The sequence below is a fragment of the uncultured Parvibaculum sp. genome, assembly GCF_963975745.1.
Taxonomy (GTDB): domain Bacteria; phylum Pseudomonadota; class Alphaproteobacteria; order Parvibaculales; family Parvibaculaceae; genus Parvibaculum.
The window spans coordinates 1-189,486 of record NZ_CAXBIB010000006.1 but is presented as its reverse complement, the minus strand read 5'-3'; the positions used below and the strand labels follow the sequence as shown (position 1 = coordinate 189,486).

At 64.3% G+C, this 189,486-nt stretch carries 187 protein-coding genes, 4 tRNA genes and 3 riboswitches; of the genes, 105 read left to right on the top strand and 86 right to left on the bottom strand.

Translation table 11 applies throughout. From position 1 onward, the window contains the following. Positions 1–823: 823 nt before the first annotated feature. The 4 genes from AAC071_RS07165 to AAC071_RS07150 all read right to left on the bottom strand — a co-directional run bounded on the left by AAC071_RS07165 (position 824) and on the right by AAC071_RS07150 (position 4,552). Entirely contained in the window at positions 824–1,720 is an 897-nt protein-coding gene (locus tag AAC071_RS07165; RefSeq protein WP_339831248.1) for an alpha/beta hydrolase, read from the bottom strand. Between the two features lie 512 nt (positions 1,721–2,232). Continuing rightward, a complete protein-coding gene (locus AAC071_RS07160; RefSeq protein WP_339831247.1) occupies positions 2,233–2,757 on the bottom strand; it encodes a hypothetical protein in 525 nt (174 codons plus the stop codon). After that, the gene (locus AAC071_RS07155) at positions 2,754–3,656 is read right to left on the bottom strand and encodes a metal-dependent hydrolase (protein ID WP_339831246.1); all 903 of its coding nucleotides are present in this window, start codon (positions 3,654–3,656) and stop codon (positions 2,754–2,756) included. The genes AAC071_RS07160 and AAC071_RS07155 overlap by 4 nt, the downstream gene beginning before the upstream one ends. Positions 3,657–3,700: 44 nt before the next feature. Continuing rightward, positions 3,701–4,552, bottom strand: a complete 852-nt coding sequence (locus tag AAC071_RS07150) for an SDR family NAD(P)-dependent oxidoreductase (RefSeq protein ID WP_339831244.1) — start codon at positions 4,550–4,552, stop codon at positions 3,701–3,703. 157 nt (positions 4,553–4,709) lie between these two features. Here AAC071_RS07150 and AAC071_RS07145 point away from each other — a divergent pair, with 157 nt between their 5' ends. The 8 genes from AAC071_RS07145 to phoB all read left to right on the top strand — a co-directional run bounded on the left by AAC071_RS07145 (position 4,710) and on the right by phoB (position 13,603). Beyond that, positions 4,710–5,927: an acyl-CoA dehydrogenase family protein gene (locus AAC071_RS07145; RefSeq protein ID WP_339831242.1), complete on the top strand. Its 1,218-nt coding sequence runs from the start codon at positions 4,710–4,712 to the stop codon at positions 5,925–5,927. 10 nt (positions 5,928–5,937) lie between these two features. Then, positions 5,938–7,245: an ATP-binding protein gene (locus AAC071_RS07140; protein WP_339831240.1), complete on the top strand. Its 1,308-nt coding sequence runs from the start codon at positions 5,938–5,940 to the stop codon at positions 7,243–7,245. A 185-nt stretch (positions 7,246–7,430) separates the two neighbouring features. After that, a complete protein-coding gene (locus AAC071_RS07135; RefSeq protein ID WP_339831238.1) occupies positions 7,431–8,465 on the top strand; it encodes a substrate-binding domain-containing protein in 1,035 nt (344 codons plus the stop codon). A gap of 88 nt (positions 8,466–8,553) precedes the next feature. Next, positions 8,554–9,933 (top strand): phosphate ABC transporter permease subunit PstC, encoded by a 1,380-nt coding sequence (gene pstC / locus AAC071_RS07130; protein ID WP_339831236.1) that lies wholly within the window; start codon positions 8,554–8,556, stop codon positions 9,931–9,933. Next, entirely contained in the window at positions 9,926–11,212 is a 1,287-nt protein-coding gene (pstA, locus tag AAC071_RS07125) for a phosphate ABC transporter permease PstA (protein WP_339831233.1), read from the top strand. The genes pstC and pstA overlap by 8 nt, the downstream gene beginning before the upstream one ends. Positions 11,213–11,256: 44 nt before the next feature. Then, positions 11,257–12,075 carry a phosphate ABC transporter ATP-binding protein PstB gene (gene pstB, locus AAC071_RS07120; protein ID WP_339831231.1) on the top strand — a complete coding sequence of 273 codons (819 nt, stop codon included), beginning with the start codon at positions 11,257–11,259 and terminating at the stop codon, positions 12,073–12,075. A 20-nt stretch (positions 12,076–12,095) separates the two neighbouring features. Next, positions 12,096–12,812 carry a phosphate signaling complex protein PhoU gene (gene phoU, locus AAC071_RS07115; protein ID WP_339831230.1) on the top strand — a complete coding sequence of 239 codons (717 nt, stop codon included), beginning with the start codon at positions 12,096–12,098 and terminating at the stop codon, positions 12,810–12,812. 95 nt (positions 12,813–12,907) lie between these two features. Further along, a complete protein-coding gene (phoB, locus tag AAC071_RS07110) occupies positions 12,908–13,603 on the top strand; it encodes a phosphate regulon transcriptional regulator PhoB (protein WP_339831260.1) in 696 nt (231 codons plus the stop codon). Between the two features lie 90 nt (positions 13,604–13,693). Here the strand turns inward: phoB and AAC071_RS07105 are convergent, their stop codons facing one another. Further along, a complete protein-coding gene (locus tag AAC071_RS07105; RefSeq protein ID WP_339831258.1) occupies positions 13,694–14,212 on the bottom strand; it encodes a GcrA family cell cycle regulator in 519 nt (172 codons plus the stop codon). A gap of 232 nt (positions 14,213–14,444) precedes the next feature. Between AAC071_RS07105 and AAC071_RS07100 the strand changes: the two genes are divergently transcribed. The 6 genes from AAC071_RS07100 (at position 14,445) to AAC071_RS07075 (ending at position 19,659) form a co-directional block, all read left to right on the top strand. Beyond that, positions 14,445–15,254, top strand: a complete 810-nt coding sequence (locus tag AAC071_RS07100) for an ABC transporter permease (protein WP_339831228.1) — start codon at positions 14,445–14,447, stop codon at positions 15,252–15,254. Between the two features lie 11 nt (positions 15,255–15,265). Next, the gene (locus AAC071_RS07095) at positions 15,266–15,649 is read left to right on the top strand and encodes an MliC family protein (protein ID WP_339831226.1); all 384 of its coding nucleotides are present in this window, start codon (positions 15,266–15,268) and stop codon (positions 15,647–15,649) included. Positions 15,650–15,978: 329 nt separating this feature from the next. Beyond that, positions 15,979–17,190 (top strand): aspartate aminotransferase family protein, encoded by a 1,212-nt coding sequence (locus AAC071_RS07090; RefSeq protein ID WP_339831225.1) that lies wholly within the window; start codon positions 15,979–15,981, stop codon positions 17,188–17,190. After that, positions 17,187–18,116 (top strand): ornithine carbamoyltransferase, encoded by a 930-nt coding sequence (gene argF / locus AAC071_RS07085; RefSeq protein ID WP_339831223.1) that lies wholly within the window; start codon positions 17,187–17,189, stop codon positions 18,114–18,116. The genes AAC071_RS07090 and argF overlap by 4 nt, the downstream gene beginning before the upstream one ends. After that, on the top strand, positions 18,113–19,063 hold the full coding sequence (locus tag AAC071_RS07080) for an Hsp33 family molecular chaperone (RefSeq protein WP_339831222.1): 951 nt from the start codon (positions 18,113–18,115) through the stop codon (positions 19,061–19,063). The genes argF and AAC071_RS07080 overlap by 4 nt, the downstream gene beginning before the upstream one ends. Continuing rightward, a complete protein-coding gene (locus AAC071_RS07075; RefSeq protein WP_339831221.1) occupies positions 19,060–19,659 on the top strand; it encodes a hypothetical protein in 600 nt (199 codons plus the stop codon). Before AAC071_RS07080 ends, AAC071_RS07075 begins: the two co-directional genes overlap by 4 nt. An 8-nt stretch (positions 19,660–19,667) precedes the next feature. On the opposite strand, the gene argE is transcribed toward AAC071_RS07075, so the two are convergent. The 3 genes from argE to metZ form a co-directional block, all read right to left on the bottom strand. Then, on the bottom strand, positions 19,668–20,846 hold the full coding sequence (argE, locus tag AAC071_RS07070) for an acetylornithine deacetylase (protein ID WP_339831220.1): 1,179 nt from the start codon (positions 20,844–20,846) through the stop codon (positions 19,668–19,670). Between the two features lie 101 nt (positions 20,847–20,947). Further along, the gene (gene apaG / locus AAC071_RS07065; protein ID WP_339831219.1) at positions 20,948–21,340 is read right to left on the bottom strand and encodes a Co2+/Mg2+ efflux protein ApaG; all 393 of its coding nucleotides are present in this window, start codon (positions 21,338–21,340) and stop codon (positions 20,948–20,950) included. A 160-nt stretch (positions 21,341–21,500) separates the two neighbouring features. After that, positions 21,501–22,697, bottom strand: coding sequence for an O-succinylhomoserine sulfhydrylase (metZ, locus tag AAC071_RS07060; RefSeq protein ID WP_339831217.1), 1,197 nt, complete (start codon positions 22,695–22,697; stop codon positions 21,501–21,503). Between the two features lie 40 nt (positions 22,698–22,737). Then, positions 22,738–22,817: riboswitch (SAM riboswitch) on the bottom strand. Positions 22,818–22,922: 105 nt separating this feature from the next. On the opposite strand from metZ, the gene AAC071_RS07055 reads away from it, so the two are divergent. Then, positions 22,923–24,080: a 2'-deoxycytidine 5'-triphosphate deaminase gene (locus AAC071_RS07055; protein ID WP_339831216.1), complete on the top strand. Its 1,158-nt coding sequence runs from the start codon at positions 22,923–22,925 to the stop codon at positions 24,078–24,080. Here AAC071_RS07055 and AAC071_RS07050 read toward each other — a convergent pair whose 3' ends face one another. Together AAC071_RS07050 and AAC071_RS07045 are read right to left on the bottom strand one after the other, a co-directional pair. Next, a complete protein-coding gene (locus tag AAC071_RS07050; protein WP_339831214.1) occupies positions 24,081–24,722 on the bottom strand; it encodes a GNAT family N-acetyltransferase in 642 nt (213 codons plus the stop codon). 115 nt (positions 24,723–24,837) lie between these two features. Continuing rightward, positions 24,838–25,569, bottom strand: coding sequence for a dienelactone hydrolase family protein (locus AAC071_RS07045; protein WP_339831213.1), 732 nt, complete (start codon positions 25,567–25,569; stop codon positions 24,838–24,840). A gap of 244 nt (positions 25,570–25,813) precedes the next feature. On the opposite strand from AAC071_RS07045, the gene AAC071_RS07040 reads away from it, so the two are divergent. Beyond that, positions 25,814–26,962 carry an alpha-hydroxy acid oxidase gene (locus AAC071_RS07040; protein ID WP_339831212.1) on the top strand — a complete coding sequence of 383 codons (1,149 nt, stop codon included), beginning with the start codon at positions 25,814–25,816 and terminating at the stop codon, positions 26,960–26,962. Here AAC071_RS07040 and AAC071_RS07035 read toward each other — a convergent pair. After that, positions 26,959–27,903, bottom strand: a complete 945-nt coding sequence (locus AAC071_RS07035) for a radical SAM protein (protein WP_339831210.1) — start codon at positions 27,901–27,903, stop codon at positions 26,959–26,961. The genes AAC071_RS07040 and AAC071_RS07035 overlap by 4 nt on opposite strands. Before the next feature lie 89 nt (positions 27,904–27,992). Here AAC071_RS07035 and AAC071_RS07030 point away from each other — a divergent pair, with 89 nt between their 5' ends. Both AAC071_RS07030 and AAC071_RS07025 read left to right on the top strand, forming a co-directional pair. After that, positions 27,993–29,012: a DUF2804 domain-containing protein gene (locus AAC071_RS07030; protein ID WP_339831209.1), complete on the top strand. Its 1,020-nt coding sequence runs from the start codon at positions 27,993–27,995 to the stop codon at positions 29,010–29,012. Positions 29,013–29,055: 43 nt separating this feature from the next. Further along, positions 29,056–29,129: transfer RNA gene (locus AAC071_RS07025), tRNA-Gly, on the top strand. Positions 29,130–29,331: 202 nt separating this feature from the next. Here the strand turns inward: AAC071_RS07025 and AAC071_RS07020 are convergent. Next, complete coding sequence (locus AAC071_RS07020; RefSeq protein WP_339831208.1) at positions 29,332–29,925, bottom strand: DUF4412 domain-containing protein; 594 nt, start codon at positions 29,923–29,925, stop codon at positions 29,332–29,334. 228 nt (positions 29,926–30,153) lie between these two features. Here AAC071_RS07020 and AAC071_RS07015 point away from each other — a divergent pair, with 228 nt between their 5' ends. After that, positions 30,154–32,124: a BCCT family transporter gene (locus AAC071_RS07015; RefSeq protein ID WP_339831206.1), complete on the top strand. Its 1,971-nt coding sequence runs from the start codon at positions 30,154–30,156 to the stop codon at positions 32,122–32,124. A 61-nt stretch (positions 32,125–32,185) separates the two neighbouring features. After that, positions 32,186–33,712 carry a malonyl-CoA synthase gene (locus AAC071_RS07010; protein WP_339831203.1) on the top strand — a complete coding sequence of 509 codons (1,527 nt, stop codon included), beginning with the start codon at positions 32,186–32,188 and terminating at the stop codon, positions 33,710–33,712. Positions 33,713–33,714: 2 nt separating this feature from the next. Here AAC071_RS07010 and AAC071_RS07005 read toward each other — a convergent pair whose 3' ends face one another. The 4 genes from AAC071_RS07005 to AAC071_RS06990 all read right to left on the bottom strand — a co-directional run bounded on the left by AAC071_RS07005 (position 33,715) and on the right by AAC071_RS06990 (position 36,617). Beyond that, positions 33,715–34,245 (bottom strand): response regulator, encoded by a 531-nt coding sequence (locus AAC071_RS07005; protein WP_339831202.1) that lies wholly within the window; start codon positions 34,243–34,245, stop codon positions 33,715–33,717. Between the two features lie 74 nt (positions 34,246–34,319). Next, positions 34,320–35,441, bottom strand: a complete 1,122-nt coding sequence (locus tag AAC071_RS07000; RefSeq protein ID WP_339831199.1) for a glycosyltransferase family 2 protein — start codon at positions 35,439–35,441, stop codon at positions 34,320–34,322. A 49-nt stretch (positions 35,442–35,490) separates the two neighbouring features. Then, positions 35,491–36,435, bottom strand: coding sequence for a hypothetical protein (locus AAC071_RS06995; protein WP_339831198.1), 945 nt, complete (start codon positions 36,433–36,435; stop codon positions 35,491–35,493). Further along, a complete protein-coding gene (locus tag AAC071_RS06990; RefSeq protein WP_339831196.1) occupies positions 36,393–36,617 on the bottom strand; it encodes a DUF6471 domain-containing protein in 225 nt (74 codons plus the stop codon). The genes AAC071_RS06995 and AAC071_RS06990 overlap by 43 nt, the downstream gene beginning before the upstream one ends. 103 nt (positions 36,618–36,720) lie before the next feature. Here AAC071_RS06990 and AAC071_RS06985 point away from each other — a divergent pair, with 103 nt between their 5' ends. Beyond that, positions 36,721–37,692 carry an IS1595 family transposase gene (locus tag AAC071_RS06985; protein ID WP_339831194.1) on the top strand — a complete coding sequence of 324 codons (972 nt, stop codon included), beginning with the start codon at positions 36,721–36,723 and terminating at the stop codon, positions 37,690–37,692. 208 nt (positions 37,693–37,900) lie between these two features. Beyond that, positions 37,901–38,179: a hypothetical protein gene (locus tag AAC071_RS06980; RefSeq protein WP_339831191.1), complete on the top strand. Its 279-nt coding sequence runs from the start codon at positions 37,901–37,903 to the stop codon at positions 38,177–38,179. Positions 38,180–38,205: 26 nt separating this feature from the next. Here the strand turns inward: AAC071_RS06980 and AAC071_RS06975 are convergent, their stop codons facing one another. Both AAC071_RS06975 and AAC071_RS06970 read right to left on the bottom strand, forming a co-directional pair. Next, positions 38,206–38,607, bottom strand: coding sequence for a hypothetical protein (locus tag AAC071_RS06975; protein ID WP_339831189.1), 402 nt, complete (start codon positions 38,605–38,607; stop codon positions 38,206–38,208). A gap of 70 nt (positions 38,608–38,677) precedes the next feature. After that, positions 38,678–39,538, bottom strand: a complete 861-nt coding sequence (locus tag AAC071_RS06970) for a hypothetical protein (RefSeq protein ID WP_339831187.1) — start codon at positions 39,536–39,538, stop codon at positions 38,678–38,680. Positions 39,539–39,823: 285 nt separating this feature from the next. Between AAC071_RS06970 and AAC071_RS06965 the strand changes: the two genes are divergently transcribed. Beyond that, positions 39,824–40,771 carry a transporter substrate-binding domain-containing protein gene (locus AAC071_RS06965; protein ID WP_339831186.1) on the top strand — a complete coding sequence of 316 codons (948 nt, stop codon included), beginning with the start codon at positions 39,824–39,826 and terminating at the stop codon, positions 40,769–40,771. A gap of 9 nt (positions 40,772–40,780) precedes the next feature. Here AAC071_RS06965 and AAC071_RS06960 read toward each other — a convergent pair whose 3' ends face one another. Beyond that, a complete protein-coding gene (locus AAC071_RS06960) occupies positions 40,781–41,311 on the bottom strand; it encodes a histidine phosphatase family protein (RefSeq protein WP_339831185.1) in 531 nt (176 codons plus the stop codon). Then, complete coding sequence (locus AAC071_RS06955; RefSeq protein WP_339831184.1) at positions 41,308–42,135, bottom strand: sterol desaturase family protein; 828 nt, start codon at positions 42,133–42,135, stop codon at positions 41,308–41,310. The genes AAC071_RS06960 and AAC071_RS06955 overlap by 4 nt, the downstream gene beginning before the upstream one ends. A gap of 156 nt (positions 42,136–42,291) precedes the next feature. On the opposite strand from AAC071_RS06955, the gene AAC071_RS06950 reads away from it, so the two are divergent. Further along, positions 42,292–43,044 carry a hypothetical protein gene (locus AAC071_RS06950; protein ID WP_339831183.1) on the top strand — a complete coding sequence of 251 codons (753 nt, stop codon included), beginning with the start codon at positions 42,292–42,294 and terminating at the stop codon, positions 43,042–43,044. 4 nt (positions 43,045–43,048) lie between these two features. Here the strand turns inward: AAC071_RS06950 and AAC071_RS06945 are convergent, their stop codons facing one another. The 3 genes from AAC071_RS06945 to AAC071_RS06935 are packed head-to-tail and all read right to left on the bottom strand — an operon-like array spanning position 43,049 to position 48,298. Further along, the gene (locus AAC071_RS06945; protein ID WP_339831181.1) at positions 43,049–43,459 is read right to left on the bottom strand and encodes a tellurite resistance TerB family protein; all 411 of its coding nucleotides are present in this window, start codon (positions 43,457–43,459) and stop codon (positions 43,049–43,051) included. Positions 43,460–43,489: 30 nt separating this feature from the next. Beyond that, the gene (locus AAC071_RS06940; protein ID WP_339831179.1) at positions 43,490–46,399 is read right to left on the bottom strand and encodes an ATP-dependent DNA helicase; all 2,910 of its coding nucleotides are present in this window, start codon (positions 46,397–46,399) and stop codon (positions 43,490–43,492) included. Positions 46,400–46,435: 36 nt separating this feature from the next. Continuing rightward, positions 46,436–48,298, bottom strand: a complete 1,863-nt coding sequence (locus AAC071_RS06935) for an ATP-binding protein (RefSeq protein WP_339831177.1) — start codon at positions 48,296–48,298, stop codon at positions 46,436–46,438. A gap of 163 nt (positions 48,299–48,461) precedes the next feature. Between AAC071_RS06935 and AAC071_RS06930 the strand changes: the two genes are divergently transcribed. Beyond that, complete coding sequence (locus AAC071_RS06930; protein ID WP_339831175.1) at positions 48,462–50,084, top strand: lysine--tRNA ligase; 1,623 nt, start codon at positions 48,462–48,464, stop codon at positions 50,082–50,084. A gap of 3 nt (positions 50,085–50,087) precedes the next feature. Here AAC071_RS06930 and AAC071_RS06925 read toward each other — a convergent pair whose 3' ends face one another. Beyond that, complete coding sequence (locus AAC071_RS06925) at positions 50,088–50,729, bottom strand: helix-turn-helix transcriptional regulator (protein WP_339831174.1); 642 nt, start codon at positions 50,727–50,729, stop codon at positions 50,088–50,090. A gap of 150 nt (positions 50,730–50,879) precedes the next feature. Here AAC071_RS06925 and AAC071_RS06920 point away from each other — a divergent pair, with 150 nt between their 5' ends. From AAC071_RS06920 to arsC, 3 genes are read left to right on the top strand one after another with little or no spacing between them, the layout of a single operon-like run. Next, positions 50,880–51,236 (top strand): DUF952 domain-containing protein, encoded by a 357-nt coding sequence (locus AAC071_RS06920; protein WP_339831173.1) that lies wholly within the window; start codon positions 50,880–50,882, stop codon positions 51,234–51,236. A 5-nt stretch (positions 51,237–51,241) separates the two neighbouring features. Next, complete coding sequence (locus AAC071_RS06915) at positions 51,242–52,285, top strand: quinone-dependent dihydroorotate dehydrogenase (protein WP_339831256.1); 1,044 nt, start codon at positions 51,242–51,244, stop codon at positions 52,283–52,285. A 14-nt stretch (positions 52,286–52,299) separates the two neighbouring features. Further along, positions 52,300–52,650 (top strand): arsenate reductase (glutaredoxin), encoded by a 351-nt coding sequence (gene arsC / locus AAC071_RS06910; protein WP_339831171.1) that lies wholly within the window; start codon positions 52,300–52,302, stop codon positions 52,648–52,650. Here the strand turns inward: arsC and AAC071_RS06905 are convergent. The 3 genes from AAC071_RS06905 to AAC071_RS06895 are packed head-to-tail and all read right to left on the bottom strand — an operon-like array spanning position 52,647 to position 54,921. Next, positions 52,647–53,939 (bottom strand): MATE family efflux transporter, encoded by a 1,293-nt coding sequence (locus tag AAC071_RS06905; RefSeq protein ID WP_339831169.1) that lies wholly within the window; start codon positions 53,937–53,939, stop codon positions 52,647–52,649. The two genes, arsC and AAC071_RS06905, sit on opposite strands and share 4 nt — an antisense overlap. Before the next feature lie 23 nt (positions 53,940–53,962). Further along, a complete protein-coding gene (locus AAC071_RS06900) occupies positions 53,963–54,400 on the bottom strand; it encodes a PaaI family thioesterase (RefSeq protein WP_339831168.1) in 438 nt (145 codons plus the stop codon). Next, positions 54,397–54,921 carry a PaaI family thioesterase gene (locus AAC071_RS06895; RefSeq protein ID WP_339831165.1) on the bottom strand — a complete coding sequence of 175 codons (525 nt, stop codon included), beginning with the start codon at positions 54,919–54,921 and terminating at the stop codon, positions 54,397–54,399. The genes AAC071_RS06900 and AAC071_RS06895 overlap by 4 nt, the downstream gene beginning before the upstream one ends. 121 nt (positions 54,922–55,042) lie before the next feature. Here AAC071_RS06895 and AAC071_RS06890 point away from each other — a divergent pair, with 121 nt between their 5' ends. The 4 genes from AAC071_RS06890 to AAC071_RS06875 all read left to right on the top strand — a co-directional run bounded on the left by AAC071_RS06890 (position 55,043) and on the right by AAC071_RS06875 (position 58,375). Beyond that, positions 55,043–55,567, top strand: coding sequence for a PAS domain-containing protein (locus AAC071_RS06890; RefSeq protein WP_339831163.1), 525 nt, complete (start codon positions 55,043–55,045; stop codon positions 55,565–55,567). Positions 55,568–55,736: 169 nt separating this feature from the next. Next, entirely contained in the window at positions 55,737–56,402 is a 666-nt protein-coding gene (locus AAC071_RS06885; protein WP_339831161.1) for a TetR/AcrR family transcriptional regulator, read from the top strand. Beyond that, a complete protein-coding gene (locus tag AAC071_RS06880) occupies positions 56,399–57,424 on the top strand; it encodes an alpha/beta hydrolase (RefSeq protein WP_339831160.1) in 1,026 nt (341 codons plus the stop codon). Before AAC071_RS06885 ends, AAC071_RS06880 begins: the two co-directional genes overlap by 4 nt. Positions 57,425–57,601: 177 nt before the next feature. Continuing rightward, a riboswitch (yybP-ykoY riboswitch) is annotated at positions 57,602–57,788 on the top strand. Between the two features lie 8 nt (positions 57,789–57,796). After that, positions 57,797–58,375, top strand: a complete 579-nt coding sequence (locus AAC071_RS06875) for a TMEM165/GDT1 family protein (RefSeq protein WP_339831158.1) — start codon at positions 57,797–57,799, stop codon at positions 58,373–58,375. On the opposite strand, the gene AAC071_RS06870 is transcribed toward AAC071_RS06875, so the two are convergent. Then, positions 58,363–59,244, bottom strand: coding sequence for an alpha/beta hydrolase (locus AAC071_RS06870; RefSeq protein WP_339831157.1), 882 nt, complete (start codon positions 59,242–59,244; stop codon positions 58,363–58,365). The two genes, AAC071_RS06875 and AAC071_RS06870, sit on opposite strands and share 13 nt — an antisense overlap. A 138-nt stretch (positions 59,245–59,382) precedes the next feature. On the opposite strand from AAC071_RS06870, the gene AAC071_RS06865 reads away from it, so the two are divergent. Then, on the top strand, positions 59,383–60,357 hold the full coding sequence (locus tag AAC071_RS06865) for an NADPH:quinone oxidoreductase family protein (RefSeq protein WP_339831156.1): 975 nt from the start codon (positions 59,383–59,385) through the stop codon (positions 60,355–60,357). A 294-nt stretch (positions 60,358–60,651) separates the two neighbouring features. Here AAC071_RS06865 and AAC071_RS06860 read toward each other — a convergent pair whose 3' ends face one another. The 4 genes from AAC071_RS06860 to AAC071_RS06845 all read right to left on the bottom strand — a co-directional run bounded on the left by AAC071_RS06860 (position 60,652) and on the right by AAC071_RS06845 (position 63,970). Continuing rightward, a complete protein-coding gene (locus AAC071_RS06860) occupies positions 60,652–61,533 on the bottom strand; it encodes an SDR family oxidoreductase (RefSeq protein ID WP_339831254.1) in 882 nt (293 codons plus the stop codon). Positions 61,534–61,939: 406 nt separating this feature from the next. Then, positions 61,940–62,212: a DUF6460 domain-containing protein gene (locus AAC071_RS06855; RefSeq protein ID WP_339831153.1), complete on the bottom strand. Its 273-nt coding sequence runs from the start codon at positions 62,210–62,212 to the stop codon at positions 61,940–61,942. A 39-nt stretch (positions 62,213–62,251) separates the two neighbouring features. Further along, on the bottom strand, positions 62,252–63,085 hold the full coding sequence (locus AAC071_RS06850; protein ID WP_339831152.1) for a mechanosensitive ion channel domain-containing protein: 834 nt from the start codon (positions 63,083–63,085) through the stop codon (positions 62,252–62,254). A gap of 189 nt (positions 63,086–63,274) precedes the next feature. After that, the gene (locus AAC071_RS06845) at positions 63,275–63,970 is read right to left on the bottom strand and encodes a Crp/Fnr family transcriptional regulator (RefSeq protein ID WP_339831151.1); all 696 of its coding nucleotides are present in this window, start codon (positions 63,968–63,970) and stop codon (positions 63,275–63,277) included. A gap of 115 nt (positions 63,971–64,085) precedes the next feature. Here AAC071_RS06845 and AAC071_RS06840 point away from each other — a divergent pair, with 115 nt between their 5' ends. The 3 genes from AAC071_RS06840 (at position 64,086) to pdeM (ending at position 68,980) form a co-directional block, all read left to right on the top strand. Continuing rightward, the gene (locus AAC071_RS06840) at positions 64,086–65,510 is read left to right on the top strand and encodes a DUF1254 domain-containing protein (RefSeq protein WP_339831150.1); all 1,425 of its coding nucleotides are present in this window, start codon (positions 64,086–64,088) and stop codon (positions 65,508–65,510) included. A 123-nt stretch (positions 65,511–65,633) separates the two neighbouring features. Next, entirely contained in the window at positions 65,634–68,177 is a 2,544-nt protein-coding gene (locus tag AAC071_RS06835) for a ligase-associated DNA damage response DEXH box helicase (protein WP_339831147.1), read from the top strand. An 86-nt stretch (positions 68,178–68,263) separates the two neighbouring features. Further along, positions 68,264–68,980, top strand: coding sequence for a ligase-associated DNA damage response endonuclease PdeM (gene pdeM, locus AAC071_RS06830; protein ID WP_339831145.1), 717 nt, complete (start codon positions 68,264–68,266; stop codon positions 68,978–68,980). Between the two features lie 160 nt (positions 68,981–69,140). Here pdeM and AAC071_RS06825 read toward each other — a convergent pair whose 3' ends face one another. The 6 genes from AAC071_RS06825 to AAC071_RS06800 form a co-directional block, all read right to left on the bottom strand. Next, positions 69,141–69,911: a cytochrome c biogenesis protein CcdA gene (locus AAC071_RS06825; RefSeq protein WP_339831143.1), complete on the bottom strand. Its 771-nt coding sequence runs from the start codon at positions 69,909–69,911 to the stop codon at positions 69,141–69,143. Further along, complete coding sequence (locus AAC071_RS06820) at positions 69,911–70,711, bottom strand: TIGR02186 family protein (protein WP_339831142.1); 801 nt, start codon at positions 70,709–70,711, stop codon at positions 69,911–69,913. The genes AAC071_RS06825 and AAC071_RS06820 overlap by 1 nt, the downstream gene beginning before the upstream one ends. Next, positions 70,708–71,631 carry a sulfite exporter TauE/SafE family protein gene (locus AAC071_RS06815; RefSeq protein ID WP_339831141.1) on the bottom strand — a complete coding sequence of 308 codons (924 nt, stop codon included), beginning with the start codon at positions 71,629–71,631 and terminating at the stop codon, positions 70,708–70,710. Before AAC071_RS06815 ends, AAC071_RS06820 begins: the two co-directional genes overlap by 4 nt. A 121-nt stretch (positions 71,632–71,752) precedes the next feature. Beyond that, positions 71,753–74,722: a peptidoglycan-binding protein gene (locus tag AAC071_RS06810; protein WP_339831140.1), complete on the bottom strand. Its 2,970-nt coding sequence runs from the start codon at positions 74,720–74,722 to the stop codon at positions 71,753–71,755. A gap of 198 nt (positions 74,723–74,920) precedes the next feature. Next, entirely contained in the window at positions 74,921–76,006 is a 1,086-nt protein-coding gene (locus AAC071_RS06805; RefSeq protein ID WP_339831139.1) for a TRAP transporter substrate-binding protein, read from the bottom strand. Positions 76,007–76,085: 79 nt separating this feature from the next. Continuing rightward, positions 76,086–76,634, bottom strand: coding sequence for a CAP domain-containing protein (locus tag AAC071_RS06800; protein ID WP_339831138.1), 549 nt, complete (start codon positions 76,632–76,634; stop codon positions 76,086–76,088). 226 nt (positions 76,635–76,860) lie between these two features. Between AAC071_RS06800 and AAC071_RS06795 the strand changes: the two genes are divergently transcribed. The 17 genes from AAC071_RS06795 to AAC071_RS06715 all read left to right on the top strand — a co-directional run bounded on the left by AAC071_RS06795 (position 76,861) and on the right by AAC071_RS06715 (position 93,800). Then, a complete protein-coding gene (locus AAC071_RS06795; protein WP_339831137.1) occupies positions 76,861–77,370 on the top strand; it encodes a MerR family DNA-binding transcriptional regulator in 510 nt (169 codons plus the stop codon). Positions 77,371–77,421: 51 nt separating this feature from the next. Then, positions 77,422–79,215 carry an acyl-CoA dehydrogenase C-terminal domain-containing protein gene (locus AAC071_RS06790; protein ID WP_339831136.1) on the top strand — a complete coding sequence of 598 codons (1,794 nt, stop codon included), beginning with the start codon at positions 77,422–77,424 and terminating at the stop codon, positions 79,213–79,215. 25 nt (positions 79,216–79,240) lie between these two features. Continuing rightward, positions 79,241–80,398, top strand: a complete 1,158-nt coding sequence (locus AAC071_RS06785; protein WP_339831135.1) for an acyl-CoA dehydrogenase family protein — start codon at positions 79,241–79,243, stop codon at positions 80,396–80,398. A gap of 58 nt (positions 80,399–80,456) precedes the next feature. Then, positions 80,457–81,662 carry an acetyl-CoA C-acetyltransferase gene (locus tag AAC071_RS06780; RefSeq protein WP_339831133.1) on the top strand — a complete coding sequence of 402 codons (1,206 nt, stop codon included), beginning with the start codon at positions 80,457–80,459 and terminating at the stop codon, positions 81,660–81,662. A 7-nt stretch (positions 81,663–81,669) separates the two neighbouring features. Next, on the top strand, positions 81,670–83,925 hold the full coding sequence (locus AAC071_RS06775) for a 3-hydroxyacyl-CoA dehydrogenase NAD-binding domain-containing protein (RefSeq protein WP_339831132.1): 2,256 nt from the start codon (positions 81,670–81,672) through the stop codon (positions 83,923–83,925). A gap of 185 nt (positions 83,926–84,110) precedes the next feature. Then, entirely contained in the window at positions 84,111–85,130 is a 1,020-nt protein-coding gene (locus tag AAC071_RS06770) for a GlxA family transcriptional regulator (RefSeq protein ID WP_339831131.1), read from the top strand. Beyond that, positions 85,105–85,785: a DJ-1/PfpI family protein gene (locus AAC071_RS06765; protein ID WP_339831128.1), complete on the top strand. Its 681-nt coding sequence runs from the start codon at positions 85,105–85,107 to the stop codon at positions 85,783–85,785. Before AAC071_RS06770 ends, AAC071_RS06765 begins: the two co-directional genes overlap by 26 nt. 16 nt (positions 85,786–85,801) lie before the next feature. Further along, positions 85,802–86,422, top strand: a complete 621-nt coding sequence (locus AAC071_RS06760; protein ID WP_339831126.1) for a DJ-1/PfpI family protein — start codon at positions 85,802–85,804, stop codon at positions 86,420–86,422. 100 nt (positions 86,423–86,522) lie between these two features. Further along, complete coding sequence (locus tag AAC071_RS06755; protein ID WP_339831124.1) at positions 86,523–87,488, top strand: alpha/beta hydrolase; 966 nt, start codon at positions 86,523–86,525, stop codon at positions 87,486–87,488. 122 nt (positions 87,489–87,610) lie between these two features. Next, complete coding sequence (locus tag AAC071_RS06750; RefSeq protein WP_339831122.1) at positions 87,611–88,489, top strand: crotonase/enoyl-CoA hydratase family protein; 879 nt, start codon at positions 87,611–87,613, stop codon at positions 88,487–88,489. Continuing rightward, positions 88,489–89,094, top strand: a complete 606-nt coding sequence (locus AAC071_RS06745; protein WP_339831121.1) for a helix-turn-helix domain-containing protein — start codon at positions 88,489–88,491, stop codon at positions 89,092–89,094. Before AAC071_RS06750 ends, AAC071_RS06745 begins: the two co-directional genes overlap by 1 nt. Before the next feature lie 58 nt (positions 89,095–89,152). Further along, complete coding sequence (locus AAC071_RS06740; protein WP_339831120.1) at positions 89,153–90,073, top strand: thioesterase family protein; 921 nt, start codon at positions 89,153–89,155, stop codon at positions 90,071–90,073. Further along, positions 90,070–90,963, top strand: coding sequence for a thioesterase family protein (locus AAC071_RS06735; protein WP_339831119.1), 894 nt, complete (start codon positions 90,070–90,072; stop codon positions 90,961–90,963). The genes AAC071_RS06740 and AAC071_RS06735 overlap by 4 nt, the downstream gene beginning before the upstream one ends. 42 nt (positions 90,964–91,005) lie before the next feature. Beyond that, positions 91,006–91,926, top strand: a complete 921-nt coding sequence (locus AAC071_RS06730; RefSeq protein WP_339831118.1) for an acyl-ACP thioesterase — start codon at positions 91,006–91,008, stop codon at positions 91,924–91,926. Positions 91,927–91,942: 16 nt separating this feature from the next. Then, positions 91,943–93,118: an acyl-CoA dehydrogenase gene (locus AAC071_RS06725; RefSeq protein ID WP_339831117.1), complete on the top strand. Its 1,176-nt coding sequence runs from the start codon at positions 91,943–91,945 to the stop codon at positions 93,116–93,118. A gap of 80 nt (positions 93,119–93,198) precedes the next feature. Further along, complete coding sequence (locus AAC071_RS06720; RefSeq protein WP_339831116.1) at positions 93,199–93,387, top strand: type II toxin-antitoxin system HicA family toxin; 189 nt, start codon at positions 93,199–93,201, stop codon at positions 93,385–93,387. Positions 93,388–93,398: 11 nt separating this feature from the next. After that, on the top strand, positions 93,399–93,800 hold the full coding sequence (locus tag AAC071_RS06715) for a type II toxin-antitoxin system HicB family antitoxin (RefSeq protein WP_339831115.1): 402 nt from the start codon (positions 93,399–93,401) through the stop codon (positions 93,798–93,800). Position 93,801: 1 nt separating this feature from the next. Here the strand turns inward: AAC071_RS06715 and AAC071_RS06710 are convergent, their stop codons facing one another. From AAC071_RS06710 to AAC071_RS06700, 3 genes are read right to left on the bottom strand one after another with little or no spacing between them, the layout of a single operon-like run. After that, positions 93,802–94,725, bottom strand: coding sequence for an alpha/beta hydrolase (locus AAC071_RS06710; protein ID WP_339831114.1), 924 nt, complete (start codon positions 94,723–94,725; stop codon positions 93,802–93,804). Positions 94,726–94,730: 5 nt separating this feature from the next. Continuing rightward, positions 94,731–95,903 (bottom strand): alpha/beta hydrolase, encoded by a 1,173-nt coding sequence (locus tag AAC071_RS06705; RefSeq protein ID WP_339831113.1) that lies wholly within the window; start codon positions 95,901–95,903, stop codon positions 94,731–94,733. Then, positions 95,900–96,724, bottom strand: coding sequence for an enoyl-CoA hydratase-related protein (locus AAC071_RS06700; RefSeq protein ID WP_339831112.1), 825 nt, complete (start codon positions 96,722–96,724; stop codon positions 95,900–95,902). The genes AAC071_RS06705 and AAC071_RS06700 overlap by 4 nt, the downstream gene beginning before the upstream one ends. A 163-nt stretch (positions 96,725–96,887) precedes the next feature. On the opposite strand from AAC071_RS06700, the gene AAC071_RS06695 reads away from it, so the two are divergent. Further along, positions 96,888–97,868: a sodium-dependent bicarbonate transport family permease gene (locus AAC071_RS06695; RefSeq protein WP_339831111.1), complete on the top strand. Its 981-nt coding sequence runs from the start codon at positions 96,888–96,890 to the stop codon at positions 97,866–97,868. An 8-nt stretch (positions 97,869–97,876) separates the two neighbouring features. After that, positions 97,877–98,188, top strand: coding sequence for a DUF190 domain-containing protein (locus tag AAC071_RS06690; RefSeq protein WP_339831110.1), 312 nt, complete (start codon positions 97,877–97,879; stop codon positions 98,186–98,188). On the opposite strand, the gene AAC071_RS06685 is transcribed toward AAC071_RS06690, so the two are convergent. Together AAC071_RS06685 and AAC071_RS06680 are read right to left on the bottom strand one after the other, a co-directional pair. Beyond that, entirely contained in the window at positions 98,189–98,635 is a 447-nt protein-coding gene (locus AAC071_RS06685; RefSeq protein WP_339831109.1) for a hypothetical protein, read from the bottom strand. It lies immediately after the preceding gene. A gap of 43 nt (positions 98,636–98,678) precedes the next feature. Continuing rightward, positions 98,679–99,962: a hypothetical protein gene (locus AAC071_RS06680; RefSeq protein ID WP_339831108.1), complete on the bottom strand. Its 1,284-nt coding sequence runs from the start codon at positions 99,960–99,962 to the stop codon at positions 98,679–98,681. Between the two features lie 139 nt (positions 99,963–100,101). On the opposite strand from AAC071_RS06680, the gene AAC071_RS06675 reads away from it, so the two are divergent. Continuing rightward, positions 100,102–100,890: an SDR family oxidoreductase gene (locus AAC071_RS06675; RefSeq protein WP_339831107.1), complete on the top strand. Its 789-nt coding sequence runs from the start codon at positions 100,102–100,104 to the stop codon at positions 100,888–100,890. A 213-nt stretch (positions 100,891–101,103) separates the two neighbouring features. On the opposite strand, the gene AAC071_RS06670 is transcribed toward AAC071_RS06675, so the two are convergent. The 9 genes from AAC071_RS06670 to AAC071_RS06630 all read right to left on the bottom strand — a co-directional run bounded on the left by AAC071_RS06670 (position 101,104) and on the right by AAC071_RS06630 (position 107,941). Then, positions 101,104–101,385: a ferritin gene (locus AAC071_RS06670; RefSeq protein WP_304733628.1), complete on the bottom strand. Its 282-nt coding sequence runs from the start codon at positions 101,383–101,385 to the stop codon at positions 101,104–101,106. 110 nt (positions 101,386–101,495) lie between these two features. After that, entirely contained in the window at positions 101,496–102,599 is a 1,104-nt protein-coding gene (locus AAC071_RS06665) for a glutathione S-transferase family protein (protein WP_339831105.1), read from the bottom strand. Positions 102,600–102,757: 158 nt separating this feature from the next. Continuing rightward, positions 102,758–103,540, bottom strand: coding sequence for a hypothetical protein (locus AAC071_RS06660; protein ID WP_339831104.1), 783 nt, complete (start codon positions 103,538–103,540; stop codon positions 102,758–102,760). Beyond that, on the bottom strand, positions 103,527–103,901 hold the full coding sequence (locus AAC071_RS06655) for a hypothetical protein (RefSeq protein WP_339831103.1): 375 nt from the start codon (positions 103,899–103,901) through the stop codon (positions 103,527–103,529). Before AAC071_RS06655 ends, AAC071_RS06660 begins: the two co-directional genes overlap by 14 nt. 82 nt (positions 103,902–103,983) lie before the next feature. Then, positions 103,984–105,234 carry a methyltransferase domain-containing protein gene (locus AAC071_RS06650; protein ID WP_339831102.1) on the bottom strand — a complete coding sequence of 417 codons (1,251 nt, stop codon included), beginning with the start codon at positions 105,232–105,234 and terminating at the stop codon, positions 103,984–103,986. A 221-nt stretch (positions 105,235–105,455) separates the two neighbouring features. Beyond that, positions 105,456–106,310: a MaoC/PaaZ C-terminal domain-containing protein gene (locus tag AAC071_RS06645; protein ID WP_339831100.1), complete on the bottom strand. Its 855-nt coding sequence runs from the start codon at positions 106,308–106,310 to the stop codon at positions 105,456–105,458. An 85-nt stretch (positions 106,311–106,395) separates the two neighbouring features. After that, complete coding sequence (locus AAC071_RS06640) at positions 106,396–106,830, bottom strand: PaaI family thioesterase (protein ID WP_339831099.1); 435 nt, start codon at positions 106,828–106,830, stop codon at positions 106,396–106,398. Next, positions 106,827–107,228 carry a PaaI family thioesterase gene (locus tag AAC071_RS06635; protein ID WP_339831097.1) on the bottom strand — a complete coding sequence of 134 codons (402 nt, stop codon included), beginning with the start codon at positions 107,226–107,228 and terminating at the stop codon, positions 106,827–106,829. The genes AAC071_RS06640 and AAC071_RS06635 overlap by 4 nt, the downstream gene beginning before the upstream one ends. Before the next feature lie 221 nt (positions 107,229–107,449). After that, positions 107,450–107,941 carry a hypothetical protein gene (locus AAC071_RS06630; protein WP_339831096.1) on the bottom strand — a complete coding sequence of 164 codons (492 nt, stop codon included), beginning with the start codon at positions 107,939–107,941 and terminating at the stop codon, positions 107,450–107,452. A gap of 332 nt (positions 107,942–108,273) precedes the next feature. On the opposite strand from AAC071_RS06630, the gene AAC071_RS06625 reads away from it, so the two are divergent. The 3 genes from AAC071_RS06625 (at position 108,274) to AAC071_RS06615 (ending at position 110,327) form a co-directional block, all read left to right on the top strand. After that, positions 108,274–109,494, top strand: a complete 1,221-nt coding sequence (locus AAC071_RS06625) for an acetyl-CoA C-acyltransferase (RefSeq protein WP_339831095.1) — start codon at positions 108,274–108,276, stop codon at positions 109,492–109,494. Between the two features lie 68 nt (positions 109,495–109,562). Then, positions 109,563–110,015: a MaoC/PaaZ C-terminal domain-containing protein gene (locus AAC071_RS06620; protein WP_339831094.1), complete on the top strand. Its 453-nt coding sequence runs from the start codon at positions 109,563–109,565 to the stop codon at positions 110,013–110,015. Then, on the top strand, positions 110,016–110,327 hold the full coding sequence (locus AAC071_RS06615; protein WP_339831093.1) for a DUF1475 family protein: 312 nt from the start codon (positions 110,016–110,018) through the stop codon (positions 110,325–110,327). Between the two features lie 21 nt (positions 110,328–110,348). Here AAC071_RS06615 and AAC071_RS06610 read toward each other — a convergent pair whose 3' ends face one another. From AAC071_RS06610 to AAC071_RS06600, 3 genes are read right to left on the bottom strand one after another with little or no spacing between them, the layout of a single operon-like run. After that, positions 110,349–111,551 carry an acyl-CoA dehydrogenase family protein gene (locus AAC071_RS06610; protein ID WP_339831092.1) on the bottom strand — a complete coding sequence of 401 codons (1,203 nt, stop codon included), beginning with the start codon at positions 111,549–111,551 and terminating at the stop codon, positions 110,349–110,351. Between the two features lie 32 nt (positions 111,552–111,583). Further along, positions 111,584–112,501, bottom strand: a complete 918-nt coding sequence (locus tag AAC071_RS06605; RefSeq protein ID WP_339831091.1) for an oxygenase MpaB family protein — start codon at positions 112,499–112,501, stop codon at positions 111,584–111,586. 4 nt (positions 112,502–112,505) lie between these two features. Then, positions 112,506–113,717: an acyl-CoA dehydrogenase family protein gene (locus AAC071_RS06600; protein WP_339831089.1), complete on the bottom strand. Its 1,212-nt coding sequence runs from the start codon at positions 113,715–113,717 to the stop codon at positions 112,506–112,508. Positions 113,718–113,904: 187 nt separating this feature from the next. On the opposite strand from AAC071_RS06600, the gene AAC071_RS06595 reads away from it, so the two are divergent. Continuing rightward, positions 113,905–115,728: a potassium/proton antiporter gene (locus AAC071_RS06595; protein ID WP_339831087.1), complete on the top strand. Its 1,824-nt coding sequence runs from the start codon at positions 113,905–113,907 to the stop codon at positions 115,726–115,728. A gap of 69 nt (positions 115,729–115,797) precedes the next feature. Then, positions 115,798–116,568 (top strand): SDR family oxidoreductase, encoded by a 771-nt coding sequence (locus AAC071_RS06590; RefSeq protein WP_339831086.1) that lies wholly within the window; start codon positions 115,798–115,800, stop codon positions 116,566–116,568. Here AAC071_RS06590 and AAC071_RS06585 read toward each other — a convergent pair. Both AAC071_RS06585 and pip read right to left on the bottom strand, forming a co-directional pair. Next, on the bottom strand, positions 116,565–117,302 hold the full coding sequence (locus AAC071_RS06585; protein ID WP_339831084.1) for a type 1 glutamine amidotransferase: 738 nt from the start codon (positions 117,300–117,302) through the stop codon (positions 116,565–116,567). The genes AAC071_RS06590 and AAC071_RS06585 overlap by 4 nt on opposite strands. Positions 117,303–117,310: 8 nt before the next feature. Further along, complete coding sequence (gene pip / locus AAC071_RS06580; RefSeq protein WP_339831251.1) at positions 117,311–118,270, bottom strand: prolyl aminopeptidase; 960 nt, start codon at positions 118,268–118,270, stop codon at positions 117,311–117,313. A 351-nt stretch (positions 118,271–118,621) separates the two neighbouring features. On the opposite strand from pip, the gene AAC071_RS06575 reads away from it, so the two are divergent. The 4 genes from AAC071_RS06575 to AAC071_RS06560 all read left to right on the top strand — a co-directional run bounded on the left by AAC071_RS06575 (position 118,622) and on the right by AAC071_RS06560 (position 123,210). After that, complete coding sequence (locus AAC071_RS06575; protein WP_339831083.1) at positions 118,622–120,607, top strand: ribonucleoside-diphosphate reductase subunit alpha; 1,986 nt, start codon at positions 118,622–118,624, stop codon at positions 120,605–120,607. A 72-nt stretch (positions 120,608–120,679) separates the two neighbouring features. Further along, on the top strand, positions 120,680–121,639 hold the full coding sequence (locus AAC071_RS06570; protein ID WP_339831081.1) for a ribonucleotide-diphosphate reductase subunit beta: 960 nt from the start codon (positions 120,680–120,682) through the stop codon (positions 121,637–121,639). Between the two features lie 143 nt (positions 121,640–121,782). Continuing rightward, positions 121,783–122,118 carry an HU family DNA-binding protein gene (locus AAC071_RS06565; RefSeq protein ID WP_339831249.1) on the top strand — a complete coding sequence of 112 codons (336 nt, stop codon included), beginning with the start codon at positions 121,783–121,785 and terminating at the stop codon, positions 122,116–122,118. A gap of 108 nt (positions 122,119–122,226) precedes the next feature. Next, positions 122,227–123,210, top strand: a complete 984-nt coding sequence (locus AAC071_RS06560) for a hypothetical protein (RefSeq protein ID WP_339831079.1) — start codon at positions 122,227–122,229, stop codon at positions 123,208–123,210. On the opposite strand, the gene AAC071_RS06555 is transcribed toward AAC071_RS06560, so the two are convergent. Together AAC071_RS06555 and AAC071_RS06550 are read right to left on the bottom strand one after the other, a co-directional pair. Then, positions 123,182–123,823 carry a glutathione S-transferase family protein gene (locus tag AAC071_RS06555; protein WP_339831077.1) on the bottom strand — a complete coding sequence of 214 codons (642 nt, stop codon included), beginning with the start codon at positions 123,821–123,823 and terminating at the stop codon, positions 123,182–123,184. The genes AAC071_RS06560 and AAC071_RS06555 overlap by 29 nt on opposite strands. Before the next feature lie 24 nt (positions 123,824–123,847). Continuing rightward, a complete protein-coding gene (locus AAC071_RS06550) occupies positions 123,848–124,915 on the bottom strand; it encodes a Gfo/Idh/MocA family oxidoreductase (RefSeq protein ID WP_339831075.1) in 1,068 nt (355 codons plus the stop codon). 73 nt (positions 124,916–124,988) lie between these two features. On the opposite strand from AAC071_RS06550, the gene AAC071_RS06545 reads away from it, so the two are divergent. The 5 genes from AAC071_RS06545 (at position 124,989) to AAC071_RS06525 (ending at position 129,919) form a co-directional block, all read left to right on the top strand. Continuing rightward, on the top strand, positions 124,989–125,936 hold the full coding sequence (locus AAC071_RS06545) for an aldo/keto reductase (protein WP_339831073.1): 948 nt from the start codon (positions 124,989–124,991) through the stop codon (positions 125,934–125,936). Next, positions 125,933–127,006 carry an LLM class flavin-dependent oxidoreductase gene (locus tag AAC071_RS06540; RefSeq protein ID WP_339831071.1) on the top strand — a complete coding sequence of 358 codons (1,074 nt, stop codon included), beginning with the start codon at positions 125,933–125,935 and terminating at the stop codon, positions 127,004–127,006. Before AAC071_RS06545 ends, AAC071_RS06540 begins: the two co-directional genes overlap by 4 nt. Before the next feature lie 6 nt (positions 127,007–127,012). After that, positions 127,013–127,214: riboswitch (cobalamin riboswitch) on the top strand. Between the two features lie 73 nt (positions 127,215–127,287). Further along, a complete protein-coding gene (locus tag AAC071_RS06535) occupies positions 127,288–128,154 on the top strand; it encodes an ABC transporter substrate-binding protein (RefSeq protein ID WP_339831069.1) in 867 nt (288 codons plus the stop codon). Next, on the top strand, positions 128,151–129,152 hold the full coding sequence (locus AAC071_RS06530; protein WP_339831068.1) for an iron ABC transporter permease: 1,002 nt from the start codon (positions 128,151–128,153) through the stop codon (positions 129,150–129,152). Before AAC071_RS06535 ends, AAC071_RS06530 begins: the two co-directional genes overlap by 4 nt. Further along, positions 129,152–129,919, top strand: coding sequence for an ABC transporter ATP-binding protein (locus AAC071_RS06525; RefSeq protein WP_339831066.1), 768 nt, complete (start codon positions 129,152–129,154; stop codon positions 129,917–129,919). Before AAC071_RS06530 ends, AAC071_RS06525 begins: the two co-directional genes overlap by 1 nt. Here the strand turns inward: AAC071_RS06525 and AAC071_RS06520 are convergent, their stop codons facing one another. Further along, a complete protein-coding gene (locus tag AAC071_RS06520) occupies positions 129,920–131,044 on the bottom strand; it encodes a diiron oxygenase (RefSeq protein ID WP_339831065.1) in 1,125 nt (374 codons plus the stop codon). A 176-nt stretch (positions 131,045–131,220) separates the two neighbouring features. Here AAC071_RS06520 and AAC071_RS06515 point away from each other — a divergent pair, with 176 nt between their 5' ends. After that, on the top strand, positions 131,221–132,669 hold the full coding sequence (locus AAC071_RS06515) for a deoxyribodipyrimidine photo-lyase (protein ID WP_339831063.1): 1,449 nt from the start codon (positions 131,221–131,223) through the stop codon (positions 132,667–132,669). Here AAC071_RS06515 and AAC071_RS06510 read toward each other — a convergent pair. The 3 genes from AAC071_RS06510 to AAC071_RS06500 all read right to left on the bottom strand — a co-directional run bounded on the left by AAC071_RS06510 (position 132,653) and on the right by AAC071_RS06500 (position 135,010). Continuing rightward, positions 132,653–133,453, bottom strand: a complete 801-nt coding sequence (locus AAC071_RS06510; RefSeq protein WP_339831061.1) for an SDR family NAD(P)-dependent oxidoreductase — start codon at positions 133,451–133,453, stop codon at positions 132,653–132,655. The genes AAC071_RS06515 and AAC071_RS06510 overlap by 17 nt on opposite strands. After that, a complete protein-coding gene (locus AAC071_RS06505; protein ID WP_339831060.1) occupies positions 133,450–134,157 on the bottom strand; it encodes a DUF6134 family protein in 708 nt (235 codons plus the stop codon). Before AAC071_RS06505 ends, AAC071_RS06510 begins: the two co-directional genes overlap by 4 nt. 82 nt (positions 134,158–134,239) lie before the next feature. After that, on the bottom strand, positions 134,240–135,010 hold the full coding sequence (locus AAC071_RS06500; protein ID WP_339831058.1) for an RNA methyltransferase: 771 nt from the start codon (positions 135,008–135,010) through the stop codon (positions 134,240–134,242). A gap of 69 nt (positions 135,011–135,079) precedes the next feature. On the opposite strand from AAC071_RS06500, the gene AAC071_RS06495 reads away from it, so the two are divergent. After that, positions 135,080–135,766 (top strand): lysoplasmalogenase, encoded by a 687-nt coding sequence (locus AAC071_RS06495; RefSeq protein ID WP_339831057.1) that lies wholly within the window; start codon positions 135,080–135,082, stop codon positions 135,764–135,766. A 4-nt stretch (positions 135,767–135,770) separates the two neighbouring features. Continuing rightward, positions 135,771–136,925: a serine hydrolase domain-containing protein gene (locus AAC071_RS06490; protein WP_339831056.1), complete on the top strand. Its 1,155-nt coding sequence runs from the start codon at positions 135,771–135,773 to the stop codon at positions 136,923–136,925. A 323-nt stretch (positions 136,926–137,248) separates the two neighbouring features. Here AAC071_RS06490 and AAC071_RS06485 read toward each other — a convergent pair whose 3' ends face one another. The 4 genes from AAC071_RS06485 to AAC071_RS06470 form a co-directional block, all read right to left on the bottom strand. Continuing rightward, positions 137,249–137,710: a TadE/TadG family type IV pilus assembly protein gene (locus AAC071_RS06485; RefSeq protein WP_339831055.1), complete on the bottom strand. Its 462-nt coding sequence runs from the start codon at positions 137,708–137,710 to the stop codon at positions 137,249–137,251. After that, positions 137,707–138,183 carry a TadE/TadG family type IV pilus assembly protein gene (locus tag AAC071_RS06480; protein ID WP_339831054.1) on the bottom strand — a complete coding sequence of 159 codons (477 nt, stop codon included), beginning with the start codon at positions 138,181–138,183 and terminating at the stop codon, positions 137,707–137,709. The genes AAC071_RS06485 and AAC071_RS06480 overlap by 4 nt, the downstream gene beginning before the upstream one ends. 8 nt (positions 138,184–138,191) lie before the next feature. Then, positions 138,192–139,481, bottom strand: a complete 1,290-nt coding sequence (locus AAC071_RS06475; RefSeq protein ID WP_339831052.1) for a pilus assembly protein TadG-related protein — start codon at positions 139,479–139,481, stop codon at positions 138,192–138,194. Between the two features lie 370 nt (positions 139,482–139,851). Next, positions 139,852–139,926 (bottom strand) — tRNA-Thr (locus AAC071_RS06470). 252 nt (positions 139,927–140,178) lie between these two features. Here AAC071_RS06470 and AAC071_RS06465 point away from each other — a divergent pair. From AAC071_RS06465 to AAC071_RS06410, 12 genes are all read left to right on the top strand, one after another. Beyond that, positions 140,179–140,451: a hypothetical protein gene (locus AAC071_RS06465; protein WP_339831051.1), complete on the top strand. Its 273-nt coding sequence runs from the start codon at positions 140,179–140,181 to the stop codon at positions 140,449–140,451. Positions 140,452–140,572: 121 nt separating this feature from the next. Continuing rightward, positions 140,573–141,844: a UDP-N-acetylglucosamine 1-carboxyvinyltransferase gene (murA, locus tag AAC071_RS06460; RefSeq protein ID WP_339831050.1), complete on the top strand. Its 1,272-nt coding sequence runs from the start codon at positions 140,573–140,575 to the stop codon at positions 141,842–141,844. A gap of 4 nt (positions 141,845–141,848) precedes the next feature. Continuing rightward, positions 141,849–142,283 carry a DUF2948 family protein gene (locus AAC071_RS06455; RefSeq protein WP_339831048.1) on the top strand — a complete coding sequence of 145 codons (435 nt, stop codon included), beginning with the start codon at positions 141,849–141,851 and terminating at the stop codon, positions 142,281–142,283. A gap of 3 nt (positions 142,284–142,286) precedes the next feature. Further along, complete coding sequence (gene hisD, locus AAC071_RS06450; protein ID WP_339831046.1) at positions 142,287–143,582, top strand: histidinol dehydrogenase; 1,296 nt, start codon at positions 142,287–142,289, stop codon at positions 143,580–143,582. Positions 143,583–143,661: 79 nt separating this feature from the next. Next, positions 143,662–144,186, top strand: a complete 525-nt coding sequence (locus AAC071_RS06445; RefSeq protein ID WP_339831045.1) for a UPF0262 family protein — start codon at positions 143,662–143,664, stop codon at positions 144,184–144,186. A 2-nt stretch (positions 144,187–144,188) separates the two neighbouring features. Then, entirely contained in the window at positions 144,189–144,671 is a 483-nt protein-coding gene (locus tag AAC071_RS06440; RefSeq protein WP_339831044.1) for a low molecular weight phosphatase family protein, read from the top strand. Positions 144,672–144,878: 207 nt separating this feature from the next. Then, on the top strand, positions 144,879–145,604 hold the full coding sequence (locus AAC071_RS06435; protein WP_339831042.1) for an SIMPL domain-containing protein: 726 nt from the start codon (positions 144,879–144,881) through the stop codon (positions 145,602–145,604). Between the two features lie 136 nt (positions 145,605–145,740). Beyond that, positions 145,741–145,959, top strand: a complete 219-nt coding sequence (gene infA, locus AAC071_RS06430) for a translation initiation factor IF-1 (RefSeq protein ID WP_293509117.1) — start codon at positions 145,741–145,743, stop codon at positions 145,957–145,959. Then, entirely contained in the window at positions 145,956–146,540 is a 585-nt protein-coding gene (locus AAC071_RS06425; RefSeq protein WP_339831040.1) for a Maf family nucleotide pyrophosphatase, read from the top strand. Before infA ends, AAC071_RS06425 begins: the two co-directional genes overlap by 4 nt. A gap of 165 nt (positions 146,541–146,705) precedes the next feature. Further along, on the top strand, positions 146,706–148,226 hold the full coding sequence (locus AAC071_RS06420; RefSeq protein ID WP_339831039.1) for an Rne/Rng family ribonuclease: 1,521 nt from the start codon (positions 146,706–146,708) through the stop codon (positions 148,224–148,226). A gap of 7 nt (positions 148,227–148,233) precedes the next feature. Continuing rightward, entirely contained in the window at positions 148,234–148,458 is a 225-nt protein-coding gene (yacG, locus tag AAC071_RS06415) for a DNA gyrase inhibitor YacG (protein ID WP_339831038.1), read from the top strand. A 109-nt stretch (positions 148,459–148,567) separates the two neighbouring features. Beyond that, positions 148,568–148,643: transfer RNA gene (locus AAC071_RS06410), tRNA-Phe, on the top strand. A gap of 20 nt (positions 148,644–148,663) precedes the next feature. On the opposite strand, the gene AAC071_RS06405 is transcribed toward AAC071_RS06410, so the two are convergent. The 3 genes from AAC071_RS06405 to AAC071_RS06395 form a co-directional block, all read right to left on the bottom strand. Continuing rightward, complete coding sequence (locus AAC071_RS06405; RefSeq protein ID WP_339831036.1) at positions 148,664–149,449, bottom strand: SDR family NAD(P)-dependent oxidoreductase; 786 nt, start codon at positions 149,447–149,449, stop codon at positions 148,664–148,666. Positions 149,450–149,532: 83 nt separating this feature from the next. After that, a complete protein-coding gene (locus AAC071_RS06400; RefSeq protein ID WP_339831034.1) occupies positions 149,533–149,892 on the bottom strand; it encodes a hypothetical protein in 360 nt (119 codons plus the stop codon). A 109-nt stretch (positions 149,893–150,001) separates the two neighbouring features. Beyond that, positions 150,002–150,253 carry a DUF6460 domain-containing protein gene (locus AAC071_RS06395; protein ID WP_339831032.1) on the bottom strand — a complete coding sequence of 84 codons (252 nt, stop codon included), beginning with the start codon at positions 150,251–150,253 and terminating at the stop codon, positions 150,002–150,004. A gap of 106 nt (positions 150,254–150,359) precedes the next feature. On the opposite strand from AAC071_RS06395, the gene AAC071_RS06390 reads away from it, so the two are divergent. After that, a complete protein-coding gene (locus AAC071_RS06390) occupies positions 150,360–150,848 on the top strand; it encodes a cupin domain-containing protein (RefSeq protein WP_339831030.1) in 489 nt (162 codons plus the stop codon). A gap of 3 nt (positions 150,849–150,851) precedes the next feature. Here AAC071_RS06390 and AAC071_RS06385 read toward each other — a convergent pair whose 3' ends face one another. After that, positions 150,852–152,918, bottom strand: coding sequence for an AsmA family protein (locus tag AAC071_RS06385; RefSeq protein ID WP_339831028.1), 2,067 nt, complete (start codon positions 152,916–152,918; stop codon positions 150,852–150,854). A gap of 598 nt (positions 152,919–153,516) precedes the next feature. Here AAC071_RS06385 and AAC071_RS06380 point away from each other — a divergent pair. Further along, positions 153,517–155,313, top strand: coding sequence for an ABC transporter ATP-binding protein (locus tag AAC071_RS06380; protein WP_339831026.1), 1,797 nt, complete (start codon positions 153,517–153,519; stop codon positions 155,311–155,313). Positions 155,314–155,331: 18 nt separating this feature from the next. On the opposite strand, the gene AAC071_RS06375 is transcribed toward AAC071_RS06380, so the two are convergent. Further along, positions 155,332–156,261, bottom strand: coding sequence for an alpha/beta hydrolase (locus tag AAC071_RS06375; RefSeq protein ID WP_339831025.1), 930 nt, complete (start codon positions 156,259–156,261; stop codon positions 155,332–155,334). A gap of 159 nt (positions 156,262–156,420) precedes the next feature. On the opposite strand from AAC071_RS06375, the gene AAC071_RS06370 reads away from it, so the two are divergent. Together AAC071_RS06370 and AAC071_RS06365 are read left to right on the top strand one after the other, a co-directional pair. Further along, positions 156,421–157,794, top strand: coding sequence for a sodium-dependent transporter (locus tag AAC071_RS06370; RefSeq protein ID WP_339831024.1), 1,374 nt, complete (start codon positions 156,421–156,423; stop codon positions 157,792–157,794). Between the two features lie 103 nt (positions 157,795–157,897). Continuing rightward, positions 157,898–157,974 (top strand) — tRNA-His (locus AAC071_RS06365). Between the two features lie 12 nt (positions 157,975–157,986). On the opposite strand, the gene AAC071_RS06360 is transcribed toward AAC071_RS06365, so the two are convergent. Beyond that, entirely contained in the window at positions 157,987–158,526 is a 540-nt protein-coding gene (locus AAC071_RS06360; protein ID WP_339831023.1) for a PAS domain-containing protein, read from the bottom strand. A 167-nt stretch (positions 158,527–158,693) separates the two neighbouring features. Between AAC071_RS06360 and AAC071_RS06355 the strand changes: the two genes are divergently transcribed. Further along, positions 158,694–159,359 (top strand): glutathione S-transferase family protein, encoded by a 666-nt coding sequence (locus AAC071_RS06355; protein WP_339831022.1) that lies wholly within the window; start codon positions 158,694–158,696, stop codon positions 159,357–159,359. 79 nt (positions 159,360–159,438) lie between these two features. After that, positions 159,439–159,741: a hypothetical protein gene (locus AAC071_RS06350; protein ID WP_339831021.1), complete on the top strand. Its 303-nt coding sequence runs from the start codon at positions 159,439–159,441 to the stop codon at positions 159,739–159,741. A 209-nt stretch (positions 159,742–159,950) separates the two neighbouring features. On the opposite strand, the gene AAC071_RS06345 is transcribed toward AAC071_RS06350, so the two are convergent. Continuing rightward, entirely contained in the window at positions 159,951–160,706 is a 756-nt protein-coding gene (locus AAC071_RS06345; RefSeq protein ID WP_339831019.1) for a DUF4145 domain-containing protein, read from the bottom strand. Positions 160,707–161,095: 389 nt separating this feature from the next. Here AAC071_RS06345 and AAC071_RS06340 point away from each other — a divergent pair, with 389 nt between their 5' ends. Next, the gene (locus AAC071_RS06340; RefSeq protein WP_339831018.1) at positions 161,096–161,971 is read left to right on the top strand and encodes a DUF4238 domain-containing protein; all 876 of its coding nucleotides are present in this window, start codon (positions 161,096–161,098) and stop codon (positions 161,969–161,971) included. A gap of 12 nt (positions 161,972–161,983) precedes the next feature. On the opposite strand, the gene AAC071_RS06335 is transcribed toward AAC071_RS06340, so the two are convergent. Next, on the bottom strand, positions 161,984–162,112 hold the full coding sequence (locus tag AAC071_RS06335; protein ID WP_339831017.1) for a hypothetical protein: 129 nt from the start codon (positions 162,110–162,112) through the stop codon (positions 161,984–161,986). A 172-nt stretch (positions 162,113–162,284) separates the two neighbouring features. Between AAC071_RS06335 and AAC071_RS06330 the strand changes: the two genes are divergently transcribed. The 4 genes from AAC071_RS06330 to AAC071_RS06315 all read left to right on the top strand — a co-directional run bounded on the left by AAC071_RS06330 (position 162,285) and on the right by AAC071_RS06315 (position 166,927). Next, positions 162,285–162,845, top strand: a complete 561-nt coding sequence (locus tag AAC071_RS06330) for a hypothetical protein (protein WP_339831016.1) — start codon at positions 162,285–162,287, stop codon at positions 162,843–162,845. An 80-nt stretch (positions 162,846–162,925) separates the two neighbouring features. Further along, entirely contained in the window at positions 162,926–163,522 is a 597-nt protein-coding gene (locus AAC071_RS06325; protein ID WP_339831014.1) for a hypothetical protein, read from the top strand. Positions 163,523–163,901: 379 nt separating this feature from the next. Beyond that, positions 163,902–164,963 (top strand): hypothetical protein, encoded by a 1,062-nt coding sequence (locus tag AAC071_RS06320; protein WP_339831012.1) that lies wholly within the window; start codon positions 163,902–163,904, stop codon positions 164,961–164,963. Positions 164,964–165,175: 212 nt separating this feature from the next. Further along, positions 165,176–166,927, top strand: coding sequence for a class I adenylate-forming enzyme family protein (locus tag AAC071_RS06315; protein WP_339831010.1), 1,752 nt, complete (start codon positions 165,176–165,178; stop codon positions 166,925–166,927). 78 nt (positions 166,928–167,005) lie between these two features. Here the strand turns inward: AAC071_RS06315 and AAC071_RS06310 are convergent, their stop codons facing one another. Beyond that, a complete protein-coding gene (locus AAC071_RS06310) occupies positions 167,006–167,191 on the bottom strand; it encodes a hypothetical protein (RefSeq protein WP_339831008.1) in 186 nt (61 codons plus the stop codon). Positions 167,192–167,305: 114 nt separating this feature from the next. On the opposite strand from AAC071_RS06310, the gene AAC071_RS06305 reads away from it, so the two are divergent. After that, positions 167,306–168,079, top strand: coding sequence for an SDR family oxidoreductase (locus AAC071_RS06305; protein ID WP_339831006.1), 774 nt, complete (start codon positions 167,306–167,308; stop codon positions 168,077–168,079). A gap of 250 nt (positions 168,080–168,329) precedes the next feature. Here AAC071_RS06305 and AAC071_RS06300 read toward each other — a convergent pair whose 3' ends face one another. The 4 genes from AAC071_RS06300 to AAC071_RS06285 form a co-directional block, all read right to left on the bottom strand. Next, complete coding sequence (locus tag AAC071_RS06300; protein WP_339831004.1) at positions 168,330–168,782, bottom strand: MarR family transcriptional regulator; 453 nt, start codon at positions 168,780–168,782, stop codon at positions 168,330–168,332. Continuing rightward, complete coding sequence (locus tag AAC071_RS06295; protein ID WP_339831002.1) at positions 168,775–169,881, bottom strand: twin-arginine translocation pathway signal protein; 1,107 nt, start codon at positions 169,879–169,881, stop codon at positions 168,775–168,777. The genes AAC071_RS06300 and AAC071_RS06295 overlap by 8 nt, the downstream gene beginning before the upstream one ends. Before the next feature lie 110 nt (positions 169,882–169,991). After that, positions 169,992–172,733: a glycosyltransferase gene (locus AAC071_RS06290; protein ID WP_339831000.1), complete on the bottom strand. Its 2,742-nt coding sequence runs from the start codon at positions 172,731–172,733 to the stop codon at positions 169,992–169,994. 200 nt (positions 172,734–172,933) lie between these two features. Then, entirely contained in the window at positions 172,934–174,679 is a 1,746-nt protein-coding gene (locus tag AAC071_RS06285; RefSeq protein WP_339830998.1) for an amidohydrolase family protein, read from the bottom strand. A gap of 196 nt (positions 174,680–174,875) precedes the next feature. Between AAC071_RS06285 and AAC071_RS06280 the strand changes: the two genes are divergently transcribed. The 3 genes from AAC071_RS06280 to AAC071_RS06270 all read left to right on the top strand — a co-directional run bounded on the left by AAC071_RS06280 (position 174,876) and on the right by AAC071_RS06270 (position 176,772). Next, positions 174,876–175,337 (top strand): mobile mystery protein A, encoded by a 462-nt coding sequence (locus AAC071_RS06280; protein WP_339830997.1) that lies wholly within the window; start codon positions 174,876–174,878, stop codon positions 175,335–175,337. Continuing rightward, positions 175,334–175,927 carry a mobile mystery protein B gene (locus AAC071_RS06275; RefSeq protein WP_339830995.1) on the top strand — a complete coding sequence of 198 codons (594 nt, stop codon included), beginning with the start codon at positions 175,334–175,336 and terminating at the stop codon, positions 175,925–175,927. Before AAC071_RS06280 ends, AAC071_RS06275 begins: the two co-directional genes overlap by 4 nt. Before the next feature lie 65 nt (positions 175,928–175,992). Next, positions 175,993–176,772 (top strand): hypothetical protein, encoded by a 780-nt coding sequence (locus tag AAC071_RS06270; protein ID WP_339830993.1) that lies wholly within the window; start codon positions 175,993–175,995, stop codon positions 176,770–176,772. On the opposite strand, the gene AAC071_RS06265 is transcribed toward AAC071_RS06270, so the two are convergent. From AAC071_RS06265 to AAC071_RS06255, 3 genes are all read right to left on the bottom strand, one after another. Continuing rightward, positions 176,769–177,581, bottom strand: coding sequence for an enoyl-CoA hydratase (locus AAC071_RS06265; protein WP_339830991.1), 813 nt, complete (start codon positions 177,579–177,581; stop codon positions 176,769–176,771). The genes AAC071_RS06270 and AAC071_RS06265 overlap by 4 nt on opposite strands. Positions 177,582–177,893: 312 nt before the next feature. After that, positions 177,894–179,036 (bottom strand): DUF819 family protein, encoded by a 1,143-nt coding sequence (locus tag AAC071_RS06260; RefSeq protein ID WP_339830989.1) that lies wholly within the window; start codon positions 179,034–179,036, stop codon positions 177,894–177,896. A gap of 83 nt (positions 179,037–179,119) precedes the next feature. Continuing rightward, positions 179,120–180,178, bottom strand: coding sequence for a lipid A deacylase LpxR family protein (locus AAC071_RS06255; RefSeq protein ID WP_339830987.1), 1,059 nt, complete (start codon positions 180,176–180,178; stop codon positions 179,120–179,122). 138 nt (positions 180,179–180,316) lie between these two features. On the opposite strand from AAC071_RS06255, the gene AAC071_RS06250 reads away from it, so the two are divergent. Continuing rightward, positions 180,317–181,897: an AMP-binding protein gene (locus tag AAC071_RS06250; protein WP_339830985.1), complete on the top strand. Its 1,581-nt coding sequence runs from the start codon at positions 180,317–180,319 to the stop codon at positions 181,895–181,897. Between the two features lie 22 nt (positions 181,898–181,919). Continuing rightward, positions 181,920–182,822, top strand: a complete 903-nt coding sequence (locus tag AAC071_RS06245; RefSeq protein ID WP_339830983.1) for an SDR family oxidoreductase — start codon at positions 181,920–181,922, stop codon at positions 182,820–182,822. Here AAC071_RS06245 and AAC071_RS06240 read toward each other — a convergent pair. The 3 genes from AAC071_RS06240 to AAC071_RS06230 all read right to left on the bottom strand — a co-directional run bounded on the left by AAC071_RS06240 (position 182,819) and on the right by AAC071_RS06230 (position 186,208). Then, positions 182,819–184,018 carry an acyl-CoA dehydrogenase family protein gene (locus tag AAC071_RS06240; protein WP_339830981.1) on the bottom strand — a complete coding sequence of 400 codons (1,200 nt, stop codon included), beginning with the start codon at positions 184,016–184,018 and terminating at the stop codon, positions 182,819–182,821. The genes AAC071_RS06245 and AAC071_RS06240 overlap by 4 nt on opposite strands. A gap of 148 nt (positions 184,019–184,166) precedes the next feature. Beyond that, on the bottom strand, positions 184,167–184,943 hold the full coding sequence (locus AAC071_RS06235; protein WP_339830979.1) for an alpha/beta hydrolase: 777 nt from the start codon (positions 184,941–184,943) through the stop codon (positions 184,167–184,169). After that, positions 184,943–186,208, bottom strand: a complete 1,266-nt coding sequence (locus AAC071_RS06230; protein ID WP_339830977.1) for an LLM class flavin-dependent oxidoreductase — start codon at positions 186,206–186,208, stop codon at positions 184,943–184,945. Before AAC071_RS06230 ends, AAC071_RS06235 begins: the two co-directional genes overlap by 1 nt. 202 nt (positions 186,209–186,410) lie before the next feature. On the opposite strand from AAC071_RS06230, the gene AAC071_RS06225 reads away from it, so the two are divergent. The 3 genes from AAC071_RS06225 (at position 186,411) to AAC071_RS06215 (ending at position 189,374) form a co-directional block, all read left to right on the top strand. Beyond that, a complete protein-coding gene (locus tag AAC071_RS06225; protein ID WP_339830975.1) occupies positions 186,411–187,355 on the top strand; it encodes an aldo/keto reductase in 945 nt (314 codons plus the stop codon). Positions 187,356–187,428: 73 nt separating this feature from the next. Continuing rightward, on the top strand, positions 187,429–187,839 hold the full coding sequence (locus AAC071_RS06220) for a hypothetical protein (protein ID WP_339830973.1): 411 nt from the start codon (positions 187,429–187,431) through the stop codon (positions 187,837–187,839). Positions 187,840–187,988: 149 nt separating this feature from the next. After that, positions 187,989–189,374 (top strand): MFS transporter, encoded by a 1,386-nt coding sequence (locus AAC071_RS06215; RefSeq protein ID WP_339830972.1) that lies wholly within the window; start codon positions 187,989–187,991, stop codon positions 189,372–189,374. Positions 189,375–189,486: the final 112 nt, after the last annotated feature.

The following is a 189,486-nucleotide window of genomic DNA, read 5'->3' as shown; positions in this document are numbered from 1 at the left end:
CAACACCTTAAGCCCAAGCTGGTGTTGCACTTCGTTTGTGAACTCAGGGGGCCCAATCCACGTCGCCGCAAGCGGCGAAGGAAGAAATTGGCACGCGGAGACGCGGCCTGTCCGCCGTAGCTCCGCAAGGAGCGAAGGGGGAAGGCGCGAAGAAGAAAGAAGGGATTCACGCAGAGGCGCAGAGGTGCCCTCAAGCGGGGCAAGGGCAGCGGCCCGGGCGAAGCCCGGCAAAGGAAATCAGGCGACAGGAAACGGGCGCCGGCCGCGCATGGATTCCCCTCTGCGTCTTCGCGTGCCAAACCTGCGCAAGCATCGGCCGCCGCCTCAGCGCCCCCGCCCCGAAAAATCCTCGCTGCGCTCGAATTTTTCGACCCGCCCCCCAGGGGCGGGTGGGATACACAACAGAAGCGGTGCGGGGCAGAAACCTTCGGCCCGCCGCAGCACCTCTGCGCCTCTGCGTCTCTGCGTGAATCCTTCTTCCTTCTTCTCTTACCCAACCAAACCCGTCATGGCCCGCCCACCTTGATTACAAAGGAGGGCGGGCCATCCACGTCTTTCTTCTCTTCGGTTTTGGGTGTCGCCAAGACGTGGATGACCCGGACAAGCCGGGTCATGACGGTTGAATTTGGATTTGGAAATTAGGCCGGACAGCAGTGGGTCAAACCCGGCAATGACGAATGTGGTTGAGGATGTGCCGCAAACGTAAGCGCCTGTTCGCGCCGAAGGCGCAATCCATTCCTTTTTCCCGTTTCTTCGCGCCTTCGCGTGAAACCCCTTCTCTTCTCCGCGCCTCCGCGTCTCCGCGTGAAAAAATCTTCCTTCCTCACGCCGCCAGGAAATCTTCCGTCAGCTTCAGGAATTCGTCGAGCTTGTCATGCTGCACCCAGTGCCCGGCGCCCTCGACCGCCACCACTTTCGCATTCCTGAAATGCTGCGCCCGCCCGTCGGCCACCGGGTCGCTGGCCCAGCTTTCGGTGCCGCGGATCAGCAGCGTCGGACAGGTGATCCGTTCCCAGAGCAGTTTCGAGGTCTCCTCGTCGAAGCCCGTGGGCGAAAACGCGCGCACATAATTGTCGAACTTCCAGCTGTAGGTGCCGTCCTCGTTCTGGTTGACGCCATGCACCGTCAGGTGCCGCGCCTGCTCGGGCGAGAGATGCGGGTTCTCGCCCTGCATCCGCTTCCAGGCTTCCTCGATGCTTTCATAGCGCCGCGGCTGCCGCGACGACAGCTTGCGCACCTCGTCGATCCAGTTGCGGATGCGCTGGTCGGCCGAAATCGCCTTGCGCTCGCCGAGCATCTTGGGCGAGGGCCCCAGCCCCTCGATCACGATCAGCTTTTTCACCGTCTCGGGATAGAGCCCCGCATAACGCAGCGCGATCGCGCCGCCCATCGAATGCGCGATGATGGTCAGCGGCGCCAGACCCTTCTGGTGGATCAGCTGCGCGATGTCATAGACATAATCGTTCATCTCGTAGCCGCTGCCGACCATCCACTGGCTGTCGCCATGGCCGCGCAAGTCGGGCGCGATAATGTGAAAGCGATCGCGCAAGCGTTCGGCGGTCCAGTCCCAGTTGCGGCAATGGTCGCGCCCGCCATGGATCATCAACAGCGGCGGCGCCGCCTCGTTGCCCCAGTCGACATAATGCAGCCTGAGGCGCTGCGAGAAATAGACCCGCGACGCGGGCCCGATCAGTTGCGAGGTCTCCGAACGATCCGTCATTCATTCCATCCATTTTGTGAGATGCCGCAGATTACCGCGCCCGCCCGTCAATGACAAAACCGTATATCCGCAACCTCTCCCGATCGCCCTTGCCGGGCGTAGCCCGGCAGCAAACCAACCGGCGCCGGCGAGGTTCCGGTGCCGCGCCCCGCATGAGGGCACCTCTGCGTCTCTGCGTGAGTCATTCTTCTCTTTTCTTCGCGTCTTCGCGTGAACAATTCTTCTCTTCTCCGCGACTCCGCGTCTCCGCGTGAAAACCCTTCCTTCCGGCGTCGCGTGAAAAAATCCGTATACGAATAGAAAAACCCACCACCGTCGCGCCCGCCCGCGCAAAACAAAAAATCCCCGATTCTGCCACGCCGCGCCGGCCCCGGGGGCAAGTGCGGCTTGTCCCCGGGGGATAAGTCCGTTTGTGACAGTTTCGTGACAGTTCCGTGACAGAGGGGAGCATAACGGGAAAATAACGCTGTCACAATCGGGGATAACTTGCCCGCTATTCCGCACCCGGACGATTATTTCTCGGCTCTGAGATGCCGCCACACGCCCAGCACCGCCAGCGCCAGCATGATATGCACCGCCACCACCGGCGGCCAGCCGAACAGATAGATCACATCGTTCGCCAGCCCGCCCTTGAACGGTCCGCCGCCAAAGGCGAGACCCCGCGTGCCGAACAGCGCGTTGAAGATCGGCGGGATCGTGAACAGCCATGCCGTCACCAGTGCCGACCAGAAGAACCAGATGAACTGTTTGCGCGTCAGCCGCATGAACTGTCCGCCGAGACCGAGCGCCATCAGCATCAGCCCTTGCGTGATCCCTTCCATATGCGCCATGCGCCAGGCGCGGCCGTCATCGGGAATCGAAACCGGAATGTCGATCGGCAGCGGCCACAACACGACGCGGCCGAGCAGCGCAAAGAACCATATCCAGCCGATGATGATCGCCAGCACGAACAGACCGACGCCGTTGAAGAACAGCAGCGCGCGCATCCGCGCCGCCATGTTGCTGGCGCCGGCGGATGCCGAAGTTTGTTCGCTCATCTTGTTCCTCCGGTGGAAAGGGCAATCGGCTCCGCGGCGTCGAGGCGCGTCGTGTCGAGCCGTCCGGCGCCGTCATTGTCGGCTCTGAAGAGACGCGCCCATGAAAGCGCCCAGGCGGGATCCTTCACCTGGCGCGGATTGTAGAAGGGCATCAGGATGCGCAGCATCTTCGGCGTCAGTTGCGCGAAGATCCGTAGCAGGAGCAATCCCAGCGCAAGGCGCGAACGCGGATCGCGCCACAGCCCGTCCTCCTTCAGCAGCGCCTGATAGCCGCCGCGCGTGCGCCACATGATATGCGCCGTTGCATAAAGCAGCCCGTGGACGCGGCGGAAATAGTTTCCGGCCAGATGCTCGAACACGTCATAGGCGACATTCTTGTGTTCGATCTCCTCGACGAAATGCCACAGGATCAGCGAGGCGACGCCGCTCTCGCTGCCGCCGAACAGGAAGCGCCGGTCGGCGATCAGCATCCGTCCGATCGCCAGCGCCATCGATTCGAAGCCCTCCGCATAGGCCAGATTGAACGCCAGCGAGCGCGTCTCGCCGAGCTTGCGGTAATCCGATGCAAGCCCCGCTTCAATCTTTTCGATCGAGCTATAGCCGCGCGCTTTCAATTCATCGTTGAATTTCCGGTGCTGGCGAAAATGCATCGCCTCCTGCGCCACATAATCGTCAAGCGCCGCCAGCAGCGCCGCGTCGCGGATCTGCGGCCGCGCCTCGCGCATCGTCTTGATCAGATAGGGCTCGAGATAGGGCATCGCCAGCGACGCCGCATTGACGATCTGCGAGAATTCGGGTCGGCGTTTGTTCCAGTGTCCGCCCATCGCGGCCGGATAGGCAAAGCCCATGCGCCGCACCGTCATGCGCGCCGCGCCGTCGCTGCTTGCCGTCTCGCTCACCGATGCCTCCCCCCGCTTCGACGATCGCCGCAGATGCGCGGCGATCACGCGCCTTGCTGTTTGGTCTCCGGCTGTCCGGTCAGCACGCTGCTCTCGCGCCGGAACATGATCTTGCCATAGGAAGCCGGCATCAGCCGCTGCAGCCAGTCGACGAATTTCGCGTCGGCGCCGATTAGGATGCGCGGCTTGTTCCTGGCGATCCCGTTGACGATCACCTCGCCGGCGCGTTCCGGCGTCGTCCGCGCGATCTTGTCGAAGCCCGACGCCGCGTCCTCACGCAGCGTGGCCTGCGTGCTCTGCAGGAAACGGGCATTGCGGACGATGTTGGTCTTGATGCCGCCCGGATGCACGCAGGAGACCTGGATCTCCGTTCCCTTCATCTCGTGCCGCAGCGCTTCGGTGAAACCGCGAATGGCGAACTTGGCCGAATTATAGGCCGCCTGTGTCGGCACCGCGATCAATCCGAAGATGCTCGACACATTGACGATGTGGCCCTCGCCCTTCGCCTGCAGCTGCGGCAGGAAGGCCTTGCTGCCATAGACCATGCCCCAGAAGTCGATATTCATCACCCATTCGAAATCGTCATAGGCAAGTTCGTCGACCCGCGCGATCTGCGCGACGCCGGCATTGTTGATGACGATGTCGGCGCCGCCATGCGCGGCCTCGATCTCCTGCGCGAAGGCATAGACCGCGTCGCGGTCGGCGACATCGACCAGATAGGTCGTGACCTTGCCGCCCAGCGCCTCGACCCGCGCCGCCGTTTCGGCAAGCCCCGCCCGGTCGAGATCGGTCAGCGCCAGCCGCGCCCCGCGCTTTGCGAGCGCAATTGCCGTCCCGCGTCCGATGCCGCTCGCCGCGCCCGTCACCACCGCCAGTTTGCCGCTGATCTCCGTCATCTCGCTCCGCCTCGTCTGAATGCCGTCATGGGCTCTAAACTATGGCAATTCATGGAAATGTCACGAGCTTCGCGCGGCTTTCCGCGTCGCATTGGACCGCCCCCCGCCGTCGCCTCTATGCTGGCGCAAACGCCATCGGCACAGAGGGGGAACGATCATGCAGGTACAACCCATCCCGGGTCTCGACGACGGCATCAACGAGATCCGGCTGCGCACCGCCCGGATCGTCACCGGCGACATCATCCCGGCCGAACCGGTTCTCTACAAGGGCGGCGCCGAAGCCGAAGCCGTCCGCACGAGGATCAAGGCGAAGGTCAAGGACGAGGGTCTCTGGGCGCCGCATCTGCCGGAGGATTATGGCGGCATGGGCATCGGCTTTCTGAAGCACGCCTATATGAACGAGATCATGGCCTGGTCGCCTTTCTCCGCGCGTCTCTTCGGCGTCGTCGCGCCGAACTCGGGCAACCAGAAGATCCTGCTGAAATACGGCACGCCCGAACAGAAGAAGAAATGGCTTGAGCCGCTGGTCGCCGGCGACATCGAAAGCTGCTTCTCGATGACCGAGCCCGACCAGCCCGGCTCCGACCCTTACGCGATCCAGACCCGTGCGGTGAAGGACGGCGACCACTGGGTCATCAACGGCCACAAATGGTTCACCTCCAATGGTCGCCGCGCCGACATCGCCATCGTGATGTGCCGCACCGAAGAGAAGGACGGCAAGGGCGGCGTCAAGGACAAGATGACCCAGATCATCGTGCCGATGAAGACGCCCGGCGTGAACATCATCCGGTCGGTTCCCGTCTGGGGTCACACCGGCGGCGATCATTGCGAGATCAAATACGAGAATGTCCGCGTGCCGCTCGAAAACCAGCTCGGCCGCACCGGCACCGGCCATCAGGCGGCGCAGGACCGTCTCGGCGAAGGCCGTGTCTTCCACTGCATGAATTCGATCGGCCAGATGTGGCGCGCCTTCGACCTGATGTGCAAGCGCGCCATCAGCCGTGAGGTCCATGGCGGCAAGCTCGAGACCAAGCAGTTCATCCAGGGCTTCATCGCCGACAGCTACATGGACATCCAGGCCGCCCGCCTGATGACCATTCACTGTGCCCATCGCATGGAGGAGGGATCGGGCGCCCGCGTCGACATCTCGGCGATCAAGATCTTCGTGCCCGCCGCCTTCGAGCGCGTCGTCGACCGCGCAATCCAGGTACATGGCGCCCTCGGCGTCTCGGGCGACACGCCGCTGGCCGGCATGTATCAGGGCGCCCGCACGCTGCGCCTCGCCGACGGACCCGACGAGGTCCATCGCATTGTCATCGCGAAAAGTGTACTCAAGTGCTACCACGAAGGCATGAGCTGGGACTTCGGAGCGTAACGAGAATCGAATGGCGGCGGCGGAAGGCGGATCGAGACTGCGGCAGGGCAGGGTGTGGCTGCGCGACTTCTGGGCGCGCTGGACCGGCACCCGGACCTTTGTCGTCATGGCGGCCGTCCTCTTCCTGATACTGGCGCTGACCGGGGCGCTTCACCCGACCGCCGCTTTCGTCTCCTTCCTTCTGCTGGCTGGCGTCGCGGTTGCCCGCGCCATTGCGATGGGCGAAACGGCGCCGATCCGGATTCAGTCCCGCACCGATGAGACGGCGCCCTCCGCCTTCGAGTCGGGACCGGCGCTGGCCATTCTGAATCGTCTTCCCGATGCGCTCTTCGTGCTCGATCGGAACGGCCGCGTGATGTTCGGCAACAGCGCCGCCGAGCCGCTGATCGGCAAGGCCGCCCGCGGCCGGCATGTGGCGAGCGTGCTGCGCGTCGCGCCGCTGATCGCGGCGATCGAAAGCGTGATGCGGGACGGCACGGCCCGCACGATCGAATACGAAATGCCGGTTCCGGTCGAACGTCATTTCAGCGCCTTCGTCGTGCCGATCGAGACCGATGACGCCGGTGCGTCCCGGCTTTGCCTGGTGTTGCTGCGCGATCTGACCGAGGCCAAGCGCGTCGAGGCGATGCGGGCCGACTTCGTCGCCTTCGCCAGCCACGAGTTGAAAACGCCGCTCGCCTCGCTTTCGGGCTTCATCGACACCTTGCGCGGCCACGCGAAGGACGATCCGGAGGCGCGCGAAAAATTCCTCGAGATCATGGCCGACCAGGCCGCGCGCATGCGCCGGCTGATCGAGGACCTGCTGTCGCTGTCGCGCATCGAGCTGCGCGAGCACATGCGGCCGGCCGACGAGGTCGATCTGCTGGGCGTGGTCAGCGACGTCGCCGACGGCCTGACCCCGACGGCGCAGCAATATGGTGTCGAAGTGGCCGTCACCGCGCCGGCCGGGCTGCCGCGGATACGCGGCGACCGGGAGGAGCTGGCCCAGGTCGTACAGAATCTCGCCGACAACGCGCTGCGCTATGGCCGCGCCGGCAAGCGCGTCGAGATCTCCTTGGCGACGGACAAGAAGGCCGGCCGCCCGATGGTGCGGCTTTCGGTCCGCGACTTCGGCCCGGGCATCGCAAGGGAGCACCTGCCGCGCCTGACCGAGCGTTTCTACCGTGTCGACGCGGCGGCCTCGCGCGCCAGGGGCGGCACGGGCCTGGGGCTGGCGATCGTCAAGCACATCGTCAATCGCCATCAGGGCACGCTTCAGATCGAAAGCGAAATCGGCCAAGGCTCTGTTTTTACAGTACTTTTCCCGGTCACCGGCTGACAGGAACCGCGCCGCCCGGCACTGTCACAAAACTGTCACGTAACTGTCGTAAAGCTTTCGTGACACCCCGCTAGCGTCCGCCGGCCTGAAGGTTAAGCCACTTCGAAAACCGGAACGGCTTGGGCGCGCCAGGGGGGCCAATGTGGCTGCTTGGCGCCCGGCATTCACAAGACTGGAGAATTACCGTGAAACTCAAATCCCTGACGATGGCCGCGACGGTTGCCGTCGCCGCTCTCTCGGTCGCCGGCGTCGCGCACGCCCGCGACCAGATTTCGATCGTTGGTTCGTCGACCGTGTTCCCGTTCACGCAGGCGGCCGCCGAGCAGTACGCCAACGAGACAGGCGGCGCGGCGCCGGTCGTCGAATCGACCGGCACTGGCGGCGGCATGAAGATCTTCTGCGGCGGCGTCGGCACGGCGCATGCCGACATCACCGGCGCTTCGCGCGCGATGAAGAAATCCGAATATGACGACTGCCAGGCCAATGGCGTCACCGACATCACCGAAGTGCTGATCGGCTATGACGGCATCGCGATGGCCGTCTCCCGCAAGGGCAAGGCGATCGATCTGACGAAGGCTCAGCTCTTCCAGGCACTGGCCGCCAAGGTCGAAGTCAACGGCAAGATCGTCGACAATCCCTACAAGAAGTGGTCGGACATCGACAGCTCGCTCCCGAACGTCGAGATCACGGTCATGGGCCCGCCGCCCACCTCCGGCACCCGCGACGCATGGGTCGAGCTGGTGATGGAAGAGGGCTGCGAAGAGTTCGCCGCCATCGAAGCGCTCGACAAGGACGCCAAGAAGGAAACCTGCCAGCGCATGCGCACCGACGGGCCCTTCGTTGAAGCTGGCGAAAACGACAACCTGATCGTCCAGCGCCTCGAATCCGATCCGAATGCCTATGGCATCTTCGGTTACTCGTTCCTGTTTGAAAACACCGACAAGCTGCAGGCCGTAACGGTCGCCGGCGTCGGTCCGAGCATCGAGACGATTGCCGACGGCTCCTACAAGGTGTCGCGCCCGATCTTCTTCTACATCAAGAACGCGCATCGGGGTGTGATCCCCGGCCTCAATGAGTTCATCGCCGAATATGTCAGCGATGATGCATTGGCGCCTGGCGGCTATCTCTCCGAACGCGGTCTGATTCCGCTTTCGGACGATGTCCGCGAGAAGACGCAGAAGAACGCCATCGACGGCGTCAACATGGCCGCGAAGAGCTGATCCACGAACCTACGGTCCCGGCGCCCCTTCGGGGGCGCCGGCGATCGCCCGAAGACCGAACCCGTTCGTCCCCTGTCAGGACTGCCAGATGTCAGCTTCGATCCTCGCCGGAATTCTTCTGACACTTTGCTTTGTCGGCTATGTCTGGGGACGTATCAAATCGGGGGCGTTGAAGGCAGGCGGTACGCCGCTGCATTCGATCCCCGCTTATCACGGCTATTTCGTCGCGCTGTGGTGCGGAATCCCGGCCTTCATGCTTGTGCTGATCTGGCTTGCCGCTGAAAGCGCGGTCGTCGATGCGCTCGTCATATCGGGACTCCCCGCCTACATCACGGAAGGCGTCGATGACGCCCGCATGTCGCTCGTCATCAGCGAGATCAAGAGCATCGCCGGCGGCCGTATTTTCGGTACACCTGACGCCGCACTGCTTGAAGCCGCTGAGCGCTACAATGCACTACGCGAAACGGCGTCGCTCGCCATGTTCGTTTGTGCGCTCGTGGTCGCGACGGCGGGCCTTTCGTTTGCTCGCGCCCGCATCAGCCCCGAATTCCGCGCCCGCAACAATGTCGACGGCATTCTTCGCTGGGGGCTGATCGTCTGTTCCATCATAGCGATCCTGACGACGCTCGGCATCATTCTCTCGCTGGTGATCGAGAGCCTTGCCTTCTTCAGCCGCGTGCCGGTTCTCTCGTTCCTGTTCGGCATGGAGTGGAGTCCGCAAACGGCAATGCGCGCCGATCAGGTGGCTGCTGAAGGCGCATTCGGCGCGGTTCCGGTCTTCTGGGGCACGATCTTTATCAGCGCCATCGCGATGTTCGTCGCGCTGCCGGTTGGCCTCCTCTCGGCGATCTACCTGGTCGAATACGCCAATGAGAGCGTTCGTTCCGTTGTGAAGCCGCTGCTCGAAATCCTTGCCGGCATTCCGACCATCGTCTACGGCTTCTTTGCAATTCTGACCGTCGCGCCGTTTATCCGCGATCTGGGTGTGAGCATGGGGCTCTCGGTCGCTTCCAACAGCGCGCTGGCCGCCGGCTCCGTTATGGGGATCATGTTGATCCCGTTCATTTCCTCCTTCTCGGACGACGCGATTTCGGCGGTGCCGCAATCGATGCGCGACGGGGCCTATGCGCTCGGCGCAACGAAGGCGGAGACCGTTCGCCAGGTGCTGCTGCCCGCCGCGCTGCCTGGCATTGTCGGCGGCGTACTGCTCGCCGTCAGCCGCGCCATCGGCGAGACGATGATCGTCGTCATGGCCGCGGGTCTGACGGCCACGCTCACCGCCAATCCGCTCGAGGGCGTTACCACCGTCACGGTGCAGATCGTCACGCTGCTGATCGGTGATACCGAGTTCGACAGCCCCAAGACGCTTGCCGCATTCGGTCTCGGCCTCGTTCTTTTCCTCTCGACCCTGGCGCTCAATGTCATCGCGCTCCAGGTCGTCAAGCGCTATCGGGAACGCTATGAGTGACACGACCTTATCTGGCGCGAAGGCACGCCCCTGGCATGAACCGGACGCCGGCCTGAAGCGTCGTCACGCGGCCGACCGCCGCCTGCGCGCCTACGGTGTCGCGGCGATCCTGTTCGCACTTGGCATGTTGGGCATCCTGTTGACGACGATTGTCGGTACGGCGCTGCCCGCCGCGACGCAGACCATGGTGACTCTCGATGTCGATCTGCCCGCCGATCGGATCGACACGTCCGATCCGCGTGGCGCCAGCTACCAGATGATCCTGACGGACGCGATGGCGAAGATATTCCCCGATGTCGACACGCCGCGCGAGCTGCGCGAGCTGCGCCAGCTCTTCAGCAATGGCGGCCAGTACAGGTTGCGCGACATGGTTGTTGCCGATCCGTCGCTGATCGGACAGACCGTTCCTTTCACCTTTCCGCTTGCCGATATAGGCGACCAGTTGCACAAGGGGCTGATCGATCGCAATACGCCCCGCGAACAGCGCCGCGTCAGCGACGAGCAGATTTCCTGGTACGACCGCCTCGTCGAACAGGACCGACTCACGACACCGCTCAATTCCGGCATGATCTTCAATGCCGACAGCCGTTTCCCGGAACTTGCTGGTCTCAAAGGCGCGCTGGTTGGCTCCTTCTTCGCCTTGCTGATCTGCTTTCTGATCAGCTTCCCGGTTGGTATCGCCGCCGCCGTCTATCTCGAGGAGTTCGCGCCGAAGAACCGGTTGACCGATCTGATCGAGGTCAACATCAACAACCTGGCAGCCGTGCCGTCGATCGTGTTCGGTCTTCTCGGCCTCGCCGTCTTCCTCAATTTCTTCGGTATGCCGCGTTCGGCGCCGATCGTCGGCGGTCTGGTTCTGTCGCTGATGACACTGCCCACCATCATCATTGCGACCCGCGCAGCGTTGAAGGCTGTCCCGCCGTCGATCCGAGAAGCCGCCATCGGCGTCGGCGCCTCGAAAATGCAGACAGTAGGGCATCACGTCCTGCCGTTGGCCATGCCGGGTATTCTTACAGGCACGATTATCGGTCTGGCGCAGGCTCTGGGCGAAACGGCGCCGCTGCTGCTGATCGGCATGAACGCCTTTATCACCGCCGCGCCGGACAGCATGTTCAATCCTTCGACGGCGCTGCCGACCCAGATCTACATCTGGGCCGATAGCCCGGAGCGCGGCTTTACCTCGCGCACCTCGGCCGCGATTGTCGTGTTGCTCGGCTTTCTCGTTACAATGAATGCAATTGCGATTTACATGCGCAAGCGGTTTGAAAGAAAGTGGTGACGGACATGACAGCAATGGCAACCACTGAAGCATCAGGAATGACCATGGCGAAGACGGTTGAGAAAGCCGACGTTCTTGCGGACACCGCCCCGCGGACGGCAGGACACGAAGTGAAGGTCGCTGCCAGGGACGTTTCGGTCTACTATGGCGACAAGCAGGCGCTGATCGATGTGACGATCGACATTCCGGCGCGGCAGGTCATGGCCTTTATCGGTCCGTCGGGCTGCGGCAAGTCGACCTTCCTGCGCTGCATTAACCGCATGAACGACACGATCGACATATGCAGCGTCAAGGGGCGTATCGAAGTCGATGGCGTCAACATCTACGACCCGAAGATCGACCCCGTTCTGCTGCGCGCGCGTGTCGGCATGGTTTTCCAGAAACCCAATCCGTTTCCGAAGTCGATCTACGACAACATTGCATACGGTCCGCGCATTCACGGCAAGGCCAAGGCCGGTTCCGAGATGGACGCCATCGTTGAAAAGAGCCTGCGCCGTGCCGGTCTCTGGAATGAAGTGAAGGACCGGTTGAAGGAGCCAGGCATCGGCCTGTCGGGCGGCCAGCAGCAGCGCCTCTGCATTGCGCGCGCCATCGCGGTCAACCCCGAAATCATCCTGATGGACGAGCCCTGCTCGGCACTCGACCCGATCGCGACCGCGAAGGTCGAGGAACTGATCGACGAACTGCGCGAGCGCTACACCATCGTCATCGTGACGCATTCGATGCAGCAGGCCGCTCGCGTTTCCCAGCGCGCGGCATTCTTTCATCTCGGCAATCTTGTCGAGGAAGGCGAGACCGAACGTATGTTCACCAATCCGTCCGACCAGCGCACCCAGGACTACATCACGGGCCGCTTCGGCTAGAGCCAACAGGAGTGACGGACGTGACCCAGCACATCGTAAAATCGTTCCAGGAAGAACTCGACACCCTGGCAACCAGCATTGCCCAGATGGGCGGCCTCACCGAAGCGCAGCTTTCGGCGGCCATCGAAGCGGTTGTGCGGCGCGATGCGCAGCTTGCCGAGCGCACCATCCGCGAGGATCAGCGGATCGATGTGCTGGAGGCCGAAATCGAATCGCATGCGGTCCGCATGATTGCGCTGCGTCAGCCGATGGCGGCCGATCTGCGCGAGGCTATCGCGGCGATCAAGATCTCGATCGATCTCGAGCGTATCGGCGATCTGGCCAAGAACATCGCCAAGCGCGCCCTTGTTCTGCAGAACGACTTCGAAGGCGCCGCCAAGCTGATCCAGGGCATCGCCCGGATGGGACGTCTGGCCCAGCGGCAGCTGAAGCAGGTGCTCGATGCCTATGCCAATCGCGAGGCGGCCGCAGCCATGGAGGTTTGGCGCGAGGACGAGGAAATCGACGCCATGTACAATTCGGTCTTCCGCGAATTGCTGACCTACATGATGGAAGACCCGCGCACCATCGGCGTCTCGACGCATCTGCTGTTCATTGCCAAGAACATCGAGCGCATTGGCGATCATGCCACCAACATCGCCGAAACGGTCGGTTATCTGGTGACAGGTGAATGGGTGCAGGACGAACGTCCCAAGGGCGATACAACCAGCATGACTGCCATCGAGGCGGAAAACTGAGGAAATCTGGAGGAATCATGTCCATGATGCTTGCCCATACCGGCGAAGAGGCTCAGGATTTCGTCGGGAACGACCGGAATCAGTTCGAGAGACGCATGAAACCGACTGTGATGATCGTCGAGGATGAGGAAGCGCTGCTGACGCTGCTTCAGTACAATCTCGACAAGGAAGGCTACAAGGTCATCACCGCATCCGACGGCGAGGAAGCGGTGCTGATGATCAAGGAGACGACGCCTGATCTCGTGCTGCTCGACTGGATGCTGCCCAGCCTTTCGGGCATCGAAATCTGCCGTCGCCTGCGGGCGCGGGATGAAACCCGCAACCTGCCGATCATCATGATCACGGCGCGCGGCGAGGAGGGGGACCGTATCCGCGGCCTCGACACCGGCGCCGACGATTATCTGACCAAGCCTTTTTCGATGACCGAGCTGCTGGCGCGTGTCCGTGCTGTCATGCGCCGCATTCGTCCGGCGTTGACGGAAGACATGATCACCTTCGGCGACATCGTCGTCGACCGCGCTGCCCACCGGGTGCGCCGCGGCGAACGCGAAGTGCGTCTGGGGCCGACCGAATATCGTCTGCTCGATCACCTGATCCAGCATCCCGGCCGGGTCTTCAGTCGCGAACAGTTGCTCGATGCGGTCTGGGGATCGGACGTCTATGTCGAGGCTCGCACGGTTGACGTTCATGTCGGCCGGCTGCGCCGGGCGCTCAACGACAAGGGCGAGAAGGATCCGATCCGCACCGTTCGCTCGGCCGGCTATTCGCTGGACGAACAGTTCCAGGCCTGACGGGTTCGGTCCTTACAGCAATGAAAAACCGGCAACCGCGAAAGCGGATGCCGGTTTTCCTTTCCCCTCGACGCCCCGAAAGGCCCTGGTTCAGCTGACCAGTCGATGGTCCTTGCTGCGCTGACGCTCGCGATTGCGCCGTGCCTGCGCGGGCTGATAGGCCATCCGCGCATGTTCGGTGCAATAGGGCGAGGCATTGTCGGCGCCACGGCCGCAGAAATGAAAGCCCGGCCGGCCGGGATCGCCGATCGGCCATTTGCAGGTGTGCTCGGTCAGCGTCAGTACGGTGGCGCGCTGACTCGGTTCGAGCATCCGTTCTTCCTGGACCGTCTCGCTGCGCGCTTCTGCCGTCTCGCGGGCGGCGTGCTCTTCATTGCGCGCTTCGCCGGTCAGCGGGTCGGGACGGCCTCGGACGAGCGTTCGCGGGCCCGTGCTGCGCGTGCGCGCCGGGCGGCTCGGTGTCGCCCGGCCCGACAGGCCGAGACGGTGCACCTTGCCGATAACGGCGTTACGGGTGACGCCGCCAAGCTGCTTGGCGACCTGGCTGGCACTCAGGCCGTCGGCCCAGAGCTTCTTCAGCAGTTCCACGCGTTCGTCGGTCCACATGATGCTCTTCCCCTTGGGGCCCCCTCTCGGCCCGATTGGACGCCTGCCGCTGAAATCCGACCCCACTAGATTTCGTAGGCGTTAAGCAAAAATATACAATATAAAGCCCAATTGCCGCAACCGGGCGTGTCGGTGCCAGTGGCCTTATCCACAGAAAAGAACCATCCTCGTGGCTTGTCTGCGGCCACACCGTCCCTTAAGTCTCGCCGATGCTTGCCGATCACAGGAGCGCCCGATGACCCCCACTCCCTGGCCCGCCGAGGGCGCCCGCCGCTTCGGTGCGGTCAACTGGCTCGGCATGTGGACCCTCTATCTGAAGGAAGTGCGCCGTTTCTGGAAGGTGATGACCCAGACCATCGCCGCACCGGTCATCACGACGCTGCTCTATCTGGCGATCTTCGCGCTCGCCATCGGCAAGTTCCGCCCCGACATTCACGGCGTGCCGTTTGTCGAATTCCTGGCGCCCGGCCTGATCATGATGACCATGATCCAGAACGCTTTCGCCAACACCTCTTCCTCGCTGTTGATCTCGAAGATCCAGGGCAACATCGTCGATGTTCTGATGCCGCCCCTCTCGCCGATGGAGCTGAATATCGGCATCGCACTGGCCGGCGTGACGCGCGGCCTGGTCTGCGGCGGCGCGACCGCGCTTGCCATGTTGCCCTTTGTCGATCTTGGTCTGGCTCATGTCTGGGCACTGCTCTTCTTCGCCGCCGGCGCCTCGCTGATGCTATCGCTGTTCGGCATTCTGGGCGGCGTCTGGTCGGAGAAGTTCGACCATTTGCAGGCCGTGACCAATTTCGTGCTGCTGCCGCTGACATTTCTGTCGGGAACCTTCTATTCGGTGACCCAGCTTCCCGATTTTGCACACAGCGTCACGCTCTGGAATCCGGTCTTCTACCTGATCGACGGTTTCCGCTATGGCGTGACCGGCCACGCAGACGGTTCGCTCGAAATCGGCATTGCGCTGGTGATCGGCGTCAATCTTGTGCTCTGGTGTCTTTGTCATATGCTCTTCCGCACCGGCTACCGCCTCAAGGCTTGAGGAGAACCGACATGTCCGCCCGCCTGCTTGCATGCCTGCTTGCCGCCGCACTGCCGCAGTCGGCAGGCATGGCTGTAGCGCAGGAAACGGCCGATGAGACGGCCGAAGCGGAAATGGATGTCAGCAGTCCGCTCCTTGCCTATCGCTGCGCCGGCGGCGTAGAGCTGCAACTGGCCGAACTGACGCTCGAAACCGGGGAAGTGCTGGTTCTGCTCTTTCTCGACGGCGAGGAAATCCAGATGCAGGTCGAGCCTGCGGCCTCTGGCGTCAAATACCGCGCTCTCGATCCGGATCTGGCGCTTGTCTGGCATGGCAATGGCGAGACAGGGTTTCTCTATCGCGAAATGCCCGGGGGCGAGGCCGAACCGGTCGAGGCGGATTGCCGGTTGCATTAGCGGCCGGAATCCGCCGAAAAACCCCGATTGACAGGCTCCGGCCCCTCCGCAATACTCCGCTGCTTCCCGGACTGCCGCCCTTTTCAGGCGGCTTTTTCTATTGGGCGCAAGCCCGCCGGAGGGGCCTCAAGGTGATCGAGATGATCCTGAACGGGAAACGACGACGCTGACAGCGAGGAGGCTGCGCCCTGTGAACGGCGCAGTGCAGGAAACTGCCGTCTCGCATGGAAAGCCCGGAGTTCCGTTCCTCGCGCATTGGTCGCGATGTCCACTCCTCCTTTCCGCGCCGGCGGTTTGAACGGAAAAGCTGTGAGAAGGACAAGATTCCCGTGATTACTCCCGTATTGCCGACCTATGCGCGGGCCGACCTTGAATTCGAGCGCGGCGAAGGCCCCTGGCTGATCACCGCGACAGGCGAACGCTATCTCGATTTCGGCGCCGGCATCGCCGTCAACGCTTTCGGCCATGCCCATCCTCATCTCGTCGCCGCCCTCAACGAGCAGGCGCAGAAGGTCTGGCACACCTCGAACATCTACCGCATTCCGGGTCAGGAACGCCTCGCGAGGCGTCTCGTCGAGGCGACTTTCGCCGACACCGTCTTCTTCACCAATTCCGGTGCCGAGGCGCTCGAATGCGCCATCAAGATGGCGCGCAAGTTTCACGCGGCGGGCGGTGTGCCGGAACGCTATGAGCTGATCACCATGGAAGGCGCCTTCCACGGGCGGACGCTGGCGACCATCGCGGCCGGCGGACAGCAGAAATATCTCGAAGGCTTCGGCCCTGCGATGCCTGGCTTCCCGCAAGTGCCTTTCGGCGATCTGAAGGCCCTGAAGGCGGCGATCGGGCCGGCGACGGCCGGCGTGCTGATCGAGCCGATCCAGGGCGAGGGCGGCATCCGCGTCATCCCGTCGGAAGATCTGCGGCGCATCCGCGACCTTTGCGACGAAACCGGCATCCTGCTGGTGCTCGACGAGGTACAGACCGGCATGGGCCGCACCGGAAAATTGTTTGCTCACGAACTGGCGGGCGTGACGCCGGACATCATGGCGATCGCCAAGGCGCTGGGCGGCGGTTTCCCGGTTGGCGCCTGCCTTGCGACCGAAGCGGCGGCGCGCGGCATGACGGCCGGCACCCATGGCTCGACCTTCGGCGGCAATCCGCTGGCCATGGCCGTCGCCAACGCCGTGCTCGATCTGGCGCTCGATCAGGGCTTCCTGCCGCATGTGCGGGCGCTCGGGCTGAAACTGAAGCAGAAGCTGGCGATGCTCGCCGACCAGCATCCGCGCATCATCGAAAGCGTGCGCGGTGAGGGGCTGATGCTGGGTCTGAAATGCCGGGTGCCGAATACCGAGCTGGTGCAGGCGCTGCGGATGGAACACATGCTGACCGTTGGCGCCGGCGACAATGTCGTGCGCCTGCTGCCGCCATTGACCATCGAGGAAGCCCATCTCGACGACGCGATGGAACGCTTGTCGCGCGCCTGCACGGCGATCGAGGCCGCAATGGGTGCACCGGCCGGCAAGAGTGGAGCGGGATCATGAGCGAGCGGCATTTTCTCGACCTCCACGAAGTGTCCGCGGCCGATTTGAGGGCCATCCTCGATGATTCCGCGACCCGCAAGACGGCCCGCAAGGGCAAGGGTCATGCGGAGCCCGATGCCGACAGGCCGCTCCAGGGCAAGCTGCTGGCGATGATCTTCGAGAAACCGTCGACCCGCACGCGCGTTTCTTTCGACGTGGCCATGCGCCAGCTCGGCGGCGAGACGTTGATCCTGAATGGCGGCGATATGCAGCTCGGCCGTGGCGAAACCGTTGCCGACACGGCGCGTGTGCTGTCGCGCTATGTCGACGCGATCATGATCCGCACGGCCGACCACGCAACACTGCTGGAGCTGGCCGATCATGCATCCGTACCGGTCGTCAATGGCCTGACCAACCTTTCGCATCCCTGTCAGCTGATGGCCGACGTGATGACCTTCGAGGAACACAAGGGCCCGATCACTGGCCGTCGTATTGCGTGGATCGGCGACGGCAACAATATGGCCACGTCTTGGATCCATGCGGCCGGTCAGCTCGATTTCGAATTGCGAATCGCCTGTCCGCCGGAACTGGCGCCGGCGCCGCAGGCACTTGACTGGGCGAAGAAGCGCGGTGCGAGAGTTCTGGTCACCGCCGATCCGCTTGAAGCCGTCGACGGTGTCGATTGCATCAACACCGATACGTGGGTGTCGATGAGCGATGATGAAGAGACGGCCGCCCGCCGGCACAGTCTGCTGGCGCCTTACCGCGTCGATGCGCGGCTGATGACGGCGGCGGGCGAGAATGCGATCTTCATGCATTGCCTGCCGGCGCATCGCGAGGAAGAAATGACCGCCGACGTGATCGACGGACCGGCGTCGGTCGTTTTCGACGAGGCCGAGAACCGCCTGCACGCGCAGAAGGGCGTTCTGGCCTGGTGCTTTCAATGAGCGATGCCGAGATAGCCGGCGCCGACGATCTCGTTCAGCCATTCCAGATCGAGGGGTTGGGCATTCGCGGCCGGGTCGTCCGCCTCGGACCGTTGGTCGACCGCGTCTTGTCCGCCCATGACTATGCCGAACCTGTGTCGCGTCTGCTCGGCGAAGCACTGTCACTCGCCGCGATGATCGGCTCTGCGCTGAAGTTCGAAGGCCGCTTCATTTTGCAGACAAAAGGCGACGGCCCGGTCGGCATGCTGGTTGCGGATTATGAATCGCCGGGCAAGTTGCGCGGTTATGCGCAGGTCGACGAGGAACGGCTGAACGAAGCCCTGGCCGCGGGCCGAGCGACGCCCGCCGATCTGCTGGGTGCCGGTTTTCTGGCATTGACCATCGATCAGGGCGCCGACATGGATCGCTACCAGGGCATCGTTGCGCTTGACGCACGCGGTCTGAGTCATTCAGCCCATGAATACTTTGCCAGTTCCGAACAGGTCGCAACGCGTATTCGGCTTGCAGCGGGTCCTTACTATCACCGTGCGGCATCGGGTCCGGAAAAGAACTGGCGCGCCGGCGCCATCATGATCCAGCACATTGCCCGCGACGGCGGCCTGACCGGCTTCCGTGAAGGCGAGGATCAGGGTCCCTGGACGCAGGAAGAGGAAAACTGGAATCGGGCCGCCATCCTGCTCGATACGGTTGAGGATCACGAGCTCCTCGACCCGGCGCTGGCGCCGGCTCGCCTCCTGTACCGCCTCTTCCACGAGGACGGCGTGCGCGCCTACGAGCCCTCTTCGGTCGAATTTTCCTGCCATTGCTCACGGGACCGTATGGAGACGGTGCTGCGCTCTTTCGGCGGCCATGAAATCGACGAAATGGTGCAGGACGGTGTCATCACCGCCACCTGCGAATTCTGCAGTGCGGTCTATGTCTTCAGACCCGAGGAATTGAAGGAATGAGATCGATTGCCGCCTCCCGTTTCGGGATTGTTCTGGCGCTGCTGTTTGCGGCCGCTGCCTGTGCGACGCCGCCAGCCCTACCGCCGGGCGACATCGCGCTTGTTGCGCGCCTGCCGCTGCATCTCGACATTGCCTCGATCGGTTTCGACGCGCAGTACGAGTCCCCCGCAAGGTCGCCCAATATCGAGCATCTGCACCGTCAATCGCCGGCCGGCATTGTCAGAAATTGGTCGCGTGCGCGCCTGATGGCCGTTGGCGCCGCGGGAACCGCAACGCTCGCGCTGCTGGAAGGCAGCGTCGTCTCGGAAGAGTTGCCGAAAAAGGGTGGGCTGACAGGCCTCTTCGGCGACCAGCCCGACACCCGCCTGACCGCACGACTGAAGGTGCGGTTGACGGTCGAACGGCCCGGCCCCGGCGGGGCGCATGGCAGTTGGACGGCCGATGCCGAGGTCAATGCCAGCCGTACGATCCTTCAAAGCGCGAGCCTCAACGATCGCGACGCCGCCTATGCTGCCTTGATGCAGGATCTGGCGACCCGTTTCGATGAAAAGATGAGCGCCGAGATCAGACGTTCGATGGCCCCGGTACTGCGTTGAGGTCGGCGCTAGATCGGACGGCCTGAGACATAGTCTGCCAGCCGGCCCATGAAGCGTTCGCATTCGGCGATCTGGGCGAGTTCCACGAATTCATCAGGTTTGTGCGCCTGGGCGATATCGCCCGGTCCACAGACCACCGTCGGAATGTCGGCCAACTGGAAAAGTCCGGCCTCGGTACCATAGGAAACGGCCTCGGCGGCGTTGCATTGGGCGAGTTTCAAGACCAGCGTCTCGGCGGGTGAGCCCTCCGCGGGCGCAAGGCCCGGTGCCTGCGCGCGAACCCTGGTTTCGACATTTGCACCGGGATGCACCGCCCGCATGCGCGGCAGCACGTTTTCCGCCACATGCGCATTGAAGCGGCCGATGATTTCATCGGGATCGAGATCGGGCAATGCGCGATATTCCCAGAGAAAGCTGCAGGTCTTCGGAATGATATTGAGCGCCGTGCCGCCGCGGATCGGTCCGACATTGACGGTGGTGTAGGGGGGCTGGAAGCGGCTCGATGCATCGCCGCGCCGCCGCATCTCCTCGGCCATTTGCGAGAGGAAGCCGATCAGCTCCGCAGCGTACATCACCGCATTGACACCCTTGTCGGTAGCGCTCGAATGGCTTTCGAGCCCGGTGACCGTTGTCGAATACGACTGGATCGACTTGTGCGCGTTGACGACTTTCATCAAGGAGGGCTCGCCGACGATCACGACCTGCGGACGCGGCATGTGGCGGATGATGCCATCGATCATCGGACGGACGCCAAGGCAGCCGACTTCCTCGTCGTAGGAAAGCGCAAGATGGATCGGAATCTGCGGACCGTCTTTCAGGAACTCCGGCACGAAGGCCAGCGCCACGGCGATGAAGCCCTTCATGTCGCTGGTCCCGCGGCCGAAGAGCTTGCCGTCGCGCTCGACGCAGCGGAAGGGGTCGGTCGACCAGTTCTGGCCTTCGACCGGGACGACATCGGTATGGCCCGACAACACGATGCCGCCCGCCTTGTCTGCCGGCCCCAGCGTGGCAAAAAGATTTGCCTTGCTGCCATCCTCATTGGTGACACGTTGCGCTGCGACGCCGTGGCTGGCCAGGTAGGCTTCGACGAATTCGATCAGGGCGAGGTTGGACAGATGGCTCGTCGTATCGAACGAAACGAGCTTGTCGATCATCTCTCGCGATGTGAAGCGTTGCGGCGCGGGCATGAGACGAGGATTCCGGCGGGCAGGGGGGAGTGACAAGGGCGAGGCGCCACTCTAGCGCGGACGGAACCGGGATGCGAGATGTGTCGACGCGGTGTTCTGCGTCAGTGCAACAGGCGTGGCGCGTGCGGGCTATCGAGCGAGAAAGCCGGAATATCGACCTCGAAGGTTTCGCCGGCTTCGGTCTCCATTTCGTAGTTGCCGAACATGATGCCGGATGGGGCGCCGAGCGGCGTGCCGCTGGTGTATTCGAAAGTCTCGCCGGGTTTCAACAGCGGCTGCTCGCCGACAACACCCGGACCGCGGACTTCATGCACATGGCCACTCGCATCGGTGATCTTCCAGTAACGCGCGCGCAGCCGCACCGTCTCGCGGCCCTTGTTCTCGATTTTCACGTGATAGGCCCAGACATAGTAGTCCTGCTCGGGTTCGGACTGATCCTCGAGATAGGTCGGCTCTACCAGAATATTGATCGAGCGGGTCATGGCGCTGTACATCGGGCATCCTTGCGCGAGAGCGTCGGCTGGCCTGTGAACCCCGGGGCCTTCTGCCCCAAGTCTTTCCACAGGATTACCAGACTACCGAGCATCTTATAAATTCCTCTTAACGGCGGCGTTTTTGTGGCCGTTCCGAGGTTTTTTCAGGTGTGGCCGATCGTCATGGCGCCCCCAGCGCCCGTTCGATATCGTCGACCAGATCCGCTGCATCCTCGAGCCCGACGGAGAGACGCACAAGTCCCTCGCCGATGCCCAGTTCGGCCCGGGCCTCCGGCGTCAGGCGCTGATGCGTCGTCGTCGCCGGATGGGTGATCAGGCTCTTGGCATCACCGAGATTGTTCGAAATCTTGATGACCTCAAGCGCATTGGCAAAGCGAAAGGCGCCGGCCTTTCCGCCCGTAACTTCGAAGGCAACGATATTGCCGCCCGCCTCCATCTGGCTCATCGCGAGATTGTGTTGCGGATGGCTGGAAAGGCCAGGATAGAAGACCCGGGCGACCCCCTTATGCCCTTCGAGGAAGCGCGCAACCGTGTCGGCGCTGCGTGCATGCTCGCGGACCCGCAGATCGAGCGTCTCGAGGCTTTTCAGCATCACCCAGGCGTTGAACGGGCTGAGGCTCGGCCCGGTCTGGCGCAGGAAATTGGCGAGATGATCGGTGATGAAGGCCTGATCGGCCAGCACGATGCCGCCGAGGCAGCGTCCCTGTCCGTCGATATGCTTGGTTGCCGAATAGACGACGACATCGGCACCGAGTTCCATTGGTCGCTGCAAGACCGGCGTCGCAAAGACATTGTCGACAACAAGCTTGGCGCCGGCCTGATGGGCAATCGCCGCCACGGCCTTGATGTCGATGATCTCGAGTGTCGGATTCGAGGGCGTTTCGAGAAACAGCATCCGCGTGTTGGGACGCACGGCCTTCTTCCATGCCTCGATATCGCGGCCGTCGACCAGCGTCGACGTTATGCCGAAGCGTGGCAGCAATTCCTCCACGATGTAGCGGCAGGAGCCGAACAGCGCCCGCGACGACAGAACATGATCGCCCGCCCTGAGGTAGCAAAGCATCGCAGCCGTAACCGCTGCCATGCCGGTGGCCGTGGCGCGGGCATCGTCGGCCCCTTCCAGCGCGGTCATCCGCTCCTCGAACATGCGCACGGTCGGATTCGAGAAACGGCTATAGATGAAACCCGGCTCCTCGTTCTTGAACCGCCGCTCGGCGGCCTCCATCGTCTCGTAGACATAGCCCGAGGTCAGGAACATCGCCTCGCTGGTCTCGCCGAAAGGGGTGCGGCTCGTTCCGCCGTGCACGGCTTCGGTGCGGGTCGTCAGCTTGCGGCCATCGCGTGTCGTCTTGCTCATCCGGGTTACCCCCAATAAAAAACCCCGACCTGTAAGGATCGGGGCGCGCCGCCCGACCTCTTTAGCGGATTGTTTAACGTGGCCGCAAGCCGGTCGGCTCAAATCACCACGGGATCGGCGCGCATTTAAGGGCGCGCAGGCGCCGGCGTCAAGCCGGGGCTTTCCGGCGGCGGGCAGGCGACCTATAACGGACCCCCCGGACAACGCCGGATTATGCGGGAAACCATGACCAAGACGGCTGACGATCTCTTCCCCCATCGCGACGACGAGCCGCGCCGCCTCGGTGCCGGGCAGATGCACGCGACCGGCATCCTGCCGGCCCACGGCATCGAGGCGCTGATCCGCGAAAAGGAGATCTGGGGCGCGGTCGAAATCGATCCTGCCCAGATCCAGCCGGCCAGCCTCGATTTGCGGCTCGGGGCGGTCGCTTACCGGTTGCGGGCGAGTTTCCTGCCGGGCCCCGGTCATGGCGTGATGGAGCGCGTCGAGGAGTTGATGCTGCACAAGATAGACTTGCGCGACGGGGCCGTGCTCGAGACGGGTTGCGTCTATCTGGTGCCGCTGGTCGAGGCGCTGGCCCTGTCCGAACGGACGTCGGCTTCCGCCAATCCGAAAAGCTCGACCGGCCGTCTCGACGTCTTCACGCGGCTGATCGCCGATTTCGCGACAGAATTCGATCGCGTGGCGGCTGGCTACAAGGGACATCTCTATCTCGAAATCTCGCCGCGCACTTTTCCGATCCTGGTCCGCCCGGGTTCGCGTCTGGCGCAGATTCGTTTTCGCCGCGGCACGCATTCCTGCAGCGACGCTGAAATGAGGCGCCTGCATGACGAGCTGCGCCTGGTTGACGGTGAGGCCGATATCGATGGCGGGATCGCATTGACGGTCGATCTGGCGCCGGCGCGCGAAGATGAAATCGTCGGCTATCGTGCGCGTCGCCATTCAGGAGTCATCGATATCGACAAGGTCGATGCCTATGACGTGCTCGACTTCTGGGATCCGGTTTCAGTGCGTCCCGGCAAGGGCCTCATTCTTGATCCCGACGAGTTCTACATTCTGGCCTCGCGCGAGGCACTCCACATTCCGGCCACCCATGCGGCCGAAATGGTGCCTTACGATCCGCTGGTCGGTGAATTCCGTGTTCATTATGCAGGCTTTTTCGACCCGGGCTTCGGCGCACGCGAGGCGGGCGGGGCGGGTAGCCGCATTGTTCTCGAAGTGCGTTCTCACGAAGTGCCCTTCATTCTCGAACACGGCCAGATCGTCGGACGTTTCGTGCTTGAACGTCTGACTGATCGCCCGACACGGCTCTACGGTAGCGGTCTTGGCTCGCACTACCAGCGTCAGGGCCTGAAGCTTTCGAAGCACTTCAGAACACAGTGATCAGAGCGCCAGCACCATTCTGAGTTCCATGGCGATCCCGTGCTGGCGGCAGGGTATGGGAGCGATCGTTTCGGCCATCGGTTGAAAACCCATTGCCCGATAAAGCCCGACGGCCGGATTGTCCGACATCACGTCGAGATGCACCGTGCGGAAGCCCTGGCGTCGCGCATGGGCGATAGCATTTTCGAGGAGCGCCTTGCCGGCGCCGCGTCCGCGCGCGGCGGGTGGCACCGACACGACGATGACATAGTGGCAATCCTCCGGCACATGCGGGTTCATGTAGCTCGCGATATCGGCGCGTTCGGCGAGCGCCGCGAGATGCGCCGCCTTCACCTTGCCTTGCTTCACGAGGCCGTCGAGAAGCGGCCACAATGCATCTTTCAACCGATAATGCACCGGGCCGTCATGGCCGATCAACACGCCGCGAAAATCGCCGTCCTCAAGTGCAATCGTTGACTGCGTGTGAGAAAAGAAATTATCCGGGGAAAGCCATGCCATCTCGATGAACGGCTCGTAAACGTCGGCCCTCGGTCCGAAAATGTAATCGTAGGAGGCCGGCCCGGTGGCGGCCACAAGGTCCGGAATATGCACGGCGTGCCGTGCCGCGAGGGCCTTGTCGGCCGTGAGAATGTCTATGCCCATGGGGTACTCCGCTGGTCCGCCATAATTGGTCGAATGACCAATAGACGGAGTCTTAGCGGCGGGCCGAAAGCGGCGCAACTTGTTTTTGGTCTAATGACCTAATTGTGGAGATTTCTCAGGCAAACACCTCCTCGAAGAAGCCGCGCATGGCCGCCCATGAACGCCGGTCGGCCCTGGCGTCATAGGCGATACCGCGTTCCGGTGCATAGGCGCCCTCGACGGTGAAGGCGTGCAGGGCATGGCCATAGCCATGAAGCTGCCAGTCGGCACCGGCCTCGGTCATCTCCCTGGCGACGTCAACCACATGATCCGGGGGTGCCATTGGATCCTCCCAGCCATGCAGGATCATTACCTTGGCGGTGATCTTCGTCTGCGGCCCCAGATTGGGTGGCATGAAGATGCCATGAAAGCTGACGACGCCCTTGAGGATCGGCGGCGCGGCGCGTGCGAGATCGAGAACGCAGAGGCCGCCGAAACAATAGCCCATGGCGCCGACCTTCGCGGTATCGGTGGCCGGATGCTTCGCCGCCGTATCAAGGGCAGCCAGCAGCCGCTTGCGTAGAAGCGCGCGGTCGGCGAGGAATGGTCCCATCAGTGCCGAATTGTCGCCCTGCTCGTCGCCGCGCACACCCTTGCCATAGACATCGATTGCGAAGGCCGTATATCCGAGCCGTGCTACTTCCTCCGCACGTTGTCGCATGCCGCCATTGAGGCCGCTCCAGTCATGTGCGAGCAGCACGCAAGGACGCCTGCCGGTGCCTTCCGGATGCGCGACATAGCCCTCGAAGGTCGTCTCGCCGTCGCTGTAGTCGATGAACGCGGTCGCGATCTTCGCCGGAGCGGACATGGAAGTCTCCCAATGCCGATGGAGTGATTCTGTAAGGACAGGATAGGGGGTGCCAGTGGTGTCGGCCAAACCTTTCCTTCGCGGCCCTATCGTCAACCGCCGCAGGACCGGCTAGATTCATTCGATGCATCCCGCCTTCGGTCTTGCCGTCGCCTTTCTCCTCCTCCTCGGTTCGAGCTATCGGTGCCAGGACCTGAAGCTTTCAAGACATTTCAAGGCGCCCTGAGCGCCAAAGCGAGTTTCGATGAGCCTTGCCAGGTGTCACAATTTCAAGGATTTCCGTGCGTTCGCCCGTCGCCGCCTGCCGTCCCCGATCTTTCATTACATCGACGGCGCAGCAGATGACGAGGTGACCTACCGGCGCAATACCGACGCCTACGAGACCTGCGATCTTGTCCCCAGCGTGCTCGCCGGGGTGGAGACAGTGGACATGTCGACCACCATTTTCGGCAAGAAACTCGCCATGCCGGTCTATTGCGCACCGACCGCGCTGCAGCGGCTGTTCCACCCGGATGGCGAGCGGGCGGTAGCGCGCGCGGCACAGAAATACGGCACCATGTTCGGCGTTTCCTCTCTTGGCACGGTGAGCGTGGAAGAAATCGGCGCGATGATCGAAACGCCGAAAATGTTCCAGTTTTATTTCCACAAGGACCGCGGCCTGAACGACAGCATGATCGAGCGCGCCAAGGCCGCGAAATTCGACGTGATGGCGCTGACCGTCGACACGATCACCGGCGGCAACCGGGAACGCGACCTTGTCACCGGCTTCACCTCGCCGCCCAGGCTTACCCTAAGGAGCCTCTTCAGCTTCGCCGCGCGGCCGCGCTGGACGGTCAACTATCTGACCCATCCGAAAATGGAACTGCCGCACCTGCAAGAGCATGTACAGGAAGGCACCAATCTCGCGACCTCGATCGGCAGCTATTTCTCCACCATGCTGGATCAGTCGATGAGCTGGAAGGATGCCGAAGCGATCCGCGCCAAATGGGGCGGGCATTTCGCGCTGAAAGGCGTGATGAGTGTCGCCGATGCCAGGCGCGCGGTGGATATCGGCTGCACCGGCATCATGGTGTCGAACCACGGCGGCCGCCAGCTTGACGGCTCGCGCAGCCCGTTCGACCAGCTGGCCGAGATCGTCGATGCGGTGGGCGACAAGATCGATGTGATCTGCGAGGGCGGCATTCAGCGCGGCACCCACGTGCTCAAGGCCTTGTCGCTCGGCGCCAGGGCATGCTCGGGCGGCCGGCTCTATCTCTATGCGTTGGCGGCGGCAGGCCAGCCTGGTGTCGAGCGCGCGCTCGGCCTGATGCGCGATGAGATCGAGCGCGATATGAAGCTGATGGGCGCCCGCACCGTCGCCGATCTCAACCGCGGCAATCTGCGTTTTCGCTAGGCGGACGAGCAGCTTGCGCCGCCCAGCACGCAGAATTTGGCGCAGTGCCGGTGATTGAGTTTGACCGGCGTCAGGCTTTCCGCGAGCGTCTCGCCCATTTCGAACTGCGGATCGTCGGGCAGCAATGTGCAGGCGACAAAGACCGGCCTCGCCGCGCCCTTGCGCTTTACCACCATGCGGCTCGTCGCACACATCATGTCGGCCGGATCGACATGCAGAATGTCCCAGCAGGCGGTCGTGATCTCGGGGACGTCCGCGCGCTCGTCCATCTCGGGGAAGATGACCAGCGCCGCATGGTCATCCGTTTCAAGACGAATATCCTCGCGCGCAAAGAGGGCCGCGTAGCCGGCTCGGGCTTGGGGCTCCGTCTCGCTCGGCACGCTGCGGCCGGCAACGGCAATCGAGAAGCCTTGGCGGGCCAGCCAGCGCAAACCCTCCATGGACTTGCGGAAGCTTCCCGCACCCCGCTCAGCGTCGTGCAGTGCCTCGCTGTGATGATCGAGACTGACCCGCAGCGTCATCCGCTCGCCATAACGTTCCTTGATATCGAGCAGGCCGTACTTTATCCCCGGTCGCTGCATCGGCTGCATGGCATTGGTGAGGACAAGCACGGAATGTCCACGGCCGAGCGCGTCGCGCATCATGCTCAACATGTCGGGGTTCATGAACGGTTCGCCGCCCGTGAAGCCGATCTCGATAGCATCATGCCCAACCATGTCGAGAACATGCTTTGCGTCGGAAGCTGTCAGATAGACAAGGCGGTCATCGGTCGGGCTCGAATGCATGTAACAATTGGCGCATTCGATGTTGCAGAGCGTGCCGGTGTTGAGCCAGAGCGTCTTGAGATCATGAAAGACGACATGCGCCCGGGCTTCGCCCCCGGCGGTCAGGTCGGGGTCGGAAAATTGTTCGCGGGGGCGGTTGGCGGCGAGTGCTGTCATGACGGAAACCTAGCATTCCCGGCTCGCTCGCCTATTCACAAATCCGAGAGGCTGGGTAGGCTGTTGCAGAATGAACGAGGGGTGATTTGGTGCAATGTGAACTGACCGCGGGCGATCTTCTGGACGGGCAGGGGCGGCTTCAGGAGGCGGGCTGGGCGCGGGGGGAAGCGCGCCGCTATCGCCGAGAAGCGATCCGCGCGCCCTGGTACCGGATCAAGGAATGGGACTATTACTGCGTTCTCAACGAAACGTGCGGCCTCGCACTCACCGTGGCAGATAATGCCTATATGGGCTTTCTCTCCGCCTCATGGCTCGACTTCAGCAAGCCGGACACGATCACAGAAAGTGTGACAATCCCGTTTCCGCGCGGGCGTATGGGGCTTCCGGGAAGTGCCGATGCGGGCGACATCCTGCAAGACCATCCCAGGATTTCACTCGCGTTCCGCCACGAGCCGGGCGGAAGGCGCCTTTCCGTTTCTTGTCCGGGCTTCGCCGGCGGGTGCGGGCTCGAGGGCGAGATTTTTCTCGAGCAGCCGCCGATGGATCGCATGGTCATTGCAACACCATTTCCGGGCGCACCTCGCGCCTTCTACTACAACCAGAAGATCAACTGCATGCCGGCGGAAGGACGCGTCGAGATGGGCGGGCGCGAACATGTCTTTGCGCCGGCGTCTGCCTTCGGATTGCTCGATTGGGGCCGTGGCGTCTGGACTTATGACAATACTTGGTACTGGGGCTCGGCTTCCGGCCGCGTTGCCGGGCATTTGTTCGGCTTCAATATCGGCTACGGGTTCGGCGATACCTCGGCGGCAACCGAGAACATGGTTTTCCTCGATGGCGTCGCCCACAAGCTCGATGAGGTGACTTTTCACATGCCGTCCGGCACCTATGATGGTGCGCCCTGGCGTTTTTCCAGCAGCGATGGGCGTTTCGAGATGGACTTCCAGCCGGTCGTCGATCGCAGCGCCGCCGTCGACCTGAAAATCCTCCGTTCCATTCAGCATCAGGTTTTCGGCCGCTTTTCGGGCTTCGTCATCCTTGACGACGGTCGCCGGATCGAGGTGACGGACCTTCTCGGCTTCGCAGAGGAAGTGGAGAACCGCTGGTAGTCTCTTGCGCGAAACCGGCGGAAACCGTACTTAATGCGCTGATGCGGGTGTAGCTCAATGGTAGAGCAGAAGCTTCCCAAGCTTACGACGAGGGTTCGATTCCCTTCACCCGCTCCAACCCCCAGTGCAGGACATGGTCCGAATGGATCATGCGCGCCCATCATGCATGCGTCATCCTCGGGATCTCAGGCGACCCCGATTCCGGGATGTGCGGTGTAGCAATGGCAAGACATCTCATGGCGGGCGTGCTGGAGCTTTCGCTTTGTGCGCTGTTGTTTCTGGCGATTGCGATAAGTGCCGTACTCGCTCCGCTTCTCGTTTAGCGTGGCATCATCGGCGGCATGCCTGTCGGCATTTTTGTCGCAGTTACTCCATCGGGCAGACGAAACAGCGCTGGATCCTGGGGCCCGCGCACCAGATCGGTCAGATGCATCGAGAATTTGCCTTCGGCGCTGGCGCCCTCGGCCTTGACGGGGATGCCGTCGCGCGTGATCCAGACGAACATCGACGCGCCGTCGTCATGTTCGACGCGGTACTTGCTGGTTCGTTCGCCGCCAATTGATTCTTCGCCTATCTTTTCCGCCTTGACGCCCTCGTTGTAGATCTCCCCGATACCGTAGTCGTCGACATCGCCGGTGCCGACCTCCATCGCCATGCCCATGTCGGGCATATACATCAGCATTCTCTTTTCATCAGGCAGCAGGATCGACACCTGTCGCATCTCCTGCATGGTTGTTTCCCAACGCTCCTTCCCGTGATCGTAATGGACTTGGCCTGTCATTGTCATGCCGGCGGCCTCGATGATTCGTGTGGCGCTATAGGCGGTGTCCGGCGGTGACAGGGGCGCTGCAGCGGCCGCGCCAGCAAACAGGAAGGTCGCAACGAGTGCGCCGACGATCGAACAAATACGCATGGATAAAAGCCTCCTGAAACAGGAGGGCAAGCCTAGCGCGCAGAGACCCCGCCCGCCAACCTGCGAATCTCGGCGGGCAGGCAGGGGTTGGCCCCGATCCCCGCCCATGTCATGCTGTGGATACACAAACCCTTGTCCGGTGCGACATCCCTGCGGCGATACTTTCGTCGCCCCGTGCGCCATTTGCCCGCGACATAATTCCGGAATTGCAGAACACAGGACCCGGCAATGGCAGAGCCCGCACTTTTTGAAGCCAACAAGCCGGTTTTCTTTGGCTCCGCCGCATTGATATTCGGCGCCATTCTCTTCGCAGCGTCGTCGCCGGTTCTGGCGGCTTCGGTATTCGCCGATATCCAGGCGTTCATTGTTCATGAATTCGGATGGTTCTACGTTGCGGCCGTCGCCACCTTTCTGGTTTTCGCTGTAGGGGTGGCATTGAGTTCGATGGGACAGATCAAGTTGGGGCCTGACGAAGCCGAGCCTGATTTTTCCACGCGCTCCTGGTTCGCGATGCTGTTCAGTGCCGGCATGGGGATCGGCATCATGTTCTATGGCGTGGCCGAGCCGGTTCTTCATTTTGCTTCGCCGCCAGTCGGCGAGGGTGGCACGGTCGAAGCTGCACGCAATGCCATGCAGCTCTCCTTCTTTCATTGGGGACTTCATGCCTGGGCGATCTATGCGGTGATGGGGTTGGCGCTGGCCTATTTCTCGTTCCGTCAGGGTCTGCCGTTGACGCCGCGCTCGGCGCTCTATCCGTTGATAGGTGAGCGCATCTACGGATGGCCCGGCCATCTGGTCGACATCTTTGCCGTGCTTGGCACCATGTTTGGTGTCGCCACCTCGCTTGGTCTGGGTGTGATGCAGGTCAATGCCGGTTTGAGCTATCTGCTGGGCATTCCCATCGGCATCGGCGTACAGGTGGCGCTAGTTGCGATCATTGCGCTACTGGCGACGATCTCGGTTGCCTCGGGCCTCAATCGCGGTATCCGACGTCTGTCAGAGCTTAATCTGACTCTGGCCATCCTGCTTGTGATTTTTGTTCTGGCGGCCGGTCCGACGGTTTTCCTGCTTCAGGCGACAATGCAGAACACCGGTGCATATTTGAGCGATATTGTCGGTCGCACCTTCACGCTATACGCCTACCGCCCCAATGACTGGATCGGCGGTTGGACCCTCTTCTACTGGGGCTGGTGGATTTCCTGGTCGCCCTTTGTCGGAATGTTCATCGCCCGCATCTCGCGTGGCCGTACGGTGCGCGAATTTGTCGTCGGCGTGTTGCTGGTGCCCTCGGGCTTTACATTTCTGTGGTTCACGGTTTTCGGCAACACGGCCTTGTCGATGGAGTTGTCGGGTGCCGCGTCGATGATTACAGCGGTGGAGGCGGATGTGGCGGTCGCGCTCTTCCAGTTTCTCGAACACCTGCCCTTTGCCACCGTGACGATGACGATGGCAACAGTGTTGATCATCACGTTCTTTGTTACGTCGTCGGACAGCGGCAGCCTCGTCATCGACATCATCACGTCGGGCGGCAAGGTCGAGCCCAGGGTCTGGCAACGTGTTTTCTGGGCGCTGACGCAGGGTCTGGTTGCGGCCATTCTGCTGCTTGCCGGCGGTCTGGCGGCATTGCAGACAGCTGCGATTGCCGGTGGATTTCCGCTGGCCGCGATCCTGTTGCTTGTGGCCTATGGCCTTTTCAAGGCGCTGCGACAGGAAACGCGGCGGCAGCTAAGCATGCAGTCGGTTACGCCCATGGCGCTCGGCGCAAGCCATCCGCCGGTGCCGTGGCGCCAGCGCCTGGGTGCGCTGCTGCTTCAGCCAACCCGCGACCGGGCGCTGGCCTTCATGCGCACGACAGTCATTCCTGCGTTCGAGGATGTAGCCGCCGAGATTCGCAATCGCGGTCTTGTTGCCGAGGTCTCTGCGACGGACCGGTCGGCGACCATCGTGGTATCGCCGGGGAGCGAGGAGGCCTTTCACTATGGCGTCGCGCTGCGCGGCGTTCCGGTTCCGGCCTTTGCCATGGCGATGCTGGAGGGGGAAGGTGAGGAAATGGACCGTACCTGGCGCGCCGAAGTGGAGCTGCGTGACGGACGTCCTGGCTATGACATCATGGCCTATACCAAGGAGCAGGTGATCGCCGATCTGCTCGGCCAGTACGAGCGGCACCTCCATAAGATTCATCTGCAACGCGCCGGATAATGCGGATGGTTCCGGTCTCCTGTATATATCGGAGCGGTCCATCGATACCGCCCGAGGCAAAATGAGCCTGTCGCTTTATACGTTGATCGAAAATTCCTTTCCCGACGATCGTTCGCGTGTCGCCCTGGAGGCACCGGGCCGGGCCCATGGCCCTCGTGAATGGACGTTTGCACGCCTCTCGTCTCATGCGGGCCGTTATGCGGCCCTTCTGACTCAGATCGGCATGAAGCCTGGCGACCGCCTGGCGCTCCAGGTCGAGAAGTCGCCCGAAGCGCTCATTCTCTACCTTGCCTGCCTGCGCGGTGGATTTGTCTTCCTGCCCATGAATACCGCCTACCGTGTTGAGGAGGTCGACTATCTCGTCGGCGATGCCGCGCCCACGCTGGTCGTTTGCGACCCGGCCGCCGAAATGCCGATTAGAGAGATTGCAGGATGTCGCGGCGTGCCGCATGTCCTGACGCTCGACGCCGAAGCGCGCGGCAGTTTCATTGAAGCGGTCGCAGCAGCGAAAGATGAAATGCCTCCCGTCAGTCGCAGCGCTGACGATCTTGCGGTCATTCTCTATACGTCGGGAACCACCGGAAAGCCCAAGGGCGCCATGTTGACGCATGGCAATCTTGCCTCGAACGGGATCGCGCTGCGCGACGCGTGGCGCTTTACGGACGACGATGTGCTGTTGCACGCCTTGCCGATCTTTCATGCACACGGGCTTTTCGTCGCCTGCCATTGTGCTCTTCTCTCGGGGGCCCGAATGATCTGGCGGCAGAAGTTCGATCGCGCTGATGTGATCGAACACCTGCCGCGCGCGACCGCATTCATGGGCGTTCCGACCTTCTATACGCGGCTGCTGGCCGGTGCCGATTTTGGCGCCGATCTGGTCCGTCACATGCGTCTTTTCACGTCCGGATCGGCGCCGCTTCTTGCTGAAACCTTCGAGGAATTTCGCGCCCGCACCGGTCATGCGATTCTCGAACGCTATGGCATGACCGAAACCGGCATGAACACCTCGAACCCCTATGACGGCGAACGGCGCGCCGGGACTGTCGGCTTTCCGCTCCCGGGTGTCGAATTGCGCGTCGTCTCCGACGAGGAGAAACCGCTTGGTCCCGGCGAGATTGGCGGTCTGCAGGTGCGGGGGGCCAATGTTTTTTCGGGCTACTGGCGCATGCCCGAGAAGTCGGCGGAGGAATTTGCCGCAGGCGGCTGGTTCAGGACCGGCGATATCGCAATGGTCGATGCCGACGGCTATGTTCATCTGGTCGGTCGCGCCAAGGATCTGATCATCTCGGGCGGCTTCAATGTCTATCCGAAGGAGATCGAGGAACTGGTCGACGACATGCCGGAGGTTCTGGAATCGGCCGTCATCGGTGTGCCGCATATTGATTTCGGCGAGGCCGGCGTGGCGGTGGTCGTCTTGCGCGACGGGGCGACCCTCGATGAGGCAACACTGATTGGCCGTCTGAAGGAGAAGATCGCCAATTACAAGGTGCCGAAACGGGCTTTCTTCGTCGAAAGCCTGCCGCGGAATACCATGGGCAAGGTTCAGAAGAATCTGCTGCGCGACGATTACAAGAAGGCCTGCGCCTGAGATCAAGCCTTGCGATCGCTTTCGCGCCGCTTGACGACAGCCTTGCCATCGCGGCGGCGGCGATCGGGGCCCGTGAACACGGCCGAGCGGACAATCGCCCGAGGCCGCGTCAGCACGGCCTCGATGCGCGCAATCAATTGCTGCGCCGAGAACGGCTTGGAGAGGATTTCGGTCACGCCGGCATCTCGCGCTTCGATGATCGCCGAACGCTCGCGCAGTTCGGTCACGTAGATGACCGGTATGGCGCTGAGCTCGTCTTCATCTGTGGTACGAATGGCGCGGACGACCGAAAGGCCGTCAAGCGGTGGTGCGAGGTCGTCCATGATGGCAAGATCGACCTTGCCGCGCATCAGTGCAGCCAGCGCGTCTTCGCCCGAACGAACGCTGGTGATGTTGCGAACGCCGATCCCCGACAGGATACCGCGCAGAAGATTGGCCATGTACTGCGTATCTTCGACGATCAGGACGCCGAGCTGCGCATAGGTTTCCGGGCCGATGGTCTTGATGTCCTGGGCCTTGTTGTCCTGCGCCATTCTCGCCTCTCGTCTGCTCGCCCGCCATTTTCCGGCTTCTGCCCCCACTATGGCGGAAACTCTTTATCGATTGGTTAGTGTGGCGTGCCGGCCCGGTCTTTCTTGCGGCTGTTTCCGGCCGGGTTCAGGGAGGGCTGAAGACGGGCAAGCTGGACGCCCATCATGCGGCTCAGCCCATGATGGGTCTTTTCCCAATGGAAGGGTCGCGTGGCGAGCTGCCAGATCGCCTTGTAGGCAGCCAACGAGATCAGCAGCCAGTAGGCCGGCATCATCAGCGTTTGCAGGAAGAGGGGCGCCAGACCCCGAACCGAAACCGCCACCATCCCGGCGGCGACGGCACCGGCATAGCCGGAAACAAGAACGGCCATGTTGAAAAGCGCGAGTGCCGTCCCCTGCTGGAAGCCGGTCGGCGCGCCCGTGAGAAACAGCGCAAGGGCCATCGCCAAGTAGAGCACTGGATGAAGCAGGTTCGAAAGAGAGAATCCCCCGATCACGATCTGGAAGCCGACAAAGCCACGGAACCCCAGCGCACGATAAAGCTGGACGGGATGCCGCATTCGGACCAGATAAGTCTGCATCCAGCCCTTGGCCCAGCGCGATCGCTGCCGTATCCAGTTGTTCAGCCGGCAATTGGCCTCCTCCTGCGTCGTCGACCGTATGATCCCGCAGCGATAGCCCTTCAAGGCGAAGCGTTGGCCGAGATCGGCGTCTTCGGTAACATTGTTCGGATCCCAGGCGCCGGCGTCACGCAGCGCCTCGATGCGGAAATGCGTCGACGTGCCGCCCAGCGGGATCGGCATGCCGAGCCGCACCAGTGTCGGCAGGATCAGGTCGAAAAAGGCCGCATACTCAATGGCGAACTGCCGTGTGAGCCAGTTCTCGTTCCAGTTGTAGTAATTGAGCTGCGCCTGCACGCAGGCGAGATTCTTGTCGCCCAGTTCGAAGGCGGCGATCGCCTTCTTGAGTTGCTGGGGTTCGGGCAGGTCCTCGGCGTCATAGACGACCAGAAAGTCCCCGCGCGCGAAGGGCAGGGCGAAATTGCAGGCCTTGGGTTTGGTCCGCGGCAGGCTCGTCGGGACGCGAATGAACTCGAAGTGATCCGGCAGCTTCAGGGCCTTGGCGGCCGCCCATGTTGTGACGTCGCTCTCTTCGAAGACCAGTTTGATGTCGAGCTTGGCGGCCGGATAGTCCGGCATTAGGTAGCAAACACACCTATGCCGCTTCTCAAGGAGAGAAGCGATGGGACTAGTCGAGAAGGTTTGTCAGCTTTTCAAAAGCGCGGCGAAGACGACTTGGCTTTTCCGTGCGCTGTTTGCGGTCGTACTCGTAGGGATAGCCCTTCTCATCGGCATTGTATGGAGTCATGAGGCCAGAGCGCGCGGGTTTATAGATGCGCTCGCTACGTTCGATTCTCTCATTCTGTTCGAGAAATATGACCATGGGAATCTTCTTCTCAAACACGTCGAACCACTCGACTCTAGCGGTGATATCGAAATCTCCGCCGTTCAGTATGTGGGCAAAGAGGGCGTCCCCGACGTGTGCTTTGTTCCAAGAGAGATGTACTACCCCCGTGCTTCCGGCAGCGATTGTTGCGCCCCAGCCAACGCCTTCGACCGATTTTTTGGTTTCGGGCCGTTCGCCATTGCGCACAAACCCGTCGATGTAGGCTTTCGCTTCGCAACGATTGGCTGGCGAAAGCCCATGGTTACGCATTTGCAGTTCGCAAGTGAGGGCGCCAGTCGAAATGGAATACTCGGCACCTTCGCATGTCAGGTAAGCGCGAACCTGCGCCTCCCCGACCTCACGCGTGACTTTCACGGCGGCTTGCGCGGCACAGTTCGCCATGTAAGTCAGACCAAGCGTCACGAAGAGCAGGGCGGTACCAACGCCAATGATCCAGGTCTGAAGTTCGGCGGCGTCAGCCATACGCTGAGACGCTTCGTCCATTCCTCTCTGAGCCGCAAGGTCGTCTATCTCCCGTTGACGGGCCTCTTGTTCAATGCGCTCGCGGGCATCTTTTTCGGCCTCTTCCTCCACTATCTGAACGGGCAACGGAAGTGGTGGCCATTGCTCTTGAGCGGCAGCTTCGCTGGCCTCGGCTTTTGGCTGATCGGGTTCGGGTTGAGCCTGCGCGCCTAACGCGAGCGTCAGTCCAACCGCAATGATTGCGAGCCGATAGCCTCTAAGCATTGGATGAGATACGCCGCTGTGAATTTCCCCCGAGAGAGCTTATTCCGGACGTTAACCTCTTTCTCGTCAACGCCTATTTCGGCCAGCTTTTCGACAAGCTGGGCGTAGGTAATCCCGCGCCGTTTTAGCTCTGATTTCAACAGGTTAGCGGCTTTCGCTTCCCAATCGGTCTTTTCGGCCATGTATCGCTCCTAGTACAAAATGTACTGAAAACGATACTTATGCCCTTGTATGAGCCACGTCAACGTACTATATTCGTTACATAGGTAACGGAGACGATGACAAATGGCCCAGCACTTCCTTCTTTCCAAGCAAGCCCGGACGCTCTCGCTCGCCAAGGTTATTCGCATGAGCGATGCCGAGGCATACGAGGCTTTCAAGGCGATCCGCTGGGCTGAGAACAATGGCGAGGCCGTGTGCCCCCGCTGTGGTTCGGTCGAGGTCTACACCTACGCCGCGCGCAAGATTTTCAAGTGCAAGGGCTGTGAGGCCCAATTCAGCGTCACAACGGCGACGATCTTTGCCAGCCGGAAAATGAGCATCCGCAACCTGCTCGCCGCCATTGCGATCTTCGTCAACGGCGCGAAGGGCATGAGCGCCCTGCAACTGAGCCGCGACCTTGATTGCCAGTACAAGACGGCTTTCGTGCTGGCCCACAAGCTTCGTGAAGCGATGGGCGCTGAATTGAAGGACCGCAAGCTGTCCGGCCATGTGGAAGTGGATGGCGCTTACTTCGGCGGCTATGTGAAGCCGGAGAACCGGAAGGAAGATCGGAAGGACCGCCGCCTGAAAGAGAACCAGACCGGCAAGCGCCGCGTCGTCGTCATCGTCCGGGAGCGCGGCGGCAAGTCCTACCCCGAGGTTTTCCGTTCCGAAGACCAGTCGGTTGAAATGATCCGCTCGCGCGTCGAGGCCGGAACCACGGTGTACGCGGACGAGGCCTCAAGCTGGGACGCGCTGCACGGCTCCTATGACACGAAGCGCGTCAATCACTCGATCAACTTCAAGGACGAAGACGCCTGCACGAACCAAGCGGAAAGCTATTTCTCGCGCCTGCGTCGTGCCGAGATTGGAACGCATCACCTGATTTCGGGCCGCTACCTTGTCGCCTATGCCCGCGAAATGGCGTGGCGCGAAGACAACCGCCGCGTCTCCAATGGCGAGCAATTCCTGATGGCAGCGGGTGCCGCGCTGGGCCACCCCGTTAGCCGCCAGTGGAAGGGCTATTGGCAGCGCCGGGCGGCGTTTACCATTTAAATACGAAGCGCCATTGACGAATCGCTGACGCTACGGAAACTTGGGGGGTCGAATTGATTCTCGACAAAAGAGAAGGCCAGCCCCGTTGGCGCGGGGCTGGCCTTGAATAGCAACCGCCGGATAGGGCGGGGTGTGATCACTGGGGGACTGTCTGTCCATTCGGCGATTGTGTCAAGCCTTATCCGGCCTTCTTAGAAAGGCCAGTGAAATGGCAAACTTTATCGTCACTTACGATCTGAACGGCCCCCATCCGTCTCACAAGGAGATGGATGATCATCTTCAGAGGCTGACGGCAAGGCGGGGCCGCGTCCTAGAATCCGTATGGTGGGTGAGTTACCCGGGTACGGCTGCGGCGCTTCGTGATCAGCTGAAAACCATTCTTGGTGCAGAGGATCTTCTATTGGTGATCGAAGCCAAGAGTGCGGCATGGACGAAGCTCCTTGTCAAAAACGATTCCTTCATTGAAGCATGGAACAAGGCTGCCTAACGGGCGGTTATCAAGGTGGCGGTCAGTTAAGGCGCTGACCGCCACACCCTCACACCCTTGCGCTTCCCGGCACCGGCGATCTTGCCCCGCTTTTCCTGCATACGTAGGGCTTGGACGATACGCAGGCAGAGGGACCGGGACAGCACCTTGTCCCCCGTATCCAGTCCCTTGGCGGTCATAACCCTGTGGGCTAGCTCACGGGTATCTAGATTGCCCTCCCGTGCCAGCGCGTCTTTGCAGATACCGACAACCTCGCCGCGCTTGAACAGCCTGTGCAGGTCCACATACGGGGCTGCGGCCCCTGATGCGTCAAACATCGCAATGCAGGCATTCACATGGGAGAGATCGGCGCGGGCCTGATTAAGCGCTCGCTCGTATCCCGCGATTGCAGCCTCTATCTGGTGACGCTTCGTCTTGAGCGTCGTCACGGTGCGGATTTCCATGACGGAAGACTAGCGCCGGGAGTCCGTATACGTCAGAATCTTGTTGGTGTGTTTGCTACCTAATGCCGGGATAGTCGAGATCTTGCAGGGCCTGGGCGATGATCGGGAGTACGCGAGCTTCGTCGAAGAGTGGCACCATGATGGTGTAGACGGGCAGATCGATATCGGCGGGCGCGCCATGTCGTTCGTGGGCGCGTTCCTCGGCGGTCGGTCGTGCCATCAGGCCGACGAAGATCGACATGTATCGCAGCGCCGCAATTGCCGAAAAACACAGGCCAACCACGATATTGAGTGCAACGAGCGCGGTGCCGGGCGCTGCCGCCAGGGCGGTGATCGCCAGAAGGAGGAAGCCCGCCAACGTGATGGCCTGTGGCCGCGTCACGATGATTGCCGCCGAACTTTCGGGCATGCGCCGTGCAAGCTCGCTGATCGCCCGCTCGCTCAGCGTGGCGTCGAATTCATGCATGATGGTCTGGCGGATGTCGCGCGGCGAGGTAACGAAAACGGGCTGCGGACGGCCGTCGCGCTGGACGATCGCGTCGCGTGCGGTGTCGGGATCTGCCGCCACATAGATGGTTTCGGCGCCCCGTCGTTGCCAGGGCAGGCACTGCGCGCGGAGATAGAAATCGAGGTCGCCTGTCCGCAGCAGCCCTGCGTCGCAGGGATCGGTCGTCAGGTTGACGAAGGGGATATCCTGCTGCGCCGCATAGAGCCGGGCCATGTCGACCTGCCGCAGCGTGCCGGTGCTGACCAGCACCCCGCCAAGCCGTGTCCCCCAGCGGCGCTGCCGGTCGAGCGCGGTCGCAATCGCCGCCGGTGCCGCCAGTCCGGCCGCGACCGCGAGCTCGCCGATCAGCGGCCGCACGCCCGCCCGGCGTCTTTGCCGGAGCGCGTGCGCTTCGTTCAAGCCAGCCATGGCGGCTGTGGCCGGGCGCCCGGCGGCATCGCTTCTGTTGTCCAAATGGAGCCCCCGGAGTCGAACGCAGCGGAAGTCTCGACGACACACTCGGATTACGGAAACTGAATGGCAGTATAGATTTCCCTTAACCATAATAAAGCGAAAGTTGAGGGTATGATTTTTGCGAGGAAAAGCCTGGAAGGGCGCTGGTTGCTGCGGCGGGGCAGGAACTGTCATCCTGATGTGTCATAGTGAGACAGTCCCGGCAGCGGGATTGTTGTAGCTGGAGCGGCTGGGACCGGGATGCGATTTCTTCTCTACCTCAACACCATTGCGATCATCCTGCTCGCCGGCGCGCTGGGCCGGCTCTATGACGGAACGCCTCTGCCTTGGGCCGAAGGCCCGGCCGTGGCGGCGCTTGAGGGGCCGTCGGCGCCAGCCCCGTCGCCGCCATTGACGGCCGAGCAATATGCCGCGCTTCAGTTGCCGCTGCCGCATCCGGCACGCGGGACGACGCCAGCCCCGGAGGAGAAGGTTCTTCGGCTGCGTCTCCTGACCGAGGGCGACTACCCGCCCTTCAACTATCGCAATGATCGGGGTGAACTGAGGGGCTTCGACGTCGACATCGCGCGTGCCCTGTGTACCCGCATGCGGGCCGAATGCGATTTCGAACTCCGCTCCTGGAACGAGCTTCTGCCGGCATTGAAGCGCGGTGAGGGCGATGCGGTCGTGGCGTCGATGCTGATCCCCGGATCCGGCCGCGAGGTGCCCGCGGTCGATGAGGAAATCGTCTTTACCGAGCGCTACTACTCGACGCCGGGTCACTTCGCGTCGCGGCGGACAAATGCGCCGGTCGCGGCGACGCCGGCCGCGCTTGCCGGGAAGCGCATCGCGGTACAGGCCGGCTCGGTGCATCATGCCTATGTCAGGGCGCGGTTCCCGGCCGCCGAACCGCTGGTCCTGCCGACCCTGGAACAGGCGCAGGAAGCGCTGGCGGCAGGACGCGCCGACCTGCTTTTTGCCGATCGGAACGCCCTGCTGCGCTGGATGGCATCGGACGGTGCGAGCTGCTGCCGGCTCGCCGGTTCGAGCTATTCCGATCCGGCATGGTTCGGCGAGGGCGCGGGTATTGCGCTGCGCGCCGGCGACAGCGCCCTGCGCGACAGCTTCGATGCGGCGCTTGAAGAGCTTGTGGTCGACGGGACCTATGCCCGCATCAGCGCGCGCTATTTCTCCGACAACATCTACTGACGGTCTCGGTCAGTCTTTTTCTTCCGCCATCAGGTCACGCGGCCGCCCGAAAAAGACGCTGCGACCCTTGCCCTCGGCTATTTCCGTCCAGCGCCCGACGTCAAACTCGAAGACGATGAACCCGCCGGTCGGCACGCCATGCGCGATGCGCAGCGCCGTCTCGTCGTCGGGATCCTCGGCCAGCGCCATGGCCAGCAGCACAAGACCCGGATTGTGAGCGACAACCAGCAGCGTCTGCGCCGTCGCCGGTGCCTGCCGGATCTCCTCCAGCATTGCATCGGGCATCGCGTGATAGAGCTCGTCGCGATAGATGACCGGCACTCCCTTGCCGAGGCGCGCGGCGAGCGGGGTGCATGTCTCCCGCGCGCGTACGGCGGTCGAGCAGAGCACGGTATCGGGACGGAATGCCGAGGCGGCGATATATCCGGCCATGAAGTCGGCGGCCTTCGCCCCGCGCGCATTGAGCGGCCGGTCGAAATCGTCCTTGGCCGGATCGCCCCAATCCGATTTGGCATGACGCAACAGGCACAGGCGCTTCATATCCGTTGCTCTCCACGCTCCGTGGCGCCAGAAAAGGGATTGAGGAGACTCCACCCCAGACCGGCCGGTGCCGGTGCCGGAAAGGCGTCAAGTCCGATCCGCATGGCTTCGTGCCCGTCGCGAGGCTGGGCGCGATAGGTGCCGAACAGGCGATCCCAGACTGACAGGCTGAAGCCGAAATTCATGTCGTGCTCGTCACGATAGACTGAATGATGCACCCGGTGCATATCGGGTGTCACGATGAACCAGCGCAGGATTCGATCCGCTGCGACAGGCAGCCGCACATTCGAATGATTGAACATCGCCGCCGCGTTGAGCAGCACTTCGAACAGAATCACCGCCACCAGGGGCGCGCCGAGAAGTGCGACTGCCAGTATTTTCACGCACATGCTGATCAGGATTTCGACCGGGTGAAAGCGTATGCCCGTTGTGACGTCGAGATCTGGATCGGCATGGTGAACCCTGTGCAACCGCCACAGCAGGCCGATCCGGTGAAACACGACATGCTGGGCATAGATAAGGGCGTCGAGCGCGACCATCGATACCGGGACGGCGATCGCTGCCGGTGTGCCGATCCAGTTGAAGAGCCCAAACCCGCGCCGCGAAGCTTCGATGGCCGTGGCGGCGGCGACGACCGGCAGCACCAGCCGCACCAGCACGGTCCCGAGTGCCGAAAGCACCAGATTGGTCGGCCAGCGCCGCCAGCGCGACAGGGCAGGTACCCGGCGCGGTGCCGCCAGCTCCCAGAGCGCCATCGCGGCCAGCACTGCTGCAAAGCTGGCGAGCCGGAACAGCGGCTCGTGAATTGAAAGGAACTCGGTCATTGGCCTCGGCTGGGCTGGCGCCGTGAATCATGCGCCATGGACATGGCGCAAGCGCCGATTATAGGTTGGCTTTGCCGCCAAGAAAGAGGGCACTGCGCCGCGCTTTGAGATAAAATGCCGCGCGGCAGAACGGGACGGACGCGGAAGGAGAGGGCGATGCGTGGTGGTTTTTGTTCGGGCGGCTTGCTCCTCCTGCTGTTGATAGCGCCGGCAGGGGCGGCCGGCACGGAGCGTGCGGATCGTCTGGCCTTCGAGGTGCCGCCGGGCATGGCGCCGGCCGCCGTTGCCGGCGACGAGACCTTTCAGGGCGGCTTCACCTGTCGGAGCGACGCCGGTGAAAACAGCGCCGGAACGACTGCCTGCCGCAGCTGGATCAGTCCGGTCCTGCCGCTCTTTGTGTTCAGGCTGGCATGGCATGTCGATTCGGTGACCGCTGAACGGGTGGTGACCGGCATATGGATCGGCCGGGACGGGGCGTCCGAACCGCTTCAGGAGATGTCGGGCCTGGAACTGCGCATGGCCGTGCCGATCGAAAATGCAGGATTCGAGTTGATCGACATGGACTTCGACGGTCATCTCGATATGCGCATCGTCGCCGGGGGAACGGCAGGTCCCAACGTGCTCTATCGCAACTGGCTCTGGTCGGTCGATGAAGAGCGCTTCGTCGACAGCGCCGCGCTTGACGAAATCGTCTCGCCGGAATTCGATCCGGAGACGCGCGAGATCGTCAGCCGCTGGCGCTCGAGTGCCGCCGAGGGCGGTGTCGATGTCTATGCCTGGAATGACGGCGTCCCGGTGATCGTCCATCGCGAGGTCGATCGTTTCGACGGACCGGCGCGCTGTATCCGCACCTTCTACGACCGTATCGACGAGGAACTGCGCGAAACGGGAACGGGATCCTGCGGCTGACGGCTCAGATCGGCATGTGCCGCGCCCGTGCGCCGCGTTCGATGGCCGCGGCCGTCAGCTTGTCGATGTCCAGCGTGTCGCGCAGCAGCTGCAGCAGCCGGATTTCTTCGGCACCGACCGCAAGGTCGGAGGTCGCGATCTCGACAGCCAGCGCATAGCCGGTCTCGCGCAGGTGCGGTGGCAGGGCGTCCTTCGCCAGTCCGAACACGGCATCGAGCCCGCCATCTTCCTGCAGAATGGCCGCACATTCCTTGGCCACCGGAATCAGACGCTCGGGATTGAAATTGCGAAAGGCAGGCAGGGTCTGGACGATGGTGCCGATATCGCGAAGTTCGTTGTCGCTCATTGCGCGATCGACGGCGCTCATCGTTACCATGATGTAGATCAGGGCGTTTTCGGGAGAAATCGTCGACATGAGGCTTCCTTGGCTGGATTTGCCGGGAGCTTAGGGGGTGGTCCGTTCGGGAGCAAGCGGGCCGCCGAGAAAGGCCCGCGTTTCGGCTATGGCCTCGGCAAGTCCCACACGGTGCACAGTGACCCCTGGCGGAAAAGCCGAGGTCAGGCGTGTCGGCAACCGGGCATCGAGCGCGACAAAGACCCCGCGGTCGCTGGCGCGCCGGATCAGCCGCCCGAAGGCCTGTTTCAGCCGCAGTCGGGTCAGCATGTCGTCATAACGCGCCTTGCCGAAGAATTCCCGCCGGGCCTTGTGCAGGATGTCGGGGCGGGGCCACGGCACGCGGTCGAACACGATCATGCGTAATGCGTCGCCAGGTACGTCGACGCCGTCGCGCACGGCATCAGTGCCGAGCAGGCAGGAATGCTTCTCGGCCCGGAAGATGTCGACAAGCGTGCCCGTGTCGAGCGCGTCGACATGCTGCGCATAAAGCGTCAGTCCTGCTTCCTCGAGCGGAACGACGATGCGCTCATGGACGGCGCGCAGCCGGTGGATCGCGGTAAAGAGCCCCAGCGCGCCGCCGCCGGCTGCGCAGAAGAGTTCGCGATAGGCGGCCGCAACCTGTGCGATGTCGCTGCGCGCCACGTCTCTGACGGCGAAAATGCGCACTTGTTTCTGATAGTCGAAGGGCGACGCCATGAAGACCCGTCGTGCCGGAAGGGCAAGATGCGCGGCACCCGTTCTGATCTCGGCCGTCTCCCAGCCCTCGTCATCCTCGGTCTCATCGATCAACCGGTCGCGCAGTGTCGCCGATGTGATCAATGCGCCGTGTGCGGGCTCGAGTACCGCTTGCGCAAAGGGAATGGTCGGGTCGCGCCAGTGCCGGTGCATGCCGACATCGCCTTCGCGGCCGAACATCCGCTCGATCGCAAACCAGTCGACGAATTCTTCGGGCGTGACGGCATTGAGGCCGGCCAGCATTGAGCGCCATGCCGGAATGAGAATGCGCGCCCGGCGGTCGAGGCCGCGCGCGGCGGCGTCCATGCGGATTCGCGTTGCTGTGTCGAGCTCGTCGGCCGCGTCGTCAAGCCGCGCGCGCAGTCGATCGGCGACAAGCTGCAGCGGCGCGATGAGCCGCTGCAAGGCCGCATCGAGTTCGCGGGCTGCCACCGCAAGCCCGGCCACCGGCGGCTCGGTTTCGGCCTCGAGCGAGAAGGGGCTGTCATTGTCTTCGGCCCGGGCGTGAACCTGCTGGCGCACAAGGGCGAGAAAGGTTTCGGCCGCGCCGCGTGGATTTCCGTCGTTGAGACGCGCCGTCCAGCCCGGACCCGGCAGCGCGGCGGCAGCCGACAGGGCAGCGGCGAGCGCTTCCTCGGCCAGCGTGTCGCCGCCGACAAGGTCGCCGATGCGTTCGTCCAGCCCGCGTCCGCGCCGGCCGCGCTGACCCTCGGCGCCGCGAACCCAGCGCCGGAGTTCGGCCGTTTCGATCCCCGAGATGGAGGCTGAGAAGGCGCTGTCGGCGGCATCGAACAGATGATGACCTTCGTCGAATACGAAGCGCGAACGGGCCTCCCGTCCGCTCGGCGCCTCGTCCTCGGCGCCGCCGGCGGTATCGGCGGGCTGGGCTGTCGCGATCGGTCCCATGATCCGGTCGAGTGCGGCCTGCCGCATCACCAGGGCATGATTGGCGACCACGATGTCGGCCCGGCGCGCCTTGCGGATGGCGCGTTCGATGAAGCATTTGCGGTAATGCGGGCAGGCCGTATAGACGCATTCGCCACGCCGGTCGGTGAGGCCCGTGCGGCCGGTTGTGCCGCCGAGCCGTGCCGCGAGCCAGGCCGGAAAGTCGCCGCCCACCATGTCGCCGTCGCGGCTTGCCTTGGCCCAGCGCGCGACGAGGCCGATGGCGGTCGCGCCCCCGCCCATCGCGGCGCGGTCGGCCAGTTCGGCGAAGTTGAGCAGGCAGAGATAGTTTTCCCGCCCTTTGCGGATGACGGTCTTCTCGGCCTTCTCGGCAGGATCGGGATAAAGCCGTGAGAGCTCCTGGTCGAGTTGCCGTTGCAGATTCTTGGTATAGGTCGAGATCCACACCGTCCCCTTGTTGCGTTCGGCCCAGAGGCTCGCCGGCGCGATATAGCCGATCGTCTTGCCGATGCCGGTACCCGCTTCGGCGATGACAATATTGGGCGCGCCGGCGGCTTCACGCGGACCGAAGGCGAAAGCCGCGGCGCCGGCAAAGGCCGCCTGACCCTCGCGTGTTTCGGCATCCACACCGGCGAGCGTCGAAAGCCGTTCCCGCGCTTCACTCTCGCTGACAGGTTGCGAACCGGCCGGCGGACGGGGCGCCTGCTCTTCCCATTCCGGCAATTCGTTCCAGATGTCGAAGCCGCGTCCGGCCGGCGGCCGTCCCTCCCGGCCGAGCGCGTCGGCCAGGGCCGCGACGACGCCCGGACCCCAGGCCCAGCCGCCTTCCGCCATGCGAAAGGCGGTCCGGGCGGCCGAGGGGCGGTCGGGCAGGCTGCGGTCTTCAAGACGGCGCAGCAATCGTGCGGCGGCCGCATGCAGCATCAGCGCCTGCGCCTCGGGCGTCTCGCCGGCATCGAGGCCGAGGGCGCGGGCAAGCCCTTCGGGCGTCGGCAGACATGGGGCGGCCGGATGCACGAAGGCGAAGAGTTCCATCAGATCGAGCACATGGGGCCCCGGCGCGCCGAAGGGCTTGCCCCTGGCAATGCGCCGCGCCGTGAAGCCCGCATGGACGAGGATGACAGGCTCGCGCTCGATCAGCTTCAGTGCGGCCTCGGATTCGAGCTCGTCGACCTCGCCTTCGGCGCTGACGGCCACCGCACCGCCGGCCGCCCGCGACGGCACGATGGCCGGGGCATCGGGCAGATAGGCGCTTCCGGCGCCGGAAGCACCGTCGGCCGGATTGTCGGGGGAATCTGAATCAGCGGGCCGGGGCATGGGCGGCGAGTATAGCCGCGTGCGCCGCGAATGAAATCAGCCGGTGACGCCTGGATAGGCCTTGGCAAGTTCCCGCCATGTCGCGGTGATTTTCTGCTGCAGCCGGGGCACGTCGCGAAGCGCGGCATCGGCCGTGCCGCGATCGAGCGCACTCTCGATGTCGCGGGCCAGATGCGAAATGGCCGGGAGGCCGATATCGTGCGCCGCGCTCTGCAAGGCCCGGGCACCTTCGGCCATGGCCTTCTGGTCGCTTGTATTGGAGGCCTTTTCGATGCGGCGATGAAGGGCCAGCACGCGCTCGAGTCCGGCCACCAGGTGATCGGCAATGCGCTCGGGGCCGAGTTCGCGCTCGATGTCGTAGAGGCGGCCGAGATCGATCAGCTTCTCGGTGCCGCTGCGTTCCGTCGGCGCGGTGCCGGTCGCAAGCGATGCAAGATGGCCGGTCGCCAAGCCAGGCTCGACCGGCAGCAGGAACCAGAACGTGCTGCCCTGGCCCTGCACGCTGTCGACGCCGATCTTGCCGCCCATCAGCCGCACCAGACGATCGCAGATCGGCAGGCCAAGTCCCATGCCGCCCGACGAGCCGGTAAAGCGGCTGTCGCGTGCGGTGTCGCCTTGCCAGAATGTTTCGAAGAGTTGTGCGCGCGACTCCGCCGAGAGGCCGGGGCCGGTGTCCGAAACGGAGAACCGGATGACCTTGTCGCCGTCCGGTGTCTGGACCGGCGCAACCCGCACGACGACGCCGCCTGTGTCGGTGAACTTGATTCCATTGGTGATCAGATGCGTCAGCACCTGGCGCACACGGTCGGCATCGGCCTGCATGTCCACGTCATCGTCAAGCGCCGCATCGAGCTCGAGCGACAAGCCGCGTTCGCCCGCATGGTGCCGCAACATGCGGACCACGCCGCCGGCGAGTTCCGCCGGATCGAAACGCCGCGGCTGCAGCTCCAGCGACAAGGCCTCCATTTCCGACAGGTCGATCATGTCGTCGAACAGGCGGCGCAGCAGCTGGCTGGTTTCATTCATCGAGCGGGCAATCTTCGCCTGGGCCTCGTTCAGCGGCGCGTCCGCGAGATCCATTGCCATGCTGCTCAGGCCTTCCAGCGGCATGCGGATTTCATTGTTCATCAGGTCGAGAAAGGCCTGTTTTGCGCCCATTGCGGCCGTCGCGCGGGCTTCCGCCTGCTCGGCATCGTGGCGCTTCTGTTCGGCCACGGCATGGGCGCGCGCCATCTGTGCGGCGAGATCGGCATTCTCGAAGCGCAGCCGGAAGGCTTCGCGATAACCGCTGTTGATGCGCTTCGTCCAGCCGGCGACGGTTGCGAAGAACATGGCCGCCAGCGCCACCGTGGCGATCGCAAGTGGTTCGCCGCGCCACAGCAGCATGCCCACCGTCGGCAGGCAGGAGGCCGCGATGTAACAGACGACGGCCGGCGGGTGGTTGGCGCGCGTGATCGCGGTCGCCATGGCAAGACAGGCAAGGACCAGCAGGTAGAAAATTTCGTGTGTGAAGGACGCGCCGGGCAGCCACAGCAGGGAACCCGCGCCCCATGTCGAGCCGCTGATGATGGTGACCAGCGCATAGCGCCGCGCCCAGAATGCGGCGTTTCCGACGGCATCCGGGTCGGCGCGGAAGCCGGCGCGCACCCGGTCGAAGAGAATCTGGGCGACAAGCTGGATGGATGCGACGACGCCGATCGTCCAGAGGTGCGCCTGCGGCCAGAAGGCGAGCCCGACAATGGCGATGGCACCGAAAATCGTCAGCCGGCTGGCCTCGCCGAGGCTCAGCAGCAGACGGACCTGCTCGGCATCGATCCGCGCGTCAATCGGATCGGCCCGGCGAAGGGGACGGGCCGTCTCGGCCGCCACTGAGTCCGGATCGGTTTGGGGTGCAGTCAACTTTCGGGCCTCCGGGCGCGGGCCGCCGCTCAATGGTCAAAATCCCCCGGAGAGCCTGCGGGCGGCGGCTCCGGGGCCGGATTGCCGCGTTGACGGGGGGGTGTGCTAAGCATAGGGTCCGCGCGCTTGACAAAGCCTTAAAGTCATTCTTTCGAGTCTGAAAATGCCAACAGAAACAAAGGCGACAGCGCCTTCCGCCCTCATCGAGGCCGCGCGTGTCAGCAAGGCTTGGCCTTTTGAGGAAGCGCGCAAGATCGTCGATCGTCTGGACAAGGAAGGTGGCCCCGCCCGCACGGTCCTGTTTGAGACGGGATATGGCCCCTCGGGCCTGCCGCATATCGGCACTTTCGGCGAGGTGGCACGCACCACCATGGTCCGCCGCGCCTTCGAAATCCTGGCGCCGGGCGTTCCGACCCGCCTTCTCTGCTTTTCCGACGACATGGACGGCTTGCGCAAGGTGCCGACCAACGTGCCGAACCAGGAGATGCTGGCTGGCTACATCAACATGCCGCTGACGAAGGTGCCAGACCCCTTTGGCACCCATCCGAGTTTTGGCGCGCACAACAATGCCCGTCTGCGCGCCTTCCTCGACAGCTATGGCTTCGACTACGAATTCGCGAGCTCCACCGATTACTACAAGGCCGGCCGCTTCGACGCGACGCTGCTGAAGGTGCTCGAAAAGTTCGACGAGATCATGGAGATCATGCTGCCGAGCCTGCGCGAGGAGCGTCAGCAGAGCTACAGCCCCATTCTCCCTGTCAGCCCGCGCACCGGTCATGTCTTGCTGGTGCCGCTGGTCGCACGCGACGCGAAGAAGGGCACGGTGAGCTATGCCGAGCCCGAGACGGGCGAGATCGTCGAGGTGCCGGTCACCGGCGGTCAGTGCAAGCTGCAATGGAAGGCCGACTGGGCCATGCGCTGGGTCGCGCTTGGCGTCGACTACGAAATGGCCGGCAAGGATCTGATCGATTCCGTCAAGCTGGCCTCGCGCATCTATCGCGTCTTGAGCAACAAGCGGCCGCCGGAAGGGTTCAACTACGAGCTTTTCCTCGACGAGGAGGGCAAGAAGATCTCGAAGTCGAAGGGCAATGGCCTTTCGATCGAGGACTGGCTGCGCTATGCGAGCCCGGAAAGCCTGCAATACTTCATGTATCAGAGCCCGCGCGCCGGCAAGCGGCTCTATTTCGACGTCATCCCGCGCAATGTCGACGAATATCTGGGCGCGCTGACGGCCTATCCGAAGCAGGATCTGCGCGAGCGCCTCAACAACGCGGCCTTCCACATCCATGGCGGAAATCCGCCCACGGAAGACCTGCCGATCTCGTTCTCGTTGCTGCTCAATCTGGCGAGTGCCAGCCATTCCGAGGACCGGAATGTGCTCTGGGGCTTCATCCGCAACTATGCACCCGATGCGACGCCGGAAAACCATCCACGTCTCGATCATCTCGTTGGCTACGCGATCAACTATTTCCATGATTTCGTGAAGCCGGCGAAGAAGTACCGCGCCCCGGACGACAGGGAGCGCGCGGCGCTGGAGGATCTCGCGGCACGCTTCGAGACGGTCGACCCGGCCACCACGGCCGAGGACCTGCAGAACATCGTCTACGAGATCGGCAAGACGCATGAATTCGCGAATCTGCGCGACTGGTTCAGGGCGCTCTATGAAGTGCTGCTCGGTGAGGAGCAGGGCCCGCGTTTCGGGACCTTCACCAGGCTCTACGGCGTCCGTGAAACCGCGGCACTGATCCGCCGCGCGCTGGCGGGCGAGGATTTGTCGAAGGCCTGAGCCTCACTGGCTGGCCCAGATGATCCGCGCCATCCACAGGATCTCTTCGCTCTTCAGGATCCGGTCGTCATGTGCCGGATTGAACGAATGCAGTTCGACGCTCTTGGCGGTGCGCCGTGCCAGCACCTTGGCCATCACTTCCCCGGCCATCGTCTTGACCACCACGCGGTCGCCGCGCCTGATGCCGGCGGCCGGCGATACGACGATGATGTCGCCGTCGCGATAGACCGGCGCCATGCTGTCGCCGCTGACTTCCAGCGCATAGGCATGTTCGTCCTTGAATTCGGGAAAGGCGACTTCCTCCCAGCCGCCACCGACCGGAAAGCCCGCATCGTCGAAATAGCCGCCATGCCCGGCTTGCGCGAGGCCGATCAGCGGCACATGCCGCTGCCGCGCCGCGAAGTCGCCATTTGCCACCAGCGTCAGGAATTCCTCCAGCGACGAGCCCGTGGCCTTGAGAATGCGCGACAGGCTTTCCGTGTTGGGCCAGCGTGGCCGCCCTTCGGTCGTGACGCGCTTCGACTTGTTGAAAGTGGTCGGGTCGAGACCAGCCGATTTGGCCAGACCCGACGCCGTCAGACCATGCGCCGAGGCCAGCGCATCGATGGCGCTCCAGAGTCGGCTGTGAGAAAGGGCGTCGGCCATGAACATGCGCTCCTGTCGGCTCGCGACCGGAGAAATTATAAGAATATATTCAGGAGTATCAAGAGATTTGGAGAGATAATTCCTATCTGGCGTTTCTTGTCCCTCCGGCGCTCCATGGCTACAGTGCCGCGCCAACCGGGAAGGATCGGCATGCCTCCAGCAACGCGCCTCATCTACAAGATCGTCGGCGAGCATGAATGGCTCGCGGCCACGGCCGAAGGTCGCTTCATCGGTTCGGCGGTCGACATCGATGACGGCTTCATCCATTTCTCGACCGCCGGCCAGGTTGCCGAGACCGCCGCGCGCCATTTTTCGGGCCGCAAGGGCCTGCTGCTGGTCGCGGTCGAGGCGGCGGCACTCGGTGAAGCGCTGAAATGGGAGCCCTCGCGCGGCGGCGCGCTCTTCCCCCATCTCTATGACGTCCTGAGCCTCGACGCAGTTTGCCGGGTCGAGCCGCTGCCGGTCGGCGAGGATGGCCGGCACCGCATTCCGGAGCTTGAGGCATGACGCCGATCGACCTCTTCCCGCTGGCGCGCCCCTTGATCGGCCTGCTCGATCCGGAAACGGCGCATGGCCTGACCCTGCAGGCCTTGCGCATGGGGCTCGGCCCCCGCCCGCGCGCGGCCGATCCCGCTTTGCTGGCGGTCGATGTTCTCGGCCTACATTTCGAAAACCCGCTCGGCATCGCCGCCGGCTTCGACAAGAACGGCGAGGTCCCCGACGCGATGCTGGCGATGGGCATGGGCTTTGCCGAAGTCGGCACGGTGACGCCCCTGCCGCAGGCCGGCAATCCGCGCCCGCGCATCTTCCGCCTGCCGGCGCATCGCGCGGTGATCAATCGCCTCGGCTTCAACAATCAGGGCCATGCGGCACTGAAGCGCCGCCTCGAGGCGCGCCGCGCGCGGCCCGGCATCATCGGCGTCAATATCGGCGCCAACAAGGATTCCGCCGACCGCATCGCCGACTACGAGGCCGGCATCCGCGCCTTCGAGGGCCTGGCAAGCTACTTCACGGTCAACATTTCCTCGCCCAACACGCCGGGCCTGCGCGCGCTGCAGAACCGCGCCGAACTCGAAACCCTGGTCGCCCGCGTGCTGGCCGCGCGCAAGGGCAACACGCCGGTGCTGCTGAAGATCGCGCCCGATCTCGGGCCGGACGAACTGGCCGACATCGCCGAGGTGGCGCTGGCACAGGGCCTCGACGGCCTGATCGTTTCGAACACCACCATCGCCCGCGGCGATCTGGTTTCGGGCGTCCATGCGCAGGAGACGGGCGGCCTGTCCGGCGCGCCGCTCCTGGCGATGTCGACGGCGGTGCTTGCCGACATCTACCGTCTGACCGGCGGCCGCCTGCCGCTGATCGGCGTCGGTGGCATTTCGAACGGACGCGACGCCTATATGAAGATCCGCGCCGGCGCCTCGCTGCTGCAGCTCTATTCGGCGCTGACCTATGAAGGGCCGGGCCTGATCGCGCGCATCAAGCGCGAACTGGCGGCCTGTCTGGAAGCCGACGGTTTCGCGCATCTGACGGACGCCGTCGGCGCCGATGTGACATAGAAGAAGGAGGGAAAATGCCGAAGCCCGTCATCTATCACAACCCGCGCTGCTCGAAATCGCGCCAGACGCTGGCCTTGCTGGAAGAGCACGGCCATGCTCCGCAGGTGATCGAATATCTGAAGGCGCCGCCTTCGGCCGCCGAGCTGCAGGCGATCCTGAAGAAGCTGAAGATGAAACCGCGCGATCTGATGCGAAAAGGCGAGGACGTCTACAAGTCGCTCGGCCTCGACAACGAGAAACTGACGGACGAAAAACTTCTGCGCGCGATGGTCGAGAACCCGATCCTGATCGAACGCCCGATCGTCGTCATGGGCGCGAAGGCAAGGATCGGCCGGCCGCCCGAAAGCGTGCTCGAACTCTTCTAGATCGCGCGCCGGAGCCGCGGCAGATAGAAGCCGAGCGAGGCGGCGCGCATCAGGTTGAAGCCGGCCAGCGCCGCCCACAGCCCGTGATTGCCGAACGGCAGGAAGAGCCACCACAGCCCCAGAAACAGCAGACTCGAGGCCAGCGCCGCATTGCGCATCTCCGCCCCCCGCGTCGCGCCGATGAAGATGCCGTCGAGCTGGTAGCACCAGACCGAGAGCACCGGCAGCGCCGCCGCCCACAAGAGATAGACCCGGGCGGTGGCGCGCACGCCGTCATCGATGCTGAGAAAATCGATCGCGGCCCCGCCGGCCGCGAAAATCCCGAACGACAACAGCAGCGCGATGCCCGCCGCCCACAAGGTCGAGAGCCGTACCGCGCGGTCGAAATCGGCGCGGTGGCGCGCCCCCACCGCGCGCCCGACCAGCGCTTCGGCGGCCAGCGCGAAACCGTCGAGAAAGAAGGCGCTGACCGTCACGAATTGCAGCAGGATCGAATTGACCGCCAGCGTCAGCGGCCCGGCCTCGGCGCTTTTGGCGGTGAACCAGGCGAAGGAAAGCATCAGCACCACGGTGCGGATCATGATGTCGCGATTGACCGCGATGGTGCGCGCGAGCTGCGCCGCATCCAGCAGGCGCGCCCGCGTCCACTGGCCCGGATAGAACCGCAGATGCCGCGCCGCGACGGCAAGCCCCAGCGCCGCCGCGCAGACTTCGGCGATCAGCGTGCCGGCCGCGATCCCGGCCACGCCCCAGCCGAGCCCCAGCGCCAGCACGATGTTGAAGAAGATGTTGACGAGGTTGAGGAAGACCTGCAGCACCAGCGCCACCTTGGCCCGCCCGAGCCCGATGAACCAGCCGACCAGCGCATAATTGGCGAGCGCCCAGGGCGCGCTCCAGATGCGGATGTCGAAATAGGTCCGCGCCAGCGGTTCGACCTCTGGCCCGCCATCGAGCAGCGCGAAGGCGATTTCGCGGATCGGCCATTGGGCGAGGATCAGCGCCGAACCGACCGCGCCGGCAATCAGCAGCGCCCGTCCGAGCGCGGCGCGGATCTCCGCGCCGTCATTGGCCCCCAGCGCCTGCGCGGTCAGCCCGGTCGTTCCCATGCGCAGAAAGCCGAAGGTCCAGTAGACCAGCGTGAAGATCAGCGCGCCGATGGCAACCGCGCCGATATATTTCGGATCGCCCAGCCGCCCCATCACCGCGGTATCGGCGATCCCCAGCAGCGGCGTCGAAAGATTCGAGATGACGATGGGAACGGCAATCGCCAGCACTGTCCGCTGCGTCACGCGGCTCCCGGTCGGCGCCGCGCTCATGTTCCGGCGGGTTCGTCCGCGGCCTTGAGCAGGAAATGCCCATGTGCGGCCGCGATCGGCCGCGCGCGGTCCTCCTGCCAGGCCTCGGCATGCACGGTGGCGACGCGCCGCCCCTGCTTGGTGATGACGGCCCGGCCATAGGTATCGACCGGTTTGCCCGAGCGCAGATAGTCGATGGTCAGGCCGATCGGCTTCGGCAGCGCGCCGGCGCCGGCCTCAAACGCAAGCTGCGCAATCGCCGTCGTCTCCAGAAACGCGCCGATGACGCCGCCATGCAGCGCCGGCAGCACCGGATTGCCGATCAGCTTCTGCGAGAAATGCAGCACGGTGGTGATCTCGTTGCCGCGCTGGTCGATCGTGATGCCGAGCCAGCGCGCGTAAGGTATCGCCTGCATCAGCGCGTCGATGTCGGGTGCCGGGCGCGCCTCGCTCATGTCGCGCCGCCCTTCTTCTCGGCAAACAGCGCCATCGCCTCGGCGGCCGCTTCCGGCGTCATCGGCATCGGCATGCTGCGATTGGCCGCCAGCATGAAGGTGCCGACACAGGTCGCGATCGGATCGGCCTCGTCTTCGTGATAGGCGGTGCCGCGCACAAAGGCGATATTGGTCGTCACCTTGTAGCAGTGCGTATGCGCCACCAGGTCGAGCTTCGGCGTTGCCGGCTTCATGTAGTCGATGCGCAAGTCGAGCGTCGCGATCGACATCCGCTCCGGCAGCGCCAGCTGCACGGCAATGCCGCAGGCATTGTCGAGCAGCGAGGTGATGACGCCGCCATGAATGACGCCGGTCTCGGGATTGCCAACCAGGTTCTCGGCATAGGGCACGGCGAGCCAGGCCTCGTTGGGCGCTGCATCGACGACGGTCAGCCCCAGCGCCTTGGCATGCGGCACATGCTCGATCAGCACATCCTTCATCAGTTTGATGTGCTCGGGCGTGACCTTGAAATCCGACGCCATGATGTTTCCGGAAAATTGCGTGAGTTTGCGGTGTGTAGCCCTAGTAACGCCACGACCAGCCGCCAAGTCAATTGGCATCTGGGTCATGGGGAGGTTGCATCGGGGGTCCGGCGGGACAACAATGCAGAAGGGGACGGAGAAAAGCGCGCCCATCCGGGCCGGAACGGAGTTCAAGCTGATGCTGGCCCTCGCGGACGGTCTGACCGTTCTGACGGATCTGGAGGCGCTTGCGCCGCCGCTGCCGATGCTGATCGCCTATTGGGAGCGTAAACGCGGCACGCGGATCATGCCGGCGCCTTCCGACATCGACCCGGTCGAGATGCCGCGCCTGCTGCCCTATATCGCCATCGCCGACATCACCTGCGAACCGCTCGACATGCGCTACCGGCTGATGGGAACGCGTCTTGTCGAAATGGGCGGCGTCGACCGCACCGGCACCTCCATTCGCGAAGCGCACAGCGGAGAACGTCTGGCCGAGCGCCTGGCAGCACTGGAGCACCTGCTGGCTTCGCCGGGCCCCGTGGCGCATGGCGGCCATCTCGACTGGCTCGATCGCGGCTATCGCAGGTTCGAATGCGTGCATCTGCCGCTCTCCGCCGACGGGGTGAACGTGACGCGCCTCATTGCCGCCTACGCATTCCCCTGAGGCAACTTCGGCCGGCTGAGTCCGCCGCTCGCCGGAGGGACCTAACTTGTTGAAATCAGGAATATTTTTTCTCCGCCTCGAGCGTTGCAGAAATTGACGTCTGTCGTCATTGGAGTAGATTGAGGCGATTGGCGCGGCGGGGGCGCATCGCCGCGCGCGGGGAGGAATGATGACGACAGTGAAACAGCAGCCGGATGCGGCCGCCGCCGCGCCGGCCGCCAGGCCGCGCGGCAAGCGCGAGCAGACCAAGCACAACAACCGCGAGGCGATCCTCGATGCCGCGCGCAGCGTCTTTGCCGATCTCGGCTATGGCGCCACCTCGGTGCGCGACATCATCCGCAAGACCGGTCTGGCCTCGGGCACCTTCTACAACTACTTCAAGAGCAAGGAAGAGGTCTTCGAGGCGCTGATGGACGACGGCATGCGCCGCATCCGGCCGCGCCTGCGCGCCGAGCGCATCCGCTCGCGCACCTTTGAGGATTTCATCCGCAACGCCTATCGCACCTATTTCGAATATCTGGCGACCGACCGCGACACCTTCCAGGTGATGCGCCGCAATCCCAACACGCTGCGCGTGCGCATGGATTCGCCCGAGATTCTGGCCGGCTTCGAGGAAATCCGCGAATATCTCGAAGAGGACATCCGCAACGGCACGCTGCCGGCGGTCGATTCCGAATATCTGATGGCCGCACTTGTCGGCATCGCCATGGAAATCGGCGACCGCATGCTGCGCCGCCCGGACATGGATGCCGATGCCGCCGCCACCTTCGCCACCCAGCTTGTGCTCAGCGGCTTCCGCGCGCTGCCGCACAAGGGAAATCAGGAACAGGCATGAACATCCAGAAACTGATCGTCCGTACCCTGCTGAAACTGCCCGACGGCGTGCTGATCCGCATGTCGGGCGGCAAGCCCCTGGCGATCGACGGCCGCATCCTCGATGCGCGCATGCAGTTCCTGGCGGCGCAGGGCGCGCGCCAGCCGTCGATCGTGACGCTCGACCCCGTCGCCGCGCGCGCCGGCACCGCAGCCGGCCTCGCGCTGCTCGACGATGCGCCGCGCGCCGGCGTTTCGGTGCGCGCGCTTGAAGTGCCGGGCCCGGCCGGCCCGCTCGCGGCACGCCTCTACACGCCGAAGGGCGCTGCCGGTCCCTTGCCGGGTCTCGTCTTCTTCCATTTCGGCGGCTGCGTCATCGGCGATCTCGACACCTGTCACACCTTCTGCACCATGATCGCCGACATCGCCGGCATCGCCGTGCTGAACGTCGCCTACCGCCTGGCGCCGGAACACAAGTTCCCCGCCGCGGTCGACGATGCCGAGGCCGCATATCGCTGGGCCGAGGCCCATGCGGCCGATCTCGGCATGATCGCCGGCAGGATCGGTGTCGGCGGCGACAGTGCCGGCGGCTATCTCTCGGCCGTCATCGCCCAGCAGGAAAGGCGCGCCGGCCGCCCCGGCCCGGCGCTGCAATTGCTGATCTATCCAGTCACCGACTGGGAATGGCAGGGCGGCTCGATGCAGAGCTGCGCCGATGTCTATCCGCTGACAGCCGAAATCATGGACTGGTTCGCCGGCCTCTATCTCGACAACGAGGCCGAGCGGAAGGACGTCCGCGTCTCGCCGATGAAGGAACCCGATCTGGCGGGCCTGGCGCCGGCCATTGTCGTGACCGCCGGCTTCGATCCGCTGCGCGACCAGGGCCTGGCCTATGCCGACAGGCTGAAGGCAGCCGGCGTCCCCGTCACCTCGCGCTGCGAAGACAGCCTCGCCCACACCTTCACCGCCATGACCGGCGTCGTTCCCGCCGCAAAGGCCGCCTGCGAAAAAATCGCCGAAGATGTAAAGACCGCGCTCCACTGATTCTTCTCCACCCTCCCCTTGTGGGGTGAGGAGCGGTTTGCGTAAGCAAACGAAAAGGTCCGGTGGACCTTTTCGAGCGCCGAACGCCCTGAGCCACGCGAAGGGCAGGGCGCCAACCCTGCGAGTCGTTCTGACACCCGCCCGCCTTGATTCATGCCGTCCCGCCATGCTAATCCCCCATCGTCCTTAGGGGAGTAGCCGCCCTCCGCCGTCATGGCAGAGAGGGGCGGGCGTCAACAGACTCGAGACAATCCATCTCGTGGCGTCCGTGCTCAGCGACAGCTGAATTGGCGAGACCTTTGGCTCATGCGCGCCCCTCTGCCGGGCGGGCGCAATGGGTCATTGTCTCGTCCGGCGCTGGAGTTCGTTCCCTTGGAAGCCTTCCTCGTCTCTCTCGGTGCCGTCGCCATTGCTGAAATCGGCGACAAGACGCAATTGCTCGCCCTCGTCCTGGCGGTGCGCTTTCGCGCGCCGCTGGCCGTCATCGCGGGCATCTTCGTCGCCACGGTCGCAAATCATGCGCTTGCCGCATGGGCCGGAACGCTCGTCGCGGCCTGGCTCACCCCGCAGCTTCTCGCCTGGGTGCTTGGCCTTTCCTTCCTCGCCATGGGGCTCTGGATGCTCGTGCCGGACGAGCCCCCTTCGGAGGATGAAGCGCAGGCAGCATCCCGCTTCGGCCCCTTCCTTGCGACCACGGTGGCCTTCTTCCTGGTCGAGATGGGCGACAAGACGCAGCTCGCGACCGTCGCCCTTGGCGCGCGCTACGAGACGCTCGCCCTTGTCGCGCTCGGCACGACGCTCGGCATGATGGTGGCGAACGTGCCCGTCGTCCTCTTCGGCGAGGCGGCGGCAAAGCGTGTGCCCGCAGCCGCCATGCGCTTCGCGGCCGCCGCGCTTTTCATCGTGCTCGGGCTCGCCGCGCTCGGTTCGGCTTATGCCTACGCATCCTGATCGGAGCGGAGAAACGTGACGAGCATCGGGTTGATGCTCGCCGCTTCCTCGCGCAGCACCCAATGCGTGCCCTCCGCGAGGAACAGCGTGCCGCCGCGCTCGCAAAGATCGATGCTCTTCTTCACCAGCGACACATCCGCAAAATTGTCTTTCTCGCCCCAGACGAGCAGCACCGGCACGTCGATGCGCGCGACAGGCGCCGAAAGATCCTTCTTCAACAGCGCGCGGTACCAGTGGATCATCGAGGTGAGCGCCTTCGGCTCGCTCCATGCGCGGCGATAAGCGTCCCATTCCTCCTTCGCGAAGGCGCCCTCGCGCGCCGACGCTTCCAGCGCCTCGATCAGCGTGTCGAAGTTCTTCCGCCGCATCGCCCATTCGGGGATGCCGCGCAGGCGGAACATCTTCACATAGCGGCTCTTCTTCCGCTGCGCCTTGTCCTCATACATCGCCTGCTTCCACACCGAGGGATGCGGCGCATTGATCATCGCCGCTTTCTCCATATGCTCCGGCCTCGTCGAGCAGAGCCACCAGGCAACGCTGGCGCCCCAGTCGTGCCCGACGACGCGCAGCTTCTCCTCGCCGAAATGCCGTCCGAGGTCGATGACGTCCTGCGCCAGCTCGTCGAGATCGTAGGCCCTCACGCCGCGCGGCTTCCCGCTCAAGCCATAGCCGCGCTGGTCGGGCGCGATCACGCGGAAGCCCGCCTTTGCGAGATCGGGCATCTGGTGGCGCCAGCCGAGGCAATTGTCGGGAAAGCCGTGCAGCAGAAAGACCGGCGGCCCGTCCGCCGGCCCCGTCTCGGCATAATGCAACGCAATCCGGTCGAGATGCGCCACGCCGAAGCGCACCTTCTCCATGCCCTCGATCATCCTGCTCTTCCCTCTCGCGGGCGCCCCGGCTGCTCCCGGGCGCATTCTGCGCGGCCACCGTGGCGAAGTTGGGGCCGCGGCTCTATGCTTGGCGCACACAGCAATTTGCCATAAGCAAAAATTTCCGGGAGTCTCGAAATGCGAACCATGCGTGTGCATGAATTGTCCGACGACATCGGCGTCCTGCGCATGGACGAAATCGATCTGCCGCCACCGGGCAAGGGCGAGCTGCGTCTGCGTCTCAAGGCCTGCTCGATCAACTTCCCCGACATCCTGATGGTGCAGGGCAAATACCAGTTCAAGCCCGAGCTTCCCTTCGCCCCCGGCATGGAAGGGGCGGGCATCGTCGCCGCGGTCGGTGAGGGCGTGACGAAGTTCAAGCCCGGCGACCGCGTCGTCGCCGGCCTGCGCATCGGCGGCTTCGCCGAGGAAGTCAACGTGCCGGAAACCGCCTGCCGCCCGATCCCCGGCAGCATGGATTTTGCCGAGGCCGCCGCCTATCCGGCCGCTTACCTCACGGCTTATGTCGCGCTCACCTGCCGCGGTCATTTGCAACCGGGCGAAACCCTGCTGGTGCACGGGGCGACCGGCGGCGTCGGCCTCGCCGCCGTCGAAATGGGCAAGCTGCTCGGCGCCACCGTCATCGCGACCTCGGCGTCGGATGAAAAGCTGAAGGTCGTGAAGGCGCGCGGCGCCGATCACGTCCTGAACGTGACAAGGGGTTTTCGCGAACAGGTCAAGGAACTGACGGAGGGCCGGGGCGCCGACGTGATCTACGATCCGGTCGGCGGCGACATCTTCGACGAAAGCATCCGCTGCATCGCCTGGAACGGCCGCCTGCTGATCATTGGCTTCACCAGCGGCCGCATCCCCACCGTTTCGGTCAACATGCCGCTGATCAAGGGCTTCTCGGTCATCGGCGTCCGCGCCGGCGAATACGGACGCCGCGACCCGGAAGCCGGCCGCGCCAATATCGAAGCCATCGACCGCCTCGCCGCCGAAGGCAAGATCAAACCCCACATCTGCGCCCGCTTCCCGCTGGAGCGCGCCGTCGACGCGATGCGCATGCTTCAGGAACGCAAGGTCGTCGGCAAGGTCGTCATCGAGATGTGAACAGGAAGAAGGATCTCACGCGAAAGCGCGAGGACGCGAAGGGAAGAATTTTTCACGCGGAGACGCGGAGGCGCGGAGAAGAGAAGAAAAATCGCGCGAAGCTGCGAAGACACGAAAAGTTATTGAAGAATGATTGCGCCTGCGGCGCGAAGAATCCTCCGGCGCGAAGCGCCAGTAAATCTTTGCTGCTCCTGCATGATCAGTCCAATTTCCCCCCTTCGTACATGTCTGCACTTCCTTCTCTTCTCCGCGCCTCCGCGCCTCCGCGTCTCCGCGTGCAAAAATCTTCTTCCCTTAAACGCTCCGTTGCGCCTTGTCCTTGTCGTTGGCGCTGCGGATCATTTCGCGCATCTTGGCCCAGTCGTCGTCGCTGAGCTTCGACAGCCGCGAGAAGTTTCCGCCGCTGGCCGAATAGCCCGCGCCGTCGATGGCGATGGTCTGACCGGTCAGATATTCGCAGCCATCCGCCATCAGGAAGGTCGCCAGGTTTTTCAATTCGTCCATCTCGCCGACGCGCCCCATCGGAATGCCCTCACGCGAGCCCTCGCCATCGGTCGACTGGCCGGGCGAAAGCCGCGCCCAGGCGCCTTCGGTCGGGAAGGGTCCCGGCGCGATGGCGTTGAGGCGGATGCCATAGGGGCCCCATTCGGCGGCGAGCGACTTGGTCATGATGTTGATGCCGGCCTTCGACATCGCCGACGGCACGGTGAACGGCCCGCCATTCCAGATCCATGTCGTCAGGATCGAGATCACGCTGCCCTTGACCTTGTCTTCGATCCAGCGCCGCCCGATCGCATGCGTCACATAAAAGGAACCGTGAAAAACGATATTGGCGATGGCGTCGAAGCCGCGCGGCGAAAGGTCCTTGGTCGGTGAAATGAAATTGCCGGCCGCATTGTTGACGAGCCCGGTCAGCGGCCCGCCATCGGCCCAGATTTCGCCCACCATGTCGTCGACGGCCTGCGCGACGCGAATATCGACGCTATGCGTTTTGACCGAACCGCCATGTTTCCCCATCAGCGCCTTGGCCGTCTCGTCGAGCACATTCTTGCGCCGTCCGCAGATATAGACCTCCGCCCCGAGCCGCAGATAATCCTCGGCCATTTCCTTGCCGAGCCCGGTGCCGCCGCCGGTCACCAGAATGCGCTTGCCCGCCAAAAGCCCGTCGCGAAACATCGTAGCCATCTCGTCCACCCGCATGTTTGTTTGGGGGGAGATTAGCTTTTCAGGCCCGCCCCGTCTCACCTTTCGGCATGACGCAAGGGAAGGCGTATGCACCTGCCGCACAACTTGCCGTCCCACCCTCCCCTTGGGGGCTACGGCATTCACACATCCGATTCGAAGGTCGAAAAATCAAAGGCTTAGCAGTACCCGAGGACACATCTCGAATAATGACGCCTTTGCATGATTGCATTGAAATAACTCGCATCTCTTGGCCGTTGGCGAACGGTACGAATCAATTCCGTGAATGCCGTAGCCCCTTGGGGGAGGGTCGAAATTTGCGAAGCAGATTTCGGGGCGGGGTCGCGGCCTGTCGGCGATAGAAGTCGTCAGCGAAGGGGCCGCTTGCAGCGCCTTCCCCTCACTCCCGCTTCCCGCGCTCCGTCATCACCGACCACAGCCGGACGATGATGAAGATCGGCACCACGACGATGGCGCCCAGCACCAGATATTGCAGCGACCAGTCGAGAGCGTCGAAGCCCATCTCCCAGACCCGGATCACCGTGTCGAGAAAGTCGCGCCAGAGGTCGATCGGCTTGATGCCGAGAATGGCCAGCACGATGCCGACCGCGATCGAGGCGACCGCGAGCTTGAAGATGGTGGCCAGCACCGGCCCGCCGAAAAAACGATCCATGTCGAAAATCCGTCCTTGTGACGCCGCGTCCCCCGGGCCTCAGTCCTTGCCAGTGTAGACCGTCCGCGCGGGGAAGGGGATGGTGATTCCCTCGCTGTCGAAACGCTCCTTGACCCGCCGCGTCAGGTCGAACTTGAACGGCCAGTAGTCGCTCGTCATTGTCCAGGCCCGCGCGGTGATGTTGACCGAACTGTCGCCCAGGCTGCCGACGCCGAGAAAGGGTTCGGGCTCCTTGAGGCAGCGCGGATCGGCCTCGAATTCGGCCCGGATCGCGTCCATCGCCTTGCCGATATCGTCGGCATAGGAAATGCCGAAGGAAAAATCGACCCGCCGCGTCGGATGGAACGAGAAGTTGCGCACCGCCTGGCCCCAGATCTGGCTGTTGGGCACGAAGATCTGCACATTGTCGGGCGTCGTCAGTTCGGTGGTGAAGAGCGACAGCAGCTTGACCGTGCCCGCAATGCCGCCGATCTCGACATAATGCCCGGCGCGGAACGGCCGGAAGATCAGCAGCATCACACCGGCCGCCACATTCGACAGCGTGCCCTGCAACGCCAGACCGACCGCAAGGCCGGCGGCGCCCAGCAGCGCGATCAGGCTGGCCGTCTGCACGCCGAATTTCGCCAGTACGGCCAGCAGCGTGAAGATCAGCACCAGATAGCGCACCATCGTGCCGAAGAAATTCTGCAGCATCTCGTCGATGCCGGGAATCCGCGCAATGCCGGCAATCGTCCACACCCGCGCCTTGCCGGCAAACCAGAAACCGGCAATCAGGATCACGATGGCCGAAATCATTGCCAGCCCGTGTTCGACAAGCGTCGGCAGCAAAAGGTCGAGCTGTTCGCGAAGCGCGGGCGGCAATTGATCGAACATCGGGCGGGAGCTCCATTGTGGTGGGATCGTCAAGTCTCCCATGATGCCCCGCCGATTTGAAGCCCCGCGACGGCCCCGGAGGTTTCATGGGCGGTTTCGTTCCGACGAATTTCTGGAGATGGCCTTTAAATGGGGATCGAGCGCATCGCTGACAATTGGGGATATCTTCCGGATCGTGAAAAAACAACCTCAGTCGCTGCCACCGGCGGCGCGTCCGAGGCCGTGTGGGTTGAGCACCTCGATCGCGCCGTAGCGCAGCCGGATCAGACCGCGCGTTTGCAGCGACTGCAGGGCGCGATGCACGGTCTTGCGTTCGAGTCCGGTCATCTCGCCAAGCTGGGCCTGGGTCACCGGCACATGGTGTCCATATGCGCCGCTCGTTCGCGAGACGAGCCCATGCAGGCGCGCGGCGACGCGGATGGCGGGCGGCAGCGCGAGAATATCGGCGACGATACGCACCATGTCCTGCATTTGCTCCAGGTTCAGCGCGGTGAAGGATAGCCATGCGTCGGGAAATTCGGTGACGAAGCGCGTCAGCACGCCGCGCGGAACGGCAAGCGCCCGGACCGGCCCGGCCGCGACCGCCGTTACGAGCCGATGCGTTTGCGGAAGCAAACCCACCTGACCGAACCATCTGCCGGGCCCCGCCAGGTCGATCAGCACGGTGCCCTTGTCCGCCACGGCGGCGAACAGGTGAACGCCGCCGTCGAAAATGGCGAAAAGGCCGCCCGCCTCATCCTCGGTCCCGTAGAGCCAGTCGCCATCGGAAAATGACATCTCGACGGATCGTTCGAGCAGCCGCCGCCGGAATCCGGCCGGCTGGCGGGCAAACCAGCCTGCAGGCGCGGCGGCGATCAGCCGCTTCTCGGTTGCATCGGAAACCATGCTCAAATGTACCTGTAGGGACAATTCACTTCAATGGCCGGCATTAGCTTCCGCTTCGCCGGGGCAGGTGCGTCGGCGCGGAGCCGCCCGCTTCGGGAAAACGCAGGAGCATGAAATGACGAACAGCATGAGGAAGTCGGTGTTTCTGGCAGCCGGTCTCGCAGCCGCTGCCATGATGTTGGGCAGTGCCGCCGCTTCGCCGGCGGTTCCCTTCGACAAGAGCGAGATACAGGCGGCGGCCGACGAGGCCTATGCCTACTTCTATCCGCTCATCACGATGGATGTGACGCGTGCGGTGATGACCAATCTGCCGGCAGGCACGGTTGAAGGGGTTGGTCCGGTCAATGCCTTCCACCACCGTCGCAGCTACCCGGACGCCGCCTCGCGCACGGTTGTCCGCCCGAATTTCGATACGCTCTATTCGCTGGCCTGGCTCGATCTGCGCGACGGGCCGGTGATCGTCTCGATGCCCGACACTGGCGGGCGCTACTACATCCTGCCCTTCTACGACATGTGGACGGAGGTCTTCGCGGCGCCGGGCTGGCGCACCAGCGGCACCGGCCCCGCAAACTGGGGCGTCGTTCCCCCCGGCTGGCAGGGCAAGCTCCCCGATGGCGTCCGGCGGATCGACGCGCCGACCGCGGATGTGTGGATTATCGGCCGTATACAGACGAACGGCCCCGCCGACTACGCGAACGTGCACGCCATTCAGGACCGGATGGCGGTCGTCCCGATGGCGCAATGGGGTTCGCCCGAACGCCACCCCGCGGCGCCGGCGGCCGATAGCGGCGTCGACATGACGACCGATCCGCTGAAACAGGTGCACGACATGCCGGCCGCGGCCTATTTCGCCCGGGCCGGAAAGCTTCTCGAAATGCACGCGCCGCATCCGACCGACTGGGCCGCTCTGGAGCGCATGCGGCGGCTCGGTCTCGAAGCCGGCAAGCCCTTCGACATCGCCGCGCTCGACCCGGCGGCGCGTACCGCGCTTGAGGCCGCGCCGGGCCGGGTGCAGACGCTGATGAAAGGCGTCACGGCAAGCATCGGCGAGACCCGCAATGGCTGGCTGATCGGCCGCTCGGGTTTCGGTGTCTACGGCAACGACTATCTGAAACGCGCGATCGTCACCATGATCGGTCTCGGCGCCCTGTCGCCGGAGGACGCCGTATATCCCATGAACCTCGCCGACGCGGCGGGACAGCCGCTGATGGGCGGCCAGGACTATGTGCTGCATTTCGGCAAGGACGAACTTCCGCCGGCGAACGCTTTCTGGTCGTTGACGATGTATGACGAGGAGGGCTTTCAGGTCGCCAATCCGCTCAACCGTTTCGCCATCGGCGACAGGGACGCATTGACCTTCAACGCCCACGGCTCGCTCGACATCTACCTGCAGCACGAAAGCCCGGGCAAGGCGCGGGAGTCGAACTGGCTGCCCGCACCGGCAAGCGGCAAGCTCGGCGTCACCATGCGGCTCTTCGCGCCCGCGCCCGAGGCGGTTGACGGGCGGTGGGTGCCGCCCGCGATCGAGCGCGTCCGGTAGCGCTGCCGCGCTGCGGCGGCGAAAGAGGGAGCGCCTCCGCTGGGCGAGGGTGGAAGGCGGCGCTGTGGAGGCGCCGCCTTTTCGTCCTCCCCCAATCGCCGCGCAGCCTGCTAACCTCCCGCCATGACTGCCCCGCTCCCCGTGCAAGCGCCCGCTGCGCTGCCGCCCGCCTTCGCCCGCTGGTTCGCCGCCCGTGGCTGGCGCCCGCGCGCCCATCAGCTGGCGTTGCTCGATCTTGCCCGCGCGCAAAAATCGGTCCTGCTGATCGCGCCCACAGGCGCCGGCAAGACGCTGGCAGGCTTTCTGCCGAGCCTCGTCGATCTCGTCGAAAATCCGCCAGCCGTGCCGGCGCTGCACACGCTCTATATCTCGCCCTTGAAGGCGCTCGCCGTCGACGTCAAGCGCAACCTCGAAATCCCGCTCGCCGAAATGGGCCTCGGCATCGCCATCGAAACCCGCACCGGCGACACGCCGCAGAACCGCCGCCTGCGCCAGCGCCACACGCCGCCCTCGATCCTGATGACGACGCCGGAACAACTGGCGCTGCTGCTCTCCTACACCGACGCGCCGAAATTCTTCGGCGCGCTTTCCTGCATCGTCCTCGACGAACTGCACGCATTGGCCAATTCGAAGCGCGGCGATCTCCTGTCGCTCGGTCTCGCGCGGCTGGCGCGTCTGGCCCCCGCCGCTCGCCGCGTCGGCCTCTCGGCCACCGTCGCCGAGCCCGATGCACTCCGCCGCTATCTGCTGCCGCAACCGGCGGAAGGCGAAAGCCTCGCCGACATCGTCGTCGCGCCCCCCGGCGCCGCGCCGGAGATCGGCATCGTCGCCACCGGCCTGCCGGACGAGGAGGGCGGCGAGGCGCGCATTCCCTGGTCGGGTCATTCGGCGCGCCACGCGCTCCCCGCCGTCTATGAGGCGATCCGCGCAAACCGCATCGTGCTGGTCTTCGTCAACACGCGCAGCCAGGCCGAATTCGTCTTTCAGGAACTCTGGCGCTTGAACGACGACGCGCTCCCCATCGCGCTCCATCATGGTTCGCTCGCCGCCGAAGCCCGCCGCAAGGTCGAGGCCGCCATGTCGGCGGGGAGCCTGCGCGCCGTCGTCTGTACCTCTACCCTCGATCTCGGCATCGACTGGGGCGAGGTCGATCTCGTCGTCAACATGGGCGCCCCGAAAGGCGCCAGCCGCTTGCTGCAGCGCATCGGCCGCGCCAATCACCGCCTCGACGAGCCCTCGCGTGCGCTGCTGGTGCCGGCCAACCGTTTCGAGGTGCTCGAATGCGAGGCCGCCCGCGCCGCCGCGCTGGAAGGCGCGCAGGACGGCATGATCGCGCGCACCGGCGCGCTCGACGTGCTGGCGCAGCACATTCTGGGCTGCGCCTGTTCCGCCCCCTTCGACCCGGACGATCTCTATGCGGAAGTCCGTTCCGCCGCGCCCTACCGCGCGCTGACACGCGAAGATTTCATGAAGGTGGTCGATTTCGTCGCCACCGGCGGCTACGCGCTGAAAACCTATGACCGCTTCGCCCGCCTGCGTCCCAACGCGAAACTCGAGGGCGACATGCGCCTGCGCGCGTCCTCGCCTTCCGTCATCCAGCAATACCGCATGAATGTCGGCACCATCGTCGAGGCGCCGATGCTGAAGGTGCGCATGATCAGGCGCGGCGGACGCCGCCCCGTCGGCGGCATGGGCGGGCGCTATCTCGGCGAGATCGAGGAATATTTCATCGACCAGCTTTCGCCCGGCGACACCTTCCTCTTCGCCGGCCACATATTGCGTTTCGAAGGTCTCGCCGAAACCGAGGCCCTGGTCACGAAGTCGAACGATCCGTCGCCCATGATCCCGTCCTACTATGGCGGCAAGTTTCCGCTCTCGACCTATCTGGCCGCCCGCGTCCGCCGCATGCTGGCGCACAAGGCGGAGTGGCGGCACCTGCCGCCGCAGGTCCGCGAATGGCTCGAAATGCAGAGCTGGCGTTCTGTGCTCCCCGGCGAAGACAATCTGCTGGTCGAGTGCTTCCCGCGCGGCGACAAGTTCTATCTCGTCTGCTACCCCTTCGAGGGCCGCCTCGCGCATCAGACGCTCGGCATGCTGCTGACCCGCCGCCTCGACCGCGCTGGCGCGCGTCCCATGGGCTTTGTCGCGTCGGAATATGCGCTGGCGATCTGGTGCCTGCGCGATCCGGGCCTGATGCATCAGCGCCACGAATTGCCGCTCGGCGAATTGTTCGCCGAGGACATGCTGGGCGACGATCTCGATGCCTGGCTCGCCGAATCGAGCCTGCTGAAGCGCACCTTCCGCGATTGCGCGATCATTTCCGGTCTCATCGAGCGCCGCTATCCCGGTCAGGAGAAGACCGGCCGCCAGGTCACCTTCTCCTCCGATCTCATATATAATGTGCTGCGCGAGCACGAACCCGATCACATCCTCTTGCGCGCCACCTATAATGACGCCGCTTCGGGCCTGCTCGACATCGCCCGCGTCGCCGACATGCTGAAACGCATTCGGGGCCGCATCGTCCTGAAACGCCTCGACCGCGTCTCGCCGCTCGCCGTCCCCGTCCTGCTCGACATCGGCAAGGTCCAGGTCGACGGCGAAGCCAACGAGGCCCTGCTTTCCGAAGCGGCCGACAAACTGATAGAAGAGGCGACAAGGCTGGTGTGAACTTCCACCCTCCCCTTGGGGAGGGTCAAACGGTCGAAGACCGTTTGGGGCGGGGGCGCAGCATCGCGTCTAGAAACGGAAGCCGGATGCAAACTCTGAAAGAAAAACCCATCCACCTCGAAACGCATCCCGCGCTCACCGTCTGCGGTGTCGCCTTCGACCTGACGCCGGAAGGCGCTGCATGGCTCGCCGCCGAGCGCCTGCTGGTCGTCGCCGATCTCCATCTCGAAAAAGGGTCGGCCTATGCCGCCCGCGGTCAGCCGCTGCCGCCTTACGACACCCGCGCGACGCTCGCCCGCCTCGAAAATCTGATCGCCCGCTTCCGTCCGCGCGCCGTCGTCGCGCTGGGCGACAGTTTCCACGACCGCGCCGCCGCCTCACGCATGGACGCGAGCGACGCCGCACATCTGACGCGGCTTGCAAAAAATCTCGACTGGGTCTGGATTTCGGGCAATCACGATCCGGTCCCCCCGCGCGAATTCGGCGGCACCGTCATGGCGGAGCTTCGCCTCGGCCCGCTGACCTTCCGTCACGAACCGAGGCCCGCGCCCGCCATTGGCGAGATTGCCGGCCATCTGCATCCATGCGCCGCCGTCCGCGTCCGCGGTCGCCGTCTGCGCCGCCGCTGCTACGCCTCCGACGGCACGCGCATGGTCCTGCCGGCCTTCGGCGCCTATGCCGGCGGCCTCAATGTGCTCGACAGGGCCTGGGACGGCCTCTTTCCGGGTCTCGATTTTCATGCCTGGATGATGGGCGGCCGCACTGTCGTGCCCGTCGCCGCCCGCCGCCTCGAGGCGGATTGATCCGCAGGCGGAAGGAAAAACCGCACTTGTCCCCGATTTGAGGGATAAACCCGGGGATAACCCCGGGGATTAAAAATCTTGTCCCCGGGTTTATCGGCGCCCCGGACCCCGATTGTGACAGTTTTGTGACAGTTGCGTGACAGAGGGGGGGTCCGCTGTCCTATCCGAACGTCGCCAGCACCGGAAAAGTCTCCAGCAGGAAGATCGCGATCCGCTCGAACGAACCCATGATCATCAGCGTTCCGGTTGCCGCCAGCAGCAGCCCGGCCGTCATCTCGACCTTGCGCATATGGCGGCGGAAGCCCGCCGCGAAGGACAGGAATCCGCGTACGGCAAAAGCCGCCGCGAAGAAGGGAATGCCGAGTCCCAGCGAATAGACGGTGAGCAGCGCCGCGCCCGCCTGCAGACTTTCCTGCGCCGCCGCGATCGTCAGGATCGTCGCGAGGATCGGACCGATGCAGGGCGTCCATCCGAAAGCGAAGGCAAGTCCCAGCAGGTAGGGACTGCCGAACTGCATCAGCGGACTGCGCGCAACCGCGCCATTGCCGGCGATGTGAAAACGCATGTCGCGATCGAGCAGCGCGATGCGAAAAAGACCCATGTAATGCAGGCCGAACACGACGATGACGGCGCCGGCGATCTGCGACAGCACGATCTTGTTCGACATGATGAAGGGATTGATCGCCGACGCGCTGGCACCGAGCGCGACGAAGATCGTCGTGAAGCCGAGCACGAATCCGATGGCGCCCAGCGCCACGCGCTGCGTCAGCCCTTCCGACGCCAGCGGCTTTCCTTCCGCGTCCTCGCGCGTCAGTTCCTCGAGCGACGTGCCGGCGATGAAGCAGAGATAGGCCGGCACCAGCGGCAGCACGCAGGGCGAGAGAAAACTGATGAGGCCGCCCGCGGCGGCGGCAAGATATCCGATCTCCATCAACGTCGTCCCATGATCGCCGAAGCGAGCCAGCCGGCAAGGGCGGCGCCCAGCACCGCCAGCAAGCCATAAAGGATCGGATCGCTGTGCGCCATGCGGTAAATGAGCCGCTCGATGCCGCGCTTGTCGATATAGAGCGGCGACGAAATCGTGTCGACCACGACGCCGTCCTGAAACAGATAGACTTTCGCGGTGTAGAGCCCGACCGGCACATTGGCGGGAATGTCGACCGTCGCGCGGAACAACGTCTGGCCGAGAAAGGTCACGCCGCCCGGCACATTGGCAAAAAGCCGTTCGCGCTGGCGATTGCGGATCAGCGCCTTCCAGAAGGCGGTTTCCTGTTCCGGCATCAGCACCTGCGCGGTGCCGTCGATCGCGCGTGCTTCGGCCGGCCCCGGATCGATGCTGTCGATCCCGATGCGCAGTGCTTTCAGCGTTTCGGCCGGTGCGGTCACTTCCAGCGGACGCGTGCTGGCAATGGCGTAATAGCCCGGAACGTCCGGATAGGTCACCGAATCGTGATTGACCCAAATGCCACCGACCCTTTCCTTCCGCCGCACCATGGCGGGTGCATTCGGTCCTTGCACCACAACGACGACGTCGCGGTTGAGCGCGCGCGCGCCGGGCGTTCGCGCTTCCACAGCGCCGAAGAGAAGAATCTGCGTGCCGGTGAAATTGGAACGGATGGCGATCTGGTGTTCGGAAAGATCGGTCACGAGTTGGTCCGCGCGCGCGGCGCCGGCCGCCAGCAGCAGGACCACCAGCGCCAGCATGGCGCGATATGTCGGCAGACCGGTCATCTGTGCGGCACCACATCGACAACGGAATAGATGTCGTCGGGCGTCGTCACCAGGTCGAAACCGAGGCGAAGCCCGATCAGCAGCAGGATGGCGGCCAGCAGCGCGCGCAACTGTTCGGCCGGCAGCTTTTCGGCCGCGCGCACGCCGTACTGCGCACCGATCACGCCGCCGATCACCAGCAGGAAGCCGAGCACGATATCGACCGCGAAATTGGTATAGGCATGCATGACGCCGGTCAGAGCCGTCACGAAGACGATCTGGAAGAACGAGGTGCCGATCACGACATTGGTCGGCATTCTGAGCAGATAGATCATCGCCGGGATCATGATGAAGCCGCCGCCGACGCCCATGATTGCCGACAAGGCGCCGACGAAATAGCCGACAAGGATCGGCGGGATGACGCTGATATAGAGCTTCGAGCGGCGGAACCGCATCTTGAAGGGCAGGCCGTGAATCCAGCTGTGATGACCGCCGCGTCGTGTGGGCTGGGCGCCGCCGCGCGCCGCGCGGATCGCGCGTACGCTTTCGACCATCATCATCAGGCCGATGACGCTGAGAAAGATCACATAGACCAGCGAGATCACCAGGTCGATCTGGCCGATGCGCGTCAGCAGCCGGAACAGAAAGATGCCGCTGACCGAGCCGACCACGCCGCCCGCAAGCAGGATCCCGCCCATCTTGAAGTCGATCGATTTGCGCGTGAAATGCGCCAGCGCGCCGGTGACCGACGAGGCCACGACCTGGGTCGACTGCGTGCCGACCGCGACCGCCGGCGGAATGCCGAGAAAGATCAGCAGCGGCGTCATCAGGAAACCGCCGCCGACACCGAACATGCCGGACAGGAAACCGACCGCACCGCCCATGGCGAGAATGGTCAGCACATTGACCGGCATCTCGGCGATCGGAAGATAAATCTGCATGGCGCGGCGCGACTCCGGCAACCGGAACCCGCCCCGAAACGAAGCAGGGACGGAACGACGGATGCAGATTTGGGTAACACGTCCGGCGGGGAATTCCTAGGCAAACCGGCCCGGAAACGGCTCAGCCGAAGCGAGCCTCGAGCGCCGTCAGAGTCTCGGGTGTCACGGTCCCGGTCGCCTGAAGACCTTCGGTGATCTGGTAGTTGAGGATGGCGTCGCGCGTGCGCGGTCCCATCAGCCCGTCGGGCGAACCGGCGTCATAGCCGAGCCGGTTGAGCAGCGCCTGTGTCCGCGCGATGGCATCCCGCGCCGGAAGCGCGCCACTGTCGAGCGCCGACACGTCCCAGCTCTTCAGCGAGCTGATATCGCCATTGGCAAGCGGCGCCGGCGTGCGGGCGCGCCAGGTCTCGGCGGCGACTTTCGCCTTGGCGAGTTCGGCGGCATCCATTGTCGCGGCCAGCGCATCGCGCTTGGCCGCCGCGCCCTTGTCACCGCCCTTGGCGGCGATGGCGAGCCATTTGTAGGCTTCGGCGGTGTTCTTCTCGATGCCGAGGCCGCGTTCGTTGAGCACGGCCAGATTGTACTGGCTGTCGCCCAGGCCGTAATTGGCGGCGGCCTCGAACCACTTGGCGGCGGTGGCGAAGTCCTGCGCCGTGCCGCGCCCTTCGGCATGAATGACGGCGAGATTGTGCATCGCCTTGACGTTGCCGCTCTCGGCCGCCTGCGTGTAGAGCGCGCGGGCCTTGGCGTCGTCCTGCGCTACGCCGCGGCCTTTTTCATACTGCGTCGCGAGCCTGTATTGCGCGATGGCAAGGCCCTGGCCGGCGGCGCGCTCGAACCATTCGGCGGCCTGTGTCATGTCCTGCGTGACGCCTTCGCCGGTCGCGTAGCGCTGCCCGACCTCGTATTGCGCGGCAGCGTCCCCGGCGGCCGCGGCCTCCATCAGCGTCAGGCGCACCGGTTCGACCGGTGCGGTCTCGACGGGCTTGGCGGGTGCGGGTGTCAGCGGTGCCGCCGGCGTCAAAGTCGCCCGTCCGGCCGGCTGCGCGGTCGCTGGCGCGGGGGCCGGCTTCGCTTGCGGAACCAGTGCCTCGTCGGTCGTCACCGGTTGATCGGCACGCGGCGTGGTGGATGCCGGTGCTGCAGCGTCGTTCGCCACGGCGCCGGCATCCTCCGGACTGGCCTCCGGAATTGTTTCTGCGACGGAAGTACCTTCAGTGCCGAGCACGGAAGGTTGCGCGCCGCCCTGTTCGGTCGATACAGCAGGCTGCTGCGCAAGACGCGGCGTGACACCATCCTTCAGCATCACATAGGCGCCGGCCATTACGGCCAGCAGCACGAAGCTTGCCGCCAGGCCGGCGACGAGCTTGCGCCGTCCGCCGGCTTGATCTTCGGCCGAGAACCGTGCCGGCGACTCGGCATAGCCCGGTGCGGGCGGTGTTGTGTAATAGGGCTCCTGCCGCGGTGCGGCACCGCCTTGCGCGGCGGCCTGGGCGGCGCGGCGTGCGGCGGCGAGAAAATCATTGGCGGCACGCTGCCCGGCATTCTCGATTGGCGGCGGTGCCGGGTCGGGCGGAATGACGCCGTCGTCGACCGGCTGGCGCATTTCGGCGTCGCCGGTCTGGTCGTCCGTCGCAAAGGGCGGCGCATCGTCCTCATAGGGAGCATCGACCGGCGGCGGCGCCGAGACGCTCGGTGCGGCGGCGCGCCCCCAGTCGCTGGCATTGAGGGCCGGGCCGAGATTGCTGCCCATCGCCGGATTGATCATCGGCGGGGCGTCGAATTGCGGCATCGGGAAGCCGGGACCGGTTGGCGCAAAGCCCGCTGCCACGCCGCCCGCATTGAGCTGCGGCGAAAGCGTCGCCTGCTTCACGGCCTTGGTCTCGCGTTCGAGTTGGCCGAGACGGCTCGTCATCTTCTCGATCATCGACTGCAGCGACGTCAGCGCCTCGCGGTCGCGGCTGTCGGTTGCGGTCAGGTTTTCGCTGATGCCGGCAATCGCCTGCTCGACCGTCTGCGCGGCCTGCATCGTCAGCTGTTCATTATGTTCGAGGCGTTGCGCCATCTGTTCGAGGCGCTGTGCCAGCGCCTGTGGAATCTCGTGGCGATGCGCATTGTCGAGATCTTCGAGCTTGCGGGCGATGCCGCTGACGCTCGTCTCGAAGATCTTCGCGGTCTCGTCGCTGCGCAGCTCGGCGCGTTCCAGCCGCTGTGCCATCTGCTCGAGGTTCTTCTGAAGCCGGTCGATGGCCGCGCGCTGGTTCTCGGCCTGGGATCGCTCCTCGATGGCCTTCAGCGCGGCGTCCACGGCTTGCGGCGCGATGCCGGAAACGCCATGTTCCATCTTTTCCATGCGCGTCGCGAGCTGCATCAGCGCATCCTCAAGCGCGCGGGCGCGCTTCTTGGCTTCCTCGCGTTCGGATTCTTCCTCCGCCGTTTCGATGCGGTCGGAGAGCGAGGCGAGCGACTGGCGGATTTCGGTCAGCGTGTCGTCGGTGCGCCGCTCGGTCTGGTCGAGATGATCGACGACCGCGTTGACGGCTTTCTCGAGTGTCTGGATCGTGCGCGCATCCTCAGGTCGCAGGCCGCCGCCGCGCGCGCGTTCGGCGCGTTCCATGCGCTCGTGCAACTGCTGCAGCTTCCGCTCGAGCGGATCCAGCGACCGTGCGTCGGAGGTGCGGGCTTCTGAATATCTGTCGTCCATGTCGTGCTCCGACTGGTCGATGCGCTGGGCGAGATGCCCTACCGTCGCTTCGAGCCTGCGCGTCATTTCCGCAGTGCGGCGTTCGCTGTTCTCGACCCGCTGCACCACCTCGCGCACCGCTTCGGCCACCGGAGCGAGATCGACCCCGGACGCAGGTTTGGGTTCGGACGGCGCGGCCTGCGGCGCTGCCTGGGACGGCGGCGCGTAGGTGTTTCGGTAGGACTCCGGAGCAGGCCCCTCGGCGCCCACTTCATCCGTCCCCGTCTCCATGATGACCTGGTTGAGCCACGCGCCGAGCGTCACGCCCGCCCGCCGGGCGGCCTGTTTCGCGGCCTCGCGCGCCTCGGGCTCTATGCCCTTGACGCTCCATGGAACCCCCGGTCTCATCCGAATCACTATGCCCGTTAACCCTCGGGGCAGTATAAACCGCGCTATCTGGTATTACGAAGGCGCGCTGCCCCAAAACCTTGTAGCGGTTGCGCTTGCACCGGCCGACATGTGAATGCAGACCGGCAACCTCACTCATAAAGCGCCAACCTAGGTAAAGACCGGGTTAACGGGTGCCTCATTTCGGCATTCCGGGTCTCAGCCGACGGAATAACCGTTGCGCAGGGCGAGCATTTCGACATCGCTCCATTTCGACCACTGGCGGGCCCTGTCGAGCGCCGCGCCATAGGAGGCCGCCACGCGGCTCGCCAGGTCGCTGCCTTGCGCCAGTTCGGCGAGCACAGCCCGCGCGGCCTCGGCCATCGCCGCGGCGACCGGTTCGGGCCATCGCCGCAGCTCGGTGCCGCCGGCTGCCACCAGCCGCGCAAAGGCATCGGCGTTGTGAAAGGTGAAATCGGCCAGCGTCTCGGCGGCGCTGGCCATGGCCGCGCCGCGCACGATTTCCTGCAGCTCGGGCGCAAGCGCATCGAACCGGGCCTTGTTGACCATCAGTTCGAGCGCGGGCCCTGCCTCATGGAAAGCCGGGAGATAATAGTAGCGCGCGGCCTTGTTGAGCCCGAACGCCATGTCGTTCCATGGCCCCACCCATTCGGCGGCATCGATCGTGTTGTTCTTCATCGCGGTGAAGATCTCGCCGGGCGGCGTCAGCACGACGCTGACGCCGAGCCGCCGCATCACCTCGCCGCCAAGCCCCGCAATACGGAACCTCAGGCCCTTGAGATCGTCGAGCGTGTTGACCTCCCGGGCGAACCAGCCGCCGGCCTGCACGCCACTCGACCCGGCGTAAAAGGGCAGAACCCCGAACGGTGCATAGGCCTCCTCCCACAGGGCCTGGCCGCCGCCGAACTGCAGCCAGCCGGCCATTTCGGGTGCCATCAGGCCAAAGGGGACGCCGGTGAAATAGTGGAAGACCGGATTCTTGCCCTGCCAGTAATAGGGGCTGCCATGGCCCATTTCGCAGATGCCTTGCGACACCGCGTCGAAGACTTCGAAGGGCGGCACAAGCTCGCCCGCACCGAAAAGCTTGACCGTCAGCCGCCCACCCGACATCGCGCCGATCCGGTCGGCAAGCCGTTGCGCGTTGACGCCGACACCCGGCGCACCGTTGGGCCAGCTGGTCGCCATCTTCCACTCGATGGCATTGTCGGCGCGCGCCTGGCGGGCCAGTGCCGGCATGGCAAGCGCGCCGGCCGCCGCGCCGCCGATGAATTGTCTGCGTTTCATGATTCCATGCCCTCAGGGGATTCGATGCGGCGAGCATGTCATCTGCGGGTCGTTTCCGGCAATGCTGTCGGGCGCGGCTTCAGTCACCGGCATAGACCTGCACGGCGATGATCCGTGTGCCGGTCCGTGCGACGCCGACACCGCTGCGGGTCGCCGCCGCCGATTGCATGATGCGCCGGTGTTGCGGGCTCCGTGACCACCCTTCGACGATCGCCATGGCCAGCGCCGCATCGCTTGTGGCGGCATAGCCCGCGCCGTCCAGTCTGTGGATGTTCTCCGACAGGCTGGCGCTGAAATCAGGATCGACGGCGAGCACCCTTTCGCGCGGGCCCTGGCCGTCGGGGTTGTGATGCCCGAAATAGTCGCGCTGCGCCATGTCCGCCGCATGAACCGCTGCAGCACGTTCCAGTGTCGCGTCCGTCCGCAATGCCGCTGCACCCTTCTCCGCGCGCCAGCGATTGACGGCATCCGTCAGGGCGCGGCCCAGCGGCGTTTCGGCTTCGGCCGCGGCGCTGGCGGCAGCCGGCAGCGTCCGTGTGTTGACATTGACCGGCGGCGGTTCCCGGCCGCTGCCGGTGGCGCAACCCGCCAGAACCGCCATCAGCATGGTGGCCATCGGGATGGTCATGCCTCGCATCGCTTCCTCCCTCTCGAATGGCGCGACCCTAGCAGATCGTACCCGCCCCCGACTCATCTTGACGTTTACGTCAACGTAAACTAGAGTCCGGTCCACTTCGAAAAACGGCTGAAAACAGCCAGAAAAGCGGCAGTCCGCTGCCGCACTTCAATGTCGTCCGGGCGCGGTTGGCACCATCAGGGTCGTTGCCGCGCCGGTGGTCAGGGAGAGACCGATCATGGAACAGCAGCTACACAGTGCCGCCGGGGCGCCGCGCCGCGACACCCGCGACATCGCCGGCGAGACCTTCTCGATCACCCAGCTCGCGGAGGAGTTCGGCCTGACAACCCGCGCCATTCGATTTTACGAGGACAAGGGCTTGTTGTCGCCGGAGCGGCGCGGCCAGACCCGCGTCTATCATCCGCGCGACCGCGCCCGTCTGACCCTGATCGTGCGCGGCAAGAATGTCGGTCTGGCCCTGGCCGAGATCAAGGAAATCCTCAGCCATTACGACCAGGAAGACGGTTGCGAGACGCAGAATCGCGTCGCCGTCGCCAAGTTCCGCCGCCGCATCGAGAGCCTGCGGGAACAGCGCAGCGAGATCGATCTCCAGATCAAGACCCTGGAAGAGAGCTGCGCCCGGCTCGAGGCACAGATCGCCGCCAGCGAAAAGCGCGATCGGGCCGAAAAGAAGCTTCTGGCCTCCGAAGCGGCAAAGACGAAAAAGCCGGAAAAGGTTATCGTCTGACGCTTGGCGGCCCGGCCTGAACGGGCGCGCAATCCCCGCCGGAGGAAACCCATGCCGACCTACAAAGCGCCGCTGCGCGAATATCGCTTTCTGCTGAACGAGCTTCTGGATTTCTCGCAATATGCCGACCTGCCCGGTTTTGCCGATGCGCCGGCCGATCTCGTCGATGCGATCCTCGAGGAAGCGGGCAAGCTCGCTGAAGAAGTCCTGCAGCCGCTGAACCAGATTGGCGACCGCGAAGGTTGCAGGCTCGAAAACGGCGTGGTCACGACGCCGACGGGCTTCAAGAATGCCTACAAGCTGCTGGTGGATGGCGGCTGGCCGGCACTGGTCGCCGACACCGCCTATGGCGGTCAGGGTCTGCCCAATGCGCTGGGCGTGATTTTCAATGAAATGGTATCCTCGGCCAACATGGCCTTCGGCATGTATCCGGGTCTCAGCCATGGCGCCTATTCGGCGCTGTCGCAGCACGGCACCGACGAGCAGAAGAAGAAATATCTACCGAAGCTCGTGACCGGCGAATGGACCGGCACGATGAACCTGACCGAGCCCCATTGCGGCACCGATCTCGGCCTGCTGCGCACCAAGGCGGTACCGGTCGGCGACGGTTCCTACAAGATCAGCGGCCAGAAGATCTTCATCTCGGCCGGCGATCACGACCTCGCCGAGAACATCCTGCATCTGGTGCTGGCGCGAATCGAAGGCGCACCCGCCGGCGTCAAGGGCATCTCGCTTTTCCTGGTGCCGAAATACCTGGTCAACGAGGATGGCTCGCTCGGAAACCGCAACGGCGTTTCGGTCGGCTCGCTCGAAGAGAAGATGGGCATTCACGGCAACGCGACCTGCGTGCTGAACTACGACGAGGCGACCGGCTGGCTGGTCGGCGAGGAGCACAAGGGCCTGCGCGCGATGTTCACGATGATGAACGAGGCCCGGCTCGGCGTCGGCCTGCAGGGCCTCTCGCAATCGGAAGTCGCGTACCAGAACGCGGTCACCTATGCGCTGGAACGCCTGCAGGGCCGCTCGCTGACCGGTCCGAAGGCCGAAGACAAGCCGGCCGATCCGCTGATCGTCCATCCCGACATCCGCCGCATGCTGCTCAACGCGAAGTCGTTCAACGAGGGCGCCCGTGCGCTGCTGGTCTGGACGGCGCTGCATGGCGATCTTTCGCACCGCTCGGACGATGAAAAGACGCGCGAATTCGGCGACGACATGATGTCGCTGCTGACGCCAGTGTTGAAGGGTTATTTCACCGATCGCGGTTTTGCCCATGCGGTCGATGCGCAGCAGGTCTATGGCGGTCACGGCTATATCGACGAATGGGGCATGGGCCAGTTCGTGCGCGATGCCCGTATCGCGATGATCTATGAAGGCGCCAACGGCGTGCAGGCACTCGACCTGGTGGGCCGCAAGCTGGCGCAGAATAGCGGGCGGGCGGTCTTCGCCTTCTTCAAGGCGGTCGACGACTTCATTGCCGCCAATCAGGACAATGCCGATCTGAAGCCGTTCCTCGACCCGCTGGCGGCTGCCCGCAAGGATCTAGAGGCGGCAACCATGTGGTTCATGGAGAACGCGCTCGCAAATCCCGATCACGCCGGTGCCGGCTCGACGCCCTACATGCATCTCTTCGGCATCACCGGGCTTGCCTTCATGTGGGCCATGATGGCGAAGGTCGCGCTCGACAGGCTTGCCGCCCGAAGTGAGGGCGACAAGGCCTACTACGAAACGAAAATAAAAACAGGCCGCTTCTACATGGAGCATGTCGTGCCCGAAACGGCGATGCATCTGGCGCGCATCCGCCACGGCGCCGATCCCATGATGGCAATGGCCGCCAACGAATTCTGACAATCGAAGACAGGGAGCTGCACGAATGAGTCTCAATGCCGGTTACAAAGCGCCATGGCTGACCGAGGAGCTTGAAATCCTCCAGGGGGCGGTTGCCAAATTCTATGAACGGGAGTTCCAGCCGCATGTCGAGCGCTGGGAAGACCAGGGTCATGTCGATCGCGATGCCTGGTTGAAGGCGGGCGAGGCCGGCATTCTCTGTGCCTCGATCAAGGAGGAATATGGCGGCGGCGGCGGCAACTTCGCGCATGAAATGGTGATCGCCGAAGAACAGGGCCGCGCGGGGATCTCCGGTTTCGGCAACTCGGTACATTCGGGCATCGTTGCGCATTACGTGCAGTCCTACGGCACCGAAGAGCAGAAGAAGAAATGGCTGCCGAAAATGGCCTCGGGCGAAATCGTTGGCGCCATCGCCATGACGGAGCCGGGCACGGGTTCCGATCTGCAGGGCGTCAAGACGACGGCGAAGAAGGTCGGTAATCAGTATGTGGTCAACGGCCAGAAAACCTTCATCACCAACGGCCAGCAGGCAAACCTGATCTGTGTCGTCGCCAAGACCGACCCGGCCGGCGGCGCCAAGGGCACCTCGCTGATCATGGTCGAGACCGACGAGGCTGAAGGTTTCCGCCGCGGCCGCAATCTCAAGAAGATGGGTCAGAAGGCGCAGGATACCTCCGAGCTCTTTTTCGATGAGGTGAAGGTGCCGACCTCGAACCTGCTCGGCACGGAGGAAGGCAAGGGCTTCTTCCAGCTGATGCAGCAACTGCCGCAGGAACGCCTCATCATCGCCGTCCAGGCCTGTGTCGCGATGGAAATGGCGCTGAAATACACGACCGACTATGTCAAGGAGCGCACCGCTTTCGGCCAGCGTATCCTCGATTTCCAGAACACGCAGTTCAAGCTCGCCGAATGCAAGACCGAAGCGACCATCGCCCGCGTCTTCGTCGACGATTGCGCCGTGAAGCTTCTCGACGGCAAGCTCGATGCGACGACGGCTGCCATGGCCAAGTGGTGGACCACGCAGAAAGAGAACGAGATCATCGACACCTGCCTGCAGTTCTTCGGCGGCTACGGCTACATGATGGAATATCCCATCGCCAGGCTCTACACGAATGCCCGCATCCAGAAGATCTATGGCGGCACCAACGAGATCATGAAAATGCTGGTTGCCCGCACGCTCTGACGTGCCGGCCTCTCGCAACACGCAACACACTAGAACCGTTCCCCCAGGGAGACACACAATGACCGAATGTTTCGTCTACGACACCGTGCGCACGCCGCGCGGCAAGGGCAAGAAGGACGGCGCGCTTCACGAGGTGACGGCGCTCGAACTGTCGACACAGACGCTGAAGGCAATCCGCGACCGCAACGGCCTCGACACATCGAAGGTCGACGACGTCGTGCTTGGCTGCGTCGACCCGGTCGGTGAGCAGGGTGGCGACATCGCCCGCATCGCGGTGCTGAATGCCGACTACGCACAGACGACCGCCGGCGTTCAGATCAACCGCTTCTGCGCCTCCGGTCTCGAGGCCACCAACATGGCAGCCGCAAAGGTCATGTCCGGCGAGGCCGACATGGCGATCGGCGGCGGTGTCGAGTCGATGTCGCGCGTCGGAATGGGCGCGAGCGGCGGCTCCTGGTCGACCGATCCGAACATTGCCTTCAAGTCCTATTTCACGCCGCAGGGCATCGGTGCGGACCTGATCTGCACCAAATACGGCTTCTCCCGCACCGATGTCGACGCCTATGCCGTCGAGAGCCAGAAGCGCGCAAAGAATGCTTGGGACAAGGGCTATTTTGCGAAGTCGGTCATCCCGGTGAAGGATATCAACGGCCTCACCATTCTCGATCATGACGAGCATATGCGGCCCGAAGCGACGATGCAGTCGCTGGCGGCGCTGCAGCCGTCCTTCGCTTCTCTGGGCGAATTTGCCTTCGACGGCGTCGCGCTCGCCCGCTACCCGGAAGTGGAGGAAATCACCCACGTCCATCATGCCGGCAATTCTTCGGGCATCGTCGATGGCGCCTCCGCCGTTCTCGTCGGCAATGCCGCCACCGGCAAGGGCATGGGCCTGAAGCCGCGCGCCCGCATCCGCGCCATGGCCTCGATCGGCTCGGAACCCTGCATCATGCTGACGGGCCCCGCCGATGTTTCGCGCAAGGTGCTGGCCAAGGCCGGCATGAAGCCCGAGGACATCGACCTCTACGAATTGAACGAAGCTTTCGCATCGGTCGTGCTGCGCATGATGCAGGCGCTCGACATTCCGCACGAGAAGATGAACGTCAATGGCGGCGCCATCGCCATGGGCCATCCGCTGGGTGCGACCGGCGGCATGATCCTCGGCACCGTGCTCGACGAGCTTGAGCGCCGCGATCTCAACACCGCACTGATCACGCTCTGCGTCGGCGCGGGCATGGGAACGGCCACCATCATCGAACGCGTGTGAGGCGACAATGACCACTTATGAAAATTTCAAGTTCGACGTCGATGCCGACGGCATCGCCCTGATCACCTGGGACATGCCCGGCCGTTCGATGAACGTCCTTTCGCAAGGCTCGATGGCCGACATGGCCGCGATCATCGAGAAGATCATGTCCGACGACGCCATCAAGGGTGCCGTGCTGACTTCCGGCAAGGATGCCTTCTGTGCCGGTGCCGATCTGTCGATGATGGGCGGCCAGGCAGGTGGCGGTTCCGGCGGCGGTTCGCCCGAAGATCGCGTCAAGGCGATGTATGAGGGCAACCTCAAGTTCAACATGCTGCTGCGCTCGCTCGAAACCTGCGGCAAGCCGGTTGCCGCCGCGATCAACGGCACGGCACTGGGCGGCGGCCTCGAGGTGACGCTGGCCTGCCACTACCGCGTCGCGTCCGACAATCCGAAAACGCAGATCGGCCTGCCGGAAGCCAAGGTCGGCCTGCTGCCCGGCGGCGGCGGCACCCAGCGCCTGCCGCGTCTCATCGGTGCGCAGGCGGCCTTGCCGCTGATCCTGCAGGGCACCTCGCTCGACCCGCAAAAGGCGTTGAAGGCAGGCATCGTCCACAAGGTGGTGCCCGCTGCCGAACTCGTCTCGGCCGCCAAGGCATGGTTGAAGGAAGGCCTGGCCCAGCCGAAAGTGAAACTCGGCAAGAAGGGCCCGGAAGTCTATGCCATCGCCATCCAGCCCTGGGACCGCGAGGGCTATCGCGTGCCCGGCGGCGATCCGCATTCCAAGGGCGGCGGCCAGGTCTTCACCATCGGCAATGCAACGCTGCACAAGCAGACGCATGGCAACTACCCGGCGCAGAAATACATCATGTCCTGCGTCTATGAAGGGCTGCAGGTGCCGATCGAGGCGGGCTTGCGCATCGAGACGCGCTACTTCACCAGGCTGCTGATGGACCCGCGCTCAAAGGCGATGATCCGTTCGCTCTTCCTCTCGATGCAGGAACTGGCCAAGGGCGCGCGCCGCCCGTCGGGCATCGCGCCCTTTCAGGTCAAGAAGCTCGGCATCCTCGGCGCCGGCATGATGGGTGCGGGCATCGCCTATGTGTCGGCCCAGGCCGGCATGGAAGTCGTGCTGCTCGACACCGAACAGGCCAATGCCGAGAAGGGCAAGGCCTACTCCGAAAAACTGCTGGCCAAGGCGCTTGAGCGCGGCAAGACCACGCAGGAAAAGGCCGACAAGCTGCTCGGCCTGATCAAGCCGACGACGAATTACGACGACCTCAAGGGCGCCGACCTCGTCATCGAAGCGGTCTTCGAAAGCCGCGAGATCAAGGCGGAAGTGACGAAGAAAGCCGAACCGCAACTCGCGGCGGGCGGCATCTACGGCTCCAACACCTCAACCCTGCCGATCACCGGCCTCGCGGAAGCCTCCGCCAGCCCCGAAAACTTCATCGGCATCCATTTCTTCTCGCCCGTCGACAAGATGCAGCTTGTCGAAATCATCATGGGCAAGAAGACCAGCGACGAGACGCTCGCCAAGGCGATGGATTACGTCAAGCAGATCAGGAAGACGCCGATCGTCGTCAATGACAGCCGCGGCTTCTACACCTCGCGCTGCTTCGGTACCTATGTCGGCGAAGGTCTCGCGATGCTGGGCGAGGGTGTGCCCCCCGCCATGATCGAGAATGTCGGCAAGATGACCGGCATGCCGATGGCGCCGCTGGCCCTTAACGACGAAGTCTCGCTCGACCTCGCCTACAAGGTGCGCGAGCAGACGAAGAAGGATCTCGGCGACAAGTATGTCGGCTCGCCCGCCGACGATCTGGTCAAGAAGATGGTGGTCGACCTCGGCCGCGTCGGCAAGAAGGCCGGCAAGGGCTTCTACGACTATCCGGCTGACGGCAAGAAGAAGCTCTGGCCGGGCCTCGCCGATCTCGTCGGCAAGAGCGAGAATCCCGACGACCTTGACGTGCAGGAGCTGAAGAACCGCTTCCTCTACATTCAGGCGCTGGAGGCCGCGCGCTGCTTCGAGGAGGGCGTGGTGACCGACGTGCGCGATGCCGATGTTGGCGCGATCCTCGGCTGGGGCTTCGCGCCATGGGCCGGCGGCCCGCTGTCGCTGATCGACATGGTCGGCACGAAAGAGTTTGTCGAAGCCTGCGACAAGCTCGCTCAGAAATACGGGCCCCGCTTCACGCCGTCGAAACTCCTGCGCGACATGGCCTCGAAGGGCGAAACCTTCTATGGCCGCTTCGCGCCGGGCAAGGAGAAGGCGGCGGCCTGATCCCGCCCGCGACCGGCAGATTCGTAAGCCCCGCCCTGAAAAGGGCGGGGCTTTTTCTTGGACCCTTTGGCAGAAAATGCGTGTCGTTTGTCATTTCAGCCAAGCCTTGCCCGGCCTAGTCTGGCTCCATGATCAACGCTGCCAGGCCGACATCCCGCAAAACCGCCCCGGCCCCCCGCCGGGTGATGATGCTCGCCTATGCCGACGCCCAGATCCTCGACATCGCCGGACCCTTGCAGATTTTGAGCACGGCCCTGCTCCCCGATGGCCGCCCGGCCTATGCGGTTGAACTTGTCTCGGCCGAGCCCGGTCCGGTCATGACGACGAGCGGCCTTGCCCTGCATGCCGGCCGGACGATGGACGACGTGACGGCGGCCGACCTCGCCGCGCTCGACACGCTGATGGTGACCGGCGGCCTCGGCTCGCGCGCCGCGATGGAGGATGAGCGGATGCTGGCCTTTCTGCGCACCGCTGCCGCGCCGGCCGCCCGCGTCGTTTCGATCTGCACCGGTTCGGTCATCCTCGCCTCCGCCGGTCTGCTCGACGGCCGCCGTGCGACGACCCACTGGGCCTATGCCCCGACCATGCGCCAGCGCTTCCCCGCCGTCACGGTGGAGGACGATGCGATCTATGTGCGCGACGGAAAATTCTGGACCTCGGCCGGCGTCACCGCCGGCATGGATCTGGCGCTGGCGCTGATCGAGGAAGACCTCGGCCGCGACGCGGCGTTGCTGATCGCGCGTCATCACGTGATGTATCTGATGCGACCCGGCGGCCAATCGCAATTCTCGGCGCAGCTTGCCGCCCAGCGCGTTTCCGATACGCGCCTGTCGCGGGTCTGTGCCTTCATCGTCGAGAATCCGCGGGCCGACCTTTCGGTGCCGGCGCTGGCAGCCCGTGCCGCCATGAGCGAGCGCAGCTTTGCCCGCCGCTTCGCCGAGGAGACCGGCATCACACCGGCGCAATTCGTCGAGCGCGCCCGTCTCGACGAAGCCTGCCGCCGCCTTGCCGGCAGCGACCTGTCGCTCGACGCCGTTTCTGCCGATGCCGGTTTCGGCGCCGCAGAGCGCATGCGCCGCGCCTTTCTGCGCCATCTCGGCGTCACCCCCGGCCGCTACCGCGAACGCTTCCGCACCGCACGCCGCGACGCCGTGCCTTCAAATCAGGGAATCTCGAACAATGCGCATCTCCATTCTTCTCTATGACGGCTTCACCATGCTCGACGCTGTCGGCGGCTATGCCGTACTCGGCTGGCTGCCGGGCGCCGAAGTCGAATTCGTTGCTGAAAAGAAGACCGTTATCGCCGACGATCTGCGCTCCGGCGGCATGGCCGCCTGGCGCGATTATTCGGAAGTCGAGACCACCGACATTCTCTATGTGCCCGGCGGGCCGGGCGGGCGGCCGCAAATGACCAACGAGGCGACGCTCGCCTTCATCCGTCGCCTGCACGAAACCTCCACCTGGACTTTCGGTGTCTGCAACGGCGTCGAGATTCTCGCCGCCGCCGGCATCCTGAAAGGAAAGACGGTGACGACGAATTATTATGCCCGCGAGTCGGTTGCCTCCTTCGGTGCGACGGTCGTGTCCGACCGCTATCGCCGCGATGGCAAGATCGTGACGACGGCAGGCGTCTCGGCCGGCATCGACGGCGCACTCTATCTCGCACGGCTGATCGCCGGCGAGGAAACAGCCAAGACCATCCAGCTCGGCATCGAATATTACCCGCACCCGCCCTTCAGCTACGGTTCGGCCGACGAAGCGCCCGAACACATTCACAAGACGATCCGCGCGGCGGAGGAAACGGGCCTGCTGGCGCAGATGGAAGCAACGTCGCCGTCCTTCAAGCAGCCGTCGCTCTGACATCGAGGAAGTATTCATGACCCGCAACCGCACCATCGGCATTCTGATTTTCGACGGCGTCGAGGAACTCGATTTCGTCGGCCCCTATGAAGTCTTCACCATGTCCAACGAAGCGCATGGCTTCGAAGGCCGCGAGCGCCCCGATACCGTCATTCTGGTTTCGGAAACGGGCGGCCCCATAACCGGCGCCAAGGGCATGCGTGTCGAAGCGCATGTGTCGATCGCCGATGCACCGCAGCTCGATCTGCTGCTGGTGCCGGGGGGGCAGGGCACCCGTCCCGCGGCGGAAAATGAAAAGCTGCTGGCCTGGATTGCGCAGCGGGCCACCGCCGCCGAATGGACAACGAGCGTCTGCACCGGCGCGTTGCTGCTCTGCGCCGCCGGTCCGGCGCGCGGCAAGCGCGTCACCACCCATTGGGGTTTCATCGAGCAGCTCCGCAAGCGTGGCGAAGCGGCGGAAGTGCTCGAAAACATCCGCTATGTCCGCGACGGCAATGTCGTGACGGCCGCCGGTGTTTCGGCCGGCATCGACATGGCACTCTGGCTCACCGGCCAGATGCACGGGCAGGACCATGCCCGTCTGACGCAACGCCTGATGGAATACGATCCCGCACCGCCCTACAGCGCCGCCGTCTGACGGGGTCGGGCCTTGCGTTCGGGCGCGGCGCGCCTGATGGACGGCCTGTGCGAAATCCGGTCTACTTCGTCAAAAGAAACGCCACACGACGAGGGGACCCATGTCAGGCAGCAATCCGTTCGATCCGAAACTGTTCGCCGCCGATGCGATTTCGGCCGAAACGAAAGCCATCAACGACGCCATTATCCAGGCGATGGAAGGTGCGCCCGACTGGTGGGACATCGGTGCACAGGAAGTGCGCGATGCGCGTGCCCGCGGCGAGGGCCCGTTCCCGCTGGCGCCAAAATCGCCGCGTGCCCGCACCATCGAGATCGGCGGCAAGGGCGGCCGGATCGCGCTGCGTGTCATCGCGCCGGACAATCCGAAAGGCGTATACCTGCATATTCACGGGGGCGGCTGGACGCTGGGCGCCGCCGACCAGCAGGATCCGCTGCTGGAGCGCATCGCCGACAAGGCCGGTCTCGCCTGCGTCAGCGTCGAATATCGCCTGGCGCCCGAACACCCCTATCCGGCCGGGCCGGATGATTGCGAGGCCGCGGCCGTCTGGCTGGTCGCCAATGCGAAAAAGGAATTCGGTACCGACAAGCTGACCATCGGCGGCGAAAGTGCCGGCGGGCACCTTGCGGCGGTTACGATCCTGCGCATGCGCGACCGTCATGGCTATGCGGGCTTCAAGGGCGCCAATCTGGTCTTCGGCGCCTTCGACATGACGATGACGCCAAGCCAGCGCGCTTTCGGCAACGAGCGCCTGATCCTGCGCACGCTCGACATCGAGAAATTCTCCGAAGCCTTCCTGAAGGGCGTCAAGGACAAGCGCGACCCGGATATCTCGCCGCTCTATGCCGACCTCAAGGGCCTGTGCCCGGCGCTCTTCACCATCGGCACGCGCGACGCGCTGCTCGACGATTCGCTCTTCATGTATGGCCGCTGGATCGCGGCCGGCAACGAGGCGGAACTGGCCGTCTATCCGGGCGGTGCGCATGGCTTCGTTGCCTTTCCCGGCGAACTCGCCGCCGCTGCCAACGCCCGATGCGATGAATTCCTGACGCGCGTCACGGCCGGCTGACGGCATTTCGATCGGAGAGATGAGAATCTGCCTTTCGGGGCAGGTGTCTCGCTTCTAGAAATTGAACATTGTTCATTAATACGATATATGTTCAATAAACGTCGGAAACCGGAGGGAATCCTATGCCTTTCGAGCACATCCTCTACGCCCGCAAGGGCCGCATCGCCACCATCACGCTCAATCGTCCCGACCGCCTCAATGCCATCGCCTCGGGCATGCCGCGCGAACTGGCCCGCGCCGTCGAGCAGGCGAACGATGATGACGATGTTCATGCGATCGTGCTGACCGGCGCCGGCCGCGCCTTCTGTGCCGGCTACGACCTCAAGGACTTCGCCGAGGCGCCGACGCGCAATCAGGGCGCCGGCACGGCGGCGGGCGATCCCCGGCCATGGGACCCGATGGTCGACTTCAACATGATGCATGCCAACACGCGCGATTTCATGTCGCTCTGGCGCTGCCACAAGCCGACGATTGCCAAGGTGCGCGGCTTCGCGGTAGCGGGCGGCTCCGACATCGCGCTTTGCTGCGACATGGTGGTGATGGCGGAAGACGCGAAGATCGGTTACCCGCCGGCCCGTGTCTGGGGTTGCCCGACCACCGCCATGTGGGTCTATCGACTCGGCCCCGAACGCGCCAAGCGCATGCTCTTCACCGGCGATCTGGTGACGGGAACCGAGGCCGCCGAAATGGGGCTCGTCCTCGAAGCGGTGCCGGAGACGGATCTCGATGCCAGGGTCGATGAACTGGCGAACCGCATGGCCGGCGTGCCGCGCAACCAGCTGATGATGCAGAAGCTGCTGGTCAATCAGGCCTATGAAAACATGGGCCTCCAGACGACGCAGATGTTCGCGACGCTGTTCGACGGCATCACGCGGCACTCGCCCGAAGGCGTCTGGTTCAAGGAGCGTGCCGAACAGGTTGGCTTCCAGCAGGCGGTGAAGGAACGCGACGGCGGCGATCCGATTGCCGACGGCGTTTCCCGCGCGACCTATAAATTCTGATGGCCGCGCCCGCCGCCGAGAAACGCCGCGCGGCCCTGCGCGATCACAAGCGCAAGGCAATCCTCGCCGCCGCCCGCCGTGTTTGCGACGCAGGCGGGCCCGAAGCGCTGACCATTCGCGCGGTTGCCGCCGAGGCGGGCTATGCGCCGGGCGCCGTCTATTCCTATTTCGATGGCATCGACCAGTTGGCCATCGCCCTGACGGCGGAAGAACTCGGCCATCTGGCGCGCCGTATGCGCGAAGCGGCCGAGAGGGCGAAATCGCCGCAGGACGCATTGGCCGCCGCCGCCCGCGAGGCGCTGGCGGCGACGGCCGGCAACGCCCCCCATGTCCGCCTCGCCGGCCGCCTGATGTCGGCAGGTGATCTCCCGGCCGATCTCGACCGTGCCGTCACCGGCCGGGTCATCGCGGTGCTCGAAACCCTGGGCGGACCCTTGCGCGCGGCCACCGGCCTTGCCGGCGCGGCGGCCCATCGCGAGATTCTCTGCCTTGCCGCCTTTCTGATCGGTCTGCGCGTGCTCGAAGGTACGGGCCGCCTCTCGGCCCTCGGCTTCGATAGGGAAAGTCTTCTGGCGCATCGGCTTTCATCGCTCCCCGGCGCATGACAAGCGCCACCCCCGCCCCTATGCTGCGGCACCCGCCATTGCAGATTTCCAGAGCAGAATGTCCCTCTTTCTCGACAGTTTCCGCGGCACCGTGAACACATGGGAATGCGACGAGGTCGGCCACATGAACGTCCAGTTCTATGTCGCCCGCGCCTCCGATGCGGCCTTCTACCTGCGCCACGCGCTGGGCCTTGCGCCGTCGCAGGTGCGCGGCGAGGGCAGGGCCATGGTGGCGCTCGAGGAACATGTCCGTTTCCACCGCGAATTGCGCGCCGGCGACCTGATGCATATGCGCTCGCGCCCGGTCGAGATCCGCGAACGCACGCTGGTCAGCTTCCACGAACTGATCAATTCGGCCTCGGGCGAGACCGCGGCCACCATCGTCGCCGTCAGCGGTCATTTCGATCTCGAGCAGCGAAAACTGATCCCCTGGCCTGCCGAGGCGCATGGCAAGGCGGCCCCCTTTCTCGGGCCGCTGCCGCCGCATGCCGAGCCGCGCAGCGTCGCGCGCGAAACCCGCCTCGCCGACATCGCCCTGGCCGATGCCGAGGCGCGCGGCTTCATCGAGATCTATCGCGGCGCCGTCATGCCCTGGGAATGTGATGATTTCGGCCACATGAATTCACGCTTCTACATGGCGCGCTTTTCGGATGGCGCCGGCCATCTCTGGCAGGCGCTCGGCATGGACAAGCGCCAGATGCAGGAGAAGCGCCGCGGCACGGTGGTACTCGAAATGCGCCTCAACTATCTGCGCGAGGTCCGTTCCGGCGCGATGCTGATCGTCCGCAGCACGCTGACCCGCCTCGAAGGCAGGACGCTGACCTTCGCTCATTTCATGTTCGATGCCGAAACCGGTCGCCTCGTCGCCACCGGCGAGGCGATTGCCGTGATGCTCGATCTCGATGCGCGCCGCACCGTTGCCTTCACCGACGAGGAGCGCGCCCGCCTCGCGCCGCAGGTCCGCGAGGTCGCCGCATGACCGGCATGATCGACACCTATCGCGGCTATGTCTCGATGCAGGAATGCGACGAGATGGGCCACATGAACATCCAGCACTACATCTCGAAGAGTTCCGACAGTTCCTACAATCTGCGCGTCGCGCTGGGACTGGCCGCCCTCGATCAGGCGCAGTCGGGTCTCGGCTATGTCGCGCTCGAGCATCACATCCGTTTTCACCGCGAGCTGCGCACCAGCGATCTGGTGACGATCCGCTCCGGCGTGGTCGAGTTGCGCGACAGGACGATGCGCATCTATCAGGAAATGCGCGAAGTCCTCGACGATCGTCTGGCCGCGACCTATGTCGTCGACACCGGCTGCCTCGATCTGGCGACGCGCCGCCTCACCGCCTGGCCTGACGAAACGCGGCGCCGCGCCGAAGCGATGAAGGCCGTGCTGCCGCCCGAAGCCCTGCCGCGCGCGCTGCCGCCCGAGGCGCTGTCGCGCGACGTCTCGCTAGCCCGCGCCGATGCCGATGGCATGGTCGAAACCAACCGCTCGGTCGTCAACACCTGGGAATGCGACACCAACAACCACATGAATGCGCGTTTCTACATGGCGCGCTTTTCCGACGCGCAGGGCCATATGTGGGCCCATGCCGGCCTCGGCCGCCACGAACAGGCCGCCCGCGGCCTGGCCACCGCGACCGTCGAGATGCGTCTGGCCTATTTCCGCGAATTGCGCGCCGGCGAAACCATTGTCGTGCGCACCGGCATCCTCGGCGCCGAAGGCAAGACGATCCGCTACCGTCACTGGCTCTTCTCGGGCGACACCGGCGAGCCGGCCTGTGCCGCCGAGGGCGCAGGTCTCCTCTTCGACAAGGCGAGCCGCAAGGCCGTTGCGCTGCCGGATTCTCTTCTGGCGCGCGCCTGACCTCCTTTCCGCAATCGCAATCAGTCAACGGACAACAAGAAGATGACCGAAATGATCGAAGTGGCCCGCTCCAGCGTCCAGACCTGGGAAAGCGACCAGATGGGCCACATGAATGTGCAGTTCTATGTCGACAAGGCCGGCCAGGGCCTGGCCGCGCTGGCGCTCAGGCTCGGCCTCGGGCCGCGCCATGCGCGTGCCGAAGGCGTGCGGCTCTTCGTCCGCGATCATCATGTCCGCTTCCTGCGCGAACAGCGCCCCGGCGCGCCCTTCTTCATTCGTGCCGGCATTCTCGAGGTGCGCGATTTCGGCCTGCGCGTCTATGAGGAGATGGTCAACACGGTCTCGGGCGAGGTCGCGGCGACCTTCATCGCCGAAGTCGAGCTGCTCGACGAGGAAAGCCGCGAGATGAAACCGCTGCCGGCAAAGGCGAAGGCGGCGGCCAGGGCGCTTGTCGTCGAACTGCCGCTGCATGGCAGTCCCCGCGGCCTCGACATCTACGACCCGCGCCCGGCGCCGAAGCTGGCCGATGCCGACGGGATGGGCATGGTCCGCACCTGGCAGGGCGAGATCGACGCCGCGCAATGCGACGGCCAGGGCTTTCTGACGATCCGCCATTTCATGGGCATCGTCTCGGACGGCATTCCCAATCTGCTGGCGCAAACGAGCGGCGCCGACCGTTCGAGAACGCCGACAGTCGGCGGCGCGGCGCTCGAATACCGCTTCGTCTATCGCCGCCACCCGCGCGCCGGCGACGTGCTGACGCTCAGAAGCGGCCTCAAGAATGTCGGTCCGAAAATCTACACCTGGTGCCACTGGCTCTTCGATCTCGAAACCGGCGCAGCCATCGCCACCGCCGAAGCGGTCGCGATTGCCCTCGACCTGACCACGCGCAAGGCGATTGCGATCCCCGACGAAATGCGCACCAATCTGGAATCGCTGGTGATCGAAGGTCTCGGCGTCTGATCGAAGGGGGGCGGCCATGACGGGTTTTCTGCGCGGCGAACTGACGGCGGACGAGGCGGCGCTCATCGACCGGGCGGCCGGCTTCGCCCGCGATGTCGTGGCGCCCGATGCCGCCGCCTGGGAGCGCACCCGCCGCCAGCCGGTCGAGGCGCTGCGCGAAGCGGCCGCCCTCGGCCTTGCCGCCCTCGAAGTGCCGAAGGAAGCCGGCGGCCTCGGCCACCGCTACATGCTCAAGCTGGCGCTGTGCGAGGAAATGTCGCGCGCCGACATGGCCTTCGCCTTTTCGCTGGTCAACACGCACAACGTCGCCGCGCGCCTGGCCCACTCGCCCGCGGCGCGGCATCGCGAGGTCCACGTCCCGGCCCTGATCAAGGCGGAAATCTTCGGCGCCACGGCCCTGAGCGAACCGGGCGCCGGCAGTGACTTCTCCTCGATCCGGACAAGCGCCGTCAGAACCGGCGATGGCTGGACACTCAATGGCGAGAAGGGCTGGATCACCAATGCGGCGATCGCCGATCTCTTCATCACCTATGTGCAGACCGACCCGGCCGCTGGCTGGCGCGGCATCGCCTGCTTTCTGGTCGATGCGCGCCGTCCCGGTTTCCGCCGCGCCGACGCTTACGCGCTTTCGGGCGGTCACGCGATCGGTGCCGGCGGCTTCGCGCTCGAAGGTTACATCGCGCCGGATGACGACATGCTGGCCCCGCCCGGCGAGGCCTTCAAGCTGGCGATGAAGGGCGTCAACGGCGCCCGCGTCTATGTGGCGGCCATGTGCGCCGGCATGCTGGCATCGAGCCTCGAAACGGCGGTTGCTTATGGCGTGGCGCGCGAAACCTTTGGCAAGCGGCTCCTCGACCATCAGGGTCTCAGCTGGTCGCTGGGCGATGTCGCCAACGATCTCGAAGCGCTGCGCGGGCTGACGCTGGCCGCCGGCCGCCTGATCGACCGGGGCGAAGATGCCGTGATGGCGGCCGCCCATGCCAAGAAGTTCGCCGGCCGCGTGACGCTCGCCCGCATCGCCGATTGCATCCAGGCGATGGGCGCGGCGGGCCTGCGCGAGGAACACGGCCTCGGCCGCCATCTCACCTGCGCCAAACTCGCCGCCTATACCGACGGCAGCACCGAAATGATGAACGAGCGCATCGGCGCGGGGCTCATCAAGACCTATGGGCCGGACCGCTTGGTTAAATAGTCTTGTGTATATATAGACGCAAAAATACCTTGAAGGGCGATTGAAGTTGTGTATATATAAACACAATTCTGGACAGGAAAATGGAACGCAACAGCCGCAGGCTGATCCGGATGCTCAAGGATGACGGCTGGGAACTGGTGGCGACGCGCGGCGACCATCATCAGTTCAAGCACCCCGTGAAAAAGGGCCGCGTGACGGTCCCCCATCCGAACAAGGACATACCGGCGAGCACCGTCCGCTCGATCTACAAGCAAGCCGGCTGGCTCTAGGGAGAAGAGCGATGCGTTACGTCGCAATGGTTCACAAGGACGAAGACACGGGCTATGGCGTCAGCTTTCCGGATTTCCCGGGCTGCATCGCCGCGGGCGACACGCTGACCGAAGCGCTGGTCGATGCCGCCAACGCACTCGCCTTCCATGTCACGGGCATGCGCGAGGATGAAGAACCGATCCCCACACCGCGCGAACTGGACGCGATCGTCGCCGATCCGGAACTGGCGGAAGATCGCGAAGGCGCCTTCCTGACGCTGGTACCGCTGATCGAGGATCGCGGTGTCTCGAAGCGCGTCAACATCTCGCTCGATCCGGGATTGCTCGAAGCGATTGACGAAGCTGCGAAAGACCGCGGCATGACGCGCTCGAATTTTCTGGCAAGCGCCGCGCGGCAGGTGCTGGCCGGTTGAACTAGCGTCCCTCGGCCTCCAGCCGCGCCTTGAAGGCGCGCACCGCCGCGATCACGGTTTCGGGAAATTCCATCGGCAGGAAATGCGTCGAGTCCGGCACCTCGGCGATCTGCGCATGGCGGTCGCGCGCCTTGAGCAGGGCCGGGAAGGGCGCCCGGCAGGTCGAGCCTTCGGCGGCATAGAGCAGCGTCAGGGGCACGCTGAGTTTCGCCACCGCGCGGCCCATATTGTGCCCATGCGCGCGGAAATTGGCCGCTTCCCAGGCCGGCGCGCAGAGCAGTTCGGCCTGTCCGTCCTCGCGGATGCGTGTACCGCTTTCGATATAGTCCTTGAGGAATGCGCGCGGCCAGGTACGGAAGGCGCCGCGGCCGAAATAGCGCTCGACGGCCGTTTCGCGGCTTTCGAAAACCGCCCGCCGCCGTTCGGCTCCTTCGGCCAGCGACATCGGCCCGCCCTTGCGCCCGAGCCAGCGGTAGAGCGTCATCATGTAACGGAACATCGGCGGCGTCATCACCGGGTCGATCAACACCAGCCCGCGCACCAGATCGGGTCGTTCGGCCGCCGCCATCACGCTGGCCGCGCCGCCCATCGAATGCCCCATCAGGATGATCTTCTGCCCCGTCGCCGCGTGGAAGTCTTCGGCCATGGCAATCAGGTCGTCGCGATAGACATACCAGTTGCGATGCGTCGCCGGGTCGGCCGGAAGCGTCGTCGCCCCGTGCCCCCGCGCATCCCAGGCGCGGATGCGGAAAGTGTCGGCCAGCGGCCCGAGCAGCTGCTTGTAGGTGCCGCCATTGAAGCCGTTGGCATGGGCAAAATGCAGCGGCGGCAGGCTCCGCCCGTCATTCCATTCGAGATAGGAAATCGCACCCTCGGCCAGCGCCAGTTGGTGGCGCGCCGGCGCGGCCGTCGCAACAATGTTCATCGACTTCAATCCAGCAGTTTCTTCTTCTTGAGCCAGGCCGAAACCAGCGCCACCGCTTCGGCCATCTTGTCGGGCTGTCCGATGTAGTAATGCGTGGCGCCCTTGACGATGTGGAATTCCTTGTCGTCATGTGCGACGCCGGCAAAGATCCGCGCCGCGTGGCTCGGCGTGCAGGCATCGTCGGCGCTGTTCTCGATCACGAGCACCGGCACCGAAATGTCGCCGGCGCATTTCGGCCCGTCGGCGCGGCTTTCCCGGTAGGACCATTGCGACAGCCAGGCGCGAAGCGAGCAATAGCGCGCCAGCCCCGCCGGCATCATGTTGACGATCCTCGGTTCGCCCATGAAACACCAGTTGGGCCCCTTGCGGTCGTTCGGGTCGACCGACAGGTCCATCCAGCGCGGATCGGCCATCGTGCCATGCACCACGAAGCAGAATTCCTCATGCGCGCGTCCGGCGCGTTTCATCGCCGCGAGCTTGTCCTTGACCCAGCCGTCGATCCGCTCCGAACGCGCGATCTGCGCGGCGCGGAAACGCTGCACGAAAGCATCGGTATAGGGCGGCTGGTTGGGGTTCTGCGGATTGTAGAGATCGAGCTCAATGTCGCGGTCGTCCGGGTCCTGTTCGTTGCGGATCGACGGGTCGAGCCATTCGGTCAGCGTGATGGCGCGGCTGACATGCGCCGCGAGCTGCAGCACCGCATCGGCCGGGATCAGTTTTGCCCCGGCCACGTCGACCGGGTCGCCCGCCGGCGTTGCGGTGATCCAGGGTTTCTCCGCTTGCGACTGATAGAACATCGACAGCGAGCCGCCGCCCGACCAGCCGGCCAGGATCACCTTCTCGTAGCCGAGTTTTTCCTTGGCATAGCGAATGTAGTGCCCGAGATCGAGCAGCACCTTCTCCATGATCAGCGCGCTGTCATTGTGCGGATAGCGGCTGCCGCAGGTGAGACACGGAATCCCCGCCGCCGCCAGCGCATTGGGCATCGGCAGCAGGTTCATCGTCCCGGTCGGATGCATGAAGACGAGAACCGTCTTCGAGGTCGACCCTTTCGGCTTCAGATGCTGCCCTTCGACCACCACCGTGTCATGCGCCCCGGCATAAGTCTCCTTGAACGCGGCCTTTTCCTGCCAGTGCAGGAAAAAGGGAATGCGCTCGACTTCGTGAGCCGCACTCATTCGGCGGCCCGCGTCGCGGCCTTCTTGAAGTCGGGTTTGCGCTTGTTGAGAAAGGCGTCGACCGCCTCGTGGTGCTCCGGTGTCGTCCAGCAGATCTTCAGCGCATCGGTTTCGCGCTTCTGCGCAAGAGCAAGATCGGTCTCGCTGGCATTCTGCGTGATCAGTTGCTTGGTCATGCGCAATTGCCGCGACGGGTTCTCGGCCATCAGATTGGCGATCTCGAAGGCCTTGTCGAGAAGCGAGGTCTGCGGCACCACATACTCGCAAAGTCCCTTTTCGCGCGCTTCCGCGGCCGGATAGAGCCGTGCCGTCAGCATCATCTCGTTGGCATGGCCCCAGCCCATCCGCGCCACCAGGAAATGCGACGATGCGAGTTCGGGCACGATACCGACCTTGACGAACACCATGCCGAACCTGGCTTCTTCGGCCGCGACGACCGTGTCGAAGGGCAGGATCATCGTGACGCCGATGCCGACCGCCGGTCCGTTGACCGCCGCCACCATCGGTTTCGAGGAACGCACCAGCTCGATCCAGTCGACCCCGGCCGGCATCCCCCCCGAACCGCCGGCCGTGTCGTTGCCAGGGTCCCGGCCGTCGAGCCGCGTCTTGAAGGTCGCGTCCATGTCGGCCCCGGCGCAGAAGCCGCGCCCGGCGCCGGTCATCACGATGGCGCCGATATCCGGATCGTCGTTGGCCGCCATGATCGCATGTGCCTGTTCTTCGGCCATGCGCGGCGTCCAGGCATTGAGCTTGTCGGGCCGGTTGAGCGTGATCAGCGAAATCGCGCCGCGTCTCTCGACCGTGATCTGGCTGTAATCCATGACGGCGTCCTCCCCGTATATCTTTGGCGAAAGTCTAGGCAGGCCCCGCCGTGGCCACAAGGGAGCGGCGGTCCCGCCAGCCTGACGCTGCGTCCGTCTCCTGCTGACCTGCGGGCGGATTTCGTGTAGGAGGAAGCGCCGCCGCTGCAGTGGAGTTCTGCCCGTGTCGATTCTCGATCTTGCCGTTCAGAACATCGTCTCGCCGATGGTCCTGTTCTTCGCGCTGGGCGTTGCCGCGGCGTTGATCCGCTCCGATCTCTCGGTGCCCGAAGCGGCGGCCAAGCTGCTGGCGCTCTATCTGATGCTGGCGATCGGTTTCAAGGGTGGCGCCGAGGTGGCAAAATCCGGCATCGATGCCACCATGGCGCTGACCATCGGCGCCGGCATCCTGCTGTCCTTCTCGATCCCGGTCATCGGTTTCGCGCTGCTGCGGCTGACGACACGGCTTTCGGCCGTCGATGCGGCCGCCGTCGCCGGCCACTACGGCTCGATCTCGATCGTCACCTTCGTCGCCGCCACCGAGGCGTTGAAAAGCCTCGGCCTCGCCTATGAGGGATATCTGATTGCGGTCGCCGCCGTCATGGAGACGCCGGCCATCATCGCCGCACTTCTGCTGGCCCGTCGCGGCGCCCCGGCGCGGCCCGAAGGCGAAAGCACCTCGGCACTGCTGCGCGAGGTCGGCACCAACGGATCGGTCGTGGTGCTGGTCGGCGCCTTCCTGATCGGCTGGGCCACCGGCGAAGAGGGCATGGCCATGATCGCACCCTTCATTGTCGATCCCTTCCGCGGCATCCTCTGCCTCTTCCTGCTCGACATGGGACTTGTCGCCGGCCGCGGCCTGCGTCAGGGCGGAAGAGCGCTCTCGCCGGCGCTGATCGGCTTCGGCATCTACTTTCCGCTGCTTTCGGCGGCGCTGACCGGCCTGCTGGCATTGACGCTGGGCCTCTCGGTCGGCGGCACGGCGCTGCTGATCACGCTGGCGGCGTCGGCTTCCTATATCGCGGTGCCGGCCGCCATGCGCCTCGCACTGCCCGAGGCCAATCCCGCCATCTATCTGACGCTCTCGCTCGGCGTCACCTTTCCCTTCAACCTGACGCTTGGCATCCCGCTCTATGCGGCGCTGGCCCAGCGCATTGCCGGATGAGGCCCGTCATGGAGTTGCATGCCAGGAAACGCATCGACATCGTGCTGGAGGCGCCGGTGCTGAAGCGATTGACCGATCTGCTCGACCGTCTCGACGTCACCGGCTACACGGTGCTGCCGGTGCTGGGCGGCAAGGGCCATCACGGCGTCTGGAGCCGCGAGGGTCTGCCGTCGACGGCCGGCGCCATGGTCTCGGTCACGGTGATCGCGGCCGAGGAAAATCTCGATGCGGTGCTCGAGCCGGTTTTCGCCCTGGTCAAGCGTCACATCGGCATTGTCACTGTCTCGGACGTCGCGGTTTTGCGCGCCGACCACTTCTGATCAGTTGCGATTCCTGAACGCCGCGACGGCCACCGCCATCATCGCCGCAACGACGCCGATGATGGCCAGCATGAACAGCGTGAAGGTCAGCGAATTCCAGTCAAGCCCGGTAAAGCCGAGGCCCCGCCCGCCGGTCATCGCACTGACGACCGAGGCGACGATGTTGCCCCAGCCGGTCACGATCAGCCCCCACACGATGATCTTCTGCATGCCGGCGCCCATCGCCGCATGCGCCATGGCGGCGGCGACCGCGATCATCAGCATGCCGTTCAGCGCGCCTTCCATATGCGCCATCTTCCAGGCCCGCACATCGCCCGGCCACATCGTCGTCGCCGCCGGATCGAGCGAGGCGACAAGCACGGAAGCGAACGGGAATCCCGCCAGCATGCCGGCGAGAAACACCAGCGCCCCATGCGCCACCAGCGTCATCTGCATGTTCTTGGTCATCGTCGTTCCCCCTGTGAGTTGTCTTGTCGTGAAATGATCCCGGTCACCAGGCGCCGGCCCACATGTCCCAGTCGCGCGACTTGCCGGGTCCCAGCATCGCCAGGCGCGGCGCCCGTTCCAGCGTCCAGGCCGAAAGCCCCGGCGTCCAGGCCATCCCGCCCGCCTGGACCATGTTGAGGCGGCGATAAAGCGTCAGCGCCCGGTTCATCGCTTCCGCGGGATCGCCGCCCTCGATCAGCGCTTCGGCGGCGGCCATCGCGCCGAGCCCGGCCCGCGTCATGCCGTCGCCGGTGATGATCGGCGCGCCCGCGCCGCTGATCCGGCTGAGGTCGAGCACGCCGTGCTGCCGGTTTCTGGTGAAGGCCCAGGACGATGCCGGCACCCAGGCGACCGCTGCCGTCTCGTCGGGATCGTCGGGCTGGAGCCCGAGTGCCTCGCCCACCGCTTCGAGCTCGGCGCGCAAGGCGCGCTGATGTGCCTCGCGCCGCGCCTCGCTGCCGTCGCGAACGAAACGATAGAAGATGCCGTAATATTCCGCCCGCGGCGAAAGCGGGTCCTGGAACGGATAATAGACGCTCATGTCGATGGCGCCGTCGCGATGAATGAAACCGACGAAGGAATCGTGCCGCTGCAGCACGCCCCGTGTTTCGAGCTGCGGCGCCGTGAAGGCCATCTGCGCGGCGGCCACGAAATGTTTCGGGGCGGCTGGCTGGTGCAGCCATGTGGCGCCCTTGATCGGCTTGGGTGTGCCGTTGACCACCAGCGGGTTTTTCCCATCGGACAAGGCGCGCAATTCGTCATAGGTCGCGGCCCCGCTGCTGTCGAAGCGAACGCCGCATTGGGCCGCCTTCTCGTTGAGCACGGCCATCAGCCGGGAATTCCGGACGCCATAGGCAAGCGGCGCGCCTTCGGTCCGGTCGCGCTTGACGCCCTGATTGCGCATCCATGGCTCGACGCGCGCAAACGCGACGCCATTGCCATGCGGCCGCGCCACGCCGGCCATCTGTCGGTGCGTCTCGGCTGCATGGGCGCGCTGGCCGTAAACGCGCGCGACAATATCGTCGCGGCTGCTGCCCGACGCCGCCGCGTAATAGTCGATCGAGCGCGCTCTGAGCGTGCAGCCGTCGATCAGCTGCCGCGTCTCGGTGACGGGCTTTGCCGCCACGGTCACCCGGCCCGCAAAGACCGGCTCGCGCGCCAGCCGCGCCGCCAGCGTGATGGCGCCGATGCCGTGGCTGCTGATGACAATGCTGTCATGGACGGGCGCGACCCGCCGTGCCGGGACGAGCCGTCCGTCGCGCCCCTTGATCGCTGCCGCCCCCGTCATCCCGCCAGCGCCTCCCCGCGCCCCGGACCGATCTGTCCGGCCCCGGAGCATAGACCCGATTCCGGCCGGCAGGCGAGCCCCGCTTGCATGTCGCGGCGCGGCCGCTAGGCTTTGGCGGATCGAATGGGAGAGGAACCGGATGAATCTCGAGCTTCAGAACAGACATGTCTTCATCGCCGGCGCGAGCCGCGGCATCGGTCTCGGCATGGCGCGCGCCTTTGCCGCGGAAGGCGCAAAAGTGGCGATGGCCGCGCGCGGCGTCGAGGCGCTCGATGCGGCGCGCGACGCGCTGATCGCCGAAGGCGTGAAGGCTGAAAATCTTTTCACGGTCGCGGGCGACATGACGGCCTCGGCCGACATCGCGGTGGCGCTCGACGCGGCGGAGGCGAAGCTCGGTCCCCTTCACTGCGCGATTGCCAATGTCGGCCTGTCGCGCGCGCCCTTGGGCTTCGATGTCTCCGACGAAGACTGGGAAGCCGACATGAAGCAGAACCTTTTCGGATCGGTCTGGCTCGGCCGCGAGGCGCTGCGCCGCATCCTGTCGCGGCCGGCGGCTGAACGCGAAGGCGCCAATCTGATCTTCATTTCATCGATTGCCGGCGTCGATGCCATGGGCACCGCGCTGACCTATGCGGCCTCCAAGGCCGCGATCAACCACCAGACGCGCCAGCTCGCCCGCTTCGTCGGCAAGGAGGGCATCCGCGTCAACGCGATCGCGCCCGGCAACATTCTTTTTGAAGGCGGCGTCTGGGACAGGAACACGAAGGACCGCCCCGAAGCCTGGGAACGCTGGATCAAGCGCGAAGTGGCGCTGCGCCGCTTCGGCACGGTGGAGGAAATCGCCGACGCCGCGCTTTATCTCGCGAGCTCCCGTGCCAGCTTCGTCACCGGCGAGGTGCTGGTGGTCGATGGCGGCCAGGTGCGGTAGGAACCGCCTTGTGGCCTGTCGACCCACCCGCCCCTGGGGGCGGGTCAAAAAATTCGAGCTAGCGAAGAATTTTTTGGGGAGGGGGAGGCGTCGCGCCGCAGTGGATATTGCGAGCGTACGAACTCTCCGTACGCGCTGCACCCCCGCCCCAAACGGCTTGCAGCCGTTTGACCCTCCCCAAGGGGAGGGTGGAAAGTGGTGGCATCCGATATCTCAATCCTTCCCGATCGTCCCGTCCTTGAACAGCCGTTCGCGCAATTCCTTGTCGAACACCTTGTTGTTGCGCCGCAGCCATTCGAGCACCATCACCGCATGCTCGATTTCCTCGTCGCGATTATGTTCGAGGATCTTCTTGAGGTCGGCATCGCTGCAGGCTTCGGCGCGCTGGTTGTACCAGTCGACGGCCTCGAGCTCCTCCATCAGCGAGACGATGGCGCGGTGCAGGTTGAGGGCTTCCGCGGACAGGTTTTCTTCGTGCAGGCCTTCGCTCGACATGGGGGCTCCTTTGCGCTTCGAAAATTCGGGCGGTGCTTCCTGTGCTGCTTCCGGGATGATCGCTGTTGTGGGCCGGCGCCGGAAGATACGCGAGAAGAAACCGCCTTCGCTCATTCGAGTACCAATTGAAAATTGCGCCGGGCAAGGCGCGGGAACGCCGGGAAGTCGGCAAGCCGCTCCCCGTCCGCCTCTTTTAGCACAAGTGCCGCCTTTTCGCGTGTCTCGCCCTCGAGGGAGCGCAGGAAATCCAGCGCCCGCTGCAGCATCCAGAGATCGAAGGTGAAAATGGCCCGCTTGCCGGTCACGCCCTCCAGCGTGAAATCATGCATGCCGAGCGCGCGGGGCAGCGGTTTTCCGGCGTCGGCCGGATCCCGCGTCGCCAGATGCGTGTTGAAGGCACCGGCAGTCGCCAGCAGCACCGGCAGCCATTCGCGCATGATGCGCGCGAGCACCGGCTTCAGCGTCGCCGGGATTTCGTCATTGGCGAGGAACGCGCCGCCCTTGGGTTGCGGCGGCTTCGACATCCGCTCGACCCAGCGTGCAACATGGGGCGCAATGCGCTTCATCAATTCGCCCGACGCCGGATCGCGATATTGATGCGCGTAAAGCGGTCCGTAGAGGCCGAAATCGCCGATCGAGGGCTTGCTGCCGAAAAGAAAGTCATGCGCGGCGAAATGCGCATCGAGCTCGGCCAGCAGGCCCTCATAGGATTTCTCGATCGCAGGTCCCGTTTCCGGCGTCGCGCCCAGCGCCGGCAACGCCCCGGCAAAGGGTTTCGCGGTCTGTTCGCCGATTTCGCGTTGGCCGGCCTCGTCGAGGTCGGGCCGCGACAGCTTGCCGAATTCGCCGATCACCCAGTCGCGATTCTTGGTCCAGCGATAATGCATGGCCGGGATCTTCAGCCATTCGTCGGCCCAGGCCTCGATGATGAGCGCGACAAGCCTTTGCCGCGGGCCTTGCGGATAGACCGGTGCGTCGGGAAAGCGCGCCTCGAAATGGTCGATGATGTCGGATGAATCCTGCCAGGTCTCGTCCTCCGGCGTTACCACCACCGGGATCACCGGCCAGCCGACCCGCGGCATGATGATGTCCCGGTAGACCTCGCGCGTCGCCAGCACTTCCGAAAAGGGAATGCGCTTGTAGCGCAGATAGGCACGCACCTTGCCGGTGAAATAGCTGACCTCGGCGCCATAGAGTTCATAACCTTGCGTCATAAAATATTCCTCTGTTCCCCGCGCTTCCGGACGAAGGTGTTCTTGGGGGCTGTCCTCCGAAGCACCCCTTGATGCGCGGGAGGAAAGGGTGAGGGGAAGCGGCATCCACCGACGCTTCTAGATATCGGCACATATCATGTCAATTTATCTCGGCGGCCTCACTGTCCGAGAACTTCTGCGGCCTCCGTGCCCGACAGCACTTCGAGATGCAGCGCCTGCCGGCACTGGTCGAGACAGGCGATGATCCGCTTCGGTTCGCCATTGGCGGCGTAGAAGAAGATGTTGTAGCGCGCCGCTTCCGACGCGCCGGGCAGCGCGATGTTGCTCTGCGCATCGAGTTGCCAGACGCTGTCATGCGGCGGCGGCTTGGCGCCATTGGGTGTTGCGGCGCGGATCAGCGCGGTCGCGCGCGCCCGCCGCTCGCCATCCGTCTCGACGCCGGCAAATTCGCTGAAACGAATATCATAGCGCGGATCGAACCCCGCGCCGCCGGGCGGTATCGCGCCGGGCGGCAACGCCAGGATTGAAACCGTGTCGGCTGAACCATGCGGCACCCAGGCCTTGCCCTTCACCGGCACCAGCGCCTGGCCCTGTGGGGCGCAGACCCGGACCAGCCAGCCGTTGAAAGGCGGCGGCACCTCGGCAGTCGCCCCTTCCGGAGCCTTGGCGCAGAGAAAGTCGGAAGTATCCCCGGGTTGCTCGGCGGCCGTCTTTGCCGCTGTCGGCGCCGCGGCCGGTCGCGGTGGCGGCGGCAGCGGCGTCACGGCGGCATCCGCCCGCGCCGTGACGATCGCCGGCACCGGCATCAGATCCGGACCGAGATCGGGCAGCGGATCGCCGGGCTCCCAGACCGGTGTAGTCTGGGCATGCGCGGCAGCGGGCAGGGATGCACAGAACATGGCCGCCAGCAGCAGGGTCGTGATCCCCCTAGCGGCAGCCATCGGCACCGCAGACCTTGTTGAGCGGATTGATGTCGCCTGTTCGGGCGTCGTCCTCGCGCTTGAAGCTCGCGGCATCGCCCGCCTTGCGGTCAAAGGCGGTCCAGGGCTGCGCGCTCGGCGCCGCCGTGCCGAACGTCACCGTGCTGCCGTCATCGAGTGTGTAGATGCTGGCATTGCCGTCGCCCGCCGGCGGTCCGCCGAAGCCGCCGCCATCGAGCCGCTGATATTCTTCTTCCGCTGCGCCCGGCCGCTCGACCGGCATGTCCTCCGCGCAGAGCGCCAGCACGCCGCCGCATTCGGCCCGCGCCGCATCGGCACCGCCCAGCATCGTGAGCGCAACAAGAGCCGCCAGTCGCCGCATTCGTTCCCCCGCTCTGTCCCGGCATTCGACACGCCACAATAAGTCGGATGACGCGTCTGCGAAAGATGCAGCAGAGCAGATGTCAGAGTCTTCTGGTCACGCCGACGAGACTTTCCACAGGTTTTCGCTTCTCGGTGCGCAGAATCGCCGTTTCGATCAGCGTGACTTCGAAACCATGCGCCGCTGCCATCTCGCGCAGATAGGTGTCGCTGTGCCGGAAGCGCCGCGCGGGGCCGATCGCATAGCCGCTTTCGGCGGCATCGGATTTCTCGGTCGAGAAGACGAAACGGCCGCCCGGCGTCAGGACGCGGGCCAGCGCCGCGAAAAGCGGTCCGAGATCGCCGAGATAGATCAGCGTGTCGCAGGCGATCGCCAGCGTGAAGGCGCCATCATCCTCGCCGGCCAGAAAGCGCAGGAGGTCGCCGGTCGCCACGCGGTCGTAATAGCCGCTGGCCTCGGCCGCCGCCGTCATGCGCGGGCTGAGATCGACGCCGGCAAGTTTACGGCAGAAGGGACGGAAGGCGGCACCCGAAAGGCCGGTGCCGCAGCCCAGATCGACGGCCTCGGCGCTGCCATCGGCCGCAAGTCCGGCCGCCTCGGCCGCCCGGCGCAGGATGTCGGGCCCGCAATAGGCCAGTGCGCCGGTCATATGCGTGTCGTAGCGCGGCGCATAGCCGTCGAACAGCGCCCGCACATAGGCGGCACTCGCCCGTTTCGGCGGACCGGACGCATCGATCTCGGCCAGGCGGATCGCCGCGCCGCGCCGGTCGGCCGGATCGTTCGCCTGCGCGGCCCGGAAATGCCGCGCAGCCCGCGTCGCCTCGTCCATCGCGGCCCAGCATTCGCCGAGACGGAAATGCGCCTCGGCGCGGGCCGCCGCATCGGCCATGCTCTCGCCGGTCGCCAGTCGCAGCACGCGTTCGAAATCGCCGATCGCGCGCGGAATGTCGTCGGACGTCAGTCGCGCCAGTCCCAGCGCCAGCAGCACCTCGCTCGACCGTCCGTCGAGCCAGCTCGCCTCGGTCAGCAGGGAAAGCGCTTCCTGGTGCCGGCCGCAAAGACCGAGTGCGCGGGCCATCGCGGTCAGCGCGCCGGTCCCGGCGCTGCCCTCGGCGACCAGCGGTTCGATCAGCGCCGCGGCGCGTTCGGGCGCGCCCATGTCGATCAGGCAGCGTGCCAGTGCCGCCGCAAGCCCTGGTGGTCGCCGGCCACCGATCCATGTCGCGGCCACAGCCTCGGCATGGTCGAGCGCGGCCTGTTGCGCGCCGGCGGCCATCAGCGCTTCCATCTGTTCCAGCAGATCGTCCGTTGACGGATCGTCTTGCGCCGGCATGGGCGCCGCCCCGGCCGGTTGCGCGGCCGCGAACGGGTTATCCCCGTCGGGCGGGGTGTCGAAAAGCGGGGACATCTTTTTTGCGCGGTGCTCACGAAAACGCCGGGCGGAGTTATCCCCGCCCGGCGACCGGATTTATGCGCCCGGCGCGTGACCTCCGCAAGGGGTCGAACCGGTTTTGTGACAGTTTTGTGACAGTTGCGTGACAGAGGGGGGGGTCTTCAGTCCTTCACGCTGCATTTGCCGTTGTTGATGACGACCGCGTCCCGCGCCTTGACGCGCGCCCGGAACGATATGATTCCCTTGTCTTTCCAGAGGTCGACCGTGATCGTGTCGCCGGGAAATACAGGTGCCGAAAAGCGCACGTCGAAACCGGTGATCCGCGTCGGATCGTAGTCCAGCGCCTGCGAAATGATCGCGCGGCAACATGTGCCGTAGGTGCACAGTCCGTGCAGGATCGGTTTGGGGAATCCGACGGCTTTCGCGAATTCGGGATCGGAGTGCAGCGGGTTGCGGTCGCCCGACAGGCGATAGAGAAGGGCCTGTCCCGGAAGGGTTTCTGCGTCGATGCTCATGTCGGGTTCGCGCTCGGGCAGCTTGTGCGGCTCGGGCGCGCCTTCGCGCGGTCCGCCGAAGCCGCCATCGCCGCGCGCGAAGATCGTCGACGTCAGTGTACAGAGCTTGTCGCCACCCTTCTTCTCGTTGATGTTGGTCTCGGTGACGATAATGGCACCCTTGCCCTCGCCCTTGTCCCAGGCGCCGACGACGCGGCTGTCGGTCACGATCTGGGCCGCGACCGGCAAGGGCTTGTAGAGCTTCAGCTTCTGTTCGCCATGCACGACCATCGCATAGTTGATGCCGCTGTTGCCGATGGCGCCGGCACCCCAGGCGATGACGGTTGCAAGTGTCGGCACCGTCTTGAGATTCTTCTCATAGACGAAAGCCAGTTCCTTCTCGTCCATCGGGTCGCGCCCGAAACCGATACCCAGCGCATAGAGCATCGTCTCGCGGTCGCCATAACTGAATTCCTGCCCCTCGGCCTTGAGGCCCATCAGCACGTCGTAATTGATCGCCATATCGCGCGTCTCCCTGGCTTTTCTTGGTTCGGTTGGCCCTAGCAAAAACCCTTGCGGGCACATTGTCCAGCCGCAAAGCCGGCCTTTACCGCGCGCCGAGAACCTTCCAGAGGCTGGTGGCCGTCATCACGTCTTCGCCGCGCACGGAGAAGCGGCCGGACGCGAAAATGATGGCGCGCGTGACGCGGTCGACCTGGGTCCGGCATTCGATGACGTCGCCTGTACGCGCTTCGGCCAGAAAGCTGGCCTGCATGCTCAATGTCACACAGTCGCCGCCTGCGGCGTGGTTGGCGGCACCGCCGATAAAGGCGTCGGCAAATGTCATCAGCATGCCTTCATGCACGGCGCCTGTTTCATCGACATGACGCGGATCGGCAATGAAGGCGAAAATGCGCGTGCCGTCGGCTTCCGTGCGCTCGAACAACGGTCCCACATGGGCTTCGAAGGGATCGCGCAGCGCCGAGGGCATGTAGCCCGGCGGCGGTGCAACGAACACCGGAGAGGGAAGCCCCGCACTCACTGCGCTGCCGGCTCCCCGATCGCATAGACGCCGGTTGCCGTCATCAGGATACGGCTGCCGACGCGGAGTTCACCCGAAATGAAAAGCACGGTCCGCGTCGCACGCGTCACCTCGGCACGACCTTCGACCGTTTCTCCCTTTTCACCGGCGCTGACGAAATCGCAATTGAGCGACAGCGGCTTGACCTGGGCGTCAGGCGTTCTGGTCCGCGCGGTCTCCTTTGCGATCTCACCGAGGACGATCGAGGCCAGCGCCATCATCATGCCACCATGCAGGCGGTCGGCGCCGTTGAGATGGTGCGCGCCGATCTCGAAGAGAAAGGGCCCGCCGCTTTCGGCGCGCAGCACCGGACCGGCATAGGCGCCGAATCCGCTTGTGTCGACTGTGGAAGGGCTCATGAAAACGACCGGGAGGTTTGGAGTGCCAATGGCGCTCTATCTAGACGCTCCGGGCACCTGAAACAAGAACGGCAGCATCCGTTGGGACGCCGCCGAATGCCATACGAGGAGGAGATGAAGGGCCCGGCGTCGCCCCGGTGGGGGTCGGGTGAGGGGAGGGCGACGCCGGGCCTTTCGAGGACGCGACCGCTTGCGAGGAACAAGCTGCCGCGGAGGAACTGTCAGACGTCGGAGGCCAGCCCCGGCGAAACCGCGATCCAGCGTTCGGGCACGCCGCTTTCGACAAGCGCGGCAGTGACGGCGGCGGCGCGCCGCTCGGCGGCGATCTGGGTGGTGTAGTCGGCGCTCGTGGCAGCCGATGACGGCATCACGGTGATGTTCGTCAGACCTCGATAGGTGATCTCTTCGGCAAGCGCGCGCAGCACCTTCTGGGCCTCGCGGCCGGGTGCAGTCTGATCGTCGGCAAAATAGACAGGGAAGGTGACGCGCTGGGCGTCATTGACGCCATAGCCTGTCGATCGCGCGGTGGCGGGATCGATGGCACTGATCAGGATCATGCGGGTCTCGATTCCGGCCGCCGCGTCGAACGCGATCTCCTGTGCGGCGGGACGGGGCATCGGCAACGGATCGGCGGCGACCGCGGTCTTTGCGGCCAGTGCCGCGCCAATGGCGGTCGTGAAACCGAGGGCAGTCACGATCAGCATTCGTTTCATTGTATCTGTCCCCTTACGCTTGGGCGCGCGCCGGGCGGCCCCTTCGATGGAAACAGCATGACGGTCGAATGTGACCCGATGCAGGTGATGAAGGGGCGGTTACGGGGAAATTTCAAGGCGAGAATGAGGCGCTGCGGGAAACGGGTACCTGTTCAAAATCCGACAGCAAAGCCTCACAAACGCTACGGAATCGGCCCGAGATTCCGCTTTGACGGGTTCGGCAAGGCGTTTAATGTGCGCCTCAACGCGCCGGGACCGCCCGCATGGGTGGCCAAAATCCGCATGGATCGGGAAACCCGGCTCAGAAACACCAACCCCTCGGGAGACCGTCCATGTCCAGAGAAGCAGTCATCGTGTCCACCGCCCGCACCGGCCTTGCCAAGGCCGGCCGCGGTGGCTTCAACAACACCCATGGCGCCGCCATGGCCGGCCACACGATCAAGCACGCCATCGAGCGCGCCAAGATCGACCCGGCACAGGTCGAAGATGTCATTATGGGCTGTGGCGCCCCGGAAGGGGCGACCGGCATGAATGTCGGCCGTCTCGCCGCGATCTGGGCCGGCTGCCCGGTGACGACCTCGGGCACCACGGTCAACCGTTTCTGCTCTTCCGGCCTTCAGACGATCGCCATGGCCGCCGGCCGCATTGTGAACGAAGGCGTGCCCTGCGCCATCGGTGCCGGCGTCGAATCGATCTCGCTCGTGCAGATGGGCGGTCAGAACTACAACCGCCTGACCGAAGAAAAGCTGATGCAGGAAAAGCCGGAACTCTGGATGGCGATGATCGAGACCGCCGAAATCGTCGCCGAGCGCTACGGCGTTTCCCGCGAGTATCAGGACGAGTATTCGCTGCGCAGCCAGCAGCGCATCGCGGCCGCGCAGAAGAACGGCATCTTCAAGGACGAAATCGTTCCGATGAAGACCAAGATGAAGGTGGTCAACAAGGAGACCGGCGAGGAATCACTGGTCGACTACACGGTCGAGAAGGACGAATGCAACCGTCCGGAAACGACACTTGAATCGCTTCAGGGTCTCAAGCCCGTCTTCAAGAACGGCCAGAAGGTCAAGGAAGGCAAATACGTGACCGCCGGCAACGCTTCGCAGCTCTCGGATGGCGCCGCCGCCGTCGTGCTGATGGAGCGCAAGGAAGCCGAAAAGAACGGCTCGGACATTCTCGGCGTCTTCCGCGGCTTTGCCGTCGCCGGCTGCGAGCCCGACGAAATGGGCATCGGCCCGGTCTTCGCGATCCCGCGCCTCCTCGACCGTCACGGGCTCAAGATCGACGACATCGACCTTTGGGAACTGAACGAGGCTTTCGCGAGCCAGTGCCTCTACAGCCGCGATCGTCTCGGCATCGATCCCGAAAAGTACAACGTCAATGGCGGCTCGATTGCCATCGGCCACCCCTTCGGCATGACCGGTGCGCGCTGCACCGGCCATATTCTGCTCGAAGGCCGTCGTCGCAAGCAGGCTGGCCAGAACGTCAAATACGGCGTCGTCACCATGTGCATCGGTGGCGGCATGGGTGCGGCAGGCTTGTTCGAGTTCGCCTGATCCGTCAAACCGTCTTATGCTCAAGGCCCGCGCAACTTGCGCGGGCCTTTTGCTTTCCGGGAGCGGCCATGCGTTATTTCGACGATTTTACCTTGGGCGAGCGGCACGACATACCGGCGACCTACGAAATGACGAAGGACGAGATCGTCTCCTTCGCCACGAAGTGGGACCCGCAGCCCTTCCATGTCGACGAGGGCGCCGCCGCGAAATCCGTCTATGGAGCACTCACCGCTTGCGGCACGCATATTCAGGCCGTGGTTCTCTGGCTTGCCTCGCGCCTGCCGGAGGAAACCGCCGTCATCGGTGCGCTGGGCTATGACGAGGTGCGCTTTCACAAGCCCGCAAGACTTGGCGACACGCTTCGCCTCGTCATCGAATGCATCGAGACGAAGCCGTCATCCTCGAAGCCTGATCGTGGCGTGGTCAGGAACCGGCACATCCTGATGAATCAGAGTGACGAAACGATCTTCACCCAGACGACAACGCTGCTGATCGCCCGCGCCCTGAAGGAAGATGCCTAGATGATCGTCCTTCGTATCCTGTCGGCCGTGCTCGGCCTTGTCTTTGCCGGTGCCATCATCTGGGGATTTGTGGCAGGCGGCTCCGTGGTGCCGGTCCTGGCAATGATGCTGGCGGAACCTTGGGGCGTGGTAACGCTGGCCGATCTCTATCTCGGATTCGTGCTGGTGGCAGGGCTTGTCGTCCTGCTTGAACCGGAGCGAAGAGCGGGTGTGTTGTGGGGCATCGCCATCGTCCTGCTTGGCAATGTCATCACTGCCGCCTGGATCGTGATTCGATTGCCGCACGTCCTGGCCAGGCTCAGATCCACCTAGGCGCAGCGGTCTCGAACGCCGCTAGAGCCCCAGCACCAGCTTCGCCATGATGTTGCGCTGAACCTCGTTCGAACCGCCATAGATCGAGGCGGCGCGGTTGTTGAGATAGGTTGGCATGAAGACCATCCCGTCCGCCGGGCCCACAGGCTCGACATTGGAACCGGGCGCACGTGCCGCCATCTGCTCGACGCCGGCATAATAGGCGATGGTTTCAATGGCGATTTCGTCGAGCCGCTGGCGCATCTCGGTGCCGCGCGCCTTGAGCATCGAAGAAGCGGGGCCGGGGTTCTTGCCGCCCGCCAGCTCCGCCATCACGCGATGTTCGGTCATCTCCATCGCCTTCACCTCGATTTCCGCTTCGGCGATCTTGCGTGAAAAGGCAGGATCGTCGGCAAGGCGCTTGCCGTCGCCGGCCCGCTCGCTGGCAGTGATTTCGCGGATTTTTTCGAGCCCGACGGCGAGTGACGCCGCAAAGGCGCCGCCGCGCTCGAACTCCAGCAGATATTTGGCGACGGTCCAGCCCTGATTCTCCGCGCCGACGATGTTCTTCTTCGGCACGCGCACATCGTCGAAGAAGACCTGGTTCACTTCATGCTCGCCGGCGAGCGTGATGATCGGCTCGACCTTTATGCCTGGCGTGTCCATGTCAAGCAGCAGAAAGGTGATGCCTTCCTGCGGCTTGCCGCTGCCGTCGGTACGCACGAGGCAGAACATGCGGTTGGCGAAATGCGCATGCGTGGTCCAGATCTTGGTGCCGTTGAGCACGTAGTCGTCGCCGTCGCTCACCGCCTTCAATTGCAGCGAGGCGAGGTCGGAGCCCGAGCCCGGCTCCGAATAGCCCTGACACCAGTAGTCCTCGCCTGAAAGAATGCGCGGCAGGTAGAATTCCTTCTGCGCGGGCGTACCGAACTTCATCAGCATCGGACCGCACATTCGCAAGCCCATGGGAGACAGGTTCGGCGTGCCGGCGCGCGTGCATTCCGAGGCCCAGATATATTTCTGCATCTCGCTCCAGCCGGTGCCGCCATACTCGACTGGCCAGCTCGGCGCCACCCAGCCCTTCTTGTAGAGCACCTTCTGCCAGGCGAGGTTCCAGTCCCTGTCGGTGAAGACCGATGTCGTCAACCGTCCCGCTTCCGCAAGTCCCGGCGTCAGATTTTCGTCGAGAAAGGCGCGCACTTCGTCGCGGAAGGCGGCATCGGCCGGCGTGAGATCGAGATTCATTTTGCGTCGTCAATCATTGTCGGGAAGGGGTGTCACAACAGGCAGTCTGTCGACACACCCATCCGTCGGCAAGCCTGTTGCGGCGGCCCATCGGCAAAACGCTGGGCGAAGCGCGCGGTCCTTGCCAGCGTTCGCAAGGCCGGACGCAGCGTCATCCTTGTGATTGGCGAGATGTCGACACCTGTCTGCTTCTGTAGCCAGTCGGGAAGGAGATCGATGGCGGCGGCGGCGAAAAGCCGCTGTACAGGCTTGCCGGCGGCGCCAATCGGTGTCGCATTGCGCACCAGCGCCAGAAACTCGTGGATCGTCTCGTTGGCATAGAGCCGCGGTCCCATCTCGCGCATGTAGGCCTCGACCTCCGCAACCGAAGTGGGCACCCATTGTGCACCGAAGCTCTTGCCGACGACTTCACCCTCGGCATAGTAGCGGTCCTGATCGGCGCGACTGAGGCCGGGGTCGACATGGCGGATGAAGGCATTGAGAAAACCCCAGGCCGCCGTCACATGCACCCAGGTCAGCAATTCGGGATCCATTGCTTCGTAAGGCTTGCCCTCATGCGTGAGACCGCTGACGCGCTGATGCATGCGGGTCACCCGGTCGAAGGTCAGTTGCGCGGCCTTTGTCGGGCCATAGGTCACCGCCATCGCCGCGAGACCGGTATTCTCCATGCGCCGGATCGGATCAACCTTGAAGGTCGAATGGTCCCAGACACCGGCGCGGATGGCGGGCTCGGCAAGTTCGAGGATCACGGCCGCAATCCCGCCGACGCCCAGGGCAACAGGGTTGGCACTCACCCGCCACGAGACGGAGCCGGGTCCCGAAAGTCCCGCATCGCCCGCGGGGTTCAGAAAATCGATGCCCCGCCTTGCCTTGCCGGAACGGGCGGCGGCAACGTCGCTGTTGCGCTTCGGCGCCGCCGCCCGATTTTTGCTTTCAACCGGCGCATTCATTGATTCACAGTCCGAGCACTGCCTTTGCCATGATGTTGCGCTGGACCTCGTTCGAGCCGCCGAAAATCGTCTGCGCCCGTGTATTGAGATATTTGGGCATCACCATCAGCGTGTGGTCGGGGCCGACCGGCGGTACATTGGCGCCCCAGGTGCGGGCCTCGATCACGTCGGGTTGCACGTAATAGGCAATGGCCTCCACTCCCAGCTCGGTGATTTTCTGGTTGGTGTCGGCGCCGCGCAGTTTGATGATGGAAGCCGCTGCCCCCGGATTCTGCCCGTTGGAAAGCTGCGACATGATGCGGTGCTCGGTGAATTCGACCGCCGTCACTTCGACTTCGGTTTCGTCGAGCTTGCGGCGGAAGGCTGGATCGTCGATCAGCTTCGAGCCGTCGCCCGCATGTTCGGTGTTTGCCACCACACGCAGCTTGTTGAGCGCATTGCGCAGATTGGCGCCATGCGCCGCGCCGCCGCGCTCGAATTCCAGCAGATACTTGGCAACGGTCCAGCCATTGTTTTCCGCGCCTACGCGATTCTTCTTCGGCACACGCACATCATCGAAGAAGACCTGGTTCACTTCATGGTCGCCCGCCAGCGTGATGATCGGGTCGACCTTGATGCCCTTGGCCTGGAAATCGTCGATCAGAATGAAGGAAATGCCTTCCTGCTTCTTCGCAGCATTCGGATCGGTGCGCACGAGGCAGAACATCTTGTTCGACTGATGCGCGCCCGTGGTCCAGAGCTTGGTGCCGTTGATGATGTAGTCGTCGCCGTCTGAATCGGCACGGCATTGCAGGCTTGCGAGGTCCGAGCCCGAGCCCGGTTCCGAATAGCCCTGGCACCACCAGTCCTCGCCGTTCAGGATGCGCGGCAGATAATAGGCTTTCTGTTCGTCCGTGCCGTGACCCATCAGCGTCGGGCCGACCATGGAAAGACCCATATTGGAGCTCACGGGCGCGCCCGCCGCTGCACATTCCGACGACCAGATGAAGCGCTGCATCACGTTCCAGCCCGCGCCGCCATATTGCTTGGGCCAGGCGGGTGCGGCCCAGCCGCGCTTGTTGAGCCGCTTCAGCCATTCGACGCGCAGATCCTGGTCGGCCAGAATGCCGGGCGTCAGTCGCGCATGGGCCTTCAGATCGTCGGTCAGGTTCTCCGCGAGAAAGGCCCTGACCTCGTCGCGAAACGCGACATCTTCGGCCCGCATGGCGAGATCCATCTCATCCTCCCATTTTGTCGGCACCCGCCCGTTTTTCGCAGCGGTCCGGTTGTTATTTGTCTTACACTATAGCCGAGCACGAACCCGTCTTTCCATTTTTCCGGGCAATTGTCTGACGTAGGGGAACCTTGAGCGATATGTCTCGGGCCCGACAGCAGCAAGGGGCCGGGGCCAGGTTGAGTCGTCGATGGATTTTGCCAACCAGATCATTCTGGTTTCCGCAGCGCTGATCACCTTCTCGATCTTCGCGGGTGTCCTGTCCTCGCGGATTGGGGCCCCCTTGCTGCTGGTCTTTCTGGCCTTTGGCATGCTGGCCGGCGAAGACGGGCCGGGTGGCATCGTTTTTCACGACTTTTCGGTTGCCTATCTGGTCGGTTCCTTTGCGCTGGCCCTGATCCTGTTCGATGGCGGCTTGCGAACGAGCCGGGAGGCTCTGACCCGGGCCTTCGGGCCCGCCGTGCTGCTGGCGACCGTCGGCGTCGTGCTCACCGCGGCAATCACGGGACTTGCGGCGAAGTTCCTGTTCGGGCTCGGCTGGGCCGAGGCGATGTTGCTCGGCGCGATCGTCGGCTCGACCGACGCGGCCGCGGTGTTTTTCCTGCTGCATCTGCGGGGGCTGCGCCTGAAGTCGCGTGTGGCTGCCACGCTTGAGGTCGAGTCGGGCGTCAACGACCCGATGGCAATTTTTCTGACCCTGGCGCTGGTCACGATCATTGTCGACGGTCAGGCCATTGCCAGCTGGGAATCGGCGGTCGACTTCTTCTGGGACTTTCTCTGGCAGATGGTGGGCGGCATCCTTTTCGGCCTTCTCGGCGGCGCTTTCGTGTTGCGCGCGGTCAACCGGCTGGAACTCTCGGCCGGCCTCTATCCGATTCTGGCCGGCGCGCTGGCGCTTCTGGTCTTTGCGTTGACGCAGAGTTTGGGGGCCAGCGGCTTTCTGGCGGTCTATCTGGTCGGCTTCACGCTCGGCAACAATCCGCACCGGGCGACCAGCGAGATCGCGCGCTTCTCCGACGGCATGGCCTGGCTCGCCCAGATCGGCATGTTCCTGATGATGGGTCTGCTGGTCACGCCCTCGGCGCTTCTGCCAGTGCTTCTGCCGGCGCTTGGCGTCGCGCTGGTCCTGATCGTCGTTGCCCGTCCGGTCGCGGTGGTCCTGTGCCTCCTGCCCTATCGCTTCGCGGCGCGCGAGACGGCTTTTGTCTCCTGGGTCGGTCTGCGCGGCGCCGTCCCGATCTTCCTTGGCACCATTCCGATTCTGTCGGGTGTCGAGGGCGCCCACATGATGTTCAGTGTGGTCTATGTGATCGTGCTGGCCTCGCTGATTTTGCAGGGGTGGACCGTGTCCTGGGCCGCGCGTCTGGCCGAGGTCGAGCTGCCGCCGCGCGCAGCACCGCGCCGCCGCGTCGAACTCGACCTGCCGGCCGGCAAGGGCAAGAGCGTCGTTGCCTATACGGTCGATCCGATGAGCATTCTGGCGCTCCGCCAGATGACGCGTCTGCCCCTGCCGGCAGGTACCACCGTCATTTCGGTGATGCGCGACGGCGTGGTCCGCACCGAAGGCCTCAACGAGGGCGTCATGCCCGGCGACATCGTGATGATGCTGACGACGGCCGATGCGGTGGCAACGCTCGATCGCCTGTTTGGTGTCCGCAAATCGCGCGCCAGGGCGAAGGACGCCGGCACGGTCGATTTCGTGCTGGAAGCCGGTGCCGGTGCCGCCTCGATCGCCGACATCTACGGTCTGGCCTTCGAGCCCGAGGAGCGTCCGCTGACGCTCGAAGAATTCATGCGCTCCCGCCTCGGCAAGGACATCAAGGAAGGCGCCCGCACCCGGGTCGGCGGTGTCGAACTGGTCGCCATGCAGGTCAGCGAGGGCGCCGTGCATCAGGTCGGGCTCGATCTCGATCCGCCACCGCGGGAGACCACGCTGACGACATTGCGCGCCAGGTTTGCCGAGACGCTCCGATTTCTGCGCGAACAGTTCATCGCCGATACCGGTCGTTCCTGATCCCCTTGGTTCGCTGCGCGCCGCCCGCTAGAGTGCCGCCAACGAAACAAACGGAATGAGGGGCGCATCATGGATCTCGGTCTGAAAGGCAAGAAGGCCATCGTCACCGGCGGCACGCGCGGCATCGGCCGCGCCATCGCCGAAACGCTGGCGGCCGAAGGTGCCGATGTGGCGATCTGCGCCCGCAATGCCGACCAGGTGAACGAGGCCGTTGCCGCGCTCTCGAAGAAGGGCGTCAAGGCGCTGGGTGGTAAGGCCGACATAGCCGACGGCGAGGGCCTGAAACAGTGGATTGCCGACACGGCGGGGGCGCTGGGCGGCCTCGACATTCTGGTTGCCAATGCCAGCGCACTCCAGAATGGCAATGACGAGAAGTCCTGGCGCGCCTGCTTCGAGATTGACGTACTTGGTGCCGTCAACGCTTTCGAGGCCGCGCTGCCCTTCCTCACCGAAGCGGCAAAGAAGTCGGGCGACGCTTCGGCCACCTTCATTTCCTCGATCTCGGCCGCCGAAAGCGATGGCGCCAATTCCTATGGTGCCTTGAAGGCGGCGCAGATCCATCATGCCAAGGGCCTTGCCCGCCAGCATGCCGGCGCGCATGTGCGCGTCAACACGGTCTCGCCCGGCACAGTCTATTTCAAGGGCGGCGTCTGGGACATGATCGAGCAGCACATGCCCGACACGTTCAGGCAGGCGATGGAGCGCAATCCGACCGGCCGCATGGCGACACCGCAGGACATTGCCAACGCGACCGTATTCCTCGCAAGCCCGGCATCTTCCTTCACCACCGGCACCAATCTCGTGGTCGACGGCGCGATTTCTCGCCGTGTGAATTTCTAGGCGAGCGCCATCCAGCGCCGCATGACGGTTCGCGCAAAGGCTTCCTGCGGCCCGAGATGCGCCGCGATCTGCGGCTCGATGATCGCTTCGATTTCCGCACGGCCCATACTGACGGCGAGGGCCCGCAGGCGCGTCCATTCGTCGAGAATGTCGCGTGTGGTTTCGAGATGGAACTGGAAGCCATAGATGCGCGTACCGATCCGGTAGGCCTGGTTGGGGCAGGCCGCGCGCGTCGCGAGACGCACCGCGCCGTCGGGCAGGTCGAACGTGTCGCCATGCCAATGCATGATGTGAAGCCCCGGCGCCGCGTCGCCGAGCAGCGGGTCTTCCGCCGCCGGTGCTTCCCATGTCTGCGGCAGGAAGCCCCATTCCTCATGCGTATCGAGCTTCTCGCTCATCTTGTAGACGGGCGCACCGAAAGCACTCGCCACGATCTGTGCACCGAGGCAGACGCCCATCACCGGCCTTTCCGCCGCATGAAAGGCGCGCACCAGCCGCCGCGTTTTCTCGATGAAGGGATGACGGTCGTCCTCATAAACGCCCATGACGCCGCCAAGGACCACGAGCCCGTCGAAACCGTCGGCCGCCGCCGGCACGTCGCGGGGCTCGCCGGTCGCAAGGTCGCGCGCTTCCGTCGTATGGATCAGCGTTGCTTCTGCGCCCGCCCGCCCGGCTTCATCGAGCAGCACGCCGGGCCCGGAGTCGAGCGCGTTGACCAGATAGAGAATATGCATGGGCCGCGTCAGCCCCTGGTTGAGGCGAAGCGGTCGCTTGCCCTGACCATCACATCGACAATACCGGGCTCGGTCGCCGTATGCCCGGCATCCGGCACGATGTTGAGCTCGACACCCGGCCAGGCCTTCGACAGTTCCCAGGCCGTGAACATCGGCGTCACCACATCGTAGCGCCCCTGCGCGATGACGCCGGGAATGCCGGCAAGCCGGCCAGCGTCGCGGATCAACTGGTCCTGCGGCTCGAAGAACCCCCGGTTCATGAAGTAGTGGCATTCGATCCGCGCGAAGGCGAGGGCGAAGTGCCCGTCGGCGAAGCGTTTGACGCGTTCGGGGTCGGAATGGAGCGACAGCGTCGTCCCCTCCCATATGCTCCATGCCCGCGCACAGGCAAGCTTCTCGGCCTCATTGTCGCCGGTCAGGCGCCTGTAATAGGCGGCCATCAGGTTGCCGCGCTCGGCTTCCGGGATCGGCGCGACGAAGTCCTCCCAGGCATCGGGAAAGAGCGCGTCGGTCCCCTCCTGATAGAACCACTGGAGCTCGCGCGGCCGCAGCGTGAAAATGCCGCGCAGGATGATCTCGCTGACACGGGCCGGATGCGTCTCGGCATAGGCGAGCGCGAGCGTCGAGCCCCAGGAACCGCCGCAGAGCTGCCAGCGCTCGAGCCCGAGATGTTCGCGCAGCCGCTCCATGTCGGCCACGAGATCCCAGGTCGTGTTCTCGGCAAGCTCGGCATGCGGCGTCGACTTCCCGCAGCCGCGCTGGTCGAACAGGATGATTCGATAGGCGTCCGGATTGTGCGTGCGCCGCATCGTCGGGTTGGTGCCGCCACCAGGCCCGCCATGCACGATGACGACCGGTTTGCCCTTTGGATTGCCGCATTCCTCGAAATAGATGCTGTGCAAATCGGACACTTTCAGCGTGCCGGTCCGATAGGGCTCGATCTCGGGGTAGAGCGTCCGTCGGCTCATCGCTTCGGGCGTCGCGTCGGGCATGGGGTCCTGTCCTCGAAATTGGATCGGCAGAATCAACTCATTGAATATGCAACGGAAATTTCTTCGGCCGCCAGTCCGGCCCGGCACCGTTTACCATTTTTTTGGCGCGTAGTTCATACTACCGATTGACCTCGCGGCACTGCCAGCTACTATATCTGGACGCGCTCTGCTCATTGGGGGTTCGAACCGAGGCGGCGGCGCAATCATGAACCTGTTGAGTTCTGCCCGGTGTACTGGGCAGGGAGACGGCGATGGTTTATCCAGCCGCCGGGGCAGTGACTTTTTGCCTTTTCGGGGGCGGCCGACAAGGCGATACGGGGGACCAGAATGCTGAACGACACGTCGAAAGCGGTGGACATGAGTGAGGTCGAGGCCAGCCTGTCGGCAATCATCACGGGTGAGGGGCGGGTCAGCCGCGTGCGCGCTGGATCGCGCGTCAGGGCCGAACCCGAGATGGTATTCGGTGAGCAATATCAAGCGGTCCAGATGGATGGCCGCCCCCGCGTGAAGGTCGATCACGGGCGCGATGCCCTGCTGACCGAATTCGGCAAGGCGACGCTCCGCGACCGTTATCTGATGCCCGGCGAGTCCTATCAGGACATGTTTGCGCGTGTGGCCTCCTTCTATGCCGACAAGGGCGACGAAGGCCATGCCCAGCGGCTTTACGATTACATTTCGAAACTCTGGTTCATGCCGGCGACGCCGGTCCTGTCCAATGGCGGCACCCAGCGCGGCCTGCCGATTTCCTGCTTCCTCAACGAAGCGAGTGACAGCCTCGACGGCATTGTCGGCCTCTGGAACGAGAATGTCTGGCTCGCGGCCAAGGGCGGCGGCATTGGCTCCTATTGGGGTAATCTGCGCTCCATCGGCGAGACGGTCGGCGGCAACGGCAAGACGAGCGGCATCATCCCCTTCATCCGCGTGATGGATTCGCTGACGCTGGCCATCAGCCAGGGCTCGCTGCGCCGCGGCTCGGCGGCGGTCTATCTGCCGATCGATCACCCCGAGATCGAGGAATTCATGGAAATGCGTCGCCCCACCGGCGGCGACCCCAACCGCAAGGCGCTGAACCTGCATCACGGTGTGCTGGTGTCGGATGCCTTCATGCGTGCCGTCGAGGCCGATACCGAATGGGCGCTCTTGAGCCCCAAGGACAAGACGGTCCAGAAAACCGTCTCGGCCCGCTCGCTCTGGATCCGCCTGCTGACCTCGCGCATCGAAACCGGCGAGCCCTATATCATCTACAAGGACACGGTGAACAACGCGCGTCCCGAGCACCACAAGCTTGCCGGCCTCGAGGTAAAAACCTCCAACCTCTGCGCCGAGATCACGCTGCCCACCGGCATCGACCAGCATGGCGAGCAGCGCACGGCCGTCTGCTGCCTCTCCTCGCTCAATCTCGAAACCTATAACGAGTGGCAGGACCACCCGACCATCATCGAGGACGTGATGCGCTTCCTCGACAATGTGCTGCAGGACTTCATCGACCGCGCGCCCGGCGAAATGGCCCGCGCCAAATACGCCGCCATGCGCGAGCGTTCGGTCGGCCTCGGCGTCATGGGCTTCCACTCGTACCTGCAAGCCAACATGATCCCCTTCGAGGGCGTCATGGCCAAGGTCTGGAACAAGCGCATGTTCACCCGTATCAAGGAAGGCGTCGACGCTGCCTCGAAGAAGCTTGCTGAAGAGCGCGGCGCCTGTCCCGACGCGGCCGAATACGGCTTCAACGAGCGCTTCTCCAACAAGACGGCGATCGCGCCCACCGCTTCGATCTCGATCATCACCGGCGGCACCTCGCCGGGCATCGAACCGATTGCGGCCAACTCCTTCACCCACAAGACGCTGTCGGGCTCCTTCAACGTCCGCAACCGTCATCTGACGAAACTGCTGGAGCAGAAGGGCCGCAACGACGACGAGACATGGTCCTCCATCGTCACCAGCGGCGGCTCGGTGCAGCATCTCGACTTCCTCTCGGACGAGGAGAAGGATGTCTTCAAGACCGCCTTCGAGCTCGACCAGCGCTGGGTCGTCGAGCATGCGGGCGACCGCGCGCCGCTGATCGACCAGGCCCAGTCGGTGAACCTCTTCCTGGCCGCCGACGTCCACAAGCGCGACCTCAACAAGCTCCATATTCTGGCCTGGAAGCAGGGCGTGAAGAGCCTCTACTACTGCCGCTCGCTGTCGATCCAGCGCGCCGAAAGGGCCGAAGTCGTTTCGCTTGTGCCGGCCAGGAAACTCGACGTGCTGACGCTCGACCAAGTCGCCGCCGAAGCGCAAAGCAACGACTACGAGGAATGCCTCGCCTGTCAGTAGCGCGTTAACAGCATGGCCCGGTGTCAAACCGGGCCATTCGTGTCTCTAACTTATTCGGCAATGAGAATCCCCATGTCCCTCCTCGAAGAACGTCACGTCTACAAGCCCTTCCGCTACCCCTGGGCCTATGACGCCTGGCTGACGCAGCAGCGCATCCACTGGCTGCCGGAGGAAGTGCCGCTGGCCGACGACGTGAAGGACTGGGCGAAGAAGCTGACCGAGCCCGAGCGCAACCTGCTGACGCAGATTTTCCGCTTCTTCGTGCAGGCCGACGTCGAAGTGAACAATTGCTACATGAAGCACTATTCGCGCGTCTTCAAGCCGACCGAAGTGCAGATGATGCTGGCGGCCTTCTCCAACATCGAGACGGTTCATATCTCGGCCTACAGCCATCTCCTCGACACGATCGGCATGCCGGAAGCCGAATACGAAGCCTTCCTGAAATACGACCAGATGAAGGCCAAGTTCGACTACATGCAGGAATGGGGCGTCGAGACGAAGGAAGACATTGCCAAGACGCTGGCCGTTTTCGGCGGCTTCACCGAGGGCGTGCAGCTTTTCGCCTCCTTCGCCATCCTGATGAACTTCCCGCGCTTCAACAAGATGAAGGGCATGGGCCAGATCGTGACATGGTCGGCCCGTGACGAGTCGCTTCACACCGTCTCGGCCATGAAGCTCTTCCGCACCTTCATCGACGAAAACCCGGAAATCTGGACCGAGAACCTCCGCAACGACATCTACAAGGCCTGCGAGACCATCATCCATCACGAGGACGCCTTCATCGACCTCGCCTTCGAGATGGGCGGCGTCGAGGGCCTCGAGGCCGCGGAAGTGAAGCAGTATATCCGCTACATCGCCGATCGCCGCCTGGTGCAGCTCAACCTGCAGCCCATCTACCGTACTGAAAGGAACCCGCTGCCCTGGATGGACGAAATGCTGAACGGCATCGAGCACACGAACTTCTTCGAAAACCGCGCCACCGAATATTCCAAGGCATCGACGCGCGGCACATGGGATGAGGCCTTCGAATAAGGGCTTTTTCGCACAAGCGTGCATCCGAGCCCCTGTTATCAACAGTTTTTCGCTCCGATGCCCGTCAAATATGAACTTATTGCTTGGACGAATCGCACGACTCAGTGAATATCGTTCCGAACTTATCCGAGGGAATTCAAATTATGGCCACTAAACCCGCTGCCAAGAAGGCTCCTGCCGCCGCTGCAAAGAAGGCGACTGCGCCGACTGTTCCGATGTCGAAGCTGATCGCCGAACTGGCCGAGAAGCACGACATGTCCAAGAAGGCCGCGACCGAACTGTTCAGCGACTTCGTCGAACTGACGGTCAAGAACCTGAAAAAGGGCAACAAGGTCCGCCTCACGGGCCTCGGCATTCTCCAGGTGCGCAAGCGCGCCGCCCGCATGGGCCGCAACCCGGCCACCGGCGAAGCCATCAAGATCAAGGCCTCCAAGAAGGTCGCCTTCCGCGTCGCGAAGGACCTCAAGGAAGCCATCTGAGGCGTTTCACGCTTTAGTCGAGACGACGAAAAAGCACCCTGCACACGGGATTTTCCCGCGTGTGGGGTGTTTTCGTTTCTGCGCTGCATTACCTTGTGCAGCATGCGCGTGCTGACCAGTCTCATGATGACCGCCGGGCTCGGCCTGGCCGCCTGCCTCCCCGCAGACGCCGCGCCCGTTTGTGCGGTACGTGCTGCGGCCGTGCCGGCGCTCACGCGGTTGCAGGATGCGATGGCCGAAGGCCGCTTTGTCGCCTATCAGCCGACTGAACTGAAGATCTGGGACGGCAATCCGGTGCATGCAACTGAAGTTTCGATCCGCGCCGATCTCAAGGCGCTCCGCCCCTGGTTCGACGGATTGATCACCTATGGCGCGCATAGCGGCGGCGAAAAGGTGCCAGCCGTCGCCGCCGAACTCGGTTTCCGCGCCGTCGTCGTTGGTGTCTGGGACCCGTCCGATGAGGCTGAGATCAGCCGCGCGCTTGAGGCCTGGCGCGCATATCCCGAACTCGTGGTCGGCCTGTCGCTTGGTAATGAAATGGTCTTCGGCCGGCGCGGAACATGGATGGAGCAGGCAGCGGCAATCGGGAAGCTGCGCCGCCAGGCGCCGGGCCTGCCATTGACCGCGACGGAACCCTTTGCCGAGTTTCTGATGCCGGAGGCGCGACCTCTGCTGGCCGAACTCGATTTCCTGGCCGTCAATATTCATCCCGTGTTCGAAGCCTGGTTCGCCGGAGCCCCGCCCTTCAACTGGGCGGATTTCGTGGTCCAGGTCACAGCACGGCTCGCAGACGAAGCCTTTTGCGGTCCCGTCATGGTCAAGGAAACCGGCGTACCGACGGGGCCCGCCGAGGCCGGGTTCAGCGAGACGATGCAGGTGGATTTCTATGCGGAACTGCAGAAGGCGCTGCCGTCCTCGCGCGACCGCGCCTTCGCTTTCTTCTCCGCCTTCGATGCGCCCTGGCGCGTCTACGACTTCAATCCCGTTCCGGGCCACCACCCGGAGGAAGCTCATTGGGGGCTGTTCACCGAGACCCGTATCCCCAAGCGGGTGATGGAAGAACTCACGCCGATTTCGGCGCCTGCTCGTTGAGCGGCACGCTGGCCGCCGCCTTCTTGAAAGCCGGCCGCGCCGAAATCCGGTCGTAATACTTCACGACATTCGGAAACGGATCGAGCGGCACGAAGCCCTTGGCCAGATGCACGCTGTAGCCGACATTGGTGTCGACCGTGCTGAAGCCGCTCTTCAACAGAAAGTCGCGGTCTGCGAGATGCCTGTCGACGACTTCAAGCGCCTTTTCGAGCCGCCGCGACTCGAGCTTCTGCACGACCGGCGAACGATCTTCCTTCGCGATGAATACCTTCTGCTGCACAAGGCTCGCGCCATGCACCGCCATCGTTTCCGCGTAATGGAGCCAGATCAGCCACTCGGTGCGCTCGGGCGTTCCCGGTGCACGATGCAGCTTGCCTTCAGGGTCGTAATGCTCGCCGAGATATTGCGCGATGGCGCCCGACTCGAATACTGAAACGCCGTCATCCACCAGACAGGGCACGCGCCCCAGCGGCGAAATGGAGAGATACTCCGGCGTCCGCAAGCCTTCCATGCTGAAGGGAAGTTCTTTCAGCGTGAATTCGATTCCCATCTCGTAAAGCAGCCAGAGCGAGCGCATCGAGCGCGAGCCGTTGCAGTGATAAAGCGTCAGCATATACGTCCCCGTTTCTTGTCGTTTCTAGAACCCGAACTCGCTCATCGGCACGGGCCGCCCTTCATCGATGGAGCGGTGCGCGGCGAGACCCATCGCCACGGCCCTCAATCCGTCATCTGCGGTCACCCGGGCCGGCCCGCCTTCGCGGATCGCCTGCTGGAAGGCGAGATGCTGATAATAGGAAGCGCCGTGGTGATAGCCTGCCTTCAGCACATCTTCCCGCACAGCCACATGTTCCATATCCACTTTCTTCGGCTGGCGTGTGCCGAAGACGAGATTGCTCTCCGGTATCAGGCATTCGATCTTGCCTGCGTCGCCGACGGCCGACATTTCCTCCTGGTTGCGCGATCCCTCGGCAAACATGCACAGATCGTGCATGGCGCGTACGCCATTGGCAAAATCGACGATCACGAAGGCATTGTCGAGTATGTCGGGCACGGCGCCGTCATAGCGCTCGTCCAGATGATTGACGTCCTGGCCGCCGCTGGCATAGATGCGCACCGGTTCCGACTGCACCACGTGGCGCATCATGTCGAAATAGTGACAGCTCTTCTCGACCAGCGTGCCGCCCGTATTGCGGCTGAAGCGATTCCAGTCGCCGACCTTGCGTAAGAAGGGAAAGCGGTGCTCACGGATGGCGAACATCCGGAGGCGGCCCGCCCGTCCGCCATGCACTTCCTCGACGAAGCGCGTTACGGGCGGCATGTAGCGATATTCCATGCCCACCCAGAAGACGCCCTTGTGCGTTTTTGCGCGTGCAGCGGCCTTCTGGGCATCTTCAAAGGTTGTGCAAAGCGGCTTCTCGCAAAGCACATGCAGCGAGGTTTCGAATATGTCGTCCAGCACCGCCGCATGAGTGTAGTTGGGTGTCGCCACGATCACGGCATCGATCGCGTCTGAAGTCAGCATTTCGCGATAGTCTTGATGGACCGCGATCTCGCCTGCGGCCGTTGCGCGGCCCCAGTCGCGCGAGCCCTGATGCGGATCGGCAATTGCCGTGACGCGGGCGCCGGGGATGATATTGATATTCATGATGTGCTCGATGCCCATCATGCCGGATCCGATGATCCCGTAGCGGATTGTGTCGTTCACATGCCTCTCCCGTATCCCTCGGCCGGGCGAACGTCTAGACTGCCGCTTGTCCGTTCATCACCGGTTCTCGCCCATGTCCGCTCATGCCATGAAGCTGCTGCCCATTTCGCCCGACCCACGCCCCCTCGGCAAGAGTGGCCTGCATGTATATCCGATTGCCTGGGGTATGTGGCGGTTTGCCGGTGCCGACCGGAAAACCGCACGGACGCGCATCGATGCGGCGCTCGAAGCCGGGATCACGCTGTTCGATACGGCCGACATTTATGGTTTCGGCAAGTCCAGCCCCTTCGGCGCTGCCGAGGCCCTGCTGGGCGAGCTGCTGCAGGAAGCGCCGGCGCTGCGCGACCGCTTTGTTCTGGCCACCAAGGGCGGCATCGATCCGGGCGTGCCCTATGATTCGAGCGCGGCCTATCTGCGCGCGGCCTGCGAGGCCTCGCTGACACGCATGAAAGTCGATCATATCGACCTCTACCAGATCCATCGGCCCGATCTCCTGACCCATCCGGCCGCCGTGGCAGAAGCCCTTGCGGCACTGCGCGCCGAGGGCAAGATCGGCCATGTTGGCGTATCGAACTATCTGCCATCGCAGCTTGCTGCCCTTCAGGCACATCTCGATTTCCCGATCGTCACGCAGCAGCCCGAATTTTCGGCCTGGACCACCGCGCCGCTCTTCGATGGCACGCTGGATCAGTGCATGGAGCGCGGCATTGCCGTTCTGGCCTGGTCGCCCCTGGCGGGTGGCCGGCTCGGCCTGGCGCCGGCCGAGGCGGGCACCGCGCCCGACAGTGCGCGTCTCGGCAATCTGATCGCGAAGCTCGATGCGCTGGCGGAACGTGAAGGTGTCTCGCGCGAAGCCGTGGCGCTGGCTTTCGTGCTGGCCCATCCAGCCCGTATCGTCCCGATCATCGGCACGCAGACACCGGCGCGCATCGCCCGCGCAGGCGAGGCGTTGCGAGTGAAACTGTCCCGCGCCGACTGGTACGATATCCTGCAGACCTCCATGGGCGTGCGGTTGCCATGACGCGCCCGGCCGAGATATCCTGGTTCTCCGCGCTCTGCGATGACGACTATGAATTCATGGGCGTATCCGATCCCGCGCTGCAGAGTTCGCTTCCCCATTGCCGCGACATCGTCTTGAAAGCCGAACAGGGTGGTTTCGACAATGTGCTTCTCCCTTCCGGTTATGCGCTGGGCATCGACAGCATTGCCTTTGCCGGCGCGGTCGCGCCGCTGGTGAAGCGCATGCAGCTTCTGGTCGCCGTGCGTTGCGGTGAAATGTGGCCGCCCCAGCTTGCCCGCCAGCTTGCCACGCTTGACGGCATGTTGCAGGGGCGCCTTACCGTCAACATCATTTCCTCCGACCTGCCGGGTGAAGCGCTTGCCAGTGCACCGCGCTATCGACGCACGCTCGAGGTGATGGAAATCCTGCGCACGCTGCTGGCGGGCCGGCCGCTGGTACTTAGAGGTGAATTCTACGATCTCGAACTTGCGCCGCCGCGTGTCGCGCAACCGCACCGTGAACCTCCGCCATTCTATTTCGGCGGTCTGTCGGACGATGCACGCGATGTCGCGGCGCGTGCCGCGGATGTCTTCCTGATGTGGCCGGATCGAATCGGGAATATCCGCGCCGTACTCGACGACATGCGCCGGCGCGCCACCGCCTGTGGCCGGACATTGCGTTTCGGATACCGCGTTCACGTGATCGTCCGGGAGACCGAAGCCGAGGCACGTGCGGCAGCGCGTCGCTTGATGTCGAAGCTCGACGATGTCACCGGTGAGGAGATTCGTCGGAAATCCCTTGATGCATCCTCTTTCGGCGTCCGCCGCCAGGCCGAGATGCGCGACGAGGCCGACGATGAGGGCTTTGTCGAAGACAACCTCTGGACGGGTATCGGCCGTGCACGTTCGGGCTGCGGCGCGGCCATTGTCGGCGATCCCGACCAGGTCCTGAAAAAGATCGGGGCCTATCGTGCCCTCGGTCTCGATGCCTTCATTTTCTCCGGCTATCCCCATGCGAGGGAATGTGACCTCTTCGCGCGCCATGTTCTCCCGCGGATCGATCACGCGCCGCTCTTTTCCCGTGGCGCCTGAGCGTCTACACTCCGCGCCGCCGAAGGTGCCCCGGCCGCAAAACCGGGGTTAAAAGGGAACGTCCGCGCATTCTCGGAATGTCAGGGCGGCTGCCCCCGCAACTGTAGGCGGCGAGCTCTCTTCTCAAGCGCCACTGGATCCGTCCGGGAAGGCAGGGGAGGGCAAGGACCCGCAAGCCAGGAAACCTGCCTCGGCTGTCGTCCGTCTCCGGGCCGGGGTGTGCCGGGAGGGAGCGGGTTTCCGCGCGCGGCGACATCTCTGGGATGTGACGGAGCGCGGTGATGTGGAGAATTCTCGGTCTGACGATGGTGCTGTTCTGCCTCATGGCGGCCGCCATTGCGCGCGCCGGCGAAGGGCTGCCACCCGCACCCCAGCGGATCGTCTCGATCAATCTCTGTTCCGACATTCTGGCCGCCGATCTCGCCGCGCCGGGCACATTGAAATCGGTGTTCCGTCTGGGTCGCGATCCGCATGATTCGGCGGTCGCACATCTTCTGCAGCATGTGCCGCCCAATGACGGCCGCATCGAGGACATTCTGCCCTTCGCGCCCGATCTCGTGCTGGCGCATCGCTATACCTCGCCCTTTACGCTCGACCTGCTGCGCCGCATCGGCGTACCGGTCGTGACGGTGAAGGACGCCCGTACCTTCGCCGACATCCGCGACAACATCGAAACGGTGGCCGCGGCGCTTGGCCGCGAGGCGGAGGGCAGGGCGCTGATTGCTCGCTTCGACGCCGAAATGGCAGCCACGCGCCGCGAGGGTCCGCGCCCTCCCACTGCCATTCTCTATCAGGACCTCGGCGGTGCCGTGACACCTGACAGCATTCTCGGCCGCATTGTCGCGCATACCGGTTTTCGCAATGTGATCGACAATGAAAATCCTTTCGGTCTGGTCTATCCGGGCATCGAGGATGTGATCGCGCTGCGGCCCGAACTTGTCGCCATCGGCATCTACCGTCCCGGTCAGCCTTCGCAGGCAAGCGCGCTGCTGCAGCACCCCGCCCTCCGCCTCTATCGCACGCGCTATGCCCGCGAGGTCGATCTGCCGGCGCGCGACTGGAACTGCAGCACCCGCTACGTCACCGCCATCGCCGCCCGCCTCGCGGCGACATATGACGAGATGCTGGTGCGGAGGGTGACGCAATGACCCGCCCCCTCAATATCTGGACCGTCAACCTCGGCCTTGCCGCGCTGACGCTCGCGCTCCTCGCCGCTTCCGTTTATTTCGGCCGCGGCGGCGAACTGCTGACCGAAAAATTCCGCACCATGTCGCAGATCGATCGCGAGCTTGCCTGGCTGGTGCTGACCGAAGTGCGCCTGCCGCGCGCGCTGCTCGGCCTGCTGGTCGGCGCGACGCTCGGCCTCACCGGCGCCGGGCTGCAGGGCCTGTTGCGCAATCCGCTGGCCGAGCCTGGATTGATCGGTGCATCGAGCGGTGCGGCGCTCGGCGCGGTGCTGGTCTTCTATTTTGGCATGGCTGTTGGATCGGCCATGCTGGTACCGCTCGGTGGCATTGCCGGGGCGCTGGCGGCGCTGGCGACGCTTTACCTGCTGGCCGGACGCAACCCGTCCATCGTCACCATCATCCTTGCCGGCGTCGCGATCTCCGCCTTCTGCGGCGCCTTGACGTCGCTGGCGCTCAACCTGTCGCCAAGCCCCTATGCGGCGCTCGAAATCGTCTTCTGGATGCTGGGGTCGCTCACCGACCGCAGCATGGCGCAGGTCTGGTTTGTGCTGCCCTTCATGTTCGTCGGCTGGCTGCTCGTCCTCTCCACCGCCCGCGCGCTCGACGCGTTGTCGCTGGGCGAAGACACGGCGGCAACGCTCGGCTTCTCGCGCCGCTCGGTCACGCTGCGTGCGATCGCCGGCACCGGGCTTGCCGTCGGCGCCGCCGTTTCCGTCACCGGCGTCATCGGTTTCGTCGGCCTCGTCGTGCCGCATCTGATGCGCTCGCTGGTCGGTCCCCGTCCGGCCGCGCTGCTCGTGCCGAGCGCGCTTGCCGGCGCCGCACTCGTTCTCGCCGCCGATCTGCTGGTGCGTCTGCCGACGGGCGGCCCGGAGCCGAAGCTCGGCGTCGTCACCGCACTCATCGGCGCGCCATTCTTTCTCTGGCTGATCCTGAAGACGCGAAGGGAGCACCCGTGATGCAACTTTCGCTCACTCACGTTCACGCATCCTTGGGCGGCACGCGCGTCATCCGCGACGTTTCGCTGGTGGCGGGCGCCGGCGCTTTCATCGGACTGATCGGCCCCAACGGCGCCGGCAAGACGACGCTGGTGCGCGCCGTCGCGGCGCTGATCCCGCATCAAGGAACGATCGAACTCGATGGTCAGGCGGTTGCCGCGATGGAGCCGCGTGCCCGCGCCCGCGCCATTTCCTATCTGGCGCAAGGAGCGGGCAGTCACTGGCCGCTGGAGGTGTCGCGCCTCGTCGCGCTCGGCCGCCTGCCGCATCTGGCACCTTTCCGCGCGCCGGCGCCTGAAGACGAGGCGGGCATCGCCCGCGCCATGCAACTCGCCGATGTCGGAAATTTCCGTGGCCGCGACGTGCTCACGCTTTCCGGTGGCGAGCGCGCCCGTGTGCTGCTCGCCCGCGCGCTGGCGGTCGAGGCGCCGCTGATGCTGGTCGACGAGCCGGTCGCCTCGCTCGATCCCTATCATCAACTCGGCATAATGGAAGTGCTGCGCGCTTACGCGAGCGAAAACCGCACGGTGATCGCGGTGCTGCACGACCTCTCGCTGGCCGCGCGCTATTGCGACCGGCTGGTGCTGCTCGACAACGGTGTCGTGAAAGCCGACGGGCGCCCGGAGGAAGTCCTGACGCCCGCCAATCTCGAAGAGGTCTACCGCATCCGCGCCGTCATCGGCGGCGAGGGCGAACGCTTCGTGCTGCCGCTCGCCCGTACCGACTGACTACTCTGCTGCGCTCGCCGTGTGTCCGGCGCCGGAAAAATTGATCCGCTTCAGATACTCAATGCCGTCCTCGGCGATCGCGTCGCCCACCATCTCGTCGCCCTCGCGGCGCAACTCGTCCATATCGACATAGGTGGCGTAGAAGGCCTTGGTGCGGTCGGTGATGATGCCGGCTTTCAGCAGCGTCTTGATCAAAACCCGGAAGATATTGGTCTGGTTCGACATCGCCTTGCGCCGCTTGTCATCGGTGCGGCTCTTGACGACCTCATGCAGCACTTCTTCCCAGTCGAGGTCGAACTGCGCGTAGATGACTTTCTTCTGTTCGGGGTTGGCAAGGTTGAACAGCAGCGTCTGAAAACACTCCGCCGCCCAGTCTTCGATCGTGTTGCGCTCGCTCTGGGTCAGGTGCGGCACGGTCCGGTCTGCCCAGATCTTCCCGAACTTGTGGTGGAAGGCTTCGTCGGTCATGACCAGTTGGCAGAGATGCCTGAGCACAGGGTCGTTGGAATAGGAATAGAGCGAGGCGAAGGCGCCCATCGCGAGGCCCTCCACCAGCATCTGCATGCCGACAACCTTCTTGTAGACTTCCGGCGCGTTGACCATCTCGGTAAGCAGGTTGCCGAGCGTTGGTCCGACGGGGAGCGGCTTGCCCCAGCGCGCTTCGATATATTTCGAGAAGCCGGTCACATGGCGCGCCTCTTCGCGCGCCTGATTGGCGGCATATTCCTGTGCGCCCGGGTCCTTCAGGATGTGGCAGAGACTGGCCGACAGCGCCAGCGCACCCGCCTCGCCATGCAGGATCGACGACAGCATCCAGCGTGCGCTTTCGTTCGACAGTGCGATCTTCTGCTCAGTGCTGAGCCGGTCGGCAATCGGCGTCTGCAGCTCGAGCACGAACTCCATCGGCACGACGGTCGTCGTCTTCATGTCGAAGGGCGCCGAGAAATCGATGTATTTCGTGTCGAGCGGATCCCAGAAATGGTCGTGGGTCGCCGAGATGATCTTGTCGAAGGCGGTGGAGCGCTGGCCGTAGCGGTCGACCTCCATCATCGCCGGAAAATCGTCGGGCGCGACGGCGTTGTAGGCGCTGTCCTTGGTGATGTCGGTCGAAATACGGGTCGTCATGCTGCGAGCCTCCTCCTGATGCCGCCAGCCTTCTCCCCAAAAGGCTGACCTGCTATGAACAATACCGTAAATAGGCATCGCTGTGGAATGATCCAGATGGGCCATGCCCTGATGCTGATCCGGCGCGGCATTCCGGTCGTATCTCCCTGTAATTCTTTCGTTTTTGGATTTTCTCCATGGTCCGCCGAGAATCCGGTGTTGCACCTGCGCTGGTCTGGCTTCGGCGAGACTTGCGCCTTGCCGACAATCCGGCACTTGTCGCGGCCGCCGTGCGGGGTGGGGCTGTGGTCCCGGTCTTTGTGCTCGATCCGTCCGATCCTCCAGGCGGCGCATCTGCCTGGTGGCTGCATGGAAGCCTCGCGGCGCTCGGCGCCGATCTGGCACGGCGCGGCGCGCCGTTGATACTGCGGTGCGGAGACCCGGCGCGCGTGATCCCCGAACTGGCGCGCGAAACGGGAGCGGTGGCAATCTACTGGAACCGCTGCTACGAGGCTGTTGCCATCGCCCGCGACAAGGCACTGAAGGCGGCACTGTCGGCCGGCGCCTTCGAGGTGCAGAGTTTTGGCGCATCGCTGCTTGCCGAGCCGTGGGAGATACGCACCGGCGGCGGCACGCCATTCAAGGTCTTCACGCCGTTCTGGCGGGCCCTTTCGACGCACGCGCCCTTCGCATCGCCGGCACCGGCGCCGGACCGCCTGAAGGGTCTGGTCGGCCTGCCCTCCGACAAGCTCGACGACTGGAACCTGCGCCCCGCGAAACCCGACTGGGCCGCGGGCCTTCGCGCCGCCTGGACGCCGGGCGAAACGGCGGCGGCGCGTCGTCTGGCGGGCTTTCTCGATCATGCGGTGGCGGCCTATGGCGCCGCCCGCAACATGCCCGCGATCGATGCGACGTCGCGCCTGTCGCCGCATCTGCACTGGGGCGAAATCTCGCCGCGCCAGATCTGGTCGGTCGCCGAAGCAACCGCCATCGCGCATCCAGATGCATCTGCCGGCGTCGCGTCCTTTCTGCGTGAGCTCGGCTGGCGCGACTTTGCCTATCACCTGTGTTTCCACTGGCCGGAGATCGCGAGCGAAAACTGGAAGCGCGAATTCGACGGCTTTCCCTGGATGGACGACGAAGAAGCCTTCCGGCGCTGGACGAGGGGCGAGACCGGGTATCCGATCGTCGACGCCGGCATGCGCGAACTCTGGACGACCGGCTTCATGCACAACCGCGTGCGCATGATCGCGGCGTCGTTCCTCATCAAGCATCTGCTGATTGACTGGCGGCGCGGGGCCGAATGGTTCGAGGACACGCTGGTCGACGCCGACCTCGCCGTCAATCGCGCAAGCTGGCAATGGGTGGCGGGATCCGGCGCCGATGCCGCGCCGTATTTCCGCATCTTCAATCCGGTGCTGCAGGGCGAAAAATTCGACGCTGAAGGGGCCTATGTCCGGGCCCATGTGCCGGAACTTGCCGGGCTGGCTCCTCGTTATATTCACAGGCCCTGGGATGCGCCGGAAGAGGCGCTGCGGCGCGCGAGCATCGTGCTTGGCGACACCTATCCGGCGCCGATGGTCGATCATGCGCAGGCCCGTGCCCGGGCGCTGGCCGCCTATGCGGAAATCAGGAAGCCCGGCTGACGGAGGGCGCGTCTGTCGTCGGCCTGTCCTTCGGTACGGTCAGGCGGGTCAGCGCGAGTGAAAGACGATAGGGCAGCATCTGCAGCAGCCGCAGGATCAGGGAAAAGTGCCGCGGAAAGGTGATCTCGAACCGGTTCGAGTGCAGCCCGCGATAAAAGGCCTCTGCGGCGTCGGCGCTTTCCATCAGGAACGGCATCGGAAATGCGTTCTTGTCGGTCAGCGGCGTCCGGACGAAACCCGGATTGACGATCTGCACGGCGATGCCGCTGCGCGCCAGATCGGGCCGGAGGGCCTCGGCCATGTTGATCAGCGCCGCCTTGCTGGCACCATAGACGGCCGAAGTCGGCAGCCCGAAATAGCCGGCGAGCGAGGCGACCATCGCGACGCGGCCCTTGCGTCGTCGGATCATGCCGGGCAGCACGGCCTCGAGCGCGTTGACAGTGCCCATGAAATTCAGTTCGAAGAGCGGCCGCGCTTTCGCCGCCGTCAGTTCGGCGCCCATCAATGCCTGATAGGTGCCGGCGCAGAAGACGGCAATGCCGATCGGCCCCAATTGAGTCTCGATGCGGGTGACAGCGGCAGCAAGGCTGGCCGCGTCGGTCGTATCGGCCGCGACCGGCAACACCTGGCCCTCGGCCTCGCGCGCCAGCGCTTCGAGCGCGTCCTGCCGCCGGGCGGTCGCCGCCACGCGATATCCGGCCCTGGCCATGCGCAGCGCAAGCGCCCGGCCGATGCCGGAACTGGCGCCGGTGATCCAGACGACGTCCTTGATTTCATTTTTCATCGCGAAGCCACCTCTTGCACCAGCGGCCGGTCGAGTCGCTCGATCGTGTAGTCGACTTCCGAGCCCCGTGCCATGAAGGCGACGTTGAGCCATTCGTTCTTCACGGAATAGAGAAGGCGGAGATTGAGATCGCCGCTCATCTCGTATTCCTGCGCCGTCACCGTTCCGCCGTCGACCAAGACCTCGCGCGGAGCGACCGGCGTCACGGCGACGTCGATGATCCGTCCGCGCTGCGTGTCGAGAAGTCGCGTTTGCGATACGGTCGCCGGATTCCAGTAGCTGGTCGGAATGATGTCGGCCGGTGCTGTGAAGGTACCGCCGGCGGAGCTGGTGACTTCGAGCCCTGCATCGCTTGCCCGCGCGCTGACACTGTAGCGGCGGCCGTCATCATTGGTCTCGGTGTCGAGGGACACCAGACGGCCGGAGCGCCACACTTCACGGTTGTGGTGCTCGTAGCGGAAAAGCGTGATCGGACCGAAGCGCACCTCGAGCTGAATGTCGATATCGACATGGAGCGCGTCGCCGTCTTGCGAAAACCTGATCTGATGTGTGCCGATGGGTGTCCCCCCACGCTCGACGCGGAACGCAAACGCGGGGGCAAGAGCCGGGTCAGGGGCGGACTCCGGCTGCGCTGCGCCCGCGCCGAGGCTGGGGGCCACCAGAAGGAATGTGAGAACCGCAAATTTCAGGACGGGCGATGTCACGACCGGGGGATCCTTTCGGGGTCACAGGCCGGTCCATGTTCCGGCTCTCACCCCTTGGATACGCCCCTTGATCCGGCCCGGATCACCCTTTCCGCATCGCCTCGAAATGGGCCTGCAGGGCAAGACTGGCCGCGACCGTGGCGTTCAGCGATTCGACGGCCCCCGTGGTCGGAATACCGAGTCGCCGGACATTCAGGCCAGCCGGCAACCCGAGCCCCTCTTCGCCCAGGACCAGCCGGATGTCGGGGGGCCAGCGAAAGGTACCGATATCCTCGCCGCCACCATCGAGTGCCGCCATCGGGCCCGCCCCATGATTGAGCGCCGGCCAGCCAGGGCCCTTGAGGAATTGCAGTTCGAACTGCGCATTGGCCGCCGCCCGGAGGGCCTTCGGATGGAAGGGGTGCGCCGCTGCCTCCATCAGCACGACGCGCCTGGCCCCGAAGGCTGCCGCACTGCGCAGCACGGCGCCGAGATTGGCCGGGTCGCCCAGCGCGCAGACGAGTTCGAGCCCCTTCGGCGCCTTCGAAAAATCGGCCGCCGGCATTTCGGGTACCCGGCCCACCAGCAGCGGAAAGCCGGTGCCGTTGATGTCGAGCGTCTCGAAAAGCGCCCGTGACAGCACGAAACGTTCGAGCGCCGCCGGCGCTTTCAGTGCCGCGATGTCCGCCTCTTTGGCCGCCAGCACGGCGCTGAACTGGTCGCCGTGCCGCTTCAACGCCTCCGGAACGGTCTTGCGCCCGGCCAGCAGGAAGGCCCCATGTTTCCGGATGCCCCGTGTCTCGCCGAGCGCGGTCCATAACTTCATGCGCGCATTTTGCGGGCTCTCGATCACGCGTGCGCCGCCGCCGTTCATATTTGGTCCTTGTGAGAATACCTGCCCCTCGCCGATCATAGGCGGATAAGAACGGGCAGGGGGGAACAAATGTTCGAAGTGGCTTTTATGCGCGGCGACGGTCTGGACGGGCTGCGCCTTGCGCTGGTTCTGCTCTCGTTGACCGCTTCGCTGGGCTATCTGGCGATCGAAAGCCGTCCGCCCTCGGCGCTCCGCACGGGCCTCAAGACGGCGGCGATCGGGTTCTGGGTGCCATTGCCGCTTCTGGCACTGCCGGGCGTGGGCCTGCTGCCGCTCGTTCTTTTGGCCGCCGCCTTCCTCCTGTCGAGCGCTGGCGATCTCTTCTTGGCGATGAAGGACAATCCGCGCAATTTCCAGCGCGGTCTGGCGGCCTTCCTTGCCGCGCATGTTTTCTATCTGGCGGTCATGGCGCCGCTGGCGAGCCGTCCCGAAGGCCTCGTCGCCAACGCCGCTTCGTTGCTCACCGGCGTCGGCGCACTGGCGCTTTTCTTTTGGCTGCGGCCCAATCTCGGCGCGCACAAGTTGCCGGTTGCCATCTACCTGGTGACGATCCTGTTCATGGCGCTGGCGGCGCTGGCCATTCCGGCGGCGCAGCCCTGGCTCGGACTCGGCGCGGTGCTCTTCGTCATATCCGACGGCGTCATCGCCGCCGACAAGTTCGGCCGCAGGATTCCGTTTCGCGGGCCGATCGTCTGGACGACATATTATGCGGGTCAGGCGCTGATGGCGCTGGCCCTGCTCGCGCTGCTGCGGTGATCCGGTGACCGGCGAAATTCCGATCGGCGGCACCTGCGACCCGCACTTCGCGCCGGTCCGCGAGGCCTTCATCGGCAATTTCCGCGAACGCGGCGAGCCGGGTGGCGCCGTCGCGCTGATGGTCGACGGCCGCCTCGTCGCCGATCTCTGGGGCGGCTGGCGCGATGCCGCGCGCCAGACGCCTTGGGCGCGCGAAACGCTGGTCAACTTCTTCTCGGTCGGCAAGGCTTTCACATCCCTCGTCGCGCTGCGGCTTGTCGAGCGTGGGCTCCTCGATCTCGATGCGCCAGCCGCAAGGCTCTGGCCGGAGTTTGCGGAACATGGCAAGGAGCGCGTGACGCTGCGCCACATCCTCTCTCACCAGGCCGGCCTCCCCGCGATCCGCGAGGAATTGTCCGACAGCGCGATTTTTGACGCGCCGCGCATGGCGGCGGCACTTGCCCGCCAGAAGCCCTGGTGGGAACCCGGCACCGCGCATGGCTATCACGTCAACACCTTCGGCTTTCTCGCGGGTGAGTTGGTGCGTCGGGCGAGCGGCAAGACCCTCGGCACGATCCTGCACGACGAAGTGGCGGGCCCGCTCGGCGCCGACGTCCATATAGGTCTTCCGCTGACGGAGCACGCCCGTTGCGCCGAGTTTCTCTGGCCCCCGGTGCTGCCCGAACGCCCGCCGGGCGACCTGCCGGACGACGCGCTGATGAAATGGAGCACCTATTGGAACCCGCCGGGCATTTCGGGCGCGGGATGGGTCAACCGGCCCGAATGGCGCATGGCCGAAATCCCCTCGACCAATGGCCACGGCACGGCGCGCGGCATTGCCCGCGTCTATGCGGCGCTCGCCAATGGTGGCGCGATTGAAGGTGTCGAAATCCTGTCGGGCGGCATGCTGGCAGAAGCGACCACCGAACATTCCTTCGGCCCCGACAGCATTCTCGAGCGCGAGTCGCGCTTTGCCCTCGGTTTCCAGCTGCCACAGGCCGAGCGTCGTCTTGGCCCCAATGACGAAGCCTTCGGCCATTTCGGTGCCGGCGGCTCGCTGGGCTATTGCGACCCTGTGGCCCGCGTCGCTTTCGGCTACGTCACCAACGACATGGGCCCGCGCTGGCAGAACCCGCGCAACCGCGCCCTGATCGAGGCGATCTACGCAAGCCTTGCATAGGCGTGCTGCGCCGGTGCCCTCAGTTGCTCATGGCGATCGACAGCGCGAACGCTGCTGCACAGAGAACCGCCATGATCAGCACATGATGCCTGGTTTTCCGCAAGGCCGATCTGAGGGGTGTCGATTGCTTGCTCATGCAATTCGCTGCCGACTGCCTGCGGGCGCGATCTTCCCGCGCCGCCACCAGGCGACGTGTCGCCGGAGGATCGAAATCCAGAAGCTTGCCGGGCGTGACGCGTCAGCGCGAGTAGTCTGTTCGCATGATGATTGCCGGACCTGAAGAAACATCTGCTGTATCCTCCCAATCGCCTGTTCTTGTCCATTCATCCCGCCGTCGAATTGACGATCGGATATTGCACGCTCTGGGTGATCGCGATCGGCGTCGGCCAGACGAAGGACAGCGCCGTTCGGAACGAGAACACCACATCGACATTGAGTGTGCCGGGAGCGCCGGCGCTGGCGGGTGTGATTGCGACGTCGATCGCGAGATCGCTCTGCGTGAGCCGCGCAAGCGCCGTTCGGATATCGCTCTCGACGGCGCCTGGCGTGACCGCATCGGCGATGATGACGCGGCGCACCGCGTTCTCGCTCTCATGCCCGATCAGGCTCCAGGTCCAGAAAGCGCGTCCGGTTTCGATCGTGCCGGTGATCGCCACCATCAGCGGCAGCGCGATGATGGCGAATTCGACCGCCGATGTGCCGGCGCGATCGCCGGCAAACCGGGAAAGCCGCAACCATGCCGGTCGCGCGCGGTGACGGCGGTCATGGACAGGCGGGCGGTTCATGGCAGTTGCACCACACCGGTCCGGCTGATGACGATCGGCTCGTCGCTGACGCCGGAAACCGGAAACAGCGTCTGGTGCACCTTTTCGACCCGGATGGAAACGAAGTCGCGCCGGTGGGAGGGCGCCTCGCACGGCGTCTCGTCCGAAATCGGCGTGCCGTCGCTGCACTCGCTATGGGGCGTCACGGTGACGGTTGCGGTGGCCGCATCGAAGCCGCCCGCTGCCAGCGCCGTATTGACGATGCCGTCGACATCCGAGCGGGCGAACATCGTGTATCGCAGCGCCGCGTCGACGCCGCTGACGACCTTCGCGCGCGCGCCGATATAGACGGCCGTCTCCGCAAGGCCCAGCACCATCACCATGATGATCGGCAGGATCAGTGCAAACTCAAGCGCCGAAACGCCAGCCTCGTCCCGCCGGAAGCGGCGGCGAACCATGCGGCAGCAAGAGGCGATTCGGCGATGCGGTTTCATTCCGGACCTCATTCGACCAGAACGGCGGAAAGCGTTCCGATCGTTCGCAGGGAATTGTCCGTGCACCGCGCAGGAACGGAGAGGCTCGAACTGCCGCCGAAGGTGACGGTATGGGCCACCAGCTGAATGCAGCCGTCGGGAAAGGTGAAGTTGCCGCTGTAGCTGATCGGCTGACTCGGAAAATAGAGCGCACCGTGGAAACGCGAATGCTGGTTGCCATTGATCGAAACATCGACCGAGGCCGGCACATTGCGATCGCCGAACATCAGAATGCCGGCAAACGGGCCCTCCGTCGGTGCGGAAAGCTCCAGCATCGCGCCGCCATGGCCCGCAAACGTGCCGTAACTGCTGCCGGTGCTGCTGGTGAAGATGATGGTCACATCGTTGCCGCGTATCGTCGCGTTCGACGTCGCATCGAAATCGCCGCGGTCCATCACATAGACGCCCGGATTGAGCCAGACATTGGAACCGGAATTGAAGGCGACGCCGCCGCAATAGACGCCGGGATTGAGTGTCACCGCGCCGGAGACAGCCAGGTTATTGGCCGTGCAGCCGCTGAAGCTCGGGACCTCGATGTCGCCATAGGGATCCGCGAGCGGTTCCTGGTCGGTCTTGATACCGGTCGTTGTCGAATAGCCCGAACCGAACACGCCGCCGGCCGAATAGACCGAGATGGCGTCGATATTGGCCGCCCCGGTGGTCGCGATCGATCGGTTATGCGCCGAATTCGAGGCGAGACCGCAGCCCTTCAGATCGGCGATCGAGGCGCCGCCGAAGGAAATGGCGTTCGATGCCGATGCGCTCAGCGCCAGCACGCAGCTCAGCCCCGCGCCGGTGATGGTCGCGACCGCGCGTGCCCGCACGACCGGTGCCTCCTCGACGAACAGGCCCGAAAGGACGATGTGCGTGCGCTCGGCGGCGACAACCTCGACGGCGTCGGGATCGCCGGCATGTGCGCCTTGTAAGGGCGGTGCGTTGATCGTGAGTTCTTCAAGCGCGCCGACATCGACGCCGTTGCGTGCCAGCACAGTGCCGACATGCGCGGCAACCGAGCCGCCGCCCGACGCGCTGCGGTCGATCGCGCCGGCAAGCGCCGCATAATCGGTCGCCGATTGCAGCTGCCGCTTGCCGCTGTACCAGCTGGCCGCGTCGAGCCCGAGCCCGCCAAGCCCGACAATGGCGGGCAGGGCAAGCGCGAAGGTAACGGCCGAGGCGCCGCGCGCATCGCGTCTCAGCGCTGCAAGGCGCTGCCCGATCCGGCACGGGCTTTTTGAGGCTGTGGCTTCGGACTGCCGCATTTCTTCTGCTTCCTTCGGCACGGGTCGTCATGGCCAGGTCGGACATCGCCGCCCTTGCTCTGAATTTATGACCGGCCTGTTAAGGGAATCTGAGATCGTCTGCCGCAATTTGACCGAAAAACCGCGCGTTTCTGCAGACGTCAAGGCCCGGCGGGCGGCCGGATATGCCGTGCATGTTGGCGGTCTGGGGCTGTTTGCGGCGGGTCATTTGTGCCTGCTATTTGGTACAATTCTGGGCTTGATAAGGCGCGAGCGGCAGCTTTTTTGGTTCATTGCTCCGTTTTGCGTGCAGTCACCTATGCGCTCTTGGCCGCCTTTATCGGCGCCATGTCTCTCGCGGATGACTGGATCTAGTTGATGCAGGGAAAAATGGTGCTGTTGGAGAGGATTGAACTCTCGACCTCTCCCTTACCAAGGGAGTGCTCTACCACTGAGCTACAACAGCGTCCGGGCTTCGGGGGGCGGCCGACGGAAAGTCCGGCCGGACCGGTCTGAAGTCTCGCCCCGTTAGGTAAAGACGACGTGACCGGTGGTCCGAAAGCGCGCGGAAAGTGCCACAGGGTCCCCCCTCTTGCAAGCCGCGCGCATCGGCCTTTTGCGGCCCTTCGCCGCCATGTTGACGGGACGGGGCCCTGCGCCCAAAATCGCCGCGGCGGGCAGGCTTGCCCGCATCATCCCGGCAACCGAAAGCGCCCCCATGAAGAAGACCCCGAGCCAGTTCAATCCGCGCGAGCCCGGCGGCAAGGGAACCGATCGCGCCTCCCAGACGCAGGAGGCAAGGGCCCGTCAGGCCCGTCAGGCCGAGGCATTGCGCGAGAACCTGAAGAAGCGCAAGGCCCAGGCCCGTGCCAAGACCGGAACGCAGGGAAAATCGGCGGAAAAGGGCGCATCGGCGCCGGCCGCCTTGGCGGCGCCCAAGGCCGGCGCCACCGGCAAACCCGCCGCAAGGTCGAAAGCGAAACCCGGATAGGCCGCGAAATCGTCCGAAAACCGCCCGATTGATCCCTGACAAGAGCGAGGTGCGGCACCGGCGTGACACCCGGGGCGGCTTTCCTCTATAACGCGCGGAAACCGGATCGGACGCTTATCCCATGGACACCATTCACATTCGCGGCGGCCGCCGCCTCACGGGCGCGATCCCGATCAGTGGCGCCAAGAACGCGGCCCTGCCGTTGATGACGGCGGCACTGCTGACCGACGAGCCGCTTCGGCTCGCCAACATGCCGCGCCTGGCCGATGTGCGCACGCTGACGAAGCTGCTGGGTGCGCTGGGTGGCGAGGTCGCGCTCGACGAGGACGCCGGTGGCGATGTGATGACGATTCGCGTTGCGGATATCGCCTCCACCACCGCGCCCTATGAAATCGTCTCGCAGATCCGGGCGAGCTTCTGGGTGCTCGGCCCCTTGCTGGCCCGCTGCCACGAGGCCAAGGTCTCGCTGCCCGGCGGCTGCGCCATCGGCGCGCGCCCGGTCGACCTGTATATCAAGGGCCTGCAGAAGATGGGGGCCGAGATCGACCTCGTCGAAGGCTATGTGCTGGCCCGGGCGCCGGGCGGTCTCAAGGGCGCCGTCATCCGTTCGCCGATCGTTTCGGTTGGCGCCACCCACACGCTGATGATGGCGGCCACCCTGGCCGACGGTGTGACGGTGCTCGAAAACGCGGCACGTGAGCCCGAAATCGGCGATGTCGCCCGCTGCCTCGTTGCCATGGGCGCGAAGATCGAGGGCATCGGCAGTTCGACGCTTCGCATCGAAGGTGTCGAAAGGCTGCATGGCGCCAATCATCGCGTTATCGCCGACCGCATTGAAGCCGGCACCTATGCGGTTGCCGCCGCCATGACCGGCGGCGAGGTGACGCTGGAAGGCGTGGAAGCCGAAACCTTCGAAGCCGCCCTGTCGGTGCTGCGCGCCGCGGGCGCGAATGTCGAGGCCGAGCAGGGTGCGGTCCGCGTCTTCCGCAATGGCGAGCGGCTGCAGGCGACCGATGTCGTGACCCAGGTCTTTCCGGGTTTCCCGACCGACCTTCAGGCCCAGTTCATGGCGCTGATGACGACGGCAGAAGGCGAATCCGAAATCACCGAAACGATCTTCGAAAACCGTTTCATGCATGTGCAGGAACTGGCCCGCTTCGGCGCCGACATTTCGCTGCATGGCGACAAGGCGCTGGTGCGCGGCGTCGACCGGTTGAAGGGCGCCCCCGTCATGGCAAGCGATCTGCGCGCCTCGGCGGCGCTGATCATTGCGGGTCTGGCGGCCGAAGGCGAGACCGTCATCAACCGTGTCTACCACCTCGATCGCGGCTTCGAGCGCATTGAGGCCAAGCTCGGGGCCTGCGGCGCCGAAATCTGGCGGGAAAAGGCGTGAGACCATGAACGAGCTGCGTCTCCATGCCGAGGATGCGGAAGATCTCGCCGTCATATCGGCTGCGCTCCAGGATGCGGTGACGAAAGTGGCCGATTTGGCATTCCTGCCCTCGACCCGGCGCTTTGCCCTGGTGGTCAACCGCTTCCGCTGGGAAGAGGCCGCGGCCTGCCGCGACGGCGGTGCCCGCGCCCGTGCCGGCCTTCATTTCGAGCATGTGCTGTCGGCCCAGGCGCGCAACATCGCGCAGGATCGGCCCGACGGCGTCCTCAGTCTTCTGGCGGTCCGTTACGAGGAACTCAATCCACCGTCCGGCATCGTCACGCTGGTTTTTTCGGGCGGCGGCGAGTTGCGCCTTGAGGTCGAGGCGCTGGAAGTCCATCTCTCCGATCTGGGCCTGATCTGGGAAACGCCCAACCGCCCCGAACACAAGCTGGACTGAGCCATGGCGATCCGCCTCGACACAAGAGATGCAGATTTCGAAACGGCCTTTGCCGCGCTCCTTTCGGGCAAGCGCGAAGCCTCTGTCGACGTCACCGATGTGGTAACGAAAATCATCGCCGATATCCGCGCGCGCGGCGACGCGGCGCTGATCGAATATACCCGTCGCTTCGACCGCCTCGACGGCCTCACCGCCGGAAATCTGGCGATCCCGGGAGCCGAACTTGATCGCGCGCTCGGCCTTTGCGAAGCGAAGACGCTGAACGCGCTGAAACTCGCGGCTGCCCGTATCCGTGCCTATCACACGCGTCAGACGCCGGCCGATGAACGTTTCACGGACGCGCAGGGCGTCGAGCTCGGCCATCGCTGGACGCCGGTGGGCGCGGTCGGTCTTTATGTGCCGGGCGGCACCGCCAACTACCCGAGCTCGGTCCTGATGAATGCGATTCCGGCAAAGGTTGCCGGTGTCGGGCGCCTCGTCATGGTCGTCCCCACGCCCGATGGCATCGTCAATCCGCTGGTGCTGGCGGCAGCGCGCATTGCCGGCGTCGACGAGGTCTATCGCGTTGGCGGGGCGCAGGCTGTCGCCGCACTCGCCTTCGGCACGGCGACGATCGCCGCCGTCGACAAGATTGTCGGTCCGGGCAATGCCTGGGTTGCCGAAGCCAAGCGCCAGGTCTTCGGCACTGTCGGCATCGACATGATCGCCGGCCCGTCGGAAATTCTGGTGCTGGCCGATGGCGAGAACGATCCCGAATGGATCGCTGCCGACCTTCTCTCCCAGGCCGAGCATGATGCCAGCGCCCAGTCGATCCTGATCACCGACGATGCCGAATTCGCGACCCGCGTCGAACGGGCGGTCGAGCGTCAGCTGAAACTGCTGCCGCGCGAAACCACGGCAACGAAAAGCTGGGCCGATTTCGGCGCCGTCATCACGGTTGGAAGTCTTGCCGACGCGGTGCCGCTGGTCGACCGTCTCGCGCCCGAACATCTCGAAATCGCGGTCGACGATCCCGAGCCGCTGGCCGCCGCCGTCTCCAATGCCGGCGCGATCTTTCTCGGCCGTTTCACGCCCGAAGCGATCGGCGACTATGTGGCGGGCTCGAACCATGTTCTTCCCACCGCGCGCTCGGCGCGTTTTTCGTCGGGCCTCAACGTGCTCGACTTCATGAAGCGGACTTCCATCGTCCGCTGCGATGCCGACGCGCTGCGCGCCATCGGTCCCGCCGCGCTGGCGCTTGCCGAGGCCGAAGGTCTCGATGCCCATGGCCGTTCGGTTTCGATCCGTCTGAATCTGTGATCTCGCCGTCGCCCCGTTGGGGGGGGCAGGGTGGGGGCACTCGCATCGCCCGGCCAAATCGGCTTAAAGTACCGCCACCATGCCCGATCAATCCGCAGGCGATGAAACCAGGCCGGACGGCGCGCCCCCCGAAGGCGCGCAGTACCGCATTGTCGACCTCGTTCTCGACGAGCGCACGGTGGTGCGCCGCAGCCCCGATGTCGAGCATGAGCGCAAGGTGGCGATCTTCGACCTGCTGGAGGAGAACGTCTTCGCGCCGGTCGGCAGCGACGGCGGACCCTATGTTCTGCATCTCGCCATAGAGGACAACCGCCTCGTCTTCGACATTCGCCGCGAAAATGCCGAACCCCATGGCAAGGTGCTGCTCTCGCTGACGCCGTTCCGCCGCATCGTGAAAGACTATTTCATGATCTGCGAGAGCTACTACGACGCGATCAAGACGGCCGCCCCCGCCCAGATCGAGGCGATCGACATGGGCCGCCGCGGTCTCCACAACGAGGGCTCCGAACTGCTGAAGGAACGCCTCGCCGGAAAGATCGACATGGACTTCGACACCGCGCGCCGCCTCTTCACGCTGATCTGCGTGCTGCATATCAAGGGATGACGATGGCGGCCGGCGGCGCAGAACGCGAAGGCAATACGGCCCTGCCCGGGTCGGTCCTGTTTGCCTGCAATCTCAATTCGATCCGCTCGGCCATGGCCGAGGCAATCCTGAAAAACCTGCACGGCAACCGCATCTTCGTCGATTCCGTCGGCGTCCGCCCGGCCGACGCGCCCGATCCCTTCACGGCCGAGGTGCTGCGCGAGCAAGGCCTGGTGCCGCCGGCAAGCGGGCCCAAGGGCTTCGACGACCTCGAGGAAACCAGCTTCGACCTGATCGTTGCGTTGACGCCCGAGGCCCGCGACATGGCCGAGGCGCTGACCCGCTCGTCGGCGACCGAGGTCGAGTTCTGGGCGATCGACGATCCGCTGGCATCGCCCACCGGCGGCAATCGCGAACGCCGCCTCGCCGCCTATCGCGAGCTTTGCAACCAGTTGCGCCGCCTGATCGAGGCCCGCTTCCCGCGCGCCGAAAAGGCAGCCATCTGACGGATTCGCAAGTCCGGATGCGCCTCCGCCATCGCAGCGCATCATGGCCCCGCCATAGTCGCCCGGGGATAGGTCGATCGGATCGGCCGCCCCTCGCCGAGGATGGGAAGAGGGAACAGGGTCGGATAACCGCAAGCGAGCCCTCAAGCTGCCGCAATCGCTGTGCTATAGTCGGCACCATTGCCACGCTCAGGGGGAGCCCCGCCTATGAATCCCGTCGCCGCCATCATTGCCGCCGTCATCCTTGCTCTCGGTCTTGCCCTGGGCGGCTGGTTCGGCGGTCAGGGCCTCGTTCAGTCCCGCCTTGGCGACCGCTCGGTTTCGGTCAAGGGCCTTTCGGAACGCGAAGTGAAGGCCGACCTGGCGCTGTGGGGTCTGCGCTTCGTTGCTACCGGCAATGACCTCAAGGAAACGCAGGTCGAAATCAAGCGCAATGCCGACAATGTGATCCGCTTCCTGAGGTCGCACGGCTTTTCCGAAGACGACATCGAGCGCCAGGCACCCCAGGTCACCGACCGTCTGGCGCAGAACTGGAGCAGCGGTCAGGTCGAAAGCCGCTTCATCATCGCCCAGCAGATCGTGCTGCGCACAACCGACATCGACCGCGTGGTCAAGGCCAACAGCGAGTCGAGCGCGCTGGTCGATCAGGGCGTCGTGCTCTCCAACGAATACGGGCCCGTTCGTCCCTCCTACCTCTTCACCGGCATCGCGGCCTTGAAGCCCGAAATGATCGAGGAAGCAACGAAGCGTGCCCGCGAGGCGGCCGAGACCTTCGCCGCCGATTCGGGCTCGAGCCTGGGCGGCATCCGACGCGCCTGGCAGGGCCAGTTCGAAATCCTCCCCCGTGATGCCACCCCCGGCACCCAGGAAGCCGAGCAGGTGGTGAAGACGGTCCGCGTCGTCTCGACCATCGAATATCTGCTGGTCGACTGATCCGGCGCCCTTTGGGGCGCGAATTCCCGCGAGAAATCAACGCTTTGCGGTCCCGGGCAGCGCGATTCCGCGTGCTCGCCACTTGATTTTCCGGCGCTTTCTGACCATTCTCCGGCAAATTTCCGAAGGAAGCTGAATGTCGAAGGAAGAACTGCTCGAGTTTCCGGGCACCGTCACGGAACTGCTGCCCAACGCCACGTTCCGCGTCAAGCTCGAGAACGAACACGAGATCATCGCCCACACGGCCGGCAAGATGCGCAAGAATCGCATCCGCGTGCTGGCGGGCGACAAGGTGCTTGTCGAGATGACGCCCTATGATCTGACCAAGGGCCGGATCACCTACCGGTTCAAGTGACCGTTCCCCGCCTTGTCCTGGCAAGCGCCTCGCCCCGCCGTCTCGAACTGCTGGCGCGCATCGGCATCGAACCCGCCCTCGTCGTCCCCGCTGAAATCGACGAAACGCCCCTGAAGGGTGAATTGCCGCGCGCCCATGCGGCGCGGCTGGCGCGCGAAAAGGCCGAGGCGGTTGCCGCCCTCCACCCGCAAGCCCTGGTGCTGGCCGCCGACACGGTGGTTGCCTGCGGCCGCCGCATTCTCCCCAAGGCCGAAACCGAGGCGCAAGCCCGTGCCTGTCTCGCGCTGCTGTCGGGCCGCGCCCACCGGGTCTGGACGGCCATCCACCTGAAGACGCCTGCGCGCGAAAGCGCCCGCGCCGTCGAAACCCGCGTCGCCTTCAAGCGTCTCTCGCAAACCGAAATCGAGGGCTACATCGCCTGCGGCGAATGGCAGGGCAAGGCCGGCGGCTACGCGATCCAGGGCCGCGCCGCCATTTTCGTCCGTTCCCTGATCGGTTCTCATTCCGCCGTCGTCGGCCTGCCGCTTTACGAGACGGCGGCGCTCCTCGACGGTGCCGGCTACCCGCTCTGGCCGCGTTAGGCCTGCTTGTCATTCGCCATCGCCAGCGGCGACGGCGGAAAATCAACGCCATTCCCCGTCTGGCCTCACTGCCGACAACAGTGTTAGGATCGAATCCACAGAATTGACGGTGAAATTGGGGGCATCGGCCGCGTGGGGGCGCGGGCGGTGCAAATCGGGAACTGGATGTCCGAAGAAGTCTTGATCAATGTCGGCCCCGGCGAAACACGCGTCGCGGTCATCGAGAACGGTCGGCCGGTGGAACTCCTCCTCGAGCGCACCATGGAAGACGACCTGAAGGCGAAGACCGGCCGCGCCGGCCATTCGCTGATCGGCAACATCTTTCTCGGCCGCGTCCAGCGCGTGCTGCCGGGCATGCAGGCGGCCTTTGTCGATGTCGGTCTCGAACGTGCCGGTTTCCTGGGCGCGCGCGAGGCGCGCTGTCTTTGCGAACTGACCGGGCTCGATGAGGGCGTGCTGCCGCCGATCAGCGCCTGCGTGCAGGAAGGTCAGGCGATCCTGGTGCAGGCCGTCAAGGATCCGATCAGCGACAAGGGCGCGCGCCTGTCGGCCAACGTCACCATTCCGGGCCGCCTGCTGGTGCTGGTGCCGAACCAGTCCGGCGTCGCGCTGTCGCGCCGCATCGAGGACGAGGCCGAGCGCGAACGTCTGACCGCGCTGGTCGAGGAAATGGTCGAGCGTTTCAACCCGATGGGCGTCACCGGCGAGCCGGCCGGCTTCATCGTCCGCACAGCGGCGATCGGCGCGACGACCGAGGACATCGCCGCCGACGCGCGCCAGCTCGCGGAAGAATGGCGCAAGCTGCGCGAAACCGAAAAGCGCTCCTCGGCGCCTTGCGTCGTCTTCCACGACCTCGACCCCGTCTCGAAGACCTTGCGCGATTGCGTCAGCGCCGATACCGCGCGTGTGCTGATCGACGATGCCGACGCCTTCGGCGAGGCGCAGCGCTACTGCCGCCGCGCCATGCCCGAAATGATCGACCGCGTGCAGCTCTTCAACGGGCCGGGCTCGCTCTTTTCGCTGTATGACGTGGACGGAGAAATCGAGGCGGCGCTCGAGCCGCGCGCCGAGCTGCCGTCGGGCGGCTGGATCACCGTCGAGACGACCGAGGCCCTGACCGCCATCGACGTCAATTCGGGCCGCTACACCGCGGCGACCGGCCTTGAAGAAACCAGCGTCAAGATCAATCTCGAGGCGGTCGACGAGATCGTCTACCAGCTGCGCCTGCGCGGCACCGGCGGCATCGTCGTCATCGACTTCATCCATCTGAACGATCCGGTGAACATCCAGAAAGTGCTCGACGCGCTCAACGAGGGCTTCGCGAAGGATCGCGTGCCGACGCAGATTTCGGGCATGTCGGAATTCGGCCTTGTCGAAATGACGCGCAAGCGCGTCCGCGAACCGCTCGACAAACTGTTGACCGAGCCGGCCTATCCCTGCGGCCGCCCGCGCCGCAAGACCTGCGCAACGGTGGCCAACGACCTCTTGCGCCGCATCGCCCATGTCGCGCAGGTGACGCCCGGCCGGCCGTTGGTCGCGCGCGCCGCCGCCGACGTCGTCGACTGGCTCGAGCGCGGCAACCCGTATCTCATCGATCGGCTGCGCCGCAAGGTCGCGGTCGAGATCAGCCTGGTCGGGGAGGGCGCATTCCCGCGCGAGCGGATCGATGTCGCAACCGTTCAGTGATGCTTGAATGACCGGCACCGGAGACAAGGACAATGTCGTCAAGCTGCGCAGCCCGCGGCCATGCCCGGTCTGTGCCCGCAAGTCGGTCCCGAACTTCCATCCCTTCTGTTCGAAGCACTGCGCCGATGTCGATCTCAATCGCTGGCTGAAGGGCGCCTATGCGATTCCGGCCGTCGAGCCGCCCGACGATTGGGACGAGGGCGCGGGCCGCGACGACGGCGAAGACCGCTAAGCCTATGGCCGCGTTTGTCTTCCTGTCCCTCTGGACAGTCCGGATTCGATCTCCTATAAACCGCGAACCTCGCCGCGGTCGGCCCTTCCGGGTCCGCTTCGGAGCTTCCGCCCAGGTAGCTCAGTTGGTAGAGCATGCGACTGAAAATCGCAGTGTCGGTGGTTCGATTCCGCCCCTGGGCACCATTCCCGCCTAAATCCGCGCCTCAGCGCTTCCCGGCAAACGGATGCGTGCTCGACAGTCCGCCATCCACCGCGATTGCCTGTCCATTGACATAGGAAGCGTCGTCGCTGGCGAGAAAGAGCGCCGCATGCGCGATTTCCGGCGGCAGGCCGTAGCGCTTCATCGGATTGAGCTGACCGATCTTGTCGTCGCTGCCGCGCGCCCGCGCACCGTCGAAGATCGGCTTGGTCATGCCGGTTTCGATCAGGCCGGGGCAGATCGCGTTGACGCGCACGCCGCTGCCATAAAATTCATTGGCGACCGTCTGCACCAGGCTGATGACCCCGGCCTTGCTGGCGCTGTAGGCGGTGGCACCCGCATTGGCGCGCAGGCCCGCCACCGAGGCCGTGCAGATGATCGAGCCCTTGCCCTGCTTCAGCATATGGGGGCTGGCATATTTGATCGCGAGGAACGGGCCGATCAGGTTGACGGCAAGAATCTGCTGCCAGTAGGCGACCGTCTGTTCGGCCAGCGGCACCATGCCGCCGCTGATCCCGGCATTGGCGAACAGCACGTCGACGCCGCCATGCTGCTGCGCGCAAAGTTCGACAAAACCCTGCACCGCCGTCTCGTCGCTGACATCGGCCGCCACCGAGATCGCCGTGCCGCCATCCTTGCGGATCATCTCGGCCGTCTCGTCGATCGCCGCCTCGACCTTGTCGACGATCACCAGCGCCGCGCCCTCTGCCGCAAAAAGACGGGCGCTGGCCCGGCCGATGCCGCTGCCAGCGCCCGTCACGATGGCGCGTTTTCCTGAAAGTCGTCCCATGCCCGCTGCTCCCTCGATTCGCCGGATGTCGTTGCGGCGACTCTAGTGAAAGCGGGCCTCGGGGAACAGCCGCAAGAAAGGGATCAGAAATCCTTGCCGGCGGTCACCGCCCATTGCACGGCGCCCTGCTCGCCTTCGATCGTGCCCGAGCCGCCCACGGCCGGTGCCTCGTCGATCGGCGCGGTGCAGTTTTCCGGCGCATCGCCCATGGTGGTGCAGATCGTGTTGTCGGCCACACGCCAGCTGCCGGCGACTTCCGAGCCGTCCGCCGCCTTGACGACGATGCTCGAGGCGTCGGGATAATAGATCTTGGTGACGGCGCCGTCGGCGGCCGTCAGCGTCACGGTATTGCCGACCAGGCCCGCGCCGACATCGGCGCTGGCGGGCATGGCGAGCGCCATGGCGGAAACGGCAAGTGCCGCGGCGAAAATGCTCTTCTTCATGGATGTCCTCCCAGACTTTAGATACCCCTGTCCGGCGTTCGGGCCTGGCGGCCCCCGCCGTTAACCAAGGGACTTTACATGCCTCGCGGCGCCTTGCAACTGCTGGCGTTCAGCCGCGGAAGCTGGGCGGTTTGAGCAGGAAGATGATCAGCCAGATCGGGATCAGCACCATGGCGCCCAGCAGGAAATGCGGCAGCGCCCAGCCGAACCCCTCGCGCACAAAGGCCAGGATCGCCTCGGGCGTGAAGCCGACATCCCGCAGCACTTCCTCGGCGGTGATGTCGAAGGCGCTGAGCAGCGCACCGACAGCCACCGCGCCGATGAAGAACTTTACCAGTACCGACAAGGCGTGTTGGATCATGGAATTGGCGCCCAGGTCCCCGGCGAATCAGTCCGGGCCAGTCTAGACGGGAGAGCCGGAAGGCACAAAATCGGCCTGCATCGGGCCGGAAAAGAGGAGAGATCCGGTGACAGCGCAACCGCCCGGCAGAACCGCCTGCCATTTCACCGCGGCCGAGATCGCGGCCCTGCCCGAAAAGCGCCATGTCCACCAGTTCAATGCCGGCGCCATCCGCAACACGCGCTCCCTCGGCGATCTGCTGGGCCTGTCGGATCTCGGCTTCCATCTGGTCCGGGTCGAGCCGGGCCACGCCACGACCGAACATCATTTCCACGGTCAGGACGAGGAATTTCTCTACATCCTTTCGGGCTATGCACAGGCGACCGTCGGCGAAGAGACATTCGAGGTCGGGCCGGGCGATGTCATGGCCTTCCCGAAGAATTCGCCGGCCCATTCGATGCAGGTGCCGCAAGAGGCCGGCGAAGATCTTGTCTATCTGATGGGCGGCACCCGCGCCCCCATCGATGTCTGCACCTATCCGCGTCTCAACCGCCGCATGTACCGTGTCGACGGCGCCAGGGAATACGCCGCCCTCGACGACTTCAGGAAAGTCTGAATTCTAGCGGCCGAAGAGTTGCCGCAGCGCGTCTTCCGGGCTTGGCCTGGCGTCCGGCGCGCTGGCGGGTTCGCTGGTCGTATCCGCCGGCGCGGCTTCGCTGCTCGCGCCGCTTGGCGCCGGTTCGGCCGGTGGCTTGCCCAGCAGGCTGTCGATCAGCCCCTTGCCCTTGTCCTCCTTGATCGACTTGATCGTCTGCTCGATATTGCCGCGGTTCTGGATCATCGAGGCGAGATCGGGCGTGAAGCGCGGATTGGCCCACGCGCCGGTGATCAGCACCGGCACCTCGATGCCCCGGACGTCGGTCTGCCCGCCCTGTCCCTCCAGCGAGGCGGCGAGCTTCGGCTCGACGCGGTAGTCGAGCGTCTTCTGCAGGATGTTGACCGTCCCCGCACCGTTGACGCGGATCAGCGGCGACAGCAGCCGCAGATCGTTGTTGGCGAGCACCCCGTTGGCGATCGTGAATGTGCCGCCCATTTCGGAGAAGTCGGTATCCTGCGTGCCGCCCGACTGCCAGCCGCTGGTCGCCGCGCTGAGCGCCGTGCGTGCCAGTTGCGCCAGATTGATGCCCTTGATCTTGCCGTCGGTGAACTTGACGCTGCCATTGCCGTTGAGCGTCGACACCATGTCGCGCTGCGAACGCCCGGCCGCGCGCACGGCGATATCGATGGCGGTTGTGCCCTGCAGCCGCTTGAAATCGGCCGCATCGGTGAGGAAGGGTTCGGCGGCGAGTCCCGCCAGCGTGAAATTCGCATTGAGTTGCGGTGTCGCGCCGGCGCCGTTCAGCGTCAGCGCGCCGCTGCCCGAGCCCTGATAGAGCTCGAGCTTGCCGAGCCGTGCCGTCAGCACGCCGTTCGCCAGTTTGAGATCGAGCGCGCTCTGGCCGATCTTGATCTGCTGAAAGAGAATCTCGCCCGCCGTGAAGGCGAAATCGGCGTCGATCGCCTTGAGGCCCGAAAGATCGATCGGTTCGGTGCTCCAGCCCGGATCGCCCGCGCGACCGCCGCTGCCGCCATCGCTGCCCGCACCGCCCGCGCGGCCATCGGCGAGATAGGTGTTGACGTCGATCCGGTCGACCGCCAGATCGCCTTTGACATGCGGCCGCGCACCGCCGGTGCGCAGCGACAGCGCGCCGCTCGCATTCATGCCGTCAAAGCCGATCCGCGCATCCGAAAAGCTGTAGGTCGCGCCCTTGCCGCTGGCCTTGCCCTTGATCGACAACGGGCCGAAGCCGTCGCCGGCCGGCATCGGATTGCCGGTCCAGGCCGCCAGGTCGCGCACCGACGGCACCGTCAGGTCGACATCGCCGGCAAAGGCGAAGCCGTCCAGCGCCGTCAGCATGCCGCCATAGGAGGCCGTCACCTTGGGCGCGGCGATCGCCAGCGTCACCGGCGTCTCGCCGCCCTCGGTAAAGGCGCGCGGCCGCTCGGCGCGGAGATCGATGCGGATCTCGTCGCCCTTCCAGACCAGCGATCCTTCGGCCTCGAACGGGTCGTCGAGCCGCGGCAGGGCGAGACGGACATTGACCCGGTCGGCGGCATGGGCCGCGCCCGTCTGCGCATTGACATAGCTGGCGCGCCCGTTGCGGATCGCGACCTCGCCAAGGCTGATCTCGCTGACCGTTGCACCGCCTCCGGCCGCATCGCCGTTGCCGTCCGTCGCTGCCGCCGCGGCGGGGGCTGCTGTATCGAACTGCCAGTTGGGCGTGCCGTCGCGCCGCACCTCCAGATGGATCGCCGGATCGACCAGCTCGAAACGGTCGATCTCCACGGCGCCGCGAAACAGCGGCATCAGCTTCAGCGTCGCACGCATCTCCTTCATCGAGGCCATTTCGGGTGCCTTGCCCCAGTCGGCATTCGCCAGGCCGACATCGGCGATCGACACGGCGATGTTGGGAAAGAAGGAAAGCCCGATATCGCCGTCGAGCCTGAGGTCGCGGCCCGTCTGCGTCTTCACGGCGCTGGCGATCTGGCTCTTGTAGGTTGCCATCGGGATCAGCATCGGCACGGCGATGACGACCGCGATCAGCAGGACGATGAGGCCGGCAAGAATGGCGAACAGGCGGGACATGGACAGCGCTCCGGAAGGTGAGGTCTTTGCAGATTGCGGATCGAATGTGACCGCAACATGATGCCGGACCCGGCGCAAGCCCGCAAAACGCCGCCGCGCAGCGAAATGCAATGCTGCGCGGCACACGGGAAGGTCAGTCTTGCTGTCATGCAACGGGCGTGGGCGATTTGCCACACTGGTTGTGAATTCTGCGCCCGGTGAAATGATCCTTGCACCCCGGATATTTTCATCCGCCGCGAATTTGTGTAGAAACGCTGCGTCCGGACGGTGCGCAGTGAGTCGCGCCCGGCATCCGGGATTGCAAATTGGATCGGCAACGCGCGAACAGCGCAGAAACAGGGAGAGCGGTATGCACGTAGACGTCGCCATGCCTTCATATCCGCATCTGCTCCCGGACCGCTGTTGATCTGATCGCCGCGCCCGGGTCAACCGCCGGGCCTTTTCCCGTCTGAAAGCCTTTTGCCATGCGGTGCCGCGCGCGCCGCCCTGAGGCATCTCCGATGGTCCCGGTTCCTGCGACAACCGGCTGTGGCGCCATGCGCCTTTCCAGCACTTTTTCAGGGATACCGCACCGGCGCCGCCCGGGCGGTCGAAACAGATGAGCGATCGAGTCACCGCGCGCCGCACGGCCGCGTTCCTCTGGGCCCATTGGCGCCGCTACCCCTTCACGGGCGCGGCGCTGATCGTCCTGATGCTTCTTTCCGTCGTCTTCGACGTCGCCTTCCCGATCGTGTCGGGCCGGCTGGTCGATGCAGTCGCGCGAGCCGGGTTCCCGCCATCGCCCGAAGATGTCGACCTCGCGGTCGTCGCGCTGCTGCTCTTTGTCGGACAGGGCGTCGGTTTTCACCTGGCGCGCCGGACCTCGATGCTGGTCTGGGCGGGCTTTGCCGCGCGCATCATGCGCGACATCGTCACCGAAACCTTCCATCGCGTGCAGCGTTACAGTGCCGAATGGCATTCGAGCAGCTTCGCCGGCGCCACGGTGCGGCGCATCACGCGCGGCATGTGGGCCTACGACACGCTGGCCGACACGATCTATATCGGTTTCTTTCCGACCGTCTGCGTACTGATCGGCGTGATCGTCAGCCTGGCCTTCCACTGGCCGCTGGTCGGGCTCTATGTGCTGGTGGGCATCGTCCTCTACTTCGCCCTGACCATCCTGCTGATCCGCTACTATGTCGCGCCGCGCAACCGCCTCAACGTCGCCGCCGACAGCGTCATGGGCGGCGCCATCGCCGATGCGATCTCCTGCAACCCGGTGGTCAAGTCATATGGTGCCGAGCAGCGCGAGGATGCGCGTCTTTCCCGGCTGACGCAGGACTGGGCGGGCAAGGCCATGCGCGCCTGGCGCGCCATGGACATCTCGATGCTGGCCCAGGTCGGCATCCTGATGGCCCTGCAGGCGGGTCTGATCGGCCTTGTCATCCTGTTCTGGACGCGCGGCGAGGCGACGCCGGGCGACATCGCCTATGCCATGACGAGCTACATGCTGATCAACGGCTATCTGCGCGATATCGGTTTCCACATGCAGAACCTGCAGCGCGGCCTCAACGAGATCGAGGACGTGATCCGCTATGCCGACACCGCGCCGGAAGACAGCGGCGACGAAGGCCGGCCGGCCCTGCGCGTCGAGGGCGGCGCCATCCGCTTCGACAAGGTCGATTTCGGCTATCCGAACGGCGAGGGCGCCTTCTATCGCGGCCTGTCGCTCGACATCGCCCCCGGATCGCGCATCGCGCTGGTCGGACAGTCGGGCAGCGGCAAGTCGACTTTCGTCAAGCTGCTGCAACGGCTCTACGATGTCGAAGCCGGCCGCATCCTGATCGACGGTCAGGATATCGCGGGCGTCACGCGCGAAAGCCTGCGCCGCGCCATCGCACTGGTGCCGCAGGAGCCGGTGCTGTTTCACCGCTCGATCGGCGAGAACATCGGCTATGCGCGGCCGGGCGCCAGTCCCGCCGAGATCGCGGAAGCCGCGCGCCTGGCGCATGCGGACGAATTCATCGCGCGTCTGCCGCAGGGCTACGACACGCTGGTCGGCGAGCGCGGCGTCAAGCTCTCGGGCGGCGAGCGCCAGCGCATCGCCATTGCCCGCGCCTTCCTCGCCGATGCGCCGGTCCTGGTGCTCGACGAGGCGACATCGAGCCTCGACTCGGTCACCGAGGCCCATATCCAGCAGGCGATCGAGCGGCTGATGGAAGGCCGCACCACGCTGGTCATCGCGCATCGCTTCTCGACCATCCGCCGCATGGACCGGATTCTGGTCTTCGATCGCGGCCGCATCGTCGAGCAGGGCAGCCATGCCGAGCTGATGGCGCGCAAGGGCGGCGTCTTCCGGCGTCTGCAGGCCATGCAGGCGGCCTCGGGCCGCGATGTGTTTGCGGCGAGTGCCTGAGCGGGGGCGGGCGGCTGTTCAGTCGGCGATCAGCAGCCGTCCGCCGAGCCCGGCCTGCGGCACATGCCGGCCCTCGATCCAGGCGCGGATCATCGCATTGACGGTTTCGGGCGCTTCCTGCTGCACCCAGTGCGAGACCTGCGGCAGATAGCGGATCGTGAGATCGCTGACGAGCTGGTCCGTGCCATAGGTCAGCTCCTTGCCCAGCGCCGTATCCTCCTCGCCCCAGATCATCAGCGTCGGCGTTTCGAGCAGCGGCGGGTTCTGCCAGACCTCGGGTGGCGGGTTGCGGAAACCGGCGCGGTAGTAATTGAGCATCGCCGTCATCGCGCCGGGGATCAGCGCGTTCCGGCGGTAATGTTCGAGCACCTCTTCGGGGAAGCGGCTCTTGTCGACCGCCATGCCGCTGAAGGCCCGGCCGATCGCATGTGCATGGCGGGCCAGCAGGATCTTTTCCGGCAACCAGGGAATCTGGAAGAAGAACACATACCAGGAGCGCTTCAGTTGCGCCCAGCGCCGCACGCTCTTGGCGAAGATCGCCGGATGCGGCAGGTTCATCACGATGAAGCGTTCGAGCGGGCGGATGCCGGCAAGCGCGAAGGTCCAGGCGATGACGCCGCCCCAGTCATGCGCGACCAGCGTCGTCGGGCCGGAAATGCCGCGCGCCCGCGCCGCGTCGATCAGCCCCGCGACATCGTCCATCAGATGCGTCAGCGCATAGGCGTCGCGGCCCTTGGGCCGCGTCGTGCCGCCATAGCCCCGGAGATTGGGCGCCCACACCGTGTAGCCGAGCGCGGCAAACAGCGGCATCTGGTGCCGCCAGGAATATTTGCTCTCGGGAAAGCCGTGCAGCAGCAGCGCCAGTTTCTCGCCCTCGCCGCAGATATCGACTTCGAAGGCAAGCCCGTTGGCTTCGATATAGGCCGTCCGGATCGGATGGGTCGTCATGGAATCCTCGCGTGCTGCCGGTGCCGGCCGGGACTATAGGCGATTCCCGGCGCCGCTGCCTGCCGGGCGGGCTTGGCGCGCCGGGACGGGATCGTTAGGCTTGGGCCGCGCCTCGCGGGGGAGGCGCATGTTGCAGGTCTGGCTGGGGGATTTCCGTAAATGACGACACCGCTTGCGCCGCGCCACTGGTCGTCGCGCTTCGCCTTCCTGATGGCCGCCATCGGCAGCGCCGTCGGCCTCGGCAATATCTGGCGCTTTCCCTATATCGCCGGCGAGAATGGCGGCGGCGCCTTCATCGCGATCTACGGCCTGACCATGCTGGCCATCGCCCTGCCGATTCTGCTGGCCGAGCTGATGATGGGCCGCATGGGCCACAAGAGCCCGATCAACACCATGCGCAAGCTGGTCGCCGAAAACCGCGCCGCCCGTCTCTGGATGCTGATCGGCTGGGGCGGCACCATCGGCGCCTTCGTCGTGCTGTCCTACTACGCGGTCATCGGTGGCTGGGCCCTGAAATATATCGAATTGTCGCTGACCGGCGCCTTCGCCGGCGACGACCATGCGGCCACGCTGGCGCATTTCGAAACCTTCGTCGCCGATCCCTGGGCGCTGGGCCTCTGGCAGGTCCTGTTCCTGCTGCTGACGGTCTTCATCGTCTCGGTCGGCGTCACATCGGGCATCGAACGCGCCGTGGTCGCGCTGATGCCGCTGCTCTTCCTGCTTCTGGTCGGCATGGCCGTCTATGCGACGACGACGCCGGGCTTTGCCGCGGCGATGCATTTCATGTTCGACATCCGCCTCGACGAGGTCACGCCCGAAACCATTCTGGCGGCGATCGGCCAGGGCTTCTTCTCGGTCAGCGTCGCGCTGGGCGCGATGATGACCTATGGCGCCTATCTCGACCGCGATGTCTCGATCGGCCGTTCGGCCGTCATCATCGCGCTGGCCGACACCGCCATCGCGATCATCGCCGGCATTGCCATTTTCCCGCTGGTCTTCACCTATGGCCTCGAACCTTCGGCCGGCCCGGGGCTGACCTTCATCACCCTGCCCATCGCCTTCGGCACCATCGGCGGCGGCGTGCTGATCGGTTCGGTCTTCTTCATCCTGCTGGCGATTGCGGCGGTCACTTCGGCGATCTCGCTGCTGGAGCCGGTCGTCGCCTGGGCCGAGGAAGTGCTGCCCCTGCCGCGCCGCCTGCTGGCGCCGCTGATCGGCGTGCTGGCCTGGCTCCTGGGCATCGGCACGGTCCTCTCCTTCAACCTCTGGGCCGACTTCCACCCGTTGGCCGCTTTCGGCCTGCTGCCCGGCATGACCGTCTTCGATGTCCTCGACTATGTGATCCTCAACATGCTGATGCCGACGGTCGGCCTGCTGATGTCGCTCTTTGCCGGCTGGGTGCTGACCCGCGCATCGGTCGAGGAGGCGCTGGGGGCGGCCGGCACGCGCTGGCTGCCGCTCTGGCGCTTTTCGCTGCGTTATGTTGCGCCTCTGGGCGTGGTCTCGATATTTGTGGCCAATGTGCTGATGTAGGGGCCTGTGGCGGCCCGCCGGCCCTTGTCATCGGCGGGCAGCCGAATTAAGTTCCCGGCCAATCGCGGGGGCCCCGGACAGGAGGCCCGGCCGCGTGGCATGTGCAGCCGTAGCTCAGCTGGTTAGAGCGCTAGATTGTGGATCTAGAGGTCCCCCGTTCGATCCGGGGCGGCTGTACCATTCTTCCCGAATTCAGGACCTGGGCGATGCCGGCGTCGCGGTGACGAAGGCGCCGCCGAAAAGCTGCGCGATCTCGCATCCGCCGGCGGTCAGCGGCATCACGACGGCATGCATGGTCAGAACCGCCTGCGCGCTCAGCACCGGCGCCTTCCAGAACAGCGGCCCTGCGGCCGCCAGGCCGGCGCGTGCGACATCGGTCCAGCGCTGCTGGACCTGCGCCGGCGTGATGTCGGCCCCCGGCGCGGGCAGCATTTCCGAAAAATACTGATCGGTGCGGTCGCAGCCCATCCAGTTGGCAAGTTCGCTGCCGAACAGCCGGAAGCGGAAATCGCGCCCGCCATCGATCACCTCGATGATCGCCAGCGAGGGCAGCATGCGCGCGAAGTCGGAGGGGCGGATATCGGCGCGGTCGGGCATCGGCCGTTCGCCGCGTTTGGACTGCCAGTAATCGTGAAGCGCGATGGCGTCGGCATTCTCCGGCGCCGCCAGAAGCGTCACCGGCGATGCGGTGTCGATTCGGCGCGGCGCGGCCTGTGAGGTGAATGAAGACAAGCGCCTGCGCTCCTGCGAATCCGTCGATGAACGCCGGTCAGTCTCTCACCCGCCGGTTAACGGAAGCTGAGGGCCGCTTGCATCGGCCGGCCGCACGGTGTTTCCTTCTGGCACGCACCGCACCCCCACAGACCGGACATCCCGGAAATCCGGGCAGGAGACGACCGATGACATTGACCGTTTACGGCGCAAGCCTTTCCCCTTTCGTGCGCAAGGTGCGCGTCTTTCTGGCCGAGAAGGGCCAGGACTACACGCTGGAACAGGTCAACATCTTCCCGGCGCCCGACTGGTTTCTCGAGATCTCGCCGCTGAAGCGCATCCCGGTGCTGCGCGACGAGGGCGAGGGCGCCGATGCGACCTTGCCGGATTCCTCCGCGATCTGCGGTTATCTGGAGAAGAAGTTTCCGGCACCCGCGCTTTATCCGCAGGAGGCTTTTCCCTACGGCAAGGCGCTCTGGTACGAGGAATATGCGGACTCCGAACTTGCCGCAAACATCGGCATGGGAACCTTCCGTCCGATGGTCGTCAACCGCATGATGGGCAAGGAAGCGGATCGCGAGACCGCCGGCAAGACCGTCGGCGAAAAGCTGCCCCGCTTCTTCGCCTGGCTCGACAGGGAAATCGGCGCGAAGGAATTTCTGGTGGGCGGCGCCTTCGGCATCGCCGACATTTCGGTCGCGACGCAATTTGTCAATCTCGCCCATGCCGGTTTCAGGCCCGATGCCGCGAAATATCCGGACCTGACGCGCTATCTGGCCACCATCCATGCCCGGCCGGGCTTTGCCGCCTGCATCGCCGAGGAAACCGATCTGCTGAAGAAGTTCGGTCTCTGACCGGAAGCGGCAGGGCACGCGCTACCTCGGTTTGAATCTCGGTGCCGGGCCGGTTTTCGAGGCTTCCCTGGAGCGAACCATGACCCGTCACACCCTCCCGGATGGTGCGCCCATCAGAACGATCGGCCAGCTCGCCGAAACCGCGCCGCGCTGGGTCCGGATTTCCTGCAACACGCCGCGCTGCGGCAACCACACGGCCGTCGCGCTGGTGCCGCTGCTCCTGCGCTGGGGCCCGGACGCCCCGCGCGACTGGATCGAGACACGCTTCCGCTGTTCGAAATGCGGGAGCCGCGACAACTCGATCCGCGGCCCCTCGATGATGGGGAGCCACGGACCGGAGCCCTTTCCGCTGCCCCGGCCCGACGGGCCGTCGTCAGTATAAGTCCGTGCCGCCGTATGGCATGCTGCTGCTAGCTTTCGGCACTTTGGGACTGGATGTTGAACATGAGGGTTGTTTCACTCGTTCTGCTCTCGCTCCTGCTGTCCGCCTGCGGCGACGATGCGCCGGAGCACCTGTGTCCGGGCGCGACCTGATGTGCAGAGTACGATCGTGACTGCCGTTGATCTGCACCAGTGGAGATGGCCCCGTGATCAAGCGTCCTCTAGCTGCACACGCTTGGCATCTTCCGCTGCCTTCTGCCGTTCAGCCAGGCGCAGGGCAAGTGCGGCGCATGAGCCGCTATAGACCATCTTGATCAGAAATTCGTTTTCCTCAATCCACTCTAATGTGTTCGAGTGATCTGCATCGTATAGCGATCTCAATGCGGACTGTACCTTAGGGGCATCTAATGTGACCGACCAGCGATGCGCCACATGGTTCCGGATGACCCGGATATTATCGCAACTCTTGTGCTCCGACTTGCTGATAAGGCCAAGACTGAACGCCGTATTGATCCGCGCTGAGAACGGGAACAGGGGGCCGTCAATCAGCTTTTGTGTGATCTGATGCTCAATCAGGAAGGTATCGACCAACCGGCGGATCAGCAGTTCGACTATAGACGACCAGACCAGCACCTGGCCCCGAATGGTTCCGGCCGCGTTTTCCCTGTTCGCCTCGGCGATGCACTCGTGTATTTCGGGCCAACGGTCAAAGATCAGCGGTTGAATCTCAGGTGCCGGAGGTGACGTTGGCGTGCCCTTCGCAGCAGCTTTGAATTCATCAATCGGGCCGTATTTTCCAGCCATACAATCCTTGTAGATTTCGCGGCAATGCAGCTCGGAGTCCTTTGGACTGGCCGTAAATTCGACCTCTTGTTTCAGGTGGTCGAATTTGACCACGCACAGGATTGCAGAATGATCCGATGTAGCCCATCGAGGGGTGCGCACGGACGAATAGCGGAAATTCATATCGTATCCCCAAGGTGAAGGCGAAGCGTTCCGAGTTTAACCCACCCTGCCTTTTTGGAAGTAACAGGCTTACGGAATGCCCGGCTAGGAGCAGCATCATCGATAATGCGAGCATGCCCGGATGACCGCAACGGGCCGCTAGGCGGAATTCAAACAGGGGCAGGACAAACGGACACGTTCTGGGTACGCGATCAAAGAAGGCTCCCGATTTTCTTTGAAAACCTGACACTTTTCGGCTGCCGTCCTCTCACTTGGTAGGGGGCAAGTCGAGAATTCAACTCTCTCTCAGAGCAGCACATTCTCCCAGTCTGGCTTTCAGGGCGTTCGTGGCAAAATTTTAGGTCATAATAGCCAGTCCAAATCATGACTTTCGTAGAACCCCTTTAAAAATGCCCGGCTTGCGAGAAAAGAAGACGCCTTCTCTACCGAAACGACACCATTTTGTGCCGCAGATGATTCTCAAGCGATTTACAAATGATCGCGGGAAGCTTCACTATTTCGACAAGCGCGTGCCGGGCGGGGAGATTGGTGAAACCTCACCGAAAAATCTTTTTGTCGAAAAGCATCTCTACAGCGAAATACTACCTGATGGATCGAAGGATCCAACGCTTGAGCAGGAGTTATCTAGCCTCGAAACAAGAGCAGAAGAAGTAGTCGACAAGATTGTGGCGACAGCTAAGGCAGGCAATGCGCCCCGGCTCACGCTAGCGGAAAAGAAGACTTGGGACACATTCCTGGGTATGCAGTTGAAGCGGCTACCTCACATCTACGACAAACACATGACGCCGGATGCATTCGGCGAATCCCTTGATGAATCCATTCGTGAATACGAAGAGATCATTCGTCCACTGACTGGACGCGAACGCGATTCCTTCAACGACCCCGAAGTGCGCAAACGACTCATGCAGAATACGCGAGTTGGCGCAATTCGCGGCCCCATGGACCTTGTGATGGGGGAACTTGGGCGGCGAGGGCTCGGAACGATAGTATGCGCCGAAACCAAACGGAGCTTTGTTATCGGCAGCAACCCAGTTTCGAAGCTCACATTGCCTGGCCGAGCACACCTGTCCGACCCAACCACTGAAGTCTGGTTTCCTATCGCGGCTGACGTCGCGGTCACCCCATGGGGAGAAAAAGGGAGGTCAATTCTTAGGGAGGCCGCGCGCGAACATGTCAGACATATCAATCTCGTCACCTTCAAAGAGAGTGATCTCGTGGCGTCTCGCTCAGAAGAGCTCATTCGGTCACTGAAGTCGCCGCGCTAGCGTTTTGAGGCGTCAGCCGCCAATGCCGACAAAGACCTCGGCATGGACGGTATGAGGCCGGCCCTCGATTCGCTCGATGATCCGCTTGGCCAGACGCCGCTTGCCGCCGATATAGGGCGCAGCGCCCTTTAAGGGTGCCACGAAGCGGCAATTTGACTCCATAACAGGGTAAACTCACACTTGCACCCGCCCTGATCTGGGAGACGGGCAGGCCTTGAGAAGGCCAATTGAGGCTTGGAGAGGGTCAAGCTCGCGGTTCGGGGTATTGATGCGGCCCCGCCCCCGTCGGCCGGCAAGAGAAGCTCAGGAATCAATGTCTCTGGATGGCCTGATCGAAGTCGTAACCAAGCTGGTCACAGCGTTCTGGCCGGCAAGTCTCGCACTTGGGCTTCTTCTATTCGTCAGCGCCAATGCAGGCTGGCTCGATCCGGGGCTGGGCGCAGTTCTTTCGGGCGCTCAGATTGCCGCTGCGATGCACGTTTTTCTGCTTATCGGATCGGCAGGTCTATTGGTTGTGATTGGCAAGGCCGCTATCAGAGTCATTTCCTGGATCTGCTACGAACTACTCACTTGGCTGCAATATCTACGACTCGAAGATGCGGAGCGGATGGTCCTCGGCATATTCGCAGAATCAGGCGTTTTCCACGCGCATTTTGAGTCCGGCAGTTACACCTTCGAACGATTGGTAGATAAGGGATACCTACGCTTTGACAGATCCTATCGTGACCTCAAAGCTGCGTCGCTATCACCATTAGGCCGGAACATTGTAGCCCGATGGCGGGATCACTTGCGAAACTTCGTTTCAATTAACGAGGCTGAAGCCAGAGCACTACGTGAGAGATTGGAAGCGGCCTGCGAAAATTTCAGAATCTAGTGACCTCTATTTCTTCGAGGTCGCTACTCTATTTTCGTAACGGAAGCGGTTGCACTCTTTGCGCCGAGAACGGGTAAAATATGGATGCAACAACAAACTACCTGTTGAGCGGGTTTGTCGGGGCTATCTTTGCCTCCCTTATTACAGTTGGCATTACAATCTGGAACTCGAACCGCGAGCGGCGGCGGCGAATTGCTGCAAGTCACGCTGCTCTTCAGCGAGAGATCGAGCTTTGCGCAAAGTTCGCCCAGGAGTTTTCAGAGCAGGCAAGAGCAGCACCTGATCAATACAGCCCTCTGTATCGCCTCCCAAATCAAGTCTTCTTGACAACCTTTCCGTTGCTCCTTGAAAGCGCGGCACTTTCCGATTCGGACTCCTACGCCATCATCCGCTTCTACAACGAAGTCGACACCTTAAACCGTGGTATCGATGACGTGTCGAAGCTCGATACATACCGCGCTCGTATAGCGATCTCGCAGGGCAACCGCCGCAATATCAAGAAGTCAGATCGGCTAACCGGTGAGCACCGTATCGACGGAGAGGCAGATAGCGACTTGCTTGGCCCCGCCATGACTGCAACCACCCCAAGTCCCAGCGCACACTTGCAATTCGGAGTCTGCAAGCCTCCCTGCTGCCGCCAGCCGACCAGGGAATCCGTATCTTCGACAATGGAGTAGGGAGATAGCCCCAGTGCCAACCGCACCGCGACGGACAATTGAGCAAGCGTGGATGAGGGACGTAGGGCCGGTCGACGTCAATGATCTCATCGCCCGCCCGCCGCAAGATTGGGGAATGATACGTGACAGGATTACCGCCGCATGGAATGCCTCCCCGAGGGAAATAGTTGCTAGCTGTATGAAGTGCGGAAGTCCGGTTTTTATTCGGGCTGAAGCCGTCGACGGAAAACGCCTGCCTGCATTTGTGCATTTTCAAGGTGCGGATCCTGAGTGCCCTTGGCACACATCCACCATACATCCCGATGATGCAAGACGACGCCAATATCAAGGGAGATCGCCATCTCCTGCTCACGGATTGATTTGTGAACAACTGTGTCGCTTGGCCGCGCTCGATGATCGATGTGAGCGAGTTGCAGTTGAACGATATCTTCCTCCCACGCAGAATGACCATGGCAGGTATCCGGACGTTCTCATCGAGTATCGCGGGAGACGGCCCTTCGCCCTTGAAGTGCAAATCTCCAAAACCTTCCAGACCGAAGTTTCATCTCGATGTGAGCACTACCCGCGCGAAGGTATTGCTCTCGTCTGGCTTCTTCACGGTGCAGACTTCAGAAATCCAGAAACCTTGCCGCAATCATTTCGCGACGTTCTGCTCAAGCATCGGGAGAATGCTTTCGTTCTCGATACGGAGGCTATCGCCGAATCGTTCAAAAGACGGACGCTTGTGCTGAAGTGCCTACTTCGCGATCCAAAGAATTTCTTCTCGGACCAAGCTCTTGTCACACTGGATGACTTGCAACATCCACCACGAGGTATTCCTTTCTTCGAAGACCGCCTCACTCCGATACTCACCGGAAAAGGTAGGGTCGCGCGCCGCCCGTGGAAGGAGGCCTTAAGGTCCTGGCGCGACACTTCCCCGACACTATGGACGGCCGTAGAGAGAGGACACTTTAGCGGCGCTCTCAAATCTCTCTACGAATTGTGCCCTAGCCTCCCTTACCAGATGGAACTGAACGATGTATCCAAGTATCAACTTGTCGAGTTTGTAGCTCTCACTTTTTCCACCATGAGCGCAGCATACGGAGACTTCACAAACTTCCTAACAAAACAGTCGAATCTTCAGGCGCTGATCAACAGCAAGATGCCATCAAACGACTTGTGCCGATTTTCCCCAATTCTCAGGCATCTGCTTGATAACACCGCAGTTAATCATCTCCTGGAAGGTACTGTCGGAGTCCACATCGATCGCGCCTTTGCAAACGCGGACGGTAACGCTTTTCTCGAAGGTGAATGTGGCTGGGACGCAGCAGAGGCACTGTATCCTGAAATATTCGACGGCATCACAAGAACAAACCTGCAGCAGATCGGAACTCTCCCCGCTTGGGCTACCCCGCAGCAAACTCTAGCCACACAATTGGAATCAGATCTGCATATGCCCTAGGCTGCTCGAAACTCTCGATGGTGCATGACGGCAAACGCGGACGATACGACCGTCGCCCACGAGGCTGGCGCCGGGCCGCCATTCGCACCGTGGCCACGCTCGCCACCATCGCCACCGGCCCGGCGCGGGGCTTCATTTCCGCCGCCAAAGGCGGTATCTCTAGGCCAACAAGAACGCAATGAAGGCGCCTCGGCGCCGCAGGGAGGAAGACTATGGCCGACAGTGCCGCCAAATGGCCCGCCATGACCATCGAGGAGGCCCATGCCTTCCTGACCGCGCCGGGCTCGCCCTTCGAAATGGAAACGGTCGACATTCGCGGCAACAGGATCCGCACCTACAAGAACACGCCACCCTCCTTGCGCGCGATCTTCGATCTCGGCCGTGCCTGGGGCGAGCGCGAATTCATCGTCTATGAGAACGAGCGCCTCTCCTACGAGAACCACTACCGCGCCGCCACGGCCTTCGGCCGCGTGCTGGCCGACAAGTATGGCGTGAAGAAAGGCGACCGCGTCGCGCTGATCATGCGCAACTTCCCCGAATGGTCGATCGTCTTCTGGGCGGTCGCCGCGATCGGCGGCGTCATCGTGCCGCTCAATGCCTGGGGCACCGGCCCCGAACTCGAATACGGCATTTCCGATTCCGGCTCGAAGGTCGTCATCGTCGACCATGAAAGGCTTGATCGCATCCGCCCGCATCTGAAGGCGCTGGGCCTCGACGGTCTGGTCGCCGTGCGCACGCCGGACGACGAGCTGGGCGTCGCCGAGGCCTTCGAAACGCTGGTCGCGAAGCCCGGAGACTATGCCAGTCTGCCGGCAGACGCGCTGCCCGATCCCGGCATGCATCCCGACGACGACGCGACGATCTTCTACACCTCGGGCACGACCGGAAAGCCGAAAGGCGCGCTCGGCACGCAGCGCAACATCTGCACCAATCTGATGAACGCGATGCTGGGCGGCGCGCGCGCCTTCATGCGCCGCGGCGAGATTCCGCCGGCGCCCGATCCGGCCGCGCCGCCCCGCGTGATGCTGCTTTCGGTGCCGCTCTTCCATGTCACCGGCTGCCACTCGATCCTGGTCTCGACCTATGCCAGCGGCGGCAAGCTGGTGATCATCCACAAATGGAACCCTGAACGCGCGCTCGAACTGATCGACCGCGAAGGCGTGACGGCCTTTGGCGGCGTACCGGCCATGGTCTGGCAGGTGCTGGAATCGCCCGAGTTTCACAAATGGAACACGGCGACCGTCGAGTCGATCGGCTATGGCGGCGCGCCGTCGGCGCCCGACCTCGTCGCGCGCATCAAGAAGCAGTTCCCGAAATGCCATCCCTCCAACGGCTACGGTCTGACCGAGACATCGGCCATCACCACGCAGAACCTTGCCGAGGACTATGTGGCCAAACCCGACAGCGCCGGCCCCGCCGTGCCGGTCTGCGACATCAAGGTTGTCGACGAGCAGGGCAACGAATTGCCGCGCGGCCAGGTCGGTGAACTCTGGATCCGCGGCCCCAACATCGTGAAGGGCTACTGGAACAAGCCCGAGGCGACGGCGGCCGCCATCACCGAAGGCGGCTGGTTCCATTCCGGCGATCTGGTGCGCATGGACGATGAAGGCTTCGTCTACATCCTCGACCGCGCCAAGGACATGCTGATCCGCGGCGGCGAGAACATCTATTGCGTCGAGGTCGAGGACGCACTCTATGCCCATCCCGCCGTGATGGACGCCGCCGTCGTCGCCATCCCGCACAAGGTGCTGGGCGAGGAAGTCGGCGCCGTCGTGCAGATCGCGCCGGGCAAGCAGGTCAGCGAGGAAGAACTGCGCGCCCATGTCGGCAAGCTGCTGGCCGCCTTCAAGGTGCCGATCAAGATCGAGATCCGCCACGAGCCGCTGCCGCGCAACCCCAACGGCAAGATCCTGAAAATGGTGCTGCGCGAGGACATGAAGAAATATTCCCGCGACGCGGCCTGAGGAAAGGAAACGCCCGAATACAAAAGATCATGGCCCGCAGAAGGCCATGGCTGTCCGGTTCAATTTTCAAACCTGAAATCAGTCGTCATGACCCGGCTTGTCCGGGTCATCCACGTCTTTCTTTTCTTTCTTTCGGCTTTTCCATGACGCAAAGACGTGGATGGCCCGCATAAAGCGGGCCATGACGGTTTTGTGTTGTGAAAAATGCAGCGTTCCTGCAACCAAACTCGCTTGGCCGGACAGCAGTGGAATAAATCGGGCCATGACGGTTTTGGGGGGTGTGAAAAATGCAGCACTGCTGCAAGAGAGTTAGTTTGACCGGACAACAGTGGCATAAAACGGGCCATGACGGATTGAATGGAAGCAGGGAGGACGACAATGAACATATCGCTTGAAGGCCGCGTGGCGCTCGTCACCGGCGGCAGCCGCGGCATTGGCCGCGCCATCGCCATCGCGCTGGCCGAAGCCGGTGCCGATGTCGCCGTCAACTACCGCCGCGACGAGGAAGCCGCGCAGGAAACCGTCGCTGCCATCGAAAAGCTTGGCCGCAAGGCGCGGGCCTATTCCGCTTCGGTCGAAAATTTCGAGGAAGACCAGAAGATGGTCGCCGATGTGCTGAAGGATTTCGGCTCGATCGGCATTCTGATCAACAATGCCGGCATCGCCTCGCGCGGCCAGACGGTGGCCGACACCGACCCGCTGGAGCTGGAGCGTGTGCTGAAGGTTCATGCCATGGCGCCGCATTTCGTCTCGAAACTGGTGATCCCGCATATGCGCAAGGAAAAGCGCGGCGACATCATCATCATTTCGAGCGTCGCAACGCTCTCCCACTCGGCCCAGGGCGGTCCCTACAACATGGGCAAGGCGGCCGCCGAGGCGCTGGCGCTGACGCTGGCGAAAGAGGAGCGGAAATTCGGCATACGGACCAATATCGTCGCGCCGGGCCTGACCGACACCGACATGGGCTCGCGTCTCGCCGCCGCCCGCGCCGGCAAGAAGGGCATGGACATCCACGACCTCGACGCCAACATGCCCTTCGGTCATGTCTGCAGTCCCGAAGAGGTCGCGGCCGCGGTCGTCTATCTGGTCTCCGACGCCAACCCTTACGCCAATGGCCAGAAGCTCAACATCGATGGCGGCGGCCCGATGTGAGCCGGCCGGCGCCGCGCCGCCGCCCCCGGGGACAAGTTTTTTCGCAGCGGCAGCGGCGGACCCGTTTTTCCGGGGCCGGCCCGAGGCGGGGATAAGTTCAGGCGCGGCGGCCGGGCCGGCAGATTTATCCCCGGTCCGGGATCGGGTTATCCCCGGTCCCGCGGTCCGGTTATCCCCGCCCCGGAGGCGTGCCCGAGCCGGTTTGTGACAGTGTCGTGACAGTTCCGTGACAGAGGGGGGGTAAACTGCGTCAATCGCTGTCGCGCCGCACGTCCATCCACACCCGCAAGGCCTCCAGTCCCTCGATCAGCGGTTCGATCTTTTTGGGCGGAAAGATCGCGGCGATCTCGTCGAGATCGGGTGCCAGTGCCGCGATCGCCTGATCGCGAAAGGCGCGTCCTTCCTCGCTGATGAAGACGCATTTGCTGCGCCCGTCCTTCGGATTGGGCCGCAATTCGACAAAGCCGTGCCGCACCAGCACCGAAACCGTATGCGTGATCGTCGTCTTCGGCGTCTGGAAGGCGCGCGCCAGCGCCAGCGGCGTCTGTCCGTCGCGCACCCGCACCAGATGATTGAGGATCGAAAAATGCGAAACCAGAATCCCCTCGGGCAGCCGCGCCTCGAACATCGCGCGCGCCAGCTGATCGATAATGCCGATCTCGTTGAAGAGCTGGAAATAGCGCGCGATATTGGTGTCAGGCATCGATCAGGCGTGTCTCCAGCGGCCAGCGCGGCGAGGGTCCGGTGGCCGGACCATAGCCGAGACGGCCGAGCATCTGAAGCGTTTCGCCGTCGCGCGCCAGCAGCGCATGCGCGGCAGCGTAGTGTTCGGCCATCTCGGGAAACTCCTGCAGCGCCTGGCTGACCGGCTGGACCGCCAGGCCGAGCTGCGTGGCGGCAAGGTTGAGCCGCAGCCATTGCCGGCCCGCCTCGATCTGATCCTCGCGCGAATTGCCCGCCGTCGCAATGACCGCATAGGCGGGCGTCGCCGCCAGCATCCTGCTGTAGATGTCGAGACCGGTCTTGAAGGCCATGCTGTCGGGATCGGCCTGCGCCGCGCGGTTGATCACGCCGGCCAGCATCAGCGCCTCGAGAAACGGCCCGCCGAGTTCGATGCCGTCGGGATTGGCCTCGATCTCGGCCCGGCCGAAGCGCATCAGATCGATGCTTTCCTGCAGCGTGGCCGGCGTGCGGTACTCGACCTCGAAGGCCGCCCAGGTCAGCGCGCGCAATGCGGCCACCAGTTCGGGATCGCGCAGGATCCGTGCATGCGCCGACAGCGCGGCCGCCGCCGCATCCGGCACCGGCCGCTCGGCATAGGGTTCCTTGCAGGAGCGCCGCTGCAGCGCATGGGCAAACAGCGGATCGGGCGCGCCGCCATCGGCGAAGCGCGCCTGCGCCACCGGCCCGTCTTCGCCTTCCGGAAACAGCGTCAGCGTCACCGCAAGCCCTTCCTCGGCCGCTGCCATCGTCATCAGTTCGAGAAAGCAGCCCATGCCGATCGTCAGCTGCCGGTCGAAGGGATCGGTCGCCGGCAGGTTGCGTGTCCGGTCGCGATGGATGATCACCTGATCCGCGCCCGCCAGTTCGGCGACCCAGGGCTGGCGGTTATGCGGATTGGGCGCCAGCAGCGCCCAGGACAGCGCGCGCAGCCGCGCATCCGCATAGCGCCCGGCCATCTGCCACGGCGCCAGCGCGCGCACCGGCGTGCGTGTCGAAAAAAAACCGCCGCCGGCAGCAGCGGCAGCGAGCACGACGCCGCCTCCGATCAGGGCGAGGGTCTTGCGGCGGGTCAGGGTCATGGCGATCTCCATTGATGCAATATCGCACTATATAATACGAAATCGCATCAATATCAAGCGCCGAGTGAGCCGAAAAATGGCGGATTTAAGCCATTTTCAGGCGCTGACCTCTATTTGGCCGGCGAAAGTTGTCCCGCCGGCGCGGCCTTGTCCTTGCGGCGCAGCGACGGCATCACATTGATCAGCGACAGCAGCACCGCCGAGGCATAGGGCACCGATTGCACCAGCAGCACCGCGACCCAGAGCCTGGAATGGCTGTCGGCGAAATGCGGACTCAGCAGGAACGCGATCGTCAGTCCCCAGAGCACCGCCAGCATCAGCGCCTCCTCGCGCACCTGGATGAAGGCGGCGGCCAGCGGCGGCTTGTCCTCGCATTTCGGCGTGCGGATGAAGGGCTTGCTGGTGGTGATCATGCCGTTGAGCATCGCCTTGGCAACGGTATGGGTGAGGCCGAGCGCGGCGATGCCGGCGCCGAGGCTTTCGAGGAAGGAACAGTCGCGAATGCGCACGGCATAGAGCCACAGCGAACGGATGACCTTGAAGGCAAAGCTGCCGATGGTCGGAATGAGAAACGCCGCGACCGGCAGATAGACGAGATGCGGCTGATAGAGCGCCCAGACCGACAGCACGATGCTGGCCGTCGTGAAGAGCAGTGCCAGCCCGTCGGCGAACCAGGGCAGCCAGCCGGCCAGGAAATAATAGCGCTGCGCGCCCGACAACCCGTTCTTCTTGCCGGCCCACGGGGCCAGCGCATCCCAGTGATGCTTGACGATCTGCACCGCGCCATAGGCCCAGCGGAACCGCTGCGTGATATAGCCGGCCAGCGTGTCGGGCGTGAGCCCCCGGCCGAAGGAATGGTTGACGTAAACGCTGTCATAGCCGGCGCGATAGAGCTTGATGCCGAGCTCGGCATCCTCGCAGATGCACCACTCGGCCCAGCCGCCGACCTTTTCGAGCGCCGACTTGCGCACCAGCGTCATCGTGCCGTGCTGGATGATGGCGTTGAAATTGTTGCGCTGGACCATGCCGATATGGAAGAAGCCGGCATATTCCCAATAGGCCATGTTCTTGAAGGCGCTTTCGTGCCTGTCGCGATAGTCCTGCGGCGCCTGCACGAAACCGACATCGGGTTTGTCGAAATAGGGAACCATTGTCTTCAGCCAGTTCGGCTCGATCTGGTAGTCGCTGTCGATGACCGCGACGATCTCGGCATCGGCCGCCGTCTTCGTCATGCCGAAATTGAGCGCGCCGGCCTTGAAGCCCGGCCAGTTCTCGAGATGGAAGAAGCGGAAGCGCGGGCCGAGCACCGCGCAATAGTCGCGCACCGGCTGCCAGACGTCGGGGTCGGTCGTGTTGTTGTCGAGCACCAGCACTTCATAGTCCGGATAGTCGAGCAGCGAGAGCGCCCTCAGCGTCTCCTTGACCATCTCGGGCGGCTCGTTGTGGATCGGCACATGGATCGAGACCTTCGCGGACGGGATGACGGCCTTTTCGTCAAACGGTTTGAAATGCCGCGCGCCTTGCCGCGTCCAGATGACCTCGACGAACTCGATCGCCTCGGTCAGCAGCACGATCAGCAGCAGCCCTTGCGCGAAAAAGAGAAAGCTCCAGACCGTGACCCCGACCCAGGTGAAATAGAGACCCGTCACCGACAACCCGGCCCAGGCAATGGCCGAGCCCGCAACCTGTGTCAGCACGGCGAAGAAGACGACGCCGGCCGGCCGGACATGACGCTGGCGCAGGATGAAGAGCATGGCCGGCAAGAGCGCGAGGCCGGCCGCAAGCGACGCCCAGAAGCGCCATTCCGGCGCTTCGGTGATGCTCCCGGCCATCGGGAATTTCGGTTGCCGGTCGGCATTGTATATGCCCCAGAAGGCGCCGGCGGCACCCTCTTCCGAGGCCTTCCACGGCTGGTCGAAGGCCTCGATGACGTAATAGGTGATGTCTTCCTGCTTGGCGCGGTTGAGGAATTCGCGCAGGAAGGTCGCCTGGTTGACCAGCGACGGCACCGCCTCGGTGCTGAGCTCGGCTTCGGCGAGGCCCGCATAGGGGCGGCGCGGAATGACCTTGCCGCGGCTCGGCCAGCCGACTTCGGACACGACGATCGGCTTGCCCGGATAGGCCCTCTTCAGCTCGGCGATGCGGTCGAACACCGCATCGACCGCGATGTCGATCGGAATGCCTTCCCAATAGGGAAGAATCTGGACGGCGATGTAGTCGACTTCCTTCACCAGTTCGGGATGGTTGAGCCAGATATGCGGCGGTTCGGCCGTCGAGACCGGTTTCCAGATCTTCGCCTTGGCGCGCCGGATATAGGCGATCAGCTCGTCGACGGTCACGTCGCGGCGCAGCAGCGCCTCGTTGCCGACCATCACGCGCACCACATTGCGCCGCGGCGCGGCCTGGATGAGCCGTTCGAGTTCGACCTCGTTACGCTCGATATTGGTGCCGATCCATGCGCCGGCGGCGACGGAGAGATCATATTTCGCGGCGAGTTCGGGAATCTGCTGCTGCCCGAAGACCATGCTGTAGGTGCGGATGGCCTGCACCGTGCCGGCCAGCAGCTTGAGGTCCTCTTCCATCTGCGCGGCGGAAGGGTGGCGGTTCCGGGTCGGATCCTGATCCTGGCGATAGGGGCTGTAGGAAAAGCCGACGATCTCGCCGGTCCAGGCCTCGGCCTCGTGCGGCTGGTTGAAGGCGGCCCAGACCGCCAGATTGCCGGCGATCACCAGCGGCAGCACGATGAAGAAGAAGGCCGCCTGGCGCACAAAGGCCGATTGATGCCAGGCGCGCGGATCGACGGGCGCGGGCGTGGCTTCGGGGGCGGGCGGCGGCAAATCGGAATCGGCCATCGGAAATTCCAGGAAAACGGCGGCACAGGAGCGTCATGCGCCCCCGAAGGGGCACTCGCCGGCCCTCTCTTCGACCGGCTCCGTGACGAAATTATGTCAGCCGCAGGGGGGTGGGGATAAATTCGGCCGCAATTCCAGCCGGAGTCGCGCCGGCCCCCTGTCGGAGGCCGGCGACGGCCGTTTTCCCTTGTCCGCCGGTCTCAATCGGCGGCGATGCGCGCGCCCGAGGGTCGCGCCTGCGCGCCGCGGATGAGCCGGCCGCCCAGAACGCCGGTCGGCTCGCCATTGCGGAAGGCGACGGCGCCCGACACGATGCTGGCGGTATAGCCGTCGGTCTTCTGGATCAGGCGTTTGCCGCCGGCCGGCAGGTCGTTGACGATATGCGGCGAATGGAGCGTCAGGCGATCGAAATCGATGACGTTGACATCGGCCTTCATGCCGGGCGCCAGAATGCCGCGGTCGTGGAGCCCCACGAGATCGGCGTTGCGCCCCGTGAGCCCGTGCACCAGCCATTCGAGCGGCAGCTTGCGGCCGCGCGTGCGGTCGCGGCCCCAATGGGTCAAGAGCGTCGTCGGGAAGCTGACATCGCAGATGATGCCGCAATGCGCGCCGCCATCCGAAAGCCCGAAGGCGGTATTCGGATGCGTCAGCATCTTCTCGACATCGGCGAGGCTGCCGCAGTGGTAGTTCATCAGCGGGAAATAGAGCAGCGCCTTGCCGTCGCGCTCCAGCATCCAGTCGAGCACGACCTCGCGCGGATGCTTGCCGGTGCGTTCGGCAACGGCCCTGGCGCTCGTCTCCGGCGCCGGCTCGTAATCCGGGCGCTCGCCCAGCGCGAACATCTTGTGATAGCCGACGCAGAGCATTTCGACGATTTCGCCAGCCGGATATTCCGGCTCCTCGGCGAGAAGCCTGGCGCGGAATTCGGGATCGTTGAGCGCCTTCAACTGTTGTTCGAGCGGCGCGCCCCAGATCTGCCGGAAGGTCTGGTGCATGATGAAGGGATTGAGCGAGGCGGTGAGGCCGAGCAGCAGGCCGGTGGCGCGCGGCGGCACCTGGCCCTTGATCGGCAGACCGTCGGCGTTCGCCGCCGCGATATTGTCGAGCACGCGCGCCCAGACATCCGGCCAGCGGTCGTCCTGTTCGATGGTGATCGACATCGGCCGCCCCGAAAGCTCGACCATGCCGCGCAGCATCGCGAATTCGGCATCCGTGTCCTTGAAGTCGGCGATCAGCTGCAAGACGCCCTTGCCGGCCTTGCCCATCGCGCGCGCGATGCCGTGAAGCTCCATTGCTTCGGCCTTGAGCGTCGGCGTCGAGCCGCCCTTGACGTCCTTGTGCTTCACCGTACGCGAGGTGGAAAAGCCGAGCGCACCGGCTTCGAGCGCCTCGACGACAAGGCGCGCCATCTCTTCCGTTTCGGCTTCGGTCGCGGGTTCGAGCGCCGGCGCCCGCTCGCCCATCACATAGGCGCGCACGGCCGCATGCGGAATTTGCAGGCCGACATCGAGCGCCAGCGGCGAGGCCGCGACCGCGTCCATATATTCGGCGAAGCTTTCCCAGTTCCACTTGATGCCTTCGGCAAGCGCCGTACCCGGAATATCTTCCACACCTTCCATCAACCCGAGCAGCCATTCGCGTTGCTCCGGCTTGCAGGGCGCGAAGCCGACGCCGCAATTGCCCATCACGGCGGTGGTGACGCCGTGGAAGGTGGAGGGCTGCAGGAAGGGATCCCAGGTGACCTGGCCGTCGTAATGGGTGTGGACGTCGATGAAGCCCGGCGTGACGATCTGCGCGCGCGCGTCGATCTCTTCCGCGCCCGAACCCGCAACCTTGCCGACCGCGGTGATGACGCCGTCGTCGATGGCGACATCGGCCGCGAAGGGGGCGCCGCCGGTGCCGTCGTAAACGGTGCCGCCGCGGATGACGATGTCGTGCTGGCTCATAGGGGTTCCCTTCCGGAAGTGCTCTGAATGGCGTTTGGAGGGAGGATAGCGGAAACGGGCCCGCGCCGACATAGCGGCGGGCGGGGCGGCACCCCCGCACAGACGTAAATGAATATATTGACATAAAGATCATGGACGTATATGAAAAAGTTGACGTTTTAATCATATAGTCAATAAAGAAGTTAACGATAATCCGATGAAAAACCTTGCGACAAAGCAATATCGCGCCCTTGCCGACGGCGCGGCGCCTTTCGGGCGGCAGGTCAGCCTGCCGAACGAGGGCTGGATCGCGACCATGCGCAAGGCGCTCGGCATGTCGGGCGCGGACCTCGCGCGCCGCCTCGGCGTCACGCGGGCACGCGTCTCGCAGGCCGAACAGGCCGAGCGCGAAGGCGGCGTCAGCCTGAAGACGATGCAGGCGATGGCCGAAGCCATGGGCTGCCGCTTCGTCTATGCGATCGTGCCGGCGGAAGGCCGCATCGAGGATGTCGTCGCCGCGCAGGCGCGCCGGAAAGCGGAAGCGCTGGTCGCGCGCGCCAGCACCCACATGGCGCTGGAACGCCAGGCGCTGCCGGCGGAGAAGAACAAGGCGGAAGTCGAGCGCCTCGTGCGCGAACTGATGGAAGACCCGCCGCCCGGTTTCTGGTCGGAGAAATGAGCGGCGCCGCGTCAGAACCCGACGGCGCGACGCCGCTCGATCCCGACGAGCGCGAGGGCCTGCGCTTTCGCCACGTCACGACGCGCGGCGAACTCAACGAGCTTGAGCAGGCAAATGTCCAGAACGGGTTGCTGTGGCTTGCCCGCCGCCGCAAGGGCGATGTGCTGAGCGAGCGCTTCATGCGCGAGCTGCACCGCCGGATGTTCGGCGATGTGTGGCGATGGGCGGGCGCGTTTCGACAAACCGAAAAGAATATCGGCATCGACCCGCTTCATATCGCGGTCGAACTGCGCAAGCTCCTCGACGATGCACGGTACTGGGCGACGAACGGCACCTATGCGCCGCTCGAAGCCGCCGCGCGCTTCCATCACCGGCTGGTCGCCATTCACCTCTTCGCCAACGGCAATGGCCGCCACGCGCGCATTGCCACCGATCTCTATCTCGAAGAGTATTTCGATCATCCACCCGTCGACTGGGCGGCGGGGCACGATCTTCTGCATACAAATGGCCGGCGCGACGCCTACATTGCGGCGCTGAGGGCAGCGGATGCGGGTGAGTACAGCGCGTTGCTTGAGTTTGTGGGGATGTGAGGGCTCGGAAGCGTGTGGTGTAAACTCCACCTTCATTCAAACGATTCGTCCGGAGGACCGGGCACGTGACCAACGGAACGTCGTCGAAGCCGGTCAGTCGCGCTAAAATGGCCCTGCGCCTCCGGCCCTATTTCGACCTCCAACTGCGCTTTGCCGAAGCGATGGCGGCTTCCGGCGGCGAGGCACTTGCGGCGTCGGTGACGCGAAATACCAATCTCCATCGGCGGTTTGGTTTCGGGCGCATTCACAACGGTGTCTATGCGCCGGAATGGGCAGGCTATCTGGCGCTTCTGGAGGAAGCCGAAACGCATGAGGCGCGGCTCGACGCGACCTGTACCTTTTTCGCCCAGTGTCCGGACGAAAAGAAGCCGGAGAAGGAACTGCGGTTCGGCTGTTTCAGTTTCGAGCTGCAGGACGAGCGGGGCGCAGTGCGCATTCATTTCGGCAATCGGGAGGAAGGCGGCATCGGCCCGCTTTCCCGGGCGCGGATGGCGGAGCGGCAGCGCGAGTTGCACGACATGTTCGCGCATATCCGCGCGGTGCATCCCGAAGCATCGCGCGTGCGCGGCGGCTCATGGCTCTATCGCGTTGAGGCCTATCGGCGGCTCTTTCCGCCTGACTACGTGAAGTCATGCGCGCCGGCGCACGGGTTGATGCGTTTCGACGGTACGTCCAGCTGGGGGCAGTTCCTCGACCGGCAAGGCGGCGTGAAGCCGGATTTGCGCGACATCTTCCTGCGCAATCTGCCGTCGCTCGATCCGAAAAGCGCCGAAGACGTCTTTCCCTTGCCCGCAATGCGGGCCGAGGCGCCGGTCGGCCTTTTCTTCGATTTCTACGGCGCCTAACTTCCCGACTGCTGCTTCCCGCGGCTCTGGATGCCTTCGCGCCGCGCGGCGATTTCTTCCGGCGCGACGGATTTGTTGGCGGCGTTGGAGAATTGCCGTTCGGTCTTGAGCGCGGTGCCGAAATCCTGCGCAAAGCCGTCGTCGATCAGTTTCTTGTAGGCCGGCAGGCATTGCGGCACGACCGAGAGCATGTCCTCGGCGAGTTTGCGCGCAGTCGGCAGCAGTTCTTCCGCCGGCACCACGCGGTTGACGAGGCCCCATTCGTTGGCCTGTTGCGCGCTGAGGAAATTGCCGGTCAGCGACAATTCCTTGGCGCGGTAGATGCCGATGGCGCGGGAGAGCTTCTGGCTGAGACCCCAGCCCGGCAGGATGCCGACGCGCGCATGGGTGTCGGCGAAGCGCGCATTTTCCGAACAGATCAGCACGTCGCAGGCGATCGCAAGCTCGAAGCCGCCGGTGATGGCGACGCCGTTGATCGCGCCGATGACCGGGCCCGAAAAGCGCCCGATCGAGGTGACGGGGTCCTTGTCGCTGATGGTCGAATTGACGCCGCCCCCCGAACTATCGGAGCTTCCGCCCACCGCGCTGGCGTCGCCGCCCAGTTCCTTGAGATCGAGCCCGGCGCAGAAAGCCTTGCCGGCGCCGGTCAGGATCGCGACGCGGATGTTCTCGTCGGCCTCGAGGTCCTCGAAGGTCTCGGCAATGGCGCGGCGCAGATCGCGCGACAGCGCGTTCATGGCGGTCGGCCGGTTCAGCGTGACGGTGGCGATGCTGCCGGACTTCTCGACCAGGATGACGGGCTCGGACATGGGGCTTCTCCTCGATGGAATGGCGTTGCCGCTGTTCTATCGGGATCGGCAAGCGCGGGCAAATTACGCAAGGTTTGCGGTGTTCTTTAGCGGCTGTTTGAGCGACCACCCGCCCCTGGGGGCGGGTCGAAATTCAGGTCGCGTCAGCGGCGTGAATTTCGGGGAGGGGGAGGGGCGGATACGGCGGGTTCATTCGCTTGCGGTTTCGGGCGTCAGGTGACGCTTTCCCCCGCCCCACAAAATTCTTCGCTGCGCTCGAATTTTCTGACCCGCCCCCAGGGGCGGGTGGGAAGAAAGGAACTTCGCGATTGCCTACCCCAGCCACCCCGTCAGCGCGACGCCGATGAAATTGGCGACTGCATAGCCGAGCACGCCGAACATGACGCCGGGTGTCACCAGTCCGTGCCAGCGCTTGCCGGCGGCCATCGCGGCGGCGGTCGCAGGGCCGACCGCGACGGTGTTGGAAATGACCAGCGCTTCGGCGAGGTCGATGCGGAAGAGCTTCGCGCCCGCCAGCACGATGACAATGTGAACGGCGGCCATGATGAAGACAAAGAGGAAGATCGGCATCGCCGTCTCGACCATCAGCACGATGTCGGCGGCCGCACCGATGACGCCGAAGAAGAGATACATGAAGAACATGCCGAGCGTGAAGCCGCCTTCGAGCCGGTGCATCTGTTTGGGAAAGATGTTGGCGATCAGCAGCGCATTGACCGTGACGAAGAGCACGCCGTATTTCGGAATGCCGAGCAGCGCTGCGGTCTCGAAGCCGACAAAGCAGCAGGCGGCGGCGAGGAAAAGCTGCAGCGCCAGCGCGCCCATGTCGAGCACGGGCTTTTTCTCCTCTTCCGGATGCTCATGCGCGTGCATCTCCGCCTCGATGATCTTCGAGGGGATCAGCCGCGCCAGCCAAGCGATGCCCGGCAGCATCAGCAGGAAGGCGATGAAGAAAGCGGCCATCACATTGTCGGCGGCCGCCGTCGCCGCCGTCAGCGTGCCGTCGGCGATGAGGCCGTTGGCGGTCGAGACGGCGGCGAAATTCATCGAACCGCCGATCCAGCTGGCGCCCAGCGCGCCGGCGACCAGATGGCCCGACGGCCCCATGTCGATCAGCGCAAAGCCGGCAAGCACGCCCGCCACCGTACCGATGACCGCGATGACGAAAGCCAGAAGCATCTTGCCGCTTTCGGGCAGGATCTTTTTCAGATCAGCCTTGAAGAGCAGCAGCGGAATGGCGAGCGGCACGACATAGGCCCAGACCATGTCGTGAAATGGCGAGGCAAACGGCACAATGCGCAGATTGGCCAGCAGCATGCCGGCAAGGATCGTCAGGATGACGCCCGAGACCCATTGCCCGAGCCTGGTGCGTTCCGACCAGAAGCCGAAAGCGGCAAGCCCCAGAAAGGCGAAGATGAGGCCGAACATGTTGTCGGCGGCAATCAGCGGCAGGTCCATGGCGCTCCCCCGAGGCAGGCGATTCGAATGCACCCATCATGCGGCGCGGGCGGCGGAAGACAAGCCGCCCTCAACGGGCGCCCTCAATAGGCAAACGTCACCGTGATCGAACCGAACTGATCGGGTTTGGGTTGGCCCTTGTATTCGCGGCTGCGAAAGACATGGGTGAAGCTGACCCGCGCCGGGCCGACAACGGCAACGGCGCCGAGCTTGGCGTCATAGACGAAATGTTCCTTGTCGATGCTGACGCTGTCGCGGAACGTGTTGCCGTCGAGAAAGATGTCGCGTGCGATGCCGCGGCCCTCGAGGCCGGCGAAGAGATAGCAGTTGCAGCCGGGCCCCGCCGGGCGGAACCATTCCGAACCGCCGACGCCCGGATAGATGCGGGTCGGCCCGAAATCGTCGGGCAGTTTCGGGCCGATGCGGAAGGTGCCGCCAAGGCCCGCATAGGTCTGCACATTGCCGAGCGAGACGATGGTATAGGGAATGAGATCGGTCTCCAGTCCGAACAGCCGCTCGGTCGCGAAGGTCGGGCTGCGCCATGCGCGTTCGAAACTGAGATTGACGCCGACCTCGTCGCGGATCTGGTTGCGCCAGCCATTGGCCTTGTCGACGCCGATGATCTTGTGCCACTCGTTCTGCGCCCATTCGCCCTGTGCCGCAGGGCCGACCACGCCGAGATCGAGCTTCCAGTTGTCCTGCCAGGCTTCGCCGCTTTCGCTGGCACGGTGGCTCTGCAGCGAGAAGGTGACATGGGCCCAGGCCGCATAGGGCCGCTCATTGGGAAGATAGGCCGTCGCCGCCGTATTGTCGGGTGTGAAGATCGCATGGCCGAGCGCGATGCCGAAGCGGTGGTCGGCGCGGGTGAAGGACGGCGTCGGAAAGACCAGCGAATAGATCGGTGGCGAGGAGAGATCGGCAAGCCATTGCGGCAATCCGTCAAGCGGCCGCGACAGCCACGCCGCCTGCACGCCATTGGTGTAGTGACGGTCACTGTTGGCGAACCCGGCAAAGAGGTCGTTCTCGACCTGGAAGGTGACGAAAGCCTTGTCGACCGCCTCGGGCGCCGCATGGACGGGCAGGGCGAGGAGCCCGATCGCCGTCGCGGCCAGCAGGGATCGAACGGCAACAGGCAGGATCATCGGTCATTACCTTCGGGAAAATGCGGATGCGAACTCCGCGAAGTGGCTTGACGCCGGGGAGCCCGCGCCTGTCCAATAACAGAAACAGCAGACAAAACAAAAATCACGGCGCAAAGACGCCGTCAGGGAGGAGAAATCATGGCGGTGATGGAATCGGCCCGCGCCTGGAGCCGCGAAGAGGCCGCGGCGGCCGGCATGGTGGTGGCCTGGCATGCGGCGCAGGCCCCGGACCGGCCGGCGATTGTGTCGGAGGCCGGCAATCGCAGTTATGGCGAGCTCAACGCGCGCGCCAATCGGCTGGTGCGCGCGCTCCGGCGGGCGGGCCTGAAGGCCGGCGACGCGGTGGCGCTGCTCTGTTCCAACCGGCCGGAATTCGTCGAAACGGTGGTCGCCTGCCAGCGCGGCGGTTTCCGCCTGACGCCGGTCAACTGGCACCTCAAGGGCACGGAAGTCGCCTATATCGTCGACAATTGCGAGGCGAAGGCCTTCATCGCCGATGCGCGCTTTCCGGCCTCGGCCGCCGAAGCGGCGGGCAAGGCGAAGGGCGTGGTCGCGAAACTCGCGGTCGGCGGCACCCTGCCGGGCTTTACCGCCTATGACGTCGCGGTCGAAGCCGAAGAGGGCGGCGACATTGCCGATCCCGTGCTCGGCACGCAGATGATGTACACCTCGGGCACGACCGGCCATCCCAAGGGCGTCTATCGCAAGCAGGCCGCACCCGTCTCGCCGCTGCTCCTCAAGCTGACCGAGACGGCGGCCTTCCGCGCCGGCGATCTGGCGCTGGTCACCGGCCCGCTCTATCACGCAGCACCGCTGGCGCTCAATATGAGTTTCCCGCTCAATGCCGGCGTCGGTTGCGTGCTGATGGACAAATGGGACGCGGAAGAAACGCTGCGTCTGGTTGCCGAATACCGCATCACGCACACGCATGTGGTGCCGACCATGCTGCACCGGATGCTGCAACTGCCGGAAACCACGAAAGCGAAATACGACACCTCGTCCCTGCGCTGGATCCTGCACGGTGCCGCCCCGTGCCCCGCACATGTCAAGGAAGGCGCCATCGCCTGGTTCGGGCCGGTGGTCTTCGAGTATTACGCGGCAACCGAAGGCGGCGGCATCTTCGTCGATAGCCATGAATGGCCGCAGAAGAAGGGCACGGTCGGCAAGCCGCTGCCCGGCGTCGTCGTCGAGGTGCATGACGAGGATGGCAAGCCGGTCAAGCCGAACGAGGTCGGCACGATCTATTTCAAGGCGCCCGACAGCGGCCGCTTCGAATATTTCAAGGCGCCCGAAAAGACCGAAGGCGCCTATCGCGGCGATTTCTACACCATGGGCGACATGGGCTTCATCGATGCGGACGGCTTTCTCTTCCTCACCGGCCGCAGCGCCGAAGTCATCATCTCGGGCGGCGTCAACATCTATCCGGCCGAAATCGACCAGGAGATCTTGAAACATCCGGCGGTGGCGGATGCGGCCGCCGTCGGTGTGCCCAATGAGGAATGGGGCGAGGAGGTGAAGCTGGTCGTCGAACTGAACGAAGGTTATCGCCCCGACGACGCGATGGCGCGCGAACTGCTCGACTTCGCGGCGGCGAACCTGCCCGGCTACCAGCGCCCGCGCTCGGTCGACTTCATGCAGGAACTGCCGCGCATGCCGAGCGGAAAGGTGCTCCGGCGCACGATCCGCGACCGCTACTGGCAGGGCGACAGGAAAATCTGAAAACGAAAAAGGGGAGAAGAACATGGCGGGCATTTGCGAAGGCCGCGTGGTGATCGTCACCGGCGGCGCGCGCGGGCTGGGTCGAGAATACTGCCTCGAATATGCGCGGCAGGGCGCCAAGGTGGTGGTCAACGATCTCGGCGGTGCGCGCGACGGCGAAGGCCGCTCGGCCGGACCGGCGCAGGATGTCGCCGACGAAATAAAGGCGATGGGCGGCGAGGCGGTGGCCAATGGCGACGACGTCTCCGACTGGGACGGCGCCAGACGCATGATCGACCAGGCGATCTCGACTTACGGCACGCTCGACGTGCTGGTCAACAATGCCGGCATCCTGCGCGACCGCATGATCTTCAACATGACGATCGACGAGTGGGACGCGGTCATCAAGGTGCATCTGCGTGGCACCTTCTGCCCGATGCGCCATGCGGTCGGTTATTGGCGCGAGCGCGCCAAGGCCGGCGAGCAGAACGATGCGCGCATCATCAACACGACATCGGTGTCGGGGCTTTTCTGCAATCCGGGGCAGACCAACTATGGCGCGGCGAAAGCCGGCATTGCCTCCCTGTCGCTGATCGCGGCCAAGGAACTGATCCGCTACGGCATCACGGTCAACGCGATCTCGCCCGGCGCGCTGACGCGGCTGACCGAAGACCTCGGGCCGCCGGAAGAGCTGAAGCCCGGCAAATGGAACCCGCGCGACCCCTCGAACGTCGCCCCCATCGTCGTCTGGCTGGGCTCGGCCGAAGCACGCGAGGTGACGGGCCAGGTGTTTGAATCGATGCGCGGCCGCCTCTGCGTCTATGAAGGCTGGCATCGCGGGCCCGCGGTCGAACAGGATGCCCGCTTCGATCCCGCAACGCTCGGCCCCATCGTCAGGAAGATGCTGGCCGAGCGCCGAGCGGACCAGAAGATGGGCGAGGGCTAGAGCCCCAGCACGGCCTTCGCCAGCACGTTGCGCTGGATTTCGTTCGAGCCGCCATAGATCGTGGCGGCGCGACCGAAACCGTAATTGGCAAAGACGGTCTCGGCATGATCGGGCCCGACAAGCGGCGCGTTGGGCCGCCCTTCGAGGCGCTCGCGCTGCGAGGGCAGCGTGTAATAACCGATGGCCTCGACCGCCAGTGTCTGCAGCGCCTGCTGGATGTCGGTGCCGGCGATCTTCAGGATCGAGGAGCGTTCGCCGACCTGGCGGCCGGCTGCCGCATCGGCCAGAATCCGCGCATTGGTGATCTCGAGCCCGGCCAGATCGATCTCGATTTCGGCCAGCTTGCGGCGGAACGCGGGATCGTCGGCCAGCCGTCGTCCGTCGCTGCCCTGCGTCGCTTCCGAAATCCGGTGCAGCCGCTCGACCGCCTTCTTCGATTCCGGCACGCCGGCAATGCCGGTCCGTTCATGTGTCAGCAGGAACTTGGCATAGGTCCAGCCCTTGTTTTCCTCGCCGATGCGATTGGCAATCGGTACACGCACATCCTCGAAAAAGACTTCGTTGAGATGATGCAGCTCGTCGATCGAGACGAGCGGGCGCACGGTAACGCCGGGCGTCTTCATGTCGATCAGCAGGAAGGAGATGCCCTCCTGCGGCTTCGACGTGTCGTCGGTGCGCACCAGGCAGAAGATCCAGTCGGCCTCATGCGCATAGGAGGTCCAGATCTTCTGCCCGTTGACGATGTAGTCGTCGCCGTCGCGCACCGCGCGCGTCTTCAGCGCGGCAAGATCGGAGCCGGCACCCGGTTCCGAATAGCCCTGGCACCGCCAGATGTCGCCGGTCAGGATGCCGGGCAGATGCCGCGCCTTCTGCGCATCGTTGCCGAACGTGTAGATGACCGGCCCCACCATGCCGAGACCGAACGGCATCAGCCGCGGCGCATTGGCCCGCGCCGTCTCTTCGTTGAAGATGTGGCGCTGCGTCGCGGTCCAGCCGGTGCCGCCATGTTCCTTCGGCCAGGCCGGCGCCACCCAGCCCTGTTCGTAAAGCGTGCGATGCCATTTCTTCAGCAACGGCTTCTCGACCGAGACGCCGACCGATTTCGCTTCGGCGATCTCGCGCGGCAGCTTCTCCTCGAGGAATTTCCGCACCGTATCGCGAAACGCTTCGTCGTCTTTCCTGAGCGCGAGTTCCATCGTCGTCCTCCCCGGCGTTTTCGGAACAGGATAGAGCGAAGCGGGGCCGGCGCGCCAGCCGCCAAGGCAGAAGGGCCACGCCCTTGCGGGAATGGCCCTTCGCTCCTATCCGCGTCTGTTTCTTGTTATTGGACGCCGATTTCGTATGTCAGCCGAGCTTCGCCAATGCCCTGGCGACATGATCCGGCTTTTCCATCGTCACCAGATGCCCCGCTTCGGGGATCGAGACGAGTTCGGCGCCGGCAATCGCCTTCTTCCAGGCATGAGCGTAAGCCGGCGGGATCAACCGGTCGCTGTCGCCCCAGATCAGCAGCGTCTTTGCCTTGAGGCGATAAAGCCGTTGCGAAAGCCCGCGATCGGGGATCGGGAAGAGGATCTTGCCCGCCATCCCCATCTGCCGCGCATTCTGAACCAGAAAACCCTTCAGCCATTCCGGATCGTCGAGCGCGACGCCCGCCGTCATCAGCGCAGTGCCGGCCTCGACATCGTGGAACAGAACCGCCGGCAGCTCGTAAGGCAGCATCGCGAAGATATCGGGGATCGGATGATCGTCGAGCCAGAGCCCCGCCGGACAGATCAGGCCGAGGCGGCTGACATCGTTGGGCGCGATGGCGGCCATCTCGGCGGCAATCATGCCGCCCATCGAATGCCCGACCAGGATCGGGTCCTTCAGCCCCAGCGCCTGGACGACGTCCCATGTGTGCAGCGTGATGTCGAGCATCTCGCGAAGTTCGCTGCATTCTTCCGAGTCGCCATAGCCCGGCAGCAGCGGCGCGAACACGTGATGCGTTTCGGCCAGCTTCGCCAGCAGCGGGTCTTCGGCCGTGACGCCGCCGGCGCCATGCAGGAACACCAGCGGTTCGCCCTTTCCGCCCTCGAAACAGCGGACCGGAACGTGGTGGGTCTTGATCGTTTTCGTTTCCATCAGTCCTTGCCTCCCACCATCGCGGCCACTTCCCTTTCGGCCGGCAGGCTGCCGGGCGCCGCCTGTTTCGCCAGCGGCTTGCACCAGAAGCGGTTGTCGTCCTTGTAGTCGGGGAAGATGTCGCGCAGATGCGGCATCACCTTTTCGGCGAAGAGCCGCGTCGAATGCATGCACTTGTCCATCGGCATGTTGCCGACATGCAGCAGGCAGAAGATGTTGCCGACATTGAGCCCCTTGATCAGTTCCTCCATGCGCTGGCGAACCGTTTCCGGGCTGCCGGCGATCACATGGCCCTGTTCGGTCAGGTCCTTCCAGGTGAGATGCCCGTAGCCGCCGATCGGCGGCGCATATTGCGACAAGGCCCCGGTCTGGATCGTCTTGATGGTGCGATAGCCCGGCGCGTCGGCAAAGCCGCCATAGACATGCAGGCAGCGATTGTAGAAATAGCTGACATGCTCCGAGTAGAGTCGTTCGGCCTCTTCGTCGGTGTCGGCGACGCAGATCGTCTGCGCGAAGCCGGCGCGATAGGGGCTCTCGTCGGGCGCGTTGCGCTGGGCGACGCGGTCCCAATAGCCCTGCATCAGCGCCTTGGCCCGGATATAGCCGGAGAAGGAGAGGTAGGAATAGGAATAGGTGTTGTCGATGCAGAAATCATAGGTCTCCACCGAGCCGCCGCCCGGAATATGGATCGGCGGCGGATCCTGGATCGGCCGCGGCCAGATATTGACGTGGCGGAGCTTGTTGTAGCGCCCGTTGAAGGCGAAGGGATCGGGATCGGACCAGGCGCGGCGGATCAGGTCATGTGCCTCCTGGTATTTCTCGCGCGTCAGCGCCGGAATCTGCCCGTAGCAGTAATTGGTATCCATCGAGGTGCCGACCGGGAAACCGGCGACGAGGCGCCCGCCCGAAATGCAGTCGAGCATCGCGAATTCCTCGGCGACCCGCACCGGCGGATTGTAGAGCGCGATCGAATTGCCGAGCACGACCAGGCCGACATCCTTGGTCCGCCGCGCCAGCCCCGCCGCGATGATGTTGGGCGAGGGCATGATGCCGTAGCCGTTCTGGTGATGCTCGTTGACGCCGATGCCGTCGAAGCCCAGCCCGCCCGCATATTCGAGCATGTCCATGTAGGAATTGTAGACCTCATGGGCTTTTGCCGGATCGAACAGGCGCGAGTCGATATCGACCCAGACCGAACGATGCTTCTCCCGGAAATCGTCCGGCAGATAGGGCCACGGCATCAGATTGAACCAGGTGAATTTCATTTCGGTCCTCCCGGAAGGGGCTCTTTTCGGCGCGCCTCGGGAGGCCGCCCGGCCCTCGACAAGTTTTAGGGTGATCACCCTAGGCCGGGAGTCTAGCCAGTTCGGCGGTCTCACGCAAACGTTACGGTGCGCCAAGGGCGCACCCTGTCGCGCCGCCGCGCAACGCCCTATCGTGACCCGAACGCAAATGCCGGAGGATGCCATGCGCTTCAAGACCCTTGGAAATTCGGGCCTGAAAGTTTCGGTCGTCGGCCTCGGCTGCAACAATTTCGGCATGAAGATCGATCAGGCCGCGACCGACACCGTCGTCCACAAGGCGCTCGACCTCGGCATCACCCTGTTCGACACGGCCGATGTCTACGGCAACAAGGGCGGCTCGGAGCGGATGCTGGGCCATGCCCTGGGCGCGCGGCGCAAGGACATCGTGCTGGCGACCAAGTTCGGCCTGGCGATGGAGGACGGCGAATACATGAAGGGGGCGTCGCGCCGCTACATCCTGCAGGCGGTCGAGGCGAGCCTGAAACGTCTGAACACGGATTATATCGACCTCTACCAGCTCCATTTCCCCGACCCCGGCACGCCGATCGAGGAAACGCTCTCGGCGCTCGACGATCTGGTGCGCGCGGGCAAGGTGCGCTACATCGGCTGTTCCAATTTCGCCGGCTGGCAGCTGGTCGAGGCGCATTACCTCGCGCGCGATGCGGGTCTTGCGCCCTTCATCAGCGCCCAGAACCACTACAATCTGCTCGACCGCAAGATCGAACTGGAACTCGTTCCCGCCGCGCAGAAATACGGCGCCGGCATCCTTCCCTATTTCCCGCTGGCCAGCGGCATGCTGACCGGCAAGTACCGCCGCGGCGGCAACGGCCCGGAAGACGGCCGCCTGACGGTCGCCGCCGCCATGGGCAAGAACCTCCTGACCGACGCCAATTTCGACATCGTCGAAAAGGTGACGGGTTTTGCCGAAGCGCGCGGCAAGTCGACGCTCGACGCCGCCATCGGCTGGCTCGCATCGCAGCCCCATGTCGCCAGCGTCATCGCCGGTGCGACCAGGCCCGAACAGGTCGAACAGAATGTCGCCGCCGGTGCATGGGAAATGACGGCCGAGGAACGCGAGGAGATCGACAAGCTGACATTCCGCTTCTGAACGCGATTTCCGGTTGCCCGCCGCGCCGGTGAAATGTTCTGCTGGGGCTTCCGCAGACAAGCAGGAGGAAACGATGCGCAACACACGCAAGGCTTCCGGTTTCGCGGCCGCCGCGGCGGCGCTGATGCTGCTGGCGGCGGCCCCCGCTCAGGCGGCCGGCGCCCAGCCGGACAAGGAAATCGCCGCCGCCGCGCAACATGCGGGCTTCGCCGCCGGCGCCGGCGACATTGGCGGCGTCCGCACCCATCTCCATCACACGGTCAATTGTCTGGTCGGGCCCGATGGCGAAGGCTTCGCGCCGAAGGAGGTCAATCCCTGCAAGGCACTCGGCAACGGCGCGATCCCCGACACCGCGGACGAGGAGACGAAGGCCGCGCTCGAGGCAGCCCTCGAAAAGGCGCAGGCCGGTATCGCGGCCGAAGATCACGATGCGGCGAAGGCGCTGGCCGGCGAGACGCAGGCAATGCTCGAGGCGCTGAAATAGACGTTTCGGCACCGCCGCGCCCGGGCGTCCGATTTCGCTTGGGCGCGGCGGCGCCGTCTCTATACTCGCGGGCCATCGGAACAGAAAACGACGACAAGGCGGCGTCCCCGCGGAAAAAGGGGAAAGCCGCCTGAGGGGGAAATTGGGCCATGACCGCGCCGCTGTCGCGATCCTCGATCTATCTTCACGGTTCGATCGGCCTGCCGATCGCGATGTTCGGTTATCCGGTGGCGGTCTGGCTGCCGCCCTTCTATGCCGGCGAGCTCGGCGTCTCGCTGGCGGCCGTCGGCACCATGATCATGCTGGCCCGCCTCACCGACGTCGTCACCGATCCGCTGATCGGCTATTTCTCCGACCGCACCCACACCCGCATCGGCCGCCGCAAGCCCTTCATGCTGCTCGGCCTGCCGATCCTGATGATCGGCGTGCTCTTCCTCTTCATGCCGCATCTTTTCGGCTTTTCCTCGGTCGGCAGCCTCTATCTGCTGGCCTGGCTCGGCATCATGTTCATCGGCTCGACGCTGGTCTACATCCCCTATTTCGCCTGGGGCGCGGAAATGTCGCCCGACTATCACGAGCGTTCCCGCATCACCGCCTCGCGCGAATTCTATGTCCTGGTCGGGCTGATGGTTGCGGCGCTGATCCCGGCGCTCCTGCCCTTCTTCCTCGACGGGCCGGCAACGCCGAAGCCGGTGCTGACGGCGATGGGCTGGACGATCATCGTCCTGACGCCGCTGGCCGTGCTGCTGGTCTGCTGGCGCGTCGCCGAACCGGCCCATGTCAAGGTCGCCCGCCAGGTGCCGCTGCTCGAAGGGTTGCGCCATGTCGGGCGCAACGGCCCGATGGTGCGCGTGCTGGCCATCGTGCTGATCGTCACCGGCGGCGAGGCCTTCCGCAACGCGCTCTCGCTCTTCTTCATGCGCGACTATATCGGCGTCACCGGCGTCGGCATGCTCTATCTCTATTATTTCGGCGCGGGCCTGCTCGCCATTCCGGGCTGGCTCTGGCTCGGCCGCCGGATGGGCAAGCACAAGGCCTTCGCCGTCTGCATGACGGCGGCAGCCGCGCTTTCCACCATCGCCTTCTTCCTCGAGCCGGGCCAGACGCAGATCTTCACGGCGATGTTCGTCGCCAAGGGCCTCTGCTTCGGCGGTCTCCAGTTCCTGCCGCTGGCCATGCTCGCCGACGTGATCGATGTCGATACCGCGCGTTCCAAGGGCAAGCGCGCCGGCACCTTCTTCGCCATCTCCGGCATGACCACCAAGCTCGCCACCGCTTTCGGCACCGGCATCTCGCTCAACGTGGTCGCCTTTTTCGGATTCAATCCGGTGCCCGGCGTGGTCAACGGGCCGGAGGAATTCTGGTGGCTCGCCTTTTCCTATGCGGTGATCCCCTCGGTCTTCTTCCTCGCCGCGCTCTGGCTCACCTGGACCTATCCGCTGACAGCGGCACGCCAGGTCCGCCTGCGCGGTCTGATCGAGCGCCGCAATCTGCGTCTGGCACAGGAAGCCGCGATCAACCGATCGGCGGATTGAGAGCATTGACTGACGACAAGATTTAGGTGAGTTTTTAAGCACTCTTTACGCGTTTGAGTCTGACCTGAGCCCCAAGTTTCATCCAGTTGGAAGTAGAGTCTGTTGAACATTT

Coding starts and splice junctions, on each gene's coding strand:
- AAC071_RS06350 (WP_339831021.1), top strand. CDS start 159,439: ATGACCCGTCACACCCTCCCGGATGGTGCGCCCATCAGAACGATCGGC.
- AAC071_RS06685 (WP_339831109.1), bottom strand. CDS start 98,635: ATGACCAAGAACATGCAGATGACGCTGGTGGCGCATGGGGCGCTGGTG.
- AAC071_RS06510 (WP_339831061.1), bottom strand. CDS start 133,453: ATGAAAAATGAAATCAAGGACGTCGTCTGGATCACCGGCGCCAGTTCC.
- AAC071_RS06400 (WP_339831034.1), bottom strand. CDS start 149,892: ATGAAGAAGAGCATTTTCGCCGCGGCACTTGCCGTTTCCGCCATGGCG.
- metZ (WP_339831217.1), bottom strand. CDS start 22,697: ATGAGCAAGACGACACGCGATGGCCGCAAGCTGACGACCCGCACCGAA.
- AAC071_RS06895 (WP_339831165.1), bottom strand. CDS start 54,921: ATGGCGTCGGATTTCAAGGTCACGCCCGAGCACATCAAACTGATGAAG.
- AAC071_RS07095 (WP_339831226.1), top strand. CDS start 15,266: ATGTCCGCCCGCCTGCTTGCATGCCTGCTTGCCGCCGCACTGCCGCAG.
- argF (WP_339831223.1), top strand. CDS start 17,187: ATGAGCGAGCGGCATTTTCTCGACCTCCACGAAGTGTCCGCGGCCGAT.
- AAC071_RS06395 (WP_339831032.1), bottom strand. CDS start 150,253: ATGATCCAACACGCCTTGTCGGTACTGGTAAAGTTCTTCATCGGCGCG.
- AAC071_RS06545 (WP_339831073.1), top strand. CDS start 124,989: ATGTCCGCTCATGCCATGAAGCTGCTGCCCATTTCGCCCGACCCACGC.
- murA (WP_339831050.1), top strand. CDS start 140,573: ATGGACACCATTCACATTCGCGGCGGCCGCCGCCTCACGGGCGCGATC.
- AAC071_RS06700 (WP_339831112.1), bottom strand. CDS start 96,724: ATGGATTACAGCCAGATCACGGTCGAGAGACGCGGCGCGATTTCGCTG.
- AAC071_RS06345 (WP_339831019.1), bottom strand. CDS start 160,706: ATGAATTTCCGCTATTCGTCCGTGCGCACCCCTCGATGGGCTACATCG.
- AAC071_RS07010 (WP_339831203.1), top strand. CDS start 32,186: ATGAGCCTGTCGCTTTATACGTTGATCGAAAATTCCTTTCCCGACGAT.
- AAC071_RS06440 (WP_339831044.1), top strand. CDS start 144,189: ATGGCGGCCGGCGGCGCAGAACGCGAAGGCAATACGGCCCTGCCCGGG.
- AAC071_RS06850 (WP_339831152.1), bottom strand. CDS start 63,085: ATGTTCGATCAATTGCCGCCCGCGCTTCGCGAACAGCTCGACCTTTTG.
- AAC071_RS06260 (WP_339830989.1), bottom strand. CDS start 179,036: ATGGACCTGCCGCTGATTGCCGCCGACAACATGTTCGGCCTCATCTTC.
- AAC071_RS06795 (WP_339831137.1), top strand. CDS start 76,861: ATGGAACAGCAGCTACACAGTGCCGCCGGGGCGCCGCGCCGCGACACC.
- AAC071_RS06375 (WP_339831025.1), bottom strand. CDS start 156,261: ATGACGACCCATCCGATCCGGACGGCCTATATCGAAGCCAACGGGCTT.
- pdeM (WP_339831145.1), top strand. CDS start 68,264: ATGCAAACTCTGAAAGAAAAACCCATCCACCTCGAAACGCATCCCGCG.
- AAC071_RS06245 (WP_339830983.1), top strand. CDS start 181,920: ATGGCGGGCATTTGCGAAGGCCGCGTGGTGATCGTCACCGGCGGCGCG.
- AAC071_RS06250 (WP_339830985.1), top strand. CDS start 180,317: ATGGCGGTGATGGAATCGGCCCGCGCCTGGAGCCGCGAAGAGGCCGCG.
- AAC071_RS07145 (WP_339831242.1), top strand. CDS start 4,710: ATGCAGGTACAACCCATCCCGGGTCTCGACGACGGCATCAACGAGATC.
- AAC071_RS06340 (WP_339831018.1), top strand. CDS start 161,096: ATGCCCGGCTTGCGAGAAAAGAAGACGCCTTCTCTACCGAAACGACAC.
- AAC071_RS06740 (WP_339831120.1), top strand. CDS start 89,153: ATGTCCCTCTTTCTCGACAGTTTCCGCGGCACCGTGAACACATGGGAA.
- AAC071_RS06775 (WP_339831132.1), top strand. CDS start 81,670: ATGACCACTTATGAAAATTTCAAGTTCGACGTCGATGCCGACGGCATC.
- pip (WP_339831251.1), bottom strand. CDS start 118,270: ATGAGCCGACGGACGCTCTACCCCGAGATCGAGCCCTATCGGACCGGC.
- AAC071_RS06405 (WP_339831036.1), bottom strand. CDS start 149,449: ATGGGACGACTTTCAGGAAAACGCGCCATCGTGACGGGCGCTGGCAGC.
- AAC071_RS06755 (WP_339831124.1), top strand. CDS start 86,523: ATGTCAGGCAGCAATCCGTTCGATCCGAAACTGTTCGCCGCCGATGCG.
- AAC071_RS06760 (WP_339831126.1), top strand. CDS start 85,802: ATGACCCGCAACCGCACCATCGGCATTCTGATTTTCGACGGCGTCGAG.
- AAC071_RS06615 (WP_339831093.1), top strand. CDS start 110,016: ATGATCGTCCTTCGTATCCTGTCGGCCGTGCTCGGCCTTGTCTTTGCC.
- AAC071_RS06750 (WP_339831122.1), top strand. CDS start 87,611: ATGCCTTTCGAGCACATCCTCTACGCCCGCAAGGGCCGCATCGCCACC.
- AAC071_RS06525 (WP_339831066.1), top strand. CDS start 129,152: ATGCAACTTTCGCTCACTCACGTTCACGCATCCTTGGGCGGCACGCGC.
- AAC071_RS06710 (WP_339831114.1), bottom strand. CDS start 94,725: ATGAACATTGTTGCGACGGCCGCGCCGGCGCGCCACCAACTGGCGCTG.
- AAC071_RS07140 (WP_339831240.1), top strand. CDS start 5,938: ATGGCGGCGGCGGAAGGCGGATCGAGACTGCGGCAGGGCAGGGTGTGG.
- AAC071_RS07080 (WP_339831222.1), top strand. CDS start 18,113: ATGAGCGATGCCGAGATAGCCGGCGCCGACGATCTCGTTCAGCCATTC.
- AAC071_RS06295 (WP_339831002.1), bottom strand. CDS start 169,881: ATGACCCTGACCCGCCGCAAGACCCTCGCCCTGATCGGAGGCGGCGTC.
- AAC071_RS06950 (WP_339831183.1), top strand. CDS start 42,292: ATGCGTGGTGGTTTTTGTTCGGGCGGCTTGCTCCTCCTGCTGTTGATA.
- AAC071_RS06455 (WP_339831048.1), top strand. CDS start 141,849: ATGAACGAGCTGCGTCTCCATGCCGAGGATGCGGAAGATCTCGCCGTC.
- AAC071_RS06220 (WP_339830973.1), top strand. CDS start 187,429: ATGCGCAACACACGCAAGGCTTCCGGTTTCGCGGCCGCCGCGGCGGCG.
- AAC071_RS06845 (WP_339831151.1), bottom strand. CDS start 63,970: ATGGTTTCCGATGCAACCGAGAAGCGGCTGATCGCCGCCGCGCCTGCA.
- AAC071_RS06870 (WP_339831157.1), bottom strand. CDS start 59,244: ATGATCGAGGGCATGGAGAAGGTGCGCTTCGGCGTGGCGCATCTCGAC.
- AAC071_RS07165 (WP_339831248.1), bottom strand. CDS start 1,720: ATGACGGATCGTTCGGAGACCTCGCAACTGATCGGGCCCGCGTCGCGG.
- AAC071_RS06720 (WP_339831116.1), top strand. CDS start 93,199: ATGGAACGCAACAGCCGCAGGCTGATCCGGATGCTCAAGGATGACGGC.
- AAC071_RS06255 (WP_339830987.1), bottom strand. CDS start 180,178: ATGATCCTGCCTGTTGCCGTTCGATCCCTGCTGGCCGCGACGGCGATC.
- AAC071_RS06810 (WP_339831140.1), bottom strand. CDS start 74,722: ATGAGACCGGGGGTTCCATGGAGCGTCAAGGGCATAGAGCCCGAGGCG.
- phoB (WP_339831260.1), top strand. CDS start 12,908: ATGAAACCGACTGTGATGATCGTCGAGGATGAGGAAGCGCTGCTGACG.
- AAC071_RS06310 (WP_339831008.1), bottom strand. CDS start 167,191: ATGGCCCGATTTATTCCACTGCTGTCCGGCCAAGCGAGTTTGGTTGCA.
- AAC071_RS06885 (WP_339831161.1), top strand. CDS start 55,737: ATGACGACAGTGAAACAGCAGCCGGATGCGGCCGCCGCCGCGCCGGCC.
- AAC071_RS06770 (WP_339831131.1), top strand. CDS start 84,111: ATGATGCTCGCCTATGCCGACGCCCAGATCCTCGACATCGCCGGACCC.
- pstB (WP_339831231.1), top strand. CDS start 11,257: ATGGCGAAGACGGTTGAGAAAGCCGACGTTCTTGCGGACACCGCCCCG.
- AAC071_RS06625 (WP_339831095.1), top strand. CDS start 108,274: ATGTCCAGAGAAGCAGTCATCGTGTCCACCGCCCGCACCGGCCTTGCC.
- AAC071_RS06285 (WP_339830998.1), bottom strand. CDS start 174,679: ATGAGCCAGCACGACATCGTCATCCGCGGCGGCACCGTTTACGACGGC.
- AAC071_RS06730 (WP_339831118.1), top strand. CDS start 91,006: ATGACCGAAATGATCGAAGTGGCCCGCTCCAGCGTCCAGACCTGGGAA.
- AAC071_RS07000 (WP_339831199.1), bottom strand. CDS start 35,441: ATGCCGGACTATCCGGCCGCCAAGCTCGACATCAAACTGGTCTTCGAA.
- AAC071_RS06840 (WP_339831150.1), top strand. CDS start 64,086: ATGACGAACAGCATGAGGAAGTCGGTGTTTCTGGCAGCCGGTCTCGCA.
- AAC071_RS06585 (WP_339831084.1), bottom strand. CDS start 117,302: ATGCATATTCTCTATCTGGTCAACGCGCTCGACTCCGGGCCCGGCGTG.
- AAC071_RS06865 (WP_339831156.1), top strand. CDS start 59,383: ATGCGAACCATGCGTGTGCATGAATTGTCCGACGACATCGGCGTCCTG.
- AAC071_RS07040 (WP_339831212.1), top strand. CDS start 25,814: ATGAGCCTTGCCAGGTGTCACAATTTCAAGGATTTCCGTGCGTTCGCC.
- AAC071_RS07050 (WP_339831214.1), bottom strand. CDS start 24,722: ATGGGCATAGACATTCTCACGGCCGACAAGGCCCTCGCGGCACGGCAC.
- AAC071_RS06495 (WP_339831057.1), top strand. CDS start 135,080: ATGTTCGAAGTGGCTTTTATGCGCGGCGACGGTCTGGACGGGCTGCGC.
- AAC071_RS06990 (WP_339831196.1), bottom strand. CDS start 36,617: ATGGCCGAAAAGACCGATTGGGAAGCGAAAGCCGCTAACCTGTTGAAA.
- AAC071_RS06590 (WP_339831086.1), top strand. CDS start 115,798: ATGGATCTCGGTCTGAAAGGCAAGAAGGCCATCGTCACCGGCGGCACG.
- AAC071_RS06960 (WP_339831185.1), bottom strand. CDS start 41,311: ATGAAGCGCCTGTGCCTGTTGCGTCATGCCAAATCGGATTGGGGCGAT.
- AAC071_RS07020 (WP_339831208.1), bottom strand. CDS start 29,925: ATGCGTATTTGTTCGATCGTCGGCGCACTCGTTGCGACCTTCCTGTTT.
- AAC071_RS06215 (WP_339830972.1), top strand. CDS start 187,989: ATGACCGCGCCGCTGTCGCGATCCTCGATCTATCTTCACGGTTCGATC.
- AAC071_RS06765 (WP_339831128.1), top strand. CDS start 85,105: ATGCGCATCTCCATTCTTCTCTATGACGGCTTCACCATGCTCGACGCT.
- AAC071_RS06570 (WP_339831081.1), top strand. CDS start 120,680: ATGTCCCTCCTCGAAGAACGTCACGTCTACAAGCCCTTCCGCTACCCC.
- pstC (WP_339831236.1), top strand. CDS start 8,554: ATGTCAGCTTCGATCCTCGCCGGAATTCTTCTGACACTTTGCTTTGTC.
- AAC071_RS06485 (WP_339831055.1), bottom strand. CDS start 137,710: ATGAACCGCCCGCCTGTCCATGACCGCCGTCACCGCGCGCGACCGGCA.
- AAC071_RS06650 (WP_339831102.1), bottom strand. CDS start 105,234: ATGCCGGCGCAAGACGATCCGTCAACGGACGATCTGCTGGAACAGATG.
- AAC071_RS06385 (WP_339831028.1), bottom strand. CDS start 152,918: ATGTCCCGCCTGTTCGCCATTCTTGCCGGCCTCATCGTCCTGCTGATC.
- AAC071_RS06535 (WP_339831069.1), top strand. CDS start 127,288: ATGTGGAGAATTCTCGGTCTGACGATGGTGCTGTTCTGCCTCATGGCG.
- AAC071_RS06930 (WP_339831175.1), top strand. CDS start 48,462: ATGCCAACAGAAACAAAGGCGACAGCGCCTTCCGCCCTCATCGAGGCC.
- AAC071_RS07150 (WP_339831244.1), bottom strand. CDS start 4,552: ATGACGGAGATCAGCGGCAAACTGGCGGTGGTGACGGGCGCGGCGAGC.
- AAC071_RS07015 (WP_339831206.1), top strand. CDS start 30,154: ATGGCAGAGCCCGCACTTTTTGAAGCCAACAAGCCGGTTTTCTTTGGC.
- AAC071_RS06970 (WP_339831187.1), bottom strand. CDS start 39,538: ATGGCTGGCTTGAACGAAGCGCACGCGCTCCGGCAAAGACGCCGGGCG.
- AAC071_RS06240 (WP_339830981.1), bottom strand. CDS start 184,018: ATGGAACTCGCGCTCAGGAAAGACGACGAAGCGTTTCGCGATACGGTG.
- AAC071_RS06300 (WP_339831004.1), bottom strand. CDS start 168,782: ATGCCTGACACCAATATCGCGCGCTATTTCCAGCTCTTCAACGAGATC.
- AAC071_RS06530 (WP_339831068.1), top strand. CDS start 128,151: ATGACCCGCCCCCTCAATATCTGGACCGTCAACCTCGGCCTTGCCGCG.
- AAC071_RS06645 (WP_339831100.1), bottom strand. CDS start 106,310: ATGGCGATCAATTACGACGTGCTGATGGGCCTCAAGGCCGAGGGGCAG.
- AAC071_RS06825 (WP_339831143.1), bottom strand. CDS start 69,911: ATGGAGATCGGATATCTTGCCGCCGCCGCGGGCGGCCTCATCAGTTTT.
- pstA (WP_339831233.1), top strand. CDS start 9,926: ATGAGTGACACGACCTTATCTGGCGCGAAGGCACGCCCCTGGCATGAA.
- AAC071_RS06520 (WP_339831065.1), bottom strand. CDS start 131,044: ATGACGACCCGTATTTCGACCGACATCACCAAGGACAGCGCCTACAAC.
- AAC071_RS06660 (WP_339831104.1), bottom strand. CDS start 103,540: ATGGCTGCCGCTAGGGGGATCACGACCCTGCTGCTGGCGGCCATGTTC.
- AAC071_RS06290 (WP_339831000.1), bottom strand. CDS start 172,733: ATGGCCGATTCCGATTTGCCGCCGCCCGCCCCCGAAGCCACGCCCGCG.
- AAC071_RS06605 (WP_339831091.1), bottom strand. CDS start 112,501: ATGAATGCGCCGGTTGAAAGCAAAAATCGGGCGGCGGCGCCGAAGCGC.
- AAC071_RS06675 (WP_339831107.1), top strand. CDS start 100,102: ATGAATCTCGAGCTTCAGAACAGACATGTCTTCATCGCCGGCGCGAGC.
- AAC071_RS06225 (WP_339830975.1), top strand. CDS start 186,411: ATGCGCTTCAAGACCCTTGGAAATTCGGGCCTGAAAGTTTCGGTCGTC.
- arsC (WP_339831171.1), top strand. CDS start 52,300: ATGCCGAAGCCCGTCATCTATCACAACCCGCGCTGCTCGAAATCGCGC.
- AAC071_RS07045 (WP_339831213.1), bottom strand. CDS start 25,569: ATGTCCGCTCCGGCGAAGATCGCGACCGCGTTCATCGACTACAGCGAC.
- AAC071_RS06735 (WP_339831119.1), top strand. CDS start 90,070: ATGACCGGCATGATCGACACCTATCGCGGCTATGTCTCGATGCAGGAA.
- AAC071_RS06445 (WP_339831045.1), top strand. CDS start 143,662: ATGCCCGATCAATCCGCAGGCGATGAAACCAGGCCGGACGGCGCGCCC.
- AAC071_RS06500 (WP_339831058.1), bottom strand. CDS start 135,010: ATGAACGGCGGCGGCGCACGCGTGATCGAGAGCCCGCAAAATGCGCGC.
- AAC071_RS06715 (WP_339831115.1), top strand. CDS start 93,399: ATGCGTTACGTCGCAATGGTTCACAAGGACGAAGACACGGGCTATGGC.
- infA (WP_293509117.1), top strand. CDS start 145,741: ATGTCGAAGGAAGAACTGCTCGAGTTTCCGGGCACCGTCACGGAACTG.
- AAC071_RS06565 (WP_339831249.1), top strand. CDS start 121,783: ATGGCCACTAAACCCGCTGCCAAGAAGGCTCCTGCCGCCGCTGCAAAG.
- AAC071_RS06480 (WP_339831054.1), bottom strand. CDS start 138,183: ATGAAACCGCATCGCCGAATCGCCTCTTGCTGCCGCATGGTTCGCCGC.
- AAC071_RS07075 (WP_339831221.1), top strand. CDS start 19,060: ATGAGATCGATTGCCGCCTCCCGTTTCGGGATTGTTCTGGCGCTGCTG.
- AAC071_RS06725 (WP_339831117.1), top strand. CDS start 91,943: ATGACGGGTTTTCTGCGCGGCGAACTGACGGCGGACGAGGCGGCGCTC.
- AAC071_RS06745 (WP_339831121.1), top strand. CDS start 88,489: ATGGCCGCGCCCGCCGCCGAGAAACGCCGCGCGGCCCTGCGCGATCAC.
- AAC071_RS06280 (WP_339830997.1), top strand. CDS start 174,876: ATGAAAAACCTTGCGACAAAGCAATATCGCGCCCTTGCCGACGGCGCG.
- AAC071_RS06835 (WP_339831147.1), top strand. CDS start 65,634: ATGACTGCCCCGCTCCCCGTGCAAGCGCCCGCTGCGCTGCCGCCCGCC.
- AAC071_RS06630 (WP_339831096.1), bottom strand. CDS start 107,941: ATGAAACGAATGCTGATCGTGACTGCCCTCGGTTTCACGACCGCCATT.
- hisD (WP_339831046.1), top strand. CDS start 142,287: ATGGCGATCCGCCTCGACACAAGAGATGCAGATTTCGAAACGGCCTTT.
- AAC071_RS06690 (WP_339831110.1), top strand. CDS start 97,877: ATGGAGTTGCATGCCAGGAAACGCATCGACATCGTGCTGGAGGCGCCG.
- AAC071_RS06465 (WP_339831051.1), top strand. CDS start 140,179: ATGAAGAAGACCCCGAGCCAGTTCAATCCGCGCGAGCCCGGCGGCAAG.
- AAC071_RS06595 (WP_339831087.1), top strand. CDS start 113,905: ATGGATTTTGCCAACCAGATCATTCTGGTTTCCGCAGCGCTGATCACC.
- AAC071_RS06860 (WP_339831254.1), bottom strand. CDS start 61,533: ATGTTTCGCGACGGGCTTTTGGCGGGCAAGCGCATTCTGGTGACCGGC.
- AAC071_RS06820 (WP_339831142.1), bottom strand. CDS start 70,711: ATGACCGGTCTGCCGACATATCGCGCCATGCTGGCGCTGGTGGTCCTG.
- AAC071_RS07005 (WP_339831202.1), bottom strand. CDS start 34,245: ATGGCGCAGGACAACAAGGCCCAGGACATCAAGACCATCGGCCCGGAA.
- AAC071_RS06680 (WP_339831108.1), bottom strand. CDS start 99,962: ATGACGGGGGCGGCAGCGATCAAGGGGCGCGACGGACGGCTCGTCCCG.
- AAC071_RS06540 (WP_339831071.1), top strand. CDS start 125,933: ATGACGCGCCCGGCCGAGATATCCTGGTTCTCCGCGCTCTGCGATGAC.
- AAC071_RS06325 (WP_339831014.1), top strand. CDS start 162,926: ATGGATGCAACAACAAACTACCTGTTGAGCGGGTTTGTCGGGGCTATC.
- AAC071_RS06980 (WP_339831191.1), top strand. CDS start 37,901: ATGGCAAACTTTATCGTCACTTACGATCTGAACGGCCCCCATCCGTCT.
- AAC071_RS06620 (WP_339831094.1), top strand. CDS start 109,563: ATGCGTTATTTCGACGATTTTACCTTGGGCGAGCGGCACGACATACCG.
- AAC071_RS06305 (WP_339831006.1), top strand. CDS start 167,306: ATGAACATATCGCTTGAAGGCCGCGTGGCGCTCGTCACCGGCGGCAGC.
- AAC071_RS06635 (WP_339831097.1), bottom strand. CDS start 107,228: ATGAGCCCTTCCACAGTCGACACAAGCGGATTCGGCGCCTATGCCGGT.
- AAC071_RS06995 (WP_339831198.1), bottom strand. CDS start 36,435: ATGCTTAGAGGCTATCGGCTCGCAATCATTGCGGTTGGACTGACGCTC.
- yacG (WP_339831038.1), top strand. CDS start 148,234: ATGACCGGCACCGGAGACAAGGACAATGTCGTCAAGCTGCGCAGCCCG.
- AAC071_RS06940 (WP_339831179.1), bottom strand. CDS start 46,399: ATGCCCCGGCCCGCTGATTCAGATTCCCCCGACAATCCGGCCGACGGT.
- AAC071_RS06900 (WP_339831168.1), bottom strand. CDS start 54,400: ATGAGCGAGGCGCGCCCGGCACCCGACATCGACGCGCTGATGCAGGCG.
- AAC071_RS06475 (WP_339831052.1), bottom strand. CDS start 139,481: ATGCGGCAGTCCGAAGCCACAGCCTCAAAAAGCCCGTGCCGGATCGGG.
- AAC071_RS06955 (WP_339831184.1), bottom strand. CDS start 42,135: ATGACCGAGTTCCTTTCAATTCACGAGCCGCTGTTCCGGCTCGCCAGC.
- AAC071_RS06920 (WP_339831173.1), top strand. CDS start 50,880: ATGCCTCCAGCAACGCGCCTCATCTACAAGATCGTCGGCGAGCATGAA.
- AAC071_RS06330 (WP_339831016.1), top strand. CDS start 162,285: ATGTCTCTGGATGGCCTGATCGAAGTCGTAACCAAGCTGGTCACAGCG.
- AAC071_RS06790 (WP_339831136.1), top strand. CDS start 77,422: ATGCCGACCTACAAAGCGCCGCTGCGCGAATATCGCTTTCTGCTGAAC.
- AAC071_RS06890 (WP_339831163.1), top strand. CDS start 55,043: ATGCAGAAGGGGACGGAGAAAAGCGCGCCCATCCGGGCCGGAACGGAG.
- AAC071_RS06420 (WP_339831039.1), top strand. CDS start 146,706: ATGTCCGAAGAAGTCTTGATCAATGTCGGCCCCGGCGAAACACGCGTC.
- AAC071_RS06705 (WP_339831113.1), bottom strand. CDS start 95,903: ATGAGTGCGGCTCACGAAGTCGAGCGCATTCCCTTTTTCCTGCACTGG.
- AAC071_RS06370 (WP_339831024.1), top strand. CDS start 156,421: ATGACGACACCGCTTGCGCCGCGCCACTGGTCGTCGCGCTTCGCCTTC.
- AAC071_RS06665 (WP_339831105.1), bottom strand. CDS start 102,599: ATGACGCAAGGTTATGAACTCTATGGCGCCGAGGTCAGCTATTTCACC.
- AAC071_RS06805 (WP_339831139.1), bottom strand. CDS start 76,006: ATGAAACGCAGACAATTCATCGGCGGCGCGGCGGCCGGCGCGCTTGCC.
- AAC071_RS07035 (WP_339831210.1), bottom strand. CDS start 27,903: ATGACAGCACTCGCCGCCAACCGCCCCCGCGAACAATTTTCCGACCCC.
- AAC071_RS06355 (WP_339831022.1), top strand. CDS start 158,694: ATGACATTGACCGTTTACGGCGCAAGCCTTTCCCCTTTCGTGCGCAAG.
- AAC071_RS06925 (WP_339831174.1), bottom strand. CDS start 50,729: ATGGCCGACGCCCTTTCTCACAGCCGACTCTGGAGCGCCATCGATGCG.
- AAC071_RS06800 (WP_339831138.1), bottom strand. CDS start 76,634: ATGACCATCCCGATGGCCACCATGCTGATGGCGGTTCTGGCGGGTTGC.
- AAC071_RS06555 (WP_339831077.1), bottom strand. CDS start 123,823: ATGCTGACGCTTTATCACTGCAACGGCTCGCGCTCGATGCGCTCGCTC.
- AAC071_RS06275 (WP_339830995.1), top strand. CDS start 175,334: ATGAGCGGCGCCGCGTCAGAACCCGACGGCGCGACGCCGCTCGATCCC.
- AAC071_RS06230 (WP_339830977.1), bottom strand. CDS start 186,208: ATGAAATTCACCTGGTTCAATCTGATGCCGTGGCCCTATCTGCCGGAC.
- AAC071_RS06985 (WP_339831194.1), top strand. CDS start 36,721: ATGGCCCAGCACTTCCTTCTTTCCAAGCAAGCCCGGACGCTCTCGCTC.
- argE (WP_339831220.1), bottom strand. CDS start 20,846: ATGCCCGCGCCGCAACGCTTCACATCGCGAGAGATGATCGACAAGCTC.
- AAC071_RS06785 (WP_339831135.1), top strand. CDS start 79,241: ATGAGTCTCAATGCCGGTTACAAAGCGCCATGGCTGACCGAGGAGCTT.
- AAC071_RS06670 (WP_304733628.1), bottom strand. CDS start 101,385: ATGTCGAGCGAAGGCCTGCACGAAGAAAACCTGTCCGCGGAAGCCCTC.
- AAC071_RS06380 (WP_339831026.1), top strand. CDS start 153,517: ATGAGCGATCGAGTCACCGCGCGCCGCACGGCCGCGTTCCTCTGGGCC.
- AAC071_RS06965 (WP_339831186.1), top strand. CDS start 39,824: ATGCGATTTCTTCTCTACCTCAACACCATTGCGATCATCCTGCTCGCC.
- AAC071_RS06435 (WP_339831042.1), top strand. CDS start 144,879: ATGAATCCCGTCGCCGCCATCATTGCCGCCGTCATCCTTGCTCTCGGT.
- AAC071_RS07100 (WP_339831228.1), top strand. CDS start 14,445: ATGACCCCCACTCCCTGGCCCGCCGAGGGCGCCCGCCGCTTCGGTGCG.
- AAC071_RS06265 (WP_339830991.1), bottom strand. CDS start 177,581: ATGTCCGAGCCCGTCATCCTGGTCGAGAAGTCCGGCAGCATCGCCACC.
- AAC071_RS06575 (WP_339831083.1), top strand. CDS start 118,622: ATGCTGAACGACACGTCGAAAGCGGTGGACATGAGTGAGGTCGAGGCC.
- AAC071_RS06235 (WP_339830979.1), bottom strand. CDS start 184,943: ATGGAAACGAAAACGATCAAGACCCACCACGTTCCGGTCCGCTGTTTC.
- AAC071_RS06780 (WP_339831133.1), top strand. CDS start 80,457: ATGACCGAATGTTTCGTCTACGACACCGTGCGCACGCCGCGCGGCAAG.
- AAC071_RS06600 (WP_339831089.1), bottom strand. CDS start 113,717: ATGGATCTCGCCATGCGGGCCGAAGATGTCGCGTTTCGCGACGAGGTC.
- apaG (WP_339831219.1), bottom strand. CDS start 21,340: ATGTACAGCGCCATGACCCGCTCGATCAATATTCTGGTAGAGCCGACC.
- AAC071_RS07160 (WP_339831247.1), bottom strand. CDS start 2,757: ATGAGCGAACAAACTTCGGCATCCGCCGGCGCCAGCAACATGGCGGCG.
- AAC071_RS06880 (WP_339831160.1), top strand. CDS start 56,399: ATGAACATCCAGAAACTGATCGTCCGTACCCTGCTGAAACTGCCCGAC.
- AAC071_RS06655 (WP_339831103.1), bottom strand. CDS start 103,901: ATGCGGCGACTGGCGGCTCTTGTTGCGCTCACGATGCTGGGCGGTGCC.
- AAC071_RS07055 (WP_339831216.1), top strand. CDS start 22,923: ATGACCAAGACGGCTGACGATCTCTTCCCCCATCGCGACGACGAGCCG.
- AAC071_RS06515 (WP_339831063.1), top strand. CDS start 131,221: ATGGTCCGCCGAGAATCCGGTGTTGCACCTGCGCTGGTCTGGCTTCGG.
- AAC071_RS06855 (WP_339831153.1), bottom strand. CDS start 62,212: ATGGATCGTTTTTTCGGCGGGCCGGTGCTGGCCACCATCTTCAAGCTC.
- AAC071_RS06945 (WP_339831181.1), bottom strand. CDS start 43,459: ATGTCGACGATTTCTCCCGAAAACGCCCTGATCTACATCATGGTAACG.
- AAC071_RS06315 (WP_339831010.1), top strand. CDS start 165,176: ATGGCCGACAGTGCCGCCAAATGGCCCGCCATGACCATCGAGGAGGCC.
- AAC071_RS06815 (WP_339831141.1), bottom strand. CDS start 71,631: ATGCAGATTTATCTTCCGATCGCCGAGATGCCGGTCAATGTGCTGACC.
- AAC071_RS06610 (WP_339831092.1), bottom strand. CDS start 111,551: ATGAATCTCGATCTCACGCCGGCCGATGCCGCCTTCCGCGACGAAGTG.